General features: G+C 49.2%; 212 protein-coding genes, 1 tRNA gene, 1 pseudogene and 1 riboswitch (2 of these 215 running past the window's edge). Of the genes and pseudogenes, 113 read left to right on the forward strand and 101 right to left on the reverse strand.

Annotation, left to right across the window (positions count from 1 at the left end; translation table 11 throughout):
* Nucleotides 1–2,249: the 3' portion of a PAS domain-containing hybrid sensor histidine kinase/response regulator gene (locus NX722_RS04580; protein WP_262566918.1), read on the forward strand. 1,237 nt of this gene lie to the left of the window's left edge; the window shows 2,249 of its 3,486 coding nt (coding positions 1,238–3,486); its start codon lies off the left edge, out of view; its stop codon occupies nt 2,247–2,249.
* Here NX722_RS04580 and NX722_RS04585 read toward each other — a convergent pair.
* Complete coding sequence (locus NX722_RS04585) at nt 2,231–2,953, reverse strand: response regulator transcription factor (RefSeq protein ID WP_262566919.1); 723 nt, start codon at nt 2,951–2,953, stop codon at nt 2,231–2,233. The genes NX722_RS04580 and NX722_RS04585 overlap by 19 nt on opposite strands.
* A gap of 97 nt (nt 2,954–3,050) precedes the next feature.
* The gene (locus tag NX722_RS04590; RefSeq protein ID WP_262566920.1) at nt 3,051–3,695 is read right to left on the reverse strand and encodes a lysophospholipid acyltransferase family protein; all 645 of its coding nucleotides are present in this window, start codon (nt 3,693–3,695) and stop codon (nt 3,051–3,053) included.
* A gap of 375 nt (nt 3,696–4,070) precedes the next feature.
* On the opposite strand from NX722_RS04590, the gene dinB reads away from it, so the two are divergent.
* Both dinB and NX722_RS04600 read left to right on the forward strand, forming a co-directional pair.
* A complete protein-coding gene (dinB, locus tag NX722_RS04595; protein WP_262566921.1) occupies nt 4,071–5,192 on the forward strand; it encodes a DNA polymerase IV in 1,122 nt (373 codons plus the stop codon).
* Nucleotides 5,193–5,279: 87 nt separating this feature from the next.
* On the forward strand, nt 5,280–5,672 hold the full coding sequence (locus NX722_RS04600) for a DUF2721 domain-containing protein (RefSeq protein WP_262566922.1): 393 nt from the start codon (nt 5,280–5,282) through the stop codon (nt 5,670–5,672).
* Between the two features lie 85 nt (nt 5,673–5,757).
* Here the strand turns inward: NX722_RS04600 and NX722_RS04605 are convergent, their stop codons facing one another.
* The 5 genes from NX722_RS04605 to NX722_RS04625 all read right to left on the reverse strand — a co-directional run bounded on the left by NX722_RS04605 (nt 5,758) and on the right by NX722_RS04625 (nt 10,957).
* Nucleotides 5,758–7,185, reverse strand: coding sequence for a hypothetical protein (locus NX722_RS04605; protein WP_262566923.1), 1,428 nt, complete (start codon nt 7,183–7,185; stop codon nt 5,758–5,760).
* A 110-nt stretch (nt 7,186–7,295) separates the two neighbouring features.
* A complete protein-coding gene (locus NX722_RS04610; RefSeq protein WP_262566924.1) occupies nt 7,296–7,913 on the reverse strand; it encodes a paraquat-inducible protein A in 618 nt (205 codons plus the stop codon).
* A 111-nt stretch (nt 7,914–8,024) separates the two neighbouring features.
* Nucleotides 8,025–9,743 (reverse strand): single-stranded-DNA-specific exonuclease RecJ, encoded by a 1,719-nt coding sequence (recJ, locus tag NX722_RS04615; protein ID WP_262566925.1) that lies wholly within the window; start codon nt 9,741–9,743, stop codon nt 8,025–8,027.
* 381 nt (nt 9,744–10,124) lie between these two features.
* Nucleotides 10,125–10,523 carry a hypothetical protein gene (locus tag NX722_RS04620; protein WP_262566926.1) on the reverse strand — a complete coding sequence of 133 codons (399 nt, stop codon included), beginning with the start codon at nt 10,521–10,523 and terminating at the stop codon, nt 10,125–10,127.
* The gene (locus tag NX722_RS04625; protein WP_262566927.1) at nt 10,520–10,957 is read right to left on the reverse strand and encodes a DNA polymerase III subunit chi; all 438 of its coding nucleotides are present in this window, start codon (nt 10,955–10,957) and stop codon (nt 10,520–10,522) included. Before NX722_RS04625 ends, NX722_RS04620 begins: the two co-directional genes overlap by 4 nt.
* Nucleotides 10,958–11,296: 339 nt before the next feature.
* Between NX722_RS04625 and NX722_RS04630 the strand changes: the two genes are divergently transcribed.
* Together NX722_RS04630 and NX722_RS04635 are read left to right on the forward strand one after the other, a co-directional pair.
* Nucleotides 11,297–12,175 (forward strand): ATP-grasp domain-containing protein, encoded by an 879-nt coding sequence (locus NX722_RS04630; protein ID WP_262566928.1) that lies wholly within the window; start codon nt 11,297–11,299, stop codon nt 12,173–12,175.
* A gap of 98 nt (nt 12,176–12,273) precedes the next feature.
* Nucleotides 12,274–13,488, forward strand: coding sequence for an MFS transporter (locus NX722_RS04635; RefSeq protein ID WP_262568612.1), 1,215 nt, complete (start codon nt 12,274–12,276; stop codon nt 13,486–13,488).
* Nucleotides 13,489–13,647: 159 nt separating this feature from the next.
* Here the strand turns inward: NX722_RS04635 and NX722_RS04640 are convergent, their stop codons facing one another.
* Both NX722_RS04640 and NX722_RS04645 read right to left on the reverse strand, forming a co-directional pair.
* Nucleotides 13,648–15,366 carry an RING finger protein gene (locus NX722_RS04640; RefSeq protein ID WP_262566929.1) on the reverse strand — a complete coding sequence of 573 codons (1,719 nt, stop codon included), beginning with the start codon at nt 15,364–15,366 and terminating at the stop codon, nt 13,648–13,650.
* 206 nt (nt 15,367–15,572) lie between these two features.
* Nucleotides 15,573–17,048, reverse strand: a complete 1,476-nt coding sequence (locus NX722_RS04645) for a hypothetical protein (protein ID WP_262566930.1) — start codon at nt 17,046–17,048, stop codon at nt 15,573–15,575.
* Nucleotides 17,049–17,535: 487 nt separating this feature from the next.
* On the opposite strand from NX722_RS04645, the gene uhpC reads away from it, so the two are divergent.
* Nucleotides 17,536–18,846: an MFS transporter family glucose-6-phosphate receptor UhpC gene (gene uhpC / locus NX722_RS04650; protein ID WP_262566931.1), complete on the forward strand. Its 1,311-nt coding sequence runs from the start codon at nt 17,536–17,538 to the stop codon at nt 18,844–18,846.
* A gap of 316 nt (nt 18,847–19,162) precedes the next feature.
* Complete coding sequence (locus NX722_RS04655) at nt 19,163–20,641, forward strand: hypothetical protein (protein WP_262566932.1); 1,479 nt, start codon at nt 19,163–19,165, stop codon at nt 20,639–20,641.
* 77 nt (nt 20,642–20,718) lie between these two features.
* On the opposite strand, the gene NX722_RS04660 is transcribed toward NX722_RS04655, so the two are convergent.
* On the reverse strand, nt 20,719–22,200 hold the full coding sequence (locus NX722_RS04660; protein WP_262566933.1) for a leucyl aminopeptidase: 1,482 nt from the start codon (nt 22,198–22,200) through the stop codon (nt 20,719–20,721).
* A gap of 319 nt (nt 22,201–22,519) precedes the next feature.
* Here NX722_RS04660 and lptF point away from each other — a divergent pair, with 319 nt between their 5' ends.
* Both lptF and lptG read left to right on the forward strand, forming a co-directional pair.
* Entirely contained in the window at nt 22,520–23,626 is a 1,107-nt protein-coding gene (lptF, locus tag NX722_RS04665; protein WP_262566934.1) for an LPS export ABC transporter permease LptF, read from the forward strand.
* Nucleotides 23,619–24,677 carry an LPS export ABC transporter permease LptG gene (gene lptG / locus NX722_RS04670; protein WP_262566935.1) on the forward strand — a complete coding sequence of 353 codons (1,059 nt, stop codon included), beginning with the start codon at nt 23,619–23,621 and terminating at the stop codon, nt 24,675–24,677. Before lptF ends, lptG begins: the two co-directional genes overlap by 8 nt.
* Nucleotides 24,678–24,790: 113 nt before the next feature.
* Here the strand turns inward: lptG and NX722_RS04675 are convergent, their stop codons facing one another.
* Nucleotides 24,791–24,970, reverse strand: coding sequence for a hypothetical protein (locus tag NX722_RS04675; RefSeq protein WP_262566936.1), 180 nt, complete (start codon nt 24,968–24,970; stop codon nt 24,791–24,793).
* 170 nt (nt 24,971–25,140) lie between these two features.
* Entirely contained in the window at nt 25,141–25,629 is a 489-nt protein-coding gene (locus tag NX722_RS04680) for an RDD family protein (RefSeq protein WP_262566937.1), read from the reverse strand.
* 487 nt (nt 25,630–26,116) lie between these two features.
* Here NX722_RS04680 and NX722_RS04685 point away from each other — a divergent pair, with 487 nt between their 5' ends.
* Both NX722_RS04685 and NX722_RS04690 read left to right on the forward strand, forming a co-directional pair.
* Complete coding sequence (locus NX722_RS04685) at nt 26,117–27,271, forward strand: Na/Pi symporter (protein WP_262566938.1); 1,155 nt, start codon at nt 26,117–26,119, stop codon at nt 27,269–27,271.
* An 82-nt stretch (nt 27,272–27,353) separates the two neighbouring features.
* On the forward strand, nt 27,354–27,563 hold the full coding sequence (locus NX722_RS04690) for a hypothetical protein (RefSeq protein ID WP_262566939.1): 210 nt from the start codon (nt 27,354–27,356) through the stop codon (nt 27,561–27,563).
* 429 nt (nt 27,564–27,992) lie between these two features.
* Here the strand turns inward: NX722_RS04690 and NX722_RS04695 are convergent, their stop codons facing one another.
* Nucleotides 27,993–29,510 (reverse strand): IS1182 family transposase, encoded by a 1,518-nt coding sequence (locus NX722_RS04695; protein ID WP_262563606.1) that lies wholly within the window; start codon nt 29,508–29,510, stop codon nt 27,993–27,995.
* Nucleotides 29,511–29,686: 176 nt separating this feature from the next.
* On the opposite strand from NX722_RS04695, the gene NX722_RS04700 reads away from it, so the two are divergent.
* Nucleotides 29,687–30,019 (forward strand): hypothetical protein, encoded by a 333-nt coding sequence (locus tag NX722_RS04700; RefSeq protein WP_262566940.1) that lies wholly within the window; start codon nt 29,687–29,689, stop codon nt 30,017–30,019.
* 132 nt (nt 30,020–30,151) lie between these two features.
* Complete coding sequence (locus NX722_RS04705; protein ID WP_262566941.1) at nt 30,152–30,775, forward strand: hypothetical protein; 624 nt, start codon at nt 30,152–30,154, stop codon at nt 30,773–30,775.
* On the opposite strand, the gene NX722_RS04710 is transcribed toward NX722_RS04705, so the two are convergent.
* Nucleotides 30,742–31,944, reverse strand: coding sequence for an ISL3 family transposase (locus NX722_RS04710; protein ID WP_262563783.1), 1,203 nt, complete (start codon nt 31,942–31,944; stop codon nt 30,742–30,744). The genes NX722_RS04705 and NX722_RS04710 overlap by 34 nt on opposite strands.
* Here NX722_RS04710 and NX722_RS04715 point away from each other — a divergent pair.
* The 5 genes from NX722_RS04715 to NX722_RS04735 all read left to right on the forward strand — a co-directional run bounded on the left by NX722_RS04715 (nt 31,943) and on the right by NX722_RS04735 (nt 34,912).
* The gene (locus NX722_RS04715; RefSeq protein WP_262566942.1) at nt 31,943–32,914 is read left to right on the forward strand and encodes a hypothetical protein; all 972 of its coding nucleotides are present in this window, start codon (nt 31,943–31,945) and stop codon (nt 32,912–32,914) included. The genes NX722_RS04710 and NX722_RS04715 overlap by 2 nt on opposite strands.
* Nucleotides 32,915–33,049: 135 nt before the next feature.
* The gene (locus tag NX722_RS04720; RefSeq protein ID WP_262566943.1) at nt 33,050–33,613 is read left to right on the forward strand and encodes a forkhead box protein; all 564 of its coding nucleotides are present in this window, start codon (nt 33,050–33,052) and stop codon (nt 33,611–33,613) included.
* A 134-nt stretch (nt 33,614–33,747) separates the two neighbouring features.
* Nucleotides 33,748–33,906: an IS66 family insertion sequence element accessory protein TnpA gene (gene tnpA / locus NX722_RS04725; RefSeq protein ID WP_262566944.1), complete on the forward strand. Its 159-nt coding sequence runs from the start codon at nt 33,748–33,750 to the stop codon at nt 33,904–33,906.
* Nucleotides 33,907–33,978: 72 nt separating this feature from the next.
* On the forward strand, nt 33,979–34,149 hold the full coding sequence (locus NX722_RS04730) for a transposase (protein WP_262566945.1): 171 nt from the start codon (nt 33,979–33,981) through the stop codon (nt 34,147–34,149).
* 49 nt (nt 34,150–34,198) lie between these two features.
* Entirely contained in the window at nt 34,199–34,912 is a 714-nt protein-coding gene (locus tag NX722_RS04735; RefSeq protein WP_262566946.1) for a class I SAM-dependent methyltransferase, read from the forward strand.
* Between the two features lie 2 nt (nt 34,913–34,914).
* On the opposite strand, the gene napF is transcribed toward NX722_RS04735, so the two are convergent.
* The 3 genes from napF to moaA all read right to left on the reverse strand — a co-directional run bounded on the left by napF (nt 34,915) and on the right by moaA (nt 37,280).
* Nucleotides 34,915–35,439 carry a ferredoxin-type protein NapF gene (gene napF, locus NX722_RS04740; protein ID WP_262566947.1) on the reverse strand — a complete coding sequence of 175 codons (525 nt, stop codon included), beginning with the start codon at nt 35,437–35,439 and terminating at the stop codon, nt 34,915–34,917.
* Between the two features lie 20 nt (nt 35,440–35,459).
* Nucleotides 35,460–36,125, reverse strand: coding sequence for a TorD/DmsD family molecular chaperone (locus tag NX722_RS04745; protein ID WP_262566948.1), 666 nt, complete (start codon nt 36,123–36,125; stop codon nt 35,460–35,462).
* A gap of 174 nt (nt 36,126–36,299) precedes the next feature.
* Complete coding sequence (gene moaA, locus NX722_RS04750; RefSeq protein WP_262566949.1) at nt 36,300–37,280, reverse strand: GTP 3',8-cyclase MoaA; 981 nt, start codon at nt 37,278–37,280, stop codon at nt 36,300–36,302.
* Nucleotides 37,269–37,412, reverse strand: a riboswitch (molybdenum cofactor riboswitch). Its footprint overlaps the gene before it by 12 nt.
* Before the next feature lie 108 nt (nt 37,413–37,520).
* On the opposite strand from moaA, the gene mobB reads away from it, so the two are divergent.
* From mobB to NX722_RS04780, 6 genes are all read left to right on the forward strand, one after another.
* The gene (gene mobB / locus NX722_RS04755; protein ID WP_262566950.1) at nt 37,521–38,063 is read left to right on the forward strand and encodes a molybdopterin-guanine dinucleotide biosynthesis protein B; all 543 of its coding nucleotides are present in this window, start codon (nt 37,521–37,523) and stop codon (nt 38,061–38,063) included.
* The gene (moeA, locus tag NX722_RS04760) at nt 38,056–39,297 is read left to right on the forward strand and encodes a molybdopterin molybdotransferase MoeA (RefSeq protein ID WP_262566951.1); all 1,242 of its coding nucleotides are present in this window, start codon (nt 38,056–38,058) and stop codon (nt 39,295–39,297) included. The genes mobB and moeA overlap by 8 nt, the downstream gene beginning before the upstream one ends.
* Nucleotides 39,298–39,645: 348 nt before the next feature.
* A complete protein-coding gene (locus NX722_RS04765; protein ID WP_262566952.1) occupies nt 39,646–42,078 on the forward strand; it encodes a DMSO/selenate family reductase complex A subunit in 2,433 nt (810 codons plus the stop codon).
* A 13-nt stretch (nt 42,079–42,091) separates the two neighbouring features.
* Complete coding sequence (locus NX722_RS04770) at nt 42,092–42,718, forward strand: DMSO/selenate family reductase complex B subunit (RefSeq protein ID WP_262566953.1); 627 nt, start codon at nt 42,092–42,094, stop codon at nt 42,716–42,718.
* Entirely contained in the window at nt 42,715–43,554 is an 840-nt protein-coding gene (locus tag NX722_RS04775) for a dimethyl sulfoxide reductase anchor subunit family protein (protein ID WP_262566954.1), read from the forward strand. The genes NX722_RS04770 and NX722_RS04775 overlap by 4 nt, the downstream gene beginning before the upstream one ends.
* 249 nt (nt 43,555–43,803) lie before the next feature.
* Nucleotides 43,804–44,604, forward strand: coding sequence for a hypothetical protein (locus NX722_RS04780; protein ID WP_262566955.1), 801 nt, complete (start codon nt 43,804–43,806; stop codon nt 44,602–44,604).
* A 183-nt stretch (nt 44,605–44,787) separates the two neighbouring features.
* On the opposite strand, the gene NX722_RS04785 is transcribed toward NX722_RS04780, so the two are convergent.
* The 17 genes from NX722_RS04785 to NX722_RS04865 form a co-directional block, all read right to left on the reverse strand.
* Nucleotides 44,788–47,112 carry a hypothetical protein gene (locus NX722_RS04785; RefSeq protein WP_262566956.1) on the reverse strand — a complete coding sequence of 775 codons (2,325 nt, stop codon included), beginning with the start codon at nt 47,110–47,112 and terminating at the stop codon, nt 44,788–44,790.
* Nucleotides 47,113–47,259: 147 nt separating this feature from the next.
* Nucleotides 47,260–48,345 carry a molybdenum ABC transporter ATP-binding protein gene (gene modC, locus NX722_RS04790; RefSeq protein WP_262566957.1) on the reverse strand — a complete coding sequence of 362 codons (1,086 nt, stop codon included), beginning with the start codon at nt 48,343–48,345 and terminating at the stop codon, nt 47,260–47,262.
* Nucleotides 48,345–49,007, reverse strand: a complete 663-nt coding sequence (gene modB / locus NX722_RS04795; protein ID WP_262566958.1) for a molybdate ABC transporter permease subunit — start codon at nt 49,005–49,007, stop codon at nt 48,345–48,347. Before modB ends, modC begins: the two co-directional genes overlap by 1 nt.
* Nucleotides 49,008–49,022: 15 nt before the next feature.
* The gene (modA, locus tag NX722_RS04800) at nt 49,023–49,796 is read right to left on the reverse strand and encodes a molybdate ABC transporter substrate-binding protein (RefSeq protein ID WP_262566959.1); all 774 of its coding nucleotides are present in this window, start codon (nt 49,794–49,796) and stop codon (nt 49,023–49,025) included.
* Nucleotides 49,784–50,242 carry a molybdopterin synthase catalytic subunit MoaE gene (moaE, locus tag NX722_RS04805; RefSeq protein WP_262566960.1) on the reverse strand — a complete coding sequence of 153 codons (459 nt, stop codon included), beginning with the start codon at nt 50,240–50,242 and terminating at the stop codon, nt 49,784–49,786. Before moaE ends, modA begins: the two co-directional genes overlap by 13 nt.
* A 2-nt stretch (nt 50,243–50,244) precedes the next feature.
* Nucleotides 50,245–50,496 (reverse strand): molybdopterin converting factor subunit 1, encoded by a 252-nt coding sequence (gene moaD, locus NX722_RS04810; protein ID WP_262566961.1) that lies wholly within the window; start codon nt 50,494–50,496, stop codon nt 50,245–50,247.
* Nucleotides 50,497–50,529: 33 nt separating this feature from the next.
* A complete protein-coding gene (moaC, locus tag NX722_RS04815; RefSeq protein ID WP_262566962.1) occupies nt 50,530–51,003 on the reverse strand; it encodes a cyclic pyranopterin monophosphate synthase MoaC in 474 nt (157 codons plus the stop codon).
* Complete coding sequence (moaB, locus tag NX722_RS04820; RefSeq protein ID WP_262566963.1) at nt 51,000–51,524, reverse strand: molybdenum cofactor biosynthesis protein B; 525 nt, start codon at nt 51,522–51,524, stop codon at nt 51,000–51,002. Before moaB ends, moaC begins: the two co-directional genes overlap by 4 nt.
* A gap of 52 nt (nt 51,525–51,576) precedes the next feature.
* Nucleotides 51,577–52,263 carry a molybdenum cofactor guanylyltransferase gene (gene mobA / locus NX722_RS04825; RefSeq protein ID WP_262566964.1) on the reverse strand — a complete coding sequence of 229 codons (687 nt, stop codon included), beginning with the start codon at nt 52,261–52,263 and terminating at the stop codon, nt 51,577–51,579.
* A 10-nt stretch (nt 52,264–52,273) separates the two neighbouring features.
* Nucleotides 52,274–53,263, reverse strand: a complete 990-nt coding sequence (locus NX722_RS04830; RefSeq protein ID WP_262566965.1) for a hydrolase — start codon at nt 53,261–53,263, stop codon at nt 52,274–52,276.
* Nucleotides 53,264–53,403: 140 nt separating this feature from the next.
* Entirely contained in the window at nt 53,404–55,449 is a 2,046-nt protein-coding gene (locus NX722_RS04835) for a hypothetical protein (protein WP_262566966.1), read from the reverse strand.
* Nucleotides 55,450–55,656: 207 nt separating this feature from the next.
* A complete protein-coding gene (locus tag NX722_RS04840; RefSeq protein WP_262566540.1) occupies nt 55,657–56,109 on the reverse strand; it encodes an IS1 family transposase in 453 nt (150 codons plus the stop codon).
* A gap of 16 nt (nt 56,110–56,125) precedes the next feature.
* The gene (locus tag NX722_RS04845; protein WP_262566541.1) at nt 56,126–56,419 is read right to left on the reverse strand and encodes an IS1-like element transposase; all 294 of its coding nucleotides are present in this window, start codon (nt 56,417–56,419) and stop codon (nt 56,126–56,128) included.
* A 61-nt stretch (nt 56,420–56,480) separates the two neighbouring features.
* On the reverse strand, nt 56,481–57,308 hold the full coding sequence (locus NX722_RS04850) for a crotonase/enoyl-CoA hydratase family protein (RefSeq protein ID WP_262566967.1): 828 nt from the start codon (nt 57,306–57,308) through the stop codon (nt 56,481–56,483).
* A 162-nt stretch (nt 57,309–57,470) separates the two neighbouring features.
* Entirely contained in the window at nt 57,471–58,061 is a 591-nt protein-coding gene (locus NX722_RS04855; protein ID WP_262566968.1) for a putative adhesin, read from the reverse strand.
* A gap of 80 nt (nt 58,062–58,141) precedes the next feature.
* Nucleotides 58,142–58,228: transfer RNA gene (locus tag NX722_RS04860), tRNA-Leu, on the reverse strand.
* A gap of 381 nt (nt 58,229–58,609) precedes the next feature.
* On the reverse strand, nt 58,610–60,010 hold the full coding sequence (locus NX722_RS04865; protein ID WP_262563762.1) for an IS1380 family transposase: 1,401 nt from the start codon (nt 60,008–60,010) through the stop codon (nt 58,610–58,612).
* 296 nt (nt 60,011–60,306) lie between these two features.
* Here NX722_RS04865 and queA point away from each other — a divergent pair, with 296 nt between their 5' ends.
* The 5 genes from queA (at nt 60,307) to secF (ending at nt 66,010) form a co-directional block, all read left to right on the forward strand.
* Nucleotides 60,307–61,335, forward strand: coding sequence for a tRNA preQ1(34) S-adenosylmethionine ribosyltransferase-isomerase QueA (gene queA, locus NX722_RS04870; protein ID WP_262566969.1), 1,029 nt, complete (start codon nt 60,307–60,309; stop codon nt 61,333–61,335).
* 176 nt (nt 61,336–61,511) lie between these two features.
* Complete coding sequence (gene tgt / locus NX722_RS04875) at nt 61,512–62,627, forward strand: tRNA guanosine(34) transglycosylase Tgt (protein ID WP_262566970.1); 1,116 nt, start codon at nt 61,512–61,514, stop codon at nt 62,625–62,627.
* A 111-nt stretch (nt 62,628–62,738) separates the two neighbouring features.
* Complete coding sequence (gene yajC / locus NX722_RS04880) at nt 62,739–63,071, forward strand: preprotein translocase subunit YajC (RefSeq protein ID WP_262566972.1); 333 nt, start codon at nt 62,739–62,741, stop codon at nt 63,069–63,071.
* A 133-nt stretch (nt 63,072–63,204) separates the two neighbouring features.
* Nucleotides 63,205–65,076 carry a protein translocase subunit SecD gene (gene secD, locus NX722_RS04885; protein WP_262566973.1) on the forward strand — a complete coding sequence of 624 codons (1,872 nt, stop codon included), beginning with the start codon at nt 63,205–63,207 and terminating at the stop codon, nt 65,074–65,076.
* Nucleotides 65,077–65,086: 10 nt separating this feature from the next.
* Nucleotides 65,087–66,010 (forward strand): protein translocase subunit SecF, encoded by a 924-nt coding sequence (secF, locus tag NX722_RS04890; protein ID WP_262566974.1) that lies wholly within the window; start codon nt 65,087–65,089, stop codon nt 66,008–66,010.
* Here secF and NX722_RS04895 read toward each other — a convergent pair.
* Complete coding sequence (locus NX722_RS04895; RefSeq protein ID WP_265442335.1) at nt 65,952–66,206, reverse strand: hypothetical protein; 255 nt, start codon at nt 66,204–66,206, stop codon at nt 65,952–65,954. The two genes, secF and NX722_RS04895, sit on opposite strands and share 59 nt — an antisense overlap.
* Before the next feature lie 239 nt (nt 66,207–66,445).
* Between NX722_RS04895 and tnpA (NX722_RS04900) the strand changes: the two genes are divergently transcribed.
* From tnpA (NX722_RS04900) to NX722_RS04910, 3 genes are all read left to right on the forward strand, one after another.
* Nucleotides 66,446–66,880 (forward strand): IS200/IS605 family transposase, encoded by a 435-nt coding sequence (gene tnpA / locus NX722_RS04900; protein WP_262564606.1) that lies wholly within the window; start codon nt 66,446–66,448, stop codon nt 66,878–66,880.
* Nucleotides 66,881–67,455: 575 nt separating this feature from the next.
* Entirely contained in the window at nt 67,456–68,721 is a 1,266-nt protein-coding gene (gene ltrA, locus NX722_RS04905) for a group II intron reverse transcriptase/maturase (protein WP_262563619.1), read from the forward strand.
* A gap of 334 nt (nt 68,722–69,055) precedes the next feature.
* Nucleotides 69,056–70,165 (forward strand): mechanosensitive ion channel family protein, encoded by a 1,110-nt coding sequence (locus NX722_RS04910; protein WP_262566975.1) that lies wholly within the window; start codon nt 69,056–69,058, stop codon nt 70,163–70,165.
* A gap of 162 nt (nt 70,166–70,327) precedes the next feature.
* Here the strand turns inward: NX722_RS04910 and NX722_RS04915 are convergent, their stop codons facing one another.
* Complete coding sequence (locus NX722_RS04915) at nt 70,328–71,320, reverse strand: IS30 family transposase (RefSeq protein ID WP_262563592.1); 993 nt, start codon at nt 71,318–71,320, stop codon at nt 70,328–70,330.
* Nucleotides 71,321–71,479: 159 nt separating this feature from the next.
* Here NX722_RS04915 and NX722_RS04920 point away from each other — a divergent pair, with 159 nt between their 5' ends.
* Nucleotides 71,480–72,457: a hypothetical protein gene (locus NX722_RS04920; protein ID WP_262566976.1), complete on the forward strand. Its 978-nt coding sequence runs from the start codon at nt 71,480–71,482 to the stop codon at nt 72,455–72,457.
* Nucleotides 72,458–72,557: 100 nt separating this feature from the next.
* On the opposite strand, the gene NX722_RS04925 is transcribed toward NX722_RS04920, so the two are convergent.
* Complete coding sequence (locus tag NX722_RS04925) at nt 72,558–73,373, reverse strand: inositol monophosphatase family protein (RefSeq protein ID WP_262566977.1); 816 nt, start codon at nt 73,371–73,373, stop codon at nt 72,558–72,560.
* 323 nt (nt 73,374–73,696) lie between these two features.
* On the opposite strand from NX722_RS04925, the gene trmJ (NX722_RS04930) reads away from it, so the two are divergent.
* From trmJ (NX722_RS04930) to iscX, 10 genes are all read left to right on the forward strand, one after another.
* Nucleotides 73,697–74,497 (forward strand): tRNA (cytosine(32)/uridine(32)-2'-O)-methyltransferase TrmJ, encoded by an 801-nt coding sequence (gene trmJ, locus NX722_RS04930; RefSeq protein ID WP_262566978.1) that lies wholly within the window; start codon nt 73,697–73,699, stop codon nt 74,495–74,497.
* Between the two features lie 43 nt (nt 74,498–74,540).
* Nucleotides 74,541–75,335 carry a serine O-acetyltransferase gene (cysE, locus tag NX722_RS04935; protein WP_262566979.1) on the forward strand — a complete coding sequence of 265 codons (795 nt, stop codon included), beginning with the start codon at nt 74,541–74,543 and terminating at the stop codon, nt 75,333–75,335.
* A 404-nt stretch (nt 75,336–75,739) separates the two neighbouring features.
* Complete coding sequence (gene iscR / locus NX722_RS04940; RefSeq protein ID WP_262566980.1) at nt 75,740–76,216, forward strand: Fe-S cluster assembly transcriptional regulator IscR; 477 nt, start codon at nt 75,740–75,742, stop codon at nt 76,214–76,216.
* Nucleotides 76,217–76,315: 99 nt separating this feature from the next.
* Entirely contained in the window at nt 76,316–77,530 is a 1,215-nt protein-coding gene (locus NX722_RS04945; protein WP_262566981.1) for an IscS subfamily cysteine desulfurase, read from the forward strand.
* Between the two features lie 78 nt (nt 77,531–77,608).
* Nucleotides 77,609–78,004, forward strand: a complete 396-nt coding sequence (iscU, locus tag NX722_RS04950; protein WP_262566982.1) for a Fe-S cluster assembly scaffold IscU — start codon at nt 77,609–77,611, stop codon at nt 78,002–78,004.
* Between the two features lie 54 nt (nt 78,005–78,058).
* Nucleotides 78,059–78,382 (forward strand): iron-sulfur cluster assembly protein IscA, encoded by a 324-nt coding sequence (gene iscA, locus NX722_RS04955; RefSeq protein WP_262566983.1) that lies wholly within the window; start codon nt 78,059–78,061, stop codon nt 78,380–78,382.
* Between the two features lie 121 nt (nt 78,383–78,503).
* Nucleotides 78,504–79,073 (forward strand): Fe-S protein assembly co-chaperone HscB, encoded by a 570-nt coding sequence (gene hscB, locus NX722_RS04960; RefSeq protein ID WP_262566984.1) that lies wholly within the window; start codon nt 78,504–78,506, stop codon nt 79,071–79,073.
* 29 nt (nt 79,074–79,102) lie between these two features.
* Nucleotides 79,103–80,968 (forward strand): Fe-S protein assembly chaperone HscA, encoded by a 1,866-nt coding sequence (hscA, locus tag NX722_RS04965; RefSeq protein ID WP_262566985.1) that lies wholly within the window; start codon nt 79,103–79,105, stop codon nt 80,966–80,968.
* Nucleotides 80,969–80,970: 2 nt separating this feature from the next.
* Nucleotides 80,971–81,309 carry an ISC system 2Fe-2S type ferredoxin gene (fdx, locus tag NX722_RS04970; RefSeq protein ID WP_262566986.1) on the forward strand — a complete coding sequence of 113 codons (339 nt, stop codon included), beginning with the start codon at nt 80,971–80,973 and terminating at the stop codon, nt 81,307–81,309.
* 41 nt (nt 81,310–81,350) lie between these two features.
* A complete protein-coding gene (iscX, locus tag NX722_RS04975) occupies nt 81,351–81,551 on the forward strand; it encodes a Fe-S cluster assembly protein IscX (protein ID WP_262566987.1) in 201 nt (66 codons plus the stop codon).
* A gap of 82 nt (nt 81,552–81,633) precedes the next feature.
* Here iscX and NX722_RS04980 read toward each other — a convergent pair whose 3' ends face one another.
* Entirely contained in the window at nt 81,634–81,945 is a 312-nt protein-coding gene (locus NX722_RS04980) for a hypothetical protein (RefSeq protein WP_262566988.1), read from the reverse strand.
* Nucleotides 81,946–82,103: 158 nt separating this feature from the next.
* Between NX722_RS04980 and NX722_RS04985 the strand changes: the two genes are divergently transcribed.
* Complete coding sequence (locus NX722_RS04985) at nt 82,104–82,421, forward strand: hypothetical protein (protein WP_262566989.1); 318 nt, start codon at nt 82,104–82,106, stop codon at nt 82,419–82,421.
* Nucleotides 82,422–82,497: 76 nt separating this feature from the next.
* Here the strand turns inward: NX722_RS04985 and ygfZ are convergent, their stop codons facing one another.
* A complete protein-coding gene (gene ygfZ, locus NX722_RS04990) occupies nt 82,498–83,514 on the reverse strand; it encodes a CAF17-like 4Fe-4S cluster assembly/insertion protein YgfZ (protein ID WP_262566990.1) in 1,017 nt (338 codons plus the stop codon).
* Between the two features lie 177 nt (nt 83,515–83,691).
* Between ygfZ and NX722_RS04995 the strand changes: the two genes are divergently transcribed.
* Both NX722_RS04995 and NX722_RS05000 read left to right on the forward strand, forming a co-directional pair.
* Complete coding sequence (locus NX722_RS04995) at nt 83,692–83,967, forward strand: FAD assembly factor SdhE (RefSeq protein ID WP_262566991.1); 276 nt, start codon at nt 83,692–83,694, stop codon at nt 83,965–83,967.
* Nucleotides 83,957–84,439: a protein YgfX gene (locus tag NX722_RS05000; RefSeq protein WP_262566992.1), complete on the forward strand. Its 483-nt coding sequence runs from the start codon at nt 83,957–83,959 to the stop codon at nt 84,437–84,439. Before NX722_RS04995 ends, NX722_RS05000 begins: the two co-directional genes overlap by 11 nt.
* A 140-nt stretch (nt 84,440–84,579) precedes the next feature.
* Here NX722_RS05000 and nadB read toward each other — a convergent pair whose 3' ends face one another.
* The gene (nadB, locus tag NX722_RS05005; protein ID WP_262566993.1) at nt 84,580–86,208 is read right to left on the reverse strand and encodes an L-aspartate oxidase; all 1,629 of its coding nucleotides are present in this window, start codon (nt 86,206–86,208) and stop codon (nt 84,580–84,582) included.
* A 676-nt stretch (nt 86,209–86,884) separates the two neighbouring features.
* Between nadB and rpoE the strand changes: the two genes are divergently transcribed.
* From rpoE to NX722_RS05030, 5 genes are all read left to right on the forward strand, one after another.
* Nucleotides 86,885–87,469, forward strand: a complete 585-nt coding sequence (gene rpoE / locus NX722_RS05010; protein ID WP_262566994.1) for an RNA polymerase sigma factor RpoE — start codon at nt 86,885–86,887, stop codon at nt 87,467–87,469.
* Between the two features lie 104 nt (nt 87,470–87,573).
* Nucleotides 87,574–88,266 (forward strand): sigma-E factor negative regulatory protein, encoded by a 693-nt coding sequence (locus NX722_RS05015; protein ID WP_262566995.1) that lies wholly within the window; start codon nt 87,574–87,576, stop codon nt 88,264–88,266.
* 5 nt (nt 88,267–88,271) lie between these two features.
* A complete protein-coding gene (locus NX722_RS05020; RefSeq protein ID WP_262566996.1) occupies nt 88,272–89,342 on the forward strand; it encodes a MucB/RseB C-terminal domain-containing protein in 1,071 nt (356 codons plus the stop codon).
* The gene (locus NX722_RS05025; protein WP_262566997.1) at nt 89,342–89,824 is read left to right on the forward strand and encodes a SoxR reducing system RseC family protein; all 483 of its coding nucleotides are present in this window, start codon (nt 89,342–89,344) and stop codon (nt 89,822–89,824) included. Before NX722_RS05020 ends, NX722_RS05025 begins: the two co-directional genes overlap by 1 nt.
* Nucleotides 89,825–90,228: 404 nt before the next feature.
* Nucleotides 90,229–90,435 carry a cold-shock protein gene (locus NX722_RS05030; protein WP_153767103.1) on the forward strand — a complete coding sequence of 69 codons (207 nt, stop codon included), beginning with the start codon at nt 90,229–90,231 and terminating at the stop codon, nt 90,433–90,435.
* 8 nt (nt 90,436–90,443) lie between these two features.
* On the opposite strand, the gene NX722_RS05035 is transcribed toward NX722_RS05030, so the two are convergent.
* Nucleotides 90,444–90,668 carry a hypothetical protein gene (locus NX722_RS05035; protein ID WP_262566998.1) on the reverse strand — a complete coding sequence of 75 codons (225 nt, stop codon included), beginning with the start codon at nt 90,666–90,668 and terminating at the stop codon, nt 90,444–90,446.
* A gap of 581 nt (nt 90,669–91,249) precedes the next feature.
* On the opposite strand from NX722_RS05035, the gene ltrA (NX722_RS05040) reads away from it, so the two are divergent.
* The 10 genes from ltrA (NX722_RS05040) to acpS all read left to right on the forward strand — a co-directional run bounded on the left by ltrA (NX722_RS05040) (nt 91,250) and on the right by acpS (nt 101,492).
* Nucleotides 91,250–92,515, forward strand: a complete 1,266-nt coding sequence (gene ltrA / locus NX722_RS05040; RefSeq protein WP_262563619.1) for a group II intron reverse transcriptase/maturase — start codon at nt 91,250–91,252, stop codon at nt 92,513–92,515.
* A gap of 408 nt (nt 92,516–92,923) precedes the next feature.
* The gene (locus NX722_RS05045; protein WP_262566999.1) at nt 92,924–94,411 is read left to right on the forward strand and encodes a DegQ family serine endoprotease; all 1,488 of its coding nucleotides are present in this window, start codon (nt 92,924–92,926) and stop codon (nt 94,409–94,411) included.
* A 222-nt stretch (nt 94,412–94,633) separates the two neighbouring features.
* Nucleotides 94,634–96,433, forward strand: a complete 1,800-nt coding sequence (gene lepA, locus NX722_RS05050) for a translation elongation factor 4 (protein ID WP_262567000.1) — start codon at nt 94,634–94,636, stop codon at nt 96,431–96,433.
* Between the two features lie 68 nt (nt 96,434–96,501).
* Nucleotides 96,502–97,317, forward strand: coding sequence for a signal peptidase I (lepB, locus tag NX722_RS05055; protein WP_262567001.1), 816 nt, complete (start codon nt 96,502–96,504; stop codon nt 97,315–97,317).
* A gap of 175 nt (nt 97,318–97,492) precedes the next feature.
* Complete coding sequence (locus NX722_RS05060; RefSeq protein ID WP_262567002.1) at nt 97,493–97,870, forward strand: DUF4845 domain-containing protein; 378 nt, start codon at nt 97,493–97,495, stop codon at nt 97,868–97,870.
* On the forward strand, nt 97,867–98,556 hold the full coding sequence (rnc, locus tag NX722_RS05065; RefSeq protein ID WP_262567003.1) for a ribonuclease III: 690 nt from the start codon (nt 97,867–97,869) through the stop codon (nt 98,554–98,556). The genes NX722_RS05060 and rnc overlap by 4 nt, the downstream gene beginning before the upstream one ends.
* A complete protein-coding gene (gene era, locus NX722_RS05070; RefSeq protein WP_262567004.1) occupies nt 98,553–99,503 on the forward strand; it encodes a GTPase Era in 951 nt (316 codons plus the stop codon). Before rnc ends, era begins: the two co-directional genes overlap by 4 nt.
* Before the next feature lie 70 nt (nt 99,504–99,573).
* Nucleotides 99,574–100,299, forward strand: coding sequence for a DNA repair protein RecO (gene recO, locus NX722_RS05075; protein WP_262567005.1), 726 nt, complete (start codon nt 99,574–99,576; stop codon nt 100,297–100,299).
* 72 nt (nt 100,300–100,371) lie between these two features.
* Nucleotides 100,372–101,118, forward strand: a complete 747-nt coding sequence (pdxJ, locus tag NX722_RS05080; RefSeq protein ID WP_262567006.1) for a pyridoxine 5'-phosphate synthase — start codon at nt 100,372–100,374, stop codon at nt 101,116–101,118.
* Nucleotides 101,115–101,492, forward strand: a complete 378-nt coding sequence (gene acpS / locus NX722_RS05085; protein ID WP_262567007.1) for a holo-ACP synthase — start codon at nt 101,115–101,117, stop codon at nt 101,490–101,492. Before pdxJ ends, acpS begins: the two co-directional genes overlap by 4 nt.
* 87 nt (nt 101,493–101,579) lie before the next feature.
* On the opposite strand, the gene NX722_RS05090 is transcribed toward acpS, so the two are convergent.
* The 3 genes from NX722_RS05090 to NX722_RS05100 form a co-directional block, all read right to left on the reverse strand.
* On the reverse strand, nt 101,580–102,962 hold the full coding sequence (locus tag NX722_RS05090; RefSeq protein ID WP_262567008.1) for a hypothetical protein: 1,383 nt from the start codon (nt 102,960–102,962) through the stop codon (nt 101,580–101,582).
* Between the two features lie 110 nt (nt 102,963–103,072).
* Complete coding sequence (locus NX722_RS05095) at nt 103,073–103,210, reverse strand: hypothetical protein (protein ID WP_262567009.1); 138 nt, start codon at nt 103,208–103,210, stop codon at nt 103,073–103,075.
* Nucleotides 103,211–103,298: 88 nt separating this feature from the next.
* Nucleotides 103,299–106,097: a response regulator gene (locus NX722_RS05100; RefSeq protein WP_262567010.1), complete on the reverse strand. Its 2,799-nt coding sequence runs from the start codon at nt 106,095–106,097 to the stop codon at nt 103,299–103,301.
* A gap of 233 nt (nt 106,098–106,330) precedes the next feature.
* On the opposite strand from NX722_RS05100, the gene NX722_RS05105 reads away from it, so the two are divergent.
* Nucleotides 106,331–107,050 carry a putative adhesin gene (locus tag NX722_RS05105; RefSeq protein WP_262567011.1) on the forward strand — a complete coding sequence of 240 codons (720 nt, stop codon included), beginning with the start codon at nt 106,331–106,333 and terminating at the stop codon, nt 107,048–107,050.
* 89 nt (nt 107,051–107,139) lie between these two features.
* Here NX722_RS05105 and NX722_RS05110 read toward each other — a convergent pair whose 3' ends face one another.
* The 4 genes from NX722_RS05110 to cysM form a co-directional block, all read right to left on the reverse strand.
* On the reverse strand, nt 107,140–107,286 hold the full coding sequence (locus tag NX722_RS05110) for a hypothetical protein (protein ID WP_262567012.1): 147 nt from the start codon (nt 107,284–107,286) through the stop codon (nt 107,140–107,142).
* 277 nt (nt 107,287–107,563) lie between these two features.
* The gene (locus NX722_RS05115; RefSeq protein ID WP_262563762.1) at nt 107,564–108,964 is read right to left on the reverse strand and encodes an IS1380 family transposase; all 1,401 of its coding nucleotides are present in this window, start codon (nt 108,962–108,964) and stop codon (nt 107,564–107,566) included.
* Between the two features lie 82 nt (nt 108,965–109,046).
* Nucleotides 109,047–110,918 (reverse strand): hypothetical protein, encoded by a 1,872-nt coding sequence (locus tag NX722_RS05120; RefSeq protein WP_262567013.1) that lies wholly within the window; start codon nt 110,916–110,918, stop codon nt 109,047–109,049.
* A 151-nt stretch (nt 110,919–111,069) separates the two neighbouring features.
* Nucleotides 111,070–111,948, reverse strand: a complete 879-nt coding sequence (gene cysM / locus NX722_RS05125; RefSeq protein ID WP_262567014.1) for a cysteine synthase CysM — start codon at nt 111,946–111,948, stop codon at nt 111,070–111,072.
* A 190-nt stretch (nt 111,949–112,138) separates the two neighbouring features.
* Here cysM and NX722_RS05130 point away from each other — a divergent pair, with 190 nt between their 5' ends.
* A complete protein-coding gene (locus NX722_RS05130; RefSeq protein WP_262567015.1) occupies nt 112,139–113,335 on the forward strand; it encodes an NAD-dependent formate dehydrogenase in 1,197 nt (398 codons plus the stop codon).
* Here NX722_RS05130 and NX722_RS05135 read toward each other — a convergent pair.
* Nucleotides 113,332–113,511, reverse strand: a complete 180-nt coding sequence (locus tag NX722_RS05135; protein WP_262567016.1) for a hypothetical protein — start codon at nt 113,509–113,511, stop codon at nt 113,332–113,334. The two genes, NX722_RS05130 and NX722_RS05135, sit on opposite strands and share 4 nt — an antisense overlap.
* Between NX722_RS05135 and rlmD the strand changes: the two genes are divergently transcribed.
* The 5 genes from rlmD to NX722_RS05160 all read left to right on the forward strand — a co-directional run bounded on the left by rlmD (nt 113,510) and on the right by NX722_RS05160 (nt 118,607).
* On the forward strand, nt 113,510–114,721 hold the full coding sequence (gene rlmD, locus NX722_RS05140; protein WP_262567017.1) for a 23S rRNA (uracil(1939)-C(5))-methyltransferase RlmD: 1,212 nt from the start codon (nt 113,510–113,512) through the stop codon (nt 114,719–114,721). The two genes, NX722_RS05135 and rlmD, sit on opposite strands and share 2 nt — an antisense overlap.
* Before the next feature lie 4 nt (nt 114,722–114,725).
* A complete protein-coding gene (locus NX722_RS05145; RefSeq protein ID WP_262567018.1) occupies nt 114,726–114,899 on the forward strand; it encodes a hypothetical protein in 174 nt (57 codons plus the stop codon).
* 59 nt (nt 114,900–114,958) lie between these two features.
* Nucleotides 114,959–117,211 carry a GTP diphosphokinase gene (relA, locus tag NX722_RS05150; RefSeq protein WP_262567019.1) on the forward strand — a complete coding sequence of 751 codons (2,253 nt, stop codon included), beginning with the start codon at nt 114,959–114,961 and terminating at the stop codon, nt 117,209–117,211.
* An 82-nt stretch (nt 117,212–117,293) separates the two neighbouring features.
* Entirely contained in the window at nt 117,294–118,106 is an 813-nt protein-coding gene (gene mazG, locus NX722_RS05155; protein ID WP_262567020.1) for a nucleoside triphosphate pyrophosphohydrolase, read from the forward strand.
* A gap of 69 nt (nt 118,107–118,175) precedes the next feature.
* Nucleotides 118,176–118,607 (forward strand): hypothetical protein, encoded by a 432-nt coding sequence (locus NX722_RS05160; RefSeq protein ID WP_262567021.1) that lies wholly within the window; start codon nt 118,176–118,178, stop codon nt 118,605–118,607.
* Nucleotides 118,608–119,067: 460 nt separating this feature from the next.
* Here NX722_RS05160 and NX722_RS05165 read toward each other — a convergent pair whose 3' ends face one another.
* From NX722_RS05165 to NX722_RS05180, 4 genes are all read right to left on the reverse strand, one after another.
* Complete coding sequence (locus NX722_RS05165) at nt 119,068–119,706, reverse strand: TetR/AcrR family transcriptional regulator (RefSeq protein ID WP_262567022.1); 639 nt, start codon at nt 119,704–119,706, stop codon at nt 119,068–119,070.
* Between the two features lie 71 nt (nt 119,707–119,777).
* Nucleotides 119,778–122,135 (reverse strand): alpha-galactosidase, encoded by a 2,358-nt coding sequence (locus NX722_RS05170; protein ID WP_262567023.1) that lies wholly within the window; start codon nt 122,133–122,135, stop codon nt 119,778–119,780.
* A gap of 43 nt (nt 122,136–122,178) precedes the next feature.
* Nucleotides 122,179–124,662 carry a glycoside hydrolase family 2 protein gene (locus tag NX722_RS05175; RefSeq protein WP_262567024.1) on the reverse strand — a complete coding sequence of 828 codons (2,484 nt, stop codon included), beginning with the start codon at nt 124,660–124,662 and terminating at the stop codon, nt 122,179–122,181.
* 3 nt (nt 124,663–124,665) lie between these two features.
* Nucleotides 124,666–125,835, reverse strand: a complete 1,170-nt coding sequence (locus NX722_RS05180; RefSeq protein WP_262567025.1) for a hypothetical protein — start codon at nt 125,833–125,835, stop codon at nt 124,666–124,668.
* A 125-nt stretch (nt 125,836–125,960) separates the two neighbouring features.
* Here NX722_RS05180 and tnpA (NX722_RS05185) point away from each other — a divergent pair, with 125 nt between their 5' ends.
* From tnpA (NX722_RS05185) to NX722_RS05210, 6 genes are all read left to right on the forward strand, one after another.
* Complete coding sequence (gene tnpA, locus NX722_RS05185) at nt 125,961–126,392, forward strand: IS200/IS605 family transposase (RefSeq protein WP_262567026.1); 432 nt, start codon at nt 125,961–125,963, stop codon at nt 126,390–126,392.
* Between the two features lie 180 nt (nt 126,393–126,572).
* The gene (locus NX722_RS05190) at nt 126,573–126,746 is read left to right on the forward strand and encodes a hypothetical protein (protein WP_262567027.1); all 174 of its coding nucleotides are present in this window, start codon (nt 126,573–126,575) and stop codon (nt 126,744–126,746) included.
* Nucleotides 126,747–127,005: 259 nt separating this feature from the next.
* A complete protein-coding gene (locus tag NX722_RS05195; protein ID WP_262567028.1) occupies nt 127,006–128,487 on the forward strand; it encodes a DUF6937 domain-containing protein in 1,482 nt (493 codons plus the stop codon).
* Nucleotides 128,488–128,588: 101 nt separating this feature from the next.
* Complete coding sequence (melB, locus tag NX722_RS05200; RefSeq protein ID WP_262567029.1) at nt 128,589–129,953, forward strand: melibiose:sodium transporter MelB; 1,365 nt, start codon at nt 128,589–128,591, stop codon at nt 129,951–129,953.
* 233 nt (nt 129,954–130,186) lie between these two features.
* The gene (locus tag NX722_RS05205; RefSeq protein ID WP_262567030.1) at nt 130,187–130,825 is read left to right on the forward strand and encodes a YceH family protein; all 639 of its coding nucleotides are present in this window, start codon (nt 130,187–130,189) and stop codon (nt 130,823–130,825) included.
* A gap of 372 nt (nt 130,826–131,197) precedes the next feature.
* Nucleotides 131,198–131,614, forward strand: a complete 417-nt coding sequence (locus NX722_RS05210; protein ID WP_262567031.1) for a hypothetical protein — start codon at nt 131,198–131,200, stop codon at nt 131,612–131,614.
* Here NX722_RS05210 and NX722_RS05215 read toward each other — a convergent pair.
* Nucleotides 131,557–131,994: a GNAT family N-acetyltransferase gene (locus NX722_RS05215; RefSeq protein ID WP_262567032.1), complete on the reverse strand. Its 438-nt coding sequence runs from the start codon at nt 131,992–131,994 to the stop codon at nt 131,557–131,559. The genes NX722_RS05210 and NX722_RS05215 overlap by 58 nt on opposite strands.
* On the reverse strand, nt 131,987–132,745 hold the full coding sequence (gene trmJ / locus NX722_RS05220) for a tRNA (cytosine(32)/uridine(32)-2'-O)-methyltransferase TrmJ (RefSeq protein WP_262567033.1): 759 nt from the start codon (nt 132,743–132,745) through the stop codon (nt 131,987–131,989). Before trmJ (NX722_RS05220) ends, NX722_RS05215 begins: the two co-directional genes overlap by 8 nt.
* A gap of 208 nt (nt 132,746–132,953) precedes the next feature.
* Here trmJ (NX722_RS05220) and cydD point away from each other — a divergent pair, with 208 nt between their 5' ends.
* Genes cydD through NX722_RS05235 form a run of 3 tightly spaced genes read left to right on the forward strand, consistent with a single transcriptional unit; the run spans nt 132,954 to nt 137,118 of the window.
* Nucleotides 132,954–134,816: a heme ABC transporter permease/ATP-binding protein CydD gene (gene cydD / locus NX722_RS05225; RefSeq protein WP_262567034.1), complete on the forward strand. Its 1,863-nt coding sequence runs from the start codon at nt 132,954–132,956 to the stop codon at nt 134,814–134,816.
* Nucleotides 134,809–136,479, forward strand: coding sequence for a heme ABC transporter ATP-binding protein/permease CydC (gene cydC, locus NX722_RS05230; RefSeq protein ID WP_262567035.1), 1,671 nt, complete (start codon nt 134,809–134,811; stop codon nt 136,477–136,479). Before cydD ends, cydC begins: the two co-directional genes overlap by 8 nt.
* A gap of 6 nt (nt 136,480–136,485) precedes the next feature.
* On the forward strand, nt 136,486–137,118 hold the full coding sequence (locus NX722_RS05235; RefSeq protein WP_262567036.1) for a putative adhesin: 633 nt from the start codon (nt 136,486–136,488) through the stop codon (nt 137,116–137,118).
* Between the two features lie 4 nt (nt 137,119–137,122).
* On the opposite strand, the gene NX722_RS05240 is transcribed toward NX722_RS05235, so the two are convergent.
* Nucleotides 137,123–137,965, reverse strand: a complete 843-nt coding sequence (locus NX722_RS05240) for a DUF4258 domain-containing protein (RefSeq protein WP_262567037.1) — start codon at nt 137,963–137,965, stop codon at nt 137,123–137,125.
* Between the two features lie 160 nt (nt 137,966–138,125).
* Nucleotides 138,126–138,587 carry a hypothetical protein gene (locus NX722_RS05245; RefSeq protein ID WP_262567038.1) on the reverse strand — a complete coding sequence of 154 codons (462 nt, stop codon included), beginning with the start codon at nt 138,585–138,587 and terminating at the stop codon, nt 138,126–138,128.
* Nucleotides 138,588–138,741: 154 nt separating this feature from the next.
* Here NX722_RS05245 and NX722_RS05250 point away from each other — a divergent pair, with 154 nt between their 5' ends.
* A complete protein-coding gene (locus tag NX722_RS05250) occupies nt 138,742–140,169 on the forward strand; it encodes a hypothetical protein (protein ID WP_262567039.1) in 1,428 nt (475 codons plus the stop codon).
* Nucleotides 140,170–140,192: 23 nt separating this feature from the next.
* Here the strand turns inward: NX722_RS05250 and NX722_RS05255 are convergent, their stop codons facing one another.
* Together NX722_RS05255 and NX722_RS05260 are read right to left on the reverse strand one after the other, a co-directional pair.
* The gene (locus tag NX722_RS05255; RefSeq protein ID WP_262567040.1) at nt 140,193–140,498 is read right to left on the reverse strand and encodes a hypothetical protein; all 306 of its coding nucleotides are present in this window, start codon (nt 140,496–140,498) and stop codon (nt 140,193–140,195) included.
* A gap of 167 nt (nt 140,499–140,665) precedes the next feature.
* The gene (locus tag NX722_RS05260) at nt 140,666–140,899 is read right to left on the reverse strand and encodes a DUF3394 domain-containing protein (RefSeq protein ID WP_262567041.1); all 234 of its coding nucleotides are present in this window, start codon (nt 140,897–140,899) and stop codon (nt 140,666–140,668) included.
* Between the two features lie 461 nt (nt 140,900–141,360).
* Here NX722_RS05260 and NX722_RS05265 point away from each other — a divergent pair, with 461 nt between their 5' ends.
* A complete protein-coding gene (locus tag NX722_RS05265; RefSeq protein ID WP_262567042.1) occupies nt 141,361–142,080 on the forward strand; it encodes an alanine:cation symporter family protein in 720 nt (239 codons plus the stop codon).
* On the opposite strand, the gene NX722_RS05270 is transcribed toward NX722_RS05265, so the two are convergent.
* Nucleotides 142,042–143,679, reverse strand: coding sequence for an IS1634 family transposase (locus NX722_RS05270; protein WP_262564376.1), 1,638 nt, complete (start codon nt 143,677–143,679; stop codon nt 142,042–142,044). The two genes, NX722_RS05265 and NX722_RS05270, sit on opposite strands and share 39 nt — an antisense overlap.
* A gap of 62 nt (nt 143,680–143,741) precedes the next feature.
* Here NX722_RS05270 and NX722_RS05275 point away from each other — a divergent pair, with 62 nt between their 5' ends.
* On the forward strand, nt 143,742–144,473 hold the full coding sequence (locus tag NX722_RS05275) for an alanine/glycine:cation symporter family protein (protein ID WP_262567043.1): 732 nt from the start codon (nt 143,742–143,744) through the stop codon (nt 144,471–144,473).
* 94 nt (nt 144,474–144,567) lie between these two features.
* On the opposite strand, the gene NX722_RS05280 is transcribed toward NX722_RS05275, so the two are convergent.
* The 3 genes from NX722_RS05280 to NX722_RS05290 all read right to left on the reverse strand — a co-directional run bounded on the left by NX722_RS05280 (nt 144,568) and on the right by NX722_RS05290 (nt 149,404).
* Nucleotides 144,568–145,365, reverse strand: a complete 798-nt coding sequence (locus NX722_RS05280) for a hypothetical protein (protein WP_262567044.1) — start codon at nt 145,363–145,365, stop codon at nt 144,568–144,570.
* Nucleotides 145,366–145,738: 373 nt separating this feature from the next.
* Nucleotides 145,739–148,321: a TRAP transporter permease gene (locus NX722_RS05285; protein ID WP_262567045.1), complete on the reverse strand. Its 2,583-nt coding sequence runs from the start codon at nt 148,319–148,321 to the stop codon at nt 145,739–145,741.
* Nucleotides 148,322–148,417: 96 nt separating this feature from the next.
* Complete coding sequence (locus tag NX722_RS05290) at nt 148,418–149,404, reverse strand: TAXI family TRAP transporter solute-binding subunit (RefSeq protein ID WP_262567046.1); 987 nt, start codon at nt 149,402–149,404, stop codon at nt 148,418–148,420.
* A 344-nt stretch (nt 149,405–149,748) separates the two neighbouring features.
* Between NX722_RS05290 and NX722_RS05295 the strand changes: the two genes are divergently transcribed.
* The 4 genes from NX722_RS05295 to dinG all read left to right on the forward strand — a co-directional run bounded on the left by NX722_RS05295 (nt 149,749) and on the right by dinG (nt 153,561).
* Nucleotides 149,749–150,462 (forward strand): hypothetical protein, encoded by a 714-nt coding sequence (locus NX722_RS05295; RefSeq protein WP_262567047.1) that lies wholly within the window; start codon nt 149,749–149,751, stop codon nt 150,460–150,462.
* 105 nt (nt 150,463–150,567) lie between these two features.
* Nucleotides 150,568–151,044: a YchJ family protein gene (locus NX722_RS05300; protein ID WP_262567048.1), complete on the forward strand. Its 477-nt coding sequence runs from the start codon at nt 150,568–150,570 to the stop codon at nt 151,042–151,044.
* A gap of 82 nt (nt 151,045–151,126) precedes the next feature.
* Nucleotides 151,127–151,303 carry a hypothetical protein gene (locus NX722_RS05305; protein WP_262567049.1) on the forward strand — a complete coding sequence of 59 codons (177 nt, stop codon included), beginning with the start codon at nt 151,127–151,129 and terminating at the stop codon, nt 151,301–151,303.
* 107 nt (nt 151,304–151,410) lie between these two features.
* Complete coding sequence (gene dinG, locus NX722_RS05310; RefSeq protein WP_262567050.1) at nt 151,411–153,561, forward strand: ATP-dependent DNA helicase DinG; 2,151 nt, start codon at nt 151,411–151,413, stop codon at nt 153,559–153,561.
* Nucleotides 153,562–153,592: 31 nt separating this feature from the next.
* Here the strand turns inward: dinG and NX722_RS05315 are convergent, their stop codons facing one another.
* Together NX722_RS05315 and NX722_RS05320 are read right to left on the reverse strand one after the other, a co-directional pair.
* Nucleotides 153,593–155,713, reverse strand: a complete 2,121-nt coding sequence (locus NX722_RS05315; protein WP_262567051.1) for a tyrosine-protein phosphatase — start codon at nt 155,711–155,713, stop codon at nt 153,593–153,595.
* Nucleotides 155,714–156,003: 290 nt separating this feature from the next.
* A complete protein-coding gene (locus NX722_RS05320) occupies nt 156,004–156,270 on the reverse strand; it encodes a hypothetical protein (RefSeq protein WP_262567052.1) in 267 nt (88 codons plus the stop codon).
* Nucleotides 156,271–156,615: 345 nt separating this feature from the next.
* Here NX722_RS05320 and prfB point away from each other — a divergent pair.
* From prfB to NX722_RS05335, 3 genes are all read left to right on the forward strand, one after another.
* A protein-coding gene (gene prfB, locus NX722_RS05325; protein ID WP_262567053.1) for a peptide chain release factor 2 occupies nt 156,616–157,714 on the forward strand; the annotation gives its coding sequence in 2 pieces (ribosomal slippage) (nt 156,616–156,690 and nt 156,692–157,714; 1,098 coding nt in all).
* Nucleotides 157,715–157,778: 64 nt separating this feature from the next.
* Nucleotides 157,779–159,272, forward strand: coding sequence for a lysine--tRNA ligase (gene lysS / locus NX722_RS05330; protein ID WP_262567054.1), 1,494 nt, complete (start codon nt 157,779–157,781; stop codon nt 159,270–159,272).
* Nucleotides 159,273–159,624: 352 nt separating this feature from the next.
* Nucleotides 159,625–160,395 (forward strand): TetR/AcrR family transcriptional regulator, encoded by a 771-nt coding sequence (locus NX722_RS05335; RefSeq protein ID WP_262567055.1) that lies wholly within the window; start codon nt 159,625–159,627, stop codon nt 160,393–160,395.
* A 13-nt stretch (nt 160,396–160,408) separates the two neighbouring features.
* On the opposite strand, the gene NX722_RS05340 is transcribed toward NX722_RS05335, so the two are convergent.
* Nucleotides 160,409–161,476, reverse strand: coding sequence for a Ppx/GppA phosphatase family protein (locus NX722_RS05340; RefSeq protein ID WP_262567056.1), 1,068 nt, complete (start codon nt 161,474–161,476; stop codon nt 160,409–160,411).
* Between the two features lie 144 nt (nt 161,477–161,620).
* Here NX722_RS05340 and ung point away from each other — a divergent pair, with 144 nt between their 5' ends.
* Nucleotides 161,621–162,310 carry a uracil-DNA glycosylase gene (gene ung, locus NX722_RS05345; protein WP_262567057.1) on the forward strand — a complete coding sequence of 230 codons (690 nt, stop codon included), beginning with the start codon at nt 161,621–161,623 and terminating at the stop codon, nt 162,308–162,310.
* 60 nt (nt 162,311–162,370) lie between these two features.
* On the opposite strand, the gene NX722_RS05350 is transcribed toward ung, so the two are convergent.
* The 4 genes from NX722_RS05350 to NX722_RS05365 all read right to left on the reverse strand — a co-directional run bounded on the left by NX722_RS05350 (nt 162,371) and on the right by NX722_RS05365 (nt 166,641).
* Nucleotides 162,371–162,988 carry a hypothetical protein gene (locus NX722_RS05350; protein WP_262567058.1) on the reverse strand — a complete coding sequence of 206 codons (618 nt, stop codon included), beginning with the start codon at nt 162,986–162,988 and terminating at the stop codon, nt 162,371–162,373.
* Between the two features lie 142 nt (nt 162,989–163,130).
* The gene (gene ansA / locus NX722_RS05355; protein ID WP_262567059.1) at nt 163,131–164,144 is read right to left on the reverse strand and encodes an asparaginase; all 1,014 of its coding nucleotides are present in this window, start codon (nt 164,142–164,144) and stop codon (nt 163,131–163,133) included.
* Between the two features lie 69 nt (nt 164,145–164,213).
* Nucleotides 164,214–165,626, reverse strand: coding sequence for a Na+/H+ antiporter NhaC (nhaC, locus tag NX722_RS05360; RefSeq protein WP_262567060.1), 1,413 nt, complete (start codon nt 165,624–165,626; stop codon nt 164,214–164,216).
* Nucleotides 165,627–166,017: 391 nt separating this feature from the next.
* Nucleotides 166,018–166,641, reverse strand: a complete 624-nt coding sequence (locus NX722_RS05365) for a hypothetical protein (protein ID WP_262567061.1) — start codon at nt 166,639–166,641, stop codon at nt 166,018–166,020.
* A 348-nt stretch (nt 166,642–166,989) separates the two neighbouring features.
* Between NX722_RS05365 and NX722_RS05370 the strand changes: the two genes are divergently transcribed.
* Nucleotides 166,990–167,961 (forward strand): hypothetical protein, encoded by a 972-nt coding sequence (locus NX722_RS05370; RefSeq protein WP_262567062.1) that lies wholly within the window; start codon nt 166,990–166,992, stop codon nt 167,959–167,961.
* Between the two features lie 27 nt (nt 167,962–167,988).
* On the opposite strand, the pseudogene NX722_RS28775 reads toward NX722_RS05370, so the two are convergent.
* Nucleotides 167,989–168,711: pseudogene (locus tag NX722_RS28775) on the reverse strand (transposase).
* 456 nt (nt 168,712–169,167) lie between these two features.
* On the opposite strand from NX722_RS28775, the gene fdhF reads away from it, so the two are divergent.
* Genes fdhF through NX722_RS05395 form a run of 3 tightly spaced genes read left to right on the forward strand, consistent with a single transcriptional unit; the run spans nt 169,168 to nt 173,193 of the window.
* Nucleotides 169,168–171,297: a formate dehydrogenase subunit alpha gene (gene fdhF, locus NX722_RS05385; RefSeq protein ID WP_262567065.1), complete on the forward strand. Its 2,130-nt coding sequence runs from the start codon at nt 169,168–169,170 to the stop codon at nt 171,295–171,297.
* Nucleotides 171,294–172,316, forward strand: a complete 1,023-nt coding sequence (locus NX722_RS05390; protein WP_262567066.1) for a 4Fe-4S dicluster domain-containing protein — start codon at nt 171,294–171,296, stop codon at nt 172,314–172,316. The genes fdhF and NX722_RS05390 overlap by 4 nt, the downstream gene beginning before the upstream one ends.
* A 1-nt stretch (nt 172,317) precedes the next feature.
* Nucleotides 172,318–173,193: an iron-sulfur cluster-binding protein gene (locus NX722_RS05395; RefSeq protein WP_262568613.1), complete on the forward strand. Its 876-nt coding sequence runs from the start codon at nt 172,318–172,320 to the stop codon at nt 173,191–173,193.
* A 106-nt stretch (nt 173,194–173,299) separates the two neighbouring features.
* On the opposite strand, the gene recD is transcribed toward NX722_RS05395, so the two are convergent.
* The 5 genes from recD to NX722_RS05420 all read right to left on the reverse strand — a co-directional run bounded on the left by recD (nt 173,300) and on the right by NX722_RS05420 (nt 184,901).
* Nucleotides 173,300–175,327, reverse strand: coding sequence for an exodeoxyribonuclease V subunit alpha (gene recD / locus NX722_RS05400; protein ID WP_262567067.1), 2,028 nt, complete (start codon nt 175,325–175,327; stop codon nt 173,300–173,302).
* Entirely contained in the window at nt 175,327–178,983 is a 3,657-nt protein-coding gene (gene recB / locus NX722_RS05405; protein WP_262567068.1) for an exodeoxyribonuclease V subunit beta, read from the reverse strand. Before recB ends, recD begins: the two co-directional genes overlap by 1 nt.
* On the reverse strand, nt 178,980–182,453 hold the full coding sequence (gene recC, locus NX722_RS05410; protein WP_262567069.1) for an exodeoxyribonuclease V subunit gamma: 3,474 nt from the start codon (nt 182,451–182,453) through the stop codon (nt 178,980–178,982). Before recC ends, recB begins: the two co-directional genes overlap by 4 nt.
* Before the next feature lie 114 nt (nt 182,454–182,567).
* Nucleotides 182,568–182,852, reverse strand: a complete 285-nt coding sequence (locus NX722_RS05415; protein WP_262567070.1) for a hypothetical protein — start codon at nt 182,850–182,852, stop codon at nt 182,568–182,570.
* A gap of 60 nt (nt 182,853–182,912) precedes the next feature.
* Entirely contained in the window at nt 182,913–184,901 is a 1,989-nt protein-coding gene (locus NX722_RS05420; protein WP_262567071.1) for a hypothetical protein, read from the reverse strand.
* Nucleotides 184,902–185,185: 284 nt separating this feature from the next.
* Between NX722_RS05420 and NX722_RS05425 the strand changes: the two genes are divergently transcribed.
* The 4 genes from NX722_RS05425 to sthA all read left to right on the forward strand — a co-directional run bounded on the left by NX722_RS05425 (nt 185,186) and on the right by sthA (nt 194,137).
* Nucleotides 185,186–191,083 (forward strand): transporter substrate-binding domain-containing protein, encoded by a 5,898-nt coding sequence (locus NX722_RS05425; RefSeq protein ID WP_262567072.1) that lies wholly within the window; start codon nt 185,186–185,188, stop codon nt 191,081–191,083.
* A 109-nt stretch (nt 191,084–191,192) separates the two neighbouring features.
* Nucleotides 191,193–192,311: an FAD:protein FMN transferase gene (locus NX722_RS05430; RefSeq protein WP_262567073.1), complete on the forward strand. Its 1,119-nt coding sequence runs from the start codon at nt 191,193–191,195 to the stop codon at nt 192,309–192,311.
* A gap of 65 nt (nt 192,312–192,376) precedes the next feature.
* The gene (gene nqrM / locus NX722_RS05435; protein WP_262567074.1) at nt 192,377–192,619 is read left to right on the forward strand and encodes a (Na+)-NQR maturation NqrM; all 243 of its coding nucleotides are present in this window, start codon (nt 192,377–192,379) and stop codon (nt 192,617–192,619) included.
* A 123-nt stretch (nt 192,620–192,742) separates the two neighbouring features.
* On the forward strand, nt 192,743–194,137 hold the full coding sequence (sthA, locus tag NX722_RS05440) for a Si-specific NAD(P)(+) transhydrogenase (protein ID WP_262567075.1): 1,395 nt from the start codon (nt 192,743–192,745) through the stop codon (nt 194,135–194,137).
* A gap of 40 nt (nt 194,138–194,177) precedes the next feature.
* Here sthA and NX722_RS05445 read toward each other — a convergent pair whose 3' ends face one another.
* On the reverse strand, nt 194,178–195,086 hold the full coding sequence (locus tag NX722_RS05445) for a LysR family transcriptional regulator (protein WP_262567076.1): 909 nt from the start codon (nt 195,084–195,086) through the stop codon (nt 194,178–194,180).
* A gap of 171 nt (nt 195,087–195,257) precedes the next feature.
* On the opposite strand from NX722_RS05445, the gene NX722_RS05450 reads away from it, so the two are divergent.
* On the forward strand, nt 195,258–196,439 hold the full coding sequence (locus tag NX722_RS05450) for a C45 family autoproteolytic acyltransferase/hydolase (protein WP_262567077.1): 1,182 nt from the start codon (nt 195,258–195,260) through the stop codon (nt 196,437–196,439).
* A 203-nt stretch (nt 196,440–196,642) separates the two neighbouring features.
* Here the strand turns inward: NX722_RS05450 and NX722_RS05455 are convergent, their stop codons facing one another.
* Nucleotides 196,643–198,619: a BCCT family transporter gene (locus NX722_RS05455; RefSeq protein WP_262567078.1), complete on the reverse strand. Its 1,977-nt coding sequence runs from the start codon at nt 198,617–198,619 to the stop codon at nt 196,643–196,645.
* 263 nt (nt 198,620–198,882) lie between these two features.
* On the opposite strand from NX722_RS05455, the gene NX722_RS05460 reads away from it, so the two are divergent.
* Genes NX722_RS05460 through NX722_RS05470 form a run of 3 tightly spaced genes read left to right on the forward strand, consistent with a single transcriptional unit; the run spans nt 198,883 to nt 202,014 of the window.
* Nucleotides 198,883–199,902 carry an ABC transporter substrate-binding protein gene (locus NX722_RS05460; RefSeq protein WP_262567079.1) on the forward strand — a complete coding sequence of 340 codons (1,020 nt, stop codon included), beginning with the start codon at nt 198,883–198,885 and terminating at the stop codon, nt 199,900–199,902.
* Nucleotides 199,903–199,919: 17 nt separating this feature from the next.
* Nucleotides 199,920–200,819: an ABC transporter permease gene (locus NX722_RS05465; protein WP_262567080.1), complete on the forward strand. Its 900-nt coding sequence runs from the start codon at nt 199,920–199,922 to the stop codon at nt 200,817–200,819.
* A complete protein-coding gene (locus NX722_RS05470) occupies nt 200,809–202,014 on the forward strand; it encodes a quaternary amine ABC transporter ATP-binding protein (RefSeq protein WP_262567081.1) in 1,206 nt (401 codons plus the stop codon). Before NX722_RS05465 ends, NX722_RS05470 begins: the two co-directional genes overlap by 11 nt.
* 3 nt (nt 202,015–202,017) lie before the next feature.
* Here the strand turns inward: NX722_RS05470 and NX722_RS05475 are convergent, their stop codons facing one another.
* Both NX722_RS05475 and NX722_RS05480 read right to left on the reverse strand, forming a co-directional pair.
* A complete protein-coding gene (locus tag NX722_RS05475; protein ID WP_407647959.1) occupies nt 202,018–202,851 on the reverse strand; it encodes an ion transporter in 834 nt (277 codons plus the stop codon).
* A gap of 145 nt (nt 202,852–202,996) precedes the next feature.
* Nucleotides 202,997–203,743, reverse strand: a complete 747-nt coding sequence (locus NX722_RS05480) for an amidohydrolase family protein (protein WP_322740966.1) — start codon at nt 203,741–203,743, stop codon at nt 202,997–202,999.
* 53 nt (nt 203,744–203,796) lie between these two features.
* Here NX722_RS05480 and NX722_RS05485 point away from each other — a divergent pair, with 53 nt between their 5' ends.
* Nucleotides 203,797–205,518 (forward strand): recombinase family protein, encoded by a 1,722-nt coding sequence (locus NX722_RS05485; RefSeq protein WP_262567082.1) that lies wholly within the window; start codon nt 203,797–203,799, stop codon nt 205,516–205,518.
* 149 nt (nt 205,519–205,667) lie between these two features.
* Here NX722_RS05485 and NX722_RS05490 read toward each other — a convergent pair whose 3' ends face one another.
* The 5 genes from NX722_RS05490 to NX722_RS05510 form a co-directional block, all read right to left on the reverse strand.
* Nucleotides 205,668–206,162 carry a Rha family transcriptional regulator gene (locus NX722_RS05490; protein ID WP_262567083.1) on the reverse strand — a complete coding sequence of 165 codons (495 nt, stop codon included), beginning with the start codon at nt 206,160–206,162 and terminating at the stop codon, nt 205,668–205,670.
* 45 nt (nt 206,163–206,207) lie between these two features.
* Nucleotides 206,208–207,251: a RecT family recombinase gene (locus tag NX722_RS05495; protein ID WP_262567084.1), complete on the reverse strand. Its 1,044-nt coding sequence runs from the start codon at nt 207,249–207,251 to the stop codon at nt 206,208–206,210.
* The gene (locus NX722_RS05500) at nt 207,244–207,453 is read right to left on the reverse strand and encodes a hypothetical protein (protein ID WP_262567085.1); all 210 of its coding nucleotides are present in this window, start codon (nt 207,451–207,453) and stop codon (nt 207,244–207,246) included. Before NX722_RS05500 ends, NX722_RS05495 begins: the two co-directional genes overlap by 8 nt.
* Nucleotides 207,450–208,418, reverse strand: coding sequence for a PD-(D/E)XK nuclease-like domain-containing protein (locus NX722_RS05505; RefSeq protein WP_262567086.1), 969 nt, complete (start codon nt 208,416–208,418; stop codon nt 207,450–207,452). The genes NX722_RS05500 and NX722_RS05505 overlap by 4 nt, the downstream gene beginning before the upstream one ends.
* A gap of 259 nt (nt 208,419–208,677) precedes the next feature.
* Complete coding sequence (locus tag NX722_RS05510; protein ID WP_262567087.1) at nt 208,678–209,358, reverse strand: helix-turn-helix domain-containing protein; 681 nt, start codon at nt 209,356–209,358, stop codon at nt 208,678–208,680.
* Between the two features lie 315 nt (nt 209,359–209,673).
* On the opposite strand from NX722_RS05510, the gene NX722_RS05515 reads away from it, so the two are divergent.
* The 10 genes from NX722_RS05515 (at nt 209,674) to NX722_RS05560 (ending at nt 215,218) form a co-directional block, all read left to right on the forward strand.
* Complete coding sequence (locus NX722_RS05515; protein WP_262567088.1) at nt 209,674–210,603, forward strand: primase-helicase zinc-binding domain-containing protein; 930 nt, start codon at nt 209,674–209,676, stop codon at nt 210,601–210,603.
* A complete protein-coding gene (locus NX722_RS05520) occupies nt 210,590–212,086 on the forward strand; it encodes a YfjI family protein (protein ID WP_262567089.1) in 1,497 nt (498 codons plus the stop codon). Before NX722_RS05515 ends, NX722_RS05520 begins: the two co-directional genes overlap by 14 nt.
* Before the next feature lies 1 nt (nt 212,087).
* Nucleotides 212,088–212,318 carry a hypothetical protein gene (locus NX722_RS05525; protein WP_262567090.1) on the forward strand — a complete coding sequence of 77 codons (231 nt, stop codon included), beginning with the start codon at nt 212,088–212,090 and terminating at the stop codon, nt 212,316–212,318.
* Nucleotides 212,319–212,600: 282 nt separating this feature from the next.
* A complete protein-coding gene (locus NX722_RS05530) occupies nt 212,601–212,822 on the forward strand; it encodes a hypothetical protein (RefSeq protein WP_262567091.1) in 222 nt (73 codons plus the stop codon).
* Nucleotides 212,812–213,237 (forward strand): hypothetical protein, encoded by a 426-nt coding sequence (locus NX722_RS05535; RefSeq protein WP_262567092.1) that lies wholly within the window; start codon nt 212,812–212,814, stop codon nt 213,235–213,237. Before NX722_RS05530 ends, NX722_RS05535 begins: the two co-directional genes overlap by 11 nt.
* Complete coding sequence (locus NX722_RS05540) at nt 213,221–213,637, forward strand: hypothetical protein (RefSeq protein ID WP_262567093.1); 417 nt, start codon at nt 213,221–213,223, stop codon at nt 213,635–213,637. Before NX722_RS05535 ends, NX722_RS05540 begins: the two co-directional genes overlap by 17 nt.
* Before the next feature lie 35 nt (nt 213,638–213,672).
* The gene (locus tag NX722_RS05545) at nt 213,673–214,002 is read left to right on the forward strand and encodes a hypothetical protein (protein ID WP_262567094.1); all 330 of its coding nucleotides are present in this window, start codon (nt 213,673–213,675) and stop codon (nt 214,000–214,002) included.
* An 89-nt stretch (nt 214,003–214,091) separates the two neighbouring features.
* On the forward strand, nt 214,092–214,361 hold the full coding sequence (locus NX722_RS05550) for a hypothetical protein (protein ID WP_262567095.1): 270 nt from the start codon (nt 214,092–214,094) through the stop codon (nt 214,359–214,361).
* Between the two features lie 67 nt (nt 214,362–214,428).
* Nucleotides 214,429–214,866: a hypothetical protein gene (locus NX722_RS05555; RefSeq protein ID WP_262567096.1), complete on the forward strand. Its 438-nt coding sequence runs from the start codon at nt 214,429–214,431 to the stop codon at nt 214,864–214,866.
* Between the two features lie 79 nt (nt 214,867–214,945).
* Nucleotides 214,946–215,218, forward strand: a complete 273-nt coding sequence (locus NX722_RS05560) for a hypothetical protein (protein ID WP_262567097.1) — start codon at nt 214,946–214,948, stop codon at nt 215,216–215,218.
* A 123-nt stretch (nt 215,219–215,341) separates the two neighbouring features.
* Here the strand turns inward: NX722_RS05560 and NX722_RS05565 are convergent, their stop codons facing one another.
* From NX722_RS05565 to NX722_RS05595, 7 genes are all read right to left on the reverse strand, one after another.
* Nucleotides 215,342–215,593: a hypothetical protein gene (locus tag NX722_RS05565; RefSeq protein ID WP_262567098.1), complete on the reverse strand. Its 252-nt coding sequence runs from the start codon at nt 215,591–215,593 to the stop codon at nt 215,342–215,344.
* Nucleotides 215,590–215,961 (reverse strand): hypothetical protein, encoded by a 372-nt coding sequence (locus NX722_RS05570; protein WP_262567099.1) that lies wholly within the window; start codon nt 215,959–215,961, stop codon nt 215,590–215,592. The genes NX722_RS05565 and NX722_RS05570 overlap by 4 nt, the downstream gene beginning before the upstream one ends.
* Nucleotides 215,962–215,969: 8 nt before the next feature.
* Entirely contained in the window at nt 215,970–217,355 is a 1,386-nt protein-coding gene (locus NX722_RS05575; protein ID WP_262567100.1) for a tail fiber protein, read from the reverse strand.
* Nucleotides 217,355–221,707 (reverse strand): phage tail protein, encoded by a 4,353-nt coding sequence (locus NX722_RS05580; RefSeq protein WP_262567101.1) that lies wholly within the window; start codon nt 221,705–221,707, stop codon nt 217,355–217,357. Before NX722_RS05580 ends, NX722_RS05575 begins: the two co-directional genes overlap by 1 nt.
* The gene (locus NX722_RS05585) at nt 221,707–222,138 is read right to left on the reverse strand and encodes a DUF6950 family protein (RefSeq protein ID WP_262567102.1); all 432 of its coding nucleotides are present in this window, start codon (nt 222,136–222,138) and stop codon (nt 221,707–221,709) included. The genes NX722_RS05580 and NX722_RS05585 overlap by 1 nt, the downstream gene beginning before the upstream one ends.
* On the reverse strand, nt 222,135–222,623 hold the full coding sequence (locus NX722_RS05590) for a hypothetical protein (protein WP_265442336.1): 489 nt from the start codon (nt 222,621–222,623) through the stop codon (nt 222,135–222,137). The genes NX722_RS05585 and NX722_RS05590 overlap by 4 nt, the downstream gene beginning before the upstream one ends.
* An 86-nt stretch (nt 222,624–222,709) precedes the next feature.
* Complete coding sequence (locus NX722_RS05595; RefSeq protein ID WP_262567104.1) at nt 222,710–223,312, reverse strand: hypothetical protein; 603 nt, start codon at nt 223,310–223,312, stop codon at nt 222,710–222,712.
* A gap of 133 nt (nt 223,313–223,445) precedes the next feature.
* On the opposite strand from NX722_RS05595, the gene NX722_RS05600 reads away from it, so the two are divergent.
* Entirely contained in the window at nt 223,446–223,982 is a 537-nt protein-coding gene (locus tag NX722_RS05600) for a hypothetical protein (RefSeq protein ID WP_262567105.1), read from the forward strand.
* Here NX722_RS05600 and NX722_RS05605 read toward each other — a convergent pair whose 3' ends face one another.
* Nucleotides 223,983–226,325, reverse strand: a complete 2,343-nt coding sequence (locus NX722_RS05605) for a coiled-coil domain-containing protein (protein ID WP_262567106.1) — start codon at nt 226,323–226,325, stop codon at nt 223,983–223,985.
* A gap of 366 nt (nt 226,326–226,691) precedes the next feature.
* Here NX722_RS05605 and NX722_RS05610 point away from each other — a divergent pair, with 366 nt between their 5' ends.
* Nucleotides 226,692–227,915 (forward strand): IS110 family RNA-guided transposase, encoded by a 1,224-nt coding sequence (locus NX722_RS05610; RefSeq protein WP_262567107.1) that lies wholly within the window; start codon nt 226,692–226,694, stop codon nt 227,913–227,915.
* A gap of 77 nt (nt 227,916–227,992) precedes the next feature.
* Here the strand turns inward: NX722_RS05610 and NX722_RS05615 are convergent, their stop codons facing one another.
* The 8 genes in view from NX722_RS05615 to NX722_RS05650 are tightly spaced (at most 27 nt apart) and all read right to left on the reverse strand, a layout consistent with a single transcriptional unit that may run on beyond the window.
* Nucleotides 227,993–228,184 (reverse strand): hypothetical protein, encoded by a 192-nt coding sequence (locus tag NX722_RS05615; protein ID WP_262567108.1) that lies wholly within the window; start codon nt 228,182–228,184, stop codon nt 227,993–227,995.
* Nucleotides 228,181–228,516, reverse strand: a complete 336-nt coding sequence (locus NX722_RS05620; RefSeq protein WP_262567109.1) for a hypothetical protein — start codon at nt 228,514–228,516, stop codon at nt 228,181–228,183. The genes NX722_RS05615 and NX722_RS05620 overlap by 4 nt, the downstream gene beginning before the upstream one ends.
* Nucleotides 228,517–228,543: 27 nt before the next feature.
* Entirely contained in the window at nt 228,544–228,978 is a 435-nt protein-coding gene (locus NX722_RS05625; protein WP_262567110.1) for a phage tail tube protein, read from the reverse strand.
* 18 nt (nt 228,979–228,996) lie between these two features.
* On the reverse strand, nt 228,997–229,356 hold the full coding sequence (locus NX722_RS05630) for a DUF3168 domain-containing protein (protein WP_262567111.1): 360 nt from the start codon (nt 229,354–229,356) through the stop codon (nt 228,997–228,999).
* On the reverse strand, nt 229,353–229,859 hold the full coding sequence (locus NX722_RS05635) for an HK97 gp10 family phage protein (RefSeq protein WP_262567112.1): 507 nt from the start codon (nt 229,857–229,859) through the stop codon (nt 229,353–229,355). The genes NX722_RS05630 and NX722_RS05635 overlap by 4 nt, the downstream gene beginning before the upstream one ends.
* Nucleotides 229,856–230,260, reverse strand: coding sequence for a head-tail adaptor protein (locus NX722_RS05640; protein WP_262567113.1), 405 nt, complete (start codon nt 230,258–230,260; stop codon nt 229,856–229,858). The genes NX722_RS05635 and NX722_RS05640 overlap by 4 nt, the downstream gene beginning before the upstream one ends.
* A gap of 15 nt (nt 230,261–230,275) precedes the next feature.
* Nucleotides 230,276–230,527 (reverse strand): hypothetical protein, encoded by a 252-nt coding sequence (locus tag NX722_RS05645; protein WP_262567114.1) that lies wholly within the window; start codon nt 230,525–230,527, stop codon nt 230,276–230,278.
* 20 nt (nt 230,528–230,547) lie between these two features.
* Nucleotides 230,548–230,686 carry the 3' portion of a hypothetical protein gene (locus tag NX722_RS05650; protein WP_262567115.1) on the reverse strand. The gene runs 317 nt beyond the window's last position, so only the last 139 of its 456 coding nucleotides appear in the window; the start codon falls outside the window, past its right edge — the gene reads right to left on this strand; the stop codon is at nt 230,548–230,550.

Consider the following 230,686-nt stretch of genomic DNA (forward strand, 5'->3'; position numbering starts at 1 on the left):
AGCTGTCACTTGGAGCCGTTATTCAGTTGTTGCCTGCTGTCCTGGGTGGGTTGTATATCCGTGACAGCAACCACAAGGCGGTGTACCTGGGGTTATTGGGAGGCGCTTCGGTATGGTTCTTTACACTGGTCGTGCCATTGTTTGTTCAGGGTGGCTGGCTGCCTGCTTCAATCATGCAGGATGGTCTGTTCGGTTTATCTGCGTTAAAGCCTCAGTCGCTGTTTGGTTTTGAAGCCACTTCCCGTCCTTTCAGTGGAACGCTGATCGCTTTTGTTGTTAACAGCCTGTTGTACTGTGCCGGTTGCTTCTGTATCCGGCCTTCCGGTGTGGAGCTGCGTCAGGCGCATCAGTTTATGAATGTGTCAGAGGGTGATACGGAGTCTTATCGAAATGTCAGGGTTACCAAAGAGGCGTTAAAGGACCTGCTGGTGCGTTTCGTGGATGCCGGTAAGGTTGAAGCGCTGATGGGAGGGCTGCTCAACGGCGTATCCGGAACAGCTCTGGTGGACAGGGAGGCGCTGCTGGCCACTGAGCGTCTGTTGGCCGGTGTGATGGGGGCAACGTCTGCCAAGGTGGTGATGAAAGCGTCACTGGCTGGCAGGCAGATGCGCCTTGAGGATGTTGAGGCGATTGTTGATGAAGCGTCCGAAGTGCTGCAGTTTAACCGTGAGCTGTTGCAGGGTGCTATTGAAAATCTGGAACAGGGGGTCAGCGTTGTCGATAAAAATTTGCAACTGGTGGCATGGAACCGTCGTTACGTTGAACTGTTTGAGTACCCGGAGTCATTGATTACGGTGGGTCGTCCGGTTGAGGACATTATTTACCATAATGCCCGGCGAGGGCTGTGTGGCCCCGGTTCGGCAGAAGAACATGTGCAGAAACGCGTGGGTTTTATGCAGGAAGGTTGTGCGCATAAGTCCGAACGCAGGCACCCGAATGGCAAGGTGATCGAGATTCGCGGCAACCCGATGCCGGGTGGTGGTTTTGTTATGAGTTTCACCGATATCACCGAATTCAGACAGGTTGAACAAGCCCTTAAAGACGTGAATGAAAGTCTTGAGCAGCGGGTTCAGGAACGTACGCTGGAGCTGTCTGAGCTTAACCGGGCGCTGGAACTGGCGAGGGCTCAGGCCGAAGCAGCCAGCCGTTCCCGGTCGCGCTTTTTTGCGGCGGTCAGTCATGACCTGATGCAGCCAATGAATGCGGCGCGCCTGTTTGCGGCATCGCTGGAATCATCTCAGCTGCCGGATGAAGCCCATGCCCTGACCACTCATTTAAGCAGTTCTCTGGAATCCGCCGAGCGGCTGTTGAAAGATATTCTGGATATGTCGAGGCTGGAGGCCGGGAAATTACGGGCCAGTATTCGTGAGTTTTGTCTGTCAGAGATTCTGGAGCCATTGAAGTCTGAATTTGATTTACTGGCTGAGCAGGAAGGGCTGGACTTCAGGCTGGTGTCGACGGCCGCCTGGGTGCGCAGCGATCCAAATCTTTTGCGCAGGCTGTTACAGAATTTTCTTACCAATGCATTTCGTTACAGCGGCTCTGATGGTAGCTATTACGGAAGTACTGGCAGGGTCATGCTGCTTGTACGCCGAGCCAGCAGTCAGCAGTTGCGAATAGAGGTTCGAGATAATGGTCCGGGCATTCCGGAAGATAAGCAGGAGCTGATTTTCAGTGAGTTTGAGCGACTGCGTCAGGATGGCAAAGGGCTGGGGCTGGGGCTTTCCATTGCTAAAGGCATTGCCGATGTACTGGAGCATCAACTGCGGTTGCGCTCTTTACCCGGGAAAGGAACGGTTTTCTCGGTTTGCCTGGATAGGGTCGAGCGCAGAATTGTACAACAGCACCGGATCATCGTGCCAGCCAGCTCCCTGAGCCACCTGAAGGTTCTCTGTGTTGACAATGAAGAAGAGATTCTTGTGGGAATGTCCAGTCTGTTGCAGCGATGGGGTTGTTCAGTTGAATGTGCTGGCGGGCATGACCAGGCCGTTCGACTCATTGAACGACAGGTTCCTGATGTGTTGCTGATGGATTATCAACTGGAGGGGCGTTGCAATGGTATCGAATTGATTCAGAAGCTTCGGGTACTCAGTGAACATGATGTTCCAGCGGTTTTGATCACGGCGAATACCCGTCAAAACCTGCGTGAAAAATGTCTGGAGCTGGGAATCCGTTTTCTCAGTAAGCCGGTTAAACCGGCAGCTCTCAGGGCGTTGCTGACATCTGTCGCTCAAACATCAGAAGCCTGATTATTATTCGACCCGTTGGGCGACTCGTTAGGAGACTCGTTGGGTGAGTCGTTGGGTGAGTCGCTACCGGGTTGATCAATTTCCAGCTCTTTCATGGCAATAACCGCCTGGGTGCGGTTACGAACCCCCAGTTTTTTGAAAATGGCGGTAACGTGAGCCTTGATCGTGGCTTCTGACACTTCCAGATCGTAAGCGATCTGCTTGTTCAGCAGGCCTTCACTGATCATGCCCAGAACCCGGAACTGCTGCGGAGTCAGGGAGGCGAGCTTTTGTTCGATATCCGGCGTTTCCTGCTGTGTGGCGATATTTGCCATATTGTCGGGAAGCCAGACTTCGCCATCCAGTATTCTGGCGATTGCTTCTTTCAGGGTATCCAGTGGTGCGGATTTTGGAATGAAACCGTTAGCACCGTGTTGCATGGCGCGCCGGATGACCTGCTGGTCGTCGGAGGCTGAAACAATGGCAACCGGCACCTCGGGGTAGTGTCCCCGAAGAAAGATAAGGCCAGATAAGCCATGAGCGCCGGGCATGTGCAGATCAAGCAGGATAAGATCAGGGCTTGGAACCTGTCCCAGCACCGACTGTAGCGCCGCTATCGAGCCTGCCTCGTGTATCTCAGGATTTACCAGCCCTTGTCGTAACGCAGCCTGCATTGCAGCCCGGAACAGGGGGTGATCGTCAGCAATTATTATGGTGTGTTCCATACCATTGAGATTGCCATCTTGTCAGAGGAGTGTAAAGCGCTAGTTTGCTATGAAAATGCCGTTTTCATAATTTGCGGTTACGAAAACGGCAATAGAATTACTTTGCGATCAAAACTTTTGCTGGCGTGTCAGAGTATTGGGTGCAGCAGCTTTTGGATTGTACCGGACTAAAGCGTTCCGGGAACTTGCCAGTAATCCCCTCATAGAACGCCTGAATTTCACACAGGTCTTTTTCCATGTTGTCGGTCGGTTTCACTATTGGACCAAAGCCGCCTGCTTTGCGTTTGAAATCCAGATACCCCAGGATAATGGGGATATTGGCGTTTTTAGCCACATGATAAAAACCGGTGCGCCAGCGATCCCCTTTGGCACGAGTGCCTTCCGGGCAGATGACCAGACGCAGCTGTTTGTTGCCTTTGAAGGCACAAACCGTCTGCTCTACCATGCTTTTCGGCTTTGTTCGGTCGACGGCAATGCCACCCAGCCAGCGCATGATGGGTCCAAAAGGCCCCCAGAACAGGCTGGATTTGCCCGTCCAGTAGCAGTGGACGCCGGTACACAGGCCAATGGCAATACCATAGAAAAAGTCCCAGTTGCTGGTGTGTGGTGCAGCGATAAGGATAAACCTTGGTGCCTTGGGCTTTTTACCTTCCACTTTCCAGCCGGACAAAAACAGTCCCAGTCTGGCAATCAGGACACATAACGGGTGAATAACCGGTGTATTGAAAATCGTAAAGCGCATTTGCAGTGCCGTGATTCTCTCGTTGGAAAATAGCAATGTTGTTTAAACAACAAGGGTTATGAGGCATTCCTCATAAGTACACTGACTCAGCACACTTATGAGGAATGGCTCGGTAAAGGAACCTGCCTGAGTCACCATCGGGCTTTGGATAAATGATGGTCTTCTGACCCGGCAATGAAGTCATTGGAGCGCATTCAACGCCTTTCTGGATAACATGGGAATACGGGGAAGTGGCTATTGCCAAAAATAAATACTTTTGTTCCATGATTGTCTGAGCAGGCATTTTACACTGTATAAAAAAACAGTTTTTCTTGCGTATTAAGCCAATGAATCAGTAACATAGATGTAATGAACCTGTTGTGTAACTGACCTGTTATGTCTGATCAGCTTTCTACTTCAATACCTGGAGAAAATCGTAAAATTCTGCACGTAGATGCAGATGCATTTTACTGCTCGGTAGAAGAGCGTGAAGATAGTTCGTTAAAAGGAAAGGCTTTTGCCGTTGGTGGCAGGCCAGAGCGACGTGGAGTAATCGCCACCTGCAGTTACGCTGCCAGAGAGGCGGGAGTTCGCTCTGCCATGGCGTCATTTCAGGCCATCAGGTTATGCCCAGAGCTAAAAATTATTCCTCCACGATTTGAACTCTATAAAGAAGCTTCGAAGAAGATGCACGACATCTTTCAGCGCTATACCTCACTTATCGAACCTCTGTCGCTTGATGAAGCCTATCTGGATGTCACCGGTGTTCAGTTGTGCAAAGGCAGTGCCACACTCATGGCACAGGACATTATGCGGGCGGTCAGGGAGGAGGTGGGTATAACGGTTTCTGTAGGCGCTGCACCCAATAAATTTCTTGCCAAAATAGCCAGCGACTGGAATAAACCAAATGGTTTATTTGTAATCCCGCCCACAGATGTTGAGGACTTTGTCTTTGAACTTCCGGTTGAGCGGATACACGGCGTTGGTAAAGTAACCACTGAAAAAATGAACAATAAAGGTATTTTTACCTGTGGTCAGCTACGACAGTATTCTCCCCTGGAGCTATGTCGCTGGTTCGGCACTTTTGGCGAGCGCCTCTGGGAGATGGCTCGTGGAGTGGATGAGCGTCCGGTGGAAACCGGGCGGCGGCGTAAATCCCTTTCGGTTGAACATACCTACGACACTGATCTTCTGGATGAGGCTGATATTGTCGCTAAGGTAAAGCCTCTGCTGGATGATCTGGCGCAGCGATTTTCCGGGATCAATTCTGAATACGCTGTGCAGAAACGCTTTGTAAAAGTTAAATTTTCAGACTTCAACCAGACGACGCTGGAAGAGATTCCTGATCGGGATGACCTGGATGCTGAAGAACATTTCAAAACCCTGATGGTCAGGGCATGGGAGCGGGGTAATAAGCCGGTTCGGTTGCTGGGGCTGGGGGTGCGGCTGATTGACCTGCGTGCGCCAGAACGATTTTTGCAACTGGAACTGTTTGAGCGGAAACGACCCGGGCTTTGACTGGTATGAGAAGCTGTTTGAAATGATTTGACAGCCAGGTATATATCGAAATAATGGTTTTTTTTATTTGTCCTTACTGGTTGTTTTATGCAGTTGACCCTTACCACGCCAGCTTTGTTGTTTCCGGCAATTTCCCTGCTATTTCTCTCTTACACCAACAAATTTCTGGCGCTTGCCTCTCTGATCCGAACTTTGCACGAAGAAGACCAGAATAATCCAAACAGTCCCGTTATCAGGGGGCAGCTGGAAAACCTGCGGCGGCGAATGAAGCTGATTAAACACATGCAGGGGACTGGAATCATGAGTTTTATCAGTTGTGTGCTGGTGATGTTTTTGCTGCACTTAAACCTGTTTCAGTGGGGGTTCATTATTTTCGGCCTGAGCCTGCTTTTTTTGTTGGTTTCTTTGGTGATCTGCCTGATGGAAATCAAAATATCGATTGATGCACTGGAGCTGCAGGTTCAGCAGATGGACCATTAAATGATTTGCACAACACCTGATCAACCAGGGCTTCGTGATCAGGTGTTGTAGTTAATTGGGCGACGCTTCTCTTAGCAGCCCATAATTAGTAGCCCATAATTCCCTGGTTCGCCTGATTGGCAGGATTTAAACCTGACTTTAAACCGTTAGCAGATTGGATCTTCAGACCCTGGTTAATCCATTTGGTAGTTTCAACGTTGTGCTTTAACGTTAGTAATGACGAGTCTTCCTCATGCGGATAACTGGTATCATATCGGTTGTTTAAAAGCTGCTTAAGTAGTAACGGGATTGAGTTTTCAGCAAGCATTGAGCCTTGTTTCCCATTTCCTGTAGTTTTTGGAGATTGTTGATCACTTTGTTTCTTTGCGGTACCTGTGAATAGACTTAAGAACTTCATGGGATAATAGAATATACGCCATCTGGACTTGCTCTCATCAGTGTTATCATCGTCATCCTCTTTTTTGGTTATATCTTTCTTACCATCGCTACAGGTGGGTGTTACAGCACCAAGGGTATGCGCGTCGTAAGAGCCTGGAAGAGCGAGTGTGAACTTAACTTTGTGATAATTTTCTTTTGGCTGGCTGGAACTGTAGCTGACTTCAATGCCATCGCCAGACTCAGAGGCAGTATGTGAGTCTGATCCACGGTCATACGTATATCCTTGATTTGGTGTTGGTACCCTTATCTCTGTTGTGATGACCGTGTAGCCGGAAAAACGATTAATATATTGTCCTAAAACCCGCCGAATGGCTGTGCCGACTCTGTTTGTGCAAAGGTTATACCATTGAACGGTTCCCAGCTGTGCCATTTCTTGAAGTGGTAGAATGAATGCTGGAGTAGTTAATGCGGTTATAAGTGTTCGCGCTGCTTCTTTGTTTTTATCAGATTGATCGCTTCCACTTACATAATTTTCTACACGGTTGAAAAATGGCTCTGCTGAATTCTCATTGCCTGGGCCAGACTGGTCTTCCCGAGAATCATCAACGCTTAAATACACAGTATTACTTGATGTATTTTGGTCATTATGGATAGACATCAGATGTGGAGAGCCCGGTACCGATCTGATACTCAAATGATCCAGATTACCGTAAAAGTCTAATAAAGGCTGAGCGTTGCTGCTGACAGCTTCGGGAGTCTCCGGAGTGGTTGTGCTTGACTGGGGTTCAGGATCTTCTGTTGGTTCTTTTTTTTCCTGGGACTCTGCAGCGGATTGAGCTGAAGTATCTTCTGAAGAGTCTTCTGAAGGCTTTTTATCTGTCTCGTCTAGGCTCTCCTCATTTTCTACAACTGTTTGCTCTTGTTCCGGGAAGGTGCCTGATGGAGTATCAGGTGGTGTTGGTTCACTGCTTGGGGGATGGTATACGGATAACACTTTTATGCTGCCGTAATCACCGGGCACTAAACTAACGACTTCCTTGTCTTCTACTTTGCCTGTCAAATCCCCTCCATACGCAGCATTGAGTATGAAAACAAAAAACGCTGCAAATACAGGCAGCACTTTAGGAGTGTGCATAAACTGGACCCCTTGAACGGAACTTTGTACAAGTAAAATATCATCGTTTGATGACACGGATAGAAGTCTAGTTCATAGAGTCGGTTACATTTGAATTTGCACAGCCATGGTCAGTTTATTTCAGAATAATTTCTGACCAGAATCTGAGAGCCTGCACTGGATAAAAGACAGTAGGCGACAAACCAGTAGAAGCCGTTGTGTAACTGTGCATTGAAGTTAATTGCTGCACTTTCCGACGAGGCGGCATTGGCTGCCAGCAGGGCAATAATCACCCCCATGGCAAAGACATCCGACATGGACCATTTGCTTAGCAGGGTGTTGACCTTGAGCAGGGTGGCAGATGATTGTGAAAGACAGGCGGCCATCAACAAAACAGACTTAATGGCTGGAATCACGACGCTGAACACCAGAATCAGAACAGCAACAAAGCGATAGCCAAATTGCCAGAGGTCTTCAGCAGTTCCCAGGATGCTGCGGGTCTTGTCGTAAACCAGGCTGTCACCGCTGACTCTCAGGCTGCCCAGAAACTGTCTGGCCATGGATTTCATGGCTGGGTGCATGTCCTGCTGCTCAACCAGGGTTTTACCTGTTTCCACCAGAGCCTGGTGGCTGAGTGACGCCTGCAGGGTGATTAATGGCTGAGTAATGCCTGGTATAAGCAGGGCAAGGGAGAGCAGTAAAATAATCAGTGGTGCGAGTTTTTTTATTCGGTTGGTTGTTGTCATCATTGTTATAGCCAGCGGTAAGCATTTGTCCTGATCACACCAGATTAGAGTAAAAAGCAGGTTATGCAAACGCTGGCTGGCCCGGTTAACAGCTTTTTTGGGCTAAAGGCTTTTTCAGGCTAAAGGCTCAAAATAATCAACCAGTAATTGCAGGGATTGCTGCCCGCGGAATTCGTTGATATCCAGTTTGTAGACGGCATGGATACGGTTGACAGCAGGGTCTGGCCAGAGCTGGGGATCGATATTGAAGGCGATACCGTCCAGATAGAACTCGCTGTCAGGAATTTTTAAGACCATCTTCAGATGCTTCTGTCCCACTAAGCGCTGTTGTATCAGTTGAAAACGACCATCAAAACTCGGTTCGGGAAAGCTTTGCCCCCAGGGGCCGGCCTCTCTCAGCATCTGTGCGGTCTGCAGGGTGAAGTCATGACTTTCCAGTGTTCCGTCGGTGTGAATTTCCGCCTCCAGATCATCGGCATCCAGCTGTTTGCGAACGATTTTGTCAAAACAGTCTGAGAACGCTGTAAATCCATCCTGCTTAATGCTTAATCCTGCTGCCATGGCGTGGCCGCCAAATTTTATGATCAGATCCGGATGCTCCCTGGCAATGGCATCAAGGGCGTCACGCATGTGCAGGCCTTTGACAGAGCGGGCCGAACCTTTCAGTTCACCGTTATCCGCAGCCGCAAAAGCAATCACCGGACGGTGCAGTTTATCTTTGATCCGCGAAGCCAGAATACCGATAACGCCCTGATGCCAGCCCTGTTGATACAGGCTGACTCCCCAAGGCAGTTCTGTACTCTTGTCCAGGTTGAGTTTGGCGAGTTCGGCCATTGCTTCTTGCTGCATTCCAGCCTCAATATCCTTTCTGTCCCGGTTCAGGCTGTCCAGCTCAGAGGCAATCTCTCTGGCTTGTTCTATATGTGGAGTGAGCAGCAGTTCGATGCCGGTGGACATATCGTCCAGGCGACCAGCTGCATTGAGTCTTGGTCCCAGTGCAAAGCCAAGATCGCTGGCAACCAGTCTGGACTGGCTGCGACCGGATACGTCGATCAACGCTTTGATACCGGGGCGACAATGGCCGGCACGAATTCTTGCCAGCCCCTGGTGGGCAAGAATTCGGTTGTTTTTGTCCAGACTGACAACATCGGCAACGGTGCCGAGCGCCACCAGGTCCAGCAGGTCGAAAGGGTTGAAGGCAGGGCGATGATCAAACCAGCCGCGCTGGTTCAGCGTTGTACGCAGGGCGCACATAACATAAAAAATTATGCCGACACCTGCTGTGTTTTTGCCCGGGAACGGGCAGTCGGGCTGGTTTGGGTTCACAATAGCATCTGCGTCAGGCAGCTCTCGCCCGGCAAGGTGGTGATCGGTGACTACAACCTGCCAGCCTCTTTCCCTGGCAGCGGTAACACCTGAAAGGCTGGAGATGCCGTTATCGACCGTTACCAGAACCTTTGGCTGAAAGGATTCTGCGACTGTAACAATTTCAGGGGTTAAGCCATAGCCGTATTCAAAACGGTTGGGTACCAGGTAATCCACCTGTCCGCCCATGGCGCGAATAGCCAGTACACCGAGGGCGCTGCTGGTGGCTCCATCGCAGTCAAAATCACCAACTATCAGAATCTTCTTCTGCTCAGCAATGGCATCGGCAAGAATGCGGGCTGCGACATCAATATCTTTCAGATGGGTGTAATGGTGCAGCCCTTTTAACTGGCGTGCTATTTCGTCTTCACTGGATATCCCCCGGGCGGCATAAATACGCGCCAGCAGGGGAGGCAGAGAGGAAGACAGTAATTCAGTGACGTCTCGACGGATAATCTGTTTTTGCATGGTAGCCAGAAAGCAGGACAGTGATCTGCTTAATGATGCGCAATCACTGCTCGATACTCAATAGTTCAATTCGCTAATGAGCGGTTCTCTACAGTTCGTTTTCATACGGGTTGCTAATCTCTTTCAGCCAGCGTGTTGCGACTCCAGCCCCTTACGACGAAAGCGGTTTAAGTTTGAAGTACCACCAACAAACAAAACCAAAGTTAACCCTCAAAGAATCAGTATGATCCTGTCTCAAAAGTCACGACAGTTCACTATTATATTTTTACTATGTACTGTAGTTCTAACACCTATGAACGACAGGTGTTTACAGTTAGTGGCTGGAGACGAAGCCTGACCCGGAGTTGGGCAGGCTTCCAGTTTAAACTAATGTCGATGAATCTATGGTTCCCACGGCGAAGTGGGAGGTTCAGAGACCGGCTGGATTTCATCGAGCAGCTGTTCAAGATGACTGTTCAGCTCTTTGCTCAGGCGGCTTTCAATACGAACCAGCTCTTCATCAATCAGATTGCGAATCATGCGACGGCCTTCAGTGCGGAGCTGATGGCGCAGCTCGGTGGTACTGTCGTCATTGTTATCGTTATCGTTAATGCTGCCGGGTTCACCCAGGTTAATCACGGCTACGGTTTGTCGCCCTGATTCTGCTGGTGTTTGTCCATCAATCACATCGGTCAGCACAGGGATGTTCTCGCTGGTCTTTTCGAATGCGCTGTTTTTATCCAGCAAAACTTTGAGACGTTCCAGTTCGTTTAACAGGTCGCTGGTTTTTTCAGTATTCAATGCTGACCTCCTGCAGAAATATCGTGCAGTTCAGGTTTAATACCGTCGGTTTTGTAATCACGAAATTTCTGCCTCAGGGCTTCTACAGGTCCGGGGCTCTTATCAACAATTTCGCAGGTACGATGGAAATTTTTATAAAAACCAGGAATACCAGACGCGAGGTTGATCAGCAGAGCGCCCTTAATGTTGCCGGGGTCGGTATGCCCCAGGGTGATGGGGGCATTGTTGTCATCACTTCTGATTTCATGGGGAAGAAAGCGATCTTCCCGCCACTCCCATAACAGTCGATCCATGGTTTCGCACTGGATGGCATTGTCTGTATGAATGTGTACAGGCATACCGGAACGCCACGCCTTGTCAGTCAGGCGACAGGCGAAGTCTCGTACAGCCTTGGTAGACTGTTGTTGCAGCAGGTAGAAGGTAACTCGAGGCATCGTCAGAGTGTAATCGGAAACGGGCAGGGAGGAAAGGTTGAAACTGAAAGAGGACTCCCTGCGAAATAGCAGGGAGGTGAATTTCTTCAGCCCGTCAGGGTTGATATGTGCTATCTTCTTTCTGTCTCGTTGTAGACCTACCCTCGGGCAGAGGGGAAGTAATGTCAAACTAGCATCTCAAAGTTAAAGGCTTCAGTATCTGTAATTATGGGCAGGCTGGGTAGATGCCCTTCGGCAGTTACTTAACGTTGGTTCATAAGATATCACTCAACCAGATTACCCTTTTTCCGTTCGCTCAAAAAGGTTCGTAGGTAGTATGGAGATAGTATGAAGATCTGTATGGTTACAACCAAATTAGATTTTGCAGCTCAATCCATTCAGCGCATCAGGGAAGAAGCAAAGCACTTAGGTATCGAAGTTGATTTTGTTAAACCATCGGATCTTCAGTTTCAGGTAAAAGAAGGAACACTTTATTTTGGTAACAATGAGCTTTCCCGAGATCTTCCTGATGTGTTTTATTGCAAAACGGGTAGCTCAACGGTGACCTCTCATACGCTGAGCTGCATGCAGGCTCTTGAACTGTTCAGCGACACCAGAGTGCTTAACTCGTACCGATGTTTTGAAAAGTCCATGGATAAGTTTACGACTTATCTGTTTTTACAAAAAAATGGTGTCCCGACACCAGCAACGGTTCTGCTAAATGGACAGGTTGACTCGTCCCGAATCGCGGATGAACTGGGCTGGCCTCTGGTCTTTAAAGAAACCAGATCTGCACGCGGTCAATCCGTGGTTTTTGTTGATAACCAACATCAACTGGATGAACTCATTGGTCTTTATAACTCGGTAAGCAGAGAGGGGGCTCGTGCACTTGTGCAGCGTTGCTGTACAAAAAGTTTAGGTAAGGATATTCGTGTATTTGTCCTTGGGGGAAAGGCGTTTACTGCTGTTGAGCGAGATGCGGGTGGAAAATCAAGAAGGGCTAATATCTCTCTCGGAGCATCCGTTCGGGCTATTGATATTGACTCACAGATGTCGAAAATTGTGGAGCAAACTTGTCAGGCTTTAGACTTCAGCCTGGGAGGGGTTGATTTGCTTTACGGTGACGAGGGTTACGAAGTCAGTGAAGTCAACTTAGCGGCTCGATTTGATCGAATAGAAAAACCGACAGGCCATAACTTAGCCCGTGAAACACTTCTCTTCTTATCTCAGTCCACTTAAAGAGCCGGGTTTGCGTAGAACGAACCTGTAAACTATCTTTGACCGTGTCTTTTGCAGGCTTGGCGCCGGACTTGACCCACTGTCATCGCCAATACGAAATGACATTCAAGCTATCAATCAATTCTCAGATAAGGCTGGTTTTATTCGGTGAATTCCTGGTGATTACCTGCATCAGTATGACCGACCCTTATTGGCCCCTTATTCTGAAACTCTATCTTCCCGAACACAGTCATTCCAGTCTGGTTCTGTGGAGCACCGTCATTTATCTGGCTCCTTTTGTCGCCTCAGTGCTGGCCATACCGTTTTGGGGTTATATGGGGAGCTTTCTGGGTTATAAAAAAATGATCATTCGTTGTACAGTAGCGCTTGCTATTGTTCAGACGTTGCTGATTTTTACCGACCACATTGTCGAGATCTTTGTTCTTCGCCTTGTGCAGGGCGCATTTACTGGCTATACAGCCGTAGCGCAGGCATTTTTGGTCAGTAAAAAACCTGACGGAGAGCATAGCTTTTTAATTGGAAAAGTTCAGTCTATGATGGCAACCGGAACGATACTGGGGCCTGTCTTTGGTGGATTTATATCTCACTATTTTAATTATTATCTCATTTTCACTATTGCTTCAGTTACATTGTTTCTGTTAACCGTTGCTTGTGTTTTTTTTCTCTCAGAATCTCCCTTGATCAATAAAGGGAAGGATAAGGCTAAGTTAAAATTTAGCGTTTTTTTAAAATTATTAACGCCATTTAACTCTTATTGTTATCTTTTGGTTGTCTCAACTAAAATACTCCGTCGAATGAGTGCCTCATTTTTTGCTCTTTATGTTATTGATCAATTAAGTGGTAATAATTTACAAACGGGCACTTTATATGCGGCTATGGCTGCAATGGTTTTTTTGGTGGCACCTATCTGGGGCAAAGTGGAAGACCGTCACAATAAAAACGTCCGTTACCTTATATGCGGGCTTGTCATTGCACTGTTTTCAGCGGCTGCTGCTCAAGTTATTTACGGGTTCGCCCAGAATTTTGCTTCAGCGGTATGTGCCTCTGTTTTGTGGGGATGTGCCCTTGGGGTAACCAATACGCTGCCGTTATCGCTACTGACTCACCACCAGAAGGCATCTATGAAAGGTTTTGCCTTAAGTGTCGGAAGCAGTATGAATAGATTAGGAAATGTTTTTGGGATAGCTCTGGGTGGTTTTTTATATTGCTACTTTGGCTTTCAAGCCACATTCTTCAGCATTGGAATTGGTTATTTGTTGATAGCTTTCATTTTTTGGTGCTGCCGGGGTGTTGTTCTTAATAACAAAGATTGAAAAAAGCCAAAGAACATAGAGAGCGATCGACAACCCTGCGCTACCGAACGGCCGCAAAAGTATGAAGTTCGCTCCTTTTGAAATCCTTAAGGATGTTCCCGGTATTTCATTCAAAGTTAGTGCCAAATGAGGTCGCCCGGGGTTGATGGTACAATGACTTTACAACTCTACGACCTGCACTTCTCCGGAAGGTATTTCTACAGCTGGTTCTTCAGAGGCGGAGTCGCCTCTATAACGATATTCAATACCCCTACCAGAGCTGAACAGCTTTTCATAGGGCAACCCGTGACCTTCCAGCTCCTTCCTAAGCCCGTCCCACTTGAGAGTTCTGGTTTTCAGGTCGAACACATTACTTAGCTTGAGTTGTATCTCATCATACGACTGGTCCATTCGGATGGACACGTTAAGAAAATCCTCATAGACATTCCAGCCGGATAGATAAATCTCCGTCATGTCATTCCAGGTTGCCGGAAAATGCATTTTCATGTAAATAACCATAAGATCTGTAAAGTGATCTTTCACAAGGGTGTTAAAACACTCTTGCCCATCCTCTTTCTTATTAATGTCTTCTGCACAATATATAAGGTACTGCTCTTTCCTCTTAGAACCGGATCGATAGAGTATACGAAACTGAATATGCGCACCCTCGCCCACTTCCGTCCCCACATCTGTCGCAATGTTCGCATTTCCAACCTTTATGCCAACCACCTGCTCAAATGATCGTTTCAGAAACATAGCCAGCAAGCAGTCATTTTTCTGAAAAAAATCCTCAGGATCTTTATTGAGCTGGCTCATAGGGTAAGGACATGCCATTGATGGAGAATTTACTGTGTCTCTACTGCCATGCGCAAAGCAAGATGGTCTCTTACACTGCACCAGCAGAGAGCCCTCCAGACTTTTCCAATCGCTATGCTCCCCGACATCCGTTGATGCGAAGGGAGCCCTGCATGACGGGCATTTTGGGTTGCCACCGGCTTGATTTACTATATCGTCAAGGCATTTTTTATGAATTACATGGCAACATTTCAGTAAGGATAAGACTTCAGAATGTCCCTCAGGTTTATAAGGTTCCAGGCAGACAGGGCATTCATCATTTTCTGACCGTGCAACCACATCTGATTGCCTTGTATAAGTGAGCTCATGGCAGGAAAAACCTTCACTCCCTGGTTCAGATGCCTCCCCATCTGCAGTATTGTGATCAGTAGCAGCTCCTCCACCTTCAGTAGCACCCGGCAAAATGCAAGAGATAAATCCGGACTGGATCGTCTGACACGCCGCTGCTGTCTCTGCCGAATACAAACTGGTATCTAAAGGAAAACTATCACTGCCATTAACAGATAACAGGCTAAAAGCCGGTGCAAGCTTTGAGTCGTCGCAGTTTTCATCCTCATCCTGACCGAGCCCAAGTCTGGACTCTATTTCCCGACGCTCCTCTGGTGTGATGCCATCCTGGGATTGAAGATAAAAATAATGAGTATCTTCTGAAGCTTCTTCGCAGTTTATTATTATTTTCATCATCTGTTCACGTTGAGCAATATCATCTTCAATCTTTTGTTTCTGTGCTGTTTGTTCTTTTAAAAATTTTCCCGGAGCATATAAACTCTGAGGCAGAAAATTCGTAGAAACGTCAGAACCGTAATAGACATTTACACGCTGATCGTTGCTGGCTGCTTCAAAAAATTCCGGCAGAAACTTTTTTTCAGAACCGATAAAGAGAGCACCTGCCACAAGTGCCAAAAGATTAGAGTTAGGGGCATATTCTGAAGCCTTAACGACATTTTTATCAACGGCAGTAATGCTCAGTAGCATCACGAAGAGCAAGCGCAAAAATTTCACTTCTAATTTAATGTGTTTCAAACAACAAATTCTATCTTTCATTTTTTAAACCACCACTACTGTAAGGTATTTTAGTTTTTTAAAAGTTCAGTTTAGAGGCCGGCAGTGACTGCTGGCACTATGACTTTACCTATCTACGATCTGCATTTCTCCAGAAGGTATTTCTACAGGAGGTTCTGTTTGGCGGTGTACTTTTTAATCTGATGCTCACTATTGCGACTTTCGATCACAGGTAGCTCCCCACACCATCACCGCAGCTCAGCATTTAAAGCGGTATCGGAGTTAACAATACCGAAGAAGCTTCGCCTGAACTTACCTCTTTGGGTCAACAGCGAATCTGCCATCGTATCAATGGCGGTAATAGCCATCACGCTTTGTATGTAAGCCTCGATGAGATCATCAAGTGCAACCCCCAGACGGTTGAAGTCGCGATTATCCATCAGCATGAGGCGCTCAGACTGGCTAATCCAACCCTGGTGTTCGTTGCGGATGGATAAATTGGTACCCAGTATGTCCCATGAACTCATAGCCGGATCCAGTTCACCGACCAGCGGCGAGCGAGCCCGGCGTGCGTAAATGGCGAGAGGATAAAAGCCCTCAGGCGAAACGCCAACCATAAAACGCAGATCGGCTACATAGATGTGACCGTGCTTGTCAGGAATCGTTCCCAGATGGAAAAGACGCTCGAAGTCTCCATGTGACGACCAGTTGGAGTTACCGATCAGCGATTGAACAATGAAACGGTCATAGGGGAAGTCGAGTGTCATGAACTCCTTGAGTTCGGTCGAAGACGTGATTGTGTATACACCTTGCCCCGCATTGGCGTAGGGAACTTTTACCACTCCGAATCCACCAAGCCTCTCGACCCACATAGGAACATCTTCCTTTGAAAGATCACTAATCGTATCAGGCGTGTGCAGCTGCAACCCACTGTTCCGGTGTTCTCTGTTGAAAAGCTCATAGGCTTTCGCTGCCAACATTTTGTTGCGCCCCCCTGCCAGACACACCAGGACTGGGTTGAGCATCAGCGTGCGCGTAACCGGAGGGATGCGAGTCCACGGCTTTTGGGTCACGTACCGCAATGCGGCACGTATTGGCAGCCAGGCATCTTGCTTGCGGATTTGCAACACTCCATCGCCTGTGAAACCCACGCACAGGTTCGTATCGCCTTCGAAAAAGGGAACGAGATGAACAGGCTCGCCAGTGAGCTCCGCCATCACGGCGGCATAACCACTCGCCTCCATATAATTCTTGTCGTAAAGTACGGCCAAACCTCCGGGGGGCAAAGAGTGTCGGCGCAATGAAGGCAAGAAGGTGCGCATGATCAGGCGACCAAAACCACCAAACTCTTCCGCCTCGTGATACAACGGCATCGACTTTTGACCGCTGGGGGATGAATTTGTCTCTATAACAACGGTTCGTCTGGTGCCTGCATCTGTCTCTACCTGAAAAAGATCCGTTCCACCCCAGCGAAAATGACGAGGCACTGTATTCAACAAATGAGTCACAGCCAGAGGATTGACCTCTGGATGCAGGTGGCAATATCGAGCGATGATCCGTTCATTACTCAGGGATAGGAAATAGCGCACCAGTGGGTGTATGCTGGCGTTCAGCACCCGGGGATAGTAGTGACGCTCGGCCTCGAAATCACCAGGCTGGAAGGTTTGAACTCCGTAGCCGCCAAAGGGTGTCACGAGAGGATCCACGAACTGCATCTTTTGCATAAGCAGAGACCATAAACTTTACAGAGTAAGCTAAGGAAGGTGTGAACAATTCACCAAGAATAGTCTATAGCTTTCTGATCGTTTCCCGCACAAGTTAACCTGCTTCGGAAGTTAAGAATATCAACGCTGAAACGTCAACAGAGCTTGATATGTCAGAATCTCTGAACGTACTGAAACAGCCGGGTTATTTTATCTGATAAATAATATTTCTGAAATCAGGCAGGGCGCGGTGTCTTTAGTTCCTATAAGAGCGATGTTGAAAGATTGTGAAGAATTGTTAATAGATAAAGGCTGTATTTGTCAATTTACCCTATTACCCACTATAACTAATGATCTTCTTATATTTTTAATCACCCAAGCTTATAGGTAATCAGATATATCCTATAAGCCTCAAGTATCAGAGATTTAATAAGTACATGGCTTTTTTATCGAGTATTTATCTTTTTTTAATCAGTGATCATAAAATTAACAGGTTATTCATAGTCTTATGAGTAACGATACATGTAAAACCGGGCAGGTGCTGCTTTCCCATACTGATGAAATAAACCAGACGTACCGTTATTGGCGGTTGCATGTGTTTATAGGTATCTATGTAGGTTATGTCGCTTTTTATATCACCAGAAAGTCATTTACCTACATAACGCCGGTTCTGATTCAGGACCTGGGGCTGGATAAAACGGATATTGGGCTGATTGGAACCCTGTTTTATTTTACCTATGGTGCCAGTAAATTTGTCAGCGGTATTATCAGTGACCACTCTAACCCCCGTTATTTTATGGCGACCGGCCTGTTTCTCACAGGCATTATGAATATTCTGTTTGGATTGAGCACTTCTTTCTGGGCTTTTGTCTGCCTCTGGACTGTAAATGCCTTCTTTCAGGGTTGGGGCTGGCCGCCCTGTTCCAAGATTCTTGCTAACTGGTTTTCCCGAACTGAAAGAGGATTCTGGTGGGGGCTGTGGAATACAGCGCACAACGTGGGAGGCGCTATCGCTCCGGTTGCGCTGAGTTTTTTTGTGGTCAGTTTTGGGTGGCACTCTGGCATGTATGCTGCGGGTTGTTTTGCTCTTGTTGTGGCGTTCTTTCTGCTGATTGAAATCAGGGATATCCCTGCAAGAATGGGTTTACCATCGGTTGGGCGATGGCGAAACGACAAAAGGGAAATGGCTCATGAGCAGGAAGGGCAGGGGCTGGCACGGCGGGATATTTTTTTCAGATACGTGGTCAGCAATCGCTATCTCTGGTTACTGGCTTTCTGTTACATACTGGTTTACATCGTACGAATTGCCATCAGCGACTGGGGGAACCTCTATCTTACCGAAGTTTATGGTTATTCCCTGACCATGGCGAACTCGGCTCTATCAGTGCTTGAAATAGGTGGTTTTGTTGGCTGCCTGGTGGCAGGGTGGGGTTCAGACTGGTGGTTTGGTGGTAATCGAACGCCTATGAATACGATTTTTTCAATAGGCGTTTTGCTGGGAGTGTTGGGGTTATGGCTTATCCCGGTTAGTGGTTATTTTACCCAGGCTCTTTTGTTCTTTCTTATTGGTTTCTTTGTTTATGGCCCTCAGATGCTGATTGGTATGGCGGCCGTTGAGTACTCTCATAAAAAAGCGGCTGGTGCTGCCAGTGGTTTTGTCAGTCTGTTTGCTTATTTTGGGGCGGCGCTGGCTGGTTTGCCGCTGGCTCAGGTTACAAAATCCTTTGGCTGGGATGGCTTCTTTATTACCTTAAGTACCTGTGCATTGCTGATGCTGGTTGTTCTTTTGCCATTTCTTCGGACAGAAAAAAGTATGTGATTAAATACTATGTGTCTGATAGCTTGGTTGGTCTGATAATTTTCGTGTAGCCTGACTTTTCGGAGACAGGCTGTCGTATAGATTCTCTCTGATCAAATTTAATGGTTGATATGGTTACGCTGTACTAGACTCTTCCCTCAGTCTGATTTCTACTCTTTTGAATAATTCATCTTTATTACACTCGAGGTGTTTTGTTTTTAAGAAGTACATTTATATTTCTATCTATAGCATTGATAGACATTGATAGATGAAGTTTTTTGTGTGACCTGAACTGTCCTTATTTAAAAAATCTTAAGTTAGTATCCAGGAGTCGTATATGATACCTCTGTTAAAATCAGTATCTGCTGTGGGCCTTTCTATTGTAATTCTGCATTCAGGCTTTGCCCATTCAAAAAGCGGACACTTTCAAATAAATGCCATAAATGGTCTGATTGCATCCGCCGTGGTAGTTTCTATAGCTGGTATTTCGTTTGGTGTAGGATTTGATGTGGCAAAGAGTATTTACCAGACAGACTATAGCTCTTCTCTCTCAAAAGATAGCGAACAAACCGACCCGGATAATTCAGATTTTCCTACACAAACCAGTCTGGTTTCACTTAACAATTACCAGCGGAAAATTATTAACCAGTACAACCTGCTTTCTTTTAAAAGGAATGAAGATGATTACTCTCTCTCGTCAAAAAAACACCGATATTTATGGGCCAGGGCAACCTTCCTGAATAACTTTGAATTATTCAGGCAGCACATAAAACCTGCCTTATTTGTGTTTGATAATGATTTTGATCCAACTGTCAATGGCTGTTTGTCTCCTCTTCCTGATCCCTTTACAAAAGACCTGCGCTGCAATGATGGGCATTTAACTGGCTATTGTCGTATTAAATACAGTCAGGATGGAAAAGAAAATACTCTGGTAGGTATGTTGGCCAATACGTCTGACAATATATCTGGCTGCCTGTTTCAATGGAGAGATACCATTGCTTACGGAAGCAAAATTCCTGACAACATACTGGTTACCGACAGGCGATATTACCAGATCAGTGTAACGAACAACATTCAGTCATATAAGTTTCAGAAACACCCCCGACACAATATGCAGTTTGCATCAGACCTGTTTGTTAATGGAAAATTTTATCATGAAACTCTCTGCCGTGATGTAGGTGGCCCGGCAACCGAACTTTATATCAGCAAGAGAGAAACCAAAGGCGATGGGTGCAAGGGGCTGTTTGATGTTCCCCCGAATATGGGATCAGTCTCTTACTATGTACCCTATAGCAATAATGACGAAGAGCGGGTTAAGCAATCTGATTCGTTAGCCTGGCTCGAGTTTGCTTCTGATGTTGATTCTGAGATCAACCTTGAAGTTCGGAATAAATTCTGCGCTCCCAAAAAAGACTTCAAGGAATTTATCCTCGGTTCAGTGGAGGGGACAGGAGCAGATAGTTTCTGCCGGTATATCAATGCAAAAGGCAATGCTGGCTATGTTGCAAAAAATCCCGATGGCAGTGCTCAGTCTGATTTTATGAAACCTCATATTTCTGAAAAAGTTGAATGGCAGACGTTTGAAGACGCTACACCTTTCAATGCCATCATCGCGGGTTTCAGTTACATCAAGTCCAATATCGTGGGTACAACAGCACCTGTCTATTTCTGTCGATACGGTGAGCAAAATACTTTTCACTATGGTCAGCACGTAAAAGGTACTAACACCTGTAACGTATCGTTAGCCACTGCCAATGGCAACTTGTACGCTATCAATAAATCGACGGACTTTGAGGTTCTGGTACCTGCGCAATAGTTTTGCAGGGTCAGATGCCGATGCCACCCATCCCCGTTGTTATTTAACGGGCATGGGTGAACGAAGCAGGGTATGTTTTAGAGCTGATTCAGCAGATACTGAGCCAGCATCGGCACTGGTCGGCCACTGGCACCTTTGTCCTTGCCGGAAGACCAGGCGGTACCGGCAATATCCAGATGCGCCCAGGGATAAGCTTCTGTGAAGCGGGCCAGGAAGCAGGCAGCGGTGATGGTACCGCCAGGTCGACCACCAATGTTTGCCATATCGGCAAAATTGCTGTCCAGCTGGGCGTCGTACTCTTCACCCATTGGCAGCTGCCAGGCTTTATCAGCAGCGTCGTTTGAGGCGGTCAACAGTTGCCCGGCCAGTTCATCGTTGTTACTGAGCAGGCCCGTGGTGTGATGTCCCAGGGCGATCACGCAGGCGCCGGTCAGAGTGGCAACATCAACAACAGCTCTGGGCTTGTATCGCTCTGCGTAGGTGAGGGCATCGCACAGCACCAGACGGCCTTCTGCATCGGTATTAAGAATCTCGATGGTTTTGCCGGACATGGAGGTAACAATATCACCAGGACGGGACGCAGTACTGCTGGGCATATTTTCAGCAGCGGCAATCATGCCGACAATGTTCAGGGGTAGCTCTAATTGCACAATGGTGTTCATCACACCCAGTATGCTGGCGGCACCGCACATATCGAACTTCATTTCGTCCATGGCGGCGCCGGGTTTCAGGGAGATGCCTCCGGTGTCAAATGTGATGCCTTTGCCCAGCAGTACAATGGGTTTGTCGCCTTTTTTGCCGCCTTTGTAATCCATCAGAATCAGTTTGGATTCCTGGGCAGAACCGTTACCGACCGACAGCAGGGAGTTCATGCCGAGCTTTTTCATTTCGGTTTCACCCAGAACTTTGGTCGTCAACCGGGTATTACCTTTTGCCAGCTCTTTGGCTTGATCCGCCAGAAACGTTGGGTGGCAAACGTTGCCGGGCAGGTTGCCCAGGGTGCGGGCAACATTGCGACCTAAGGCGATGGCTTTGCCCTGTTCAACCGCGTCTTTGGCGGGCTTGCTGCCTTTGCGGTCAGTGATGATCGTGACTTTTTTCAGTACGGCAGCCGGGGCAGGCTTACTCTTGAACTCATCGAAACGGTAAAATCCGTATTCAATGGCTTCAACCAGCTGACGGACTTTCCAGAAGTGATCCCGGTCAGCCACCTCGATATCGTCTACACAGATCATTGCGTCTTTAATGGTGCCGGATTTCAGCTGTGCAGTGATGGCTTTGGCCACTTTCAGAAAGTCTTTTTCCTTGACGGCAGACTTGCCATCGCCCGTGGCAACCAGTAACAATTGTTCACAGGCTGCCTCGGGAACGACGGGCAGCAGAAGGGCTTTACCGGTTTTATACGTCAGGTCTCCTCGTTTCAACACAGAGGAGAGCAAACCGTTACTGACCTCGTCGATCGCTGAAGCAGAGGGTGATAAACCCGATTGATCGGTCGTAATGACCAGTAGCCCGGTTTTCTGCTTGGCTACTGCGCCGCTTTTTACAACAAATTCCATGAACGCTCCTGTTGGACGTAGATCCTGTAATGTTCGCTTCTGTTAACACTGAGCCTGACGGGCGATATCAGTATTTTATTCAGTCACATCTACACACTCAGACTGTATTGATAGATAATGACCTGATGGAGTATTTGACCAGAGCACAGTTCGGATGTGAAATTTTCAGCCGTCTGTCTTGAGTCCGGCAGATGGTTGAACACCGAACTGTTGAATATCTACTCCGCAATGTAGTTTAAATGGTTACTGTTGTTTTGACGAACGCTTGTTCGCAACAGTAACAGACCCTTATCAGCTATCGGAACTGTGAAAACCGATCATGCCTTCGATTATATTTCGATATTTGGCCAGAGAAATGCTGCAGGTCATGCTGGCAGTCACTGGCGTTGTTTTGCTCATTATAATGAGTGGGCGATTTGTAAACTATCTGGCGCAGGCAGCCAGCGGCACACTGAATGCCGATTTTCTGTTTGCGATTATGGGCTACCGGCTGCCCGAATTTCTGGTGATGATCATTCCACTGGGTTTGTTTCTCGGGATTATATTAGCCTATGGTCGTTTATATGTAGAAAATGAAATGACGATTATGGGAGCGACCGGTATGAGTCAGGGGCAATTGTTGCGCATGACCATGCTTCCTGCTTTGGGCGTGATGTTGGTCGTCGCTGTACTGAGCCTGTTTATTGCCCCGAAAGGTATTCAGCAGGTTGAAATGCTGCTGACCAAACAGGATTCCCTGACTGAGTTTGATACTCTGGTGCCTGGTCGTTTTCAAGCGTTGGAAGGTGGTAGCCGGGTGACGTATACCGAAGCCCTGAGTGACGACCGTCAGCTGATGCAAAAAGTATTTATTGCCAGCCGTATCAACGACAACAGCAGTGCTGCGATGTCGCTGGTTTTGGCAGAAAGAGGTCGTATATCAACAACAGAGGAGAAGGGGCAGCGTTACCTGATCCTAAACGACGGTTTTCGTTATGACATGACACCCGGTATGGGGAATGTCCGCGTCACTGAATATGAAACCTACGGTGTACGTATGGAAGAGCGCACTATTAAAAATGAAATCAGTCGTGAGCAGGCACTGCCCACCGATGTGCTGATGAAGTCAGATGATACACGCCTGATTGCTGAACTGCAGTGGCGGTTGTCTCTGCCCCTGTTGGTACCCATTATTGTTTTGCTGGCTGTCCCTTTGTCCCGGGTGAATCCTCGTCAGGGGCGGTTTGTGAAATTGCTTCCGGGAGTGTTGTTGTATCTGTTTTATCTGGCACTGCTGATGTTTGCCCGCAGCGCGGTGGACGATCAGCGTATACCGGCGACAATAGGCGTCTGGTGGGTGCATGCTATCTATCTGGCCATAGGCCTGTTTCTCGTGTCGCAGGAGACGCTGCAATTAAAGCTGGGTCGGAGTAAAGCCAATGCGTAAGCTGGACCGTTACATTGCATGGAATGTACTGGCGGCCATGCTGGTGGTGCTGGTGGTGCTGGTCATGCTGGAATCACTGTTTTCATTTCTTGGGCAGCTGGACGATGTCCGGGCGAATTATGAGCCACTGGATGCCATGCTGTACACCATCATGCTAATGCCGAAGAAAGTCTACGAGTTTATACCCGTATCAGCCATGATCGGCTGTCTGGCCGGGCTGGGCAGTCTGGCTTCTAACAGTGAACTGGTGGTCATGCGTGCAGCAGGGGTATCGCTCTGGCGCATGGTCTGCTCTGTTATGAAACCGGCTCTGTTAATGGTTGTGGTGGGGACGTTTATTGGAGAATATGTGTCTCCGGTCACTGAGCAGATTGCAGAAACCCAGCGTAGTATTCTCAGGTCTTCGCAGGGCACCTATTCCGGTGAGGGAATCTGGCACCGGGAAGGCAATGAATATATGTATTTCAATGCTGTTGAGCCTAATGGTGTGCTGTATGGCATCAGTCGCTACAAGTTTGACGAAGGTATGCGCCTGCAGGAAAGCTCATTTGCCAAACGCGCGATCTATCAGAAAGATCACTGGTTGCTGGAAGATGTGGTGACCAGTCGTTTTGATGGTGAGAAGTTTGTTGAAGAAAAGGCGACCATTCAGCCCTGGGATACCAGCCTGACCACGACTCTGTTGAAAGTTGTGGTCGTCAATCCGGACGCACTCTCGATTTCAGGTCTGAAAACCTACACGAATTATCTGGACAATCAGGGGCTGGACTCGGGTGAGTATGACCTCGCGTTCTGGGAAAAGGCGCTGCAGCCCTTGTCAATCTTTTCCCTGGTACTGGTGGGAATATCGTTTGTCTTTGGCCCACTGCGTTCTGTGAGTATGGGGTTAAGAATTTTTTCCGGAGTGGTGACCGGAGTCGTTTTCATGATTGTTCAAAGTCTGCTGGGACCTTCAAGCCTGGTATTTGGTTTTCCGCCCATCCTGTCAGTACTGTTTCCAATCAGTATCTGTATTCTGATCGGTGCCTTGCTTCTCAGGAAAGCAGCCTGACAGAACTGAACCCGGCGGTATCTCCAGATACCGCTGTCAGCAGGCATAGCTCGATATAACCGCAGCTCGTTCAGTTTTATTTTCCTGCACAGACACGCTGACCTTGCACTGGCTCAGAAATGATAACCCCTTTGATGACGGTGTTGTTTTCCAGATGGTTGTCTGTTTCGGGTTTGTTCAACGGGAATGGGTACAGGTTGTAAGGCTTTTTGCATATCCTGTGGAATGGGAAACAGCATTGCCGCCAGGGTGGCTCTGACTGAACGAATGGCTTTTTGCAGCGAAGTGATCATGGCCTGTTCCTGAAAGTTGAGGCATTCACTGAATGCCTGGTCATTGTTTCAGCGCTAAACGGTCATGCGCTTCGTTGATTGTAATCTATATAAGTAGGAATACTAATATGTATTTCGGCTTTTATCTTTTTGTTTTGTAATTATTAGTAATAAAACGCTGATTCGATGTTTCACAGGGTCGTTTTCTCTTTCTGAACAGGGACATAGTATGTACCTGATCGCGAAGCATAATCCTGCCAGCTTTTTTTATTCTTGTCCCAGAGTACCCAGATCACACCAATACACCCTGCCAGCACTGACGGTATGGCCACAATAAAACGCACAAGCGCCTGCTTTGCGGATAGTTTATTGCCGTTTTCATTAAGGATGTGCAAACGCCAGGCCTGCATGCCTAATGTCTGGCCTTTACGGGTCCAGAAATAACCGAAAAAGCTGAAAACAGTCACAAACAGGGCTGCATAGAAGGCAGGGCTGTCCAGTGATTCGCCGTTGTCGGTCATCTGTTTAAGCTGGTCTGCGCCATAGATTTTCATCAGGATGCCAAGGTTGAGAAAACCAACCAGAAAACACAGTGATATGACCAGAAAAGTGTCATATAACATCGCTGCCAGCCTTCGCCACAGCGGGGCAGGCTTCATGGTGATCTTTTGTTTTTGCATGCGTACTCCTGTATTCAACACGCACTATTTATAGTCAGCCATTTATAGTCAGCCATTTATGTCAGTCACTCATAGTCGCCAGTTGCATTGTGAATCAGGTTGAGGGTTTTGAACAGATATTCAAATCAATTCTCGGTTTAAAAAACGATTTGACGGCAGAAAAAAGGCGGCGCTCCGCTTTTTCTACCTGCCTCAGACAAGAGGTTGATGACAACAGAATCAGAGGATACCAAGGCTGAGCCGAATTTATCCGGGGCGGAACGGGTTGGTAAACAGGTACTGACGTTTATAAGCATAAGGATATCGCTACATCAATATGTAAAATTCCACACTTGCAGCAATTTCTTATATCCCTAAAGTACGGTTTTTAAACTGATTACATTGTAATTAAATCGTCAAACCTGACCTCTGCAATGTGAAAGTACCCTCAGGGCCAACTCAGGTCGATCCTGACGGGAGACGTTAACGTGGGAAATCCGGGATTTCTATGCAAGCAACGACTGCTTATGTCGAGAACAAAGCTGTAACGACTTCTTTCCTGCCCTGGGTGGCGGTACTGCTGCTGGTATACACCCTGCTTGTGGCTGTGGGCCTGATTGGCGATGGCTTCAAGTGGGCTGCCGGTGGCGCAGACGGTGCGGCTGCACTGTTTGAATTTGCAACCAATCCGTTTATGGGACTGATTGTTGGGACCATGGCAACCGCTATGGTGCAGTCTTCCAGCACCGTGACCTCTATTACCGTGGGTCTGGTGGCTGCCGGCCTGCCGGTCAGCACCGCTATACCGATGATTATGGGTATCAATATTGGTACCACCGTGACCTCGACTCTGGTGAGTCTGGGCAGTATGGGCAAGCGGAATGAGTTCCGTCGCTCCTTCTCAGCGGCCACAGCACACGGTTTCTTTAACCTGTTTGCTGTTTTCATCTTCCTGCCGCTGGAACTGGCTACCGGTTTTCTGCAGAAATCTTCAGCCTGGCTGGCGAGCATATTCTACGGTAGTACCGGCACGAACCTGGGTGGCTTCGACTTTATCAAGCCATTGATTAAACCGGTAACCAAATCTATTGCCTCTGTTACTGAAAGTGCTCTGCCGGGCATGACCGGCGGCGTTGTACTGGCCCTGATTGGTCTGGCGCTGACGTTTATGTCCATTAGCCTGCTGGGTAAAATTCTCAAGCAGCAGATGGTGGGGCGTGCCAAAGACCTGATGCATAAAGCCATTGGTAGTGGTTCTGCTGGCAGTATTGCTTCCGGCGGTCTGATTACTTTCCTGGTTCAGTCTTCTTCAACCACCACCAGTCTGGTGATTCCTCTGGTGGGTAGTGGTGTGTTCCGGTTGAAGGATATCTATCCGTTCACCCTGGGCGCAAACATTGGAACCTGCATTACTGCCCTGCTGGCTGCGTTTTCCCTGAGTGGTTCTATGGCAGAGGCGGGTCTGCAAATTGCGCTGGTTCATCTGTTGTTTAATGTTGCCGGTGTATGTCTGATTTATGGTGTGCCAACGCTCCGTGGTATCCCTTATCACGCTGCCCGTCGCTTTGCACAAATCGCCAGCCGTCGTAAATCCGTGGTCTTTGGTTATGTATTTGGTGTTTTCTTTATCGTTCCAGGCTTGTTGATTCTGCTGACTAGCTAATTGACGATTTTCCATCTTATTAAGCAGGCAGGGTTTCCTGCCTGCGTTGTCTAAAAACGTCACAAGACGTTGGGAATACCCCATGAGTGATCTGAAACAGTACAAAAAGCAGAGAAAAAAGCTGAAGCAGGAAATCAAGGCGACAGAAGCGCACCTGGTACGCCTGAAGAAAGAGTTACGGGCTCTGAGAGAAGGTCAGCAGCATCAGGTGATTGAAGAAGAGCTGGATCAATTGATGGAGAAACCATCACTGTTTAAAAACCTGATGAAGCTTTTTGGTAAACAGCCCTGAGCGGAAACAGCCCTGAGCGGAAACAGCCCTGAGCATACAAATAGTCGTTATTCAGAGGCAGCAGAGAGCTGCCTTTTTTGTACCCTCAGGCGGGCTACGCTCAGAGCCCGGCGTGGTGATTTGGTTATTATTGCTAACCTAATTCTCAGCATTCCTGACAATGTTTGAACTTTTTGATAATTATCTATATCCATCTATATAACTATGAGTTGAAAATATCACTTTCGTGCTCAGGGAGAACAGTGATTTTCGCAAAATAAAGAAATGAGTTGAACTATCAGGAGTATTGCATAATGAACCCTAGGAGCCTGACCGAGAATAGCTTAGGCAGTCCTCCTAAAGGTTTCGCAAAATTCAAAATGAGCAAAAAACAACCACTTTTTGAGGTTGATTTGCTCATTTTTGCCAATTTACAGCTTTTCTTTACCTTTATGCCGCTTTTTCAACCTTTTTTAAATCCTCAAGACGGAGTGACCCCGTTAAAGCTTTCTTCACAATTTTTTTGAAATTATGCACTGTGCATACCAGTGAAAACTCTGCTTCCACTTTCTCTTTCCCGCGCAGACTGAAACTCCTGAATCCAGAGTTTTTTATCTGACCAAACGGCGGTTCCGCTATTACTTTGCGACGTTCGTATACCGCTTTCGCTTCGCTTGTTTCCATTTTTTTATTCATGGCTTGTCGTGCAGTTTCAAACTTGTCTGTGCGAATTACCTTGCCTGCACTTTTCTTGGAGCCACTGCATCTGGAGCGGTAAGCGCACTCTCGGCATACTTCCTTGTTTGCCCGGTAGCCTTTCCTCTTAGCTTTACTGGCTGGATTGGTAACCAATTTTTCCCCAGCCGGACAGATGAAGACGTCAGCTTCAATATTGTATGTAAAATCCGCTTTGACAAATTTTCGATCAGTATTTTCAAGGTTCGTGACAGCCGGTTTTTCTTCCTTATCAGTAGCGATATAACCGTCTATTCCGTGTTTATCCAAGGTGTGCAGATTTGGCCCTGAAAAATAGCCGTTGTCCATACTCCATTTATCCACAGCTGCGCCATCGGTAGATTCTGACAAAGCCTGAAGAGCAGGTTCTACTTCCTGTACGTCGTTGGCGCGCTGGCTGATGTGTTGGCCAACAATGATCTGGTGATCCGCATCTACATTAATTTGGGCATTGTAGCTGTATTCGCAGTACCCTTTCTTGCTCATCACCCGGGCATCATGGTCTGCAAAGCTAATCTGTTTCTTGTCGTCTATTGGCTCGTCCGGATTGAGGGCTTTCTCACGCTCTTCCAGTGCTTTTTTGGCAGCCTTAATTTTCTTCAGCCGTTCTTCTTTAAACTGGAGGTCTTCAGGAATACTGTAGCCATTGGTTTCTTTGTAGGCGTCGTCTTCTTCCTGATCGCACTGGCTGGCTTTTTTGATCAGTTCATCAACCTCAGCGCTGAGTTCTGCCTCTTTGGCTTTAAGCCGGCCGTAGCTCATGGCCTTATGCTTTGAACTGTTGGCTTTGAATTTCGAACCATCCAGGCTGATATGCCCAAGCGATGCCAGTTTCAGCTCCATCGCCAGCTTGACGGACTGTTTGAAACAGTCATGAAAAAACGACAGGTTGTTTTTGCGGAAGTCCCCCAGGACCCGAAAGTTTGGGCAATTCATCTGAGAGATGTACATGAATGCCAAGTCCTGCCGACACCGTTTTTCTATTTCACGGGAGCTGAATACACCATGACTGTAGGCGTAGATCAGGATACCTACGATCAGCTTGGGTGGGTAGGCATGCTGTCCAAGGTGATGGTACTGCTTTTCAACTTCCGAGGTATCAATGTTCTGGAAGATGGTCTCATAGATGTAGCAGTCATGATCTTTGGGAAGAAGATCAAAGATGTTGGTTGGAAACAGCAGGTGCTGGTCGAACTCAACAGGGCTATCCTTGAATTTTGGTGGTGGCGACATCAGGCTTCATCAGGGCTGCGTTTTGAACGCTATTATATCAGATAAATCCTATTCTCGGTCAGGCTCCTAGTGATTTTCCTCCGAGATGGAGTTTTCCACATGTAGAATGTGGCAACATTAATCCTCAGCATCCTGCAGCTGCACAGCCAAACTTCGATGGACGTATAACGACTGCCATGCCGCAACCTGGCACTTTGCGCCTTGCTTCTGATGTCACCTCATCACGAGAACCAAAACTTTTAAAACAATTTACTATCAATATTTCAAAAAGTGGGGTGCCATCAAATCAACCTTCATCCAGCAGGCAAACAGAAGATTCAATAAACGTGTTTTTCTATGAGACTGAAGAAGGTAAAAAATCTAAGCATTATATTGTGATACACAACAAAGTAGGCGGATTAGATAAACGGGTTTGTATAGATATAACGAGTACCGGAAAAAGACCAAAGATAGCATATGCCAAACTAATAATAATGGCCATTAACGATAGGGTGAAAGTCTCATATTGACTCTCTTTTCAGGGTCTACAGCCCAATAAGTATGCAGTAGCAACAAATTTCCCTGCCCAGCAAGGGTAACGGCCAAACACCGCTATGATGTTTACTGATAAAACGACACCATATTAGTGAGAGGCCGCCCCGATGGAAGTATGTCAGCCACTGACTGAAGTCGCCAATTTTTCCTGTCATGCAATTCAGCAGCTTGATCATAAACTGGCAGCTCTGCGCGAACAGTACGACCCCATTCAACACTTTGAAGACTATGAAGGTGAAGTTCACAAGATTTTTGCTCAGGCAGAGCGAGGTGTTCTGGAAGAAGACTTATCCGGACTTGATGTTGACACCCCGGTCATTGAAGTCAACGGCACCTGTTACCATCGAGTATTGCGAAGTTCAGAAACCTATCAGACTGTTGCCGGTTCTATCAAAGTTCCACGAACGCTCTACCGCAACGGTCAGGATCGCTGCATCGTCCCGCTGGAACTCCGGGCGGGTATTGTCGAGGGATACTGGACACCAAGGGCGGCAAAGCAAGCTGTCTGGATGGTCGCTCAAATGCCACCGGGCGACGTGAAGAACCTGCTTGATCTGATGGGCAATATGTCGCCTTCGGAAAGTTCTCTGGCTCGACTCCCGAAGAAGTTTAACAATCAATGGGAGCCAAACAGGGAAGCCTTTGAGGGTATCCTCTGGGAAAGCGTTAAAGTTCGGCTCTTTTACAGGTTGGCTGATCATTTTACAGCCTCCTGCCTGATTTTAAGATAGAGGTAATCAAGATCATTGTAGCCACAAGCTTTGTAGATAATCCGTTTGATGACTCCATTGAAAGCTTCAATCTTCGCGCTGGTTATACGATGATGGCAGTACGACAGCAAGCCCTCTCTTGCCCTGTCCAAGCCCTTAGCAAACCTCTTAAGTTCTGCAATTCCGGTTTCTTTTGCTAACTCTATCCATCTATCCAGAAACTTGCCGGCACACGCTTTGTACGTGTACGTCCATAGCTGTTTGAGCATGTCTTTCAGGATGTAAGCCTGATTGAGATCCTCGTTCATGCTCAAGAGCTCTTTCAGACTGCTTTCTCGCTTTGGAGTCAGGTTCTCAGGGTTCATGAACAGGTTGAACCGCTGACCCTTGATAAAGGGCTTGTTCTCTTCTTCAGCCTGACGCCACTCCCTGCGCCTTATCTGATCTATCACATCATTATAATTGGCAATAATGTGAAACTTGTCGTATACAATATCCGCATTGGGCAAGTGCTCTTTCACCGAAGCCTGATAGCTGCCACCACGGTCTATGCCAACACACTCGATGCTCGCTTTTTGCTCTTCAGTCAGGCTGCTCAAGAACTCATCCAGAGTCTCTTTTCGCTTGCCTTCACCAAGGAAGAGGGTTTCTCCTGAGTCGGCGTTAAGAACAACGGTAAGATACTGATGGCCTTTGCCAATGGATTTTTCGTCAATGAGCAGAGCGCGAATACCGTCACGCTTTGGAGCTGAAAGCATTCTCAGCAGCATCTCTTTATCCCAACGACGGGCAGTACCACCGGATATAGCAATGAATTCAGGCACCTTGTCGCAGGGCATATAGCGACATAAATGGCTGACGTGTCGTTTAAGGCGATCGGTTGCCTGAGCCTTGGGAGTTAAACCAGGAATAGTAACGGTTTCAATATTGTTGCAGTGTGAGCAGCGGCCCTGAAAAGCTGTGAAGAGAAGATTTACCTGTAGAACTCCCAGTGGTAAATCCTGGACACACCGATCTTTTGTCTTCATTTGTCCCATAGGGGTTTCACATTGACTGCATTTCTCGTGCTGAATTCGGCCATCCCTGCGGAGATAGACAAAAGCTTGTTTGACTTCCCAATCAATATCAATCTGCTCGATTACCCAGCCGGGAAATGCGAACATAGGACGTAGTGAGGGTGTTGTACACATGTCTGATCCTTCAGAAATTTTGATCTGTTCAAATCAATCTTTCCTGAAAGGCTATTTCTGTTGCAACCCCTCATTTTCCATCAGCCAACCTGTAAAAGCCCCTAAAGTTCCAGAAAAGGCGGTGACTGTGGCAGCGTCCCTCGACGGTGTTATGCTGCCAATGAAAGACGGCAAGCGTAAGGAAAAACGCGAACAAAATAAAAGTGACGGTAAGCGAACCCGTGGTCCAGCCGGTTGTCAGGAGGCCAGTTGTGGAACATTGTCGTTTTACGATACTCAGGGTGAACGCCTGTCAACAGTCAGAATCGGGCGTATGCCCGAAAGTAAAAAAGTAACTTTGAAGAACTCACTCTCTGAACTGCTGGATGAAGCCCTTCGGCAAAAGCCTGACCTGACTCTGGTTAAAGTGGCTGACGGAGCGAAAGACAACTGGACTTTCCTTGCCAATGAACTCCCGGAAGGCCACGAGATCGTAGACTTTTACCATGCTGCAGAACACCTGAAGAAGGCATTTGATCTGTCCTATGGAGAAAACAGTGCTAAATCCAAAGAAAAATTCACCACCTATCGCCACATTCTAAAGGAAGAGTTTGAAGGGGTTGAGAGAGTGATCAAGGCACTGGTCTACCAGTACAAGCGACATCCTCGACGATCAAAGCTGAAAACAGAGCTGGAATATTTCAGGAACAATCGCGCTCGTATGCAATACGCTGAACACTTGTCACAGAATCTGCCGATAGGTTCGGGAGTCATTGAGGCTGCTTGCAAAACCTTGGTTACGCGGCGTATGAAGTGCTCGGGCATGCGTTGGCGACTTCCGGGAGGTCAAGGGATTCTGACTCTTAGGTCATTAATCCAGAGCAAGCTGTTCGACAATGGTTGGAAGCTGCTGGCAGTGACTTATTGCTGTAAGGTTACGAAAACAGGAGTAAATAATGTCATCCCGTTCCCTTCGCAGAAGACAGAATGATAGTACCAGTCAATATGAGACTTTCACCCTAACGATAGCCCGGGAAAAGAGCTTGTTTTAAGTGATATTTATAAATGGATTGAGAATAATATTCCTTATTACAGACCGCCTACCCCGCCCCAAGCGGCGGGGAATATGGCCCAGAAAGATTCAAGCTCAAAGCCCTCCCCCAGAGCGGACTGGAAAAACAGTATACGACACAACCTGAGCCTTCATAAAACACTATTTAGAAAAAGGGATGCAACACCTCCAGGCATATCATCATCACTATGGTCTGCAATAGAGGATAAAGTTGCCGACTACATGTTCATAGATGAAGATCGCTTGATAACTGTATATAAAAGAAGAAAACAGCCAAACTCAACCACTTCCAGCCTTTCAAAATCCCAAAATTGCAGCGAAAATAAAAACACAGGAAGGCCGGTTAAGAGGAAAATCTCGTCATCGTCAACGATTACATCGCCTCAAACAAGCACTGTTACAAAAGCATTGCCAGAAGGAGATAATCTATCGCCAGCGACTACGAGTGTAGCTGAACCAGGTTATGATACCGGCGAGCGAAAATTAAAGGTGCTTAAACTCGAAGAAGTCAATGAGGTTCTTAGAAAAGATGGATTGCCTGTCCCCGAACCCACCTTTACAACTCTGGACGATGGCGATTTAACTCTGGACGATGACGAGTTATTGAAGTTGTTATAGTCAACCCGGATATTTTTCAAAATAATTCTGAAAAATATCCTGTCGCTTTAACGAAAGCGGTCATTTAAGGACGTCTACCAAAAACCATCCTGACACTCCATGCTACTCCCACATTCACTCTGCCGGAGAGCATTATGGCAACAGAAACAAAATCACCCAAGCGTCTCAGTAAAACTCAGTGGCAGGCTCTCATTACAGAGCAGCAAAACAGCTCTGCCACACAAGCCGAATTCTGTCGATCCAAAGGGCTGTGTCTTGCCACCTTCTATAACTGGAAAAAAGCTTGGCAATAACGACAAGCCAGCAGACCGGAAAGTCCCAATCCCGTTGACCCGCAACTGCAAATACAGCAGTTGCAGTCAGCGTTGGATGCAACTCTTCAGGAACTCTCTTCTGTCAAGCAACAGCTCAACTGGTTTAAACGGCAGGTGTTTGGTGAGAAGTCCGAAAAACGACTGACCATTGATAATCCAGACCAGATAGACCTTGTAGTCGTTATTCAGAGGCAGCAGAGAGCTGCCTTTTTTGTACCCTGATATTTTCTTTGTCTATCCTTTGCAGAGCTGATTTACAGGGTGTCATGGCATGTTCGACACAAAAAATTTTGCAGAGACTTACGCTCAGAGCAAAGAAAATCACCCGTTTCGCACGGAGATGGAACGTTACTCGATATTAAGCTGGCTTGGCACGGTCGAAGGCAAACGGGTTCTGGACCTTGCCTGTGGAACAGGGAATTACAGCCGGATGTTTTGTCGACTCGGCGCAAGCGAGGTGACAGGTGTTGACTCATCCCGGGAGATGATCAATTCTGCTCTGAGCCATACGCCGGACATAATGCCCGTAGCCTACCACACCCAGCCTGCTGAAGATTATGTCAACGATATTCCTTATGATCTGGTGTTTCATGCCTACCTGTTGAACTGTGCTTCTTCACCAGAAAAGCTGAATGAGCTTTGTCGTGTACTGTATCGGCATCTTGCCGTGGGAGGTCAGATGCTGGGAATTATGGGAATGCTTGGACACTACCCTTCAGGAAGCAAGAATCCCAGTGGCTGCTATACAGCCTATCAGGGTGAGCTGTCCGAAGGTGACGGCTATACGATCTTTTTTCCGGGACAGCAGGAAGCGGTTAATCATTACTGGCGTCGCAGTACCTGCCATTCTGCTCTGGTAGAAGCGGGTTTTTCGGATATTCGCTGGTACCTGCCTTCAGACAATCGCAGTCATCAGATGCCTGTTGATGACTGGATTGAGCTTGAAGAAAACCCTGTTTTTATTGGTGTCAGTGCAACCAGATAGTTTCAGCATCGCTTATGTAAAGTGATCGCCTTGTCGTAGCAGTCCAGCGAGCATTCGCCACACCCTGTACACAGGGCTTCATCTATCTGCACTCGCTGGTCTTTAATGCGGATCGCGTCTTCTTCGCAGGCATCCACACAAAAGTCACAGTGCTGGTTCAGGGTGAGCTGACAGTGACCGCTGACTCTGGCTACCGCCTGTATACGACGACCGTCTTCTTTGCTCAGAGCCCCCGTTGGACAGTGGTCAACACACTGGTCACAAAAGTCACAGCGACCGTAATCCAGCGAGAGAACAGGGAGTCCCTTTAACACGGGATGGCTTTCCTCTGACTGGCGAATCACCCGTTGTGGGCAGGCATCTATGCACCGGTCACAGCGATCACACAACGCCAGAAATGTCTGGTTATCCTGCGCCCAGGGTGGGCGTGGATAGATCGATTCAGGCAGTTCAACCGGTTTAGGTTTGACCAGTCGTCGAAATAACGCCCGGCGACCGGGGGAGGCGAGTTCTTCTGAATGGTTCATTGATCTGTTCATCAAAACGTTCAGCGATACAGTCTGACAATCCGATATTCAGCCCCGGTCAGGGCGGCCAGTTGTTCAAGGCTGCCTTTTATCAGCTGGCTGATGCCACGGTACACATCGGTTTGTGCATTGTCGTACAGTACTTCCAGAAAGCGGGGAGCCCAGGTCAGTACATGTCCAGTTAAGAAATCTTTTAATACGTCACGCTGGGTGTCCAGACAGGCACTGTCTGGTTCTGTTTCCACCATTTTGGCAAGGCGGTCAGCCATAAAGGCAAACATCAGGCCCAGGTGGTCTTCCGGCTCCCGTGTTCCTGTGTCTATTTCAATGCCACAGTCACGGTAGAACTGTTTAGCGGCAAGGGTAGGTTCGCCACACAGTGTCTGTTCTTCAGTCAGATAAACAGAAGCCCAGGGCGCTGCTTTAAGTTCTTCCGGACCCACAAACAGTTCGGCGTAATCGGCTTGAATATTACGAATAGCCTCTGGTGCAGACGACTGCAGACCTTTGGCAATTAATGTCAGTCCGTCATTTATTTCATGGTGGGAAGTGCTGTCCTGTCCGTGATCGGCAAGCTGTTTCAACTGCTCCAGAAACTCAACGTCAGGTGTCTGATGTAGGCACTGGTAAATCAGCTGACAGGAAAACTGGAAGTCCGCCAGAATCGTCGGGGTTTCATTGCTCATGGTTATTACCCGTTAATCGAAGAAGTAAGAAGCAGCTGGTAGAGTCTGGATGATCCCATTTCAGGGAGGTGATGTCTCTTGCGACTTGTCCGGTGAAAGTTTCGCGTTTGGGATGGTGTTCCACAGAAATCGCACAGAAATCGCACAGAAAGTGGCAGAGGCCAGGTGGCCTGGTTAGCCACCAATCTGTGCCAGCGTGGCTGTGCCACCGGTATAGCCATTTTGCAGAAAATGTTTACCCTGCTTCAGCTGCAGAAAATTCTGGATGCGGTTAATCAGTTCCGGCTGCTGCTGATCGTACTGCAGCAGGTCTCTGAGGTCATAGCCCTGATCGCCGAACAGGCACAGCTGTAGTTTGCCCAGGCTGGTTACCCGAAGGCGGTTGCAATCGTCACAGAAATCCGGTGAGTAGGGGGTAATGAGACCAATGCGACCACGGTATTGCGGGTGGTAATACTCCTGCGCCGGACCTGCCGATTTGTGTCGTGCCACCCTGACCCATCCGCTTTCGAGCAGTTGATCCCGAACCGTATTGCCAGCCAGATGTTGCTGGTTAAAGAAGTCCTGATTGTCGCCGGTTTGCATCAGCTCAATAAATCGCAGGGTGATGGGCTGGTCTTTTATCCAGTTCAGGAAGTCAGGCAGCTGATCGGCATTGTGGCCACGCATCAGTACGGCGTTAACTTTGAAGCCGCTCATGCCCAGCTGGAAACCTCTGTCGATACCGTTCAGGATTTCCTGCAGACGGTTATGACCGGTGATGGTCTGGAAGCCACGGGCATCCAGGCTGTCAACGCTGACGTTAATAGCATCCACCCCGGCTTCCAGCCAGGACTCAATTCGCTCATCCATCCTGTAACCATTGGTGGTCATGGCGACGGTCTGAATACCGGGAATCTGTTTAATCGTCGATACAATGTCGTTAAATTCATGGCGCAGGGTCGGCTCACCACCGGTAATACGCACTTTTTCTACACCCAGCCGGGCGAAAGCACTAATTAATCGTCGTATTTCGTCTACGGTCAGGGATTGCTTATGGTGGTGTTCTCCACACCCGTCAGGCAAACAGTAGTTGCAGCGGAAATTACACAGGTCGGTAATCGAGAGTCTCAGGTAGGGGAAGGTCCGCCCCAGATTGTCTTGCAAACGTAACATCAAACACCTTTCCAAATGCGGGAGGCACTGGCATTTCTGCCAGAACCCTGGTAGCAGCGAGTACATCATTCTGCTACGGCTTCAGAACCATGCCATGGGTTTAGGGACTGAAGCTCGGCGCTCATAATAATAATTTTCAGGGACTATCCTAACGATCTGTGCGGGTGATTTCCATACAGAAAAGCTGCATTGTGAAAAAATGTTTATCATACAGCTCGATTTTTGTTGGCTTTGTTAATTATGAACATTGTAAATTGTCAAACACCTCTAATCGGATTTGCGGCTTACAGTGGCACGGGTAAGACCACGCTGCTGGAAAAGCTGCTGCCCATTCTGGTGGGGCGAAAACTCAGGGTGGGAATGGTAAAAGCATCGCACCATGATATTGATCCGGACAAGCCGGGCAAGGACAGTTATCGTTTGCGGCATGCGGGTGCCACACAACTGGTGTTGAGCACGCCACAGCGGTCTGTCTGTTATACCGAGCGAGACCCGGATACCCCCCGTATGCTTGAAGAACAGCTTCGTTTGCTGGACCTGGATAACCTGGACCTGGTCGTGGTGGAAGGGTTTCGTGATGAGCCTTTTACCAAGATCGAGCTGTACCGGCCCGTTCTCAACAAGCTGCCGTTGCATCCCGGCGACCCCAATATTATTGCCATCGCCTGTGATGATTCTGGCTATCAGCCAGAGCGTTTAATGCCGGTTCTGGATATCAACCATCCTGAACAGATTGCAGACTTTATTGTTGCCACTTTTTTAAAGGAATTATCCCATGACTGATTGCTGTTCAACTCCCGGACTGATGCCCCTGGAGCAGGGACTGGAAAAACTCCGTCAGGAAATTACCCCGGTATCCGGGGTTGAACAGGTCGCCCTGGAGGATGCTCTGGACCGGGTGCTGGCTGAACCTGTTATTTCGCCCGTCAATGTTCCTTCCCACAATAATTCAGCCATGGACGGTTATGCCCTGCGGCTTAAAGACCTGGAGAATACCGATACGCTGCCACTGGCCGGGCAGTCACTGGCCGGCCACCCTTATGCTGGCGAACTGCCTGCCGGACAGTGTATCCGGATTATGACCGGTGCCAGCGTACCGGATAGCGCAGACACTGTGATTATGCAGGAGCAGGTGAATGTAACGGACAACGGTGTTCAGTTTCTGAATAAACCTGAAGTCACCGGTAATAATGTCCGTCTTGCGGGCGAAGATATCCCGGAAGGTTGTAAGGTGTTTGCGGCGGGTCATAGAGTGAGGGCACAGGACCTGGGGGTGCTGGCTTCCCTCGGTGTTCCTGAAGTAAAAGTCTTTCGTCGTGTCAAAGTAGCGCTGTTTTCTACGGGTGATGAGCTGAAATTGCCGGGACAGTCGCTAAGGCCGGGCGATATTTACGACAGTAATCGTTTTGCATTAAAAGCCATGCTGAAGCGTCTGGGCATTGAGGTTATTGATCTGGGGCTAATTGCTGATGATCCGGAAGCGCTGCGTCAGGCTTTTACAAAAGCAGATCAGCAGGCGGATGTCGTCATTACTTCGGGCGGTGTTTCCGTGGGTGATGCCGATTTCGTTAAGGATATTCTGCAGGAAATGGGCACCATGTCGTTCTGGAAACTGGCGATCAAGCCCGGCAAGCCTTTTGCCTTTGGACGACTGCCTGATAGCTGGTTTATTGGTTTGCCCGGTAATCCGGTTTCCGCCACGATAACGTTTCAGCAGCTGGCAACGCCCGCTCTTCTGCACTTGATGGGTACCCGCGCAGCTGGTCTGCAAACCATTCAGGCTGTGTGTAAAACCCCGCTTAAGAAGAGGCCGGGACGGAGAGAGTTTCAGCGCGGTATTCTGTCAACCGGCGCGGATGGGCAGATGGAAGTGGTGACTACAGGCAGCCAGGGTTCCGGAGTGATGCGTTCCATGAGTCTGGCTAACTGTTATATCGTTCTGTCTGAGCAACAGGGTGATGTGGCAGAGGGGGAGCAGGTAACGGTTCAGCTGTTTACTCATCTGCTGATGAATTAACACACTCTTCGCCGCCACTCTTCGCCGCCACTCTTCGCCGCCACCCTGCACCGGTGGCGGCAAATCTCAATCATTCTTATCTGCGGGTACGTTAGGGGCAGGCTTTGTATGGCAGGCAGATGCCGCAATTGCGTTAGTGGTGACCGCATAGTCAGTGTGTTTAATATTTGGTAGCACAAAAAATAGTCAACATTAGTTGACTCAGATCAATTATCGACTGCAAAACATACCTTTATTATCTGCACAGCCTGAATCCTGACTTGCAAGCTCTCGTCCATGTGCCTATTAAAAAACATTTTATTTCAGGAGTTTGCTACTCAGGTCAAACCCAATTGACCGGAGCACTCAATGAAAAACTGGCTTGATGAAACGATCCTGTCGCCTATGAAGCGGCGCCGCTTTATGAAGTGGGGCTCGCTGTTAGGAGGCGCCTCTGTAGTCAGCGCTGGACTGCCGTTAAAGTCTGTTGCCAAAGCTTCTTTTACTGATAAGAAAACCCCCGAAAACAAAACGACCTGGTCCGCCTGTATGGTGAATTGCGGGAGCCGCTGCGCACTGCAGGTGCATACCAATGACGGCGTTATTACCCAAATAGAGTCTGATAATCGGGGTGATGATAAAGTTTTTGGAGAGCACCAGATTCGTGCCTGCCTGCGAGGTCGTTCTATTAAACATCGGGTTTATAATCCGGATCGTCTGAAATACCCGATGAAACGTATCGGTGAGCGTGGTGAAGGGCGTTTTGAACGCATTAGCTGGGACGAAGCCCTGGACTTGCTGGCCGATAAGCTGAAGTACACGATTGACACCCACGGCAATGATTCCATCTTTTTCACCTATGGCACTGGTACCCAAGGCTATCGTACAGATGGTCAGCATGCCCTGCATCGCCTGATGAATATGCTGGGTGGATACCTGAAATACTGGGGTAACTACAGCTGGGGGCAGATTCAGCATGCCCTGCCTTTCACATACGGCGATACCAAGGCCGCTGCTAATGGCAGTTATACCTCAGAAATTAAGAACGCAGATCTGCTGGTGATGTTTGGGTACAACCCGGCTGAAACCCGAATGAGTGGCGGTGGTGAAATTTACGAACACAGTGTGGCTGTGCGTGAGAGAAATGTTCGTACCATCATTATTGATCCTCGTTATACCGACACTATGCTGGGTAAAGAAGATGAATGGATTCCTATTCGTCCCGGAACCGATGCTGCGCTGGTTGAAGGTATTGCCCATGTGTTGATTACCGAGAACCTGGTGGATCAGGCATTCCTGGATAAATATTGCCAGGGCTATGATGAAAAAACACTGCCAGCCAGTGCACCGAAAAATGGACACTATAAAGCTCATATCCTGGGTCAGGGGCCCGACGGTATCGAAAAGACACCTGTGTGGGCTTCTGGCATGACTGGTATTCCAGCCAAAAAGATTATTCAGCTGGCTCGCGAAATTGGTTCTGCCAAACCGGCTTATATCCTTCAGGGTACTGGCATTCAACGTCAGGCCAACGGTGAGCAGTCAGCCCGCTCTATTGTTATGTTGCCCATTCTGACCGGTAACATTGGTCTGCCCGGTACTAATACCGGTGATATGCCTGCGAACTATAGCTATCCGGTGCCAATGATTCCGACCGGAAAAAACCCTGTAAAAGCTGCTATTCCTTTCTTTGGCTGGACGGATGCTATCGTCCGGGGTCAGGAAATGACAGACAAAACGGATGGTGTTCTTGGCGTTAAGCAATTAAACACGTCAATTAAAATGCTGATCAGTTATGCCAGTAATATGTTGGCAAACCAGCATGCTGATATAAACCGCACGAGAGAAATCTTGCGAGATGAAAGCCTGTGTGAGTTTATCGTTCTTCTCGATAACCATATGACACCGAGCGCACGCTTTGCTGATTTGCTGTTACCTGATGTGACGACTCTGGAAAACACAGAGGTCAGCTCCGATGGTTACGCTTCCGGTTCTATGGGTGCAGTTGTACCTCTGGTTCCCGCTATTAAGCCGATGTATGAGTGCCGCAGTGCTTACGATGTGTGTGTGGGCGTGGCGGAACGTTTTGGAATTCGTGAGCAGTATACAGAGGGTCGTACCCATGAGCAGTGGGTTGAGCATCTGTACGCCGGAGCCCGGGCCAAAGATTCCCGTCTACCTTCTCTGGAACAGCTGCGAAAAGACGGTCCTTTAAGGGTAATGGCGCCGGAAGATAACCGGGTTGCACTGGAAGACTTCCGTACTGACCCGGTGAAACACGCGTTAGGGACACCTTCGGGTAAAATTGAAATCTACTCCACCAAGCTGGAGAAGATTGCAAAAGAGTGGGTTCTGCCTGAAGGCGATGTCATCACCCCGATACCGCAATATGTGACCACCTGGGAAAGTCATCTTGATCCGCTGACAGAGAAGTATCCTTTGCAGCTGGTCGGTTTCCACACTAAAGGGCGGGTTCACTCGACTTATCATAACATTCCGGTACTGCGTGAAGCCGTGATGGATGGTGTCTGGATGAACCCAGTGGATGCGAAGGCTCGTGGCATTAAAAATGGCGATCAGGTACGCATCTGGAATGACCGTGGTGAAACCCGGGTTCTGGCTAAGGTCACTCCACGAATCATTCCCGGAGTGATGGCTTTGGGTGAAGGTGCCTGGTACAAGCCGGATCGTAAAGGGGTTGATCGTGGTGGTTGTTTTAATGTGTTAACGAATCAAAGGCCAACACCTTTGTCGAAAGGGAACCCCCAACACACCAATCTGGTTGAAATCGCCAGGGTCTGAGGAGTATTGAACAATGGCTCAAATGGGATTCTATGTCGATACCAGTAAGTGTACCGGCTGTAAAACCTGTCAACTGTCTTGTAAAGACAAAAATGATCTGCCAGTAGGTATGAACTGGCGTCGTGTTTACGAATACTCCGGAGGCGACTGGGTTCAGCACGAAGACGGTACTTTCAGCAATGATGTGTTTGCTTATTATGTATCCATCAGCTGTAACCACTGTGCGCAGCCTGCCTGTACCAAAGCATGCCCGACAGGCGCTATGCATAAGCGTGAAGAAGATGGTCTGGTCGTTGTGGACGACACCGTATGCGTAGGCTGCCGTTACTGTGAAATGGCCTGTCCTTACGGGGCACCACAGTTTAACCCGGTCAAGAAAGTTATGAGTAAGTGCAATGGCTGTTATGAAAGAGTGGCTACAGGCCAGAAGCCAGTGTGTGTTGAGTCCTGCCCGCTGCGTGCGCTGGAGTTTGGCCCGATTGATGAATTGCGTGCCAGATACGGAAACCGTGCCGATATTGCGCCACTGCCGGATCAGACGCTGACCAATCCATCAGTGATTATTGGTACCTCTCGTAATTCCCGCCTGAGCGGTGATAAAGAAGGCAAAATTGAGAACCCGCAGGAGGTAGGATTATGAGTGAGTTGCCTTTGGTTTTCTTCACTGTTCTGGCACAAAGTGCAGTTGGTTTGTTTGTCACTCTTGGCCTGGTTGAAATGCTGGCCAAGCCCAATGAAAAGGTGATGACACGCAGCTTTATGGCCGTGTTTGTTCTGTTGGGTTTGGCTGCGGTGGCATCGACCACCCACCTGGGACAACCTTTCCGGATGTTCAACGTATTGTTCGGTCTGGAACACTTCTCTGCTCTGAGTCTGGAAATTGTGGCTCTTAGCCTGTTTGGTGGTGCCGGTGTCACCTATACGGCTATGCGGCTTTTTGGTATTGCACCAGGATTGCAAAAGCTGGTGTTGCCTGTTGCCATGGTGTTGGGAGTTGTTTTTGTTCTTGCTATTTCAAGAGTTTACACGCTGGCAACAGTACCGAGCTGGAACAGCAACTGGACACCTTTTCAGTTCCTGATGACGGCAGCGGTTGCGGGGCCTATAGCGGCGGCTGCATTATTGCGCTTTCAGTCAGTCAACCTTAGCGGTCTGGCTCTGACTGACAAAGCGTTAGGAATGGCTGTATTGATGACAATGACCATTGCCCTGGTGGGTTATGTAGGCTACTTGTTCTGGCTGGGACAGTTGTCGGTTGCTGTTAACCCTCTGGCGATGTTGAGCTACGGTCAGATGCTGGCGGTGGTTCGTCTGGTGCTTCTGGTGGGTGGGGTACTGATGTTTGCAGTCTCTGCCATGCGTGGCAGCAGCAGTGGTTATCAGGCTGCAATCAGCTTTGTTGTCGTGCTGGCCTCTGAACTTATGGGTCGTGCTTTCTTCTACGATATCCATCTGAGTGCCGGTTCCGGTATGTAAGAGGTAGCGTTTAACAGCCCTGAACCAGTCGATGATTGCTGGCTCAGGGCTTGTGCTGATTTTTCCCTTCTCTTGATCAATCAGGCTGGACAAGCTTTCAGCGACTATCTGCCCGCCTGTCTGATTTCTTTTATCCAGGTATATAGATATCAACGTTAGATGAATAAGCGTGAACTAACCATTTGCTTTCGAGTCTAAATATTTTGTCTTGATGAATATGGATATTAATACTGCTTAAGGAGAAGTAAAATGAATTTGGGTAATGTACAACCGCCTGTAGTGAATATCGCTGCTCAAAACCCTCAGCAAGAGGAAAGTAGTTTTGTACAATCGGTATGGGGTGCTCTAACAGTCGATACTGCGGTCACCAGCATAGCTCTCTGTTCTAAATATATGAATCCAATTGGCTACATATTTGGAGACATTGCATTAAAAACCGTTGATGTAATGACGGTAGATGAAACCAAAGTAGCTCGAAAAACTGCGCAGAAAAAAAGTGAGCGAGTGAATGAAATGAATAAAACGCTCCAGACAGCAGGTTTAGGTTTTAGTTCCCTTAAAGAAATGCAAAAAGAACTGTTATCTATTGAAGAAAGTCTTAATAAGGAATTAGGCAGTTTAAATAGAATAAACATAGGTTCAAGTATGCAAGTTGCAGCTAAGCTGCTTAGCCTGATAGGATTCAAATTTTCTGCACTTGTTGGACTGGGTAACATGCTCTTTTCAAGCATAGGTGACCTGAATGAAAAAGAGCATAACGTTACTGCTGGAGTAGTAGCGATGCTTTCTCTTGCCGGTCTTTGTTATTACACTGCTGCGAAAGCTATTTTCAGTACTTTTATACCTGCTAGTGGAATAGAAAAAATGTATCTTAAAAGAGAAATAGAGCAAACGCTTGAACAGTTGAAAACGACCAAAGAAACTATAGATAAACAAATGTTTGAAGAAAAACCTTTTGCAAAAGAGTTTGATTCTATTCTGAACGATCTTGATAAGGTAGTGTTTGACTTGGGCAGACTTGAAAGAAAAGTAATGTCAGCCATTAATTAAACCCAGAGTGCAGAGGCCATTGCTGAAACTAAATAAGTAGCAGTAATTGTCTCTCGCAGTTTTTTATTTTCCACTTTGTTAAACGGTTCGGTTACCCACACTCAAACGGCTTAATTTCAGTGATTAAGTACTCAACCCTATGAAATCAAATAGGGTCGAGTACTTAGCAGTAAAGACTGATTTTCATAACGCACAAGCGGAGTCTTGTTGAGGGCTGGAAGACAAACGTTTGCGATCTATCAGCTGTTTTGAAGACTTCAGTTTGTCATTCAGAGGTTTAAGGCACTGATTCAGCTGATCGCCGACACTTTCAAGGCATTGTATATTCTGATCAATATTTTTCCGGTCGTTAACAAGCTTCCTGCCCTGTTTACCTCCTTTCAGATGGGTTTTTAGCAATTTGCCCCTTTCGTCATAGATAATTTGAGCATTGGTGCAGCAGTCAGCAATTTTATTCATATTGGAAGTCAATACCTGTGTTTGGGTATAAAGCTGATCCAGTGCCTCTAAAAATTCTGGGTCAATATCTGTTTCTGCGGTGATGGTTTCAACTGTCTGATTAAATGATTCGGTCATGCTTTCAATCAATTGAAATAATGATTGTGATGTAGAGAGTTCTTTTATCGATTTAATAAACTTGTCCAGCATCTCTCTGTCTGGTAACTGGTCTGTAGATGATCCTGATGAGGCTTGCCTTATTAATGCGCCGTATCTATAAACTGTACACACGTCTTCAGAGCTTTGGTATACCTGTCTGGACAAAACCACCCTGACCAGATCGGCGTAACAATACAAGGCCTGAGCTTTGTGAATTTTACTGGTTGCCGGGTTATTGATTAATGGAAAAAGGATATCTGATATTTCACGAAGAGACTTTTTATTAGTAAAGGCATCCAAAGCTTCGATAATAGCCGAAGGAAGTGGTTGTTCTGCGTCAGGTGTTGGTACTGGCATTGGAACTGCTATCGCTTGTGCCTGCTCCTGTTGAAGTGGTCTTTGTTTTCTTTGAGCATCTTCAACTCGTTTTTTTCGGTTGCTTGCTAGTTTTTCATTCTTCTGCCTGGCTTTAAGTGCCTCTTTTTGCTCATCAACAACCAAACTGAGCCTGGTATTGTTAAGAGTTTTCATAATGCAGTCAAATTCTAAGAGTACAATATGGATAGGTAGTTGATACTCTATTGCAAAAATATCATTTAAAGACTTTTGATCTTGTGCGGAAACGTCATTATGTTCAATGACATTGATAATAATTTGATTGAGTGTTGATGCAATATTTTTTATTTGAGAAACCTTCTTAGGGTTTTCTTTAGATTCCTTGTTTTCACAAAGTGCGCGAAATGTCTGCCTGCAGTTGCACATTAGCGATAATACATCTGTTGTATCTAAATTATTCTCCTGAGCCTTTAATAATAAAAAGTCTAATAATTTCTGAACAGTTTGTAAGTCTTCGAGGGCAATACAGATGTTGATGATCTGCTTTAAATGGAAACTGCTCAATTCTTCCGGGTTGACCTGTTGCATCCACTTTGAAAAGCCTTCACTATTTTTACTTATTAGCTCAGTTAAGGCTTGTTGATTGGTGGTGTTGCTATAACATGTAACAGCCTGGCTTAGTAAACTTGTCATCATCTTATTATCATTGTTGTAAGATTCTGATAATTCCCGTATGTCCTCGTCTATTTTCTTTAACTCTTGTGTTAAAGTACTTTTTTCTTCACTCTGCTTTTTAGTCTCTTTTAGTAAATCACTCTTTTTCCGGGATAGCTCTTTTTTTTCTTCCAATAGCTTGTGTTGCACATTGATTAGTTCTAATGTTTCTGAAATGAACGTTTCATAATGGCGGTATGTGTCCACTCTGGACGGAAATGCAGGCATATTTTCTAAATGCATGCAGTAAGCTTTCAGGCGGTTTTTGCATAATTCACTGTATAGTGCTGTCATATTATGGGAATGTTCCCAAAATGCTAGCTTTGCTGTTTGCTGATCTACTGAGAATTTATTGTATTGCGATGTGCTCATCCTGCCTGAGCCACCCCTCGGATTGTAGTGAGACGAAAAACTGGTGCGAAGGTTATTGAAAAGCTTTATGTGATCATCAAGCATTGTTTTCATGGTGGCCATTGCTTCAACCTTGATCTTTGATTCCGGAGAATATCCAGTTTCAGGATCATAACTAAAAACGAAGGTGTAGAGTTCGTTGTCTTCCACGTATTGCTTGATGTGGTTTATTGATTTTATCAACAAGGTTTGATCCTTGCTTTTGTGCTGATTACAGATTTTCCGATGTTGCAGCAAAACGTCGTTTTGTTTTGTCTTGAATGCCTGATAGTCAGCAGAACCTGCTGGTCTGAGTGAGGAGGGTTGAGTCGGTTCTTTCGTTTCGACAGAGCGACCACACTGACTTCCGGTTGTTGCTTTTGGCTTTCTTTTTTTCTTTTTCTTTTTCTGTTCAGTGGTCGGGTTAACCTCGGGTAATGGTGAGCCTGATCCGGCAGCTGGTGCATCCATAATAAACGTCCATTTTAATGATTATCCTTTAATCCTGTGTCAGCAGCTAGTGCAGCTAAGTGCTAAAAACCATGCATGCAAAACCTTCGTCATCTCCGCTGCTTTCGTTTTTGTTAGAGGGCAATAAGCTGAAAAAGTTCCCGGGGTTTAGACCACTTCCAGCCCTGATGCCTTAAAGCAGGCGAACACTGTATTGCCAGCAGACAGTTTTAATGTATCAAAGGATTTTCGCGTTATCTGGCAGATCAGTTCCTGCTCGCCAAGACTCAGGGAGAGCAGTACATGATGATGCCCCTGCTCCTGTAAACTGGCAATGTGGACAGGTATACAGTTCTGGATGCTGGATGCCTTTAAAGGCTCCAGAGTCAGGCTGATTTCACTGGCTGGCACCACCACCCTTACAGTGGTTCCTGGTGGGTGGCTGTTCAGTTGACCTGCGTACAGCCTGTGTTGATCGACCTTTATTGTTGTAAGCCCGTAGTGTGGATCGTGCTTCAATACGGTGGCATCCAGCGCTGACAAAGGCTGGTCGCTGTTATCCTGTTCCTCCAACCGGTTAAGCAAGTGTCGGCAGATGCCTTTTTCAATGACCTGTCCCTGGTGCATCAGCAACAGGTTGTCTGCCAGTCTTGCCACTTCTTCTTTAGAATGACTGACAAAAACGACGGGGATTTTGAACTCCCGCTGAATCTGTTTCAGGCAGGGCATTATGCTGAGTCGGGAAGACCAGTCCAGAGAAGCCAGAGGTTCGTCCATTAACAGCAGGGAAGGGGCGTTAAGCAGCGTGCGGGCAATGGCAACCCGCTGTTTTTCCCCGCCGGACAGTTTATCCACCGTTCGCTCCAGCAGATGTCCGATACCCATCTGCTGAATGATGTGAGAAAAAGACAGCGCCGCCTGATTCGGGTTAGCCCGTTTACGGGCAAACTGAAGGTTGCCCATCACATTCAGGTGCGGAAACAGTCTCGCCTCCTGAAAAATATACCCAATGCCCCGCTGCTCTGGAGGTAAAAAAATACCCTGTTCTGAATCAAGCCATGTGCGACCGTTACAGATTATCCGGCCCTGTACGCCGGTTTCCAGCCCGGCAAGACAGCGTAACAGTGACGTTTTTCCGCACCCGGATGATCCCATGATTCCCCAGATGCCGTTCAATGTCAGGCTCTGATCCAGACTGATATGAAAGTGATCCCTGGGCAGGTCCAGCGTAAATTGCAGGCTGTTGTTATCCATCAACGTTGATTCCCCCGACGATCAATACTGTACAGCACAACCAGTAAGGCCATGGCAAAGGCAAGCAGACCGCCGGCGATGGTGTGGGCGGTTTCAAACTGCTGGGTTTCCACCGCATCAAACAGGGCGATGGATAATACCTGAGTTTCACCGGGAATATTGCCGCCAATCATTAAGACCACACCAAACTCACCAACGGTATGGGCAAAACCCATGCAGGCAGCCAGAAGCAGGGCGCGCTGGGTGTTGGGCAGAACAATCGTCATGAAACGATCCAGACGACAGGCGCCCAGCATTGCAGCCGCTTCGAGCAGTCCATGATCCAGCTGCTCAAAAGATCGCTGCAATGGTTGTACGACAAAAGGCAGGGAGTACAGTACCGAAGCGACCACCAGACCGGAAAAGCTAAACGCCAATGTAGAGCCAGTCATGCTCAGCCAGAGCTGTCCCGGAGGGTTGTTGGGCGAAAAGGCCAGCAGCAGGTAAAAGCCCAGTACTGTTGGTGGTAAAACCAGCGGCAATCCAACCAGTGCTTCAATCACCGGTCGCAGCCGACTGCGCATAGTAGAAAGCTTCCATGCCAGGGGAATGCCAGTCACCATTAAAATCAGAGTGGTGGTTAACGCCAGTTTCAGGGTCAGCCAGACTGCTGCTGATAACATAAGTCGCCAGTTTCCTTACTTTGCGGGTCGGTATCCGTGATTGGCAATATAGGCCTGACTGGTGTCACTGAGCAGAAAGTCCCTGAAGGTTTTAGCCAGAGGCTGTTTGCTTTGCTTCAGCAGTACCAGTTCCTGCCGGATCGGGGCGTAGTAATCTTTGGGGATTTCCAGCAAGTGGCTTTCGGGTTGATCCATAACCTGAGACTTTGCAACCAGACCCAGACTGACATTACCACTGGCTACAAACTGCCACGTCTGCTGAATGTTAGCCCCCTGAACCAGTCTGCCCTGATAGCTTTGCCAGAGGTGCATCTTTTCCAGAGCCTGCTGTGCCGCAAGACCATAGGGTGCCAGTGTCGGATTAGCAATAGCCAGTCGCTCTTTGTTTTGCTCCAGAGTATTCAGACTCACGGGGCTGTCCGACGTACTCCATAACACCAGACGACCATAGGCGTAAGGTTCACGACTGCCGGGAACGATTAAGTCATCTTGCTCCAGCCTTGCGGGGCGTTCTGCATCGGCTGAGAGGAACAGGTCAAAAGGTGCGCCATTGCTGATCTGGTTATAGAGAGTGCCGGATGAGGCCGATGAAACCAGCACTTTACTATCGTGCTGCTGTTCGAACTCCCTTGCCAGTTTGTCAATAACGGGTTTGAAATTAGCGGCCACCGCCAGTCTGAGGTTGGCGGCGTTAGCAATCGGGCTGACCAGTGTCGTCAATAGTGCTACCAGGAGTGCCAGACCGCACAGGACAGTTTTTAAAGCTTGACTCTGTACTAGTCTTTCCATCGTTGTACTGCATCCTTATCGCACTGTCGCTCTTCAATCCACCGGTCACCTTCTGGTGTTGTTTCCTTTTTCCAGAAAGGCGCACGGGTTTTCAGGTAGTCCATAATAAAATCGCAGGCGGCAAAGGCGTCCTGTCGATGCGCACTGGCCGTGCCGACAAAGACAATGTGGTCTGTGGGGTGGAGCTGGCCGATCCGGTGTATAACGCTAACGCCGTACAGTGACCAGCGCTCGCTGGCTTCTTCCGCTATGGCCTGCAAAGCGCTTTCGGTCATGCCCGGATAATGTTCCAGGTATAACCCACTGACCTGATCGTCCAGGTTATTGTCCCGCACCAGTCCGGTAAAGGTGACAACCCCACCCACGGCAGCATTATCAGACAACCTTGCCTGCTCCTGAGCAGAGTCAAAATCCTCGCTTTGGACAGAAATATAAACAGCAGTCATGATTATCCCCCTGTCACTGGCGGGAAGAATGCGACTTCATCACCGTCTTTTAATTCAGCATTATGGCGGGTCATGGTTTGATTTAATGCAACGAGGGTTCGGCTGTCTTCCATAATTTCACGCCAGTCGTCGCCTTTTTCAGACAACTGCTGCCGTAGCGCCGACAGGTTAGCAGGTTGCTCTTCGGGGGGGAGTGCCAGCTCATTGCAGCTCAGTTGCTCGCGGTAGCTGGCGAAAAATAATACTTTCATCATAGGACTTACATCGTTTAGTTTATTCCAACCTGTTTAATCAGCCACATAGTGACCGCTTTTGCCCCCACTTTTTTCCAGAACACGAAGACCATCAATCTGCATGTCTTTGTCTGCGGCTTTGCACATATCGTAAATGGTTAAAGCTGCTACCGAGGCGGCGGTGAGGGCTTCCATTTCGACACCGGTCTTGCCACTTAAACGACAGCAGCTTTCAATACGAATGCGGTTGTGTTCCGGTTCAATCTCAAACTCGATACCAATGTAATTCAGCATCAGCGGGTGACATAACGGAATCAGTGTGCCGCACTGTTTGGCAGCCTGGATACCGGCAATGCGTGCAACGGCAAGAACATCGCCTTTTTTCAGGCCATTATCCTGCACCAGAGCCAGAGTTTGGGGTTTCATGGTGATATAGGCTTCGGCCCTGGCTTCACGACGGGTTGCGTCTTTATCGCCAACATCGACCATGCTGGCTTTGCCCCGGGCATCGGTATGGGTCAGGCTCATTGGGTGACGGTCTTCAGTTGTTCAACAAAGTTACAGGGACGGTGTCTGCTGTCCAGCTGCTCTTTAATAATGCCCTGCCAGGCGGTTTTGCAGGCATTGTTAGAGCCAGGCATAACAAAGGTAATGGTGCCATTGGCAAAACCGGCAACGGTTCTGGATTGAATGGTCGAAGTGCCAATCTGTTCATAAGACAGTTGGCGGAACAGCTCACCATAGCCGTCTACTTGTTTGTCAAACAGTGGCAGAACGGCTTCCGGCGTACTGTCTCGGCCAGAGAAACCGGTGCCTCCGGTAATCAGGACGGCCTGAACGTTGTCTGAAGCAATCCAGCGGGACAGCACTTCACGGATTTTGTAGATATCGTCTTTTACTATCGCCTTGTCTGCCAGAATATGGCCTTCAGACTTCAGCTGCTCGACCAGCAGGTGGCCTGACGTATCGTTGTCTTCGGTACGAGTGTCGGAAACAGTCAGAACCGCGATATGCAGTGGAATGAATTCTGAAACTTGGTTGTGAGCCATGGAATCTCCCTGTTGTGACTAGTACTCTATGAACACTCTTTATGAGTACTCTTTATGAGTACTCTTTATGAGCGCTCTGGCTCCGGACATAGGTCTGGCAGGCCTGCCACTCTTCCGGAGTGTTGGTGTTCCTGAACAGCGTTGCCTGTTCCGGAGCAGGCAGGGGAACCGCCCTGCCATCCAGATGTCTGAGCAAACGCCGGATCGAGTAATCTTTTCGGTCAGGACTGTTAATAGCCTGTCTGACCGTTTCCCGCAAACGTGTATTCACCGGCAGGCAAACGGGCAGTGTGAAGTCCTGAAAATAGCAGGCTGTCTTGTTCTGACTGCTGTAGTCTGCCAGATACTTCAATGACTCTGCCGACAGCAGCGGCATATCAACCGGCACCACTAGCAGACTGTTTAACAGACAATCGTTGTCCGGTATATCAAACAGTGCTGCATGAATGCCGCTAAGAGGCCCCCGGTTTGGCAGCCGGTCGGTGACGGTTTTGCCAAACTGCTGAGAGGCCATCTGGCTGTTGCCACTGATCAGAACCGGGTCTGCACCGGCTGCTGCCAGTTTGTCAGCCATTGCCAGAAACAGCGGTTTGTCCTGCCATTCCAGCAGGGCTTTGTTGCGACCCATTCTGGACGACTTTCCGCCAGCCAGAACCAGCCCGTATAAACGACTCATAGGGCGTTTTCTAAACCATTTTTCCTGATAGGCGGATACTAACAGAGTCAGTGCCGATGACATAGGTCTCAGCTCAACAGGGTGACGGTTTGTGCTCTGCCAGAAATTCCGGAATACGTTGCTCCAGCCAGTAGTTCAGATGATTTGGACGTCCGCCTATGAATCCCAGATGGCCGCCTCGTCGGGTCAGTTCCAGTTGCGTGCTGTCGGACAGCTCTTCTGGCTTTGGCACGCTGTCGGGTGTCATAAAAGGATCGTCACTGGAATGGATAATCAGGGTCGGGCTGGCAATGCCTTCCAGATAAAACCGGCAGCTGGCTTTGCGATAGTAGTCGTTACCACTCAGGAAACCATGCAGGGCTGCGGTGACGTAGTGGTCAAAGGCTTCAAAGGTTTTCAGGTAGCCATAAGCGGTGAACTGTTGCAGCTCTTTTGCCCGGTCATTCCAGCCCTGCTGCCGGAAAAATAGCAGCTTGTCGTGCATTTTCCGGTGCATATCGTTGAGGAATCGATTGCGATATATACGACTGGCACCCAGGTTCATTTGCCGGGCGCAGTGATCCAGACGAAAGGGTACTGATACAGCCACTGCGGCAGACAGCAGGCTGCTACTGCCTTCTTCTCCCTGGTATTTCAGCAGAACATTGCCACCCAGTGAATAGCCCACAGCTATCAGCTGTTTATGCGGGTGCTGTTGCTTAAGATGTTTCAGCACTCCTCTGAGTTCCTGACTGTCCCCCGAATGATAACTGCGGGGCAGCAGGTTAGGCTCACCACTGCACCCTCTGAAATTGATACAGACCGATTGTATACCCTGCTGGTCAAGGCGGGTTTGTAGTCCTGTGATGTATTTGGACTCGGAACTGCCGGTTAAGCCGTGTAGCAAAACGGTCAGACGGTCAGACTGCTCAGGCCCGTACCAGTCGAGATGAATAAAATCATCGTCGTCTGTCTTGAACCGCTCCCGCCGACGTTTAAGCGACTGGGTTTTGCGAAACAGTGGCGTCCATATCGTTTGCAGGTGTGGGCTTTTCAGGCCGGGGCAGGGGGAAAATGGAAGCATAGGCGCTCAGTTCAGAGGTCCAGAGGTCTGTCGTGTACTCAGGCACTGAATCGAAAGAGTACTCGTATTTGCTGAGGATAGAGCTTTTTATGGGAATTTGAAATGCTTCCAGTCGCTTTTGGTATTTCCGTTCCTCTTAGCTACGGCGTGACAGGTTGAGCGCCAAAGCGTTGTAGTTCTTTTATCATGTCTGTGTCGTTTTCTGCCTGAGCCCGGGATAAACGTTCATTCAGTTCGTATGGCCGTGGGCTGGCGTTAATATATTTTATCCACTGTCTGGCAGAGGTAAAGTTCCTGTTCTCAACAGCGGCCCAGAAGCCGGTGTTTCGTTCTTCTTTGGTGAACTTAACATCAACTTTCTTTCCTGCTCTTTTCCACTTTTTGGCTGCCAGAACGTCGCCTGCTGTTGCGGCACGGCTGAAACCGGATTTAATGCAGTCTGGATCTGGTTTTAACCCTAAAGTTAAAAAAGTTTCTACGAGCTGCGGGGCGTTATGCTCGACTGCCTGGGCAAAGCTTTGATTAAGCACAGCCTCGTTCGTCTTGAAAAGTTGCTTCCACGCCTCAGCCTTTTCCTGTTCGGCAGGTTTGCTTTTGCTGATGGTGCGGCCCGGATTATAAAAATGGCAGAGTCCATCAAAGTCTCCGGTATCAAAGTCTCTGGCAACAGGTCTGGCTCCGTGATCGAGCCAGATTTTTGCCTCAGAAGGGTCATTTCGGCTGGCGGCTTGCCTGAAAAAAGAGTTGCAGGTGTTAGCGTCTGGTTGAGCGCCAGATTCCATCACTATTTTGGTGAGCTCTTTGTAGTACACCGGGTCAGTAATGAAGCCCAGTAAAACATTAAGCTCAGCAGGAGGTAAGTCTACTTTATAATTTTTCCAGTCTTTGACAAGGTAATAATCCTGTTGTTTTACAGCGATGCTGAAACAAGCATTAATCACTTCTTTAGTGGCTTCTGCGCCATTTTTTATCAGTGTCAAAGCTAGTCTGGAGTGGTTTTTGGCAACTGCCTGGTTGAGCAATTCCCTGAGTTCTTCGGTGCCCGGTTTTGCTCCAAGCTCTACCAGGGTTGAAATCATAGTGTGGTCGTTTCTCTCAGCAGCCTTTCTGAGCAGGGTATTGAGTTCTTCAATATCCGGATCAGCTCCAAGTGATTTCCATTCTTTGGCTTGGGTAAAGTGCCCCGTCGCGACTGCATTTCTGAAGCCGTTATAGAGGTGTTCAGTACCTGGTTCAATACCCATTTTCTTTAGCGACTTGATAGCCGTTGAATCATAGTTATCAGCAAATTCTTTGAAAACACCACTCCAGTCCTCAGCGGTTGGTTTGGCACCCCACTTCAGTAACAGACGAACCATCGGCATTTGCTGGTTTTTCGCCGCCTCTGTGCAGTAAGAGTTCAGCTCCTCAGTGGGCAACCCGGCATTCTGGTCTTTCAACGTTTCAGCCCAGTCCATATCATTGCTTTTAATGGCCTCTCTAAAGTGGTGGTTGGTTGTGTCCGCACAGAGGTTGGCACCCTGTCTAACCAGAATTTTGAGCAAATTCAGGTGGTTTTGATCGGAGGCCTTTTCAGCTAGTGCGCTGAGTTCCTCAGATTCAAGCGTTGCTCCGATTTCGAATAATTCCTTTACGTTACTCAGGCGATTCTCTTCGATCGACAAGCGGAGCAGTTCGCTGAGTTCCTCATTAGTAATGGTTGCTCCTGCATCAAGCCAGAAGCCGCTGCTACAGGTATCAAAGTCAGTTTCAAACCTCATTCGCAGGCATTCATTTTGAATGGCTGGAACCCAGCGAGAACCTTTGTGTTGCTCCAGCATTTGCTTTTTATCCGGCTCACCCGGAATGTAACGGGCGTTTCTAACCAGCGTACACTCCAGCAAAAGCCGGTCTTCCTCAGAAACCGGGTTGGAGTATTGGCAGGTCGGACAGGTTGGTTCTAATCCTCTGTAACGCAGAGATTTACTGACCAGACATTTACTGAAATGTTTTATCAGACAACTTTTATGGAACAGATGGTTGCACAGTGTTTGGGTAACGTCCGCTTTGCAGACGGATCGCTTCAGCCTGCTTTCAGTGACGTCTGTTTTATGGCACAGAGAGCAGCCTTCCTGTTTGAAGGTTGAGAACTGATCGTCGGTTATTCCGACAGTATATGCAGGTGATAAGGGAGGTGTTCCATTCATAATTCCAGACTGTCCTGTATTTCGTTCCATGATAAATGTTGTGACGTTTTCTAAGACAGTCAGCTGGTTTGTTAGTTCCGTTGACGTGGAATTCTGATTGTGCTGATCAGGTTTGTTGATGTCTGGCAGGCTAGCGCAGCCTGTCTTTTTTCAGGATCAGGTCAGGGGCGGGGTGACCGTCCATAACTCGGTAGTGGGGCAAACCTGTTATATTTCATGGATGTCAATGCCAAATTCGATTTTGTTGATCAACAGGCCAATAACAATATCGTGCATTTGTTCTAACTTTGAAAAGCATATTGTCTTTCTGGCCAGACGCTTAATCCAAGTTCTAAAATTCAGGTTTTTACGTTCAATTTTCTGAGTATTTTCTTTTCCAATGATGTGTCTGCTTTCGTCGAGATTACGTTCATAGGCTCCCCAATCATCAGTATAAAATTTCTTGATACCAAATGGTTCAAGAAGCTCTTTTAGTTTTTTGAAAACCTCATCCTTTCGTTTCCCAAAAACGTAAGCCAAAACAGTATTGGTCGCATGATCAACTGCATGCCAAAGCCAACGCTGGTTACTTTTTTCAAACACATACGACCACTGTTCATCTATCTCAGCCTCTTGGCAGGCACGGCCTACGTGAATCACAGCACCCGTTCCAAGATCCATTTTCTGAATATTTGGATTAACTTGAACTAAGCCTTTCTCTTTTTTTTAATGTGTTTATTACTGTTTTTTTATTGATTCCCAAAACCCTGCTTGTATCCCTGATGCCGCCACCATTAATTGCCATATCGACGACTTTTTCTTTAACGCCTGGCTCATAAGCTTTATACCGGTACTCAAGCATAAAGGACTTGGTTTCACATTCAGCATTACAGCAAAAGTAGCGAGGAACATTATGAACACTGTAACCAAAGCTTTTAACATCATTACCGCCACATTTCGGGCAGTGAACTGGTGTGGAGCACATTTTCATATCGCACCATGACAAATACGGCATACGCCGTATTTTAGCAAACAACTACAAAATATCAGGTTTACCCCACTACCCATAACTCATCAAACTCTGGCTCGGTTTTCATGACACTGGCCTGCAGGGCAACAGCCATTTCACCGGGTTGGAACATACCGCTTTGCCAGGTCGCCATGTACTTCAGACCATCGGCAACTGAATGATCCCGGGCAAAATTCATCATTTCCTTGCTGCCGGAAACCGCCAGAGGCGAGTTGCTGGCTATTTGTCGTGCAATTTCCATCACCTGCTGCATCATGGTGTTTTTATCGGCGTAAACCGAATTGACCAGGCCGCTGCGCAGGGCTTCTGCAGATGAGAGTTTACGCCCGGTATAAGCCAGCTCCCTTGCCAGGCCTTCCGGAATGATTTTTGGCAGACGCTGCAGAACGCCAAGGTCTGCCGTCATACCCAATCGAGTTTCTTTGACCGAAAAGTAAGCGTCTTCTGTTGCATAGCGACAATCGGCAGCGCTGATCAGGTTAATACCACCACCAATGCAGCCCCCGTGAATGGCAGTAAGAACCGGAATTCGGATGGTCTCCATGGCGGTGAAGCAATCCTGTAACTGCATCACCATTCTTCTGAGGTTTTCTTTCCGTCTTCCTTCTTCACCGGAAACCAGTTTGGCGGGTGGGTTCATAAATACCTCAAGGTCCATGCCTGCACAGAACATGGAACCAGTACCTGAGATCACAATAACCCGCGCGCTGGCTTCGGCGTCAATGGTGCGCAATACGTCCGGAAATTCATGCCAGAAATCCAGGTTCATGGCATTGCGCTTGTCAGGGCGGTTCAGCTCTATGGAGGCAATGCCGGCTTCAATGGTGACAAGGAGGCTTTTATAGGCCATTTCATTATTCCGTTTCTTATTATTTTCCGTCGTCAACAATAAGAAGCTGCGGACAGGCTGTCAATCGTGTTGGTGCTGCTATTGAGATTGATAACAAAATTTCTGCTATGACTGGATATAGATGCGGTGACGTCTGCCTGTTGTCCTTTATTGTTCAGGCTGTCAGCTGGAAGGGGTAATGTTGTGATAGCCCGGAGTGTATTCGATTTCAGGTGTTCCGTATTCGTGACGGCAGAACGTGCAGTGAATTCTGGGGTAGATTCGTCCTGTGCGAGACAGTATGGCAAGCACTTCTTTCAGTGTTGTGTCCGCAGGGCCTGACGGTTCTGTAGTGACAATATCAAGAAAGCGAAAAGGGTGATGGATGCTGAGGCCGGCTGAGTGACAACGGTTAGCGGTAAGGTGATTCTTTACTTGTTGATCTGTCGTATAGGGCATTCCATCTACTACGTGTCCAAGATCGTAATTGATCACGGACTCACCGGGCATGACAGCCTCAAGGGGTGGGTATTTCCACTTCATATAAGGTTCAAGCTCTGTGTTGGTAGCCGTTCCGTGTGGTGCATAAAAATACAAGGTAGTCCAGAGTGGGATTTTAAAGCGATGCACCCCTGTTATGAAACGGGCGAAGGCCATACAGCTGCGACTGCCCCATACTCCGCCATGAGCTGCAATCAGCAGGTTTTGTGCATTGCCGTCAAAAAGTTCCGAAGTGTATAACTTCAGCTTCCCTTCCAGTACCGCTATGTTCATGATGACCCATTCCGATCCGGCAGCTTGCAGGGCTGAAATAGATACAAAAAAGCCCTGAAAATTCAGGGCTTCGTTATATATGGTACCAGTGGTCGGACTCGAACCGACACGCCCGCAAAGGCAACGGATTTTGAATCCGTCATGTCTACCAATTCCATCACACTGGCAGAACGTTGTGGAAAGCCATTGGCTGTCCCGTTCAGATGCTGCGTAGTATACAGAAATCCTTTAGGTTATCAACAGGTTGCCTGTTTGGCTTTTAACGGATCTCACGGGCTTCTCCATTCGTAGCCTCTCATTGGAAGCTAAGCGACCTTTGCAGGTTAGCCCGAATATTTCATAAATGAGCAACAAGTTCCGGAAAAAACATCCCATTCTGATTTTTTCGGAGGTCTGTTGCTCTACTGTCCATGAAAAAGGTATTACAACCCGAACTCACCATTAATTCGGATGTTTTTTGATCAGCACCTGCTTTTTCAGGACAACAGAATTCCCCAACACTCTTTCTGTTGGTCGCTATTTTATTCTGATTGAGTTTATGAAGCTGACTATCCCGGTCGAGGCAGCGGCATTGAATAAAAGACTTCGGTTATATGCTGCAAAAGCCCTTTTATTGGACAGCTGCGGGGCAAGTGAAGTTTGATTCGGTCTTTATACTCAACCACTTTAACCGCGACCTTACAAAGTTTTGTGATCACGGTTGATGGCTGTGCCTTTTCCAGCTCCGTACCTTTCAGTGCCTTGGTTCTCAGCTCATAGTGAAGAACATAAGCAGCGCAGGCGTAAAACATTCTCAGGTGATTTGCCAGAAAGCCTTGATCTGACAAGCGATCACCGGACAAATCACTTTTCAGATGCTTAATGAAGTTCTCATCCTGCCCTCTGGGACAATAAAGGTCTTCATATATTTCCTCGGGGGAAGCCTCCATCATCGAAGTCACAATAAAGCGGGGATTGTCGCCTTTCTGGTTGACCTCTGCCTTATAGATTATCCGGGTGTCCAGCCCTTTCCAGCTTTTTGCCTGATAGTCCGTTTCTCCGTAGAGCCTGAGTCGCTCAGGCTCTGGCATGTTGTTCAGTTTTGCCAGCCCGGTTTTAACGTCGAGAGCTTTCCGCGCTTCATCCAGCAACTCTTTGGCTTTAGGTCGCAAGGCCGTCTTGTGTCCTGCGCCTTTTCCCAGCACGTAGTCGGAGTGAGGGTCATCCTGAACAACCTGCATTAACTCTGGTTGGGCAAAGTGGCTATCCCCACGAACCAGTAAATGGGTTTTCGGCCATCTTGTACGGATCAGCTTAATGAGGCGCTGGAGAATAGCTGCATTCTCTCGGCCTGTGGGTGTTTTTCCAGGACGCAGGATCGAAGTGATCAGCTTGCCGCTGAGCCCCTCAAAGATCATTAAGGGCAAGTAACAGTAGTCTTGATATTTGGCGTTGAACAGGTTCATCTGCTGGCCGCCATGGGTGATAGCAGGCGTATGATCCAGGTCGATAATGATGGCTAATGGCGGGTATTCATAACTGCTGATGAAGTGATCAGCCAGTGCTTTGGTCATATTATAAATATCCCGTTTGGTCATGGACTGACCAAGCCTTGTATACGTTGGAGCGGAAGCCAGATGGTTATCATCGTCCAGTGGGTTTCTTCCATTGGCAAGCTTAAAGATTGGGTCTTTACGCAGATGGTTGCTGTCGTTTGCATCTTCATAACCACAGGCCATTTGCAAAACTCTTTGGGCAATGAGTTCTTGCAGGGTGTGGTCGATGTAGGATTGATGACGTTTATCGTCAATGCCGTCAGTCAGCCTGGATATGATACCGCTGTGAAGCATTGTTTCACGTAGCATCAGGGCGCCAAAATCAGAGGATAATTCTCCGCCATTGAAGTCTGCCCGGATAGTTTTTCCGTTGGAGGGGTGAAAACGAAGCTGTTCTTGTGTAAATTTGTTCATGGCAAGTTCCGGTTTGCTTCTTCCGAAGCATTTTTTTGGTCGACCCAATTATATCAAGTGATTGGGCGGAACTTGCCTCTTTTTATGAAATATCCGGGTTAGGGTGGAGAAATTCGTGAGGCAATATTTTCTATTCTGATAGAGCAGCGATCTGACTCTCGGTTGGGCGAGGCTTTACGGCGAAACTGGTAAAGTCTGGGCTTCGTTGTCGAAAGTATTTATCACGCCTGACACACAGCCTGCTTTGCAGTATCCTTCACGACCTTCCCTGTAACTTGTAGATAGAACACACGTTCATGCGCGTCAGTGATTTTGATTTTGATCTGCCCGATGAGCAGATCGCCCGTTTTCCCGCCGAGGAAAGAACCGGAAGCCGCCTGTTATGCCTTGATGGTGACTCGGGCAAGATTGCTCATCGCCAGTTTGCAGACATAGAAAGCTTTTTGAATCCCGGTGACCTGCTGGTGATGAACAATACCCGGGTAATTCCTGCCCGGCTGTTTGGTCGCAAGGAAACCGGAGGTAAGCTGGAAGTATTGATTGAGCGGGTACTGGAAGAGAAAAAGGTACTGGCTCATGTGCGCTCCAGTAAATCACCCAAACCCGGTAGTCGCATCTATCTGGCAGATGACAACATAACGGCAGAGGTGTCAGGACGTCAGGGTACGATGTTCCTGATCGACTTTGACGAGCCGGTGCTGCCCCAGTTGCAGACATTCGGACACATGCCGCTGCCTCCTTATATTGATCGTGAAGATGGCAGTGCTGACCGGCTGCGTTATCAGACCGTTTTTGCTGAAAAAGACGGTGCGGTAGCAGCGCCAACAGCAGGTTTGCACTTTGACGAAGCTCTGCTGGAACGACTGGAACAGAAAGGCGTTAATAAGGCATTTGTTACCTTGCACGTTGGTTCGGGTACCTTCCAGCCAGTACGGGTGGATGATATTGCTGACCATGAGATGCATTCAGAGTATATCGAAGTTTCTGAAGAGGTTTGTCAGGCGGTTCGTGAAACCCGCGCCCGGGGTAATAAAGTGGTAGCCGTAGGTACAACGTCTGTTCGCAGTCTGGAATCAGCCTCTGCATCCGGTGACATACAGCCATTTACCGGCGATACCGACATCTTTATCTACCCGGGGTACCCGTTCCGCTCGGTGGATGCCATGATCACCAACTTCCATTTGCCGCAGTCCACACTGCTGATGCTGGTCAGCGCTTTCTCCGGGCAGGAAGCCATTCTTAATGCTTATAACGAAGCAGTAAAAGAAGGGTATCGCTTCTTCAGTTATGGTGACGCTATGTGGCTAACCAGAAAAGAAGGTTAACCAGACAGCGTAGTTGACCGGAAAAAGTGGTTGACCGGAAAAAGCGGTTGCCCCGCATGACCAGCCCTTGAAGTTCACAGGGTTTGTACCCATTAATCCCCCTATTGCCTGAATACAGCCGTTGCCTGAAGTGCTGCGGCTGAAACGAGAGAATCATGAAAAGAGAAGAATGTTTCATGCAGTTCGAGCGTCTTGCCACTGATGGCAAGGCTCGACGCGGTCGACTGACGTTCCCGCGCGGAACCGTTGAAACGCCATGCTTTATGCCAGTGGGTACTTACGGCACCGTAAAAGGCATGATGCCGGATGACATTAAAAAGATTGGTGCCGAGATTATTCTGGGTAACACCTTCCACCTGATGTTGCGTCCTGGCACAGAGGTTATAAAAGAACACGGAGACCTGCATGACTTTAACCAGTGGGACGGACCGATCCTGACCGACTCCGGTGGTTTTCAGGTGTTCAGCCTGGGCAAGATGCGCAAGATTACCGAAGAAGGTGTGTCATTCCGTTCTCCAGTGGATGGTGCCAAAGTGTTCCTGAGTCCTGAAATATCCATGCAGGTGCAGAAAGACCTGGGTTCTGACATCGTCATGATTTTTGACGAATGCACCGACGGTGAGGCGGCTGAGAAGGAAGCGGAAGAATCCATGGAGCTGTCCCTGCGCTGGGCGGCTCGCTCCAGGGCGGCCCATGGCGATAGCCCTTCGGCACTGTTCGGTATTATTCAGGGCGGTATGTTTGAGCATTTGCGTGATCGCTCCATGAACGCGCTGGTGGATATCGGCTTTGATGGTTACGCCATTGGTGGCTTGTCTGTGGGTGAGAGTAAAGAAGATATGATGCGCATCCTGTCTCACACGGCTCACCAGATTCCGGATGAGTATCCCCGTTACCTGATGGGCGTGGGCAAGCCGGAAGATATTGTAGAATCGGTGCGCCGTGGTGTCGATATGTTTGACTGCGTAATGCCTACCCGCAATGCCCGTAATGGTCACCTGTTTACCGATACCGGTGTGATCAAGATTCGCAACGCTGTCCACAAACGTGATACCTCTCCGCTTGAAGAGAACTGTGACTGCTACACTTGCCAGAATTTCAGTCGTGCTTACCTGCATCATCTCGATAAGTGCGGAGAAATTCTGGGGTCAATGCTGAATACCATTCATAACCTGCGTTATTACCAGCGTGTAATGGCTGGATTGCGGGAGGCGATTGAACAAGGTAAATTGGACGCCTTTGTAAACGAATTTTACCAGAAGCGCAGCCAGCCGGTTCCTCCGCTGGATTAATATCGCCTGTTGGTAGCTGTTTTTTTACCAAAGTGCTGTTGTTCTCATTGTGGCTTTGTCCTTGTAGAGGAGACAGCACGATTTATAACTTCCAAAAGCAAGGAGTAGTCAATGATTCCATTTATCAGCCCGGCGTATGCCGATGGTGCGGTAGCAGCAGGCCCGGGTATGGCGGGTCAGCTGATTATGCTGGGTGGCTTTGTGCTGATTTTCTGGTTGCTGATCTGGCGCCCACAATCCAAGCGTGCCAAAGAACACAAGAACCTGATTGCCGGACTGAATAAGGGTGATGAAGTCGTTACCACCGGCGGTATTCTGGGTAAGGTTACCAACACGACTGATGAGTTTGTCACTCTGCAGGTGGCTGACAATATGGTACTGAACTTTCAGAAATCGTCTGTAGCGGCTACTCTGCCTAAGGGTACGATCAAGGCGATCAAATAATAGGCAGGCAGGCCTGCGGTCTGTGTGCTTATATACTGTGCCGGGAATCATGAATTCCCGGTTTTTTTGGAGAAATGGATAACGTCAGTAAATGCTGACAATTCATACTTAAAATATCAGGAACCGGTGAGCCATGCTCAATCGTTATCCCCTGTGGAAATACCTGCTCATAGCATTCGTTGTGGCGCTGGGGTTTGTTTACTCCCTGCCCAACCTCTATCCCGATGATCCGGCAATTCAGATTTCCGGAGCCAGTTCTTCAACTGTGCTGGAATCCGCTGTGCTGGAACGGGCTGAAAAGACACTCAAAGAGGCGGGTATTGCTGTTAAAGCCGCCGAAGGTGACGAAAAAAATCAACTGATCCGTCTGCAACAGGCAGACCAGCAACAGCTGGCCAGAAGTCTGATCAAGGATGCGTTGGGTGATGATTATGTCGTTGCCCTGAACCTTGCCCCCACCACGCCGGACTGGCTGACAGCCATTGGTGCCTACCCGATGAAACTGGGTCTGGACCTGTCTGGTGGTGTCCACTTTCTGCTGGAGGTCGATACCGGCCGGGCAGTGAAGCAGCGACTGGATATTGCTAATAGCGAAATTCGTGCCCAGCTGCGTAAGGAACGCCTGCGCTATCGCACGATGCCTGAACGTGCCGACGGAGCCCGTCAGCTGGCTTTTCTGGATGCCGATGCCCGTGATGCCGCCGAGCGGGTGATTACCCGTGAAAACCCTGACCTGCTGGTTGAAACCGGGGAGCAGGGGGATCTTTATGTGGTTTCCTTTGGTTTCAGCGAACAGCGTATTCGTGAGCTCGAAGACGACGCGGTACGTCAGAACCTGACCTCCATTCGTAACCGTGTTAACGAACTGGGTGTCTCTGAACCACTGGTTCAGCGACAGGGCCGTAACAATATTGTGGTGCAGCTGCCCGGCGTGCAGGATACGGCTGAAGCCAAGCGTATTCTGGGTAAGACCGCCAACCTGGAGTTCCGTCTGGAAGCTCTGCCCAATGCGTCCCGCACCAGTACTGAGTCCTTCCCGTTCCGTGACGAGCGTCGTCCGAATGCCCTGTTGGAACGAGACATCATTATTACCGGTGACCGTGTTTCCAGCGCCCAGTCTAACTTTGACTCTGAAAGTGGTCAGCCGCAGGTTAACATCAGCCTCGACAGTACCGGCGGTAAGCGTATGAACGACGCTACCCGCGGTAACATTGGTCGTGCCATGGCGGTGTTGTTTATTGAGCAGAAGCCGGTGACTCGTGTTGAAACCCGTGTGGTGGACGGCGAAACCGTACGTGTTGAAGTGCCTGGCTTCCGTGAAGAAAAGCACATCATCAGTCTGGCGACCATTCAGTCTGCTCTGGGTAATCAGTTCCGTATTACCGGCCTGAACTCTGTGGGTGAGGCGTCTGAGCTGGCACTGCTGTTGCGTGCGGGTTCTCTGGCGGCACCAATGCACTTCGTTGAAGAGCGTACGGTGGGTCCGAGCCTGGGTGCAGAAAACATCAAAATGGGTATTGATTCTACCCTGATGGGACTGGCTCTGATCGTGATGTTCATGATCGTGGTCTATCGCGTGTTTGGCCTGCTGGCGAATATTGCCCTGACCATCAACCTGATGTTGATGCTGGCCATGATGAGTCTGTTTGGCGCTACCCTGACCATGCCGGGTATTGCCGGTATCGTGCTGACGCTGGGTATGGCAGTAGACGCCAACGTACTGGTGTTCTCCCGTATCCGTGAAGAAATCAAGCTGGGCCGACCCATACAGCGAGCGATTCACGATGGTTATGACCGTGCCTTTATCTCCATTTTCGACGGTAATATCACCACGCTGCTGGTGGGTGTGATCCTGTTTGCGGTGGGTACTGGCCCGATTAAAGGTTTTGCCGTAACTCTGTCCATCGGTATCTTAACGTCCTTGTTCACTGCGATTATGGTGACCCGATCACTGGTTAACCTGGTGTACGGTGGTCGTCGTGACCTGAAGAAACTGAACATCTGAGGTGACAGCGATGACTGATAAGACAGATGAAAAAATCATAAACTTTATGCGCCTGCGCTTCATCGCCAGCTTTATTTCGATAGTGCTGGTGGTGGGCTCTCTGGTTTCCCTGACGACGAAAGGGCTTAACTGGGGGCTGGATTTTACCGGCGGTACCCTGATTGAGCTGGTTTATGACAAACCGGTGTCAACGGAAGGGATTCGTGGACAGCTGGAGTCTTCCGGTTACACCGATGTTGTCGTGCAGGAGTTCGGTTCTGCGCAGGATATTCTGGTGCGTATGCCGGGTAGTGATCCGGGCCTGGCCAAAGAACTGGCTGACCAGCTGAGCAAGCAGTACGAAGGCAACGTTAAGGTCAAGCGCGTTGAGTTCGTTGGTCCGCAGGTGGGTGAGCAGCTGCGTGAGCAGGGTGGCCTGGGAATGCTGTTGGCATTGGGCATGGTGATGCTCTACATTGCCTTCCGTTTCCAGTTTAAGTTCTCTGTGGGTGCGGTTCTGGCGCTGGCGCACGACTCCATTATTGCGATGGGTCTGTTCTCGGTGCTGGGCTTGCAGTTTGACCTGACAGTGTTGGCCGCTATTCTGGCGCTGGTGGGTTACTCCCTGAACGATACCATTATCGTATACGACCGTGTTCGTGAAAACTTCCGCAAGCGTCGTAAAGGCTCGCCGGTTGAGATCATTAATGTTTCCCTGACCCAGACGCTGGGACGTACGTTGGCGACCTCGGGTACTACCTTGATGGTGCTGATGGCTCTGTTCCTGTTTGGTGGTGAAATGATCAATGGTTTCGCTTCCATGATGATTGCCGGTGTTGTGGTGGGTACTTATTCATCCATCTACATTGCGTCCAATCTTCTGCTGTATATGAACATCAGTCGTGACGACCTGATTGTGCCGGTGAAGGAAGATGAGGTTGACGATCGTCCTTAATCGATACTGACTGATTGTTGGAAGCCGGGTTTTTTGCCCGGCTTTTTTGTTTGCCCAGCGAAGCGGGCAAACCCGTCAGGCTGAAAGAAGCCTGAGCCGCCCCGACTGAGGGGAAGGCAATCTGAATGGCAAGGGCGTAACTGGCCAACGGTTGGGTCTGAAGGAAGCCATAGGAAGTCAGAGGTACACAGCGCAAGCGAACCTGATTCGGCAGGTTGGGAGCGGCAAGCGTGCGAAATAGCGCAAAGCCCGATACTCAGTCAGTCCCAACTCTGTGCTTGAGGGTGGCATTTCTGACGGGGAACCGTTTAGTGCATCGTGAAAACCCACGTCCTATGGACGTGGTCATGAATGGTTGGCTCCGCCTGCCATGAACTACCCATGCTACTCCTTATCTCTGAGTTGTCCCCACAACTACTAGAGATAGGAAGTAGCATGAGTAGATTTGAAAAGTTAACGCATGTCATTTGGCATTGCCAATATCATATAGTTTGGGTGCCCAAATACAGGTTTCGAGTCCTGACCGGAGCCGTGAAAGCCGAGGTTCATAACAGTATTCAAGTATTTTGTAGTCAGCTTGGATGTACGGTAGTGGAACTGAACATCCAGAGTGACCATGTGCATTTGCTGGTAAAAGTGCCGCCGAAAGTTTCGATATCGACGCTCCTGGGAACGTTGAAGGGGCGAACAGCTTTGAGGCTGTTCACGAGATTTCCGTACCTCAAGAAGAAACCATACTGGGGCAATCACTTTTGGTCAAAAGGCTACTGTGTCGATACTGTCGGTGTAGATGCAGAAATGATCCGTAAGTATGTGAAGTACCAAGAAAAGAAAGAACGTCTCCAACAGGAGATAGACTTCAGGAAATAACCTGCAATCTTGGGACAACTCTCACCAGCCTTCTCTGAAGGCTGGCGGTTTCAGCCCCCTTTTAGGGGGCATAAAGCAAAACCACGTTCTAAGAACGTGGATCATTTACTTAACTGGGGAAGCCTGGCATCAATCTCTGAATCTCAGGGGCTGTTATCGCAAGAGGAAACTCAAGGGTAACAGTGGTGTGAGGTGGCAGATGATCCTGTAGTAGTGATGAAATTCCGGCCTGTGAAGGCGGGTAACCGTTCGGAGGGCAAAACCGGAATGACTACAGCCAGAGTGACTGTAGGGCATGTGTCGTCAAAAGCGGCAGATGTTGCGAAGGGGTGAAGCATTCTTAAAGAACAGTCAGACCGCAGGAATGATACTGTGAGCGCACAAGCTGCCTGACGAGGCAGGACATCTTTGGCTGGTGAGGTTGGGAACAATCCTGCTAAAAGAAAGAGCCGCGCTCGGGAGTAAAGGACAGGTAGCAGGTAGATTGCCTTGAGCCAGAACGCCTGTGAATGTCCATGAAGAATCCGGCCACAGTAGAAGGATGGCGCAATCTGTCTGTCGTGAGACAGTAACTGATGAGAGTATATTATAGCCTGTATGGGCGCTTGCTGACGATGGAAGCGCTTTACAACGGATTCAAAAAGGTATGGAAAGCGAAAGGTGCGGCCGGAATAGATGGGCAGAGCCTGAGCGACTACGCCTCGAATCTGCGTGGGAATCTTGAACAGTTACTGCTTGAATTGCGGGAAAAGCGCTACAAACCGCTACCGGTAAAGCGTGTAGAAATCGACAAAGAAGACGGTGGAAAGCGTCTGCTGGGAATCCCCGCAGTAAAAGACCGAATCGTCCAACAAGCACTTCTAAATATCCTGACCCCGATCTTTGATCCGGACTTCCACCCGTCCAGCTATGGGTACAGACCGAATCGAAGCTGCCATCAAGCCATTACCAAGGCGACCCTGTTCATACGAAAGTACGACAGACGCTGGGTGGTGGACATGGACTTGTCCAAATGCTTTGACCGACTCGACCACGAGTTAATTCTCAAGGCGTTCAGGCACAAAGTGGCAGATGGAAGCATCCTGAACCTGATCAGAATGTTCCTGAAAAGCGGGGTGATGGTTGGCTATCAACTGGAAGCCACGGAAACAGGCAGTCCACAGGGCGGAGTGATCAGTCCCTTAATCTCAAACGTCTATCTTGATGCGTTTGATCAGGAAATGATGCGACGCAAGCACAGGATTGTCCGCTATGCGGACGATATCCTGATTCTGTGTGGCTCCAAAGCAGCGGCAGAAAACGCTCTGAAAGTGGCGACCAAAGTACTGGAGCAAGACCTGAAACTGACGGTCAACCAGAATAAAACACACATAGCCCATAGCGGCGAGGGTGTGAAATTTCTGGGAGTTGAAATCCTGAGCAGCTATACGCGCATACAGGAAAAGAAGCTCAACGCACTGAAAGCAAAGGTAAAGCGAATCACGAAAAGGAATCGGGGAACGAACCTTGAAGGAGTAATCCGAGAACTGAACCCTGTGATACGAGGATTTGCTAATTACTTCAGGATAGCGAACTGTAGTCGTGAATTAAAACGGCTGACAGGATGGATGAGGCGCAGGCTGAGATGTTTACAACTGAAACAGTGGAAGAAACCAGCGAAGCTGCATCGTCGGCTGAAGCAACTGGGTTACAAGCCACCATTTAAGTACATCAAAATGCGTTCATGGAGAAATGCGTGCAGTCCCCTGTCGCATTTAGCCATGCCGAACAACTGGTTCAATGAGATAAAGTTGTTCAATTTGGAAGGCGTTAAAACGGGCGTTCTTGCCCCTTATTGTTAAGGGATAGAGAGTGCAGGAGCCGTGTACGAGGTCCGTACGCACGGTTCTGTGGGAAGGACGGGGCAATAGCCCCGCCTTACCTAATTTCAGCGAAGTGGGCAAATCCGTCGTGACAGGGCAAGGGTTGTAGTTCAGATCAGCGGTTTTGAGATTTTGTCATGGTTTGTTCAGAGGTACGCCGTATCAGGCGTTTCTGGAGCTTGAATTTCTCTTCAGGGAAGCGCTTAATCAACTTCAGCAGGGCGGGTGGAGTGCAGCGATACCCGACATAGCCGGAATAATAATTATTTGTTGGGTATCGTTACGCTCCCCCAACCGATCACAGGAGTCTGCTGTGGACTTTTCATCTTTGCCTGAATTTCCTGCCTGGCTTGTTCAGGTTGTGCTGATCGTTTTTATAACAGCGATACTTGCTTCTGTATCCCGAAGAATGCTGAAAAAACTGGCAGGTAAAGCCCGGTCAGTCCACTCTGTCTGGCCTGTTATATTGTTGGAGGCCGGGCGTAAACCTCTGGTCGCGCTGATCTGGCTCACCGGGGCAGGCTGGACAGTGGATGTCATCTGGCAGAGTACCGGTATTGCCATGCTGGCAAAGTTTGATGGTATTCGGGATATGCTGGTTATCGGGCTGTTTGGCTGGGTGCTGGTGAGGCTGATACGCGAAGTGGAGAAACAGTATCTGTCCGGAGTTCTGGGTGGTCACGATAATGATCCGACCTCAGTAGTTGCTGTTGGTCGTCTGTTGCGGGTGACAGCCGTTATCATCAGCGGTCTGATGCTCATGCAAACTCTGGGTTACAGTATTTCCGGCATTCTTGCTTTTGGCGGTGTAGGTGGTATTGCCATTGGTTTTGCAGCCAGGGATATGCTGGCGAACCTGTTTGGCGGCATGATGATTTATCTGGATAAACCCTTTGGAGTTGGCGACTGGATCCGCTCACCGGATAAAAATATAGAAGGTACCGTGCAGTATATTGGCTGGCGTCAAACCCGGATTCTGACCTTTGAAAAGCGACCACTCTATGTGCCTAATGCTACTTTTATGACTATTTCCGTGGAAAACCCTTCCCGAATGGAAAACCGGCGTATTAAGGAAGCCATAGGTTTAAGATACCGGGATTCCCGCCTGCTGGCTCCGCTGTTGGCGGAGATTCGCAGCTATCTACAGGAACATAACGAGATCGACCAGAGCAAAATTATAATGGTGAATTTCAACCAGTTTGGTGCATCCAGTCTTGATTGTTTTATCTATTGTTTTACCCGCACCACTGACTGGGCTGAGTTTCATATGATTAAGGAGCGGGTATTGCTGGATATTATGGCAATTATCCATCACCAGGGGGGCGATATAGCCTTTCCGACTCGAACCCTGGATTTACCGGAACCGTTATCTTCTGAGTTAAATACCCGGGCTGAGCAGGCTAAAGATGTAAACTCTGTCTGAATAGAATTTTCAGGTTAAAGGCCAACAGGAATTCAGTGAGCCAAGGGCAAATAAGTTGTTTTGAATGGTTTCACTCCATTCAGCCTGTTGGCTTAAATCTATCGGGAAAAGCTGTTAACCAAGCGTAAATTTAGGAAACCAAAAAAATAATGACTCCTGAATTCAAGTCATAAGTGCATAACCCATGACTTTTCTTGCATCTATTCCAGTTGACTCTTTAAATGCCTCATAAGGAGTCTTGTAGCCCAGGCACTTTCTTGGCCTGTTGTTCAGCTTATCCACTGCAATGATGACATCTTTTTCTGTCACGCCATTAAGCTCCATCGACTTGGGGAAATACTGCCTTAGCAAACCATTAGCATTCTCATTCTGGCCTCTTTCCCAAGAATGGTAGGGGGCAGCAAAGTAGCTGTCACATTTTAAAGCTTTGGCAATTGATTCATGCTGAACAAACTCCTTTCCATTGTCGTATGTTATTGTCTTTACAAACCTTTTCAGAGGCTTGAGTACGTCAATTATTCCCTGTTTAACCGCTTTTGCCTTCTTGCCTGGTAGAGGGACAGCAAGGCGAAGCTTGGTTTTTCGTTCATCTAATGTAGCGATGGCTCCTTTATGATTTTTACCTATTACAGTATCAGCTTCCCAGTCACCAACTCGCTCTCTGTTGTTGACCACTTCGGGGCGTTCTTCAATGCCAACCCGATTTGGTATACCGGTTCGGTTATGAGCTGAACCGTATCGCTTTCGATAAGTTTTTTTCTGGTGCCTCAAGTGCTTATAGAGCGAGCCTCCGCGCCGTTTATCATCCGCTACAAATTGATAAATCGTCTCATGATGCAGCTTGATTACACCGTCCTTTTCAAGCCTTCCAGCCACTTGTTCAGGACTCCAATCTGAACGGATATCGTTTGAAATACGTTGTTTAATGTCGTCTGTCAGCTTAATAGCTTTTGGCTTATCTTTGTGCCGCTGCCGAGCTGTGCGATTAGCCTGTTGGTGCCTGTACCCTCTTTGCCCTTTATTGCGGTTTACTTCTCGCGACACGGTAGGCTGTGAACGGCCAAGCTTTTTAGCAATTTTGTTTTGTGAAGTCCCATTTTTGAGTTCAGTTTCGATATAATATCTCTCTTCAGAGCTCAGGTGTGTATAGGCCATCCTTGGCTTCCTCTGTATGGTTTGGTTGCTTTACAGAATACCCCTGAGTTCTGATTCACTTCAAAGGTTCTGAAACAATCCTCTGGTTACAGAGGTTATGCACTTATGATACGAATTCAGGACTACTTTATTATGATGTAAATTATCCGGAACAGTACAGTGAACTACAAAGTTAGCACTCTATTACTGATTTTTTCTCTACTGTTCCCTGACTGCTTGTTTGCAACGATTGATGTAACGTGGTTTTTCAGTAGGAAAGGCAAAGCAGAGAAAGTAGTTATTACCCGATACGATGAAATAGATAAAACATTCATGTACTACCTGCCGGGATCATCTAAGAGCAAGTCAGATCATATTGCGTCAGAAGCGTTTTCAGGCTCTGAGGGAGAACCAGACCTGTTAAAGTATATGATGCAGTACTTACCAAGGGAGAGTTTGTTTTTGGTTGGCTCAAACCGCTTTAGTGTACCGGTTTTTGATTATGACGCTGTCAACTTTCGCCTGCCGTTGTTTCCTATAGGTTTGCTGCCCGGGTTTTCTTTCAGCTACAGGCCGCTGAGGGTTGAAAGGCTCGGAAGTTTGCATAACACAGTATTGGTTTATTTGAGAGCGGTCAGAGAACCAACGATTAAACTGTCAGGCAGTGAAAGAGAAAACATCAGGCTGAAATCAAGCGCATCGGATTCAAATGAGCTGGAATTAATGTCATCAGCGGCTGTTTCAAGGGTGGTCAGAGATCAAACTGTGCCTGAATTAGATATACCAGAATCAGTCTGTACTGTTGTTATCAGCTATCAACATGGTCGATATCAGATTTTCCTTATCAGGGATTTTATTAGCTCTACGCAGGTACAGGATATTATACAACTGACTATGCGTGGCCGGGCTTCTTTAGAACACACTTACTATCATACGGCACTTGATGAGGACCGCTTCCACGCATTGCTAGGACTTGATATTAACAATTTGTGGGTGGATGAGCCCGATGGAGGTGATAGGGAGCCATTGTTGCCTACCAGGTCGTCCACAGAAGAAAGACAATTCACAAACGTCGTTAGGTTTGCTCAGCAGATAGCTACTTCTCTGATAGTTTTATGTTACATGCTCCTTAGTAGTAACTCGTTTTTAATTTTGTAGTCAGATTTTCTCAAAATAAAGTAGGTATGTCAGAGCCTGAATTGATAAATAGTGATTACTGGCTGCAGAGCGATTCTGCAACCAGTGGCAGGCAGTTGGATTAACGTCCCATGCCTTCCGCTACAAACGGACGAATCCGCTTCAGCATCTCTTTGAACAGCTTCGGGTTACCACAGACAATCTGGTTTTTCTCCAGGAAATCGTGACCGCCCATGAAGTCACTGCACAGGCCACCTGCTTCCTGGATGATCAGAGAGCCAGCGGCCATATCGTAGTTCTTCAGACCGAATTCCCAGAAAGCATCCAGCTTGCCGGAAGCAACGTAGGCCAGATCCAGAGAGGCGGCTCCGCAGCGACGGATACCAGCAGTATCACCCAGCATGGCACGCATCATGTTCAGGTAGCCATCCAGGTAGTTCAGGTTGTTGCCGGAGAATGGAATGCCAGTACCAATCAGAGCGCCCTCCATGGAGCGACGATCACTGACGCGGATACGCTTGCTGTTCAGCATCGCGCCCTGGCCACGACTGGCGCAGTAAGTTTCATCCTTGATCGGGTCGAGAATGACGGCGTGTTCAATACGACCCCGGTACTGGCAGGCAATAGAGATGGCGAACTGGGGGATGCCACGGATAAAGTTGGTGGTGCCGTCCAGAGGATCAATAATCCAGAGGTAATCCTTGCCTTCACCCTTGCCTTCCGTATGACCGGATTCTTCACCGAAGAAGCCATGGTCAGGGTAAGCTTTACGCAGGGAGGAGATGATCATCTCTTCAGAGGCGCGATCCACCTGGGTCACAAAGTCATTGCGATCCTTGGCTTCCACCTTGAGGTTCTCAAGGTCGCGGTAAGCGTGAACAATAATTTCGGCAGCAGCGCGAGCGGCGCGCAGAGCCATATTTACCATGGGTTGCATAGGCTGGATTACATCTGAAATTTGAAAGATCGAATATGAATATCGGAAGAAGTTGCCATGGGTTAACCCTCGGTGCCTTCGAATCAGTGCTTGACTGACCCTGATTTCATATCACTTGCGCGAACTTGCCCGGAAAAAGCGTTTAGCAAATCGTTACGCGAAAAAGTGCGCGGATTATAAAGAAGAATGTACCCGTAATACAAACCTATTGTTCATTATTTGTGGGGTTTTCCGGTAAACTACACGATTTGGCTGCATAAGCTGTCAGTGGAACAGGCAGCCTGAAGCTATTCCTTCTTCAGTTAACACAGAGATAATTTGTGGTGAACGACTCCGCAGCGAAAGAGCCGGCAATCAATGTCCCGCTGGCTCTCGATAATATTTCCATTGTCCTGATTAATACCACCCACCCCGGCAATATTGGTGCGGCTGCCCGGGCCATGAAGGCGATGGGGCTTAGTCGTCTGGTTCTGGTCGGTCCGGCCGATTTTCCTTCTGGTCATGCAACAGCGCTGGCATCTGGTGCGGACGATATTCTTGCTAATGCCAGAGTGGTCGACACGCTGGATGAGGCGCTGGCAGGTTGTCAGTTTGTGGTGGGTACCAGCGCCCGGGTACGTGGTGTATCACTTGAGCTGGTTGAGCCAAAAGTCTGTGCCAGCCAGATTCTGGATGAAGCCGGGCAGGCTCAGGTGGCACTGGTCTTTGGTCGGGAAGACCGGGGGATGACCAATGAGGAGCTGAGGCGATGCCATTTGCAGGTTCATATTCCGACCAATCCTGATTTCAGTTCACTGAATCTTGGTGCAGCGGTTCAGGTTATGGCTTATGAGTTGCGTATGACTCAGCTGGCTCGTCAAGGTGGTGTCGAGCTGCCTAAAACCAAGCAGATGACACACGCTTCGCAGGAGGATATGGAGCGTTTTTATCAGCATCTTTATGAGACACTTGTACAAATAGGCTTTCTTGAACACAGCAGTCATGAGAAGATCATGGCGAAATTAAGACGTATGTACGGACGGATTCGGCCGGATCGGGTAGAGCTGAGTATTCTGCGTGGTATTCTGTCCGAAACCGGTAAATTTGCGAAGGATTCTTCAGCACCCTCTGAAGAAGGCTCTTAAGAGTCCTCTTCATAGTAACGAGAACAAGACAGACGATTGGATTATGTTTGAGCGACTCAAAGAAGATATTAGAACCGTCATGCAGCGAGACCCTGCCGCCAGGGGAACGTTTGAAGTAGTGACGAACTACCCCGGCCTGCACGCGCTGCTGTTGCATCGCGTTGCCCACAGACTGTGGAATGCCGGCTTCTGTTGGATGGGTCGCAGTCTCTCGACATTCAGCCGCTGGTTCACGGGCATTGAAATTCACCCCGGAGCTACCATTGGCCGGCGTTTCTTTATTGACCACGGCATGGGGGTGGTGATTGGTGAAACCGCTATTATCCATGACGATGTAACGCTTTATCATGGAGCGACTCTGGGGGGGACCTCGCCCAATAAAGGCAAGGATCATCCGGTTAACCAGGGTAAGCGTCATCCAACGCTGGCTAACAACGTGGTGGTGGGTGCCGGTGCCAAGATTTTGGGGCCTTTTACTGTGGGAGAAGGTGCCAAGGTGGGTTCGAATGCGGTTGTCGTAAAAGAGGTACCGCCCGGAGCGACTGTTGTTGGCGTTCCTGGCCGTGTTGTCGAGAAGCGGACGGCGATTGATTCCCGTCGTCAGCAGATGGCAGAAAAAATTGGCTTTGATGCCTACGCAGTTACAGAGGATATGCCGGACCCCACGTCTAATGCGATTACTGCCATGCTGGATCACCTGCACGCAGTCGATGACCGGATGCTGGAAATCTGCAAGGTTCTGGAAAGCAAGGGATTGTGCGGTGATATGAACCCGATACCAGAGCTGAATGAAGAGGACTTTGCTTCCCTGAAGAGCAGAGAGCAGGAAGAGGCATGATAGCGTCAGACGTATACAGGCATCAGGCTGCTTTGATCGTCTGATGCCTGTATACGTTGGTAGTAATGACGATGCCTGCCGACTTGTATAAAATAGCCCGTCGCTATAAAAATAATCCCAAATAGTACATTTCATCCTTCTTCTATCATCTTTTCCTAGAGTTTTATTAATACTTGACTATTTTACTCAGGTATTACATAATTCGCACAAATGCTACAGTCAGGCTGAATTTCAGGTACAGATCAGCCGACCGGGTTCTGTGAAAAAGCTTTTCAGATACGTTGCTTTTTTAGACAAAAGTTTTTCAGACAAAAGTTTTTCAGGCGTATCAGAGCTTTGAGCAAATGATCAGGCAAAGATAGCGCTGATTACTATAACCAGCTTATTGAGAGTGAGAATCCAGCATGCGATTGACCACCAAAGGACGCTACGCCGTAACTGCCATGTTGGATCTGGCGCTGCATGCGAGCCAGGGGCCGGTTGCCCTTGCTGATATTTCCGAACGTCAGGGTATTTCACTCTCCTATCTGGAGCAGCTGTTCTCTCGTCTGCGCAGAAACGAGCTGGTATGCAGCGTGCGCGGGCCGGGTGGGGGATACCGCCTCAGTCGTGACAGTCAGGCTATTTATGTGGCTCAGGTGATTGATGCGGTGAATGAATCGGTTGACGCAACCCGCTGTCATGGCGATGGCGGATGTCAGCAGGGTGCCAAGTGTCTGACGCACCATCTGTGGCATGACCTGAGTAAACAGATTCACGAGTTTCTTGGCAATATCAGTCTGGCTGATCTTGTCGCAAAAAGAGAAGTTCAAAATGTCGCTGTTCGTCAGGACGAACAGCAGAGCCAGGACAACAAGAGTGTGATTAACAGCCTGCTTTAATGCTGTTGCTCACAGGGATAATACGACAGCCTTGAGCGTGTAAAACGCCTCGAGCGTTTAAAGCACTTGGAGCGTGTAAAACGCCTGGAGATGTATGGGATGAAACTACCAATTTACCTTGATTACTCTGCAACGACACCGGTCGATCCTCGTGTCGCCGAAAAAATGAGCCAGTGTCTGGTTGCTGAAGGTAACTTCGGCAACCCTGCGTCTCGTTCGCATGTGTTCGGCTGGAAGGCTGAGGAAGCTGTAGAAGATGCCCGCCGTAATGTGGCAGACCTGCTGGGCGCTGATCCCCGCGAAATTGTCTGGACTTCCGGTGCCACCGAGTCTGACAATCTGGCGATTAAAGGTGTGGCACACTTTTATGCCAAAAAAGGCAAGCACATTATTACCTCCAGAATTGAACATAAGGCGGTACTCGATACCTGTCGTCAACTGGAGCGGGAAGGTTACGAAGTGACCTATCTTGATCCGGATTCAGACGGCATCATCACGCCGGAAATGGTGGAATCCGCCCTTCGTGATGACACAATTCTGGTTAGTCTGATGCACGTCAATAATGAGATTGGCGTAATCAACGATATTGCGGCTATTGGTGAAATCACCCGAGCCCGTAAGGTTCTGTTTCATGTGGATGCTGCCCAGAGTGTGGGCAAAATTCTTCTGGACATGAACACTATGAAAGTTGACCTGCTTTCCATTTCTGCGCACAAAATGTACGGACCCAAAGGCATTGGGGCTCTGTATGTGCGTCGTAAGCCCCGTGTACGTCTGGAAGCCCAGATTCACGGTGGTGGTCACGAGCGTGGCATGCGTTCCGGTACTCTGCCAACGCATCAGATTGTTGGTCTGGGCGAAGCCTGTCGTATTGCTAAAGAAGAAATGGCAATCGACCATGAGCACTGCCTGAGTCTGCGTCAGCGTTTCCTGAACCACTTTGAAGGTATGGAAGAAGTGCATGTGAACGGCTGCCTTGAGCAACGTGTTGCCGGTAACCTGAACGTCAGTTTTGCTTTTGTGGAAGGCGAATCCCTGATCATGGCTCTGAAGGATGTTGCGGTTTCCTCCGGTTCTGCCTGCACCTCTGCCAGTCTGGAACCTTCTTATGTGCTACGTGCGCTGGGACTGGATGACGAGCTGGCACATAGCTCCCTGCGTTTCAGCTTCGGTCGTTTCTCGACGCCCGAGGAAGTGGATTATGCTGCTACCCAGGTGAAGGATGCCGTGGTTAAGCTGCGTGAGCTGTCGCCTCTGTGGGACATGTACAAGGATGGCGTTGACCTGAAATCCGTGCAGTGGGTTGCACACTAAGTGAATTTTGGTGCCGGTTCCGGACTCTGTAAACACTGAGAACGGCACTATCGCAGAATAGGGTGGGAGGATAGAACCATGGCTTACAGTAAAAAGGTGGAAGACCATTACGAGAACCCTCGTAATGTCGGTAAACTCGACGCCGGTGCGGAAAACGTCGGTACTGGCATGGTCGGCGCACCAGCCTGTGGTGACGTTATGCGCCTTCAGATTCAGGTAAGTGATGAAGGGGTGATTGAAGATGCCCGCTTCAAAACTTACGGCTGTGGTGCCGCTATTGCCTCCAGCTCTCTGGCGACAGAGTGGATGAAAGGCAAAACGCTGGACGAGGCGTCCGAGATCAAGAACACCGATATCGCAGAAGAGCTGGCGTTGCCGCCAGTTAAAATTCACTGCTCTGTTCTGGCTGAAGACGCTATCAAGGCGGCAGTGGATGATTATCGTAGTAAACATGACGGTGAATCCGCAGCCTGATTCACCGCAGTGACAGGGGGAACCTGTCGCGGTCAATTTTAGTTGGAGTATTTCATGGCGATCACTATGACCGCTGCCGCAGCAAGGCATATCAGGGATCAGTTGGAAAAGCGTGGTAAAGGCGTTGGCATCAAGGTGGCCGTTCGTACGTCTGGCTGTTCCGGTATGGCTTATGTGCTGGAATTTGTGGATGTTAAGGTCGATGAAGACAGCGTATTTGTCAGTCACGACCTGGAAATTCATTCTGACCCCAAAAGTCTGGTGTACCTGGACGGCACCGAACTGGACTTTGTGAAACAAGGCCTGAACGAAGGTTTCCAGTTTAATAACCCTAATGTCGCCAGTGAGTGCGGCTGCGGTGAAAGCTTCAACGTTTGATTTTATAGTAAGCCCGACCTCTCTCAGGTCGGGCTTTTTACGTTCTGCCCTTCTAAATGGTTACCACTTCCGGATAGCACCTTTATCGCCATTCCCGAAGTCACTTGGAACAAGCATCACCGTGGTTGATATAACGAAAAACTATTTTGAGCTGTTTCAGCTTCCTGTCTCCTGCCAGGTTGATCTGTCGCTGCTGGCCGAGCGGTATCGTGAGCTTCAGAAAACCGTGCATCCTGATCGTTTTGCCGGGGCGGATGATCGTCAGCAACGGCTTGCTATTCAGTACGCTGCCTATGTCAACGAAGGCTATGAAACGCTGAAATCGTCCATGGCAAGGTCGCTGTACCTGCTGGAACTGGCTGGTTGCAAAGTTGACCTTGAAACGAATACGGTGATGGACCCGGTATTTCTGATGGAGCAGATGGAGTTGCGTGAAGCCATGTCTGAAGTGCGTGACCATGCTGATCCGGAAGCAGAACTGGAACGGATGGTTGACGAAGTAGACGAAGGGATTGAAGCCCTGTTTGGTACCTATGAACAGCTGTGGCTGATCGCCAGTGAAGAAGGCACTGAAGCGCCCGCCAGAGAGGATGCGCTGAAAAAAGCCCGGGATACTGTACGAAAGATGCAGTTCATGGTTAAGCTTGCGGCTGAACTGGAACAGCTGGAGTCAGAGCTGTTAGATAGTTAAAAAGCCAGTTGTAAAGATAAGGCAATATAATGGCATTACTACAGATTTCCGAGCCGGGGCAAGCGCCTGAGCCGCACCAGAGTAAGCGGGCGGTGGGTATTGACCTGGGTACGACCAACTCCCTGGTGGCGTCGGTGCGTTCTGGCAACGCAGATACTCTGCCTGATCATCAGGGTGAGCATATACTGCCTTCTGTCGTTCATTACGGGGAGCAGGGCGTTACTGTTGGTCAACAGGCCGAACAGCATATGGTCAGTGATGCGCTGGACACAATTGTTTCCGTCAAGCGTCTGATGGGGCGGGGCTTAAATGATCTTTTCACTCTGGGGGGGGTTATGCCTTACCGGTTTGTGGAGTCTGAAAGTCAGATGCCTCTGATTGAAACCCGCCGAGGTTCGGTCAGTCCGGTAGAGGTGTCAGCTGAAATTCTGCGTTCCCTGGCAGGACGTGCCACTGAATCGCTGGGGGGAGAGCTGGATGGGGCTGTGATCACCGTGCCAGCGTATTTTGATGAATCCCAGCGTCAGGCCACCAAAGATGCTGCAAAATTGGCAGGTCTTAACGTTTACCGTCTGCTGAATGAGCCTACTGCGGCAGCTGTCGCCTATGGTCTGGACCAGGGGGGTGAAGGGCTGATAGCGGTTTACGACCTTGGTGGTGGTACCTTTGATATTTCTATCCTGCGTTTGCAGAAAGGTGTGTTTGAAGTACTGGCCACCGGCGGTGATACAGCCCTTGGCGGTGATGACTTCGACAGGGCGGTCGCTTGCTGGGTGCTGGCGCAGGCGGGTGTTGATGAATCTTCCCTGAATAATGAACAGCATCGTCAAATCATGCTGGAAGGTCGTCGTGCCAAGGAAGCCCTGACAGATCACGACAGTGTTGATGTGTCGTTTGGTAACTGGTCCGGCAAGTTGACCACCGGGCAGTTTAACGAGCTGGCAGATAAGCTGATTGACCAAACTCTGCGAGCGTTCAAGCGCGCTTTGCGGGATGCGGGTTATAAGGCAAAAGATATTGAAGCGGTGGTGATGGTCGGCGGCTCAACCCGTATGCCAAGAGTGCGCTCCCGTATTGCTGATTTTGCGAAAAAGCAACCTCTGACGTCTATTGACCCGGATCGCGTTGTAGCGGTAGGGGCAGCCTTGCAGGCTGATGTGCTGGCGGGTAACAAATCTGGCGACGATATGTTGCTGCTGGATGTTATTCCGCTGTCTCTTGGTCTGGAAACCATGGGTGGGCTGATGGAGAAGGTGGTTCATCGCAATACCACCATTCCCGTTGCCAGAGCGCAGGAATTCACCACCTATAAAGATGGTCAGACGGCTATGGCTATCAACGTCTTTCAGGGTGAGCGGGAGTTGATCAGGGATAATCGTTCCCTGGCGCGCTTTGAGCTGCGTGGTATTCCGCCGCTGCCAGCGGGTGGTGCTAAAATCCGTGTCACTTTTCAGGTGGATGCGGACGGATTACTGGGGGTGTCGGCTGAAGAAATGTCTACCGGCGTCAAGAGCAGTATTCAGGTGAAGCCTTCCTACGGTCTGACTGACGATGAGATTGCCCGTATGCTCAGAGATTCATACTCTCATGCTGTCGATGATCGCAACAGTCGTCGTCTGCTGGAGCAGCAGGTTGAAGCGGATCGGTTGTTGGAGGCTCTGGTAGCCGCCATGCAGGCTGATGGTGAAGCTTTGCTGAGTCAGGAGGAGTTCCAGTCTGTTCTGGCGGATATGGAACAGTTAACAGCGACCCGTCAGGGAGAGGATGCTGACGCTATCGCCCGTGAGATTGAACGGGTCAGCAAGGCGACGGAAGAATTTGCCGCTCGTCGTATGAATCAGGGTATCCGCAAGGCCCTGGCCGGCCATAGTATTGATGACTTTGAGGAGTCCTGATTATGCCTCAAATTGTATTTTTGCCCCACGAGGACCTGTGTCCCGAAGGTGCCGTGATTGAAGCTGAACCCGGTGTATCGGTGCTGGATGCTGCTCTTCAGAACGACATCGAGATTGAACATGCCTGTGAAAAATCCTGCGCCTGCACAACCTGCCACGTCATTGTGCGGGAGGGATTTGATAGTCTGGAAGAATCTGACGAGCTGGAAGACGACCTGCTGGACAAGGCCTGGGGTCTGGAACCTGAGTCTCGCCTGAGCTGTCAGGCCGTAGTGGCCGATGAAGACCTGGTGGTTGAGATTCCCAAGTACACCATTAATCAGGTTTCAGAGCGTCATTAAGAGACGCTCTTTCATAGCTGTTTAGCGTTGGGGGAGGTTTTATGAGTCTGAAGTGGACCGATAGTTACGATATTGCCATTGAGTTGTCGGAAGCTTATCCGGATACCGATCCGAAGTTCGTCAACTTTGTTGACCTGCGCAACTGGGTTCTGGCACTGGAAGGTTTTGATGATGATCCGGAACATTGTGGCGAGAAGGTTCTTGAGGCCATCCAGATGGCATGGATTGACGAAGTCAGTTGAAGGCAGTTGTCTTCTATAAACTGCTGTAAAAATAGAAGACCTTGCAGGTATTTTCTGTAAGGTCTTTTTTTTTCAGCATTGCTCACCGGTTACGCCAGTAGCGATCTCCCGGTTGCCAGTGGATCAGGTCTTCCGGGTGAAATAATGCTCTGTGAGGTTTGAGCAGTGGGAGTTGCTGCCATTGCCTGACGCCTGTGGGCATCTGTGCATCAAACCACTGCCCGGAAAAATGAATAAAAGCGTGGGGAATCAGGCGACGGACATAAAATAGTTGCGCTGCCGGACAACATTGAATCGCCTGTCTTGCCCAGTCGTAGCAGTAGCCGCTGTTAATATCTGTCCAAGGTATACGCCATCTCTGGCATATCTGCCGGGTCACTCCATGAAAGACCATCCTGGCTGCCTTTTTAAAATTATTATTGGAATTTACGTTTTTGTTGTTGTGATTATGCAGGCTCTGGTCAGATATAAAAAGTCAGTTGTCTCTGTGGTATCGTCACTATCTGCTATGCTGATTGCTCAAACAAAAACCACTTACTCAAGGAGTGTTGTATGAGTGCCGTAGCTGAGTCGAATGATCCTGATCATACACTTAATACTCTGACGGATTTGATCAGAATTGTTGGTGAAACCCGATCTGACGTTAAGGTTATTGACCGCAAGGTTGACTGTAATCAACAAGAAAATCGTGAACGTTTTGACCGGCTTGAGCAAAAGCTCGATTCAAGTGTTGATCGGCTTGATTCTCGTATAGACCAGCTGGAGCATAAACTCGATTCTCGTATAGACAAGCTGGAGCATAAGCTCGATTCTCGTATAGACAAGCTGGAACTACTTATCCGTCAACTTCACCCTAATGCTAACAATTAACAGCCGCCTGACAACATGCATATATTGAATGCCCAGAAAGAAATGTGAGAGAGTCAAAGACTCTCTCACAGGTCGGTCAGCGTTGGAGTTCTGCTTTTGCATCAATGTTGTATGGCAGAGGCGCAACAGTGAAGTTGATGTCATTGTCAGGCAGTTGTACATCACTGGTTTCAGCGGCTTCTACCCGTATAACGGCAAGCAGTTCGGTCTGGTTGGCATCGGTCGGTGTGACTGCATACAACACTTCACCAATGGTTTTACCCGCTGTATTGGTCAGTTTGGTATTAGGAGGTAACTCAACGGCTGAATCGGTAGTCAAGTGGTAACAGCGGCTTTTTAATTGCCCCAGATTTTGCATGCGGGCAACAATTTCCTGCCCTGTATAGCACCCTTTGCGAAAGCTGACCGCATTCAGGGTGGGTAGATTCAGATGTTGTGGAATGTATTGCTCAGCCGCTTCAGGCAATAGTTCAGGGATAACCGCTTCGATATCCAGCAGACGCCAGTGAGACTGGGAGACTGGCAGAAAATTCTGTTTCAGCTTATTCCACCAGGTAGGCAGCTGGTCAGCTGGCAGCCAGAGTTCATAGCGTTCACAGCTGCCGGGAACGGCCAGCAACCAGACACTTTCTTCAACCTGCATGGCCGAAGCATCCTCTGGGGTATTGCCAAACAGCGTCTGAAGTGTGCCTTTAATATTGGAGCCTGATAACCCCAGAGCGACCAGGGAGGTATCAATAGTCTGTTCTGATTTGAAAAACACTGCATATTTGCCAAGTGTCGTTTGAGTAGCGTCCAGAAGTCCTTTGTGCATCGACAGCAGGAAGCCGTTTTCGGAATGGAGCAGGCGAAACGCGCTGTACATTCTGCCTTTGGGGGTGCATGCGGTACTCAGATGATGTTGGGCAGGTTCCAGTCTGTCAAGATTGTTGCTCAGTTGTCCCTGCAGGAATCGCTGACTGTCTGGGCCGCTGACGCTGAGAAAGCCACGATCAGTCAGCAGGCTCATTGCTGACTGGTGACGATCGGCAAGGCTGGCATGGCTCACTTGTTCAAGGAATGGGGCAAACAGGGAAGCGTGATCATTACTCATAATAGGCTCGGATATGTACTCAGGAAAAAGCCGGCGTGTTTGAGCCCAATAATAGAGGAAAGTACCGTCTCGCAACACTGTGGCGACTGTCGTAATGTGAAAATTTGTTGCCTTTAGAGTCGCTTCCTGAGAGGGGTGAACTTATAATACCGCCCTGACTAACAAGGAGTTTGCCGAATGAAATTAAGCGGTGATGATTTTAAACGGGTTCAGTGGCACAGTCGCCGGGGCATGCTGGAACTGGATGTTTTGCTGGAGCCGTTCACCAATCAAGTGCTGAAGGACCTGTCGGCAGAAGACCAGCAGACTTATGTGCGCCTGCTGGACTGTCAGGATGCGGATCTGTTTTCCTGGTTTATGAGCGAGCAGCGCCCGGACGATAAGGAGCTGGCTGCCATGATTGATACGGTTATCACCTACGCCCGCCGCAGCTTTAACACAGATGGTGTCTGATGACGATGAGTTGATCGAGATTCGTGTACACCGGTCCTGGTTTATGCTGGCTGTCGGGACCTGTGTTCATTTCCTTGCTTTGCTTGCGCCATGGTTTTCAAGTCTTTCCTTTCTCCTGCAACTACTCATTTCTTCACTGGTGGTTGTTTATGCAAGAAGTTTTTATCAGCGACATATTACCCGGACCAGCCCGGACAGTGTGCTTGCCCTGCGCTATCGCAATGATCAATGGCTACTGCTAACGAAATCAGGCTGGCAGCGAGCCTGGACGACAGGGACTCTGCTGGTGACACCATGGTTGATGGCTTTCTGCTTCCGTACTGAAGAAAAAAAGAACGGATTATCATGGGTTGGTGTGGGGAACTATCCGGTTTGCCTCTGGCCTGATACTGATAAAGCGGCTTCACTGCATGCGTTGAGGTTGCGTCTGCTATTGAAAAAGAACAAGCCTGATGGAACTGCGTACAAATAATGTGAATAGTAATTTCAAAGTATGTCAGCGGTTGAGCTGAAGCTTGTGTAATCTCGGTAATAAGATAACGTCAGGGGGCGGGGTGAAAAGCCTGCCGTGGGCAGGCTTTCTGGTCAGGAGTAATGGTTTTGTAGAGGATTTTAGTACTCTACTGCATATTCCGGGCGGAAGTTATTGGGTGTCAGGATGGTATCTTCAACCTTTTGAGCTGTTGCCGGATAGTCCAGCGTATAATGCAAACCCCTTGACTCTTTTCGTGACAGTGCGCTTTCAATAATTAGCTCTGAAACCAGAGCCAGGTTGCGCAGTTCAATCAGGTCGTTACTGACCTTGAAGTTACTATAGAAATCATTAATTTCAGACTGCAGCAGTTTGACCCGGTTTCTTGCCCTGAGCAGACGTTTAGTGGTACGAACAATACCAACATAGTCCCACATAAAACGGCGCAGTTCTTCCCAGTTATGGGAAATGACAACTCCTTCGTCCGAGTCTGTCACCTGGCTCTCATCCCAGTCGGGCAAGGTTTCACTGTTATTTATTTCGTGGATGGAGCGATTGATGGTGTCTGCGCAGCTTCTGGCTGTTACAAAACACTCCAGAAGAGAGTTGCTGGCCAGACGGTTGGCACCGTGCAGGCCTGTGAAGGCGCATTCACCAATGGCGTAAACACCGGGAACATCGGTCTGCCCCTGATGATTCACGAGTACACCGCCGCAAGTGTAATGTGAAGCGGGAACAATCGGTATAGGCTGCCTGGTGATGTCGATACCGTATTCCAGGCAGCGCTCATAAATAGTCGGAAAATGAGAACGGACAAACTCCGCTGTTTTATGACTGATGTCGAGAAACAGACAGTCTGCTCCCAGGCGCTTCATCTCGTGGTCAATGGCACGGGCAACAACATCACGGGGAGCCAGTTCGGCACGTGAGTCGTAGTCCGGCATAAAACGGGTGCCGTCCGGTCGCAGCAATTGCCCGCCTTCACCACGAACGGCTTCTGAAATCAGGAAGGATTTGGCGTTTGGGTGATACAGGCAGGTCGGGTGAAACTGGTTGAACTCCATGTTGCCAATACGGCAGCCAGCGCGCCATGCCATAGCAATGCCATCGCCACTGGCTCCATCGCTGTTACTGCTGAACAGGTAGGCTTTGCTGGCACCGCCACTGGCCAGTACCTGGGCTTTAGTTTTAAACAGGTGAACCCGGTCAGACTTCAGGTCGAGAACATAAGCGCCCAACCCTTTTTGTTGCTGGACACCCAGCTTCTGGCTGGTGATCAGGTCAATGGCCAGGTGGTGTTCATAAATATCAATATTGGGTTGCAGTCTGACCCTGGCGATCAGGGTGTCAGAAATAGCCTGCCCCGTTGCATCGGCAGCATGAATAATACGCCGGGCGCTGTGACCACCTTCACGGGTCAGGTGAAAGCCGAAGGAGTGGTTGCGTTTTTTATCTTCAGTGAAAGGTACGCCAATATCAATCAGCCAGTGGATGCTGTCCCTGCCGTTTTTGACAATGTGTTCCACTGCGTCTTTTCGACACAGTCCGGCACCTGCAATCAGGGTGTCTCGGGTATGTTGTTCAAGGCTGTCACCCGAAGGGTCCAGCACAGCGGCTACCCCGCCCTGGGCGCCAGAGGAAGAACCGGCATTGAGGTCACCTTTGCTGAGTATGGCAACACGCAAATTCGGATCAAGATGCAGTGCCAGAGTCAGACCAGCGGCTCCGCTACCAATAATGATGACGTCGTAATTATAAGACTGATGCATTTGAATTCCCTGAACCCTGGTATCTGACGATACTGCACATCCGATCCATAATAGTTGGAATCATGATGATGTCTGCCAGTATGAGCTTTGGGACAGGGTAGTCTCCGTTGCTGTCATCTGACATCAGGTTTCCTGAGTGTCATGGCTCTAAGAGGCCGTCTTAAAACAGTTTGCAAAGATGTTTAACAGGTCGGATATTTTTTGCATACTGCCAGAAAATGACTCAATGATATTCTGGCGGTTTTCAGGTTCTGTTCACAGAACCTAAAGTCTCACGTCTTTGGTGCCGATGGGTTAACCGAGATGCACTGTAAAGATGAGACATTCTTTAAATATACATATAAGACCTGTAAACGGCTTGTTAGTATATAGAAATTACGGTCGGCACTATAGTACGCTGTGGTGATCCGAATCATCTTTTCAGTAAAAACTGAAAAAAAAATTAACGAGTTCGGGAACTTTCAGGCCGGATTATGGTCTATAGAGAAGCAGAAAGAATCCGTAGTGCAAAAAACACTTTTTCTCAGGATGCTTTTAGCCAGTTGCCAGAGCCTGAAAAGGTTCGTGGCTGGAAAAAGATAGCTTGGGCTATGACGTCTGTAAAGCCCGTTGAGTTAGAGGATAAGTGTCGTTTGCCGCATTCAGAGCAGGGTTGCCAGCAGATGAGGATATTTGCATGGTAGAACCTCAGGAAGCGGATCAACAGCTGGTCGAACGGGTGCAGAAAGGCGATAAAGCCGCCTTTGACCTGCTGGTAATTAAATACCAGCATCGTGTTCTGGGACTGGTCAGTAGTTATGTGAATGACTATCAGGAAGTCCAGGATGTAGCACAGGAAGCTTTCATCAAGGCATACAGGGCCATTGATAAGTTTCGGGGAGACAGTTCGTTTTATACCTGGCTGTATCGTATTGCTGTCAATACAGCCAAGAACCATCTGGTGTCCAAGGGCCGGAAGCTGCCAGAATCGGATATCGACGTACACGATGCCGAGTTTCTGGATACCGCAGCCAGCCTTAGAGTGGTGGATACTCCCGAACGGAACCTGTATCGTGATGAGATTGAACGCGTTATCCATGACGCTATTCGTCGTTTGCCGGACGAGCTTCGCACCGCAGTGATGCTGCGTGAGTTTGACGGTTTAAGTTATGACGAGATTGCCCATGTTATGAACTGCCCTGTCGGCACTGTGCGCTCAAGGATTTTCCGGGCCAGGGAAGCCATTGACCGAGAAATAGAGCCGCTGCTCAAACGAGGCTGACTATTTTAAAAGCAGTAATGAAATTCGTCAGGACTTAAAGTGACAACCCGTTTTCCCCGGTTTCATCAGGGGGGGCGGTAGAAGATAGCACCAGGGGTGTATCTATGAGTGAGAAGCCATCTCACAATCATGTCCGGGACCGCCTGAACGAGTCCCTATCAGCTACTCTCGATGGTCAGGCTTCTGAGCTGGAAATGCGCAGAGTTCTGGAAAAGCTGGGCAGTGATGATGACTTGCGTGCAACAGCACGTCGTTACCAGTTGGTTGGTGATGCGGTCAGGCATGAAACCAGCCAGTTTATGAATATTGATCTTTCTGCCAGCATCCGTGACAGGGTTGAGCGGGAAGAAGTAACCCATCAGATGCAGGAACAGCCTCAAATACAGCCAGTGGGCAGGATGACCAATGTTGTCAGCCTGCTGGATAGCTGGTGGTCTTCAATGGGGCGTGTGGCCGTTGCGGCGTCTGTCGCCTTTGCTGTGATTGTTGGTGTGCGTAACTTCAACCAGGTTGAAGAAGTGCATACTGTGGCAGATGTCTCCGATCAGGCGACCCTTACCCAGCCATTGCAGATTTCCAGAAATGACTACGGAGCTTCCGGGATCCGCGCGGGTTACAACTCCCGCGAACATGACACGATTACTCCAGAACAACTGGCTCAGGCGCAAAACGTTGCCAGTCGGGCGACCCGCGAGCGTTTCCGTGCTTACGCTTTGCAGCACGCGGAAATGAGTGCGGTTCAGGGAGGTCAGGGCATGTTGCCCTTTGCGAGGTTGACCAGTTTCGACACACAGTGAGCTTTATGAAAGGAATGCATTTAAACAGGGGGAGTTTGGCGGCATTGCTGGTGTCTGTGCTGATGGTAGCGCCGGTAAAGGCGCAGGAAGCTGTTACCCCGAACCAGGCTGAATCAGCACCTTTATCGAGTGCGGCAGAACCCCCCCGGGCTTCAGAGCCCAGAGACTGGCTGGAGAGCATGGCGGAAGCCACTCGTCAGCTGACTTACCGTGGACACTTTGTCTATCAACAGGGTTCAAGCCTGGAAACACTGTCTGTATTACACACTAATCAGGGCGGCAATGAGAAAGAACTGATTCGCTATCTGGATGGTCTGCCCAGGGAAATATTGCGCCATGGACGTGAGATAACTTTCCTCAGTGCCGACCGCCCACCTGTCCGTTTTGAGCATGAGTCACTGATGCCTATGGTAGGGCGCTTTACCGGCAGTGACCTGGGTAAGTATTATCAGCTGCGTCCTGCCGCGCTGGATCGGGTTGCCGGTCGTGAAGCCGTACAGTTGCTGGTAGTGCCGACCGACCGTTTCCGTTATGGTTATCAAATCTGGCTTGACCGGCAGAGCAGCCTGATGCTCAAGTCGGTCATGGTTGATAGTGAAGGTCGTATTATTGAGCGCATGCAGTTTACCAACCTTGAATTTACCGATCACCTCTCAGAACAGGAAATAAAACTACTCAACCGTACGTCGAAAGGCCTGCCTGATGAAACGACTGTGACCATGAGTTCTCTGGAAAAGGGCGGTAATGGACACTGGGGTTGGGAAGCGGGTTGGATTCCGGACGGGTTTGAAGTGCGTAACCGTACACGCCGCAAATCGCCAGTCAGTGAACGTATGGTGGACACTGTGATTTACTCTGACGGCATTGCGAGTTTCTCGATCTTTGTCGAGCCGGATGAAACCAGAGTATTAAGCCAGTCATCTGAGCAGATTGGTTCGATGGCGGCGGTATCCAAAGTATTCCGCAATAACGATACTTATTTTCATGTCACGGTTGTTGGTGAAGTACCGCTGGGTACTGCTGAGCGGGTGGCGGTATCGGTTCGCCCCGCCAGTGATAAACAGGCTGAGAAGTAATGATTGAAGAGCAAGGCCGGGTGGTGACCGTAGAAGATGGTGCTGTCTGGGTTGAATCCATTCGTAAGACAACCTGCTCCAGTTGTAGCGCCAAAAACGGCTGTGGGCAGCACTTGGCAGAAAAGTACAAAAGCAGTAAAACGCATTCCTACATTCGGGCTGTCAATGAAACCGGATCAGCCATCAAAGAGTACGATGAAGTTGTTATTGGTATCCCTGAAGATTCTCTGATGAAAGCCTCCATGGTCGTTTACCTGCTGCCGCTGTTAAGTATGATGGCAGGCTTGTGGCTTGGCAGTTTTCTGGTTCTGGGTGACCTGGCTACAGTACTGCTGGCGCTGTCAGGTCTGGCAGCGGGTTTTGTGCCTGTCCGAATGCTTGGACAAAAAGCCGGTGAACTGTGTCGGGTTCAGGTGCTGAAGGTAATCCCAAGGCAGCTGGATGAGCCGGAACTGGTACCAATGCGGCCCTGGGTTGCCTGACCTGCATGAACTCTGACAGCAGTGCTGTCAATGGGTGCATTCTCAAAGTCTGACAGTTCTGAGTATCCAGAGAACAGCTTCGCTAAAAGCACGACATCTGTCAGGAGAGCCAATACGCACTGTTAACCTGAATGGCTTATGTCAAGAGAACCTGAAGGCAGAGTTTTTTATTGGTATGCTGGTGTCAACAATAAAAATTGGTTTATACTAGTTGCCGATAGCTCGAAGCCATGTAAAATGGGCGCCACGTTATAAGTGTGTTTGATTCTTTATGTATAGATTTAGTGTTCCGAGAGTAGTATCTCGTCCTGTTCTACCATAAGTAATAACAAATCTTCTAGCTTGACTGTCATTCATGCCATAGGGGCTGAATGGCTTACTTTGCTTAAAAACAGGATATGATTATGTCTACTACTACCGGTACCGTTAAGTGGTTCAACGAAGAGAAAGGTTTTGGTTTTATCGCTCAGGACAATGGTCCTGACGTGTTTGCCCACTTCCGTCAGATCGTTGGTGACGGCTTCAAGACTTTGAAAGAAGGTCAGCAGGTTGAATTTCGAGTGACTCAGGGCCAGAAGGGTCCTCAGGCTGAAGATATTCGTCCTCTGTAAGGATTGAGTTACATCATTGACGATGTAATTTCGCACTTCATGCAAGTGAAGAAAAAGGCAACACCCTGAGGTGTTGCCTTTTTTTGTTTGCCCAGCGAAGCGGGCAAACCCGTCAGGCTGAAAGAAGCCTGAGCCGCCCCGACTGAGGGGAAGGCAATCTGAATGGCAAGGGCGTAACTGGCCAACGGTTGGGTCTGAAGGAAGCCATAGGAAGTCAGAGGTACACAGCGCAAGCGAACCTGATTCGGCAGGTTGGGAGCGGCAAGCGTGCGAAATAGCGCAAAGCCCGATACTCAGTCAGTCCCAACTCTGTGCTTGAGGGTGGCATTTCTGACAGGGAACCGTTTAGTAACTGGGGAAGCCTGGCATCAATCTCTGAATCTCAGGGGCTGTTATCGCAAGAGGAAACTCAAGGGTAACAGTGGTGTGAGGTGGCAGATGATCCTGTAGTAGTGATGAAATTCCGGCCTGTGAAGGCGGGTAACCGTTCGGAGGGCAAAACCGGAATGACTACAGCCAGAGTGACTGTAGGGCATGTGTCGTCAAAAGCGGCAGATGTTGCGAAGGGGTGAAGCATTCTTAAAGAACAGTCAGACCGCAGGAATGACACTGTGAGCGCACAAGCTGCCTGACGAGGCAGGACATCTTCGGCTGGTGAGGTTGGGAACAATCCTGCTAAAAGAAAGAGCCGCGCTCGGGAGTAAAGGACAGGTAGCAGGTAGATTGCCTTGAGCCAGAACGCCTGTGAATGTCCATGAAGAATCCGGCCACAGTAGAAGGATGGCGCAATCTGTCTGTCGTGAGACAGTAACTGATGAGAGTATATTATAGCCTGTATGGGCGCTTGCTGACGATGGAAGCGCTTTACAACGGATTCAAAAAGGTATGGAAAGCGAAAGGTGCGGCCGGAATAGATGGGCAGAGCCTGAGCGACTACGCCTCGAATCTGCGTGGGAATCTTGAACAGTTACTGCTTGAATTGCGGGAAAAGCGCTACAAACCGCTACCGGTAAAGCGTGTAGAAATCGACAAAGAAGACGGTGGAAAGCGTCTGCTGGGAATCCCCGCAGTAAAAGACCGAATCGTCCAACAAGCACTTCTAAATATCCTGACCCCGATCTTTGATCCGGACTTCCACCCGTCCAGCTATGGGTATAGACCGAATCGAAGCTGCCATCAAGCCATTACCAAGGCGACCCTGTTCATACGGAAGTACGACAGACGCTGGGTGGTGGACATGGACTTGTCCAAATGCTTTGACCGACTCGACCACGAGTTAATTCTCAAGGCGTTCAGGCACAAAGTGGCAGATGGAAGCATCCTGAACCTGATCAGAATGTTCCTGAAAAGCGGGGTGATGGTTGGCTATCAACTGGAAGCCACGGAAACAGGCAGTCCACAGGGCGGAGTGATCAGTCCCTTAATCTCAAACGTCTATCTTGATGCGTTTGATCAGGAAATGATGCGACGCAAGCACAGGATTGTCCGCTATGCGGACGATATCCTGATTCTGTGTGGCTCCAAAGCAGCGGCAGAAAACGCTCTGAAAGTGGCGACCAAAGTACTGGAGCAAGACCTGAAACTGACGGTCAACCAGAATAAAACACACATAGCCCATAGCGGCGAGGGTGTGAAATTTCTGGGAGTTGAAATCCTGAGCAGCTATACGCGCATACAGGAAAAGAAGCTCAACGCACTGAAAGCAAAGGTAAAGCGAATCACGAAAAGGAATCGGGGAACGAACCTTGAAGGAGTAATCCGAGAACTGAACCCTGTGATACGAGGATTTGCTAATTACTTCAGGATAGCGAACTGTAGTCGTGAATTAAAACGGCTGACAGGATGGATGAGGCGCAGGCTGAGATGTTTACAACTGAAACAGTGGAAGAAACCAGCGAAGCTGCATCGTCGGCTGAAGCAACTGGGTTACAAGCCACCATTTAAGTACATCAAAATGCGTTCATGGAGAAATGCGTGCAGTCCCCTGTCGCATTTAGCCATGCCGAACAACTGGTTCAATGAGATAAAGTTGTTCAATTTGGAAGGCGTTAAAACGGGCGTTCTTGCCCCTTATTGTTAAGGGATAGAGAGTGCAGGAGCCGTGTACGAGGTCCGTACGCACGGTTCTGTGGGAAGGACGGGGCAATAGCCCCGCCTTACCTAATGTGCTGAACAGAAATCAGTTGCTCAGAAGGTCAAACAGCAAAAAATAAATGTGTATAAACTTTTTATCTTTTGCAGTAAAAAAGTTCTGCGATAACGCTCCGGGAATTTTGGTAGCATTACTCAGGGTGCTTAATGTCCAGAACGGCTCTTTAGGAAATGTTTACAGAAGTTTGGCAAGCAGGATACAGATTAACCGGACTTAAAGCGCTATTTTATAACCTTGTGCAGAGCTGAAGGCGGTAAGTCGAAGCAGAGAAAAATCGCCCGATAGCCAGGCTCAAAATCTACAGGAATATCACCTGAACCAGGAGGAGTCAGCTTCATGAAAGTTGGGGAAACCATTTTGAAGAGAGGTGGCAGGCAGGGGACTTCTCATCTCATTAAAACATCACTGCAACTCATCGGTGCCTTTTTGCTCACAACACTACTGGTGGGTGCTGTACCTATTGTCAAACCGCCTGCCAATATGCAGGTCTTGCCAGACTTTGCCACGCTGTTTGAACAGGCGTCGCCAGCCGTCGTCAATGTCAGTACGTTATCTACCCCGAAGAATAATCGCAGTCAGTTCTATGGTCCGGGTGGTGAAGATTTGCCTGAAATTTTTCGGCGTTATTTTGGTGTGCCGATACCGGATGAACCATCCGGCGGACGCCCACAACCCATGTCGTTAGGTTCGGGTTTTATTATCTCAGATGATGGTTACATTCTTACCAATAACCATGTGGTCGATGGAGCTGACACCATTATCGTTCGACTCAGTGATCGCAGTGAAAAAACAGCAGAGCTGATTGGTGCCGACAAGCGTTCAGACCTGGCACTTCTTAAAATCAAGTCAGACCGGAAGCTGCCGGTGGTAAAAATGGGTCGTTCTGATGAAGTTCGCCCGGGGGAATGGGTAGCTGCTATTGGCTCCCCCTTTAACTTTGAGTACTCCATTACCAAAGGTATTGTCAGTGCTAAGAATCGCAGTCTGCCGAGTGATTCCTACGTACCGTTCATTCAGACTGATGTACCAATCAATCCGGGTAACTCGGGCGGTCCTCTGTTTAATATGAGCGGCGAGGTGATTGGTATTAACTCTCAGATCTTTACCCGCTCCGGTGGTTTTATGGGGCTGTCTTTTGCCATTCCGGCTGATCATGTGAGCTGGGCTGTGGCGCAACTGAAAGATAAAGGCTATGTCACTCGTGGCTGGCTGGGCGTTGCGATTCAGGAGGTCGATCGCGATCTGGCAGAATCCTTTGGGCTGGACAAACCGATGGGCGCCCTGATCAGTCAGGTCGTTCCCGGAGGTCCGGCTGACAAGGCTAAGCTGCAGCCGGGTGATGTGATTGTCAAACTGAATGGCAAAGACATACTGCGTTCCGGCAGTTTGCCGATGGCGGTAGGGGTGATCACTCCGGGTGACAAGGCTGAAGTCGAGCTGATTCGTAACGGCAAACGCAAAACCCTGATGGTTGAAGTCGGTGAGCTGCCTGACGAACATGCGAGTCGCACTGAGAAGAAAGCCAAAGCTGACACCAGTAACCGCCTCGGGATTCAGGTAGAAACCCTTAATGATGACTATCGCAACAAGCTGCGCCTTGATGACGATGCCAAAGGTGTTGTGGTGACCAGTCTGACTTCTGGGGTTGGTCGCAGTATTGGTCTTCGTCAGGGGGATGTGATTACTCATCTGGATAATCAGCCGGTAAAGACCTTGAAAGAATTTGACGAGACTGTACGCAAGTTGCCGAAAAATCGCTCAATTTCCATGCGGGTTGTGCGTCAGGGGCGTCCTGCCTATATTTCTTTCCGTCTGACGGATTAAAGGTTTATCAGCCTGTTCGGGTCCGCAGTTGTGGAGTGGCGGCCCGACATGCTGTAGAATCTACTTTAATTACAGCAGCTTCAACTATCCCACCCTGTCGGTTTTTTTCAGCCGATGATGAAATGAGTGGCGGTGATGATGAAGACCCTGCAAGCTGAACAACTGTCCCCGTTGGAGTGGTAACACGCCTGGCGGGGACATCTTTTTTGTAGTGATGCAATCGTGAGCGATCTTAGCCGTATTCGGAATTTCAGTATTATTGCCCATATCGACCATGGCAAGTCGACATTGGCAGACCGTTTTATCCAAACCTGTGGCGGCCTTTCCGACCGTGAAATGCAGGAACAGGTACTGGACTCCATGGAGCTTGAGCGTGAGCGCGGGATCACCATCAAGGCGCAAAGCGTAACTCTGGATTACACCGCCAAAGACGGTGAAACCTATCAGCTCAACTTTATCGACACTCCCGGACACGTAGACTTCTCTTATGAAGTTTCCCGCTCTCTGTCTGCCTGTGAAGGGGCGCTGCTGGTGGTAGACGCTGCTCAGGGTGTAGAGGCCCAGTCGGTAGCCAACTGTTACACCGCCATTGAGCAAGGGCTGGAAGTGATGCCCGTCCTGAACAAGATGGACCTGCCTCAGGCTGAACCTGAACGGGTTGCCCAGGAAATTGAAGAGATTATCGGTATTGATGCCCTTGAAGCGGTTCGCTGCTCCGCTAAGAGTGGTCTCGGCATTGAAGACGTTCTGGAAGAACTGGTGAAAACCATTCCAGCTCCGGAAGGCAACCTTGATGACGAGCTGCAGGCGTTGATTATCGACTCCTGGTTCGACAATTACCTTGGCATAGTCTCCCTGGTGCGCGTAAAACACGGTGTGCTGCGCAAGGGTGACAAGATTCTGGTGAAATCCACCGGTCAGGCTTATGGTGTCGATAACGTCGGTATCTTTACCCCGAAAATGGAAGCAACCGGTGAGCTGAAAGCCGGTGAAGTCGGCTATGTCATTGCGGGTATCAAGGACATTCACGGTGCGCCGGTCGGTGATACCCTGACCCACGCCAAAACCCCGGATGTAAAGGCGCTGCCGGGCTTCCAGAAAGTGAAGCCTCAGGTGTACGCCGGCCTGTTCCCGGTCAGCTCTGATGATTTCGAGAACTTCCGCGAAGCTCTGGAAAAACTGAGTCTCAACGACGCTTCCCTGTTCTACGAGCCGGAAAGCTCTGATGCGCTGGGTTTTGGTTTCCGCTGTGGTTTCCTGGGCATGCTGCACATGGAAATCATTCAGGAGCGTCTGGAACGTGAATACAATCTGGATCTGATCACCACAGCGCCCACCGTAATCTACGAAGTAGAAATGAAAAATGGTGATGTGGTCGAGGTTGATAACCCGTCCCGCCTGCCTGATCCGGCTTCTATTGAAGAAATCCGCGAACCGATTGTTCAGGCCAGTATTCTGGTACCTCAGGACTACCTGGGTAACGTGATCAGCCTGTGTGTCGAACGTCGTGGCGTGCAGAAAGATATGCAGTTTACTGGCGGTCAGGTGTCTATCACCTATGATTTGCCAATGAATGAAGTAGTGCTGGACTTCTTTGATCGTATCAAATCGGTCAGCCGTGGCTTTGCGTCGCTGGATTACAGCTTCGACCGCTTTGAGGCGGCCAGAATGGTGAAGCTGGATATCCTGATTAACGGCGAGAAAGTCGATGCACTGGCGCTGATTGCCCACAGGGATCACGCGATTCCCCGTGGTCGCTCACTGACTGAGAAAATGAAAGAGATCATTCCCCGTCAGATGTTCGACGTGGCGATTCAGGCGGCTGTGGGTGGTCAGATTGTTGCCCGTACCACTGTTAAGGCACTGCGCAAGAATGTAACGGCGAAGTGTTACGGTGGTGATGCCACTCGTAAACGTAAGCTGCTTGAAAAGCAGAAAGCGGGTAAGAAGCGTATGAAGCAGGTAGGCCGCGTAGAGATTCCGCAGGAAGCTTTCCTTGCGGTTTTGAAAGTGGACAAGTAAGAGAGGGCTTTTGCCTTCTTTATGTGAACGGTACAAAAATCAGATTAGGTGACTGAGAACAAATAACCATGGATATTAATTTTCCGTTATTGCTGGTCATTGCAGTGGCAGTTACCGGGGTCATTGCACTGGCTGACAAGCTGGTGTTCATGCCTCGTCGTCGCGCGGCTGTTGCCAGTTACAAGGCAGGTTTAACCGGTGACATTGACCCGAAGGTCGTTGACTCCCTGGAACAGCCGCCTTCTCTTATTGAGACGTCGGTTTCTATTTTTCCGGTACTGGCGCTGGTGCTGGTTTTACGCTCGTTTCTGTTTGAGCCTTTTCAGATCCCATCGGGCTCAATGATTCCAACACTGGAAGTGGGTGATTTTATTCTGGTCAACAAGTTTGACTATGGCCTGCGCTTGCCAGTGACTGGTACCAAAATCTGGTCTAACAATGAGCCGCAGCGTGGCGAAGTGATGGTGTTTAAGGAACCTCAGAACCCGAACATCAACTTTATCAAACGTGTGATCGGTGTACCGGGCGACGAAGTTCGCTATGTGAACAAAGAGCTGTTTATTAATGGTCAGAAGGTAAAACAGCAGTTGGTGGCGAACCTTAACGATGGTCACCCACATAGTCTTTACAACGAAATCATTGGTGGCAGCAGCCACCAGATTCGCAAGGATAAAAATCTGCGCAGCCTGATGGCTGAAGGCATCTGGCAGGTGCCGGAAGGCATGTACTTTGTTATGGGTGATAACCGTGACCGCAGTAACGACAGTCGCTACTGGGGATTTGTACCGGAGCAGAACATAGTAGGTAAGGCCGTTTACATCTGGATGCACTGGCCAAGCTGGACAAAGCTGCCTAATTTCAAGAACAATGGAAGTATTCACTAACTATTGAGTAGCAGTCCTTATTATCTGAAGTGTTGTTACACAGGTAACAACCTGCCCAGCCTGCATCGGGTTTTCCCATGTGCAGGCTGGTGCTTTATTCTTAATCAGGAAGTCTGAGCAATTGCGAAGCCGCCGGGGGTAAAACCCACAGCGGTTTTTTAACAAGGAGAGAGCAATGACTGGAATAAGAAACAGACAAAAAGGTTTGGGCATATCCAGCATTCTGACGACTATAATGGTCGGTGGCTTGTTGATCATGGCAGCCGTAAAGCTGGGTCCCCTGTATATGGACGATTTTGCTGTTTCCCGGATACTGACGTCTCTGGATGAAAAGCCTGGCATCGCCAGGGCAGACGCTTCAGAAGTAAAGGACTGGCTTGACAAAGGTCTGCAGACCAACCTGATTGAACTGCATCCGGAAGAAATTCAGATAGTGCAGGGCAGGTACGACGGGGTCAGTATCGCGATTGACTATGAACGTCGTATTGAATTTATCAGGAACGTAGACCTGATCGTATCTTTTGAACATGACTGGAAAGTAAAACCTCAGTGAAGTCTGATGAACTTGCCCGGCTGGAACGCAGGCTGGGCTATACATTTTCTGACCGCAGTCGTCTGGAGCTGGCTCTCACGCACCGCAGCTGCGGCAGTCGCAATAATGAGAGACTGGAGTTTCTGGGTGACTCTATCGTTAACTTTGTTATTGCAGAAGCGTTGTACGAGCTGTTTCCCGATGCCCGGGAAGGTCAGTTAAGCCGGCTTCGCGCCCGTATGGTGCGCGGTGTGACACTGGCAGAAATTGGTCGGGAGTTTGAGCTTGGAGACTATCTGCGACTGGGCTCCGGTGAGTTGAAAAGCGGCGGTTACCGTCGTGAATCCATACTGGCAGATGCGGTGGAAGCCATTATTGGCGCTATCTATCTGGATGCCGGCATGGAGACCTGCCATGAGCGCATTCGCAGCTGGTTTAAAGACCGCCTTGCCGGACTCTCTGTTACAGATCAGCAGAACAAAGACCCGAAAACCCGTTTGCAGGAATTTCTGCAGGCACGACAGAAAGCTCTGCCCAAGTACCGTGTGACGGGTATCGAAGGCGATGCCCATAATCAGGAGTTTACCGTTCTGTGTGAACTGGAAGCCATGAGCATAAGCAGTCAGGGGAAAGGATCAAGTCGACGCGGTGCAGAGCAACAGGCTGCCCGCAAGGCACTGGAATTATTGGGAGCCCAAAGCTCATGAACACTGAAGTAAACGAGCTGAACCTGTCTGTGCAGAGTGATGAGAATACCCGTTGTGGTTATGTTGCCATTGTCGGTCGTCCGAATGTAGGTAAATCAACGCTGCTGAACCATATTCTGGGACAGAAGTTGTCTATTACATCCCGACGCCCGCAGACTACCCGCCATCAGGTACTGGGCATCAAGACCGAAGAGAGTGTGCAGACAATTTATGTTGACACGCCCGGGATGCACAAAGAGCAGAAGAAAGCGATTAACCGCTACATGAACCGTGCGGCTACCAGCGCCCTGACCGGCGTTGACGCCATTGTTTTTGTTGTGGATCGTTTAAAGTGGACCCATGAAGACCAGCTGGTTCTGGATAAACTCAAACATGCGCCCTGTCCGGTGATTCTGGCGATCAACAAGGTTGACCGCATTGAAGACAAGGCTAAGATGATGCCGTACCTGCAGGAACTGGCTGAAAAGTATGACTTTAAGGCTATTATGCCGATCTCAGCGCAACAAGGTAATAACCTGAAAGAGCTGGAAACGATGATCGAAGGCATGATGCCAGCCAGCATGCATTTCTACCCGGAAGATCAGATTACTGATCGCAGCTCCCGATTCCTGGCGGCAGAGCTGGTGCGTGAAAAGATCATGCGTCAGCTGGGCGATGAGCTGCCTTATGAAATGACGGTAGAAATTGAAGAGTTCAAGCATGAAATGCGCCCCAAAGGCCCGCTGCTGACCATCAGCGCCCTGATTCTGGTGGAGCGTCCGGGACAGAAAGCCATCGTGATTGGTGATAAGGGCGCCCGCCTGAAAACCATTGGTCAGGAGGCTCGCAAGGACATGGAACGAATGTTCGATGCCAAGGTGATGTTGAACCTGTGGGTGAAGGTGAAAGGTGGCTGGTCTGATGATGACCGCGCCCTGAAGAGCCTTGGTTATGACTACTCCAAATAACGAGTCCAAATAACGAGTCCAAATAACGAGTCCAAATAACCAGTCTAAATAACGATTGTAAATAAAACCTATGAATGATCTGAGCGCAGCCTGGCTGCTGCATAGCAGACCCTATAAAGAGCGCTCAGTCATTGCTGAATTCCTTGTGGAAGACTATGGTCGTCTGGCCATGGTCGTACGAGGGGTTCGGCAGGCGAAATCACGAATAGCCCCTCTGTTGCAACCCTTTACCCGGGTCTGGTTAAGCTGGCGCGGGCGCAGTGAGCTGAAAACTCTGACCAGCATTGAACTGTCCCGATCCATCCGGCTTTCCGGGCAATCTCTCTATTGTGGCTTTTATGTGAACGAGCTGGTCATGCGTGCGGTTCTTCCCGGGCAGCCAATGGACGGTTTGCCTGAGCTGTATGAAAAGGTGATCGAAATACTACAGGGTAAAGAAGCGGTTGAACCGGTTTTGCGCTGGTTTGAGCTGGAACTGCTGGAGCTGACCGGTTATTTACCTGACCTTGAACATGATATAACAACGGGGCAGGCGGTTCAGTCCGATGCTAACTATCGTCTGCTGCCAGAACAGGGACTGGTACGGCTGAATGATGACATGCCGGTCAAGGTTGACTGTTTTTCCGGTGCTGCTTTGCAGGCTATGGCGGCGAGAGATTTTACCCGGGGTCAGTGCTTGCCTTCTTACAAGCGTTTTACCCGACTGGCTCTGCTGCCCCTGATTGGTGAAAAACCCCTGCAAAGCAGGGAGCTTTTCACCAAAATGGATAGGCGTGATACAGTTTTGTCCGAGTGAAATGACCAGACTTAAACGCATCAGGTTTAATTTACCAGCTTTAGTTTTCCAGGTTTAACGAGGAGTATCTGCATGATTCCCCATCAGCGTATTTTGCTGGGTGTGAACATTGATCACATTGCCACTATTCGTCAGGCTCGTGGTATCAATTACCCCGATCCGGTTCAGGCTGCGATTGAAGCAGAACAGGCAGGAGCTGACGGCATTACCCTGCACCTGAGGGAAGATCGCCGACATATTCTGGATCGGGATGTTCGATTGATTCGCCAGGTACTACAGACCCGTATGAACCTGGAAATGGCGGTGACAGAAGAGATGTTGTCGATCGCTGAAGAAATTCAGCCTCAGAGTGTCTGCCTGGTGCCTGAAAAACGACAGGAGCTGACTACTGAAGGGGGGTTGGATGTTATGGCTAATCAGGCTGCTATTGCTGCAGCCTGTCAGCGCATGGCTGTGCAGGAGTCTGAAGTATCGTTGTTTATTGACCCGGATGTTGACCAGATTCAGGCTTCTGTTGATGCGGGTGCTTCAGTCATTGAGCTGCATACCGGGGCTTATGCCGAAGCAACCAGTCATGAGTGCATCCGTGCTGAGCTGAAGCGTTTGGAACATGCGACGGAATACGCACTGAGCAAAGGCCTGATTGTTAATGCGGGTCATGGCCTGAATTACCAGAATGTTGAACCCGTGGCTGCAATTGCCGGTATAAATGAGCTGAATATTGGACACGCTATTATCGGACGCGCGTTGTTTGTCGGTCTGAAAGAGGCGGTTCGGGAAATGAAAACACTGATGCTGAGGGCGTCCCTGCACCGATGATTGCCGGAATTGGAACGGATATCGTACACATAGAGCGTATTCAGAAAGCTCTGGATAAACCTTCCGGTGAAGCCTTTGCCCGTCGTATATTGACCGGTACTGAAATGGCTGTGTTTTCCCGGCAGGCAAATCCTGCAGCTTATCTGGCAAAGCGCTTTGCCGCCAAAGAAGCGGCATCGAAGGCGTTGGGTACGGGTATTGGCAAAGTGTCGTTTCAGCACATGGAAGTCAGCAATGATGAGCTGGGCGCTCCGCAACTTACGTTCAATGGCTATGCCATGGAATTGCAGCAACAGCGCGGCATTCACTCAATTCATCTGAGCCTGTCAGATGAGGTGGATGCCGCTGTGGCATTTGTTGTGCTGGAATCATGAGAGTTTTATTCGCAGGTCAGAGTCCTCTGCCCTGCGAATAAACAGTCGAGTGGAAAGAAAAGCTTCTCAATCCGTGCCCGGATAAACTTATTCACCCACAAGTTCGGTGTGAGAATATTTATGTGCCTTATGCCTGTAGTAAGCAGTGGCGCCTGCCAATCCAAGAGTTGCTATGGCTAAAACTGCCGTAGTCACAGTAGTGGCTATAGCATGCGTATTTTTCGCGTAGTACTTGCTCTCCCAGTCAGTTTCGTCCTTAGTGACCGGTTGACCTCCCAATCGGCTTTGAATCAGTACTCGGCTGGGAAGGAAGTTTGACAGTTTTTTGGCATTGTACTGATCAAGCTTCACAGGACACAGTTCTTGTAGATAAAATGTATCATCTACGATCCTTTTATGATTTTCATGAGTAAAATAGGTGCCAGAGGGTGAATTGATTTCGGTTATTGTGAGTAGCCCATCGAAACTCATAACATCATCTACAAACAGAGTTTGATCCAGTGGCACCTGGTGTTGAATGGATTGTTTGTCAGTGTATTTAAGGCGATTACAGGGACTATTTGTGAACTTGACGCTTCCTTCAACATCAATATGAATCATAGTGTCTTTGAATGGCAAGCTGAACGCGCTGGTCGTAGTGCTTGTGGTTTTGTTTGCCCAGTTAGTAGGAGTGGGTGTCTTTGCGGCAGGTGAGCGCCCTACTGGAGCAGTATTAAAACCAAACGTTGTGAACGCTATCTGGGCATTATAGTGAACCCCTTTTTTCCCGCAATGGAAGTCAATAGCATGAGAACTTTCTGCTGGTATTTTAATGGTGGAATTGGTAAGGCTGAAGTCAGAAAGAAGCGCACTGTCACCGCATCCGAAGTAAATGGCATCTTTGTGGTAGTGGGATTCAACCTCAGAGTCATCAATGACTACACTCTGGGCTGATGTGATATCAATCAACCCAGTACTTACTATCGGTTTGGTCGTATCTGGAGCCGGGTGATCCATATGGGTATTGACGTCACTCAGCGTGATATTTTTAAACATCAGCTGTTTGGCAGGCGCGTCAAACCTTATAAAAGCACCGGGTTTTTTATTAGGAGCCTTGGGGTTTACAGTTGGGGAGGGTGGCTCAACCATAACAATATGGGACTTATTGCTAGTGCTGTTTTTAACTCCGACAAACGCAATATCAAGATCTTCAATCTTGATAGTCCCTTCTGACATATAACCAGCCTCAGCGAGGAAAATTACAAAACGTTTGCTTTTACTGTTTTTTATTATTTGTCTCAGATCATAATTTAAATCCACAGATTCATGTATCGCGTGAGGCTCATAGTCCGAATAACCACTCTGACTGAGAAAATTGATGCAGGTGTCCCAGAGGTGATGTTCTTCTGTATAGTCTTCTAATGCCTGGCACCTCTTAACCACTTTTTCATCTGCATAAGATTTTATCGCAAGCGTAAAGAAAAGAAACACCAGAAACCGGATGGTGAACGTTCGAAATAACATAGTGAATACCCTTCATAAGGTTAATCAAACGAGCAGCCAGATAACAGTTGGCTTATCCATCTTCCCTGAATAGCAGGTCAGAAAATTTCCAAGCCTAAAAACCAAGCTTGTAACTGGTTGCCAATATTCAGCACATCCAGCATAGCAGGGCTGTGTGTTTTTGACGCTTTATTTAAAAAAACAAATACGGCATCAGGTATTATTTCTGAAGTCATTTAAACGTCTTATGACGCATTAATAAAAAAGCAGTCAACAGAAAAACTTTAATCATTCATGGTAATTCACATTTCGTAATCATAAAGGCTAACCATCGACTGCTTGTAAAGGTAAACAGGATTCCATACTTTTATTTTTTGAATCTGAATGTTTGAGATACCAGTCCTGTAAATGCTGAATGGCAGAAAACAGGTGCTTGAGTTGTGCTTGAATATTAGAAGTATCTATTTGCCTGTTCTGTTTTAACAGGCTCTCCAGTTGATAACAGCTCTTCTCCAGTTCTGGCACGCCGCAGTAACGACACGAACCATGTAGTCGGTGAACCCGTTCCAGCAAGCCTTTGTGATAGTTGTGCCGGGCGTGTCGCTGCAGTGTTTCCAGGTCGTTGTCCAGCCCTTTGACCAGCATCTCGAGCATTTCATCAGCCAGTGCCGCATTTCCACCTGCCAGCTGAATGCTTCGCTCCCGGTCTACCGGATCGTTTCTGCTGGCTGATCCGGTGGTCTGATTGCCTGCAGGCTGGCTTTCCCCGGGGATGGGTTTATTCTGGACTGGCTCACTGGTCCAGTGGCTGACCATATTAGCCAATTGTCGTGCATTAACCGGCTTGGTCATATAGTCATTCAGGCCACTTTGCAGAATCAGCTTCTTTTCATCGGGCAGGGCATGGGCAGTGACCGCAATAATAGGCAGAGAACTGCATGTATGTTCCATAGCCCGTATCTGTCGTGTTGTTTCAATACCATCCATACCGGGCATCTGGACATCCATCAAAACCAGATCAAACAGAGTATACTGACACAGTTCAATGGCTTCAAAACCACTGCTGGCGGTTTTGACGGACTGCCCCATATTGGTCAGCATGGTTTTCAGCAGCTTCACATTCACCGGATTGTCGTCTACCACAAGAATTGACTGCTTCGTCTGTGGAGAGGGCTGTCTGTCCAGGTTGCGATTGAACCCTTTGCCTGAATCAATATCCGCCAGGGCATCCGACAGACGCTGCTGACCAACTGGTTTGGATAGCGTGCTGACTTTCTCAGGCAGTACGTCCGGGTGTTCATCGGTTGAACTGGTGGTGGTCAGTACCATGACGGGGGTATTTTGAGACAGTTCGGCGGCTTCTGTCAGAACGGTTTTCAATGACCGGTCTTCCTGACTGAGGATGATCAGGTCAAACCGGTTAGACTTCAGGTGTCTGGCAACATCCTGCCTCTCTCCCAGAGGTTCAACAAGACAGTTCAGGCGCTCGAGCTGATGGGTGATAGCCAGTCTGGACAGTTCCAGAGGTTCATACAGCAGAACTGAACGTTTTGAGGCGGTGGGAGTATGCTTCACCGTTTTATTGTCGGCGGCATGGCTGCGGATGGTAAACCAGAAACTTGAGCCTCTGCCCAGATCGGAATCCAGCCCGATTTCTCCGTGCATCTGTTCCACCAGACTTTTACTGATTGCAAGACCCAGTCCGGTTCCCCCGGCTTTCCTGCTGCGGCTGGAGTCTGCCTGAGAAAACGCCCTGAACAGTTTTGAATGCTGCCCTGGTGTCATGCCTGTGCCCGTATCTGTCACTGTGAACTTCAGGGTCATGAAACCATTGTCGTCCTTATGCTCCAGCATCACCCGAACCGCAACACTGCCATGATTGGTAAATTTAATGGCATTGCTGACCAGATTGATCAGGATTTGCGACAGTCGCTGCCGGTCGCCCATGATGTCAGCAGGGGTATCGTTATAAATGAAACTGACCAGCTCCAGTGATTTATGACAGGCGGCAGGTGCCATAATGGATAGTACGTCGTCGATAACGGAATGCAGGTTTAAGCGGCTGTTGTAGAGTTCCAGTTTGCCAGCTTCCAGACGTGAGAAGTCCAGAATATCGTTCAGCATCGACATCAGTCCCTGTGCTGATTTTTCTATGGTGATGAGATATTCCCGCTGCTGAGGTTTCAACTCACCTTCCAGCATCAGGCTGGTGTAACCAATAATACCGTTCAGTGGTGTTCTTATTTCGTGGCTCATATTAGCCAGGAATTCGCTTTTGCTGCGACTGGCCTCCAGGGCTTCTTTCCGGGCAAGGTCCAGTTCAACGTTCTGGATTTCAATAGTCTCCAGTGTTTCCTGTAACTCTTCTGTTGTCTGCTCCACGCTTTTGCGCATGGTGTCGCTGGCCTGTTCAACGCTGTTCAGCATAGCGTTGATGGTGGACTCCAGTTCATACAGCAGACTGGTAGGGTTGGTCTCAAGTCGTTGATGAATTTTACCGCTGCTGATAGTTGCCAGGCGGTTCATTATCTGTTCAAGCGGATGCAGTATTGAGTGTCCCAGCTTGAGGCAGAACAGGGTTCCTGCCCCTAGCCCAAGCAATACCAGCAAGGCGCTGAAAACCAGAGACCGGTATTTTTTCAGGCTGGTCGGTGCGTAGGAATATTCGACCCGAAGCCAGCCGATAATACGGGAGTTGTTGCTTTCGAGACGATACAGAGGTGATGTTATCAGTAACGATTCATCACCAGACACCAGTGTTTGCACTGTCGGGAATTTCTGCAGGTCTTCAGCAATACTGAGCCTGGGTCCGGCATGAATGATTTTACGTCCATGTTCGTCCAGCAGGCTGATGGCTCTGACATCCCGGTCTTCCAGTGCCAGAGAGGATAACTCCTGCACCTGTTGTAAATCGCCATCGATCAGAGCGAAATCAATAAACGTTGATAAACGTGCGCTGTTACTCTGTGCTTTTTCCAGCAGCTGGTGTTCCAGTTCAGAAAAGCGTGTCCAGAGGTATAGGCTGCCCATAATCAGGGAGATGATTATGCCCGGAAGCAGCGCCATCAGCAGAATTCTCTGTTTGACTGCCTGTGTCGTGTTGTTTTTTGGATGGGTAGTCATACAATGGCGATAGTTTGTTTATTAAATATTATTCTTCTGGCGAATAATAAAGTTAATGCAGGTGCTTGAAAAGCGGTTGAGGCTATTTCGGCATGATCTTGTGCCTCTGGCAACCAGCCTTATGAACAAAGTTAAGGTTTTGATTAGAGAAAAGTCTCTGGTTATGGACTCTGAATAACCAGCCTGGAAAGGCAATTGTAAGTGAGTGTTAATCATCAGGACTACACTTGGTCATGGATACCCCGGAGAGCTTTAACAACTCTTTTATAAGGAGTACGCAGATTATGCCTTTTACTGGTGCTAAGGGACGTCGGTATCATACCGATAATCACTTTTTTCTGTTTACATGGAAAGGTCGGGGGTTTGGCAAAGCCAAGGTTGGAAATCTGATTATTGACTGCAGGACTGGAGTGGCAGCGAGGAACGGCATAGGTGGGGTGACAGAAATGTTTAATGTGCCAACGGAACTCCGCCTGTCATTTTATTGTGCACACGGGACTGTGATAAGCCCCCATTTGGCAAGTCCAATCCCTTTAATGCAAGGATCGTTCGAAGCCTGGGAAGTTATCTCCGGAGGTCAGATGACTTTTAACTATTTACTAATACCCAGAAGGTCGTTTCATCAACTTGGTACTCCTTTATATCAGAGTCAGGGGCCGAGTAATGTGTACAAAGCAATCGTTAAGGCTGACAGGGCGGAGAAACTCGAAACAGGGGAAAAACGCACTGCACAACTATATGATATTTGCGTACCAAGTAACGTGACATACTTGCATTCATTGTTGGAGGAAATTAAAACCAAATTTTCTCAATACTTGAATGTCCATTGCCTGTTTAGCAGGGATTTAGGTGTTAATGAGCAGATAAGGCATGATACCTACCAACTTCCCCAGCGCTTTATCGAGGGAAAATTGGGACGTTGGGAGATTATTTCAATGGATGATGAGTTGTAGTAGCCACGACATTTTCCCACCAGTCCCTTCTTAGCAATGACAGTCAGTGGTTCCTCCCTCTACCCGGTCGCAGATGATTTTAATGTTATCTAACGGGACAGCTCATGTATTTTGGCCAGTGCATCGGTTTTTTGTTCAAGTTTACGGGTTAGCTCAGCAACACGGTTGTTGAGGTCTGTAATTTTTCGCTGCTGCTGCTCTGTTCTGGCACTCATGCCTTCTAGCGTCTGTGTCATTTGGCTGGCTTCCAATGTCATGATCTTAAACTTTCCATGCCATTGCTCTTCTTTAGCCCGAATATTTCATAAATGAGCAACAAGTTCCGGAAAAAACATCCCATTCTGATTTTTTCGGAGGTCTGTTGCTCTACTGTCCATGAAAAAGGTATTACAACCCGAACTCACCATTAATTCGGATGTTTTTTGATCAGCACCTGCTTTTTCAGGACAACAGAATTCCCCAACACTCTTTCTGTTGGTCGCTATTTTATTCTGATTGAGTTTATGAAGCTGACTATCCCGGTCGAGGCAGCGGCATTGAATAAAAGACTTCGGTTATATGCTGCAAAAGCCCTTTTATTGGACAGCTGCGGGGCAAGTGAAGTTTGATTCGGTCTTTATACTCAACCACTTTAACCGCGACCTTACAAAGTTTTGTGATCACGGTTGATGGCTGTGCCTTTTCCAGCTCCGTACCTTTCAGTGCCTTGGTTCTCAGCTCATAGTGAAGAACATAAGCAGCGCAGGCGTAAAACATTCTCAGGTGATTTGCCAGAAAGCCTTGATCTGACAAGCGATCACCGGACAAATCACTTTTCAGATGCTTAATGAAGTTCTCATCCTGCCCTCTGGGACAATAAAGGTCTTCATATATTTCCTCGGGGGAAGCCTCCATCATCGAAGTCACAATAAAGCGGGGATTGTCGCCTTTCTGGTTGACCTCTGCCTTATAGATTATCCGGGTGTCCAGCCCTTTCCAGCTTTTTGCCTGATAGTCCGTTTCTCCGTAGAGCCTGAGTCGCTCAGGCTCTGGCATGTTGTTCAGTTTTGCCAGCCCGGTTTTAACGTCGAGAGCTTTCCGCGCTTCATCCAGCAACTCTTTGGCTTTAGGTCGCAAGGCCGTCTTGTGTCCTGCGCCTTTTCCCAGCACGTAGTCGGAGTGAGGGTCATCCTGAACAACCTGCATTAACTCTGGTTGGGCAAAGTGGCTATCCCCACGAACCAGTAAATGGGTTTTCGGCCATCTTGTACGGATCAGCTTAATGAGGCGCTGGAGAATAGCTGCATTCTCTCGGCCTGTGGGTGTTTTTCCAGGACGCAGGATCGAAGTGATCAGCTTGCCGCTGAGCCCCTCAAAGATCATTAAGGGCAAGTAACAGTAGTCTTGATATTTGGCGTTGAACAGGTTCATCTGCTGGCCGCCATGGGTGATAGCAGGCGTATGATCCAGGTCGATAATGATGGCTAATGGCGGGTATTCATAACTGCTGATGAAGTGATCAGCCAGTGCTTTGGTCATATTATAAATATCCCGTTTGGTCATGGACTGACCAAGCCTTGTATACGTTGGAGCGGAAGCCAGATGGTTATCATCGTCCAGTGGGTTTCTTCCATTGGCAAGCTTAAAGATTGGGTCTTTACGCAGATGGTTGCTGTCGTTTGCATCTTCATAACCACAGGCCATTTGCAAAACTCTTTGGGCAATGAGTTCTTGCAGGGTGTGGTCGATGTAGGATTGATGACGTTTATCGTCAATGCCGTCAGTCAGCCTGGATATGATACCGCTGTGAAGCATTGTTTCACGTAGCATCAGGGCGCCAAAATCAGAGGATAATTCTCCGCCATTGAAGTCTGCCCGGATAGTTTTTCCGTTGGAGGGGTGAAAACGAAGCTGTTCTTGTGTAAATTTGTTCATGGCAAGTTCCGGTTTGCTTCTTCCGAAGCATTTTTTTGGTCGACCCAATTATATCAAGTGATTGGGCGGAACTTGCCTCTTTTTATGAAATATCCGGGTTAGCTTTTGATTGTGTTTGAAGCTGGCTTATCTGTTGTTCCTTCTTATCCAGCGCCTCTGTTTTTTCTGTGATATTCCGGGCAGCCATGTTCATGAGTTTATCTTGACTAATTTCCGGCCCGACAGCTAAAGCATCACGAAGATGTTGTAAAGAGTCGTTTAAAGGATTGGGCTTTTGTTTTTTGGTTTTCTCGCCTGTGTTCACGGGCTTAGCCTTTCTTTTGGTGGTTTCGAGGTGGTTTTTCTTCTGTTGTAAATCTTCCCACTTGAGAATATTTTGATATCGCGATCCCAGGGCAAACAGGTTGACATCAGATGTTTGGCCAGGGTTATCTTCGTCTGGTACTGACACGGTGTGTTTCTGATAATGTTTTCGAAGGGTTTGACCAGTCTTTTTGTCAATGACGGTATCGAGCTGGGTGTCAGTGAGCTTGTCCGCTTTCCGTTGTTTGCTTTTTGTCTGGCCTGCATGCGCAGATGACCTGGGTATTTCCGTACTGTCAGGAAGTAACGCTTTGTTCTGATTGCTTTTGAGTAACTGAGCATGCATCTGGTCAGCTGTAATATAAAACTTGTCGTCTTTTATCAGTGATGCCGGGTCTGCTTTTTCTCTACGCTTTCTCTTTGGCTGGGAAATAAGCGCACCAGCATCCTTTGCTGTTTTAATTACCCACTCATCCAGGTCTGGCGTTTCGTTAAAGGCTATTATTGATTCAAGGGCAAGCTGGGAGCAGCCACTGGAGTCTTTTTGTAACTCAAAACCGGGCTTCAGCAAATAAAGGTTGTAGCTGTAATACATATCAGCAACAGCATTCATAACATCATCACTAATGTTGAGAGCGACAGGGTCGTCAGGCTTCAGCGTTTCATGCATGTAGATGAAAATATTATTGTCGTCATCACGAATTAGCCTCACATGGATAATATGTTCGCAACTGGTCGACTGCACAAGAAGGTTAGTGGTAACTACCTTTTTACCGTTATCCAGCGTTTTTTCACCTTTGTCGGTTAATATCTTCTTAAACGGATCGGTTGTCGTTTTTTTATGTTTGTAGAAATCGGGTTTTGACAGACCTGTTGCTTCTGCTGCCAGATCCTCAACCATAGGGGTTGTAAGAAACGGCTCACCTTTGTATGTCTTCTTGCAGCTTTTACCTGCTAGCTTAAGCTTTTTCTTCTCAAGCTTCTCTTCTTTGGTTGGGATCTCAATAAGAATAGGATTGACAGGAGATTTCCTGCTCTTCGATTCGTAACTCGACAGGGTTTCCCACTTGCGTGAATTCTTATTTTCTATGACATGGATAATCGTTCCACAGTTGGCTTTAAGAGGCATCGGCTGTAAGTCGGAGGATTGCTTTCCAGTCAGTACGAACGGGTATGTAGCGTCTTTGTTGTAAATCGCAATGGGCGTGTTTACAGGCATTTCTTCCGGGTCAGGCAGGATGACCGTTTTGTTTACACAGCTTATAAGTTTTGACACACCTTTTGTTTGGCAGCTAATACCGATACTACTGTCAGACTTATCGTATACAGCACTTTTCATTAGCTCCCTTAGCTCCAGAGTCGGGTCATCAGGATCATTTGGTTTAGTCGGTTCTGGCCCATCGGGATCAAAGTTGCTCGAGACGGTTGGTCGAAAGACTTCCAGATGGAACCACGCTTTATCCAGAAGCCGATCTCTCACGTGGCGATTCAGGACATAGCCAGGCTCTGGTAGCTTGGTCAGATGGGAGATAAGCGTTTTCTTCGAAACCATTCTGTACAGGCAGCAGGGGTTTTTTATCACCTCTTTCCTGTTGATTTCAGTACTGATGTTTGCCCTGGTTACGGCGGCAGAGCCTGATGCAGCGTCCATACTGGCTTTAATTTCCTTGTTAAATCATTACTGGAAGTTGTCTTTCACAGAGTTATCACCCCTTAGAGTCACCCGGAAGGTTTCAGTTCCTCACAAGCCTGTTTTTTTGTTCAGATGGGTTCTAAGCGATTAAACTGGTTTGCCAACATTTTCAGAGCAATGACAGATACCGGTCACCCCGGTCGCAGATGATGCAGACAATGGTGGCGCCTTCAACCTCTTCAGCCAGACGAAGTGAACCCGCTACAGCACCTCCCGATGAGATGCCACAAAAGATACCTTCTTTGGTGGCCAGGTCCCGCATGGTCTGTTCTGCTTCCTGCTGGGAGATATCCATCACCCGGTCAACACGGCTGGCATCGTAGATATCCGGCAAATACTCTGGCGACCAGCGACGAATTCCGGGAATACTGGCTCCTGCGGCGGGTTGCAATCCGACAATTTCAATCCCGGGATTTTGTTCTTTGAGATAGCGGGAAGTCCCCATAATGGTTCCGGTAGTTCCCATAGAGCTAACAAAATGAGTGACGGTGCCATGAGTCTGCTGCCATATTTCAGGGCCGGTGCCATGATAATGAGCGAGAGAATTATCCTGATTGGCAAACTGGTTCAGTACCTTGCCCTGTTCCTTCTGCCCCATTTCCAGAGCCAGGTCCCGGGCGCCTTCCATGCCTTTCGACTGAGGCACCAGTATCAGCTCGGCTCCATAGGCTGACATGGACTTACGACGTTCTTCGGTCATATTGTCAGGCATAATCAGCACCATGCGATAGCCACGAATGGCTGCTGCCATTGCCAGTGCTATACCTGTGTTGCCACTGGTGGCTTCAATCAATGTATCACCCGGCTTAATGTCACCCCTGGATTCGGCTTCAGTGATCATGGACAGGGCTGGACGATCCTTAACCGACCCGGCGGGGTTCTGGCCTTCCATTTTCAGAAGAATGGTATTGGATGACGGTTCAGCGATTCGCTGCAGGCGAATCAGTGGTGTATTGCCCACCAGAGCTTCAATCGTCGGATATGCCATAAAGGTTTCTTCCACAGGTGGTCGTATTTATTTTTTGGGGAGGATACCCCATAAGTCATCGACTGTCGCATAGTCTGGTTTTTTTAGTGAAGGAAAATGTGGTGGAAAAAGAGGCAGAAAATGTCATACGGCAAGCCAATCGGGTATCTACAATACCTCACAGGGTTCACTTAACCCCGTGAGGTATTGTATGAAAATTCTGGCTATCTTGTACGACGATCCTTCTGGCGGAATGCCACAGCATTATCCAATTGAGCAACTGCCTGCTCTCCATAGTTATCCGGACGGATCGCGTTTGCCGACACCTGAAACGATAGATTTTACCCCCGGAGAGTTACTCGGATCAGTGTCAGGAGAGCTGGGGTTAAGACGGTTTCTTGAAGAGGGTGGCCATACGCTGGTTGTTACATCCAATAAGGACGGCTTGAACTCTGTTGCGGAAAAAGAGCTGGTTGATGCAGATATTGTGATTTCACAGCCTTTCTGGCCATTCTATTTAACAAAAGAACGGATTGAAGGGGCGAAGCAATTAAAATTGGCCATTACCGCTGGAGTCGGTTCTGATCATGTTGACTTGCAGGCTGCCATAAAAAATGGGGTTGATGTGGTTGAAATCACTTACTGCAACTCCGTGTCCGTTTCAGAGCATGTTGTCATGATGATCCTGTCTCTGGTTCGTGATTACCATACTCAGCATGCGATCGTTAGAGACGGTGGGTGGAACATCGCTGACGCAGTACAACGATCTTATGATGTTGAAGGTATGCATATTGGCTCAGTTGCTGCCGGTAGAATTGGGCTGTCGGTTCTGAGAAAGATGAAACCGTTCGATACCCATCTCCATTACTGTGACAAACATCGCCTGCCTGAATCCATAGAACAGGAACTGGGATTAACTTACCACGCCACCGTTGAGTCCATGCTGCCAGAATGCGATGTGGTGACAATAAACTGCCCGTTACATGCGGAAACGGAAAATCTTTTTGATAGTGAAATGATCAGCCAAATGAAAAAAGGCGCTTACCTGGTCAATACGGCGCGAGGGAAAATCTGTAACAGACAGGCAGTTGCGGATGCTCTGGAATCAGGTCAGCTCAGTGGTTATGCCGGGGATGTCTGGTTTCCCCAGCCAGCACCAGATGATCATATCTGGAGGCGTATGCCTCATCATGGAATGACACCACACACATCGGGTACAACCCTGTCAGCACAGGCTCGTTATGCAGCGGGAACCCGGGAGATTCTGGAGTGTTTTTTTGCCGGGAAGCCGATCAGGGAAGAGTATTACATTGTCAAGGATGGTGTATTGGCCGGTGCCGGGAAGCACGCTTATACAGAAGGGAATACAACAACAGGCTCAGAAGAAGCGAGTGGTTTCTCCCGTTAGCGGTATTTAGCTGAAAAGCGATCACCAGCAATTCCCTGAAGATTTTTTACCATGTATACACTGATCTTGATGGCAATTCCCGATACAATAAGGGTTTGTACTTTCAGGGCAGTCCGGGCAGTTTGAATACCGACCAGACGAGTCCACTTTTGATTTTCATTTAAGGTTATCTTCATGCGTAATCGACAGGCTTCCTCTGGCAAGCGTCAGGATGTAGGGGAAGTGCTGGTGACAGGTCTTTCCCATGACGGTCGCGGTCTGGCTCGTACTCAGGTCGCTTCCGTTAACAGGACTTTCGTTCACGGAGCTGGAAAAACAGCTCGGAATAAAGAGCAGGGCAAAACCCTGTTTATAGAGGGTGCGCTTCCGGGAGAAACGGTCACAGTCAGGGTTTTGGAAGACCGTCGCCGCTTTCTTAATGGTCGTGTCCATAACATTATTGAATCCTCCGGTGAGCGGGTTGAACCACCCTGTAAACACTTTAAGCAGTGCGGTGGTTGTAGCCTGCAATACTGGTCTCATAAGGGGCAGCTGGCAGGCAAGCAGGAGATCGTGCTGGATCAGTTACGACGCTTTTCCTCGCTCACCCCCGCAGAGATAGCCCCGCCTCTGGTATCAGAACCTTATGGTTATCGCCATCGCGCCCGTTTATCCATCCGCTGGCAAAAGAGCGGCCTGGCGCTGGGTTTCCGTGAAAAGCAGAGCAAAGCCATCTGCTCCATCAGCGAATGTCCGGTACTGGCAGAATCCCTGCAGCCTCTGCCCGGGCGTCTGCGCGAACTGTTACCACAGTTGCAGAAACATCAGGCGATCAGTCATGCCGAACTGTTTGATGCTGACAGTGGACGAGCCATTTTGCTGCGTCATATTCGCCCCCTTGCCGAACAGGATGCCGAAACACTCCGCACTTTTGCCCGGGAGGAACAGCTGCATCTTTATCTGCAGGGCGATCCCGACAGGGTTCACTGCCTTTATAAACCTCGGGATGATACGTGGCTGTATAACCAGATTCCGGAATTCGACCTGAAACTGCAGTTTCGTCCCACTGATTTTACCCAGGTGAACTGGGCGATTAATCGTAAAATGGTGACGCAGGCGGTTGAATGGTTACAACCGAAAGCGACTGACCGGGTACTTGATCTGTTCTGTGGGTTAGGTAATTTTTCCCTGGCGCTGGCTCGTCATGTTCAAACCGTTACGGGCGTTGAGGGGAGCGACGGAGCGGTTGAACGGGCTCGTTATAATTCGAACCTGAATCAGATTGAAAACTGCGATTTCCATCAGGCTGACCTGTCTGCACTGGCAAAGGGCAACGACTGGTTTGACCGGAACTACGACATACTGTTGCTTGACCCCCCCAAGAACAGGGGCTATAGAGATTATTGAACAAATGGCACAGACTTTGCCAGACAGAGTACTCTATATTTCATGCAACCCAGCCACTCTGGCACGTGATGCTGGCGCTCTGGCTGAACAGGGGTTTCAGCTGGCAAAACTGGGTGTCATGGATATGTTCCCGCAAACGGCTCATGTTGAATCCATGGGTCTGTTTATAAGAAGCTGAAGGCAGTTTTGCCCGCCGGAAAACATTCCGGCAAACCGGATTTATAGGGAAAGACTGATATGGTCAAGGTAAGAGAAGATCACCCAACCCGATACGATGGCTCTGTCGATCTGGACGCCTGGTTGCAGCGTCTGGCTGACGCCCATGGTATCAGCAATATTGCACGCCTGCGGGAAGCCTGTGAAATGAGTCGCACGGCTGAAGAACAGGCGCGTTTGCAGGCCGATACCGTGTGGCCCACCGGGCCCGGCTGCTATCGCACTGGCCTTGAAATGATCGAAATTCTGGCCGGGTTGAAGGTCGACCCGGACTGCCTGGTGGCAGCGGCGTTATACCGTACTGTGCGCGAGCGTAAGCTGGCGCTGAAGATGGTGGAGGAAAGCTTTGGTGCAACCGTGGCTTCCCTCATTAAGTCAGTACAGGGCATGGCTGCCATCAGCACACTGCTTAACCCGGCTCGTACCCAGGTGCTGGACCAGTCCCAGGACCAGCTGGAAAAAGTCCGCAAAATGCTGGTGTCGATTATTGACGATGTCCGGGTTGCCCTGATCAAACTGGCTGAACGTACTTGTGCCATTCGCGCCCTGCGCGATGCTGACAAGGAAAAGCGCCGCCGGGTTGCCCGTGAAGTGTTCGAGATTTATGCACCACTGGCGCACCGTCTGGGGATTGGTTATATCAAATGGGAGCTGGAAGACCTCTCCTTCCGCTATCTCAAACCTCAGGACTACAAGAAGATTGCCCGTCTGCTGGATGAAAAACGTCTGGACCGGCAAGAATATATCGACAGCGTGGTCGAGCAGCTGCAGGAAGCCATGAAAGAGGCGGACATTGACTGTGAGATTTATGGTCGTGCCAAGCATATCTACAGTATCTGGCGCAAAATGAAGCGCAAGGGGCTGGATTTCCGGGAACTCTACGATATTCGGGCATTCCGCATTATTACCCACCAGGTGCGCGACTGTTATGCCGCCCTGGGTGTGGTGCATTCCCTGTTCAACCATATTCCCCAGGAGTTTGACGATTACATCGCAACGCCCAAAGAGAATGGCTATCGCTCTCTGCATACGGCGGTGTTCGGACCAAACGGTAAAACCCTGGAAGTGCAGATTCGCACCGAAAACATGCACGAAGAAGCTGAGCTGGGGGTGTGTGCTCACTGGAAATACAAAGGTACGGACGTTAATGCCAAGAGCGACAGCTATGAAGAGAAGCTGGCGTGGTTGCGTCAGGTTATGGAGTGGCACGAAGAACTGGGCGACCTGAGCGGCATTGCCGAAGAGTGGCGTACCGATATCGAGCCGGATCGTATCTATGTCTTTACCCGTAATGGCCATGTGGTTGATTTATCGGTAGGGGCGACCCCGGTGGATTTTGCCTTTCGCATCCATTCCGAAGTAGGTTTGAAGTGTCGTGGTGCCAAAGTCGGTGGACGTATTGTGCCGCTGAACCACACCCTGAAAACGGGGGATCAGGTAGAAATCCTCACGGCTTCCAACGCCCACCCGAGTCGTGACTGGCTGAACCCGGATCTGGGCTACGTCACCACCAACCGCGCCAGAGCGAAGATTACCAGCTGGCTGAAGAAACAGGACCGGGATTCTAACCTCATTGACGGACGCAGCCAGCTGGATGCCGAGCTGAAACGCCTGGCCCTGACCAGTGTCGATCTGCAGCCGTTGTTGAAAAATACGTCATTCGAGAGCCTGGACGATATGTACGCTGCCATTGGTGCCGGTGATTATCGTGTGGCACAAATCACAACGCTGGCGCAGCGTGAATTGTCTCCTGAAGAAGAGAAAGACTTTGAGATCCGCACCAGGCCAAGACAGGAAAAAACATCAGATAGCACCATCACGATTGATGGCGTCGGTAACCTCTTAACGCAGATCGCGGGCTGTTGTCAGCCAGTACCCGGAGATCCGATCATTGGCTATATTACGACCGGGCGGGGTGTCAGCATTCATCGTCAGGACTGTAACAACGCCCTGATTCTACAGAATCAGGAACCGGAGCGCATGATTGAGGTCAACTGGGGACACTCGCCTGAATATGGTTACCCGGTAGAGGTGCAGATTCTTGCCTATGACCGTTCAGGGCTGTTAAGGGATATCACTGTCGTGCTGGCGAATGAGAAGGTCAATGTTCTTGAAGTCAGTACCCGCACCAGCAAGGAAGAAAATATTGCGACCATGCGACTGTCGCTGGAAGTCAACAGCTTGCAGCAGCTGGGTGTGGTACTGGCAAAGGTGGATAAACTACCTAATGTTATTGAAGCGGTTCGTTATCGGAAGGAAGCCAGGAGTAAGTAGATTAATAGCCTGATTATGGGAGCATCTCATGGGAGAACGCCATGGGAGAACGTCATGGGAATAGTCATAGGTAAAAAGCCTGATGCAATATAGCTACGACGATCTGGTGTATTTGATGAATCGCCTCAGGGACCCGGCCACCGGCTGTCCCTGGGATCTGGAACAGAACTTCAGCACCATTGCGCACTATACGATGGAAGAATCGTGTGAGGTGCTGGAAGCCATTGCCAGTAAAGATTACGACAACCTGAAAGAGGAGTTGGGTGACCTGCTGTTCCAGGTGATCTTTCACGCCCGGATGGCGCAGGAAGAGGCGTTGTTTGATATTTCAGATGTCATTCACGGGCTGGTTAGCAAAATGGTGCGCCGACACCCCCATGTTTTCCCCGGAGGAAGCTTACACTCTGAGCGTACCGGAGAGGAAACCACTACACCGGAGCAGGTGACAGAAAACTGGGGTCTGATTAAACAGCGTGAAAAGTCCGGGACATCCAGGCCGCTGTCCGTCTTGCCTGACAAACTTCCTGCCGCACTGCCAGTGCTGGAAAAGGCAAGGATCATTCAGAAAGCGGCTGCAAAAACGGGGTTTGACTGGCCTGACAGCTCACAGGTTTATGCAAAGATACAGGAAGAGATTACCGAGCTGAAAGAGGCTCAGGCCGAAGGACAGGAGCGAATGACGGAAGAGTTTGGAGACCTGTTGTTTGCCTGTGTGAATTTAGCCCGATATTTACAGGTAGACCCTGAACTGGCTTTACGGCAAGCCACGGGGAAATTTGAACGGCGATTCCGTACTATGGAATCTATCGCTCTGGCTGAAGAACAGGATTTTCAGCAACTGACGCTGGAAGAAATGGAAGAGTACTGGCAACAGAGCAAGCAGGGTTGCGACTGAATTTTTATGTGGTTGGGTACTTAGTAATAGCCAGGGGAGGCAAACAGTAGAAGAGATGTTTATTTATCCATGAAACCAATCAGTAAATTACTATTATTGCTGGAACTGATGATCTGTTACGGTCCATCCCTGTGCTACCTGATTATCGGTATTGCCTTTGTTCCGTTCTGGATATTGTCTGCCCTGAGTGGTGAATTTCAGGCCATCACCATGGTCATGATGGTGGTGGGTGGTGTGGTTGGTTTCTTTGCCTTGCTGGCGCTGGTTTATAAAATTTGCCATCCGAAATCCAACATGATCTGTGATGGCAAAATTCGCCTGTTGTCGCTGATGGGGATGATATCGTCTATTGCTATTCTCTATCAGGCCGATGCGATCGAAAAGTTGTTTGAGGTCGGAGCTTTTCTCTATCTGTTGCCCATTGCGGCTTCGCTGCACATTATCTACCTGGGCAGGAACTACTATTTTGCCAGCTGCCAGCGCTCTGAGCGTTCCGATTGATAAGCAGTTGTGGTGGAGTGTCAGGGAAGCCGGTACTTTTTTCGTGCCGCCATTGCCCGTGACGGGTTTATCGGGAATCCCGAATATCTCAACCAACTGGCTGTCGAAAACTGGTTACTGGAATCTGCTGTAACCAGAAGTTGTTATCCCTGCCGAAAAAACTGATGCCCGGAATGAAGACGGCTGGGAATTATTATAAAGTGACGAACCGCTGGTATATTCTGTAGTGCTGTTTTTCTAAGACTATGGGTAAGCTCTTTGAAGGGCATTTAAACGCAGGTAATCTTGCCGAAAGCTTGTTCCGGGCGCTGAAGCCATTCCAAAGAATTACTTTTGGTTTTGGGTATGAGTAACCGGGGCGCAATTATCGGGAATGCATTGGTGGGTGATTTATGGATATGACTTGCTTAATCACCCTCTGCAGCTCAACCCGTCTCACAAGCCTTATTTTCCCTGAGCCTTATTTTCCCTGAGCCTTAATTTCCCTGAGATAGTTAGGTGCACTCGTTGCCATTATGTCAATAAACAAGTCTCGAAACTGCTCGGGGGTACTGTCATCGTTTTCGAAACATAGCCGCATCATGTTGCCAAACTGATAGCAGATTAACAAAATAAAGCGACGCAACAGGGCCTTATCTGCCGGTTCAAACTGTTCAACCAGGCGGTGGTAAATTTTGTCCGCATTAATCTGACTGTCTATAATGGCGAGTCGATTCAGCTCCGGATTGATTGAGTCAAACCAGATTTGCCTTAATGCTGGCTCATTTTTGTGCAGCCGATAAATATCGTCAAAGTTCTTCAGCATAAAACGACGAAGATCATTAAAAGAGTTCAGTTCTCGCATGTTGTGATCAATAATACCGCGAATGGTTTCGGCAAAGTACTCAGCCAGAGCCAGAACCATGGAATCTTTATTAGAGAAGTACTGATAGATAGACCCCATGGAGGTATTGGCTCGTTCGGCGATATCGTTGACCTTCAGCTGCTCAATTCCTTTTTCCTCAATCAGTGTTTTGACGGTATCCAGAATTATTGTCACCCTGGTTCGGCTTCTGTACTGGGAGGGAGTACGTCGATTGGTCACCTGCTCTAAATCCACTTTCAAACCCTGTCATCAACCAGTAAAAATAAACCACCAAAGCAGATATAGTGGCTTGTCAACCGTGCATCCTAACAGTCCAGACATCTTATGTGGTAGAGGCGTGAACCAAAATCACCAAAATGCGACACATATTCTGTTATCTCTGTACCGGTAAACTGACTTTTAATGGGGATACCCATGTGCTGAAGCTGATCGCCGTGCATGGTGTAGGATTCTGCATTAACCGGTAACAGGTAGTGATTGGCGATGATACCGTGCAGAATCCCTCGATCTTTAATCGAGACCGGAAGTTCCTTATTCACCAGATGCCCATACTGCCTTATATTCTGATATTGCTCCCGGCTGTTAATACTGTAAATCACATCAGGCTTCAACATGGGTAACCTGATGGTTTTCAGAGTCGGATTGCTCACCTGCAAACCCTGAAAAAAGCCAACAATAGCCTCGCTCTTGTCTTTCCTCATAATTATCCAGGCGCGCTGGTTACTGGCTGGCAATAACAGTCGATAAAAAACACCCTGCTGCAAAAGTGCCCGGTGCTTTTTATAAAACCCAACCTGCTGACGAATCACTTTCTCCTCATAGGTGGTAAGTGTCGTTAAATCGAGCTGGTAGCCTAACAAGCCAAAACAGCTGACATTAAAGCGCGACTCAATCGGAGTATGCCTGAGTACCTGATGAGAAGGGTGTCCACTGACATGGGCGCTCATGCAACAGGGTGGATATAGCAAAGAGAATCCCTGCTGGATTTTAGTTCGCTCATGAGCATCCGTATTATCACTGATCCAGGTCTGGGGCATAAAAAAGGTCATCCCCAGATCAAACCGGTTGCCACCACTGGAGCAGTTCTCAAACAAAATACCGGGGAATGCTTCCTTTAGCCGGAACAAAAGATCATACAGTCCCAGTACATAGCGATGATAAAAACCGGCCTGTTTCTCTGCCGTTAAATGATTTGAATAAACGTCACTTAAATTACGGTTATGATCCCACTTGACATAGCTGACCTGCGCCCGGCGAAAAGTGTCGAACAGTTGCTCATAAAGATAATCCACAACCGACGGGTTCGACATATCAAGCACCAGCTGGTGTCGTCCGGGCGAAGCCTCACGCCCCGGACTGGTAACAGCCCAGTCCGGGTGTTTTTCATATAGGTCGCTGTTCACTGATACCATTTCAGGCTCTACCCAAAGGCCGAACTGTAAACCCAGCTGTCGTATTTTGCGGGAAATACCTGCCAGCCCCCGGGGTAGTTTTTTCCGGTCTTCGTTATAGTTGCCCAGCCCGGAGGTCTCATCATTGCGATTAGCAAACCAGCCGTCGTCCAGCACGAACAACTCCACACCCAGAGATTGTGCCTTGCGGGCAAGACTCATCAGTTTGCTTTCATCAAAATTGAAATAGGTGGCTTCCCAGTTATTAGCCTGCACCGGGCGAGGCTTGTCCTGCCATTCACGGTCAATAATATGCTGACGGATATGGGCATGAAAATGCTGGCTCATCAGGTTCAGTCCGCCATGACTGAAGGTCATCAGAACTTCCGGACAGTTAAATTGCATGCCGCCGGACAATGGCCAGGCAAAATCAAGATCAGAGACACCGAGCATAATGCGGGTCTGGTCATAAGACGATACTTCGGTGGTTATTTTGTAATTACCGCTATAAACGAGCGCGAAGCCATAGCAGCAGCCGTAATCTTCTGTACAGTCCGGGCTGACCAGAGCCATAAAAGGGTTGTGACTGGAACTGCTGACTCCCCGGGAACTGCCAATGGAAAACACACCTTTATTGAGGCTGTGCCGTTGCTGCTGCCCTTCTGCAATCCATTTGCCGGACAGGTGCATCGCCTCAAAACCAGCCTCTGGCAAATCCACGCTGGCACTGCAGGCTTTGTTCAGCACAACTGGCTCAGAACCCCGGTTTATAATGGTCATACTGCGACAGATAGTATCGGTGTGTACAAAACAGGTGTAATGGAGATGCAGCTCAACGGGTTTCAGCTTTTCTCTTAAAACAATGGTCAGGGAAAGGTCGTCTTCAGACGGAGAATGACTGTGAGGAAGCCCTGGCAGATCAGGCCTGTCTCCACTCAATTCAAAGCGGTCAAAAATAAAATCCGATGTACTGCTGCCGTCGTCACAATAGGTAATATGAAGGCTGGGTTCTCGATAGTCTCCCTTACCGGTAGTACCCACTTCCAGTTTCTGGGTTTCAAGACAGTAGCGCTCATCCGCTGAGGAGTAGGCTGTGGTTGACCCTAGCTTCACCCGGGCAGTGTGGTTAAGGTGAGACAGCGTTTCCCTGTGTTCTAGCCTCGGCCCATAGTAAAGGTTTAACAGATGACCAGCGTCTGATACTTTCAGGATATAACTGCTATTGAGTGTCTGCAGATGAAACACCTGCTCTTCACTATTGATTGATATCATTCACAACGTTCTTAGTTATCACACTTTAAAAATCTGTCAGGTCTTATGCAGACAACAGGGTCGGGTTATGGCATTGAACCTGTAATGTAATTGTCTGAGCCTTAAACCGGGCAGAGGTTACAGTAACGGTTTTCTGACCACTGACTCCTGTTGTTCTTACCCAGAAAGCGGTCTGCCCTGCACTGAGAGACCGCAGGGCGGGGCCAATCAGTAATAATCCATCGCTTACTTCAATCTGTACCGGATCGCTGGCGTACTGTCGCACCATCTCGTCCTCATCCAGACACCTTATGCTCACCCGGGTTACATCGTAGGTGTGTCGATGTGTCAGACAGACGTTGTCTGCTTTTACTTCAAGCATTGTCTGTCGTGACTTACCACGGGTTTTCCGGATCACACACTGTCCGTTCCGGTACCCTTCCAGCCGGTAGCTGGCTGATGCGTCCCCCCAGTTACCAATGTATTTAGCAAACAGGCCTATGCCATCCTGAATCGAGAGGCCGTTTTTCCTGAGCAGCCAGAGCATTCTGGCTTTTTCCCAAAGGTTTAACCCATCCAGCCCTTTACGATTAATCGCCGAGAACAGCTGCCGTATGCTCTCGGAGTCCCGGCTACTGAACGACTCATGGCGGGCAATCTGGTCACCAATAAAGTCATCAAGAATAACCGGCGGGTGTAGCAGGTGGGGGAAGCCCTGAGAGTCAGGATAAAAGGTCTGTAAATACTGGTCGTTTTTATACAGCCTGATGCTGTCACAGTTGGTAAACACCCAGAGAGCACCAAACTGCGCACCGTCATAATCACCGTTTTTCATATTGCCAGCCAGCTCCATAACCGGATGCCGGTCTTGCTGACTGGCGTAGACCGCTGCAGCGTATTTAGGTTCACGGAACATATCCAGAACGCCGTGATAACAAATTCGATCGCCGCTGCCAAAATCTTCATGGGTGTTGTAGTCTGCCATGCCCCACCCTATTGCTCCTGAGTACTCATGGCTGCTGAGGGCTTTATTAATCACTCTGGCGTGGCGCAATGCGTGTTCAAGCAACCGGCTCTGGGTATCAGACGTTTTGGTGGGAAACATATGACCACAGTGTTCTGTTATCAGGTAAGGAACCTTTGCCCCTGCGACCTGCTGCCGCTGTTGCAGGGGCGCGTTACGCCCGGTGTGTGAAAAATCATTGAAGGTATAAACGTCTTCCAGCAGCTCACTGTTGGCAATACACCGAACCCCACCCGTTGGGCGACCTGGGTCAAGTCGTTTCGCCAGGGCATTTGTCGCTTTATAGAGTTCGTGACAATCCGTCGATTCGTTAATACGAACACCCCATATGAACACAGAAGGGTGATTCCAGTCTCTTTCAATCATCCCGCGAACATTGTCCAACGTTCGTTGCTGCCAGACAGGGTCCTTGCCAATATGTTGCCAGCCTGGTATTTCATTAAAAACCAGTAAACCGATTTCATCACAACGGTTGAGAAAGTGAGGACTGGGTGGATAGTGAGCAGAGCGCACACAATTGCAACCCAACTCAAACTTAACCAGCTCTGCATCTCTGGTCTGAGCGCTCTCCGGCATGGCATAACCGACAAAGGGGTAAGACTGGTGCCGGTTCAGTCCAATGAGCTTCACGCGCTCACCATTGAGGTAGAACCCGTCCGGGCGAAATGCTACCGTTCGGAACCCAAACCGGAGCGCCACCGTATCCAACAGTTCACTGTCTGCCCGTTCATTGTCTGACAGCCTGATAACAAGGGTATAAAGTGTTGGCTGATCAGGACACCAGTACTCGACCTTGGAATGATTGATGTTAAGGGTGTGTGAGCAGACCTCTTCTGGGGCATCCGACAATGTTCGGATGAATGTTTCCTGATGAATCGTATTCCCGTTCTGATCATTGACCTGCAAATCGAGCGTTATTTCCTGTCCGGGCGTTCCGGAATGATTAAGGTACAGGTCAGCATGAACTTTTGCTGATGTTGCCGATAAACGATCGCTACCTGGTTTTGGATGATGCAGTTCAGTGACTATGCGTGCATTTTTTACGTAAACGTGATCCAGCATGGTCAGGCAGACTTCCCGATAAATACCGCCAAAAGCCAGAAAATCCACAACGTGACCAAAAGGCGGAATTTCAGGGTTTTCACCCGAATCCACCAGAACAACCAGTTCGCTGGGTTCGTCTGGATGAACATAAGGCAGAATATCGACTTCAAAAGGCAGGTAGCCCGATACGTTATGTGCGACAAGTGTCTGGTTAACAAACACCTTGCACGACACCATTACGCCTTCAAACCGGAGCCGGGCGTGAGACACGCCCGTAAACAGAGAAGGTTCAAGAGTTTTCCGATACGCTGACAGATATTGATAAGAACGTTCATCAAAATTGTTGCAGGGGAGCTCCTTAACGGTGTGTGGTATGTCAACAACATGGGCTTCATTTGCCCAGTCGATAAGCCCGATGGATGACTCTTCCACATCGGCCAGAAACTGCCAGCCAAAATTAAGATGAACGTCTTTTCGCATGGTTTACTTCAATATATCCGTGTTGTATTCAACGAATAGAGCAAAGCCATTGACTTTCATGTTCGTATCCGCGCCCACCATAAACCGATAACCAAGACCTTCTCCCATGTAGTTGTAAGCCAGTTCGAGATTGAGTTCGGTATAGTCTTCTTTTGCCACCGTCACTTGCTGTTCCATCGTCAGCTTGCTTCTGTCAGTGTCCGTCGCCATGGCTGCAACACCCTGTATCCGCCACTTCTGAAAGCCAATGTTATCAAGGTTATAACCACCAAAGAGAAAATAGGTTGTCTGGTTGGCAAGATCGAACTTATTGAAGACTGCCATGTCACCCCAGACAGCAGTGCCTCCTCCAGCGTTGTAACCATCCTGGGTCTGGAACCCACGGAAGCTTTCTTTACCTATTTTGGTCACACCGGCAAGCAGGTCAAAATCACCGGTATCGATACCGATACCAAACTCTACAACGTCTGTCTTGTGATTAGAATTCAGGTCGCCAGTCCCTTTTTCCATACCATATTTGAATAGAAACTTAAGGATTTTGCTTCTGTCCCCATCAGGGTTGCCTGCCAGGTAACTCAGGGGAATCCCGGTGTAAAGTTCAATAATCCCGTTCTTCTGGTAGTCGGGCGCTACGGAATAAGAGGCACTACTGGTAAAGTAATCGGTCTCGGAGTGGTAACCAATGTTATAGATTTTATCGAAGTGGCCAGAACCAGCGCCTTTGTCCAGATCGTCCTTGAATCTGACGGTTCTGGTTGTATGAGCACTGCTGAAACCCGTAAAGTAATTGAACCATGGCTGGATCATACCCCAGCTCCAGTTTATTTCGCCGGTCAGCGAAGCCCCTTCATACACTTCATGCATTGAATAATAAATGTAATCCGGGCGGTGCAGCAGGTTATAGATAGATGGTGTAAAACGACCTACGGACAATTTGCCAAAGTTCTCTTCATCGCCAAGGCGCATCTGCAGGTTCGCGTTACTCACTTTGCCAATCATTCCGCCGTCTGCGCTGCTCTCATAAAAACGGGAATAGTCGTTTTTTAAAGTCACTCCAGGCATCATTGAGTTTTGTGCCTCAAGGTAGCCGTTGTTATAAAGATTGGGAAGACCAGACTGATAACCCAGCTGCACTCCGAACATGTCATTGAGGTAGCCTGACTGCCAGTCCATCCAGAGAGATGCACCTAATTAACACTGATAAACCCCCGGCTATGCCGGGGAGACTCTCATAGGTTTAACCGTAGCGACAGTAGCTAACCTTCAGTTTCCGACCAAGAAAATTGAAGGTAAAACCAATGAGAGACTACAAGAGTTTGGCTCATACGCGTTGGGATTGTAAGTACCATATTGTCTTTATCCCAAAGAGAAGACGAAAGGTAATCTATGGGAATTTGAGAAAGTTTCTCGGAGAAATATTTCATGAGCTTGTCAGAAGGAAAGGCTGCAAAATTCTCGAAGGGCATTTGATGTCTGATCATGTTCACATGTGCATCAGTATTCCACCCAAATATCCGGTATCTCATGTCGTTGGATATCTGAAAGGAAAGTGTGCAATAGAGATTGCGAAAAATTTCAAAGGCAAGCAGCGTAACTTTAACGGAGAGCATTTTTGGGCAAGAGGTTACTTTGTCTCAACAGTAGGACTTGATGAAGAAGTGGTTCGGGCATATATCCGAGATCAAGAAAAGAATGATGGAAATAGAGATCAGTATGATCTTGACTGGTAAGCGCCCTTGGGCGCAATAAAAGCCCTTAGAGGGCGTAATCTGATAAGCCTCCGGCTATGCCGGAGGTCAGTTAACTCATCCATCTTGATTTTGTTTTTTCCGGATACAGGCATACCCTCAAGGCTGTAGTTGTAAGAACCACCAATATTGTAAAGGTTCGCCTTAACTTTGGTGTCCAGCGTGGAGTCGTTTAAAAAAGAGTCCCAGGTAGCATTTGCAGCCATCGCTAAAGACAGGGACGTTATAGACAATGACGTCATTAAGATATATCTGACAGGCTTCATCTCTCACTTTCCCTCCGGACTTAATGATTCTGAATCCCCAGGGGCTGGCTATCAGGCATCATTAATGTGAGTTATTTTCATATTTTCCTGAAGAATAGTGCTACCTACAGGCAAATGGATCAATAAAAAACATGAGAGAACGTCATATTTGTTGATGTTTGTCAATTTTTTGTAACACCCATGCTTCATGGGTTTACCGGGAAGTTTTATGACCTGCATCAAACGAGGTGACTTCTTATGTTTTCATTTGTTGAAATATACGACACAATAAACATGAGAAGATTTCATGTTATGTCAGTCTATTTCTTCAAAAAAAACACGTGATGCTCATGGATAACACTTCAAGCGTATTTGGTAACAGGCAACCGGCGTCTGTTATAACAAGCGCCAATCGAAAAAAAGCTAACTTCGAACAAAAGTTCGGTGACGACAGTCAGCGGTGTTATCCATTAAGCAGTCACGAAAATCCCGCTATGCAGCCATGGCTTGGTATTCGTGATCTTACTATCAGCGAAACAGGCCAACCCATTGATTCAGAAAAAGGCATTATTATTGGCAACATCCGCATGGGGTATGGTCATTACCGGATATCCATGGCTATAGCCTCTGCGGTCAACCATTTTGGCTATACCCCTTACTGGCTTGACCTTGCTTCCTGCAGGCAAACCACCGGGGGAAAAGTGATACAGCACCTGAACAAGCTCTATTCACTGGGGTCAAGACTGTCCCAGAAGTACCCTCTGTTTAACCGCCTGTTCTGGGAAAAGCTGAACAGTGAAGGGTTCAGAAAACTCAGCTTCAATGCCAAAGATCAGCGGGTGAGTGAGTTGATGGTGCCGATACTTAGCCACATTCCCCGAAGCATGCCGTTTATCGGCACTCATACCTGGCCAGCCCAGGCCGCTGTTCATGCGGGTATCAACAATGTAATTAATGTCATACCCGATAACTGGCCAATGGCGTTGCACCTGGCAGAAGGCGCCAGGCATGTTGTTCAGACCCCTTCGAGTTATTTTGGCTATCGCATGCTCAATGGCATGGATAAAAGCAGGCTGCTAAAGCCCATGCCCGCCGACAGCATCACCCACACCGGACACTTTATTGATCACGAGTTGCTGAAGGATCTGGAACAGGACTGCCATAAAAGACTCACACGGATGGAAGCGGGTGAACCCCTGAGAATACTGCTGACGGTTGGCGGCGCAGGTGCTCAGTTTGACACCTTTCTGGCCATCATTCGTCATCTGCTCCCTCTGGTTGAGGCTCGCAGGGTGTGTCTTTTTATTAATGTAGGTGATTACAGAACTATATGGGACCAGCTCACTGAAAAGCTGCCTGAGCTGGACAAACTTGCCAAACTATACGACAACGAATGGGATCATGTTGTTGCACTTACCGATACCGACCTGATTAATAGCCTTCCGCTGGAAGGCGTTCATGCTTTTTACCACGAGAACATTTTTTCTGCTGTTTATTCCAGCAACCGACTGATGCGTATCACCGACCTGATGATCACAAAGCCCAGCGAGCTGGCCTTTTACCCGGTTCCTAAACTGATGATCAAACGAGTAGGTGGTCACGAAGCTTATGGAGCCATAAGGGCTGCAGAGATAGGCGACGGTACTATTGAGTTTGAGAAAACAGATGCTGCAATACAAATGCTGCAACTGTTCATTGACGACAAAAACCTGATTAAAACCATGTGTGAAAATATCCTCAGAGCCCATTCTGTCGGAGTCTACGATGGTGCCTATAAAACCGTCGAGCTGGCAATAAAAGGGTCGATTACGGGGCAGGCAGGAAAGCTCTGAGTCCAGATCAGCCTCAGGCGTATGCTGCGATCAGCCAGCCACTGAGGTTATGTACTTGCGATACGAATTGCGGTATCGCTTTTTTTGGGGGGGAACTGGCCATGAGGGCTCAAACGGATAACCAACATATATCGTTAGGTACAAAACTCTCTTACGGACTCGGGGCATTAGGTAAAGATTTTGGCTGCGCGCCAATTTATATTTTCCTGATGTTTTATTACACCGATGTCGTTGGATTGTCTGCAGCCTTTGTGGGCGCCCTGTTTCTTGTAGCAAGGGTCATTGATGCATTCAGTGACCCTTTGATGGGGATGATTGTTGATAATACCCGTTCAAGGTTTGGTAAATTCCGCCCCTGGATACTCATTGGCACTTTGATCAACGCTATTGTCCTGATTATGCTGTTTAGCGCACACCTTTTTGACGGAACGTTTGTCTACGTCTATGCCGCTTTTACTTACGTTCTCTGGGGAGTGACCTACACGATCATGGACATTCCTTACTGGTCCATGATTCCTTCCCTGTCTTCTGAACGTTCTGAACGGGAGCATCTGGTGGTGTGGCCTCGTATTTTTGCAAGCATCGCCTGGACGGTGGTTGGAGGCTACGGGTTATATACTGTTGGTGTTCTGGGTGGTGGTGATCAGGGACAGGGCTTTCTGCTGATGAGTGTGGCCATTGCCGGCCTGTTCATCGCCAGTGCTTTCCTTGTTTTTTTCCGGGTCAGAGAAAAAATCGACGCCGGCAAGATTACACAGGAGAAGTTCAGTGTCAGTGATGTTAAAAACATTATCACTTCAAATGATCAGCTGAAATCCCTTATTGGCTTTGTTCTGTCGTTTAACGTTGCCATGCAGCTTATTGGTGGCTTTGGCATTTACTATTTTACTTATGCCATCAGCAGACCTGAGCTGTTCCCGATGTTCATGCTGGTTGCAGGTATTGCAGAATTCACGGGGATTTTCCTGTTCCCATGGATTTCCAAAGTGATTAATCGCCGCTTCATGTGGCCTGTCGCCTGCGTTTTTCCGATTCTGTGTTGTGCGGTTCTGTTCCTGGGCAGCCTCATAGCGCCCCAGAATGCCATTTTGGTGGGTATTGCCGGTGCTGCCGTAAAGTTTGGTAATGGCCTTTTTAATGGTTTGTCCACTGTAATGCTGGCTGACGTAGTGGATTATGGTGAGGAAAAAACCGGAATGCGCAGTGAAAGCATTATTTTCTCTGTCCAGACCATGCTGGTAAAAGCAGCAGGCGCTCTGGCAGGCTTCCTGGTTGGCTCAGGCCTGACACTGGTTGGTTACGTCGCCAACGAAGTTCAGACACCTGATACCATTGCAGGGCTTAAAGTTCTTATGCTTCTTGTTCCTCCGGTACTGGTGAGCCTGAGCGCATTGATTTATAAGAAAACTTACCGTCTGGACAAGCGTTTTCATGAAGCCGGCAAGCTGAATACAGCTAACGCCTAATCATCAAACGACCGCTTTGCAGACCCACTTTGCCCACATTTTTTATCCTGATGTGTGGGTCTGTTATAGCGGCTACCTTCTGCCTCGACCTTATGTGCGGTGGTTACGGAGCCGTTAAATGATTGATTGCTGCTCCCCTGAGCCCTTGTTTCCCGCTTTATTGATGTAAATCATTTCCAACCTGCTATACATTTCGACATAGTCTTTACTCATTGCTGTTCAGGAAGGTTATTGTGGATTTGAATCTGACATTGAACGAAGCTCGTGTGATTGGCTGCCTTCTGGAGAAGGAAAGTACAACGCCCGACCTGTACCCGTTAACGCTGAATTCCCTGTTGAATGCCTGCAACCAGAAAAGTAACCGGGATCCGGTGCTGTCACTGACGGTGGCTGATGTCAAAAGCACACTGGATGGCCTGGTTGAACAGCGTCTGGTCAGTGAAGAAGGTGGCTCCCGCACCAGCAAGTACCGCCATCGGTTCTGCAATACCCTGTTCAGTGACCTGAAATTTTCTGAGCAGGAACGAGCTATTGTCTGCGTAATGCTGTTGCGAGGTTCGCAAACGCCGGGTGAGATTCGCAGCCGGACCGGCCGGCTGACCCAGTTTTCAGACGTCTCACAGGTTGAAGCCGTGTTGCAGGATATGGCAGAAAAAGAGTGGGTCAGACAGCTGCCAAAGGAACCCGGAAAGCGCGAGTCCCGTTTCGCCCATCTGTTCTCCGGTGATATTGAGGTACAGCCCAGCCCTGTGAAGACCATAGCTGACGACAAATCCCGCATTCAGGAGCTTGAGCATGAAGTGAAGGTTCTGAAGGCCGAGATAGAACGTCTGAACCGGTTGCTTGAGTTGTCGGCGGATAGTGATGCTTAGAGGTGATGTTTAAAAATGCTGCCAGCCGGGAACTTGAAATATCATATCGAGTCTTAGAATAAGCGGCTTTATATCGTTTCATCTCACTTTACTGCTCATAACCAAAAGGTATGGAGGGCCTATGTACGATTCGTCAATAGCCCTTCGTCCCAAGAGGAACAGAACAATAGTTGATAGCTATCAGGATCCCCCTGATCTTGAATCTCTGAGGGTTCTATTCCCCGCAGCTTGCTGCGAACAACCATCAGAGACGAACTTTCATACCTCGGAGCTTGCTCCGAGGTAGTTGATTTAACCACCTCAGGCCTAAAAATAACGCCCCATGAGCAAGGCTACTGTGTCAGGGGGCTGGGTAATAAAGAGTTGGTTTCGTTGTCTGATACGGCTCGCTGGGAAGGCTATCTTTATAAAGCGGTCAAAGGGGCTCATCCCGCTATCCAGCAGGGAATATGCCGGGAATACTGGGAAGATCAGATTGATGAAAGCGTGAGTAATCTTCGATTTTTGTTAACGCTCCACAGCTCAGGCCCCTGGACTATGACCAGAATGGATAAATCGCTGGGGCTTCATGGCAGCCCGCAATATTTATTTGAAAATCGCAGCCCCGATAATCCACTCAAGTCAATCGATCCGGATAAAGCTCTGAGTGTCACCGAGTGGGGTGGTCTGACGAGAATGAACACCATTTCCTGGGATAGTAGTGATGAGCATGGCTCAGCAGCAAACCTGTCTTATGATGATGGAGAACTGGGAGAAGTAACATTGCCCCCCATTAACAAAAATACCTGACCATTCTTCCGGTAGTTTCTCCACGGCATGGCAATGTCTGCTGGCACGGCTTCGGGAGCCAGCTCTTCAAAACCGGCCAGAGCATAGAAGTGCCTGAGGTGTTGATAGGGGTAACACCAGCAGCGCAAAGGCGATAAAGCCTCAACAGTCTCCTTTACCAGCTCAAGCCCATAGCCACAGCCGCGCTTTGATAACGCCACCCAGACAGAGCGCAGCAGAAAACCTTCAGACCGGGGGCAGGCTCGCAGAGCGGCGATTATCTCGCCTTCGCTGCGCAGGACAAATACCCGCTCGTCGGAGCGGGCTTTGCCTTTGTGGCCGTTGGCTTTGAAAAAACGGTTAACCAGTGGATAGGCCACCGGTTGCATTTCCTCAATCATTCGTGTTGCCTTTCACACCGCTGGCTTTCTGAGCGCTGGACAGAATGCCCCGGAGCATATTCAGTTCTTTTGACTCCGGGCGCGCCCGGTTAAATAAGCGACGAAGTCTTTTCATCACCTTGCCCGGGTGCTGCTGAATAATAAAATCAATATCCGTCAGAGTTTGCTCAAGGTGCTGGTAGAAGCGCTCCAGTTCTTCCTGAAGAGGGTAGCTGTCTGCCTGTGGCTGAGCCTGTGGTTGAATAGTTGTTCGGCTAAAATGAACCGAAGCCTTACGCAGTTCGTAACAGAGAATTTGAATGGCTGAAGCAACATTCAGCACAGGGTAGTCCGGATTGGCATCAATGCAGGCATGAAAGTGACACTTCTCCAGTTCTTCGTTGGTCAGCCCCATGGTCTCCTGCCCAAACACCAGGGCAACAGGGCAATTAACAGACTCTTTCAGCAGGGCTTCGGCGCTGGCATCGGCTTCCAGCATCGGGCGATTACTGGTGCTGTTGCGTGAACGGGCGCTGGTACCAATCACCAGCGAACAGTCGGCAATGGCTTCATCCAGAGAAGAAAAAATGCGGGCGTTCGTCAGAACATCCATTGCGCCAGCCGCCATTGCATCGGCATCGGGGTCTGGATAGCGTTGCGGCGTCACCAGGCACAAATCACTTAAACCCATGGTTTTCATGGCTCGTGCGGCGGAGCCTATATTACCGGGGTGAAAGGTGTTAATCAGGATAATTCGAATATTTGACAACATGATCCGGGCGAATTTCAATTAAGGCAGGCATTATAATGTTGTTCCTGCCCCGCATAAATGGCTGCCAGAGAAATAGCAGGCTTCTCTTTATAACTTTCGTGTCTGAAAAATAATTAAAATTTGTACTGTGGTAATAATGGTCGTATCTGTTACAGTGCGGGTCTGTATTTTCCGAAGTTTGTTTTCTCTTTTGTGAGTTTCGTCTGGTATGAGCAGTTCGACGAATAAGACGGCTGAAAAAGCCGCCTATCGCTGGTTATTACGACAGGTTTCGCCTGCCCGCAAGTGGTTGATTGCCTCCGTTTCACTGGGTTTATTTAGTGGCCTTCTGTTGATTGTTCAGGCAGCCCTGCTGGCTGACAGTATCCATAAACTGGTCATGGACAGTGTGCCACGCACTGATCTGATGGGTGCACTGACCACGATTCTGCTGGTGTTGCTGGTTCGCTCTATCTGCAACTGGGGACGAGAAGTCTGTGGTTTCAATGCGGGTGTTCAGGTTCGGGAGAGCATTCGTTCAGCCCTTTTGCAGAAGCTGAAGCGACAGGGACCGGTCATGATCGCTACCCAGCCCGCTGGCAGCTGGTCCACCCTGCTGGTGGAACAGGTGGAAGAACTGCATGATTTCGTTGCCCGTTATCTGCCGCAAATGGCGCTGGCAGCGTTAATACCTCTGGTCATTGTGGTGGTAGCGTTTCCTTTTAACTGGGTGGCAGGCCTGATACTCCTTGGCACGGCACCGCTGATTCCACTGTTTATGATTTTTGTCGGACTGAAAGCGGCAGAAGCCAACCGTCGAAACTTTCAGGCTTTGAACCGGCTGGGTGGTTTTTTCCTTGACCGTTTGCAGGCGATGGAAACATTGCGGCTGTTTCAGGGAAGTGCTTACGAAAAGCAGCAGCTGGAACAGGCCAGTGATGATTTTCGGGTGAAAACCATGCAGGTCTTAAGACTGGCATTCCTGTCGTCTACCGTGCTGGAGTTTTTTGCCTCGATCTCTATCGCCATCCTGGCGGTGTATCTGGGTATGAGCTTTCTGGGGTATCTCAACTTTGGCAGTTATGGGGCTGAAGTCAGCCTGTTTACCGGACTGTTTTTATTGTTACTGGCACCGGATTTTTATCAGCCACTGCGTGACCTGGGTACTCATTACCATGCCAAGGCCAAAGCCATCGGTGCCAGCGATGACATTATCAAAGTGCTTAACGAGGAAGCGATCAATAGTCAGCAGGGTGGTCAGCCGTTGCCTGATGCCGGGTCGTTGAGCATCACCGCGTCCGGTTTGACGGTGGATGCTCCGGGTGGGCAGAACCTGCTGAATGATCTGTCCTTTTCCGTCAGAGCCGGAGAGCGCCTGGCTATTATCGGCCCGTCGGGTGCCGGTAAATCGACCCTGCTTAATACCCTGATGGGCTTCTGGCCCTATCGCGGACAGTTGCAGGTGAATGGCTGTGAATTCTGTGAGGTGGCTCCTGAGAGTTGGAGGAAGAACATTGCCTGGCTCGGGCAGCAACCGTTAATCATCTATGGCAGTGTTTATGACAATGTCTGCTTTGGTCGCAAACTGAGTCGGGAACAGGTGTTAAAGGCTTTGCATAAAGCTCAGGCGATGGAATTTATTGAAAGACTGCCATCGGGTATCGATACGCTGTTGCAGGAACAGGGGGGCAATGTATCTGTTGGGCAGGCACAGCGTATCGCCCTGGCTCGTGCCATCGCTGAACCGGTGAAACTACTGATTCTGGATGAGCCAACTGCCAGCCTTGATGCCCTGAGTGAGCGACTGGTTCTGGATGCCTTGGAGTCGATGCCTTTAGACTGTGCGGTCATCACTGTGACCCACCGGCTCGAACAGATTGATTCCATGGATCGGGTGCTGATGCTGGAAAGCGGAAAACTGGTGGCTGAAGGTGTTCCTGCCGAGTTGAAGTCTGGACAGTTTCAGTCAAACGACCGGTTCTCGCATTTTGTCACTGAGTTGAAACAGCAACAGGGACTTGTTGGTGGACTCGTTGGTGGACTCGCTGATGGAGCTGTTAATGGGGCTGTTAATGGAGTAGTCAATGGGTAACCTTCTGCCGTTTATTAAACTGTACCGTCGTCATCCTGGTGCTATGGCATTAGGTGTATTACTGTCATTGACCACATTGCTGGCAAGCCTTGGGCTTTTAGCCCTGTCTGGCTGGTTTATCACCTCAACCGCCATTGCCGGATTAACCATGGCGACGGCATCAAGTTTTAACTTCTTTACACCGGGTGCAGGCGTTCGGGGCTTTTCCATAGCGCGAACCGCCTCCCGTTATTTTGAGCGCCTGGTCAGCCACGATGCGACCTTTAAGCTGCTGGCCTGGTTACGGGGCTGGTTTTTTGCCCGCCTTGCACCGGTTCCCCTGCATCGTTTAAAGCGGTTTCGTAAGGGTGACCTGCTGAACCGGCTGGTGGCGGATGTTGATGCACTGGATCAGTTATACCTGCGAATGTTCAGCCCGATTCTGACGGCTGTTCTGGTGATTGTTATTCTTTCACTGGGGTTGAGCTGGTTCAGTACCACGCTTGGGTTGTCTGTGTTGCTGATGATGGGGGGCTGGTTATTGCTGCTGCCGCCATTGTTTTATGCGCTGGGTAAACACAGCAGTAAGGCGAAAGGCATCAGTCAGCAACAGCTCCGACAGGCTGCGCTGGATTATCTGCAGGGCATGGCTGAACTTCAGATTGTAGGTACTGAACCAGTTTTCCGGCAGCAGTTAGACGACAAAGAACGTCAGCTGCACCAGCATCAGGCGAGGCTCTCAAAACTGGAAGGCCTGGGCTCTGCGCTGTTGACGTTTGCAGCGGGCAGTTCTGCCGTAATCATGCTGTATCTGGCGGCGGGGGACTATCAGTCAGAGGTGATTTCAGGTCCTGTTATGGTGATGTCGGTCTTTGCGGTACTGGCAGGCTTTGAGGCACTGATGCCGGTTCCCGGGGCTTTCCAGTTTCTGGGCTTTACTGCACAGGCGGCGGGGCAATTAAAAGAAGTAATCGACCAGCCGCCCATGGTGTACGGTGAGCAGAAGCCTGAAGTAAAGGGGCTGATTGAGTTTGAAAAGGTCACCTTTTCTTATGGCGGATTGCAGGTGCTGGATCAGGTGACGCTAACTATTCCTGCCGGTCAGCACGTCGCGCTGGTTGGCAAAACCGGCTGTGGCAAATCAACACTGGCCGGTTTGCTGACCCGTTATAACGATTGCGACAGTGGTCAGGTATTAATTGATGGTGTGCCTGTCCCTGATTTCAGTGAACAGGCACTTTATCAGGCGCTGGCAGTGATTCCTCAGAAAACCCATGTATTAAGTGCTACGCTGCGGGATAACCTGAAGCTGGCTGATCACTCTGTCAGCGATGAACGCCTGCTTGAGGTCATACAGACGACGGGGTTAAACCAGTTAGCGGCAGCCCGCAGTAATAAGGCAACTCTTGACCTGTGGCTGGGGCAGGGCGGCATCACTCTGTCGGGTGGTGAGCAGCGTCGTCTTGCCATCGCCCGTGCCATGCTGAAGCAGGCGGACATCCTGATTATGGATGAAGCGTCTGAAGGGCTGGATCATTTCAGTGAACAGTTGTTGTTAGACCGTATTTTTGAGGCTTATCAGCATAAGACTGTAATTATGATTACTCATAAACAGAGCATGTTAGAGAAGATGGATGCGGTGTATCGGCTGGATGGCGGGTGTCTTTCAGTGGTCGCCGGGTGAACCGTTATGGATCATCCTTCCCCAAAAACAACCCGGTTACAACTGGGAGAAGGCGTCGCGCTTTACAGGCATAACTGGCATGGTGAAAATGTCCAGAACCTGATTATCATGGCGCATGGTCAAATCGTTAACAGGCATTCAGCTACGGGAATTTTCAGGCGCGTATTCAGGAAGTACCAGATCACAACGCCAGCATGGACAACACTGTTCTTCTACGCTCCTCATGGCACTGTTACTCGTAGTTGGCATGATTATTACCTGGTTGGTAAATACCCTCCTTTAGAGGCTTACCTGCCCGGGGAGAAAGTGTATAACTATGATTTGAGTTATGACAGTCAGTATACAAGCCCCGGCTTAATAAGTGCTTACCTGCGTAATAGCCGACCCCTTGATGACCCGGATCTGAGTCATCACCCTTTTCGGGTGTTTGATATTTTGACAACACCAACAAGGATACTCTGTTCGATCAGCCTTGAAACAGTACTCAAATTGCTTTACCAGACAGGACACATATATCCCAGAATTCATTGCTCATTTTGCCGTTACGAGGAGGGAACTCCAAAGCGTGATTACAGGCCGGGTTATCACGATCCGTCCGACTCCTGGATTATGGTAAGCCGGGAAGATTTGCTGCCATGAAACCTTAGTGGTTTGTCAGCCCCAGGTGTTCGCAGGCCTGTTGGGTCAACCGTTCAATGGCTTTGTCATTATTGCGATAAAGATTATCTGCCCGGAGAATCTCCCCATCCACCAGAGGTTGAAAATGTTCTGCTTTTAACCGGGCATCTTTAAGCCGCAGCTGCATAAACAGGCGTCTGAATTCGATCTCTTTGGGTGGCAGGTTTCGGGTTAACTCGTCGGTTGTCGCTTGCGTTTCTGTCTGGCTCAGCTGGTGGACAGGTTGCTCAGGCACGACCTCTCTTTCGGTAATAGTGGGTCGTGTAATGGGGGTGCGCCGGTGCTTTTTTCTGGTACCTGCTGGTTGCAGATAAGGTGTTACCGGTTGGGTAGCAGGCGCAACCGGCAGGGCAGAACCGATAGCTCCCATTTCCTGATGTTCTTTTTCTATATATCTGGTTAAAGCGCCCCGACTCTGGTCGGCCGCCAGCTCCAGCAGCTCACCACTGCTTTTATTCGCGGCAGTGACCAGGTCATCAAGGGTTTCCTTACTGATGGCTTTGTAGGGCTTTTCGGTCAGCACACCCCGGCTGTAACCCAGTTTGATAATGTTCGCCGTCTTCAGTAGCAGTCTGATGTCAGTTTCAGAAATATTCCGGTTACGCAGTTGCTGTTTAATATGGTTGATGGTTGCCTGGCTGGCTTTTGGCTCTGCCAGCCTGCCCAGCAGAGGCAGGGGTTTTACCAGACGACGTAACCCCCATAGCCTGCTAACTTCATTTTTACTGTCCAGCCATGTGTCTTTCTGTTGTAGCTTCTGCCAGGTAAATGCACCGACAATGTCCCTGGCTTTAATTGGATTGTTCATGTTGAATCATTATTTTCCCTGTCTGGATATATCGGCACAGGGCGGATAGTTTGCAATTCAGGGAGTTGTTAGCAATGATCATTCAACCAGTGATTGTTCGTCTGCCTCAATTGATGCTTCAGGGGATACAGAGAATTGGCACTTGGGTAGTATGAGACTTTTATTCATTGAAATGTTCCAGCACAAGTTGTGCAGCTTCCATTCCTTTGATGATTTTATCCTGCGGCATCAATAGCTTCTCATAATTTGGATTAACAGCTAGCCAGATTCGAGTGACGATGGCAGGCCAATAGCCTCGGCAGTTTATCATTCCCTCATTTTGGTTGCCAAACACCCATACTATACCAACGATGTAGTTCCCGGGAATATAGCTTGGAAAGTTGATCTCATAAATATCTTTTAAGATGGGATTGTTCAAAACTATAGAGGCATAAGGGTTGGACGAAGGTATGGCAAAACCTTTAAATTCTGTCGCGTCGATAAGGTAGACGAAACCTGAGCGGTCGCTCGGTAAAAAACGATTAGCTTTTGAAGGTTGAAAAGAGTACTGGCTACAGGCACTGGCACAAATGCTTGTTGATATACCGAATTTTCCTGTCGATCCCCGTTTAGCACCAATCATTTGGGTGAAAGTCTCATATTGACTCTCTTTTCAGGGTCTACAGCCCAATAAGTATGCAGTAGCAACAAATTTCCCTGCCCAGCAAGGGTAACGGCCAAACACCGCTATGATGTTTACTGATAAAACGACACCATATTAGTGAGAGGCCGCCCCGATGGAAGTATGTCAGCCACTGACTGAAGTCGCCAATTTTTCCTGTCATGCAATTCAGCAGCTTGATCATAAACTGGCAGCTCTGCGCGAACAGTACGACCCCATTCAACACTTTGAAGACTATGAAGGTGAAGTTCACAAGATTTTTGCTCAGGCAGAGCGAGGTGTTCTGGAAGAAGACTTATCCGGACTTGATGTTGACACCCCGGTCATTGAAGTCAACGGCACCTGTTACCATCGAGTATTGCGAAGTTCAGAAACCTATCAGACTGTTGCCGGTTCTATCAAAGTTCCACGAACGCTCTACCGCAACGGTCAGGATCGCTGCATCGTCCCGCTGGAACTCCGGGCGGGTATTGTCGAGGGATACTGGACACCAAGGGCGGCAAAGCAAGCTGTCTGGATGGTCGCTCAAATGCCACCGGGCGACGTGAAGAACCTGCTTGATCTGATGGGCAATATGTCGCCTTCGGAAAGTTCTCTGGCTCGACTCCCGAAGAAGTTTAACAATCAATGGGAGCCAAACAGGGAAGCCTTTGAGGGTATCCTCTGGGAAAGCGTTAAAGTTCCAGAAAAGGCGGTGACTGTGGCAGCGTCCCTCGACGGTGTTATGCTGCCAATGAAAGACGGCAAGCGTAAGGAAAAACGCGAACAAAATAAAAGTGACGGTAAGCGAACCCGTGGTCCAGCCGGTTGTCAGGAGGCCAGTTGTGGAACATTGTCGTTTTACGATACTCAGGGTGAACGCCTGTCAACAGTCAGAATCGGGCGTATGCCCGAAAGTAAAAAAGTAACTTTGAAGAACTCACTCTCTGAACTGCTGGATGAAGCCCTTCGGCAAAAGCCTGACCTGACTCTGGTTAAAGTGGCTGACGGAGCGAAAGACAACTGGACTTTCCTTGCCAATGAACTCCCGGAAGGCCACGAGATCGTAGACTTTTACCATGCTGCAGAACACCTGAAGAAGGCATTTGATCTGTCCTATGGAGAAAACAGTGCTAAATCCAAAGAAAAATTCACCACCTATCGCCACATTCTAAAGGAAGAGTTTGAAGGGGTTGAGAGAGTGATCAAGGCACTGGTCTACCAGTACAAGCGACATCCTCGACGATCAAAGCTGAAAACAGAGCTGGAATATTTCAGGAACAATCGCGCTCGTATGCAATACGCTGAACACTTGTCACAGAATCTGCCGATAGGTTCGGGAGTCATTGAGGCTGCTTGCAAAACCTTGGTTACGCGGCGTATGAAGTGCTCGGGCATGCGTTGGCGACTTCCGGGAGGTCAAGGGATTCTGACTCTTAGGTCATTAATCCAGAGCAAGCTGTTCGACAATGGTTGGAAGCTGCTGGCAGTGACTTATTGCTGTAAGGTTACGAAAACAGGAGTAAATAATGTCATCCCGTTCCCTTCGCAGAAGACAGAATGATAGTACCAGTCAATATGAGACTTTCACCCAATCATTTTCATCGCCTGTACCTTCTCATTACCTGTCAGCTGCATTTCAAATCGTCTTAGCTGCGCTGTAAAACCCTTCTCAAAAATAATATCTGGCGATCTGGCGTCGCCACGAAAAACATAGCCAGAAAAATAGGAAGGCATAACATCGACCAAAACAGCATCCGACCAGGGATCATCGGAACACCAGTTGCCATGGGTATAGCAGGATCCGGCTATATTCGTAGTATTTAGAAATTTATTAGGATTCGTCAGTTCAAGAACATTAGAGGGGTGAGTTAAGTTCTCAAGGGATAGCATCTTTGCCTCCGCTTCAGGATCAATACAAGTATTGATGGATCATCAAACCTGAAAATTTAGAAGAGCTTACAATCCGATTGCAAGCAGGCTTTTAGTTTAAAAGAAGCATAGTGGCTACTGTTACAGTAACCACTATCAAATGAGTCTCAGGAAATTGCTGAACAGGGTCAGGCAACAGAAACCGGCTCAGGTAATTGACTGCGCCGGCGCTGACCCAGAAAAATCAACCCAAGCAGCAACAGGGCAGGAATCCAGATCAGTTGCCTGGGTGGACGTTCGACCGGAATTTCCAGACGGTTAAGGGTCCAGTCAAAATCAATGCCGGCTCCTGCTGGTTGCAGATAAGATGTTACCGGTTGGGCAACAGGTGCAACCGGGAGAGCAGAACCGATAGCTCCCATTTCCTGATGTTCTTTTTCTATGTATCTGGTTAAAGCGCCCCGACTTCATGCTGACGTATCGTTTTTCTATGTCAGTGGGTATCGGACAAAAGCACAATATTTGCATTAAAGCGACAGGCTCCTGATAAAGCATTTGACTCCGGTCAGTAAACGTATTGGCAGAATGCTTCACAATACCTTCACAGTACCTTCACAAACTTAACAAGTTAAATAACCAGACAAATAAAAATACTTGCGCATACAGGCGTAACTCTGCTGGAGGAGTAGCAGCATGGGTAGTGAGAATAGCCGAACAATTCCAATAATCACCAGCGGTTTGGGTTTATCAGAAACCTGACCTGCTCCATCCGAAAATAAAACGATTAACCTGTCCGGCAGGCTCCTTTCACAGGCGTCTCTACCGACGGTTTCTATTTCCACTCATTGATTAAAACAGAAAAGAAAAGTAAGGGTAATGAATCATGGATTCTATTATGGGCGCCGTTAGTTGGGTGAACGGTATTCTCTGGGGGTATCTGCTGATTTTTCTGCTGGCAGGTACGGGAATCTGGTTTTCTATTAAGCTGAATTTTATTCAGGTTCGCTGGTTTAAAAAATCCATTCAATATACTTTTGGCAAAGGCGACGGTTCTAAAGCAGATGGTCAGGGAATGTCGTCTTTTCAGTCTTTAACGACAGCGGTCGCTGCTCAGGTCGGTACAGGTAACCTTGCTGGTGCTGCAACAGCCATAGCGGCGGGCGGCCCCGGTGCCATTTTCTGGATGTGGGTGACGGCATTCTTTGGTATGGGGACGGTGTTTGCAGAAGCTGTCCTGGCGCAGGAATATAAAGAAGACATCAATGGTCAGGTACGGGGCGGTCCTGCCTTTTACCTCAGTAAAGGTGTTGGCTCGAAATTCCTTGCGGTTTTTTTTGCGGTGTCCATTGTTATTGCCCTGGGCTTTATAGGCAATATGGTTCAGGCCAACTCCATTGGTGCAGCCTTTAATAATGCATTTTCTATCCCTCCTGTCGCTACGGGTGTTGTGGTCGCTATTATGTCAGGCCTGATCTTCCGGGGTGGTGTCAGCAGTATTGCAGCGTTTACCAGTCGGGTTGTGCCGTTTATGGCCATCCTTTATATCCGTCATTCAGCACCTATATCAGGAATAAATCTCTTGGTACGGTCGACCAAGAATTGAAATGATGGTTAATTGCCTCTCCTGCAAGCCAACGACATGTTTTTCATGACCATCGACCAATAAAACATTAATTCCCTGAAAGCAAAAAAATACCCAGCGTGCAGTCGGATTCTGATAGGGCTTTCGCTTCATATCCGGAAAGAACCTACTCTGACGCTTTAATTCATGCCTGATTCGATGCTGTATCGCTGCGTAGACTAACAGGCAAAGCGTCATCACCATAAGCAACGCTTCTATACGTTCCGGCTTCTTTAAAAACAGCGAGGAGACCAGAAATTCAGGGCTTTTAAGAAACCGAAATCCACGCTCCACCGACTGCTGTGATTTATAAGTGCTCAACACTTCTGCTGAACTTAGCCGGCTCCTGTCCAGATCATTTGTTGCCAACACAAAGCACCCCAGGGAAGCCTCTGCTACTTTACGACAGTCAACGGATACCCAAGGATGACCGCTGACATAATACTCCACGCTATCTGGTTTGCTGTCTTTCTCCGGACGTCCCACTTTGGTATAGCATGGTTTTGTCGTAATTACAGGTTCTGCCTGACAATAATTGCTTTTTGATTGCCACTCATTGAACGCACGCAATGCGTCCGTTTCACACTTGAACGGTTTCTTCGCCAGCTTGCTGGTCAGTGCTTCCGCTTCTTTTTCTGACTTTTTCAACAGTTTTTTGAGCAGTGTTTTCTGTTCGCTTTTCCGAGCCTGTTCACTGCGAATCAGAACCCACCGTTGAGATACATCCGCATAGTCGGACAGTACTTCGCAGCTCTCATAACCTTCGGCATCTTCAACCGGTGTCATCGCACAAGAAGCGACACTGTCCACAAGCTCTCTTGCGGATTTTATTTTAGCCGGAACCCGGGTGATGAACTGTTGCTTTTGCTGATGCAATATCTGTACATTGTCTGTTGTATAAAGTGCAGCATCGCCGATCAGGTAACGATTATTCAGCGCCTCTTTGTAGCATTTCAAATGCTTGCTGATGACTTTTTTAAAATTAGTGTTGTCGTTTATATTGCCACTGGATGCGGCCATGAATACGGGAATACCCGCCTGATTTTCAGTCATTAGGAGCAGTATCGCCTGATTTAATTCAGGTCGGTGATCTCTGCTGTATCCACGACAGATTTTAATGCAGTTCAGATCTTCTTCATCGACTTCAGACTCACTGTTATAACGACCGTCCACATGAAAGCTGGTTGAATCAAGATTCAGAGCATTACACGGCAGTTTCAAGACATTAACGGCCTTGACAGCCAGTGATAAATAGACCTCACTTACACCCAGTTCAAAAATTTGATCCAAGGCTCTGCCGAGTACACTTTCGTTGATATGTTCCGGCTCTATACCCGGCCGAATAAGTTTATCCAGTGGTTTGTCGGCGTGAAACTCAGGGAACATGTGGAGTGTGCGAGCAGTGAAGCCCAGTCCGTTAAGCAGCATTGAGACAACGGTTTCTCCGAAGGAAATCTTTCTGGTTTCAGATTGGTTGGGAACCAGAGAATCCAAGAGGTTAGCGATCCCGAGCTCTTTGCACATACCGGCCACCAACCCCGTATGGTCGATGCGTTGAATGTGAAATTGATGAGGTTGCATGGCATATGCTCAGTCTGAAAATTTTTTACATTTTAGATGGTTTTAGGAAATTCTCAGATTAAGTGCTGAATGACGGTTATATCATCGGTTCACTGTGGATTCTGGTGACCAACCTGCCTGCGGTAGTTGCCGGACTGAAAATGATTTTTATTGGTGCCTTTGACCCTATGGCTGCTACGGGTGGTGTTCTGGGCGCAACTATTAAAGAAGCGGTTCGTTATGGTGTTGCGCGTGGTCTTTTTTCCAATGAAGCGGGTATGGGTTCTACGCCTCATGCTCATGCTGTCGCGAAGGTAAAGCACCCGGCTGAGCAGGGTGCGGTCGCTATGTTCGGGGTGTTCTTTGATACGTTTATCATCCTGACTATCACTGCCCTGGTTATTCTGACCGTACCTGTTGATGGCACCATGACCGGTATTGCCCTGACCCAGAGTGCTTTCAGTGCCAGTATGGGCAGCTTTGGTGGTGTATTTATCGCCGTTGCATTGCTCTTCTTCGCATTCTCAACCATTGTTGGCTGGTATTTCTTTGGCGAAGCAAATATTCGCTATCTGTTCCGCAGTGATAAAGCGGTCAGCGTTTATGGCTGGCTGGTGATGCTGTTTGTTTTGCTGGGCTGTATGCTGAAAGTGGAGCTGGTCTGGGAGCTGGCGGATATGTTTAACGGAATGATGGTTCTGCCTAACCTGATTGGTTTGCTGATACTGGGTAAAGTCGTCACCAAACGAGTCAGAGAGTTTGAAAAAGACGACAGTGGTGAAAAAGACAGGGAATTGAAAGAAGCGACAGAATAAATTCTTTTCCAGAAGCCATCGGTTCTGATAAAAGCGATGGCTTTTATCGCTCAATGTCAAAATGACCTCGCACGGAGGTGTGGTAATGGTCTGTTTACTGTAGTGAGCATCCAGAATTCCAATTAAAATAGGTGAAGGGTTGCAACGATTGTTGGAATGGTTCTGTTAATGCTTGTAGCGGAGCTGTTGATGTTCGAGACGAACTACTTTGTCTGAATAGATTAAGCGCATTATTTTCGTCTATCCAAAATAAAAATATAAAATGTGCATTCCCAGTGTTCGAATCAGAGGTAAAAAATGGGAGTAATGAGTCATAGAATTGATTTAACCCCTTATTGAGAGCTTTAGATAAGTCATTCTTTTGTGCAGTAATATCTCCTTGTATCTTGAGAAGAGTCTTACGTGAAGAATTATCATTAAATTCTTGGCTTGACTCGTTTGATTGAATGGATGTGGAGGAAGAAGATTGTACGGAAGAACGTTGTACGGTTACCTCAAAAACTGACAGCCTGTTTACTTCAGCAAGTCGTTGTCTTACTAAATTACTATAAACTGAAAGGTCAATGTCAGGATTAGCCACTGATTGTCCAGTGCTAATGCATTCAAAATCATTTAAAATATCTGTTCTTAATCTCTCCATAAACTCACTGAGTTGCTCAACTTTGTTATCAGATTCCGGAGAATCTTCACCATTGGACGTTGAAGAAACTGAAACACTCAAGGCAGGGTTTTCTTCAGAGGTATTGGTGGACTGTGTAGAATTTTGGGGGGAAGCTGTTGAAGTTTGAGAGTTTATCGATAAGTTTATTTTTTTACCTGCATACAGTGGAAAAGCTAAAAAAAGCTGTCCCAATATCAACCAGGTTGATAGTTTTTTTGCTGTTAAATGCAAAATATTTCTCCTTGATTGTGACTATTCGGCTCAAAAAAATAATTCAGTTGCTTTCCGTTGGTTGCCGGTCACGTCTGAGAGGGCGTAGTTTTAACCTGAGGCAAGCAACAGGCGGTTGTTAAAAATAGTACATTTTCAATCTTCTGCCTTCTTCATCATGACCGGGTTTGCAAACAGAACTCTGTTGCAATGATAATTTGGAATTCGGGAGCCGTTTAAATTATGAAAGAGAATAAAAACCTGGAAACTATCACTGAGTTTCCGAGTAGGCATGAGCTTGATAACCAAATCACTTATGTGACTCTATGTCAGACAGGAGACTACTGTTCAAAAAGTGGCTGTATAAACAGCCACTCTACGGATATTCAGGCAGTTAGCTAACTGCAACCGGCTTGGCCAGTTGACTACGTCGACGCTGCCCTAGAAAAATCAACCCAAGCAGCAACAGGGCCGGAATCCAGATCAATTCTCTGGGTGGTCGTTCCACCGGAATTTCCAGACGATTAAGGCTCCAGTCAAAATCAATACCGGCGGATTCTGCCGGGCTGTCAAAGCGGATCATATCCACCTTGAGTTCGCCGTCAGACTGATAAGTTTGCAGGCCCATAAAGCTGAGTTGTTGCTCCGCACCTGTTTCAGAACCCGTGGGTAGAATACTGAGTTTGCTGACCATTCTGCCATCGAGATTTTCTCCGGACACCCAGAGTCGGATTTCGTCATCCAGTGGTGCTTTCTCCAGCCCGGCAATAATCTGCTCACCTTCAAAGGTTTCATAAGGATCATAAATCTGATCCCACCAGAAACCGGGACGGAACAGGGTAAAGGCGATCAACAATAAACCAATGGTCTCATACCAGCGGGTTTTGGTTAGCCAGTAACCCTGGGTAGCCGTCGCAAAAACCAGCATGGCAACCAGGGCGCCTGATACCACCAGAACCAGTTGCAGCCAGCTAGTCACACCAATCAGTAACAGTTCGGTGTTAAAGATAAACATAAACGGCAGAACTGCGGTACGGATATCGTAGGTGAAACCCTGAATACCGGTCCGGATCGGGTCGGAACGGGCGATCGCTGCGGCAGCAAACGCAGCCAGCCCTACCGGAGGCGTATCATCCGCCAGAATGCCAAAGTAGAAGACAAACAGGTGTACGGCGATCAGTGGGACGATCAGTCCGGACTGGGCTCCCAGGGTAACAATGACCGGTGTCATCAGGGTCGAAACAACAATGTAGTTGGCGGTGGTTGGCAGTCCCATGCCCAGCACCAGACAAATCACCGCAGTGAACACCAGCATAAGGATGATATTGCCGCCGGAAATCCATTCCACAAACTCGGTCATCACCAGCCCGATACCCGTCAGGGTAACGGCACCCACAACAATACCGGCGGTAGCGGTGGCGACACCGATGCCAATCATATTGCGTGCGCCACCTAACAGGCCATTGAGCATATCGAACCAGCCTTGCCTGATTTCACTGACGTCAGGTTGTTTACGAAATAGGGAGAGCAGGGGTTTATGGGTCAGGGTGATCACAATCATGACCAGGGTTGACCAGAATGCAGACAGTCCCGGAGAGAAGCGTTCAACAGTCAGGCACCAGAGCAGTACGACAATGGGCAATAAATAATAAAGACCGCGTTTCAGTGTCGGGCCGGGCTCGGGCGTATGGCTGAGCGTGGCTTCAGTATCTTCAGGCAGGTCCGGTTGCAGCGAGGCAAGCTTCACAAGACCCACGTAGCTCATCAGCAAGGCACTACCAATAATGTACTGGGCATAGTCGCCCATATAGCTTCGGGTCCAGCCAATACTGTAATAGACGGCAGCCCCCATAATGCAAAGCCCGGCAAAGGTTCCGGTAAACGACAGCAATGCCTGTAGTTTGGTGCGGGTGTGCCTGCGTGGCAAACCTTCCATTCCGGCTTTAACCGCTTCAAGGTGAACGATATAGAACAGGGCAATGTAGGAGATAATGGCGGGCAGCAATGCCGCCTTGATTACTTCCAGATAGGAAATTCCGACATACTCCACCATGAGAAAGGCAGCAGCCCCCATAATGGGTGGAGTCAGCTGACCATTGGTGGAGGCGGCGACTTCTATGGCCCCGGCTTTATGAGGAGGGAAGCCCACCCGTTTCATCAATGGAATGGTAAAGGTTCCGGTGGTGACAACGTTAGCAATGGATGAACCAGACACCACACCACTCAGGCCAGAAGACACCACTGCCGCCTTGGCAGGACCCCCGCGCATGTGGCCCAGCAGAGAGAAAGCTACCTGAATGAAGTAGTTTCCGGCACCGGCTCTTTCCAGCAGTGCGCCAAACAGTACAAACATAAAGACAAAGTTAGTGGATACCCCCAGCGCAACTCCGAACACCCCTTCAGTGGTGATCCAGAAGTGGGACATGGCTTTATTAAAACTGGCGCCTTTATGGGCTATAACGTCCGGCATATAGGGGCCGGCAAAGGCATAGGTAATAAACACCAGGGCGACCACCATCAACGGTGGTCCTAACGCACGACGGGTGGCTTCCAGTAGCAGAGTAATGCCGGAAGCTGCGATAAACAGATCCATGGTTGTTGGTGCGCCGGAGCGATAAGCCAGCTCGGTGCTGAACAGATACAGATAGGCCGAACTGAAACTGGCCAGTAGCGCCATGATCCAGTCGTAAAAAGGTATGTGATTCCTATACGACTTACGACGTGCAGGGAATGCCATAAAGGCAAGAAAAACGGCAAAGCTCAAATGAATGGCACGCGCCTGAGTGTCATTGAAAATACCGGCTTTGAAAATAAAAGGCAGTGGTGATGCATACCAGAGTTGAAACAGAGACCAGCAGAGTGTAACAGCAAGGATTAGCCGACCAGTAAGACCGACCGGGCTACGTGCTCCCTGATCAGACTGCCGGGCTATTTTCTGTGCTTCCCTGAGCGCCTCTTTTGACGTGTTGACTTCCATGGGGATACCTGACCTGAACGTTAACCGAAGATACTCGCAAACGGCAGCAAAACCCGGTTAACCGGGTTTTGCCATTGCATGATTGACGGACAAGAATTACTTCTTGATCAGGCCTGCTTCCATAAAGTAGCGTTTTGCGCCTTCGTGCAGAGGGGCGGAAAGGCCGTCAGAGATCATCTCTTCCTTCTTCAGGGTGCCAAATGCCTGGTGCATCTGCTTGAAGGTGGACAGGTCTTCGAACACGGATTTGGTCACCTGATAAACGGTTTCATCGCTCAAACGGGTTGAGGCAACAAAAGTAGCGGCAACACCAAAGGTCTGTACATCGACGTCGTTACCACGGTACATGCCACCGGGAATGGTAGCGGTACGGTAATAAGGGTTTTCGCTGAGCAGTTTTTCAACGGCTGGGCCAGTGACGGTGACAAGGTTGGTGTCACAAGAGGTCGTGGCTTCTTTCAGGGAACCACTGGGATGGCCTGCGGTGAACACAAACGCATCAATCTTGTTGTCACACAGGGCTTTGGCCTGTTCAGAGGACTTGAGTTCAGAGGTCAGTGAAAAGGCTTTGGTGGTCCACCCTTTGGCGGCCATTATTTGCTCCATGGTGCCGCGCTGGCCGGAACCCGGGTTGCCAATATTGACCCGCTTGCCTTTCAGGTCATCAAACGTCTTGATGTTGGCGTCTTTACGGGCAAGGACAGTGAAGGCTTCCGGGTGCAGGGAGAAGACTGCCCGCAGCTCTTTATCCGGGCCATTGGACTCAAATTTGCTGGTGCCGTTGGTGGCATGATATTGCCAGTCGGACTGAACAATACCCATGTCCATGTCACCTGCACGAATGGTGTTCAGGTTGTAGCTGGAACCACCGGTAGACTCAACAGAACAGCGAATACCAGTATCTTTGCGGGTTCTGTTAACCAGCCGGCAGATGGCGCCACCGGTCGGGTAGTAAACTCCGGTTACCCCGCCGGTACCGATGGTGACAAACTGCTGTTGAACGGTTTGAGCATTGGCGCTGACTGAAGAAACCGCTATGCTCGCTCCAAAAATGGCCATACTTAATTTTTTTAGTAATGTCATTGGCTATTCTCTGTTGTGGTTATTGTCGTTTTTGCTACTTCCTGTTCATGGCTATTTGCCACAAAACTCCATTTGTATCATCAGGGAAACTGAAACCTGATTACAAGGCACCAGTTGTATATCATACTTTTTTTATTCATTAAACTGCCTTGTAGCAATGTTTCAGACCATTTAGCTACCCTTTTGTTTTTAAATCTGTGCCCTTATGAGGGAAAACGGATCTATTCTTATAAGGTTGTGAAAGTGTCAGATTTCTGAATCGTCTGGTATGAATAGCGATATATGAAGGCGAAGGAGCATTTTTTACCTTTACGACAGGGCTTTTAGCCCTTGAGGAGTAAGACATGCCGTCATGGTACGACCGAAGAAAGTACAGCAAAGGATTGAGGGATGTTGCTGAGACTCACCGTTCAGAGCAGTTTCGGGAAGACCGGTTCAGGCGACAGTACTTTCTGAGTAAATTTGAATTACGAGCCAGAGGGTATGAGAGAATTATACTTAAACAAGGGTGTGGTTGTGTTATTCATGGATCGTTTGATGGCTTTATTTCAGTGAATCATTGCACCATTAAATTAACGCAACCCAAACCCCCCGGAGGTCAAAGACCTGCACCAGAATTTGTAGTGGCTGTTTGCATGATTCCACCCCATAGAAGGGTCTCGTTAGATGTCAAAGTAGAGGGTAAATCTAAGGCTGCGTCGCCCCTGGTCGAGTTTTGGCATTCAACAGATGCTGTTGGTTCCAGCAATTATAGCCCGGATACATTGTTGATGAGGGTCAAGCACTTTGCCTCCGCAAGTAAGGCTAATATCGCAGAGGCCAGAATGCTTCTATCCGATATTGCTTTCACCATGCCACCAGCAAACTCTGAAATAAAGGATCACCAGGGCTATTTCATTGACAGAAGAGGTTCGGGACAAGATTTTATTGAGTGTGCCGCTCTGGAAATAACGGGTAGTCAGGATAAAGACTTCTGTTACCCGATTATGATAAAACGTGATATGGAAAAGATCTTGCGACTGGTCGAAGAAGAAGAAGATACAAGCGAAAAAGGGTAGTATGCAACACCCCGGGGATGGGTATTCTGCCAGCTGTTATAAACCCGGCTACCTGTTTGTGGAACCAGCCCCGGGCTTGAGTTATTGATTTTCAGGAACCTGTCAATGAAGAGCATACCTTCCGAATCATTATGCCCGTGCGGAAGTGGTCAGACTTATCAGCACTGTTGTGAAGTGTTTCATACGGGGAAACCCGCCCCTACAGCAGAGAAGCTGATGCGGTCCCGTTTTTGTGCCTACTATCTCAAAAATGTTGCTTACCTGCAGGAAACCACCTGGCCCCGTCAACACGACGGGCTGGATAAATCGGGCATTATGAACCGGGTCGATGCGACGCAGTGGACACGACTGGATGTTGTTCGTACCGAAGCCGGACAAGCAGAAGACAGCAAAGGCATCGTTGAATTCAAGGCGTGGTACAAAGACGGAGCCGGTGAATCTGCTCACCATGAAACATCAGACTTTATCCGGGAGAACGGGCGCTGGTACTTTATCTATCCGGATATTCCGGCAAAACTGCCGGGGCGCAATGATTCCTGTCTATGTGGCAGCGGCAAAAAATTCAAAAAATGCTGTGGCTGAACAGTTGATGTAATCACGAACAGGAAACTCCCGCGTAAATTCGTTACACTTCCTGTCAGAAAAAGACCAACAGGAGTCCATTGTGAAAGCGGGGAAATTTGTCATCAGCCTGTTTATTCCCTTTGCCCAACCTCTCTACTCTGTTTTGCTGAGGCTGTTGCCTCTGGTGCTGTTTGTTCATGTGCTGGAACAGTGGCGTTTTCTCGCTCAAGGTTGTTTGGATGGTGTTTTAAGCAATGGGAACTCCTCTATCGGTTAAAGATCGCCTTTTGATCATTGTTTTTGGCGGTTTTCATTTGATGACGTTAACGAAACAGCTGCCAGAAGCAGCTGTTCCTGACGAGTGAAAGGGTGAGCTAGAAGATAGTGCTTGAAGAATCCCAGAAAAAAACCATCCAGACGGCTTACAGTGCTTTTTTGAAAAGTAAGCAGCTCAAGGCTCGTCCGGGGCAGAAGCAAATGATTGCTGAAATTGCCCGGGCTCTGGGTGATGTTAATACCGACGGTGAGGGGCGCAGAACGTCAGATCCATCTGTTACTGTTATTGAAGCCGGCACCGGCACCGGTAAAACCGTTGGTTATGTCATTCCAGCGGTGGCCATGGCAAAAGCGGCAGGTAAAAGGCTGGTCATCTCGACTGCCACCGTAACACTGCAGGAACAGATTATCAGCAAAGACCTGCCGGATATTATTCTTAAAACCGGTTTGAAGTTTTCCTTTACCCTGGCGAAAGGGCGTGGCCGCTATGCCTGTCTGAGCAAACTGGACCGGCTGCTGCAGGAAGAACAGTCGGTGGCTTCCCTGATGGATATGTTTGCCGGTGACGGACATTCCGGACAACAGGATGAAACGGCATTGAAACTCTATCAGCACATGTTGGAAGAGTTTGCCGCTTCGAAGTGGCAGGGCGACCGGGACAGCTGGCCAGAGGCTCTGGATGATCAGAAGTGGCGGTTGATTACCACCGACCACGCCCAGTGCAGTGGCAGACGCTGTGGTTATTTTAACCAGTGTCCGTTCTATAAAGCCCGCAATGACCTGGAGCAGGCGGATGTGGTGGTGACCAACCATGACCTGGTGCTGGCAGATCTGGCCCTGGGTGGTGGTGCGATTCTACCTGACCCGAAAGACTGTATTTACATTTTTGACGAAGGTCATCATCTGCCGGACAAGGCTATTGATCATTTTGCCTGCCATGGCCGCTTAAAAGGAACAGCCAGCTGGCTGGAAAAAGCGGGCAAACATCTGCAAAAGGTGCTGGGACAAAATGCCTTGCCGGGTGACCTTGGGGAGCGGCTGGAAAAACTTCTGCCAGAGTTTGACCAGCTGGTTAATGCTTTAGGTCATGCACGACAAATGTTGCTCAGAGAAGCCACTTTCGAACCCAGGGTTCAGGGTGACTTGACAGTAGCCGTGTACCGTTTTCCCGAAGGGGTGGTGCCTGGTGCCATTCGTCAGCAGGCAGAAGTGCTGAAGGCGGGCTTCAGCCGTTGCAGTGGTATGCTGGAAAAGGTCACCAAAGACCTGAACGATGCCATGGATGGTGACGTTCCGGGCATTGACCGCTGGCAGGCTGAGCAGCTGTATCCGGAAATTGGTGTCATGCAGATGCGTATGGAGAGCCAGTTCCAGTTGTGGCTGACCTACTCACTGCCTGATCCTGAAGGGGAGCCTCCCAGTGCGCGCTGGGTGAAATGGACGGAAGGTTCTTTCGGTGAAGAACTGGAACTGTTCAGCAGTCCTATTCTGTCGTCTATGACGCTGTGGCAGACCTTGTGGAACCCCGGTTATGCTTCGATCGTTACGTCTGCAACGCTGGCGGCTCTGGGTAACTTTAACCGTTTTCGTATGCGCTCAGGCATTCCTTCTGAATCGAAATGCGTCATTGTCCCCAGCCCTTTTCAACATGCAACCGCCGCCAGGCTGGTGATTCCCGCCATGGAGTCTAACCCCCGTGACAGTGATGCCCATACCGGCGAAATTGTAGAAATGCTGCCAGAGCTGCTGGAAGGCAGTAAAGGCTCACTGGTGCTGTTTTCTTCCAGACGGCAGATGAATGATGTTTATTATGGACTGGATCAGGATCTGCGTGACCAGATTCTGTTGCAGGATGATTATTCCCGGCAGGAACTGTTGAAGCTGCATCGTAACAACATTGATAAAGGTAAAACCAGTATTCTGTTTGGTCTGGCCAGTCTGGCAGAAGGGATCGATTTGCCCGGTGAGTACTGTGAGCATGTCATCATTGCCAAAATTCCGTTTGCGGTACCGGATGACCCTGTGGAAGCGGCACTGGCTGACTGGCTGGAAGCTCAGGGGCGTAACCCGTTTATGGAAATAACGGTGCCAGACGCGGCGATCAGGCTGGTACAGGCCTGTGGCCGACTGTTGCGGACAGAGCAGGATTCCGGGCGTATTACCCTGATGGACCGGCGAGTGGTCACCCAGCGTTATGGTCGTATGATTCTGAATTCCCTGCCACCGTTTAAACAGGAAGTAGAACACGCTGTGTTGTAGAAGAGAAAAGCGACCATCATCTACAACACTACTACCTACCCGGACCAGCAACACTTTTCAGCTGTGTGTTAACCAGAGACAGCATATAGTCTGCCTGCTCTTGGTACTCAGGATTGGAATTGGCGAAATCACGGATGTTGCTGGTCAGGGTTTTCAGTTCAACCGGAGTGTATATCGTTGAGATATCCTGCTGGACGGCATTCCAGTAATCTGGCTGGTCGTTATAATGCCCGGAGTCAAACCTTTGCATAAACTCTTTAGCCGTTGACACTGGGCCGGACTCCCGTGCAGGAGCTTGCGACTTTGGATGTACTGCTTCGAAATTTGCATAAGTGTCATCAATCTCTGTGATCGTGGCGTTCTGGTCCGGGGGATTTTTGATTTCCAGTCCGGCTGCTTCAATCAGAGGGTTGAGTACTGCAGGCAGTTGCTTGTGCAGGGCTTTCAGGGCGTTGTACTGTCCAGCCGTCTGGACAAAGGCTTTGCGGGTTTCCCTTGCCTTGTGAAGGGATGGGTCAAGGTTATTATTAACAGTGCCATCCTGCAAATAAGCCCGGGTGCTTTTACTGAGAGTAATGAAAGTGCCGGTACGTCCAACCCCCGCATTGCAGTTAACAACCATTGGGCTATTCATTGGACTATTTTCTGAGCCTGAGAGTTCAGGTTCATGCTTCAACTGTTCCACCAGAACTGACAGGGCTGCCAGTCTGGAGGGTGTTCCTGAAGTGTGGTCTTCCCAGCCGGTATCGTAGACACGGAAATGGGCTTTACCATTGACTTCAAGCTTATCAATACGGACTTTGTTGTTATCTACGAAATATTGATCTGCCAGCTTAACGGTAACCCCGTCGTAGTTTCTTTCTTCGCCAACCCATTTAGGCCCCAGGCTCACCGTATATTTTTTCTGATTCAGTTTTTCGGGGTCCAGTTCGTTTTTACTGACCAGGCAAACAGACACTCTGGAGTCTGTATCGTTAATCATGTGGGCAAAGTGATCTATGTTTTTTTCGGTAGGACCCTGAGAGGCGATGTCTGGTATCTCAGCAGGGTTATCCGACAATCTGACATAGTTGGCGTGAACATAGTGTTCTTTGCTTCCGGCGCAGCTTTCAATATCACAGGGGATATCTCTGTATTTAGGAATGGCCTGACTGATAAACGCCTTGCCTTCAGGTGTTTCTTTCTTAAAGGTGTTGGTTAGCTTTGGGCTTTTCGCACGCTGGTTATTGAAATGTTCCTTTACTTCAAGCTCTTCTTCAGTAGGAGCTCTTTTAGGGAAGGAAAAGTCAATAGCTTCTTCCTGAAGCTCATGGGGTGTCTGATCAATTGCCAGGTAAGCCGATGAGCATTTGGCAGTAAACTGCTGGCGATCAAATTCTTTCACAAGAATATCACTGGTTTCATTTTTGTAGGCTTTACTCAGCTTGCTACGAAGTGCGGCAAGCTCCTCTTTTGACCCTGTCGGTAATTTGCCAATATCTTCTGTTACTTTCTTTTCTGCATAAACTTCCTGAACCAGTCTCTTTGAGTCAGGAGGCAGGCTTTTATAGGCTTCGTTGCTGTTAACAGGTCGCAGGTCAGCTTTGGCAAAATGACGCAGGTGCTGTTTGACTACGTTCTGGTCAGTTTTTTTATCTGAGCCCGTATAGTTGCCTTGTTTAAAATGGTTGGAAAAGGCTTTCAGTGAGTCAGGTTGGGGCAGGTTTGCAGGCTTTGTGTTCTGCGTTTCTGGCTTCTGAGTTCTGGGTGCAGGCTGAGGCTTTGACCCTTGGGCTGATCTGGGTGGTACATCTGGCTTTGATGATTCGTCAGGTGTCGGTGGCAGGGGACGGTTTATGAACGATGCAATATCGTCGGCTTCTGCTGCTGAGACAGTGCGTTCCCTGATCGGGGTTCCCGGAGCCTTTGCTGGCTGATCCTGAGGCTTAGGGGTGTGCCGAATCGGCGATGTGGTACTCGCCTTGGATGAACGCCCCCATTTACTGGGACTGAAGAGGATGGATATAAACTTGCGTAGCCATTGTTTAGGGCTGCTGACCCTGGCTTTTTTGCCCCCGATATTTATTTCGCGGGCGTTGTCAGCTGTCTGAGGCTGGTTCTGCTGCTGATACTGTCCACTGACGTTTGAAGATTTTGGATCAAACCCGTTCACGGAAAACTCCTGATTAATGCGTCCTTACCTTTATTCAGAGTAAGAGGCTATCAGGCATTTTTCATGGCAGAGGCGATAATCCTGTGTATAGATGGGCAATATTGACGTTTTATTTTGATTTGGGTGTACAAAAAGAAAGCAGACAAAAAGCTGTCATTTCCAACTGAAATTGCTAACCATTTGAATAAAAAGGAAAAAACAGGGCGGCCATAAATTGTGAATAAACCGCCTGCTTTTTAGAAGCTATAGATCCAGCTACGAGAGTCAGCTACGAGATTCAGCTACGAGAGTCAGCCATGCTTCTCTTCCGTTGAACTCTCTTCAGTCTCTTCAGTACTGTCATTTTCTGACAGTGTAAATTCAGAAGATTCTGGCTGATCAGCCTCTTCCTGATCTTCTGTCTGATTGTCATTATGAGCCAGGGTCCATTCAAGGTTCGTTACCCACTGGCCTTCTTTTTTTTCGTCAGCCTGTTCATCGTCTCCGGCAAAGGCTGCCAGACTGATGGTAGAAAGGGGTAGCAGAAGGGCGAAAGCCGCCAGTTTTTTCATCTTCATTGTGAACGCCTCTTGTTGTTAGTTCTCATATTGTTGCTTCTTATGCACCGGGTTTGACACTGCTGCGCCTGAAAGGTTCCATCGCAATGGGTATTCAGTGTGTATTTTCCGCTCATGGCTGTTTTGTTCAGGCTTTCATTACCCGGCGGATTGGGTGATGGATTTATCGGGTAATGGAAAAAACACTGATTATCAGTTGCTTGTGGGGAGATCCGTGATTCCCAGTCCCGATCGCATCAGTTACAATAGGCGGCTAACTTTTCTATTTTGTTGGTCAGTGGGTACCCAACCTGCTGCAGACCGATAAGAACTATCCAGTAGAGCGATTTACCGAGCGAGAGAGTCATGCTTGAAGTTAATCCGATCAAGGAACGTATTAAAGACCTGACGGCACGTACGGACGTGCTTAGGGGGTATCTTTGACTACGCTCACAAGAGCGAACGGTTACAGGAAGTAGAGCGGGAACTGGAAGATCCGGACGTGTGGAACGAACCGGAGCGAGCCCAGGCTCTTGGTAAAGAGCGTTCCATACTGGAAGGCATAGTCTCCACCATCGACACCATGACTTCCGGCCTGGAAGACTCCGCTGAATTGCTTGATATGTCTGTGGAAGAGCAGGACGAAGACGGCGTTGACAGTGTGGTGGAAGAGCTGGATGAGCTGACTCAGAAGCTTGAGATTCTGGAATTCAAGCGAATGTTCGCCGGTGAAATGGACCCGAACAACGCTTACCTCGATATCCAGTCTGGCTCCGGTGGTACTGAGGCTCAGGACTGGGCCAACATTATGCTGCGTATGTATCTTCGCTGGGGCGAACAGAAAGGCTTCAAGACCGAGATCATTGAAGTGTCAGCCGGTGATGTGGCAGGCATTAAGTCCGCAACGGTGCAGTTCTCCGGCGAGTACGCTTTCGGCTGGCTGCGCACAGAGACCGGTGTTCATCGTCTGGTTCGTAAGTCTCCATTCGACTCCGGCAACCGTCGTCACACCTCCTTCTCTTCGGTGTTTGTTTCTCCGGAGATTGATGACAATGTTGAGATTGAGATCAATCCGGCCGACCTGCGAATCGACACCTACCGTTCCAGTGGTGCGGGTGGTCAGCACGTAAACACCACCGACTCTGCGGTGCGTATTACCCATGAGCCGACCGGCATCGTGGTGCAGTGTCAGAACCAGCGCTCCCAGCATCAGAACAAGGACAAGGCCATGCAGCAGCTGAAAGCAAAGCTGTATGAGCTGGAGATGCAGAAGCGTACTGCTGATGCCCAGGCTCTGGAAGACAGTAAGTCCGATATCGGCTGGGGTAGCCAGATTCGTTCCTACGTGCTGGACGATTCGCGTATCAAAGATTTGCGCACTAACGTCGAGACCCGTAATACCCAGGCTGTACTGGACGGGGATCTGGACAAGTTTATCGAGGCCAGCCTTAAGCAGGGTCTTTAATCACAGCCTTTTTAGAAAGACATTTTGAAAAGGCTGTTTTTGAAAAGATTTTTTTGGAATAACAATGTCTGAAGAACAAATGATTGATGCGCAGGAAGAGAACCGTCTGGTTGCACTGCGCCGTGAAAAGCTGGCGGCTATCCGCGCTGAACGGGTCGCTTTCCCGAACAAGTTCCGTCGTGACGCTTATGCGGCTGATTTGCAGGAGCAATTCAAAGAAGCCGGTAAGGAAGAGCTGCTGGAAGCCGGTCACAAAGTCAGGGTTGCTGGTCGTATCATGCTGAACCGTGGCGCGTTTATGGAGATTCAGGATGCTTCCGGTCGTATTCAGGTTTACGTAAACCGTAAAGTGCTGGACAAGAGCACCCTTAAAGAAGTTAAAACCTGGGATATGGGCGATATTATCGGTGCCGAAGGTACTGTACAACGATCCGGTAAGGGCGACCTGTATGTGGATATGGAAGGCGTGGAACTGCTGACCAAGTCCCTGCGTCCACTGCCTGACAAGCACAAGGGGTTGACTGATACGGAAATGCGTTACCGTCAGCGTTACGTGGACCTGATCATGAACGATGAGTCCCGTGATGCCTTCCGTGTGCGTTCCCGCATTATTCAGGTGATCCGCGACTACTTCCATAAGAATGACTATATGGAAGTGGAAACGCCGATGCTGCAGACCATTCCGGGTGGTGCGACAGCGCGTCCGTTTGTGACCCATCACAATGCCCTGGATATGGAGATGTTCCTGCGTATTGCACCGGAACTGTACCTGAAGCGTCTGGTCGTGGGTGGTTTCGAGCGTGTGTTTGAAATTAACCGTAATTTCCGTAACGAAGGACTGTCTACCCGCCATAACCCGGAATTCACCATGATTGAGTTCTATCAGGCGTATGCGGATTACATTGACATGATGGATCATACCGAGACCCTGTTCCGCCTGCTGGCTGAAGAAGTGACCGGTAGCACCAAAGTGACGTATCAGGGTACGGAACTGGACTTCGGCAAGCCATTTGTCCGCATGTCTGTGTTTGAGTCCATCCTGCACTATAACCCTGAGCTGGAAGCGGCGGATATTGACAATATCGAATCTGCGACCGCCGTGGCGAAGAAACTGGGTATCGAAGTGAAAGACATCTGGGGTCTGGGCAAAATCCAGATTGAGATCTTCGAAGAGACCGTTGAAGAGCGGCTGATCGACCCAACCTTTATCACGAAGTATCCGACTGAAGTGTCTCCGCTGGCTCGTCGCAGCGATGAAGATCCGTTTGTCAGTGACCGTTTTGAATTCTTCGTGGGTGGTCGTGAAATTGCCAACGGTTTCTCCGAGTTGAACGATGCGGAAGACCAGGCTGAACGCTTCCGCCAGCAGGTGGCTGAGAAGGACGCGGGAGATGATGAAGCCATGCATTACGATGCAGACTTCATCAATGCCCTGGAATACGGTCTGCCACCAACGGCTGGTGAAGGTATCGGTATTGACCGTCTGGTAATGCTGTTTACCGACGCGCCTTCTATTCGGGATGTGCTGTTGTTCCCGCATATGCGTCCACAGGTTTAATGCCTTCCGGCGCAGCTGGTCGAGTCAGATCAGCTGCGCCTCTTCTTTTGTCTGCTGTACAACCCTGTCTATGAGCCTGTAAATGCCGCAAAGCCCTTGAAACCCTATTCTGCGGCTGCCTTTTTCACGAACTTTGGGCATAAGTGCCGGTTAGACTCTATACTGCTTCACCATCTCACCCGACAGGGCTTTGCAGGCCTGTGTTCAGGTAGTCTTTGCGGGAGAGTTTCGGCAATGCATTGAGGGCATTGCGACAAACAATAAGTCAATGTAGCCGTTGTCAGCGAGCGCCTGGCAGTGATGAGGGCTTATTACAAAAGATTAACAGGCAAACGGTATAAGGCATTTCCTCATGGAAGCAACGAACTGTGAAGTAGTGAGTGATTCTCTCTCTCAGGCCAGTAAAGATAATGGAACTTCCTCCAGCGGATCGTCAAATGGAAATGAAGCCCTGAAGTATCAGGGACGAAAAACCAGTCGTGCCAACAGTGAGCAGCGACGTCGCATTATACTTGAAGCGGCATTGCGCATTGTTGTGCGAGATGGTGTCAGAGGCGTCCGCCATCGCGCGGTTGCCAAAGAAGCCGAGGTTCCACTGTCTGCAACCACTTATTATTTCAAGGATATTTCAGACCTTATTACAGACACCTTCACGCTGTTTGTGGAAATGGGGGCGGAAAAATTCAAGGCGTTCTGGGAAGAATCTGACTCAAAACTGCAGGAAGCCCTGGCATTGCTGGATGGGCAGGATTCAGCCAGTCTCAGTCAGGAGGTCAGGCTGGTGTTTGTAGAGAGGATGGTAGACCTGGCGGTGCATTATATTGTCACGCAGCTGAAGGAACACCGGGATTATCTGATTGCAGAGCGCTCGTTTCAGCTTGAATGCCTGCGTAATGAAAATCTTCGCCCTGTGGCATTTAATCACCAGTCTTACCTGTTAAACAGTGTGGAAAGCTTTTTCTACCGTATGGGTTCAGAGCAGCCTGATATTGATGCCCAGCTCTTTTCAGCGGTCATTATGCAGGTCGAATATCAATGCATGGTTCAACCCGGTGACGAGCCGGACACCAGTCTGATTCGCAGTCGGTTAATGCGTCAGATCAGCCTGATGCTTAACCCCTAGTGGGTTAGTCTGACTATTGCCAGAATGGGCTGAATTCAAGAATGCTGTCTGTGCTGGTTCTGTCAGCGACTTCCAGACTGAGAATGCCCAGCTCCTGCATAAAGCCGTAAACCAGAACGGCGTTTGACAGCGTCAGGTGAGAGAACCCCCGATGTTGATGGTAGCCCAGCCGGTTCAGCTGTTGCTCTTTATCCAGCGGGTGTTGCTCAGTCTGTTCGCGATTCAGGGAGCGATCAATAAATTGCTTCACCTCATGCTGTGTGATCAGCAATTGCTCTGGTTCCGTTTTCACTGCCTCCAGCAGGCTGTACTGGAACAAGCTGCCAATTGCCACGACTTCTCCCTTATTTCGGGTGATTTGTGAGCGAACCAGTTTCGGAACCTTTTCCGCCAGATGATGAGCAAACCTTATTCCTTCTTCAAACTGATCGCCGGTTAATGGGTGGAGGTTGTCGTCTTTCTGGAAGTCCTTCCCCTGAACGACTTCCAGCAGGTAGCGGAAAAATGACCGGGAACCAGTATCCCCCTTGTAAGCCAGAGTCTCAGCGGCCGGATCGTCTGCAATCAGCTGGTAGCTGTTATTACCAATATCCCAGACGACGGGGTTGCCGGGCTTTTTGCTGGCACGCAGTGCGGTGAAATAGTCCATCTGGTCTTCATCATCCTGCGTCAATATCTGTATAACCAGACCGGTTTTACCCTGCAGGGCTGACTGAACTTCTACCTTGTTGCTGGCAATTCTGATGGCTTCTGTTGCAACCACCTTGATATGAGCGGTGTGGTAATAGCTGGCTTTATCTTTCAGTCTCAGAAATATATCTGACATGGCACCAAGGGCGGCCTTGTCGATGATGCGCCGGTCATTATTCAGCACATTGTCATGTAAGCGGAAGGCGATACTGTCCTGATCTTTGATCTCCAGAATAGTGTCAGTATTGCTGTTTACGTCCGCAATAGCGTACTTGATGGCGCTTGAGCCGACTTCAATGGCCATGCGACGCTCGACGCTGCCTGTGGCAAACAGAGGTGATGCGATAAAGCAGGTGATAATCAGCAAATGGCGGAGTAGAGCGCGTTTCATGGTAGCTCCTTTGGGTAATCAAAAGAGTTTGTCGGCCACAGAATGGGGTTGTTAATGGTCGAATCCGTGCATTGCTTTTATAATCCCGTCTGATTTTTTGATAAGTGGCTGGCTGGTTAATCCTGCTGCCCCGGGAGAAGGTACATGCGCGAAGTCAGGCTTGAGCCTACATGGAAGGCTCATCTGCAGGACGAGTTTGATAAAGACTACATTCAGACCCTCAGAGCCTTTTTGCTGGCTGAAAAAGCGGCTGGCAAAACGATTTATCCAAGCGGTAATGAATATTTTAATGCCCTGAACCTGACGCCTTTCGACCAGGTGAAGGTGGTAATACTGGGGCAGGACCCTTACCACGGTCCGGGGCAGGCACATGGACTGTCGTTTTCAGTTCGACCCGATATAGCCATTCCACCGTCTCTGGTGAACATGTACAAAGAGCTGCACAGTGATCTGGGTATTGAGCCTGCCCGACATGGTTTTCTGGAGCACTGGGCTCAGCAGGGTGTTCTGCTGTTAAACAGTGTTCTGACCGTTCAGCATAAACAGGCGGCGTCGCACCAGGGACGAGGCTGGGAAGAGTTTACGGATCGCATTATTGCTGAACTGAATGAAAAACGTGAAAACATCGTGTTTATTCTTTGGGGAAGTTATGCCCAGCGCAAAGGACGCTTTATTGATGCTTCAAAGCATTGTGTGATCAAGTCGGTGCATCCGTCACCTCTGTCGGCTTACCGTGGCTTTTTTGGCAGTAAGCCGTTCTCCAGAGCCAATGATTACCTGAAATCCTGCGGGATCAGCCCGGTGAACTGGCGTTTGCCTGATGTCGTATATTAATAAATAACCCGGGACGTATGGAAAGCGCTTCTTCAGTTTTCTGAAGGAGCGACCGGGTACTTAATCATCAGCGGAACATACTTTGAAAACAGCCCACTCTTCCCCGACACATTGGGCATGATTAAAAATGGCTGTTATGTACAGACCCAGCATAAACTGATCCTTGTTCGCTTGCTGGGTTAGCCCGTAGTGAGTATCAAATATCTGCGTCACCCTGCCATCATACCGCAGGCCAATAGCATGCCCGGAAAGAGATCCTGAATCTTGTATTTTATCGAATACGAACAGGCAGTGACAGGGCTCACGTGAGACCCATTCATAGATGCTTTGAACATTGAAGCACCCGAAGCCTCGCATGGACTCCCGGGAATCCAGATGCATATGTTGGAGTATGGGGGTAATAGTATCAGATCGCACGGCTCCCTCGGGTATCGGGAGTATGTCGCAGGCCGACTGGATGATTGCCATCTCGTGAACAGAGCCCAGCTCATCGGCACTTAACACCCCTGTCCCCCCGGAAGCGATGCTCTTTTTTAGCCAGGTTATTGCGGCCCCCAGACATAACCCGGCCGTTTTTTTGTTATAGCTTGCCTCCATTATGGTTCTGCCGGCAACGACTCTTTTGCGCCAGCGGGAATAAACGGATGCCTGGGGATTGAATGTGAAAATAATCTCCATTTTGTCCCTCAACATTAGCACTGGATGCGATTGTGGCCTGATACGCAGGCTGGGGTCGGGTTCTGCTCGACCCGGCCTGCGTAAAAAGATAATGTCATCTCCTCAGGAGAGGTACAAAAGGCTTAAAGGATTAATGCCTTGCTTATGGCAGCGTTACTTCACCCGCCAGGCTTTGCCCCAGTTGCTCTTTAACCTGCTCCACGGTCAGACCGTTAGAGAACAGATGGTGCAGCTTACAGAACATGGCTTCGGTGGTGGTGTCCAGTCCGCCCACTACACCGGCATTGGCCAGTGCGGAACCGGCTGCGTAACTGCCCTGATGCACAGTACCTCGGTGGCACTGGCTCAGGTTAATAATCAGCTTGCCTGCATCTGTCGCTTTCTTCAGGGCATGCAGGAAAGCCTGGTCACCATCCGGGCCGTTGCCGGTACCGTAAGTACGCATGATAAAAGCTTTCATTGGCTGTTGCAGAATGCTTTCAATCCATTCCGCATTAATGCCCGGGAATAGCTGCAGGATACCGACATGGGTTTCAGAGTCACAGCTCAGGAGGAACTTGGGCTCATCTTTCGGCTTGTGCAGCAGGAATTCGTCCAGCTCAATATTAATGTCTGCGCGACCCAGCCATGGGTAGTTTGGCGTGTCGAACGCATCGAACAAATAGGCATTCTGTTTACGGCAGCGGTTGCCACGCATCAGACGACCATTGAAGTATAGACACACCTCTTTAATACGCTCATCGGCTGCCAGGCTCAGGGCTCCGACCAGGTTTTCCAGGCCGTCAGTGCGGGCTTCACACAGAGGAATCTGAGAACCGGTAAAAATAACCGGCTTGCTCAGGTTGCGCAGCATAAAGGACATCATGGAACAGGAGTAAGCCATGGTGTCGGTGCCGTGCAGTACTACAAAACCGTCGTATTGGTCGTATTTGCTGGCGATATCGTGAGCGATCTGTTTCCAGTTGTCTGGACGGATATTGCTGGAGTCAATCAGCTGCTCGTATTCACCCAGGTCAAAATCAGGCAGGCTGGTGCGAACATTAACAGGCAGTTTTTCTTCCAGCAGACCCATCAGGTTTTCTGCTGGCGCGTAGCCGGAGTCCGTAGGCTTCATACCAATGGTGCCGCCGGTGTAGGCAACGTAGATTTTTTTCATGATCATTTCTCTAGAAAAACGCCCGGAACAGTCCGGGCGCATAACTAAACAGTTTGATTAGTCCAGTGTTCAGACAGGCTGCAGTTGTGCAGACTTGACGTACTTATTGTCGTCAGGACGGAATTTACCCAGATACGCAAAGCCAATTACCAGGGCGATGCCGGCAAAACTCATCCACATGTAGGGAACGTACTCAAAAGTGGAAACGCCCAGCAGGCCTGCCATGAAAATACCATTATCACTCCATGGTACCATACCTGATGTCAGCGTTCCGCCGAATTCCGCAGAGCGGGAGAGCATACGACGGTCTACGTTCATGCGGTCGTAACTGCCGGACATGATCTTGGGGGTCAGGATCAGGGAGACGTACATGGCACTGCCGAATACATTGGCAAAGAAGGCGGTTACGACGGTGTAAGCGGTCAGGTTGCCTTCGTTGGTGATGCGGTTTTCGTACTGTTTGGCAACGGTCTCCAGAATGCCCACTTTATCCAGCAGGCCACCAAAGCCCAGACCGAAGATAATTACGGCCACAGAGCCCAGCATGTTAGACATACCACCACGGTTCAGAATGTTGTCGATAAACGCATTGCCGGACTCCATGGTCAGTGGTGCCCACATGCTGCTCAGTGCTTCAACCGGGGCACGATCCTGAAACAGGATGGCCCACAGCATACCCAGAACAGAACCAAACATGATGACCGGGTAAGAGGGCATCTTGCGGGACAGCATAAACAGAACTGCCGCCACAGGTATAAACGCCATCGGAGAAATATTGAAGTGAGATTCCATCACTTCCATAACCGCCTGAACCTGAGCCATATCAGCGTTACCGCTGAACTGGAAGCCGTAAACGGTGAAGGCAATGGCTGTCAGGATATAAGCGGTCAGACTGATTGGGAGCATGCCTTTGATGTGATCGACGATTTCAACGTCAGACATGGAAGAAGCCAGAATAACAGAGTCAGACAGAGGCGACAGTTTGTCACCAAAGTACACGCCTGACAGGATGGCACCTGCGGTGACGGGTGCCGGAACCCCCAGACCCTGACCAATACCCATCATGGCAATACCGGCGGTACCGGCAGCACCCCAGGAGGTACCGGTCGCCAGAGCCGTCATGGAGCAGATGACCAGTGTCGCCAGCAGGAAGATGGATGGATGAATAGACATCAGTCCATAATAGATAATGCTGGGTACAATACCGCCGGCAATCCAGGTGCCCACCAGAGCACCAACAGCCAGCAGAATCAGAATAGCGCCCATGCCTTTATAGATGCCTTCCGCTGCAGCGGCTTCCAGATCCTTATAGCTGTGACCCAGTTTGACACCCAGACCCATTGCCAGGAACCAGCCAACACACAACGCCAGCTGAATAGGCAGGTCCAGTTTGGCTGTGAATGAAAAAGCCAGTGCCAGGAATGTACCCAGTACCAGAAAAACCTGCAACATAGACGGCAGGCGTTTAGAACTTTTGTGCATTAAGAGTAACTCCATGAAACCTCGTAATAGCTGGCACATTATCACACTTCATAGGGTTGGTTATATGTTGATCTATGTCATGTAAATTTTCGCCAGCGAACGGAAAATTCTGTTTTTTGATGTAGGTCAATTTCTGGTCGCCGTGCTTCATGGCTGAGTGATTCTGTAAATAGTGGAAGCCCGTCTTCTGTTCGCGCACCCCGCCTGTTTGTGATGGCGGGTTACGTAGTGCCTGTCCGAAAACCCTCAAACACTTAAAAACAGCAGCCTGTAGCCCCATGCAGCCTGTAGCCCCATATAGCTCTTGCAGATTTTCCAAAACAGGCTGTTTGCACATTTTTTCTGTAGTAAGCGTTGTCCATCCGAGCCCAAACAGGAGTCCCTTGCTCAATTAATGGAGAAACGTCATTTTGAGCTGCTCTTTCCAGCCAATACAAACGTCACTGGCTCCGGGATTTAAACGACCACTGACCCACAGATGGCCAATGAAAATATTGTGGAGCCACTGCTGTCTATTGCCACTGTAGCCAATATCAGCCTGTTCAAAGTTGCGCCCTGTCACTTCGATCTCAGTACCGTCGAGAAATACCAGCAAGTAGTCTTTTTGTTCAACGAAATGCCGTATCACATCGGGTGCTATTTGCTGGCAAAGTCTGTGAGCAACGGAATACAAGGCTTTCACGGAATTTGCGTTAAATAATGCCAGGTACTCACCCATGCGTTTGGAAGAGCGTACATCTTCAAGGCCAGGCAGGCTAACAGCCGGTTTGTCTGCACGCAGGGCATCCATATCAGACAGTTTTCCATTACAGGCGCAGAAGTTGTGAATCAGGCCAGGAAGAGAGTCTTTGTCATCACAGCCCCGGTTTCGTTTCTTGAGGCAGATTTGGTCTTTGAGTAGATCAGGAAGCTTGAGCTGGTTGGCAAGTCGGGCAACGAACAGGCTGCCAGCCATACCTGTCAGCTTGGCATCGGTGAATTCTATGTCGATTTTTTCAGGTTTTGGAATTATCATCTGGAGGCGTCCCCTGTGTAGCACCTTGCAGGTGCGTTGTTATTCGCACAGGTATTTTGCCTGAACAGCACAGAGGGCGCCCCTTTCAGTTCATCCTATTTTATTTTTTTAAATCGTTAAGCGGGACTTAAGGAATGGACCGCAAATATTGTCAGGAGCTGCTATGAGGCTGGTTAAGTGCTTTCTCACTAACGCGGTCTCTTGTCGTTTGGTTATGCAGGAACTTTTTCTGGTTCCACGAGTCTACAGAATAACGTTTCCGATGAGTGATTTAATCGGTTCAAACATCATTCACTGATTACAGGTATGTCAAAGCTAACTTGTAACGCTGTTTTTTTGGAGAGCTTTATGGATCCAGTTAATAATAATTCACAACCAGTTTTTCCAGAACCTCAACGGGAGGATTCTCGGGAAGCGACTGATTTAGGAAGAATTATCGCTTCTCCAGGGGCTTCAAATTTTATAGACGTTGATCTCTTTGGTATAGGAAATACTTATGAAGACATTAGCTTCCCTGATGTCAATCTTTTTGATCGAACTATCAAGGTTCCCGATAGTTCGACGCCCACTGCATTTGTAGCAACTGCACTGCAACAACAGGAGGGTAGTGTTACTGTACAAGGCACTCAAACAACAGAGCCATCAGTGTTATCCCAACCATCAACTTCAGCTGAAACTTCCCAGGCAAGTACATCTCAGTCGTTCAATTTGGGAGTGGACAGTCATCAAAAGAAAGCTTTCTTTGACTATATAGAACAGCATAACATAGGAAATTTAAGAAGAATGGCCAGTGGTTCTCTGGAAGGGGATGAACTCAAAATTGCGGCTGCTTCTGTTGATGTATTTCTCAACATGGAATTGTCTGAAAACAAACGCCTCGACTCCCAAAACAGGATTCTTTTCAATTCATGCAAACAGCATACAGAGACTATTAAATTAAAAAATAAAGTGATTAGTGCCTTGGGGTCTAAGAAGGTAAAGTTATCAAAAGAAAAAAATATTTTACAGCAGCTAAATAAACAACTTGAAAATGAAAAAGAACAGCTGCAATCATCTTTGGATAAGGCTTATGTCGACGCACAAGAGCAGAAGAAAGTATCCGATGAATTGAAAGAGAAACTGTCTGGTATTGAAGACGAACTCAATAAAAAAGATAATATTGTCGAACAACTGAAGATGCAATTAAAAAAAGCCTCTGTTGATTTAGCTGTGGAACGGTCAAAGCAGGAAAAAACATCTTTTTCTATTCAGATTGAACAGCTTCAGAAAGAACTCGAGAAATTGAAGGAAGTAGCTAAAGCAAGTTCTAAAAGCAGGTAACGGCTCATTTTTTAATAGCAATAGGACTTACGCATTGATGGCACCTGCAAATTTTGGTAACAGGTCATCTTTGTCCTTTGCAAAAATCTTAATGAAGGCACCAACCACTTCTTTAAACAGCTTACGCTGGTGCTGATAAATATTCGTAAACTCTTGCGCTATCTGCATTTTCTGGAGATAAACAAATCTTAGAATACTGGAAAATATGTGATTTCTTACAGGCCGCTCATTACGCACCTGAAAATGTTCGATATAGCAAACCTGCTTGATCGCCCTGTGGAACTGCTCAATCTGCCAGTGCTGGTCGTGGATCAGGATGAAATCATCGCGTTGAACAGGTACATCTTCTGGCAGGTAAACTACGTAGTGGCGACGCTGGTCTTTTAGCATCGTCCTGAACAACCTGGCCTTGCCGAAATCCTTGAGCCAGACATCCAAACCATCGTCTGGTACCTCAAGGAGTCACCGGTTACATACGCTGGCTTCAGCCCCAATGCCAGCACTTCACTCAAGAACAGTATCATCGACAGTCAACGTGCCGCCAACAAGGCATAAGTTTTGGGCGGCTTCATCGAACATGTCTTTTGGTTGGTAATTTTCGCGCTGAAGAAAGCGGTTAGCGCTATCGTGAGAAATGCCAGTCACTTCTGCCAGCCTTGAGCATGTTGATGATTTGGGCTCACTGATCAAAAATCCCATGTATTGTGGAAGTGTGCATTTTGCAGTCGTTGGGCGAGTAGTACTTCTCACTTTCGCCCCTGAAAGATAGTCATTTGTGGCTATTATCAAATTTTAAAGCCTGCTGTCAATGCGTAAGTCCTGGATGTGTTTTTATAATAAAATTTATTTTTTTGATATGAGGTAATAAATGGATGTAAGTATAAAGCGTAGTGTTTTTTTTGATCTCTATGCCCTGTCAATCTATTACTAATACAATTAAAAAAACCTGAAAGGTGTTTCTCAGAAAAACACAATAATTAGTTTTACTAATCATTCTTTCTGTTCTTTTTAGAAAAGAATTGTTATAACTTTTCACCTCGCTGGCTGAATTTTAATCAGAGCTTATTCTTATAATTTTATGTTCATGACTGTTGCCCGACTGATTATGGGAATCAGTTTTGTGTTTAAAAAGGCCCCCAAGCACCGTGAAATGACCCTCTTGTCCTGGTGATTTTCACGAGATAAAACCTTTAACATAGGTATCGCATGACGACAAAAACTACACCTTCTGTGTGTCCTTTCTGCGGCACAGGTTGTGGTATTGGCATAAGAACAGATGCTGATCGTGTTATTGGCGTAGAGCCTCTGACAAATCACCCGGTAAGCAAAGGCCGTTTGTGCTCCAAAGGCTGGAGTTCTGCTTTTGGAATCGGTGTTGAAGATCGTATTACTCACCCGCTGATTAAGGAAAATGGCGAATTCCGACGTGCTAGCTGGGATGAAGCTCTGGATCATATCCATGAGCAGTTCAGCTATCATCGTGAAACGCATGGACCACAGGCTGTCGGTCTTATCAGCTGTGCCCGTGCGACCAATGAAGACAACTATGCCATCCAGAAGTTTGCCCGTACTGTCCTTACCACCAACAACGTTGACCACTGTGCCCGTATCTGTCACAGCCCGTCCGTTGCCGGTCTGGCACAAACCCTGGGGTCCGGTGCCATGACCAACAGTATCGAAGATGTTCGTAAATCTGATGTTGTCGTCGTTTTTGGTTGTGATCCGACTGAAAGCCATTCAATTATTGGTAGTGAGATCATCAAGGCGAAAGAGCGCGGTGCCTTGCTGTTGGTGGTTGACCCGCGTAAAACCCGTCTGGCTGAAATGGCTGACGTACACCTGCAACTGCGTCTCGGTACCAACGTTGCCCTGCTGAATGGCCTGATTAAGGTTATCTTCAACAATGGCTGGGAAGACAAAGATTTCCTGAATAAGCGTTGTGATCACGAAGATATACTGCGCAAGCAAGTTGAAGAATACCCGCTGGAAAAAGTTTCCCGAATCACCGGTGTTCCTAAAGATCAGTTGAAGCAGTTTGCCCGTTTGTACAGTCATGCCCGTGCGGCATTCCTGGCTTACGGTATGGGTGTAACCCAGTACGTAAGCGGTACCAACAATGTCATGGCAATCTCCAATCTGGCACTGGTATGTGGTCAGATAGGTAAGCCGGGCGCTGGTATCAACCCGCTGCGTGGGCAGAACAATGTACAGGGTGCCTGTGATATGGGCTGTCTACCAGGCACATTCCCAGGCTACCAGTCTACCGACGATCCTGTTGCCCGTGAAAAGTTCAGCAAAATCTGGGGTACTCCGGTTGCCGATCATCCGGGTATGACTTCTTTGGGTATGAACGAAGCGGCAATGGCTGGTCAGTTCCACGCCATGATGATTTTTGGTGAAGACCCTGTAGTAACCGACCCTGACCAGAACATGGTAGCCAAGGCGCTACGTCGCATGGATACACTGGTTGTGGTTGAGATGACCATGACTGAAACTGCCAAGCTGGCTGACGTTGTTCTGCCTGCAGCAAGTTTCGCTGAAAAAGACGGCACTTTCGCAAACTGCGAGCGTCGTGTACAGCGAGTACGGCAGGCTGTGAACCCTCCAGGCGAATGTCTGGCTGACTGGCAGCTGATGGCTAAACTGGCGAAACGTTTTGGCATGCATGGTTTCGACTGGAAGAATGCTGAAGAAATCTTTGACGAGATTTGCTCTGTATCTTCTATTCACTCCCAGATGAGCTATCCGCGTCTGGATGAACACAATGGTCTGCAGTGGCCTTGTGACGCTAAGAATCCGGACGGTTCCAAAATTCTGCACCAGCGTGAATTTCCAATAGGTAAAGCACGCCTGATGCCTGTTCATTATCTGCCAACCGCAGAAATCCCGGATGCAGAATACCCGTTCTATATGACAACTATTCGTCTGCATTTCCACTACGGCTGTGGTTCCATGACCCGTAAATCTCCGCTTCTTGAGCGTGAGACGCCAAAAGGGGTTTTATTCATGAACCCCCGCGACATTGCCAACATAAGGCTGTTCAACCATGCGCCTGTTGGTATTCGTTCCCGCCGTGGTTACTTGGAAACCCGTGTGATCTCTACCGATCAAGTACCACCGGGCTTGGTCAGTATACCGTATCACTTTAACGATACCCCATCGAACCAGCTGACCAATGATGCTCAGGACCCCGTCACCCGTATGCCTGAGCTGAAGGCATGTGCCGTACGCATTGAGCCTCTGGCATTTGATGCCGAACCTCGTCCGATTCAGATTCTGCGTAATGCTAATTATGAACCTGCTGTAAAAGGTGCTGCCGGAGGTGAACACGAATGAATGTATTTGAACTCGATCGTCTGGAGCACCTGCGTGACTGGCTGTCCCTACGCAACGACGTATATCAGCCAATTCTGAACCAGAGTGGCAACAGTTCCTGGGGAAAGGTCGAACATGGTCAGGTAGCGCCGCTCGATCCTGAACTGCGTCCATTGATGTCGCCAAAGAGCCTGTTCTTTGCCGAGCAGGAATCCATGTTCGTCTTTGACGGTGAAATGTTCCGTGAGACTCTCCCGGAGCACGGCCAGCAGGTTTTGTTTGGTGTTAAGTCCTGCGACCTGACGGCCATTGCCTATCAGGATATTCACTTTAAAGAAGACCCGCATTACCAGCGTCGTCGGCAGCAGACCCTGCTGGTAGGCATCGATTGTCTGGAGCCTTGTGACTCCGGTTTCTGTGCCAGCGTGGATTCTGGCCCTCAGGTAAAAAACAATATTGCTGATCTGATTCTGGCACCAAAGCCGAGTATTGGTAATGACGCACATGGCTGGTGGGTAATCTGCGCCAACGATGCCGGTCGTGCAGCGGTTGCCGGTATGGATCTTCGTCCTGCTGATGCCAGCTGGAAATCCTGGCGAGAGATGAGTCTGCAACACACGCTGGCTGCCTTTAAAGACGACACTCACATCATTAATGGTATTCAGCGTATTAATGGTCGTGCGATTCCTGAAGAACATTGGGACCGTTTCGCTCACCAGTGCATCAGCTGTTCAGGTTGCAGTCAGGTTTGCCCGACCTGCTCCTGCTACACCGTCCGAGATGTACCGACTGAATATGGCCAGCTGCGTCAGCGTGTCTGGGATTCCTGCCTGCTGGTTGGTTTCCAGAAAGAAGCCAGTGGTGCAAACCCGGCACACGAAGCCGGTCGACGTATGCATCGCTACTGGTACCACAAGTTCTCTGAAGACATTGCCTCCAGAATGGGACGCTTTGGCTGCGTTGGTTGTGGTCGTTGTGAAAACACCTGTCCGGGTTCTGTGGGTGTGCATTCTGTAATGGAGAAAATTGCCCGTGCATAAGATGACTCCTGCGCCAATCCGTCTGGTTGAATTTTATATCGACGGACACGACATTGGTCACTTCACCTTTGAGCCGGCTGACACGTCTAATGGTTTGCCGTCTGTATGTGACCCTGAGAAGGTTGTGCCTGGTCAGTTCTTCATGCTGTCCATTCCCGGTCACGGTGAAGCGGCATTCACTTACACCGCCATGCCAGATGAGAATGGTCGTTTTGTTGCCCTGATTCGTCGCATCGGTTCCCTGACCGAAGCATTGTTCAAGTGCAAGCCGGGCGATTTACTGGGTGGTCGTGGTTCGTTTGGTAAAGGCTGGCCTGATCTGACTAACCAGAAAGTACTGGTTATTGCCGGTGGTTTGGGACTGGCACCGGTAGCGGCTAAAATTACCGCCCTGATTGCGGCTGATTCAGCGCCTGTGGTTTACTTCAGTGCCCGTAACGAATCCATGCTGGTACTGGAAAAGGAGCGTGCCATCTGGAAAGAGCACTGCAAGGTTTACGAAGCGATAGACGATATCGACAATGCCAAAGGCGACTACATGCATGGTCGCAAACTGAAAGAAAATCTGGCTCACATTCAAAAAGAGCACGGACCTTTCGATCACATCATTACCTGTGGCCCGGAAGGTATGATGGAGTTTGTTTGCCACATGGTGACTGAAAACGGTCATCCGGCAGACCAGTTGTGGTTATCTCTGGAACGTCGTATGCACTGTGGCGTTGGCTTGTGCGGCCACTGCTATGTTGCTGATGATCTGGTATGTATTGATGGCCCGACTTATCGGTGGGATCAGCTGGGTGAACTGGTTGTGAAGGAGAAATCCATCAAACCACCAGTTGAGCCAGTAGATATGGCAGTGGACGCCATGGCTGTATAGTCGGACGATATTGCGCGCTCCAAATTATCGGCTTTTAATCACGATATTCGTACATTAGCCCGTGAACCTTATATGTTGTCCACGGGCCAGATGTGTACGCTTCGTATCAAGCGAGCAAGCGCTCTTTCAAGCCTGAAGAACGGTGTGTCTGTCGTGCAACAGACTGGTTAAAGACTGCATCTGTCGTAAACAGTTCCAGCATTCTCTTGGCACGGGTAATGCCTGTGTACACGAGCTCCCGGGTCAGTACCGGATTGATTTTATCGGGCAGAATCATGGCCGTGTGGGCAAATTCGGAACCCTGGCTTTTATGAATGGTCATGGCATAGACGGTTTCGTGAGCCGGTAAGCGGCTGGGCAGCAGCTCTTTCAGGGAGCCGTCCGGCAACTGGAATACAACCCGAAGTCGATCATCAGCGCCAGCCAGTGTAATGCCAATATCGCCATTGTATAACCCGAGTCCGTGATCATTACGGGTAATCAGAACCGGTCTGCCCGGATACCACAGGGTTTCCCGTTCAATCAGGCGATGTCGGGCGAGGGTGCTGCGAATTTCAAGGTTTAAGCCTTCAACACCATAGACTCCTTCCCGCAGGGCGCACAGCAGGCGGAACTGGTTAAAAGCGGCCAGTACTTTCCGGGCTGGCATGCCTTCTTTTATTGCCTGCAGATAAGGGCGGTATTGCTCAACGCAGAGTTGCAGCATGGTTTGATAACCACTGTCGTTCAACAGGTGACGTCGGATGTCGTGGAAACCGGCTTCCCATACGGTTCTGGTGTGTTTGACTTTTCCCCCGTTGACAGCTGCCGCCAGCTGACCAATACCGGAAGAGGCATCGAACCGGTAACTTTTCTGCAACAGACAGAAACAGTCGTGAATGGTGGCATTGGTTTCCGGTAGCTCTGTCCTGAGGTCATAACCGGTTAACTGCTGCAACTGCTCTTGCTGTTTTTCGGTATACGTATTGCCTGCCGCCGCACAGATATCACCCAGCACGCTGCCTGCATCCACCGAGGCCAGCTGGTCACGATCACCCAGCAAAATAATCCGGGCATCTGTGGGTAAAGCATCCAGCAGACGGTTCATCATGGGCAGGTCTACCATGGAGGCCTCATCGACGACCAGGATATCCAGATGTATAGGATTATCCCGGTGGTGGCGAAACTCTGTGCTGTTGGGAATAACGCCGAGCAGTCGATGAATAGTGCCGGCCTCGCTGGGAATATTGCTGCGAACGGATTCACTGCAATGCAGTTTTTCCAGCGCACCACCAATGGACTCGGTCAGGCGTGCGGCGGCTTTGCCTGTTGGTGCTACCAGTCGTATAACCGGTGCCTTGCCTTTAGTTTGCTGTTCCAGTTCAACCAGCATGGCCAGCAGCCGTGTTACCGTGGTGGTTTTGCCGGTTCCCGGCCCGCCACTGATAACGCTGAAGGACTGGGTGGCTGCCAGGGCGGCTGCTACTTTTTGCCAGTTCAGACAGGCGTGTTCGGGAATCAGTTTGTCGAGATTGTTCAGATCATCGCCGGAGTTTGCCTGTTGAATGGTCTGCCCGATAGTGTCCCAGTCCAGCTCGTCCGGTTTTACGATATCGAGCCATTTAATGACGGCTGCCCGTTGATCGGGTTCGCTCTTAAGATTGTCCAGCAACAGGGCATAATCTCTCTGAAACAGCCGGTCGAGAATGGTTCGGATTGTGGTGGGTTCAACGTCTCTGGCCGTTTTGTTTCTCAGAATCTCTGCTACCCGGTGTTCAAAGTGCCAGTAACGATAGAGGTATAGACGATTCCGGTTCAGTACCAGCGGTGTCGGTGCGCTACCCTCAGAGCCATCGGAAACCAGACGGGAGCCTGATAATTGTTCCTGCCAGTTGCCGGACACTAGTAATGGTTCAAGAGATTGTAACGCTTCCTGATCAATGCCGAACAGTGACTGCTGTTCAATGTCTTCCAGTGACAGGCAGACATTGCCGCTGGCGAGTTCGTGGCTGACCAGTGCGCCTGCCAGAACCGTTAAAGGTTCACCACCCATTTCCTGCAGAAAACGGGCAAACTGGTAATCGAGCGCGCGGATGGAACCGGCGGTTTTCAACTGCCTCAGGGTTTGCAGTACCGGAGATTGATGGTTTGTCATTATTCGTTCTCTCCAGTAGACAAGTCGCCAGTAAATAACTCGCCAGTAAATAAATTGTCCATAGCCTCAATCAGTGCCTGTTTCGGGCGGGTGTCGTAAATGCCGTGACGGTCACTGTCATTGCTTTGTACACCTCTTAGAAACAGGTAGATGACACCGCCAAAATGCTGTTCAAAATTGTAGTCGGGCAGCCGGGTTTTCAGCAGGCGGTGCAGTGCCAGACTGTAAAGCTGGTACTGCAGGTCATAGCGATGCTCAATCATCATCTGTTCCATTCGGGCGCGACTGTAATCACTGTATTGTTCCCCCAGCCAGTTAGATTTGTAGTCAAGAACGTACCAGCGGCCCTGGTATTCAAACGTCAGGTCGATAAAGCCTTTTAACATGCCCTTAAGGTTGCTGAAAGCAAGGGGCGCGGCTTTCGCTGAAAGCGGGTCATGCTGTTGCAACAGCGTGTTGAGTTTGTGAGCGTTGAGTTCGGACAGCGGCAGATAAAATTCCATTTCAACTTTGCGTGCCTGTTCCGGCAGACTGCGCAGGGTCATCTGCTGACCGTCCAGGGGCGCGTCCAGGCAGTTGGTGAGCATGGTGACCAGTGTGTCGCACCACTCTTCTCCCAGTCCTTCCCGCTGCAACTGTTCATTCACAAACTGCGGCATCAGTTCAGGGGTTGAATGAGTCGGCGTCAGTCGCTCAAACAGGGTGTGCATAAACGTTCCGGGCCGGGCGCCTTTCGGAAAAGTAAAAATAGAATGCTCAACGGTCGTGGATTCTGGCTTGACGGCAGACTCTTCCTGCACCTCCATATCAATGCCTGGCTGTTCATCGCTGGCGCTTGCATGGGGCTGGCCAGAGCTGGAATGCGCCGTTTTTGACAATGCCGAATAACTGGTCATCCACCAGTTTTTCTCTATGCTGCCCGTAAAGCTTTTCGCTGTCAGTGTTTCAGTGTGGTCGTCTACTGGCTGAAAGGCAGGCAGTGGTTCCAGAGGTGGTTCGTACACTTCAATAAACGTGTGTTTCTCGTCCATTGCCTGAAGGCGGGCGGTCAGGTCTGATGGTTTGATAGTGTCGCCTTTTTCCAGCAACTTGCCAAAAGCGCTTTTGTGCAGGTCAGTCACCGGGTCTTTGCCAGAGTTGCCTTTTTTCAGGGGAGCGACGCCAACATAGCAGCAATGTACCGACCGGGTCATGGCTACGTACATCAGGCGCAGGTCTTCTGCCAGCCGCTCATGGTCGGCTTTGATCAGGGCGTCCGGATCGCCGGACAGATCCAGCTGGGTTCTGCCTTTGTTCTGGTCGTGAAAAACTGGCTCTGTGGCATTTCTAAGGGAACAGGCAAAGGGCAGGAAGCAGGCATTGTATTCCAGCCCCTTGGACTTATGGATGGTGACAATTTTTACCAGGTTGCGTTCACTTTCCAGATGCAGCTGCTGTTCATCGGCATTGTTGTCCGGGTTCTGGCTATGTTCTGCCAGCCAGCGCAACAGGGCGTGGGGTGTTTCCTGTTCCTGGCTGGCGCTGGCCAGCAGTTCACCCAGATGCAATAAATTCGTCAGTTGTCGTTCACCGCTGGTACTGTCTCCCAGAAGGCGTTCAGAGATACGGTTCTGGTGAATCAGCTGACGCAGCATGGGCAGTACGCCATAGCGATCCCACAGCTCTTTATAACGGGAGAACTCTTCAACCCGTTGTTCCCAGAGTTCCTCGTTCTGGTTCAGCTCATCAAGCGTCGATGCTGACAGTGCCAGCAGTGGGGTTGCCAGCGCCGAGCGCAGTGTGCGTTCATCGGTGGGGGTCAGACAGGCCGCCAGCAGGCGTTGCAGGTCAACGGCTTCCTGACAGTCGAACACTGACTCTTTGTTACTGAGGTAGACACAGGCAATATTCTGCGCGTTCAGGGCGTCACGGATCATATGCCCCTGTCTGCTGGTACGAACCAGAACGGCGATATCGCCAGCCTGCAAGGGTGTTTGTTCACCCTTCTTTTCAATGACGCATTCGTTAATATTGGCGTCAGTCAGCAGACGGTTGATCTGGTTTGCCGTTGCCTGAGCCATCACAGACTCATAACTGCCGCTACTCACAACAGGTTTTTCATCACCCTGTTGCAGCCAGACTTGTAAGGCGGTAACGGGTTTGCCTTCCAGCAGAAGGCGACTGTTGTCTGCTCTTTCTGAATGCCTGACTTGCAGGAAGGGAATATCCTCGTAAAGGAACGGGTTGTCTACCTGGTCAAACAGCGTATTGACCGCGTTAATCATATTGCTGGTGGAGCGCCAGTTTGTACCCAGAGTGTAGTGAGCGGATACCTGCTGACGAGCCTGCATATAGGTGAAAATATCGGCACCACGGAACGCATAAATCGCCTGTTTCGGGTCACCGATCATAAGCAGTCCGGCGTCTTTTGAACTGCCATCACCGTATATCTGGCTGAAAATCCGGTATTGCAGGGGATCAGTATCCTGAAACTCGTCGATCATGGCGACTGGAAACTGCTCCCGGATCGCACTAGCCAGTGTACCGTTGACGTCGTTTTCCAGCGCCCTGCCAAGGTTGGCCAGCAGGTCATCAAAGGCCATCTGATGTTTCCGGCGCTTGAGTTCACGAACTTTTGTGCGAATCTCTGCCAGCGCCTGATCACGGATCATGCCGCTCCAGGCGTTTTTGGCCGAGAGTGGCTGTTCAACCAGCTGGCCAATTAATTCAAAGACTTTGTGTTCAGGCGGTGTGCCAGCCTTGGTGGTGTCTTTTTTCAGAGCTTCCGGGCTGTAAATTTCCCAGCCGTCATTAGAACTTCCCAGTGAAGGCTGTAAGCCACTGCCGTTTATAAAGCGATTCATGTCATTAAGGCGGGATAATGCCTTGCTTCGCTTTTTCAGTCCGGCACTGCGCAGCCGGTCTTCAATGGTTTGCTGTTCCTGTTGCCAGAGCGTTTTAACGGCTAAGACCGAATCTATATAGGTCTGTTTAAAGGACTCAACAGAGTCTGGCAATTCGCCCCGAATGACTTCCAGATTGTGTTTGCCAAGCCAGCTGCGAATACTGCCCAGAAGGTCTGCAGGTGTATTCCAGAGGTCACGGGTCAGGCTGGCAAGGGATTTGTTGACGGGATAGAAATGACGACGCCAGAAGTCAGCCGCCGTCTGTTGCAGCAGGCTGGTTTCGTCGGTAATCAGTTCGCTGGTAAACAGCGTGCCGCTTTCAAATGCATGCTGTTTGAGCATTCGCTGGCAGAAACCGTGAATGGTAAACACAGCTGCTTCGTCCATCTGCCGTTCGGCAGCGAGTAACAGGGCAATGCGTTCTTTCCGGCGGTCAAGGTCGTCGATCAGGTCCTGAATAAATGGATCACTGGATTGCCCGGCAATAAAATCCATGCGGGCGTCGTGCAGTCTTGCCCGAATACGGTCACGCAGTTCTGCGGTGGCTGCATCGGTAAAGGTGACCACCAGAATCCGGTCGGCACTTAGAGGCTCAGGGTGGGCAGAGTCATCATCACCGTGTCCCAGAACCAGCCTTAAATAGAGATTGGCAATGGTATAGGTTTTGCCTGTTCCGGCACTGGCCTCAATCAGACGGTTACCATGCAGCGGAAAGCGAAACGCATCAAGATTTTCGGGGATATTATCTGCTATCTGAGTCTGTTCCGTCATTTTACTTCCTCCAGATAAGGCAGCATGGGTTGCATCAAGGTCTGAGCCAGCTCGGTCATGGCGTCATAGGCGGGTTCAAGTGCCGGGTAACAACGGCTCATATACACATCCCGTTGTTCACCATCATAGTTATAACCACCTTCATAGGCCGTATAAGCTGCATTTTCCGCTTTGTCTTCATCTGCGAACAGCCAACTCCGGGCGGTTTCCGGAAAGAATGCCAGAGGCGTTTTCTGTCCTTTCTGATAATGCCTGACCAGTTCCTGTAGCTGCTCCAGAGCGTCTTCTTTTTCGACGATATGGTAGATCATCGGTTTCTCAAGGCTTAACAGGTGGGTGATCGCTGGCTGGTCTGAACAGGCGCACAGGCACAGATGCTCTATCCAGGTCAGCATAAGGTCTTTGCCTTTGACTTTGGCCGGGCGATAGCGAACCAGACTGTTGTTGTAGATGTTTTTCAGCCAGCCTGTCAGTTGCAGTTCACCGAGCTTCAGATTGACCTCGACGCTCTCCTCTTTATTGTTTTTATTCTCTTTATTGTTTCCAGTCTCTTTATTGTTTCCAATGTTATCCGGTTTTCGGGTACGGGTTTTTACCTGCTCCGACAACTCCGTCAGGCCGGTTTCCTGTTCTTCCAGCAGCAGGTCGCCAAAGGCGCCGTGGGGGAGCCGGCCAACGGCTTTCAGGGTCTGGTATACGTCATTGGTATGGCCTTTTTCGAGAAGGTCATCAAGAACCAGCAGCTTCAACTGGTAAGCATCCAGTCCGCCAATGATAAAGGGTTCTGTTTCCTCCAGAGCCTCGTCACCGTCCTCGAAAAACACCTTCAGCCGACGGTTGCAGAAACTCTTGCAGGGGTTTCGGTAAAAACGCAGCAGTTCACTGAGTTCCAGCACATATTGCCTGTCCTTTTCTTCGGGCAGGGCTGTGTCTATAAAGGCGGTGGTGTCTATCTCATCCCGTCTGGCAGCAGGCAGCCATTCTCTGGCATAGCTAAACAGAGGGCTAAACAGAGGGCTGAACAGAGGGTTGTCCACTGAGCGGCTGTTGGGCATGAAGTTGCCGGGACTGAAGGGTTGCAGGGTATGCTCTGTCAACAGGTGGTGTTTGATGGGGTGGTCATTAATCGTGTAATTCTGGTCAATATAATCCAGCAGCTCCGTCACCAGTACCGAAGGTACACGTTCAGTGTTGTCTTTTACGCTGCGTCCGACATAGCTGATATAGAGTTTTTCCCTGGCGGACAGCAGGGCTTCCAGAAACAGGTAACGGTCATCTTCCCGGCGGGAACGGTCGCCACGACGGGGGTGTCGGGCAATCAGATCAAAGCCGGTTGGGGCAATGCTGCGCGGGTAAGCCCCGTCGTTCAGTCCCAGCAGACAAACCACCTTGAATGGAATGGAGCGCATGGGCATCAGGGTGCAGAAATTAACCTGTCCGGCAAGGAAGCGCTGACTGCTGCGCTGGCTGGACAGACGTTCGGTCAGATAGCTCAGTAATACCGGGCGTGTCAGCGGTTCATTATAGCCAGCGTCGTTTAATTGCTGATGCAGGTTCTCAAGGCTTTCATGAACCAGCTTTAATGCGTATTCGTCATTTTCGTCCGCCAGAAAGAAACGCTCATTGATGTCATGAATATAAGCCGTCCACTCCTCAATGGAGCGATCCTGTCCAAGTGTTTTCGCCAGATGGTCAGCATGGTCAATAAATTCTGCCAGCTGTCCGGCCAGACGGGCGCTCATGCCCTGTACGGCTTCAAAGGGTAAAATATTGTCGTACAGTCCACAGGCTTCCGGCATGGCATAGCCCAGCAGCAGACGACGCAGGCCAAACAGCCAGGAGTTGCTCTCCCTGCGTGGCAGGTCGAAGTGTGCCTGATGGTCGGGGTTAAGTCCCCAGCGGATGCCGGTTTCGTCGACCCAGCGACGCAGTGTGTCCAGATCATCGGCCGTGAGTTCAAAACGTCGTTGCAGGGCAGGGATTTCCAGCAGTTCCAGTAGCTCTGGCGCAGTGCAGCGACTGTTATCCAGATCCAGCAGGTGCAACAATCCGGACAGAATGGGGTGTTCATTTCGGGCGCTGCGATCCGAGATAGAGAAGGGTATACGACGTGGATCGTTCTGGTCCTGACTGCCAGCGCCACCAAACACCGCCTGTATCCAGGGGCTGTACTGGTCGACATCGGGTAGCATGACCACTACATCCCTTGGCGTCAGCTCAGGGTTTTGTTCAAACAGCGCCAGTAACTGGTCGTGTAATACTTCCACTTCCCTGAGCGGACTGTGACAGCTGTGCAGCCGCAGGGACTGGTCAGCAGGGTTGACCGGCTGTTTGCCGGAAGGTTCTCTTAATTCCAGAATGTCGTTTTGCAGGTGGTGTAGCAGGCCATCGCTATTTCCATCGCCATCGCCATCGCCATTTCCATCAACAAAGGCACTGATTTCCGGAGCGTCCAGATCATGGAGCTGATGCAGGTAGTCTCGCCCTAATTTACCCATAGAGCCAAGCAGGGGGTTACCGGAAGCGTTCGGGTCGCTCAATGAATTGTCCAGAGAAAACCCTTTGCGAACAAAGTCATTCTGTCTGCTGGTACTCACGGCAGGCAGGGAGTGAACCAGCTTGTCAGAAGCAAACTGTTTGGCGGTCATGCGCGCCAGGTATTTGGGGTCTTTCTCATCGCCCCAGTAGTAACGGCAGGGGTTGCACACCAACATGTGAACGTCGGTCTGTTCGCCCAGAGCTTTTAAGGTGTCAACGAAATGCGGGGGCAGGGCAGAGATGCCAAAGACGAACAGGCGCTTGGGCAGCTTGTGCTGATGATGGCCGTTATACAGTTCTTCCAGAAAACGGTGGTGCATATTGGCACGGTGCCAGTGGTTTTGTCCGAGGTTTTCGGTTTTTTTCACCAATGCCCGCCACAGCTCCGGTTGCCAGGGTTGCTCAGCGGCGATGCTGTCCGGGTCGCTTCCTTCTTTTGTCCACTGGGCAATCCAGTCGGGACGATACACCAGATATTGGTCAAAGGTGTCAGCGATTTTTTCTGACAGCTGAAACAGGCGCACACCGTCGTGGTCATCGCTCAGGTATTGTCTGAGGTCGGCAAAACTGTCCCGGTGGATCATTTCTGGCAGTAGCGTCATGATCTTCCAGGTCATGGCTTCTTTGTTGAAGGCTGATCGCCCGGGGACATCAGGCAGAACCTTGACAAACATATCCCAGAGAAAGCTGGCGGGCAGTGGGAATGCGGTGGCTGCCGCAATGCCAAAGCCATCAGCCAGTGCCAGGCGCAACCACTGCGCCATGCCGGGGCTTTGCACCAGTATCTGCTCATCTTCTAAGGGGTTGGACAGAGGGTCTCGCCGGATTAGCTCGACCAGCAGGTCTTTCAGCACATCAAGCTGATTGGAGTGGTATATGGTGAACACTTCGTTTATGACAGTTTTCTGTTGGATTGCTGGAAATGGGATCATTCAACAGCATGGACTGTCAATAGAGCTATATCAATAGAGCTATATCAAGAGAGCTATATCAAGAGAGCTATATCAAGAGAGTGACATCAGGACAATAATTGCACGGCAGGGCTGTCAGGCCCGGCCGTGGCGGTGCAGGGCGCTCATCATGTTACGCCTTTGCTTTTTCTTTCTGGTGGCAGGTTTGCCGGCGTAGTTAGCCAGGATTTCGCTTTCTGCTTCCTGCAGTTGCGCCATGTTGGGTTTTATTTTTTCCAGATAACGCTGGCCCGCGCCGTCCTTGATGTTCAGCTTGCCGCGCAGGCTGGACATCTGCTCCATCAGGTTTGTGGCTTCTTTAATGGCGTTTTTGCCTTCATCAACGGTTTTCCGGGCGTTATCTTCAGTTTTGTTATCCATAGTGCCTGTCCCTGCAGTTCATAGCTAATTTTAGCAGTCGTGGCGGAAGCGGTTCTCGCTTCAGTCCAGTTGCGACATGTCATAGCCTGCTGCTAACAGTGCGAGGGCGAGGACGAGGGCTTTATACCCTGATAAATGGCTGTCTGCGTCGGAGCGGTAGTGAGACAGCCGTTTTATTAGTGGGTAATGGCTGCTCAGGCCACTGGGCGACAGGATCGCAATGTTGAAATGAGTACGGTTGTGCTTATCCTGAAAAAGCTGGTTAAACAGGACCATTTCACCGCTGGTGGCGGTATGAGCTTTATACGCAACCAGAGACTCGCCAGGCCCGGGGCTGATAATGGTTTCGCCGTTGTAATTACCAAAGTCCTGCTCCAGTGTGCCTGTTTCAGTATCAATGGCGAAAACGTTCAGTTGTCTGGTTATTTCAGGACGAGGGCATAGCTGGACCAGATAATCATACAGCTCAGTTTCAATAGAACCAGGTCGTGCCGGCCACCTGCCATCAAAAACCTGATGTTCGTCAGTCAGTTTGGCCTGCAAGCTGAGATTTGCTTCAAACTCGACATGGTAGCTTGTGAGTAACGGCTGATTCAGTGGTGATGAAGGCTTTTCTAATCCTTTGCGGAGGACTTCCACCATATCATTACACGTCTTTGTGAATTCACGGTTATCGATGGATTCATCCATTACCACCAGAAGACGGTTCTGCTCAGGTTGGTGCATTGCATAACGGGTTGTCAGGCGTCTGAGTGTCTCTCCGGTAAGGCTTGAACGACCATTGTCGCCGAATGAGTGGTCATCTTCTCCGGTGCGTGTATGCAAGGCATAAACTGCTGACTCTTTATCAGCGCTGAATGGTGACTCCAGCTTTCCTGTCTGGTTGGGGGACAGTCGCTCTATATTCACCAGCAGGTGCTCTCCTGCAGGCGTTATTGAACGCAGCATATGGCGTTCTTCTGGTCCGGTTATTTCCCGTCTGCCGGATGTACCAAATGTGCGGTTAAGGGCTCCGGTTGTGCGGTCGAATGAGTAAATCACTGTTGCATTCTTTATATAGGGAACCGCTGTTGTGTTTTCATCCACTCCCATCACGAGTGCGCCATTGATGGTCAGTGCCATTGCCCTGATTTTGTTATTATGGCCATATTGACTGTCCAGCCAGGAGGCTTCATTAGTGCAGTCAAAGGGGGCTTCAATCTGGCCGGTGATAAGGTTGACTCTGCAAACCGCTATGCGGTTACTGTATTTTTCTTCTGCCAGATTGTTCGGGTCGCGAAATGAAGCCCCGATGTACAGATCGTTTCCATCCAGAACGGTTTTGCTTATGAAGCCTTTTGTCTTATCGCTACCGAGGTTCAGTTGTCCAGCCTCGGCAAAACGGCTGTCGAGCTGTCCGGTCTCAAGGTCAAAGGCGTAAATACGGCTTCCTTCAGAATAAAGGTTCGCTGTCACCAGAAGTCTGTTGTTGTGGATCAAAAGGCTTTCAGGGAAGTAGCTGTATTGCTCTGCAGGTAAAGTCTGAATGCTATTACTGGCAAAGGTGGTATCTATTTTGCCGGATGACAGCCAGAACCTGAGAATATACAGATTCGGTTTATCGGGTGTGTCCTTTAACGACCCAAGGATGGCGATGTAGAGACTATCATCTTTGGCAATACCTCTGGCGCTATCAACGTTCGAGAATTGCTCCAGTGACACATCGCCTTTGTTACCAAAAGTGGTTATTGGGCTGTTTCTGGTAAATGTTCGGGCGGAAAGGTTCAGGCGCCTGGAACTCTCTTTATACGATGGGCCTGATGTGGTGACGTACAGCACCATGTCCTGCTCTTCGAGTACAACGATGTCTTCAGGCCAGACTATTTTGTCATGGCGGGACGAAGCAGTGATAGGGACTATCTCTGTCTGACTGGTCGTTTTACCCGGGGGTAAAGCCATTGAGAGCGGTGTCAGAAGCAGAACCAGAACCAGAACCGGGGGGGTGTGATACAGAAGACGGTTGCACATTCTGGAGAATAACGACAGCACAAGGGTGAAAGCATAGTTCATAGATCACTGATCTCTAGGTGGTTTTGCAGACATTTTTTGTAGCTTTACTGTCTGGCTTAACCCGTAGGTTTGGAGTGTCGAGGTGCAAACAACGCGATCAGCTTAGTCGATAAAACAGTGAACGACTATTGATTCCTGTTGATCATGTCGGGGCAAAAGATTTGTTCGTGTCAGTTGTGAGTTTGTACTGTCAGCGGTAGCGGATTTCGCTTATTACGCAGTGGTTCTGCCAGGAAAAAACAGTACAATAGGGCGGCTTTTCTGCAAGGTCATTCTGGACGGTTATGTCTTACGCCCCACACAAAAAATTCTTTCTGCTATTGACTCTGATGCCTCTGCTTCTGATGCGACGTCTTGCTGTTTCCTTTGTAAGGCAGGAACCGTCAAAAGGATTTGCTTTGTCTACTGTTCTGGTGCTGGTCCTTTCGCTGCTGCCCGGGCAATCCATTCAGTGCCGTGAAAATGGTCCTTACTTCTCACCGCTGAAAGTTGCTTACCTGATTGATGATATCCCCTGGAGCTTTACCAATGATGCCGGTGAGCCGGATGGCATTATGCTGGATGTCTGGCGTACCTGGTCTGAAGCGGTAGGTATTCCACTGCGTTTTTATCCCATGAACCGGGAGCAGGCGATAAAACGTTTAAAGAACAGTGATGTCGATATCATTGCCAGCCTGGGACTAGAAAACAGGGTGCAGGACGAGCAGTTGGAATTGCAGGAAATGCTGACAACCCGCCCCGTTTTTTTTGTCCGGAATGACCTGGAACAGCAAGCCCTGACAGAGGCATTACAAGCTTATGAAGTGGGTGTGGTGGATGATGGCGAGAGCGAAAATCTGGTCAAATCCCGGTATCCGCAAGCCAGCATCAGATTATATCCATCGCTGGAGGAGATGATTAAAAGCATCTCTAACCGTGAGCTGGTGGTCTTTTTTGGTAACAGTGATGTTCTGAGGTATTACCTGAGTGCCAGAGGAATCAGTGTTGACTTTACCATAAACACTGAAGCCCGATATCCGGCACAGGGGCTGGTTGCTGCCGTTGAACCGAATCGTCTGGCATTGCGCTCCCTGATTCAGCGAGGGCTGGACGAAATCAGTCAGGAAGGCTGGGAAACTCTGTCGAAAAAATGGTTTGGCGTCTCTGCCCGGGAAGAGAGTCTGGTGGTTGCCCTTGCCAGTAATTCGGCACCGCTGTCTTTTATTAACGCGCTGGGCCGTCCTGCGGGGATGTTTGTCGATATCTGGCGGCTGTGGTCCCGGAAAACCGGTGTGCCGGTACACTTTCGAATGGCAGAGCGGGATGAGAGTATCGACGATTTGCGTACAGGCAGAGCTGATTTTCATGGCAGTCTGTCGCCATCCAGTGCTCGCAGTGAATGGCTGCGTATGTCAACGCCTTATTACGGTCTGGTTTCACGGCTTTACTTCCGTAATAAGCCTGGTCAGAAGGATCCCGGGGCAGACCTGGAAAATTGTAAAATCGGGGTAGTCAGCCAATCCAGCAATGAAGAGTTCCTGAATACCTGGTTTGCGAACGCTACGACAGTTCCGGCAGACAATGTGTTTCAACTGATTGACCTGCTGTTTCAAGGCGAGATTGATGTCTTTCTGGCTGAGCCTGAAGTCGTAGAGTCAGCCCTGAGTGCCATGGGACTCGTGGGGGAAGTCTCTTCCAGCAAATACATTAGTATGAACGAGGCTGTCGCCGCTGCAGTGCTGGCGGAGCGGGGTGATGAGCTGCTGGCTTTGATTAACAGGGGTTTAAACAATATCACTGCCGATGAATTTCGTTCGATTGAAGAGCGCTGGATTCCCAATAGTGATAATCGATATTTCAACCGGCCAAGAACTGCTGTCAACCTGACGGAAGATGAAGGGCGCTGGCTGGCCCAGCATCATGTGTTACGGACGGTGCTGAATACCAATAACCCGCCGTTCTCATTTAAAGATGACAAAGGGGTTTTACGGGGGCTTGCGGTTGACTTTATACGCCTGATTGAGGAGCGGCTGGGTATTACCATCGAGATTGAGGAGAGTCGTAATTTCAGTGAGATTCTGGGTGAGGCTTATCGTCGGGAGCTGGATCTGGTGCCAATGATGCAGCGTACTGATGAGCGGGCACGTTATCTGGATCTGACACCACCGATCTTTACCGTACCGACCGTTGTTCTGGCCCGTAGCTCTGACACATCGATTCGGTCAGTGTCTGACCTGAAAGGAAAAAGTGTCGGTTATATTCCTGGTTATGCATCCTACGATTATTTCCGGGAGCGTATGCCGGATACTGACTTCCAGCCGGTATCCACGGACGCCAGTGGTTTAAGTCGTATTTCTACCGGCGCTCTCGACGCTATCATTCTCAACCTTGCCTCAGCCAGTTATCAGATGGAAAGGCTTAAACTGACCAATATTCACATCGTTGGTGAGGCGGGGTTCAACTTTGAATATGCGGTTGGCAGCCGTAATGACTGGCCAGTGCTGGGCAGTATTCTTGATAAAACCATCAACTCTTTCACCAGTGAAGAACGGGCTGCCCTGCAATCCCGCTGGATCAGTGTCAGCACCATCAGCTGGGTGCCGGACAAGGAGTTGTTTATCGGGCTGTTACTGGTCGTGGTGACCCTGATACTGATTATTTACTGGAACCGTCGCCTGACCCTGGAAATTGCTGAACGAGAGCGGGCAGAAAAAGAGTTAAAAGTCCGTGCCGACCTTGACCGGCTGTTCAGTAATATCTCACGACAGTTTATGGAGCGTTCGGTGGATGACTCTATCGATTTTTTCCTGAAAAGCGTTGGTGAAAGCCTTGGGTTTGAGAGTTGTGTTCTGGTGGTGGGCGGTCATCCAAAAGCCAGAATAGAGTACTTTTGGTCCCGACTGGCGTCGTTTGACCCCAAGGCCTTCAGCGATGCCGGTCGCTATCGTGTAAAGGATTATCTGCATCTTCTGGATGATGGCATTTTGTATGCCAGCGATAAAACGGATAACTCCGGAATGCCGGATGAGTGTAAAGCCATATGGGAAGCTGAGAAGGTAAAGAATATTGTCTATGTCCCCATGGTGCTGTTTGGTGATGAGGTTGGGGGAGTATGCCTGTTTAACCGTTGCAGCAGTGCTTTGCCACAGGCCGATGAAATTGAGTTGCTGCGCCGTGGTGGTGAGCTGATTGCTGTGGCACGGGCCCGACAGGAGGCTGATGATGCGCTGAGACAGAGTGAAGAACGTTATGAACTGGCGATGGATGCTGCTTCTGATGGCCTCTGGGACTGGGATATTACCCATGAGCGTATTTACCTGAGCCCAAGGTACCAGGCCATGCTGGGTTATCAGCCAGGAGAACTGGGCAATACACCAACCGCCTGGCGTCGTCAGATTCATGTCGATGACAAGCAGGCGACACTGGATTTTTTTAACAGTCAGTTCAGCCATTCCGATGAAAGCTTTCAGTGTGAATACCGCATACGCCGCAAGGACGGCAGTTACGCCACAGTGCGTAGCAAAGGCAAGGTGGTGTTCCGTGACAGTCGTGGCATGCCACTGCGGGCAGTGGGAACGCTGATTGACATTACAGAACAGCGGATTCGTGAGCGAGAATTATTCATGGCGCGCTTCTCGCTGGATAATGCCGGTGACCATATCCACTGGTTCCGCCGCGATGGTTCCCACAAGTATGTCAACGAATCTGTATGCAAGGTCCTCGGTTACCGTCATGATGAAATGATGGACATGACCATTACGGATATCAATCCGGCGGTGACGGCCAGTTCATGGAGCCGGTTATGGGATCAGCTAACTCTGCGCAAGGCTCTGACCTATGAAACGTTGCGCAAGACCCGGGACGGTCGTGTGTTTCCGGTGGAAATAACAGCCAACTATATGGAGTATGAAGGGGAAGGCTTCCTGTTTGCGACCGGCCGGGATATCACGGATCGCAAGCAGGCGGAAGAAGCGTTGCATAAAGCCAAGGAAGCGGCGGATCAGGCCAACCAGGCCAAGAGTAATTTCCTGGCGAATATGAGCCATGAGATCCGGACGCCAATGAATGCCATCATCGGTCTCAGCCATCTGGTTCTGAAAACCGAAATGAGCAACAGGCAGAGCGATTACATCAACAAAATACAATCGTCTGCCCATGCCCTGCTGGGCATCATTAACGATATTCTCGATTTTTCCCGCATTGAAGCGGGCAAGCTGAATATGGAGTGTATAGACTTTGATCTCGGGGATGTTTTTGCAGACCTCTATAATGTCGCCATCGTCAAGGCGGATGAGAAAGGTATAGACCTGAGTTACGATATCGCACCGGATGTGCCAAGACTGCTGAAGGGGGACCCGTTACGGCTTGGACAGATTCTGCTGAACCTGACCCATAATGCCGTGAAATTTACCCAGGAAGGGAGTGTCCAGGTACGCGTTAAACTGGAGTCTGGTGATGAAGAAAACGTCCGGCTTGGCTTTGAGATAGAAGACTCGGGTATTGGTATCAGCCCTGAGCATCAGTCCAGACTGTTTGAATCATTCTCCCAGGTTGATGGGTCGACTACCCGTAAATTTGGCGGCACCGGGCTGGGTCTGGCTATCTGTCGAAGTCTGGTGGGAATGATGAATGGCGAAATTTCTGTGACTTCCGAACTGGATGTGGGTAGCACATTCAGCTTCTCCATTGATCTGGGGCGTGGCGTTTCGCTCAAATCTTCCGCCTCTGCCCTGGTGGGTTCGAAAATTCTGGTTGTTGATGATAAAGACGATGCCCGAACGCTGTTGACCAGTCATCTTGAAGTGTTTGGCTGTCATGTGCTGGTGGCTGAAAACGGTCAACAGGCACAGGCACTGCTGAAAGAACACAATCTTAAAGAAAACAAGCCGATTACTCTGGCGCTGCTGGACTGGCGTATGCCCGACATGGATGGTCTGGAGCTGGCAGAACATATCCGTAATATGAATCTGCCGGTTTGTCCTTCACTGATCATGGTGTCAGCTTACGGGCGGGAAGAAGTGATGGCCAGGGCGACCGGGCGGGTGGATGCTTTTCTGATCAAACCGGTCAGCAGTTCTGTACTGATGGAAACCATGCTGCGGACACTGGACCGTCAACAGTTGTTGTCCCGCAGGGATTCCGGTCTGGAAGAAGCCGCTGACAAGGCATTCAGAGGTCATGTACTGCTGGTGGAAGACAATGACATCAACCAGCAGGTGGCCCGTGAGCTGCTGGAAGGTTACGGACTGCAGGTGTCTCTGGCTGATAACGGGCAGAAAGCGGTTAACGCCGTTGAGCAGCATCAATATGATCTGGTGTTTATGGATATTCAGATGCCGGAAATGGATGGCTATCAGGCGACCCGAATTATACGTCGACTGCCCGGCAGGAGCGATCTGCCTATTGTTGCCATGACGGCTCACGCCATGACCGGGGATAGGGAGCGCTGTTTGCAGGTGGGTATGAATGACCATATTGCCAAGCCGCTCGACCCCAAAGAGCTGAGCAGTAAACTGGAGATGTGGCTGCAGTCGGCAGCCAGAACAGACAATGTTGTCATTGATGCGGAACCGGAGCGGGCTGAACCCACTGCAGAGGAAGAAAAAGCGGGACTGCCGGGTATTGATGAAGAAGAGGGGCTGGCTCGGGTGATGGGCAATCGCAAACTGTATGATCGTCTGCTAAGGAATTTTTATCAGGATCAGCATACCGACTGGCAGGAGCTGGAGAGTTGTCTGGAACTGCAGGACTGGAGAGGGGCTTGCTTCCTGACCCATGGACTGAAAGGGGCTGCGGGAAGTCTTGGGGCTAAGGATCTCCATAAGGCAGCGGGTGCTGTTGAGGCCGAGCTGCGCAGTTCTGAACAGCGACCTTCCGATGCGCTGCTGGAAACTCTGTGTGACCGGTTTACTGAGGTGATGAGCGGACTGAAAGTTTTCAGGGCAGAGGCTGAGCCGACGCCTTACAGCTATGGCGAAGGCATGGTGGAAACTGATCGGCTGTCGTTCCTGTTAAGCCACATGCAGACTCTGTTGCAGGAAGGTGATGCGGATGCTGCGGACTCTCTGCCCGAACTGGTACGTGGGCTGTCAGGCATGGTGAAGCATGAACAACTGGATGAACTGTGCAGGCGGGTTGAGAATTATGACTTTAATGAAGCCGGACAGGTGCTGGACGAATTGCAGGAAGAGCTGACCCTGTGAGCGGAAAAAAGGGTGACGGGAGCGCTGTTAACTGTACGGATGACGGTTCTTGTATCTCGATGTTACACTGCGCCCCCCTGATAAAGCGAGATGTAAACGCAGAGGTGAGATGTTGTTAACCCGATCTTATAAACGATCGCTGCTACTGGGCGTTGTCCTGCTGATAGCGGCATTTTATGTCATGGGTACTCGCCCAAGACTCAAGCACTTTCAGGGGTATACCATGGGAACCACTTACAGTATTTCCTATGCTGCGACTCTGTTTTCTGATCCGGTTAAAGCTGTTCAGGCCGATGTTGACCGGGAGCTGGAGGCTATTAACGATAAAATGTCGACCTACCGTCCTGACTCTGAACTGATGCAGTTCAACCGCGCACCGATTGGCAAACCGTTCAAAGCATCGGACGAACTGGTTGATCTGGTTCAGCGCAGTTTGTATTTTTCCAGAATTTCAGACGGTGCTTATGATGTGACGGTGGGACCACTGGTTAACCTCTGGGGCTTTGGTCCCACTGAAAAAGACAGCAAGCAACCTGAGAAAAAGATGCCTGCTGATCAGGATGCCAATGTTGATCCGGTAGTCTGGATGCTGGCAAACTATCCGACAGAAGTTCCCGATGAGGAGACCATTAATGCCGCACTGGATCGTGTCGGGTATCAGTATCTGAAGGTCGATACTGACCGTGACACCATGACTCGCGAGAAAGACCTGTTTGTGGATCTCAGCTCCATTGCCAAGGGTTATGGGGTCGATAAGGTGGGTCAGACTCTTAAGAACCGTGGTATCAATAACTATATGGTTGAAATCGGTGGCGAGGTGCTGGTTCGTGGTCATAAGCCGGGCGGTGAAGACTGGCGTCTGGGTATTCGGGGCCCGGCGATGACAGCGGGCGGCATGCCAAGACTTGTGGTAACGATTGGTAACCGGGCTCTGGCGACCTCAGGTGACTACCTGAATTATTTTGAGATTAATGGTCAGAAGTTCTCTCACATGATTAACCCTCATACCGGTCGCCCGGAGGTCAGTCGTCTGGCCGAGGTAGCGGTAATTGTCGATAGTGCGGCAACGGGCGATGCGCTGGCTACCATGTTTATGGTGCTGGGGGACAAGAAAGGTCTGGAGCTTGCCAATCGGGAAGGGATTGCCGCTTACTTTACCTATCATTCAAAGGATGGCGGATTTGAATCAGTCAGCAGTGAAGCGTTTAAACCTTATCTGCATGACTGACGTAAAACATAAATTATGATGAAGGCAGGCGGCTGTTTTCTGTTTCAAGTTAGGAGGTACTGGCTATGACTACAATGCTGGTCACATTCTGTGTTTTTCTGGCGCTGATAGCCATGATGGCTGTCGGTGTTATTTTTTCCAACAAACCCATCAAGGGCTCCTGTGGTGGCCTCAGTACTCTGGGGCTGAAAGATGGTTGTGTCATCTGTGGTGGTGGCGACAAGCAGGAGAAAGCGTTCCGGGATGCCTTTGATGAGGTAGATATGGATGAGCTGTTCTACGACGCTACGGCGCATAAAAAAGCCTGACGGATGAGCGGGTAGTGGACTCACTGCCCGCCCAATAACAGGGTTTGCATAATAAAAAAAGCGTATTATCCGATGTGTGAATTTAAAATAACGATAAAATGGCAATCTCAAGGGGTATAAAGGATGGGAGTGAGCAACTACGACCTGGTGATCCTGGGGTCGGGTCCCGCCGGAGAGGGTGCCGCTATGAATGCGGTGAAGTTGGGAAAAAAGGTTGCAGTTGTTGAGCAGAGTCCGTTTGTTGGTGGCAGTTGTACCCATCTTGGGACTATTCCATCCAAAGCTTTGCGTCACGCAGTTAAGCAGATTATGGACTTTAACACCAATCCACTGTTTCGTGAGATCGGTGATCCCCGCTGGTTCAGTTTTCCCAAGGTGCTGAAAAGTGCTGAAAAAGTCATACAAAAACAGGTGCAGTCCCGCACTATGTACTACTCCCGCAATCGTATTGACCTGTACTTTGGCCGGGGAACTTTTGTGGATGAACACACTATTGAAGTGATTGAAAAGGGGGGCAATATCGAAAGGCTGCATGCGACCAATATCATTATTGCCACCGGTTCCCGCCCTTATCGCCCTGCCGATGTTGACTTCAGCCATTCACGAATCTTTGACAGTGACACGATTCTGGAGCTGACAAACACACCTCGTCGTATGATTATTTACGGTGCCGGAGTGATTGGTTCGGAATACGCGTCTATTTTTTCAGGACTTGGGGTGCTGGTTGATCTGGTGGATACCCGTGACCGGCTGTTATCTTTCCTCGATACGGAAATCTCCGATGCTCTGGGTTATCAGCTACGCAAGATGAACGTAATTATTCGCCATAATGAGGAATACCTGAAGGTTGAGCCCCTTGATGATGGCGTGGTGATGCACCTGAAAAGTGGCAAAAAGCTTAAGGCTGACCTGCTGCTCTGGGCCAATGGCAGAACCGGCAATACCCAGAACATGGGGCTGGAACTGATAGGTCTGAAGTCAGATAGCCGGGGGCAGCTGGAGGTTGACCAGCACTACCAGACTAACATTTCCCATATCTCTGCCGCTGGTGATGTGATTGGCTGGCCCAGTCTGGCCAGTGCCGCTTATGACCAGGGACGTTCTGCCGCCGGTAATGCTGGCAGTTCGCAAAAATGGCGTTATGTGAATGAAGTCCCCACTGGCATTTATACGATTCCGGAAATCAGTTCGCTGGGAGCAACGGAGGAAGAACTGACCGCTGCTGCTATCCCCTATGAAGTGGGCAAAGCGCTGTTCTCCCGTCTTGCCCGGGCACAGATTACCGGAGAAAAAGTGGGTATGCTGAAAATACTCTTTCATCGTGACACGGAAGAGGTGTTAGGTATCCACTGTTTTGGTGATCAGGCTTCAGAGATTGTTCATATCGGTCAGGCCGTGATGGCACAGACAGGTAAAGCCAATTCCATTCGTTACTTTTTGAATACGACCTTTAACTATCCGACCATGGCTGAGGCTTATCGAGTCGCTGCGCTGGATGGTATTAACCGGCTGTTCTGATACAAATACGGGTGTCATGTCTAAATGACTGATACCCGATTCACGACTTAACAGCGTACCCTCTAAATAGCTGCACCAACCGTCTTGCTACAGGCCCTCGATTTGTTTCTATCAGCCAGGTCTCATTAACTGACCATTCCAACTCATAATCATAATTACCCTCAAATTGCACTAAATCACCACTGTCTAATGCATCCAGGCAATCCACTAACGGTAAGTTAGTCCATCCGGCACCATTAATGGCAAGGGATTTTGCCATTTGAAAGCTATCAACGTGGAGTAAGTGATTGCCATAGTTTTGAGCTTCCACCCCAAGCCTGTTAATAGGAGCAAGCACTATCTGCTTCATAGTTCGAATCAAGCTGGGTTCGAGTGGGTGAGTCAGGTTCAATCCAAAGCTTTTAGCGTAGTCAGGTGACATCACACGGATAAATCGAAAATCAAATAATTTCCTTGTGGTTATTTCAGGGTGACAATAGAAATTGGATAAGGCCAGTCCCATATCAGCTTGCTTACTCAGCACCATTTCAATGACCTGCTCTGTATTACCCGTAAGCACTTCTATTTCAGTCGCTGGGAATTCTTTCGAAATTTCAGCAATCGTAAGCTCCGGTGCAAAAGCACTTAAAGAACTATCAATTGCTACTTTCAAATACGATTCACTCTCTTCAAAACAGAGCTGAACCCGCCGCCTGAAATGCTCAACCTCACTAAGCACTGACTTAGCGGGATGATATAGGCTTGTAGCGTCTTCTGTCGGAACAAGATGACCACCATTACGTTCAAATAGCGTCACTCCGAGGTCGATCTCTAAGTTACCAACGCGACGGCTGTAAGTCGTAGCATGTTTGCCATATTGCTGCGCAACTACAGCAAAACTGCCTGACTCGTAAGTTGTAACGAATGCCTTTAACTCGATTAACTTCAACTCTTTAAGAGCATTAAACATCCTACTTCTCCAAACTGAATTTTTGTCGTGCATTTTATGCACGGCAGCCGAGTTTGTCACACTAAAGGTCTGATGTATTTTAATGCCACCTAATTAAAGCTAAGTCTTATTATTCTCATTACTAAGGAATCTGAACCTGGGTTTCAGTTCAATAGTTACAAGGAAAACAACGTGCAAAAGACACTCATCGCTTTGGCTCTGGCTGTATCCGCTTTCGGCGCACAGGCAAAACTCATTCAGCACACGGATCAAATCGCAGAAATTAAGTTTACTGGTTCAAACTACGAATTAGGTAAACACGTTGGAGAAGTCGCAGGAGATCAGGTTCTTACGGCAATGGGCCGTTTTGATAAGTTAATGGGTATCATGCTTGAAGGCCTTAGCCTGGACAAAATTACTCAAACATTTGAAGAGAATGGTGTGCATGCAAAGCTGATGGAAACATCCCCTCATGCTGGTCAGTACATTAAAGGTCTGGCAGAAAGCCTGAATATGTCTCCAAACCGTCTGCTCGCGGTAGGCATGGCTGATGAAGCGGTTTTGGAGTCACAGCGTAATGGCGGCATGGGTTTCCTTGAGTCTGATGCGCCGCATGATCCAAGTGCTCCGTCTAAATGTACGATCTTTGCATACGCTGATGGCAGCGGCACAGCCTGGGGTCACTACAACTACGATTATATGGCGATCAATTACGAGCAGCTAATCGTAATGAATCATACTGACGTTGATGGCAAGACTAAGGTTGTTCAGACCTGGGCTGGCTTGCTGCCTTATGGTGGTGTGACTAAAGGTGGTCAGGCGATCATTGGCAACACGCTTGCTGATGAAGGTACTGCGCGTCAGCTGGATGGTGGTGAGATCATTGAGAAAGACTCAACTCCATCATTCCACCTGGCCTGGGAAATTTATGAGGGTGAGAAACCTCAAGACCTTGCCAATATTTATGCGATGTACGACAAGTACACCGCGTATTACTCTTACACTGCCGTTGGTGGAGATTCTGAGCTTGTTAGCGTTGAGAACACTTATGCTGATGGTTTACATATCACTGGTGGTAAAGCACTAACCCACGCTAACCATAGCACGACTAAGCACCACAAATTTGTTGATAAGGCGTTCGGTTCAAAATCTCTGGTTCGTCAAAAAGCTGCTGATGAGTTCATGAAAAAAGCTTCGATCAATACCACCAAAGAAGAAGCTTTTGCATTTGCTAAGACTGAACCGTTATGGAAAGGTCGCGGTGACATGATGGGTACAGTAACGACAACTCACTTCCGTGTGAATGGCAAAAAAGTTGATCTGTATATGCGTACTGATGATGACCACAAAGAAGTTCACATTTCAAACTACTAGGAGCCAGTAGGACAGCTTTAAGTCCGACAGGCTCCTGATGCACCGATCCATTGCATTTTACTTGTAGGTTTGAACGATCCCCAACACGGTAGCTCAATGTTATTCACCGTGTTGGGATTTACCCGGATGGTACAAGCACTTTGAAGCGGTCAACGATCATTGGCCACATAGACGAAATGGGCAAGAGCAACCCGAAAGTGGCTTTACCGCACCATGTGCAGAAAGTGCAGGTGCTTTTCATACTGGCTGACAATATCAGCAATGACCTGCTCTTTATTCCAGCCCATAATGTCATAATCCTGCCCACCTTCCCTGAGGAACACTTCTGCACGGAAGTATTTACGCTCTTCCTCGTCTTCTTCATCCAGAACAAAACTTGGCTGCAGGTAGGCTCTTGGAAATACCTGGTAGCTGAAATCGGTTTCCTCACCATGCAGGATATTCAGGGTCGGTGCGCTGGATTCCTGATCCAGCTCAACCGATGTATTGATCCCCTGGCTGATCAGCTCGCCAGCAACGGCTTCCATGGCAGGGATAACGACATCTTCACTAAAGCGATTGACATGAGCCCGGCGCGGGAAATGAACCAGGTTGTTAATGCGGGTTTGCCAGGATACGGATTTCTGCGACATAACGGGAGCCAGGTTAGTCTGGGTCAGGCTCTCTTTTTTGGCGGCGTCAATAGCCAGAGCCCTGAGCAGTCCATAGGTTGACATCATCAGAATAATGGAGAACGGCAGGGCACTGGCAATAGTTGCTGCCTGCAGTGTCTTCAGTCCGCCGGCCAGCATTAGCGCCATTGCTACCGCACCGATCAGGATGGACCAGAAAACCCTTTGCCACATGGGTGGATGGTCATGACCGTTGGACGCCAGAATATCAATCACCATGGCGCTGGAGTCGGACGAAGTGACGAAAAAAATGACCACCATCAGAATGGCGATAAACGAGAGCGCTTCAGAGAATGGGAACATCTCCAGAAACGTAAACAGTGCCAGAGAGGCGTCCTGCTGAACGACGGTGGCCAGTTGTCCGGCGGTGTCGTGCATAATGGCGTAGATAGCGGTATTACCGAACACCGTCATCCACAAAAAGGTCAGGCCGGTTGGTACAAAAAGGACGCCGGTAACAAATTCACGAATGGTCCGGCCTTTGGAAATACGGGCAATGAACATACCGACAAAGGGAGACCATGACAGCCAGAATGCCCAGTAGAACAGGGTCCAGCCGCCTATCCAGTTAGTGCCTTCATAGGCGTAGAGGTTAAAAGTTTTATCGACGATACCGGACAGGTAGCTACCGGTATTCTGCACAAACATCTGCAATAGCAGTACCGTAGGCCCCAGGAGAATGATCAGCAGAACCAGGGTCATCGCCAGCAGCAGGTTGGCTTCAGAAAGAAGGCGAATACCTTTATCAAGGCCGGTGGCAACGGATAGAGTAGCCAGTGCAGTAATGGCAATAACCAGTACGACCTGTACCATCGGTGTGACGGGCAGGCCAAACAGATAATTAAGACCAGAGTTGACCTGCATCACACCCAGCCCCAGCGAGGTGGCAACGCCGAATACCGTACCCAGAATGGCAAAAATATCGACGGCGTTACCGATGGGGCCATAAATTTTGTCGCCAATAACCGGATAAAGTGCGGAGCGCATGGTCAGGGGCAGTTCATGGCGATAGCCGAAAAATGCCAGTATCAGGGCAACAATGGCGTAAATGGCCCAGGCATGCAGGCCCCAGTGGAAGAACGTCAGCGTCATTGCCTCTCTGGCAGCGTCCAGCGTACCCGCTTCGCCCACCGGTGGGCTGATGAAATGTATAACGGGTTCGGATACCCCGAAGAACATCAGGCCAATGCCCATACCGGCAGAAAACAGCATGGCAAACCAGGAGCCGAAGCTGAAATCGGGTTCCGCGTGGTCTGGTCCCAGCTTGATTTCGCCATAACGGGAAATGCCGAGGAAGGTGACACAGAGCAGGATCAGGGCGACGACCAGAACATAGAACCAGCTGATGTTGTTGTTGATACTGGTCTGCATTCGGGAAAACAGCTCACTGGCATGGCCAGGAAAGGTAACGGTGTAGGCAACCAGGGCGAGTATCAGTACCGCTGAGCCAAAAAATACGGGCGGATTTAAAGTGTGTGGTATGGGGTTTGACGATGAGGTGTTTTGCATAATTCAGGATGTGCCTGATGAAGGGGGGATGGGATAACCAGCGGACAGGGTAGTCAATGTTCTTGTCAGTCCATGATGGAGAAGCGAGATAGTATAGATCAAATTATAGGAGATCAAATTATATTTACCTTTTGATCTTTTCTTATACAGAAAATACCCGTTGTTTTTACTGTATAAATAGCGATAGTTTGAATTAAATCTATTTGATAGGTAAATTGATAGCGAGATCATCTAAAAAATAACAAAGAGTATCTGGTTTTATTATGAAATTTGCCTCTCTTGCCAGCCTTTCCCTTTCCCTTTCCCTGTCCGCAATTGCCCACCCCTCAGTCGCCGCTGATAAAGACCAGTGCGGTAAAGTGACACTGGCGGATATGAACTGGAATTCTGCCACGTTGATCGCCCATATCGATCAGTTTGTGCTGACCCATGCGTTTCACTGCAAAGTGGAACTGGTTCCCGGTGATACCATGCCCACCGGGGCGTCCATGATTGAAAAAGGTGAACCGGATATTGCACCTGAGTTCTGGAGCAACTCCATGAAAGAGGCGATTGACAAAGGCATCAGTGAGCGGCGTCTGCTGGTGGCGGGAAAGGCTTTGTCAGAAGGTGGGGAGGAAGGTTTCTGGGTGCCTGAATATCTGGTCAGGCAATACCCGGAGCTGAAGAGTATTGAGGGAGTCCTTAAGCACACAAAATTATTCGAGCATCCTGAATACTCTGACAAGTCTGCTTTTTATGGTTGCCCGGCAGGTTGGAACTGCCAGATTTCTGCGGGCAATCTGTTTAATGCCCTGAAACTTGGGCAGGCGGGCTTTGACCTGGTTGACCCCGGCTCGGGCGCTGCACTGTCCGGTTCTATTGCCCGTGCCTATGAACGACATGAGCCCTGGTTTGGTTACTACTGGGCACCGACCGCCGTGCTGGGTAAATACCGGATGGTAAAAGTGGACTTTGGAGTAAAGCCTGATATTAAAGAATTCCTGAGCTGTACAACACAGGCTGATTGCCTGAGTCCTCAAGTCACTATGTACCCACCCTCACCGGTCAATACTCTGGTCACTGCCTCTTTTGCACAGCAGTCCCCTGAGGCTATGGGCTACCTCGGCAGGCGCTCCTTTACCAATCAGCAGATGAACCAGTTGCTGGCCTGGATGGAAGACAGTCAGGCTGACGGTGAAATGGCAATGGAGTACTTTCTCAGGGAGCATCAGGACGTGTGGCAGGTCTGGCTAACGGATGCTCAGGTTGAGCAGGTGGTTCAGGCTCTCAAACGTTTATAAGCAGGGAGGAGCTGACCATGGCTGAGCATTCCTTCTGGAGTCGCTTCCCGCAGATGGACCGTGAACAGTTGTTGTCTATTCGTAAAACACTGGATGGGTTGTACCGGGATTTTTCCAGAGAGTACGGGGACACCATTGAAGCCCTGTTTGACCCGTTACTGGATTTCCTGGTCTGGTTTGAGCAGTTACTGACCGGGTCACCCTGGTGGCTGGTACTGGGTATTATTGTCGGAATTGTTTATCTCGCCAGCCGGTCAGTCAAACTTACGACCGCAGTAACCTTTGTTCTGTTACTGATTGGCTATTTTGGTATGTGGCAGGACACCATGCGCACACTGAGCATGATAACGGTGTGTACCCTGCTGGCGATTGTGTTGGGAATACCGGTGGGTATTGCCATGGCGTTGTCAGACAGAATGCAGAAAATCGTAACGCCGCTGCTGGATGTCATGCAGACCATGCCTGCCTTTGTTTACCTGATACCCGTGGTGATGTTACTGGGCATCGGCAAGATTCCCGGACTCATCGCCGTCATTATTTATGCTATCCCGCCTGTGATTCGTCTGACCAATCTTGGCATTCGCCTGGTTGACCGGGAGGTGCTGGAAGCGTCCCGATCTTTTGGCGCAACAGCATGGCAGCGCCTGGTAGGCGTGCAGTTACCCTTGTCTATGCCAACCATTATGGCGGGTATAAACCAGACGATTATGATGGCCCTGGCTATGGTGGTCATTGCTTCCATGATCGGAGTCAAAGGACTGGGGCAGCCGGTGCTGAAAGCGATTACTAACCAGTACTTTACTCTTGGCTTATTGAATGGACTGGCGATTGTCGCCCTGGCCATTATTTTTGATCGGGTTTCCCAGTCCTGGGCTAAGCGTTCACAGCAGTATGGAGGGCAGCAACTTGACCAATAAGGGTGAGCCACTGATCCGAATCAAGGATTTGTATAAGGTGTTTGGCAGAGACCCGGAGCAGGCGCTGCAGCAGGTTCGCTCGGGTGTTGATAAAGATCAGCTGTTGCAGGATTCCGGACATACTCTGGCACTGCAGGCCATTAATCTGGAAATTTTTGCTGGTGAAGTGTTTGTTATTATGGGGCTGTCCGGTTCCGGCAAGTCGACCCTGATCAGGCATTTCAACCGCTTGATTGACCCAACCAGTGGTCAGCTGTATATAGAAGATAAAGATATACTGCAGTTGTCTGGTAAAGAGCTGGTTCAGTTTCGTCGTCATCGTTTATCGATGGTGTTTCAGCGTTTTGGCCTGATGCCGCATCTTACAACACTGGAAAATGTTGCCTATGGCCTGAAAATTCAGGGTGTCAGCAAGGCACAGCGGCAGCAACAGGCGCAGCAATGGCTGGAAACTGTAGGTCTGACCGGTTATGAACGGCACTATCCATCACAATTGTCGGGTGGACAGCAGCAGCGGGTAGGGCTGGCAAGAGCGCTGTGTACCGATGCCGATATTCTGTTGATGGATGAAGCCTTTTCGGCCCTGGACCCTTTGATTCGCAGTGAAATGCAGGACTTGCTGATTGAGCTTCAGGACCGGCTGCATAAAACCATTGTTTTTATCACTCACGATCTGGACGAAGCCTTAAGACTTGGTGACCGTATTGCCATTCTTAAGGATGGAGCCATCCAGCAGGTGGGCAAGCCGGAAACCATATTGCTGGAGCCTGCCACGGAATACGTGGAAGCCTTTGTTCGGGACGTGAACCGGGCGCGTGCCCTGACGGTTGAGACTGTGATGAATCCGCCCATTGCCCGTATTACCGCCAGAACCATTGGTGAAGCGCTTGAGCAGATGAAAAAACTGCCCGAGGATTACGGTTACTATGTGACGGAAGACGGTTATCAGGGGGGGCTGTTGCAGGAAACCCTGGAACAGGCTGCCAGAAAAAATTCAGAAGGAAAGCTGGTGCCTGACCTTTTTGAGGACTGGCCAGTCATCGCCCCCGACATGCTGATTGAAGAAGCATTGCCCGACACGCTGGAAGCTGACCATCACCTGCCGGTTGTCGATAAACACGGTGATCTTCAGGGGCAGCTAAGCCGCGAATCTCTGGTGGAGGTGTTCAGCGAGGTCAGCCATGAGGGTGCTTAGCCGTCATTTCTCCTGTTTAAGCAACAGCTGTTTAATGTCGTCCAGTTGTTGCTGTAACTCCATTAATGTTGGCTCCCCCCTTTCTTTCCTTGCTTGTTTGCGGTCTTTCTGGCGCTCGTCTTCCAGTACATTGACCACTATGCCGATGATCATGTTCAGGAAAGCAAAGGCGGTAAAAAAGATAAAGCTCAGGAAGTACGCCCAACTGAGGGGATAGACCTCCATGGTTTCATACATCACATCGGTCCAGTCTTCAAACGTCATCACCCGGAACAGGGTCAGCATGCTGACGGCAATATCCCGCCACAGTTCTTTGTTGATGTCATGGAAGAAGGTGCTGCCTATAGCGGCATAAATATAGAAGATGATAAACATCAGCAGCAGTACGTAACCCAGCTGGGGAAGGGCTTTCAGAAGTGAGTTCAGCAGCAGCCGGAGTTCCGGGATAATGGACACCATTCTCAGCACACGGAAGATTCGGATCAGCCTGCCGATCAGTGCCATATCGGTGTTATCGATAGGGATAACGCTGACGACAACAATCAGCGTATCGAAAATATTCCACCCGGATTTAAAGAAGTTCTTTTTGTTCTCCTCTGCCAGAAAGCGGATGGTGATCTCTGCCAGAAAGAACAGGGTAATGCCCCAGTCCAGTACGGTGATAAGGTGTGAAACTTCCTCCGGAATTTCATAGGTTTTGGCCCCGATCACCAGGGCTGAGAAGATGATGATGGAAATCACCAGCAGCTCAAACACCTTGTTGGAGCGTATGGTATAGAAACGGGATTGCCAGCTGTTTTGTCGCATGAGTAAACGATTGTTGTTGTGGTTGGTCATCGTATTTATAGAACAGTCATTTTAGCGGCAATTAAACAACTGACCAACGTTCGCTTCAGATAAACTTTCCCGGCTGTCTTTAAAGCTAATCGTACCTGTGTAGAAAGAGGGCTGACCAGTAATAACCACGGGTCAGCCTGTTACATCAGATCTGGTTGTAATAAAAGTCAACCGGCTGCTGGCCATTATGATGAATAATGGTGGTAGCTGGTCGGGTTGAAGCGATCAGTTTGCCATTACGGAAGGAGTGAGTGACAACGGCCTGACGACGTACCGCATCAAAAACCGATTCAGCATCCAGCAGAATCAGATTTGCCGGTTTGCCGGTTTCTATGCCGTAGCGGTCCTGAATGTTCAGGGCTCTGGCGCTGTTGCTGGTGATCAGTTCGATACCCCGGTTGATCTGGTCAAGCCCGGTCATCTGACAGCCTACCAGTCCTGTGAACAACACCTGTAGCATATTGCCGCCCTGCATCGGGAACCACTGATCCACAATGTTATCCTGACCGAAGCAGGCGTTCACACCCGCACCCAGCAGCTCTTCAATACGGGTGATACCACGACGTTTCGGGTAAGTGTCCATTCGCCCCTGAAGGTTCAGGTTGGTCACCGGGTTGGCGATAAAGTGAATGCCTGATTTTTGCAACAGACGCATCAACTTGACCACGTAGGCATTGTTGTAGGAGTGCATTGCCGTTGTATGGCTGGCGCTGACTCTCTGCCCCATGTTTCTTTCCAGTGCCAGACAGGCGACAGTTTCTACAAAACGGGACTGCTCGTCGTCGATTTCATCGCAATGGATATCAATCAGTGCGTCGTATTTTTCCGCCAGTTCAAACACCGTATGCAGGGACTCAATACCGTATTCTCTGGTGTATTCAAAATGAGGAATGCCGTAAAGGGTCTAATATATACTTTTAAATGGTCTTTTTTGGAGGATATAACATGAGGCCAAAAGTATATAGTTACATAAGGTTTAGTACCCCAGAACAAGCAAAAGGTCACAGCCTAAATCGTCAACTTAACTATGCAAAGAATTATGCAAAACAAAACGACATGGTACTTGAGGAAAGATTTACAATGCGTGATGAAGGTTTATCGGCATTTCATCAGACACACATAAAGCGAGGGGCTTTTGGGTTATTTTTATCAGCTGTTCAAACTGGAAAAGTCGCCTCTGGATCAGTATTGATTATTGAAGGTTTAGACAGAATGAGTAGAGCTGAACCTATAGAAGCACAGGCCATCTTGTCACAAATCATAATGGCAGGAATAACTGTTGTCACAGCTAGTGATAATAAGGTTTATGATAGAGAAACCGTAAAGAAAAACCCAATGGACTTGGTACTTTCACTTCTTATATTTGTCCGCGCCAATGAAGAAAGTGAAACAAAAAGCAAAAGGGTAAAAGAGTCAATTATTAGACAAATTAACCAATGGTTAGAAAATGGTCATGGAAAAATAATTAGAAATGGTCAAGCTCCTTATTGGTGTACACCTCGAAAAGATAAAAGTGGATTTGATCTAATTCCAGAAAGAGTAAAAATAATTAAGTTAATCATTGAATTTTATTTAAAAGGTTGGGGGTGCAATAAAATTGCAAGTTATTTGAATGATAATTACAAACCATTTAATAAAAATAAATGGTATACGCAATATATATCTTCAATAATGACTAGAAAAGACTTGATTGGTGAAAAGTCGCTTTTAGTAAATGGAAAAAACTATATTATACCAAATTACTATCCATCTGTTTTATCTAATGAAGAGTTTTACAATTTACAAGTAGCAATTAAAAAAAGAGCAAAGACAAAAGGTCAAAGAAACTTTCCAGGACTAATAACAGGCTTTAGAACAGCATTCTGTGGTTTATGCGGTGATGTTCTTGTTTCACAAAATTATGCTAACAGGGCAAAAAACGGAAAGTTAACAGATGGTTTGCGGCGTATTAAATGTAATTCAAGAAGCCGTTATGGATCAAAATGTATTAATGGCACTCCAATTTCTGTAGCAATGATTGAAAGGTCAATACTAGAATACTGCGCTGACCAGATGGAACTATCCAGTGTTCTAGGCGACAATGACAAAACAACAGAAATCAAGGCTACTATTGCCAGTCTGTACCAGCAGGCAGAAGAGGCTGAGCAGAAAATCAAAACAGGTGAGCAGTCAATTATTGAACTGTTAAGTCAGGGACAGACCGTTTCTGTCGTCACCAACATTGTTGAAAAATTCAAGGTTGAACACGAACAGCTACAGCAAAAAATAGTCATTCTTGAAGATGAGCTACGGTTTGAGTCAAGGAATAAGGCTACCGATCTTGTACAGGAATGGCAGGACATCAAAGCCGACGTTTATAACCTGAATGAGGAAACGAGGTTGTTGATCCGCCAACTGGTCAAACGCACCTTCAAGCGTATAGATATTTTCTTACATGGGATGGATAAATCAGAACACGCTGCCGTACGTTTACTGAAATCGGCTATTGGAACCAATGAAAACACGATTGATATGATACTGACCTTTCACAACAACAAAACCCGATTGCTTTCTATTGATAAGCAAACCGGGCTTTGGATCAATGGCGGGAATGTATCATTCAATGAGAAATCATTGACTCAAGGCCTGGAGGAAATTCAGACAGCTGAAGGCTTAATACCTGCTTAAAAACTGTAGAGCAATCCTGTATTACCTTTTTCATGATGGCTTCTTGTATATCCACAGGAAGCCCTAATTCAATATATTGATCGTCTTTCCATATATGAAATTGATGATTAATATAATCAGGATCAATTTTAACTAATGTCATAGTGGTATCACTCAATACAAAAATTAAATTTAATGATTAGCTGGCAATGCGCCGCCAGCTGCTTCTCAACCGCTTTAAGCAGTTTCTTGTCTTCTTTACGCTTATGCATCAGGCCACTGCCAATCTTTCCTATCTGTTCAGAGACTTTTATCTGCAAGGCAAGGTTTTGCAGCTGGCTGTAAGGCGATAAACCTGCCTCTTTCTGTTCAAGCTCAATCCAGCGGTCAACGATCCGTGCTGTAAATTCCGGGCAAAGGTTAGCTACCAGGTTAATGGATTCTGTCTTGTTCAGCCGACATAACTTCATCGGCCTGCCACCCTTCTTAGTACTATCGTGTTTTTGAGCAATTTGCTCAAAACTCCGTATGATGCCCTTTCCAGACAATTCTCTAATTTTTCTGAGTACATCCGGGTGTCTTACTTTGGTTACTTCAGAAACTTCCAAAGAGGTCATAGTCAACTCGCCGGACTCAACAACCTGGTGTATATTTAACGAAGTCATTTTATAACTCCCCAGGCCGAACCACCCAGTCGGCCTTCTTTTTCATCATTTCTGCAAAACAGCCATTTGCTGCTTATACGCCTTAACCGCCTGATCCTTTAAGTCAGGGTGGATCATCCCTTCCAGGTCTTTACCACACTCTTTCAACTCGTCGACCGTCTTACAGCTGGCAATGCTGTCCACTGCCAACTGCAAAGTGGTCTGGTCGTCTTCCGTGACTTCAGGCAATGGCACCTGCTTCTGCTCCCTGAGCAACTGACGCAACCGTGACGGCCTGTCGTCGTCTTCTTTATCTTCCTGTGTAGTATCCTGTTTGTGTTCTATGGGGGTATTCTCTGTACTGGTCAGTTCCTCGCCGTCCGGAAGGTCATTCTCTGTCCGTGCGGGCGGCGAGTGACTGTCCGTGCGGACGGCTAGTGACTCTCCCTGCGCTTTCAGGCGGGCTTTAAGGTCACTGTCAGGGGTTACGTCTTTTTCGACAGGCGTGCGGTTCTGTAGCTCCTCAGGGGTATAAATGCCCAACATTACATCCGGACAATGCAAACGCGCCCATTTTTTCAGTGTGGCGTAAGACAGCTGTTGTTTGGGATCGGTTGCCCACTGGGTAGACAGCCTCGGCTGGGCCTGTGACAGCATCAACCGCAGCACCCTGGGTTCACTTTCCCCAACCATAGTGGCGCTGACTTCACACCACAGCCCTTTTTCATCCTCAGGCTTCCAGTCCGGCACAGTGTAAGAGCCATTGCTGCCCTGTACCGTTTTAAACTTGTTCAGCACCCTGTCCCAGCCCTCAGAATAATTAAACTGCGGTCGTCCGGTAATTGGGGCGTGACGGGTGATGACCGCATTGATCAGCTGTGCCTCGTAACCGATCTTGCCCTTGATGACATGGGATTTCTGGGCAACGGAAAACGGGTTCATCTGCCACGCCGCCGCCTGCAGGGAAATCGCCAGGCAGTCACCGGGGCTGTTCTGCAACTCTTTGGGAACGGTACAGCGGCCACTGGCCATCAGCTCGGCAAAGCGGGTAATCCGGTCCAGGGTATCCAAATCGCCTAGTACGTTTTGTTGTGACGCTAACTCATTCATGCTTTTTACCTTGCTGGTTAACCAGGTGAAACAGGCGGGTATCAATGCTGTCTAGCTTGTCGGCAATGTAAAGCAGTGCAAACGCAATGACCTCCTTGTCACAGGTAAACTCATTAAGGCCGCAATACGTTGACAGACAGTCATCCAGAGCGTCATCCGCGCAGCGGTTAGTGTTAGTCTCAAAAGCGGTTTTGATGGTCATGCGACACACTCCATCCGTTTGAGGTACCAGCCAGGCATTGACAGGGTGCTGATGTTCTCGGCATAACCGGGCCACTGGTCAAAGGTTTTGCACTCTTCCAGGTCTTTCATGGCTTTTTCATAACGCCGTTTAGCCAGTTCCCGACTCCGGTCGTCCAGCTCATAAATCTGACACAGGTAAGGGGCATCACTCTCTACAGCAATAAACGCAAACAGGCTGCAAAGTTTTTCGGCACTGTTGAGCGTGGTCGTGTAATGCGCTTCCTGAAGGTCGTAGCCAAACCGGGCGCAGTCTTTGGCAAACTGTTCAGGGGATGAGCAGGCACAGGTTTTCAGGTCAGCGCAGATTCCGTCAGGTCGATACCAGTCAGCCCGGCATTTAATCAGCTGCCCGGTAGGCTCATGCGTTCCCCAGACCGACAGCTCAGGCTCACCGACTTTCAGCAAATCGGCGGCGTCTTCGTTGTCCAGAACACCGTCACGCATCCTTCTGGCCCTGTCCCAAAGCTCAGTCTTGATAATCCTTTTCCTGCTTTGCCGCTGGCGACTGATCAGTCTGTCCCAGACAGGGGCATTTGAATTGTGTTCCGTTATTCTCTGGATCAGCTCCTGCTTGACACCTGTCGTCGGCAGGTTGTTCTGCTCCAGGTATTTTTTCAGTTCCGGCACAGTCCGCATGGCGTCCGGAAAGTCATCAGTGTTCAGCTCTCGTTCATATCGGCTTTCAAACTGGTCACCCTCCAGTACCAGGCAGTGGACCAGTGTCCCAAGCAGCATGGCGTCGGTTTCTTTCCGGTCAGCCTGCTGCAAAACATACCGTTGGTGATAGTGGCGCGGGGACTGGTTAACAAAGGTTTTTATGGCGCTGGAAGACACACCAGGGGCAGCGTGGTATTTCCAGTCGGGGTGGTGGTGGATGATGGTTCCGTGAAGATAGTCGGAAGGGTTGACAGAAGAATGGTTCATTACATAGGACTCGATCAGAATTGCAATAAAACAACCTGAAAATAGTCAATGCAAAAAAGTTAAGGCAACAAAAAAATAGTTATAGATTAAAAAAAACTAAAAAAGTATTTTTAAATAATTCAGACATAGGTATATACACAGTGAAACAAGCGAATTTTCGAATATTCTAGTGCCGCAAGGGCTTCAGCCAAAAAAGGGCAGCGAATAAGCGGCGAATTTTGGGGCGAATTATCAAAATTCGCCCAGCCTTAAGCTTTTTTCAGTTGTTTTCTGTCCCACTGGACAGCTTATCGGGCTGTATATCATCAAATTTTTCAAAGCTGGTGAAGTTGACAAGGCGGTGATCCTTGACAAGCGAAAAACAAGCACTGACTGCGACGGCAAGAACCCTGTCACCAGTTCCCATAGTGGCGGCCTGAAACGCAGTGTTGTGCGGCATCAGGTATTGCTGGTCAGCCACTTCAACATACTGCCTAAACAAAATATTTCCACGGTAAAGGGCCAACACATACTCCATATTTTCTGGCACAAGGTCTGGGTTGAAATAAACCATTGAGTCCAGAGCAACCAGCCCCTGCATGTCAACCGCCGTACTGCGCCAGGCAAAGGCTTTGTCACTCATAATCCGGTATGCAGTGCCTATACGATCCTGGCTATGTTTAACTTTCTTTCCTTCGACCCATTGCAATACTTGGCTGTCTTCCAATATCGGAACATCATGGCGGTCTGGGGCTCCCTCATGCCCGTACCAGATATAATCAGGGTCAACTTCAAGAACCTGGCAGATACGGTTCATGGTGGTGCGCTTAATAACGTGCCTTTCCTTGATCAGCGCTTTCCATAGAGTGACGTAGTCATAATTGGCCTTGTTGGCTAAATTTGGCAAAGAAATTTTTTTTTCTTCGATCACAGCTTTAAGTCTTGTACGCCAGTCGCTCACGTTTTTATCCCTGATGTTTTGCAAGAATGCACAGTATAGAAAAACTTGCCAAATCAAAAATGCAACCTATAACTTTTATAAAATGCAATCAGGGAGTGTGTCCATGCATCCTTTTGAACATTTTTGCCAAGCCCGAAAGCAGCCCCTTACCGGACTGGCGGCAGATATAGGCATCAACAATGCCACCCTATACCGTGTGCGTACCGGACAAGGCGCCCAGACCACGCGTAAGATTCTCCAATGGTGCAGGAAAAATTACATCGATCCTTATGAGGTCTTCTGCTATCAGCCTGACAATAGCCAGACTCACTTAAAATGTTCTCTGAAACCGTAAAGCAGTCAGCCATTGGTCAGTGGGACACCCTTCTACAAAACATTGGTGGTCTTAGCAAACCAGAAACCACACCCAGCAAGAAGGGCATGCCCTGTCCACATTGTGGCGGCACCGACCGCTATGAGTTTAAAAGCGTTGAGAATGGCTTCTACATGTGCAGAGGCTGCGGCGCTGGTGATGGCTGGTCAATGCTGATGAAACGTCTGGGGACGGATTTCAAGGGGGCTGTTGAGCAGGTAGCGCAACACCTTGGCATTGTTCAAGGCTGCAACATTAAAAGACCCATTCCAAGGCCAGCAAAAACTGACGATTTTATAAGCCCTGAAATAAAAACCGCAGAAAACACAGGCAACAAGGCACAATATATCTGGAATCAGTCCGCCATAGACCCGTTTGACCATCCCTACCTTGTGCGAAAACACCTGCCTCCTTTAAAGCTAAGACGCTACCATGACTGTTTGGTTTCACAGGTTTACAACCCACAACAACAGCTCGTAAACCTGCAATTTATTGACCGGGACGGAAATAAAAGGTTTCTACGCGGAGGACAGACAAAAGGCTGCTTTCAGTGGTGGGGAAAGTGGGACAAACATGGTCCGGACAGCTGGTCCATTTTTATCTGCGAAGGGGTAGCGGACGCCATTAGCACCTTTCTTTTTTACCACCAGAGTCGAATTACCATTGCCGCCTATAGTGCTTCCAACATGGCCGCTGTCGGTGAGCAACTTAGGCAACGGTGTCACGGCCATCGGCTAGTTCTGGTCCTCGACAACGACACACCGTCCTCTAATCGTAAGTATCGCCCTGGCATGGCTTCACTGGTTGCCCACCACTGTTTTGATGACATCATCCTGCCGCCGGAAGGCAATGACGCATCCGATATATGGGTCAAACACCATGAGCAATACTAACGGGTTAGGTAAACTGATCAGCCTAGACGAGATGAGAAGCCTGCACGAAGTCATTGACGCCCTGATACCTGCGCCATCGTCTGACGAGGACAATGAAAAAGACCTGCCGGTTAACGCCCCGCCGCAAGTTACAGACGCTATGTTTCCGGGCTTGCTGGGTGAGATTACTGAAGCCTGCTGCAAGGACACAGAAGCAGTCCCGACTTCTGTAGGCGCTTACCTTTTGGTCTGGTTTACATCCCATATTGGTCGTACTCGTTACATGATGATTGGCGACGAGCAACGCTGGCTGAATAATTTTTTCCTTCTGGTTGGGCCTTCGGGGTCAGGCAAGGGAACCTCGGGTAAAGGCCCGGCAAGAATTTTTTACCAGGTACAGGATAAAATGCAGGTTCTGTTCCAGTCCGCTTTTGATGCGGGCCGTGGTGAGGGACTAAAGCAATGCCCAAACCTTCAAGTGCATAATGGTGGGCTGTCATCAGGTGAGGGTCTTGGCTTTGCGCTGGATGACGGAACTGATTCACCCATTCCTGGCAGAACGATTACTGACAAGCGCCTGCTGGTGATTGAAAGCGAGATGGCCAATACACTGTGCAATATGACCAGGCAGGGCAATACATTATCTGCCCAGTTGCGTAACGTCTACGACGGTGTGGACATCAAGCCGATGACAAAACGCGACAGGGTCAGTGTCAGCGATCCTTATATATGCCTGCTTGGTAACATAACCCCTGATGAATTGCTCAAGTTTGATGAAGACCGACTGCAGTCGTTTAATGGTCTGCTGAACCGCATGTTAATGCTATGGACACAGCCACAAAAACTGGTGTCCAGACCCAAAACGATGGATAGCAACACCTTGTCCGGGTTTTCCAGCACAATTGCCGAACATATCATGAAAGCCAGAAATGGCCGGTTTGAAACCCACTGGAAAAAACTCCGGTTACAGACCGAACCGTTGCTGTTCACCAAATCAGCAGAAGACCTGTGGGACAGGTCATATAGCCGATTGGTTAACCAGCCCTACAGTAAACGTATCGAGCCACTGGTCAGACGACACCGATTGCATGCCAGGCTGATGGCTGCGGCTCTAGCTCTGTTTCAGGGACATGAAGTGGTAACAAGGGAAGATATGGAGGGAGCCCTTGACTGGATAGAGTTCTCCAGGCAGTCCATTGTCTTCTGTTATCGAACCCAGACAGAACAGAGAAAGGTTGAGGCGATACACGTCATGGCCAAGAAGGTTCTCTATGCCATTCATGTACTCTGTCAGAAAAACAATACCTGCACCCGTACCGATATACATAATTTATGCCAGCGAAAGCTGCGCAGAGAGCAATTAACCGAGGCACTTGAACTGCTTATTAATCAAGTCCCTCCACTGATCCAGCAGAAACTTAAGCGGCTTGAATCTGGTCGCAGTGTTCCTGTGTACCTGCCGACAGCGGACGCTAAATGTTTGATTAGTAGAGAGTGTGTTTAACATGAACACCAAAGACCCCACGCTTAATGTAAACCTACTTCTGGAGCAGATGACAGGGTGCATTGACCTTACTCAGCAAAATGCACAGCACTACAACGACCGTGAAATCACAGCCAATCTGGCGGATGTTCAGAAACGTTATGTCAATCTTATGAAAAATGAAATGTATCCGTCTGAGAATTCCATAAGGGTAGTACTGGATGCAGAAAAGGTTGAAAAGCAAGGGAAATAAGTGGGGGGGGGGTGGTGCCGGGCGCTAGATAAGCCTGCTAAGCAGCCCCCCAACCTTTTATCCAAAGACTCTTGTATAAGTCAGGACACCCGGCATGGAAGCCGCTTGTCCAGAACGAGAAAAGGTTCCCGCCATAGCACTGGTATCTAGCCAGTTCAGACAGACGAGCGGGAACCAGTCTACCAGATAACGGAAAAGGTTAGCAATGCTAACCCCGCTATTTGGTAGACCCATACAGTGTAACCAACCCCAGGGCCAGTTTCATCTGGCCGGGAGGTGATAATGAGCAGGGATTATTCCGGTGGCGCTTATCATAGGACAAATTCAAAATTTTCAAAGCTGGGCAAGACCGAGCAACGCCTGCGCCTGTCCCGAGACATACGGCGATGGCTTAACAGTGGCCATCATATTCAGCAACTACCGCCCGGCCCTGTTACAGCGGTCGGACGACTTGACAAATTTTCCATCCTGATGATTGAGTCCGGGTACGCCTATGAACTCTGACAGTGCCAGAAAATCCGTAAACAAGGGCAAGAACGGCGAGCGCGAGTTTATCCGCACCGTGTACCGCCTCACCAATGGTGCGGTAGAGCTGCGGCGCAACCTGCGACAGTGCCGCGACGGCGGCGACGACCTCGGCGGCGCAGGGCTGTTCAGCTTTGAAATCAAGCGCTGGGCGCGCGTCAGTGACGCACTGGTGCGCGACTGGTGGACGCAGGCGCAGCGCAACGCAAGAAAGCAACGAAAAACGCCGGTACTCGCCTATCGGGCCGACCACCAAGGTTGGAAGGTCGCGATGCACCCAAACTATTACTTTGACGAGCAGGACATACGCGGCTGCATGACGATGGATGTTGAACTGTTTTGCCGGTTTTTGCTTGACCCGAAATGGGTACAGGAACATGGCCAGAAAACCTGACGTTATTGACCGGATTCTGGAACACTGGGCCAGCTGGCGAATAACGCTTGAACTGTACGAAGGCACTGGCCCCAGTTCCATTGTGCGGTTTAAGGAACCTGCAGGCACGGTTAATACAGGCTCCCGTCCACTGTTTTACGGCAATGCCAACCGACGTCTTGCTGCCCTGAATGCTGATCTTTGTATTAACTTAGAGGCTTTACAGGTCAACTGTCTATTAGTTTTGTACGGTCTGCCTGGCGAAGACAACCTCAAGGCACGGCGCTTTGGACTAAGTTTGTCAAAGCTCGGCACTATCCGCAAACAGGGCCGGGTCATTGCCCGACAACATATCTCCCCTACCATCCGGCTATCCATTGGAGGCCATGATGATCAGTTACGAAGAACAGCTGCTGGATAACCCTGAAGCTCAGGCGACCGCCGAAGGCTGGTCGGGTGGAGGCGAAGCCGGAACGAATTGGAGCGACTTGTTATATGGCGAATAGCACAGACTCGCAGTTAAAAAAGCAAGATTTCATGGGTTACGCAAGACCTGTTAGCCGTGAAGAAGCAGAAGAACTTTGGTCAAAAGAAGGCTTCCAAAAACTAAATAGCTTTATGATCAGGGCAATGCAGAAACCCAGTGTTACTGATATATGGTATGCCTGGTATCCGGTGCGATATGGAGCTTTAGGCACTGGTCGCTGGGTTTGGCTCAGAAAGGTTTGGCGTAACCGTTGTGGGGGAACCGCAATATACCAGCCGTTAAGCATGGTAAATGATTAAGCCATATAACCCCTTTATCAGCCGCCGCCGTAGCGGTCGGCTGGATGAAATTGTTATGTGGCGATTTGCACGAAGCTATGGAGATAAAAATGGATAAACGAAATTTAGGTGCGTTTGAAATACCAATAGAATTTGTTGAAAAAGAACCTGAACAACTCGCACGAATTTTTGGATTAATGACATTCGTTCCTGTCAGGGTTGAGTGTTTGTGGCACAAGTCTGTTTTTGAGTACATTGGCCTATCTCCAAAGTTTAAGGAAGTACCGGAAGGAGCAACTGCCAGAAAGTACCAACTAACGTGTACCGATGCGTATAATGGGGAAGTTTCAGACGTTACAGTAACTGATGTAGCCACATAACCCTGAAGTTGTGAGGCGTGCCGTAGGCACGTCATTACGAACGACTTGTTATGTTTCGGGAGATTGAATGAAGTTAGTACATTACACAGACAACCATGATTTTGAAGTCCATCCAGTGACTATCAAAAACGAAATGTGGATTAAGCCGCAGGGTGGTATCTGGTGTAGCCCAGTTGAAGCTGAGTGGGGATGGAAAGAGTGGTGCAAAGAATCTGATTTTTACTGTGCCAAGCATGAAGTAAAAATTCAGATCAGCACCGATAACTTGTACATCATTGACTCGTTTGATGATCTGGATAAGTTGCCTGTCGCACCAAAAGAAATACCACTGCCGTTTGAAGTTTTGGACTTTGAGCGGATCAAAGAATCAGGCATTGATGCTATCCACCTGACCATTAAAGGTGAGCAGGAAACCAGATTTACACGACCAAAATGGCTTTATGGCTGGGACTGCGAATCAGTCTTGATACTGAACGAGCAATGTATTGAGAAAATAGAAACATAACCCCGTTTTCAGGGGTGCGACCATCGGGAGCATCCCTTGGAAAACTTTGTTATACGTAATTTGGCACAGAGTTAAAAGCATGAATACAAAAGAAAAATTCGAGCGAATACATATAGAAGAAATAGCAGCTATCCCTGAACAGACAGGAAGTTACGAATTACTTCAAGCGCATTACTGGCTAGTTGATAAAGACGGTCACGTCTTCATTAACAAAAGATCAAGAGCCAAAATGTGTAACAGAGACAAACGTGTAGCTGATGTTTTTATGGAAAGAAAAGCTGTGCCTGACGCCGTTTATGTTCAGTACATCCATCAAGCATGGATACCGCACAGTTGTAGTGATTACGTATAACCCGTATTAGACGGATCAAATCGGGATAATGCAAAAATGCGGATTATTTTGTACTTGTCCGTATAACACTTAAAATACCAAAATTACTTATACTCCCTGTCTAAAAGTCAGGGAGATACAGCTTCAACCCTGATCCAAAACCGGCAGCAGGTCCTTAAACGGTTCTTTTTCATAGGCGGCGTTTAACTGGTTAAGCGCATTTCGAAAACCTGCCAGGTTATCGACACCCAGCTCCTCCTTTGCCTGCTCGTCGTTCATTCCCTCGACAGCATTGACTGCACGGTTCAGTTTATAGCGGCTTTCCTGAGCGCTGTTGACTGCTTCAGCGACAATTTGCCCGATAGGGGTTGAGGTAGAATACGTAAAACGGCTCATGCCAGTTTCTCCATTACTAAACGGTTAATTTTTTCCTGCTGTGCCTGCTGTTTCTGTTGCTTCTGTTTATCCAGGCGGTTTAGTCGTGCTTCGCCATTTCCTAAATAAATCGCCTGTCGGTCGGCCTGTTCCTTTTCAGCGGTCTGTAATTCTGTCAAACGACGGTGTTCTTTTACTATCGGATCAACCCAGCCAGGCAGATCGTTAATGTCCTCATTTGGCAGGTTACTGTACTCAATATGCCCCCGGTCATTTTGCCACTGCAGGGCGTGCAGGTTACCAGGAACACCAAAATCCAGCAGGTTAAATGTCTGTGGATGCCGGTCAATCAGTGTCAGGTTGTCGGGCTTGACGATGGTCAGGTACATAGCGGCTCCTACAGTTTGATGATGTAAGCTAGGGCGTAATAGGGTGGCAGGGTGCTGACGGTATGGGTGTGGGCTCCGGCGCTGTGGGTGCTGGCGGAGTGGGTGTGTGCGCCGGTGCTGTTGGTGCTGGCGGAGTGGGTGTGGGGTCTGGAGCCACCAAAAGAAGAAGTAAGGGATGTTCTTCTGAAGTAATAAGTAGTGGCGGGAGTTTTAGCTTTATCATCACCTATGCCGTAAGGTTGGTTTGAAGCAACGGGTGCTTTATGCTGATGTTTTGGCATCTGACTTTCAGACAGCGTTGTATTAGCAACTGTCACCGAGTGACTATGCGCCCCAGCCGAATTAACCTTCACCGAATGACTGTGCGCCCCGGAGCTGCTGGTTCTTGCCGAGGTAGCGCCACCCGTCTTGCCGGGCGCGTAACCGGAGCCCGCCCCGACAATAAACCGGTTCCTCAGGTCAGGGACTGCTATGCCATTTTTGGTCTTGCCATTGCCATCGCACAGTTTCCAGCCATTCGGCACCTTATCGATAGTACCTGCCCACATCATGATACAGCCGGAAGGGACACCCGAGGCAATCGCCTCAGACTTGGCCTTGCGCACCGCGTTGGCCGTGGCCGCCTCTCTGGTACTGTTGCTGCCGGTGCTGTCGTTCATCTTTACAATGCCGGGCGCGCTGGTTGTCCCCGTTGGCAATTCTTCGGCATTGTGTTGGTGGGTTTTGTTGGCAAAGGCACTGTCTGCCTTGCCGTTCAGTAGCTTGCTGTTGGCAGCCTGCTCGCTCTTGCCCAGCTTCGCCATGTTCAGGTCATAGACGGCTTTTGAGCTGGCAAAGGCCTTGGCGTTTTTGCTGGTCGTGCTGTTGCTGATGGGGTAATCCGGCACCCTGCCCAGACCCACGTCGACCTTTGTGGTCGCCCTTGCCCGCAATCCTGAGTAATTGCCGGTTTGCAGGGCATAGCTGGCGGCAGGAACTTTACCCAGTCTGGCGCTGTCAGCGGCGATGCCTGTTTTTTCCAGCTTGTTGTTGTTCAGGGTGCTGACAGCCTTCGCCGTGGCAAACTTGCTGGCTGATTGATCGGTAATGGAGCTGGTCGCGGCAAAGTTTGGCACCCGGCCCAGCTTGACATCGTTTTTGGTGGGCCGGTTCTGGGCGTCGTACTGCTTGATCCATGCCGTGTTGTCGGCATTGCGCCGGTACAGTACCCATGGCTTTTTCGAAGTGTTTAGCCAAAGCCAGCCCGCCTGCGGGTTCTTCGGTTCGGTTGCCCCGGCGTTGGAGGACACCAGGGCGGCGATGATCGTGTTAAGCTCCGCCCTGAAAGGTGCGCCCGGCTGGTTGTCAAGATAGAAATCCGGCAACTGCTGAGCCGGTTTAATGTCATCTGTCATCACTGCTCACCATAGGACGTTGCCAGGTAGTCAAAGTTTGCCGCTATGCCGTCGCCGTTGCGGTTAAAGAACCGGACGGTAAAGCCTTTCTCATCGCTTTTAATAAAGTCCCAGTAATCACCGGTCTTGGCACCGTGCAGGGTGATGCCGATAACGGCAGGTGCTAGAAACGGGGTCTGATATTCCAGGGTCAGGCCATTGGCGGGGGCTTCAATGTTACGGGCGGTTTCACTACGATCCGGTACATCAGCCATTAATTTGAGGTTACTGACCGTCCCGGCGGCTGCTTTGGAGTCGGTCATTAATGAAATTCTCAGGCGGAACGCCCGCGCCCGGAACTCACCCACAAGAAACTGGGTCCAGTCAGACCACTCTACATCTGAGCCGTTCGGGTCATCCTCGGTGGAACTGACATGGTACTGTAGTGAAGTGCCGCCAGGCTCAACCCCGTCAAACATCGGCCAGTCGTCCATCGGCTGGGTGCGCTCGTCAATGGTATCGACCTCATACACAGAGCCGTCGCACTCAAGGTACAGACGCACCGTCAGCAACGCGCCCAGGTCCAGGGGCTGGTCCATGATATAAAACGGTGGGTCAGTATTACTATCGTCCTCCGCGAACGAGATAGAGCCGCCGGAGTCAATGACTGCCTTGTTTTTCTCACCGGGCCAGTCGTTGGGTTCTTCCCTTTCGACTACCCGGTTATAACCGAGCAGGTTACCCATAGTCGAGACAACACTGGCGGCGATCTTTGACCAGTAGCCATTGCCGTTAACCGCCTTGACAAAGTAAGTGCCTGACAACAGCGGGACACTAAAAAACGTGGTATTGCCTGGCAGCCGTTCGGTTAATGGAACCGAAGATTCCCACACCGCCGCTGGACCGATCAGGTAAGTATGGCGAACATGCACCGAGCCGCCGTTGATCACATCGGGGCTGCTAATCTGGCCCCAGGTCAACAGCGCCTGCTGGCTGCCCAATGCCCTGAGCTGGAGGTTTTCTACATCAGCAGGCGGCTGATTAAAGCCTTTGACCTGCACCCCGATCTGCGACCAGCCGGACTGGTCGGCATAGCTTAATGCCCGGACCCGGAAAAAATAATCACCGGCAGCCAGCCCGTTAATGGTCGCGGTCGCTGATGGTCCAGAGTACAAACCGCTCCAGATAGCCTCCTCCAGATTACGGTACTCCACATCATAATTCTGCGTCCGGCTGTCACCGGCTTCCCAGCGAAAGATAACCTGTGTCGTCAATCCTGTGCCGGTATCAACAAGGGACTCGCTGTAGCTCAAGTTTTTTGGACTGTTGAGGGAGCTGACGACAATGTCTGTACTGACCGGCGAACTTTTATCACTGCCCTGAAAACTGACTGCACTGACCAGCGCTTGATAACGACCAACAGGCAAATTGCCCACCGCATAACGGGTCGTTACCGTCTGAGTCGTAACTATTTCTGTCCCGTTGCTGTCCCTGATTTTGACAAGGTAGCCCGATACGCCCGCCGATGGGGAGGACTCCCATGTCAGGGAGCCATAACTGGCGGCGTTATCTGGTGTCTCGGTAAATTCCAGATCAGACGGGGGTTCCGGTGGCAATACATCCAGCGGCGTACTCACCCAAATGGAATCACTGAATGTTCCCAGGGAGCGAACATTGGCACTGTATAGACCTACAGGCAACAACGGTATTCGATAGTTATTACTGATCACCGTCGTTTCAATTACATTGTTACCGGCTTGGCGGATACGAACGGCAAAGCTGCCTGCCACTGCCGACCATGAAAAGTCGCCCTGATAGCTGGCGTCATTAGGCGGGTTGATAATCAGGTTTTCAGGAACGTCTACGCTTTCGGTGATGCGAATAGTGACGGTTTTCCAGCCAGACGTCGCTTGTCGCCAGACCGACCTGACTCGTCCAATGTAAGTGTCCGGCACAAGGGCTGGCAGCAGCTGGAAGTTGCCTGAATCTGTCGCGGCAAACAGCCGCTGGCTCTCCTTCAGAACCTCAATCTCATGGAACTCAGTCCGGCGGTCTGCCGGTGTCCAGGTTAACACCCCAGAGGATGAAGGATTGTCCGGCGAAGGCTTGTACTTCAGGTCTTTGGGTGGCAGCAGGCTGTTGACCACGGCATTGACGCTGGCCCAGCCTGACTCACTGGCACCCGCCACCGAGCGCACCCGCAGCTGGTAATTGCCGGGGGGCTGCCAGTCGAGGTACAGCTCCCTCTGCGTGGTGCCCTCGCTGTGCATGAGCTTTGAGCCCTGCAGCACCTGCACAATAAAGTTGACGCCGGAGCCTTCCCAGCTCAGCCGCCCCCAGTAGGTCGGGCTGTCTACGGGCTTAAACGACAGGTTTTTGGGCTGTTCCGCCACATACACGCTGAAAGACTGGCTCCGCCAGCCGCTGAACGTGTTCATGGGCGTCCTTGCCCGCACCCGAACCTGGTAGTCACCGGCAACCAGCCCTTCCAGCCAGCGGCTTTTAGCCAGTCCGGTTCCGGCACTGAGCCATTTATTGTTACCCAGCCGTGTTTCGCATTCATACTGGACACTGTCAGCCGGGTACTGGTTGTCGCCGGTTGTTTGCCAGACCACGTAAGCCCTGCAGGGATAGACGCTGTTGTCGGTCTCTGGCACCGAGACCGAGGTAACCGTGACCTCGGGGATGGTGACAAAGAAAAAGACCGCCACCGGCACTGACACCGTGCCGAAGGTGTTGACCGCCCGCACCTGCGCCATGTGCCGGTCTTGCTCCGGCAGCTGGAAGATACAGCGGGGCTCGCGGCTGGTGTACTCGGCGCTGATGTTGCCGGGCTTTGGCTCGTCGCCACGGAATACCTGTATCCGGTACTCACGGATCGCGCCGGGGTAGCGATGGCTCCAGTCGAGTCGGCTCTCCCAGACGTTATTTACCTGCCGCTCGGAATAGCGCAGGCCGTCAACCGGCAGGCACTCACGGGGGTTGGGCAGTATCGTGTCAGGCGGCGGAACAGGCGTCTTGCCGATATAGTCATTCCATAGCTCGGGATAGTCCTGACGCAGGACAAGGTTCACACCCTTGTCATGGGTAAACTCCCAGCCTTCAACAGTGAACTCTGTATTGTCATAGCCCAGAACTTTTGCATCCAGACGGATGTTCCTGCCCAGCCCGCACTCATAGCCCCTGAAATTGCATGGCACTGTAACAGTACTGAGCCTTGATCGGTTCATGTGCAGGCTGGCAAGGCGCTGTGCCTGGTAGGTGCTGTGTACCATCTCAAGGTCAAAGTCGGTGTTCAGCTCTTCGCCATCCTGCTTGATATACTCTTCCGACCTGACCTCTGGAAAATCAACGGTCTGGTAATTAAAGTCAGGATTAACATGGGTTCCACTAACAACATTGCTTAGCTCTTTGCGCTCTGGCATAGGCTGGACGACAATGTCGCCAATAATATCATTGGTAGTCAGGACAAAGTCTGGCGGCCCGTTATAGGCACCAGCCCTTAGCCCAAACTGGCCATCGACATATTCAAGAGACCCGGCGCAGGTCTGAACAATATTTTCAATGACACTGCGATGACTTTCGCTGTAGTCCCAGCAACCATTGCAACCATAACGTGGCTCAGGTTTGCCATTCGATCCGATGACCGTTTCATTACAGATGGCTATGGCCTGGTCAAACAGGTCACGGTTGATCTCGTCGTTGTCCGCCTCAAGCACGTCACGCAGGTAACGCTCCAAAGCAACAGCACTGTTCATCAATACAGGCTTTTTCTCTTCCCTGTCCTCAAAGCCCTCGCTATCGAGCAGGAACTTGAAGTTCGGCAGGCCGTTTGGAAACAGGTTCCTGTCAAACTTTAAGTGCAGGTGGGCAAAGCAGATGCCCTTGCCGACCATATCATCCTGCCAGCTGTAGCAGTCTTTCAATCGCTTCTCAATGTCATTAATACTGGTCTGACTGCCATCGTACACCCGAACATAAACCTTGCCATTATGGCTGCTGCCCTGCGGCACCTCTACGTCGTCCATCATGATCCGGTGGCATTTCCTGATCACCGGCTTGCCAGCCTTTGCGGCGTGGCCGCACAAGGCCAGGCAGAGATGCAGTTGCGAGCCACTCTTGATCTCCTCGGCAAAGAAGATGGTTCCGGAAATCTCACTCCTGCCCAGCAACCCGACCAGCGGCCCGTTACTGGATCGGACCATCTGCTTGCGGTCGCTGGGAGAAGTCCCCTGACTCTTGCCTTTTAATTTGCTTAGGTCGCGCCCTACCTTCACGCCGTAGGCGACCATCGCGCCAATGGCGACAACGGCGGCATTGGAGGCCACCCAACCTGCGGCAGCAACAACGGCACCGACGACGGCGGAAACCATTACTCAACCCTCCAGGCTTTGACCGCACTGGACAACGGTAAGGTCCGCAGCCCGCCATCACCGGGCGTAACCACCCACAGCCTGCTGCCGAAACTAAGTGCGCAGGCGTGACGCGCTTGCGGCAACTCTGCCGCAGGGTTGGCCTCGAACAAACAGACGTCGCCGCGCTGAATTTGCCTCACCTCAATCTCGTCAAAACACTTTGACCAGGCTCCGGCAATGGTGCCGTCCCCGTAATCTTTCAATGCCTGCCACGCACCCGGCTCGTCATCGTACCGGCCCCGGTAAGGTTCAGCCGGGTCAGTGCCGCAGGTCAGCACCGCCGCATCGGCACAAAACAGGCAGCAGTCATGCTCGCCCCAGACAAAGGGGCGGTGCCTGCGTTCTTCGATAAAATGGGCCAGGTCAACGTGCCAGTTGTGGTTCCTCACAGGGAGTCCCTCAAACGTGTTGCCTGTTTGTCAGAGCCCCAGTAGATGGGCCACTCCGCCATGACCGAGACATAGCGAAAAATCCGGTCGCCGCTGTGCCGCACCTGTTGGCTCTCATCATTAAAGCGGTCGGGCCGTTTCTTGTCCCAGTCCTCCAGCCGGTTGCTGACCACCACTTCAATCCGGTTGCTCTCACCGACGCTGACCTTTGCGTCAACAATGCTGCCTTTCCAGATGACCTGTGTCGCCATCGGCTGGTGCTGCTCATTCAGGGCAACCAGCCAGACAGTGACAGGCCGACCGTGATACTTCGCCCGTAGCGCCTCGCCACGGACGCTGTCATCAAACGAGGACAAACCCAGCGTCAGGCGGGTCGGGCTGTCGCCGGACTGTTGCTTGATACCGCTGATGGAGCCGATGTTACCTACGCCCTGAAACCGTTTATTATTTAGGTACAGATCCCCGACTCCGGTATGCGCCCGCATATCTTCATCCGGCCACTGAATCTCGGCGGCGACGACGGGTCGCACCACGTCGCTTGCCAACGCTTTCTTCATTGCCTCGTTAAACATCAGAACAGGGCCTCGGTAAAGTTCAGGGTCAAACTGCCAAACATCGGCTTTCGTTTTGAGCGGAGTTGATCATCATTGTCGAGCCGCATCAGGCAGTAAGCCTGACGCACGACAACCGGCGCACTGTTAGCAGGCGCTTGACGCAGGGGCGGCTCAAAATACAGGTCGGCGCGACCATCAATGTCAGACCGTGCGTCGGCAATCAGGCGCTTTAGTTCATCATTGACGGTGAAATAGTCACCCGTCACCAGAAACAGTTTTTCAGGCTCGCAGCCGATCACCCGTAACACACTGCCGGTCTGCCTGTCGCCATCGACTACTGGCTTGCCCGCACCTGCGCCGGACGGCTCGTTAAATACCGGATCGCCAATTTTGACCCGGTTAGCGGCACCGCGCAGCTGCAGCAGAAAGATCTCCATCGTTTTTTGCTGGGTGCGGGTAAGATTGCGAAAAGACAGCTGCGCTTTCCAGACACAACCCGGGTATTCCAGCACCTGGGCGGCACGAGTAAAGGGTGATTGAAAGGTTTTGGTATGCCATTGCGGCCAGAACTCCGCCTCGTTGGGCTCGAGGGACTCAGGCCATACAGGAATGTTTGCCATAAATTGATCTGGTGCAAGTGATTTTTTAAACGACAAAGGTATAATGCAGTGGCGGCTAGGGTAGCGCCCGAAGCGACAGGGTACACCGACCTGTCTGCCGCTTTTGTCTGTCGGTGGTGTTTGCGGTGAAACGATGCTAAAAAAGTTAGTGCCTGTCTTGTTGTCTGTTTTTGTGCTGACCGGATGTTCCAGCTTTGTAAAAGTGGATCATTTTGGTGGATTGAAAGCCTTTGAAAAAGCCTATGCTGATCCTGAAGTGCCGATCCTGATAGGTGAATTTGGAACACTGAGTCCTAATTCAGCAGGCGGGGTAAATGTCCAGATTCAGGTACTAAATACCTCGCCTAAGACGATTAAATACATTACGTACTGGCTGACTGCGTATAACAGGGTGGGTGATAGTGTTCCCGATAAAATAACTAAACGATCAACAAAAAGAGTTGACTATACCGGCCCCTTAGATCCAGGCGCTACCAATGCACAAAAAGAACTGTATGGTCGAAACACCACAACAGATTATTGGGAAAATATCTGGTATAACAGCTCTATAAGGTGCGCCACCATGGACAAAGTCGAAATAACTTACATGGACAACACCGAAATACAAATTAGAGACACAGCGCCATTATTGACTCGTGAAGGCAAGTGCCGAAATTTTCGCTATAACTGATCACCCGTTCATGGCCCGACGTACCGGGCCATTAACCTTTCCGTCCTGAACCAGCCGGTTGAATACTTCATCAATCACCTTTTCTGCAAACGCCAGATCCTCATTCTGGCTGGCTCCTGCTTCCACCACAACGGTGGGTGAATACACGACGGATTCAGTGGACTTCTGGTTATCCATAAATTTCATCAAATCCTGATTTTGCCTGGCAGACAATACCCTCTCGTTTTTTTCCAGCAGCCAGCTTCCCTCACTGGGAATCTCAGAAATGCCAGAATGTGCAATGCCCGACAGACCGGCTGCGGCAGTGGCTGCTAGCGCCATAGGTGTCGTCAACCCAATGGCGGTTGCAGCGGCTGCCGGTGCCAAACCAGGACCAATAATAGGAATAGCTGCCGTGCTGGCAAATGCGTTCAGTCCGGCTAATTGAACTTTGGAATATGCATCACCCGTAACAGTTTTAACCATACTTTTTTCTTTGTTTTTCAGTATTGTATTTTCCAGCAACCAGATGACCAGTTGTTGTGCGGCAATTTTCACCAATGCAGAAATCATTGATTTAGCAAAGCCCGCCGCTATCTGATCCATAGAGTCGCTAAAATTTTTACCTTCAACAATGGCCGATCCGACAGCGTCGCCAAAGTCACTTGTAAATTTATCAAAAGTATTAAACCAGAGCGTTGAAAAATCTTGCGTTGAACTTTCAATGTCGTCATGAAAACTTTGCCAAAAACCTTTATTTTCTTCTTTTAATGCTTCTAGTGAATTTTTCCGCTTTTCATCAGCTTCCTGAATATACGCATCCTGCAATTGCTTTAAGGTTTCAAACCCTGCAGCACGTATCTCCGTTTCGGTTAGCACAAGGTTTCTAATCTTTTCAATCTGGTTTTGGTAGGCCCGTTCAATCACTTGTCCCTGATAACCCAGTGACTGCTGTAAAGCATCAAGACTTTGTATCTTGGCACTAGCTTCTGCTTCTTTAAGTTCGTTTAATTGCTTATTTTTTAATGCTTTAGCATCTTCCAGGTAAGCCGCCCTCAATTCTGTCAGAGTATCAAACCCAGTTGCCTGCAACTGTGTCTCAGTCAGCACCAGATTATTAATCTTTTTTACCCGATTTTTATAAGAAAGATTTATTAGTTCTTCTTCGGTGGCAAGCTGTTTGTCAAGACTATCAAGAATGCGTTGGTTGGCGGCAATGATTTTGTTGGCTGCATCAGTAGTTGACTGGCCATCACCCGATTTGTTTTTGGAAATGTCTGGTAATTTTGGCAGTTTGGGTGGTTGTGGTTCAGACGGAACCCCCATGGCCCTGTTTTTTAATAACTGAACTGCCTCAATTTGCTGCTTAACTTTTTCAAGCTCTTCCCGCACCTGGGATTTTGAACCACCCTGACCGCCAAACAAAGCATCCCAGATATTGGCATACCCATACTCAGAGGGCATATTTTTTAATGTTTCTTTTAAATCCTGCTCGGTTTCAGTAAGTTCAATCAGTTTATTGTTTAGCCCTTCTATGGTTTTTGGTTCATCTCGAAAGCTATCAAAAAACATACCCCAGTACACCACGGCATCGGCAATCTGTTTGGTCAGCCATTGCAGCTGGTCAGAGGCTCCGACTACGGCAGTGGCAAAACTGGATTGCAGGGTGTTGCTGACCTTGTTCAGCTCACGATTCATTTGGTTGAGGTTGCCAATATCCTGTTTCGACAGGACAATATTCAGGTCGTTCGCTTCTTGGGTCAGTTCATGGTATTTTTGCCCACTATCCTCAAGCAACGGAATCAGCAAACCGGCATTGTCAGCAATGGCCGTTAAGTAAAAAATCTGTTCCCTCATGGGTACATTGGCTTTGTCCATCGCCTGCTTGACCGCGATCAGCACGTCAGGACCAGACAAACCCTGCAGCGCTTTAGCCGTCAAGCCTACCTGTGGGGCCACCTGCTCAAAAAAGTCCTTGAACCCGCCTCCGCCCGTAGCAGTAAAGTCGCCCAGCTTATCGGCAACATCCTTGCTGATGTCACCCAGCTCCTCCATGCTGATGCCGTATTGCTCGACGGCATAAGCTGATGCCTGAAACTCTTCCACTGACTGTCCGGCAATCCGGGACCAGTTCTCAATTTCACGGGCGTCGGCCATTGCCCGGTTGGTCTGGGAGATGACAGCAGACAGACCCAGATAGCCTGCCGCCAGTCCAGCCAGTTTGCCCGACAGGTTATTCATGGAACGGCTGACATCCCGGGCAAATTTACTGGTTTGCCGGTTGGCTTTTTTTAGTTCCTCAACATATTTTGACGATTCAGCGATCAGGTCGATGACTAATGAGCCAACCCGGGTAATTGCCATTTATCGTCTCCTGCTTGCATGAAATAAAACGTTGTGAAGGTGAATGCACCAGAATTCACACAGCGTCGCCTGTTTTTTAACCTAAACGTTCATGGCCGGTAACTGGCCACCCCGAAGCATGAAAATATTGAAGCCTTCATCCAGACTTGGAGTGGGCGGCAAGGCCTGATCATGGTCGACAAATTTTTCAGAGGCTTTTGACCCTGAACCTAAACTGACCTGGACGGATCGCTCGTACCCCTAATCGTTTCCCGCCTTACGACGTTGAACGGATAGTAAAAAGACCTCTGCTGATCCTCGGCTTATGGCCCACGATCAATCCATCAGACCTTGCCATCTTCCATGATCCATAGGGAGATTAGTCTGATGCAGTCAATTTTGAAATGTTGTGCTGGCCTCGATGTTCACAAGATGATGGTCATGGCGACTGTTCAGACCGAAGATGAAAACGGCGAAATCAAAGAGATCACTCAGTCGTTCAAGACGTATCGACGTGAACGCAGGAAGCTTCGCGACTTCCTGGTGAAACATCAGGTTGAGCTCGTAGTCATGGAAAGCACTGGCGTTTACTGGAAATGCGTTCACGAAACTCTGATTAAAGCAGGCCTCAAGGTCTGGGTTGTCAATGCCCGTCACGTCAAGAATGTGCCCGGTCGCAAGACCGATGTCCAAGACAGTCAGTGGCTGGCAACACTGGGTCGGTGTGGTTTGCTTCGCCCCAGCTTTGTACCGCCTCCTGATATCGAGCAGCTGAGGTTGCTGTTTCGCCGTCGTCAGAAACTGGTGGGGCAGCTTGCCGGTGAAAAGACTCGTCTGCATAAAGTTCTGGACGATGCCGGTATCCGTCTCGGTGGTGTAGTGAGTGACATACATGGCAAGTCCGCACAGGAAATGGTTCAGGGACTGATTGACGGCCTGCCTCCGCAAGAGCTGGTTAAGTTTGCGCGCGGCAAGCTGAAGAGCAAAACCAAAGAGCTATTCGACAGCATGGAGGGCTCCCTGTCTTCAGCACACCTTACAGTGCTTAAGAGCATCCGGAAACATATTCAGTATCTGGATGATGAGGTTGCCGAATTGGATGCGGGAATTCGCAATATTGTACAAACTCAGTACCGGGAACCCTGGCAGCTATTGCAAACCCTTCCGGGAGTTAATGAGATCTCAGCAGCAGGGTTGATTGCTGAGATCGGTGATGATATGAGAGCCTTTGGCAGCCGGGAGTCTCTGGCATCTTGGGCAGGCCTCTGTCCGGGCAACAATGAAAGCGCCGGTAAGCGTAAGAGTGGTAAAACTCGTAAGGGCAACCAGTCCTTACGACGGCTGATGTGTGAGATCAGTCAGGCAGCTGTAAAGACCAAAAGTCAGTTTAAGGGCAAGCATCAGAGCCTGACCATTCGCCGAGGATATAAGCGCAGCATCATTGCCATCGGACATAAAATGTTGCGGGTGATTTACTGCATCCTCACCAGGCTTACGCCCTACAAGGATCCAGAGATTGATTACGAAGCACTGACGGTTCACAGGAATGCACCGCGCTGGTTACAGATGCTCCAGAAATATAATTATCTGCCAGCTTTAACTAAAGAATAAAAGCTCATCAGAGGCTGCGAGTAAGAACCTTGCCTGTCGGTGAGGATGGAGTGCTTTGCGAGTTCGGAGCACTATTTTCATAGTAAAACCTTACGAAGCTGGGCGTATTGCTGGTCAGCGGTCAGTGGGGGTGGTGATTTATCCAGACTGAGGTAGGCTATCCATTCGGTGAACTCCCGGCATCCCATGTTTTTTTCAAGCCAGCCTACGGTGATGTGAAGTCGGGAGGCCAGGTCAAACAGGAACTGCCGAACAGGGCTGGCGTTCATGGCTTTTTTGTTTCGTCCAGATCGTCGGGACCCAGTCGGGAGAATTTCAGGGCCTCGTAATAGATGGCCATCATGGCACTGGCACCAAATCTCTCCCGCAACTGTTTCAGTTCGTCCGGCTCGGGCGGTCTTCCCAACAGAGAATGCGCCACCACACAAACAATGCTTTTCATGATTGAGCCAACGTTGTCGTCTTCCTGCTGTCCGACATATTGCACGTCCTCAATCACGGACAGGGGCAGTTCATGCAGGGTCACGTCGCGCCCGTCATCAAGGGTAAAGTTGCAGGTTTTTAGGGGTGGTTTATCAATAAGTTGTTCAAAGTTAAGCATCAGGAAACCTTGGCTTTTTTTTGTGGATTAAGAGGTTTTAGTGGTCCAACTGACATCTCCGGACTGTTTGCCATAGACCGTCCATTGCAACGTTTCAGTGCCTTGGGGTTTGTTGATTTGCCAGCCGCTGAGCGCCAATACAAAAGCACCTGTCCGGCCATTGCTGAGTTCCGCTTTCATATTTACAGTAGCGTTGTCGCTGGCCAGTTTTAAAAACTTTTCCTGATTGGCGTTACCAGGAACGTCGTTGCCGACAATTTCCTTGTCTGGCGGAGTTTTCAGACCCGATATGAAGGTCCGTGTGGTGGCACTTAACGGGGTGGTTTCAACAAACTCACCCTGGACACCAATGGAACCAATAGCGGTGACTTCATTAAGTTCTAAATAAGTGCCTTTTTTATTAGGGTCTTCAAATGACAGTACAGTACCGGCAGCAATTAAAGCCGTGGTTTTAGCAGCCATGGAACTATCCTCAGTCGTTTAGTGATAAATTACAAAACTTAAAATCTGCCGGTGCAGACAGGGTTGATCCTCAAAGCCGTCCTGCCGGTTTTCCAGCAGACACAATTGAATGGGGTAATCTCCCAACGAGCCTCGATGCTGATGCAGGGCATTAATGACACTAGTGGCAAGTTGTTTGACCTGAATATATTTTCGGGAATAGCAGTCGATTTGATAACGGGAAGCGCAGACATTGTCCACGATGGAGAGAGAGGTTTCGACCGGGCTGGAAATCAGCGTATAGACGACCGCTGGCAGGCGTTCCCCGCGCAGCTGGCCATAGATGGAGGCGTTCAGGTGTTTTTTCAGATGGTCAAACAGACCTTGCTCAAGAATCATCGGTTCATTCGTTTTCTGGCTGACGCCAGACGTTTTGCCAAAATTCCGGAAAAGTTGTTTAGCAGGCCACGCCAATGGGCATCAAAGGCAGGTCGGATAAAGGGTTGCGGTGCTATGGTAAACGGGTGCCTGGGGCCATAGTCAGTGCCGTATTCCACGAAATGGGTGTAGGGGGCAAAGCCACCAATACGAATTTTTACCAGGCCACTTCCGCTGATGTTACGGTTGCCATGTCCGGTTTTGTTAATGTAGGAACGTCGACGGATTTTGTGTTTTAAAAATCCGGGGCGTATCTCAACAGTTCCTTTTTTGCTTTTTCGTTTTCTGGGCTTGCCAGCAGAAATCGGAGCCGTGCGCTGGATTTGCCGAAACAGGGGCAGGCTGGTACTCATCATGGCTGAACGCAGCACTTTTGCACCGGCAATACTGCCGGGTCCACTTAGTTCGCGCAGTTGCTTCTCCAGTTCTTTTAGACCGGAAAGGTTGACGTTTAGCTGAATCATGTCAGTTCCGGCAGCACCAGATTTGCAGCCTGGTGCAGGGGTTGTTCAGTATCTTTATGTTCAAAACGAACGTCGTCGGTATCACTGGTGGCAATAATCTTTAACCATCGGTTGCGCATATCAATGTTAAGTTTTCCAATGACGTTTAATTTTTGGTTTTTGTGCCATAACCGCCAGTGATTGTTTAAATCATCAAACAGATGTTCGTAACGGATGACCACTATAATATCAAGCTGGCCTATAAAACCCTGGGCGGCAAAAATTTCTTTTACGGTAGCAGGTCGTATTTCAGCATCACGCCAGCCAACGTCTTTATAGTCGGGTAGATCATCGGTGACGCTGTCGACAATAGCAACGGGCTTTTGAATCAGGATTCTGTGGCGCAATCTGCCTGCTTTCATGGTGTTTTGTCCTGTTTAGTATTCCTGATTTTTATGGCCATCATGATCAGCATGGCCATCCCTCAACCTGTTTCTTATGATGAATATTTCCTGCTGCATTGAATCCAGTCGCCTGTCGATTGCCACCTGTTTCTGATCATTCAATTTACCGTACAGCAATTCCTTGCTTTCAATATCTCCCGCCAGGTCGTTAACCTTGCCCTCAAGCCGTATACCCCAGGCCACCATGGTAATAACAAACCCCAACATTGTAATGATTGTTGTCAAATCAACATCATCCTTTATTTTCATGGGCTGTCACCGAAATAGTGTCTCCAGGCATCGCTATAGTTTTTTGGGGTTGCTTTTCCATAGCGTGTATTCCAGTAAGTCTTGGCGTACTGGCCAAGAGCGTCAATATTGTCGAAATCCGGCAAGGGTTCGGGG

Source organism: Endozoicomonas gorgoniicola, assembly GCF_025562715.2.
Lineage (GTDB): Bacteria > Pseudomonadota > Gammaproteobacteria > Pseudomonadales > Endozoicomonadaceae > Endozoicomonas_A > Endozoicomonas_A gorgoniicola.

Coding starts and splice junctions, on each gene's coding strand:
- cydC (WP_262567035.1), top strand. CDS start 134,809: ATGGGTAACCTTCTGCCGTTTATTAAACTGTACCGTCGTCATCCTGGT.
- lptG (WP_262566935.1), top strand. CDS start 23,619: ATGCGTAAGCTGGACCGTTACATTGCATGGAATGTACTGGCGGCCATG.
- moaB (WP_262566963.1), bottom strand. CDS start 51,524: ATGGCTCACAACCAAGTTTCAGAATTCATTCCACTGCATATCGCGGTT.
- NX722_RS04830 (WP_262566965.1), bottom strand. CDS start 53,263: ATGCTTCCATTTTCCCCCTGCCCCGGCCTGAAAAGCCCACACCTGCAA.
- iscU (WP_262566982.1), top strand. CDS start 77,609: ATGGCTTACAGTAAAAAGGTGGAAGACCATTACGAGAACCCTCGTAAT.
- NX722_RS05490 (WP_262567083.1), bottom strand. CDS start 206,162: ATGACTTCGTTAAATATACACCAGGTTGTTGAGTCCGGCGAGTTGACT.
- NX722_RS04660 (WP_262566933.1), bottom strand. CDS start 22,200: ATGGAATTTGTTGTAAAAAGCGGCGCAGTAGCCAAGCAGAAAACCGGG.
- NX722_RS04710 (WP_262563783.1), bottom strand. CDS start 31,944: ATGTGTACAACACCCTCACTACGTCCTATGTTCGCATTTCCCGGCTGG.
- NX722_RS04680 (WP_262566937.1), bottom strand. CDS start 25,629: ATGCAAAAACAAAAGATCACCATGAAGCCTGCCCCGCTGTGGCGAAGG.
- NX722_RS04705 (WP_262566941.1), top strand. CDS start 30,152: ATGGAAGTATGTCAGCCACTGACTGAAGTCGCCAATTTTTCCTGTCAT.
- NX722_RS05060 (WP_262567002.1), top strand. CDS start 97,493: ATGACTGGAATAAGAAACAGACAAAAAGGTTTGGGCATATCCAGCATT.
- NX722_RS05260 (WP_262567041.1), bottom strand. CDS start 140,899: ATGGGAGCTATCGGTTCTGCTCTCCCGGTTGCACCTGTTGCCCAACCG.
- NX722_RS05540 (WP_262567093.1), top strand. CDS start 213,221: ATGGCCAGAAAACCTGACGTTATTGACCGGATTCTGGAACACTGGGCC.
- melB (WP_262567029.1), top strand. CDS start 128,589: ATGAGGGCTCAAACGGATAACCAACATATATCGTTAGGTACAAAACTC.
- recC (WP_262567069.1), bottom strand. CDS start 182,453: ATGATCCCATTTCCAGCAATCCAACAGAAAACTGTCATAAACGAAGTG.
- NX722_RS05175 (WP_262567024.1), bottom strand. CDS start 124,662: ATGCGAAAAGACGTTCATCTTAATTTTGGCTGGCAGTTTCTGGCCGAT.
- NX722_RS05555 (WP_262567096.1), top strand. CDS start 214,429: ATGAAGTTAGTACATTACACAGACAACCATGATTTTGAAGTCCATCCA.
- ltrA (WP_262563619.1), top strand. CDS start 91,250: ATGAGAGTATATTATAGCCTGTATGGGCGCTTGCTGACGATGGAAGCG.
- NX722_RS05160 (WP_262567021.1), top strand. CDS start 118,176: ATGAAACCAATCAGTAAATTACTATTATTGCTGGAACTGATGATCTGT.
- NX722_RS05130 (WP_262567015.1), top strand. CDS start 112,139: ATGAAAATTCTGGCTATCTTGTACGACGATCCTTCTGGCGGAATGCCA.
- lptF (WP_262566934.1), top strand. CDS start 22,520: ATGCCTTCGATTATATTTCGATATTTGGCCAGAGAAATGCTGCAGGTC.
- hscA (WP_262566985.1), top strand. CDS start 79,103: ATGGCATTACTACAGATTTCCGAGCCGGGGCAAGCGCCTGAGCCGCAC.
- cysE (WP_262566979.1), top strand. CDS start 74,541: ATGTTTGAGCGACTCAAAGAAGATATTAGAACCGTCATGCAGCGAGAC.
- uhpC (WP_262566931.1), top strand. CDS start 17,536: ATGAGTAACGATACATGTAAAACCGGGCAGGTGCTGCTTTCCCATACT.
- NX722_RS05415 (WP_262567070.1), bottom strand. CDS start 182,852: ATGGATAACAAAACTGAAGATAACGCCCGGAAAACCGTTGATGAAGGC.
- mobB (WP_262566950.1), top strand. CDS start 37,521: ATGAACATTGTAAATTGTCAAACACCTCTAATCGGATTTGCGGCTTAC.
- NX722_RS05420 (WP_262567071.1), bottom strand. CDS start 184,901: ATGAACTATGCTTTCACCCTTGTGCTGTCGTTATTCTCCAGAATGTGC.
- NX722_RS04640 (WP_262566929.1), bottom strand. CDS start 15,366: ATGAAAGATAGAATTTGTTGTTTGAAACACATTAAATTAGAAGTGAAA.
- NX722_RS05425 (WP_262567072.1), top strand. CDS start 185,186: ATGTCTTACGCCCCACACAAAAAATTCTTTCTGCTATTGACTCTGATG.
- NX722_RS04980 (WP_262566988.1), bottom strand. CDS start 81,945: ATGGTCTTTCATGGAGTGACCCGGCAGATATGCCAGAGATGGCGTATA.
- NX722_RS05295 (WP_262567047.1), top strand. CDS start 149,749: ATGCCGTCATGGTACGACCGAAGAAAGTACAGCAAAGGATTGAGGGAT.
- NX722_RS04785 (WP_262566956.1), bottom strand. CDS start 47,112: ATGGATGCACCAGCTGCCGGATCAGGCTCACCATTACCCGAGGTTAAC.
- NX722_RS04745 (WP_262566948.1), bottom strand. CDS start 36,125: ATGAGCAATGAAACCCCGACGATTCTGGCGGACTTCCAGTTTTCCTGT.
- NX722_RS05120 (WP_262567013.1), bottom strand. CDS start 110,918: ATGGACGCTGCATCAGGCTCTGCCGCCGTAACCAGGGCAAACATCAGT.
- NX722_RS05000 (WP_262566992.1), top strand. CDS start 83,957: ATGGTGTCTGATGACGATGAGTTGATCGAGATTCGTGTACACCGGTCC.
- NX722_RS05560 (WP_262567097.1), top strand. CDS start 214,946: ATGAATACAAAAGAAAAATTCGAGCGAATACATATAGAAGAAATAGCA.
- lysS (WP_262567054.1), top strand. CDS start 157,779: ATGTCTGAAGAACAAATGATTGATGCGCAGGAAGAGAACCGTCTGGTT.
- ltrA (WP_262563619.1), top strand. CDS start 67,456: ATGAGAGTATATTATAGCCTGTATGGGCGCTTGCTGACGATGGAAGCG.
- NX722_RS05615 (WP_262567108.1), bottom strand. CDS start 228,184: ATGAACGCCAGCCCTGTTCGGCAGTTCCTGTTTGACCTGGCCTCCCGA.
- NX722_RS05465 (WP_262567080.1), top strand. CDS start 199,920: ATGGCTGAGCATTCCTTCTGGAGTCGCTTCCCGCAGATGGACCGTGAA.
- NX722_RS05025 (WP_262566997.1), top strand. CDS start 89,342: ATGATTGAAGAGCAAGGCCGGGTGGTGACCGTAGAAGATGGTGCTGTC.
- NX722_RS05265 (WP_262567042.1), top strand. CDS start 141,361: ATGGATTCTATTATGGGCGCCGTTAGTTGGGTGAACGGTATTCTCTGG.
- NX722_RS05045 (WP_262566999.1), top strand. CDS start 92,924: ATGAAAGTTGGGGAAACCATTTTGAAGAGAGGTGGCAGGCAGGGGACT.
- NX722_RS05625 (WP_262567110.1), bottom strand. CDS start 228,978: ATGGCTGCTAAAACCACGGCTTTAATTGCTGCCGGTACTGTACTGTCA.
- NX722_RS05565 (WP_262567098.1), bottom strand. CDS start 215,593: ATGAGCCGTTTTACGTATTCTACCTCAACCCCTATCGGGCAAATTGTC.
- NX722_RS04765 (WP_262566952.1), top strand. CDS start 39,646: ATGAAAAACTGGCTTGATGAAACGATCCTGTCGCCTATGAAGCGGCGC.
- NX722_RS05020 (WP_262566996.1), top strand. CDS start 88,272: ATGAAAGGAATGCATTTAAACAGGGGGAGTTTGGCGGCATTGCTGGTG.
- NX722_RS05135 (WP_262567016.1), bottom strand. CDS start 113,511: ATGAAGATAACCTTAAATGAAAATCAAAAGTGGACTCGTCTGGTCGGT.
- iscR (WP_262566980.1), top strand. CDS start 75,740: ATGCGATTGACCACCAAAGGACGCTACGCCGTAACTGCCATGTTGGAT.
- trmJ (WP_262567033.1), bottom strand. CDS start 132,745: ATGTTGTCAAATATTCGAATTATCCTGATTAACACCTTTCACCCCGGT.
- NX722_RS05505 (WP_262567086.1), bottom strand. CDS start 208,418: ATGAACCATTCTTCTGTCAACCCTTCCGACTATCTTCACGGAACCATC.
- pdxJ (WP_262567006.1), top strand. CDS start 100,372: ATGATTCCCCATCAGCGTATTTTGCTGGGTGTGAACATTGATCACATT.
- rlmD (WP_262567017.1), top strand. CDS start 113,510: ATGCGTAATCGACAGGCTTCCTCTGGCAAGCGTCAGGATGTAGGGGAA.
- NX722_RS04780 (WP_262566955.1), top strand. CDS start 43,804: ATGAATTTGGGTAATGTACAACCGCCTGTAGTGAATATCGCTGCTCAA.
- NX722_RS05255 (WP_262567040.1), bottom strand. CDS start 140,498: ATGCTATCCCTTGAGAACTTAACTCACCCCTCTAATGTTCTTGAACTG.
- NX722_RS05595 (WP_262567104.1), bottom strand. CDS start 223,312: ATGGCAAACATTCCTGTATGGCCTGAGTCCCTCGAGCCCAACGAGGCG.
- ung (WP_262567057.1), top strand. CDS start 161,621: ATGCGCGAAGTCAGGCTTGAGCCTACATGGAAGGCTCATCTGCAGGAC.
- NX722_RS05605 (WP_262567106.1), bottom strand. CDS start 226,325: ATGGCAATTACCCGGGTTGGCTCATTAGTCATCGACCTGATCGCTGAA.
- era (WP_262567004.1), top strand. CDS start 98,553: ATGAACACTGAAGTAAACGAGCTGAACCTGTCTGTGCAGAGTGATGAG.
- rpoE (WP_262566994.1), top strand. CDS start 86,885: ATGGTAGAACCTCAGGAAGCGGATCAACAGCTGGTCGAACGGGTGCAG.
- yajC (WP_262566972.1), top strand. CDS start 62,739: ATGATTCCATTTATCAGCCCGGCGTATGCCGATGGTGCGGTAGCAGCA.
- NX722_RS05100 (WP_262567010.1), bottom strand. CDS start 106,097: ATGACTACCCATCCAAAAAACAACACGACACAGGCAGTCAAACAGAGA.
- NX722_RS04835 (WP_262566966.1), bottom strand. CDS start 55,449: ATGAATGGAACACCTCCCTTATCACCTGCATATACTGTCGGAATAACC.
- ansA (WP_262567059.1), bottom strand. CDS start 164,144: ATGAAAAAAATCTACGTTGCCTACACCGGCGGCACCATTGGTATGAAG.
- NX722_RS04700 (WP_262566940.1), top strand. CDS start 29,687: ATGCCGCAACCTGGCACTTTGCGCCTTGCTTCTGATGTCACCTCATCA.
- NX722_RS05575 (WP_262567100.1), bottom strand. CDS start 217,355: ATGACAGATGACATTAAACCGGCTCAGCAGTTGCCGGATTTCTATCTT.
- NX722_RS04630 (WP_262566928.1), top strand. CDS start 11,297: ATGGTTACAACCAAATTAGATTTTGCAGCTCAATCCATTCAGCGCATC.
- NX722_RS04625 (WP_262566927.1), bottom strand. CDS start 10,957: ATGCCTCGAGTTACCTTCTACCTGCTGCAACAACAGTCTACCAAGGCT.
- NX722_RS05630 (WP_262567111.1), bottom strand. CDS start 229,356: ATGATTCTTGAGCAAGGTCTGTTTGACCATCTGAAAAAACACCTGAAC.
- NX722_RS05110 (WP_262567012.1), bottom strand. CDS start 107,286: ATGACACAGACGCTAGAAGGCATGAGTGCCAGAACAGAGCAGCAGCAG.
- NX722_RS05580 (WP_262567101.1), bottom strand. CDS start 221,707: ATGGTTTCCGCCGTCGTCGGTGCCGTTGTTGCTGCCGCAGGTTGGGTG.
- NX722_RS04600 (WP_262566922.1), top strand. CDS start 5,280: ATGCAGTTGACCCTTACCACGCCAGCTTTGTTGTTTCCGGCAATTTCC.
- ygfZ (WP_262566990.1), bottom strand. CDS start 83,514: ATGAGTAATGATCACGCTTCCCTGTTTGCCCCATTCCTTGAACAAGTG.
- NX722_RS04735 (WP_262566946.1), top strand. CDS start 34,199: ATGTTCGACACAAAAAATTTTGCAGAGACTTACGCTCAGAGCAAAGAA.
- moaE (WP_262566960.1), bottom strand. CDS start 50,242: ATGACTGCTGTTTATATTTCTGTCCAAAGCGAGGATTTTGACTCTGCT.
- NX722_RS05600 (WP_262567105.1), top strand. CDS start 223,446: ATGCTAAAAAAGTTAGTGCCTGTCTTGTTGTCTGTTTTTGTGCTGACC.
- moaA (WP_262566949.1), bottom strand. CDS start 37,280: ATGTTACGTTTGCAAGACAATCTGGGGCGGACCTTCCCCTACCTGAGA.
- sthA (WP_262567075.1), top strand. CDS start 192,743: ATGGGAGTGAGCAACTACGACCTGGTGATCCTGGGGTCGGGTCCCGCC.
- NX722_RS05170 (WP_262567023.1), bottom strand. CDS start 122,135: ATGATATCAATCAATAGTGAAGAGCAGGTGTTTCATCTGCAGACACTC.
- NX722_RS05365 (WP_262567061.1), bottom strand. CDS start 166,641: ATGATAATTCCAAAACCTGAAAAAATCGACATAGAATTCACCGATGCC.
- secF (WP_262566974.1), top strand. CDS start 65,087: ATGACTGATAAGACAGATGAAAAAATCATAAACTTTATGCGCCTGCGC.
- moaD (WP_262566961.1), bottom strand. CDS start 50,496: ATGATGAAAGTATTATTTTTCGCCAGCTACCGCGAGCAACTGAGCTGC.
- NX722_RS05105 (WP_262567011.1), top strand. CDS start 106,331: ATGGATACCCCGGAGAGCTTTAACAACTCTTTTATAAGGAGTACGCAG.
- recJ (WP_262566925.1), bottom strand. CDS start 9,743: ATGCAAAAACAGATTATCCGTCGAGACGTCACTGAATTACTGTCTTCC.
- modA (WP_262566959.1), bottom strand. CDS start 49,796: ATGGAAAGACTAGTACAGAGTCAAGCTTTAAAAACTGTCCTGTGCGGT.
- NX722_RS04695 (WP_262563606.1), bottom strand. CDS start 29,510: ATGTCGCCACCACCAAAATTCAAGGATAGCCCTGTTGAGTTCGACCAG.
- NX722_RS04925 (WP_262566977.1), bottom strand. CDS start 73,373: ATGCAACCCATGGTAAATATGGCTCTGCGCGCCGCTCGCGCTGCTGCC.
- NX722_RS05195 (WP_262567028.1), top strand. CDS start 127,006: ATGGATAACACTTCAAGCGTATTTGGTAACAGGCAACCGGCGTCTGTT.
- NX722_RS05285 (WP_262567045.1), bottom strand. CDS start 148,321: ATGGAAGTCAACACGTCAAAAGAGGCGCTCAGGGAAGCACAGAAAATA.
- NX722_RS04995 (WP_262566991.1), top strand. CDS start 83,692: ATGAAATTAAGCGGTGATGATTTTAAACGGGTTCAGTGGCACAGTCGC.
- napF (WP_262566947.1), bottom strand. CDS start 35,439: ATGAACCATTCAGAAGAACTCGCCTCCCCCGGTCGCCGGGCGTTATTT.
- NX722_RS05290 (WP_262567046.1), bottom strand. CDS start 149,404: ATGACATTACTAAAAAAATTAAGTATGGCCATTTTTGGAGCGAGCATA.
- NX722_RS05530 (WP_262567091.1), top strand. CDS start 212,601: ATGAGCAGGGATTATTCCGGTGGCGCTTATCATAGGACAAATTCAAAA.
- NX722_RS04645 (WP_262566930.1), bottom strand. CDS start 17,048: ATGCAAAAGATGCAGTTCGTGGATCCTCTCGTGACACCCTTTGGCGGC.
- NX722_RS05395 (WP_262568613.1), top strand. CDS start 172,318: ATGACTCCTGCGCCAATCCGTCTGGTTGAATTTTATATCGACGGACAC.
- tnpA (WP_262566944.1), top strand. CDS start 33,748: ATGGCAACAGAAACAAAATCACCCAAGCGTCTCAGTAAAACTCAGTGG.
- NX722_RS04675 (WP_262566936.1), bottom strand. CDS start 24,970: ATGATCACTTCGCTGCAAAAAGCCATTCGTTCAGTCAGAGCCACCCTG.
- NX722_RS04865 (WP_262563762.1), bottom strand. CDS start 60,010: ATGAACAAATTTACACAAGAACAGCTTCGTTTTCACCCCTCCAACGGA.
- cydD (WP_262567034.1), top strand. CDS start 132,954: ATGAGCAGTTCGACGAATAAGACGGCTGAAAAAGCCGCCTATCGCTGG.
- NX722_RS05475 (WP_407647959.1), bottom strand. CDS start 202,851: ATGACCAACCACAACAACAATCGTTTACTCATGCGACAAAACAGCTGG.
- tnpA (WP_262564606.1), top strand. CDS start 66,446: ATGAGTAGATTTGAAAAGTTAACGCATGTCATTTGGCATTGCCAATAT.
- NX722_RS04605 (WP_262566923.1), bottom strand. CDS start 7,185: ATGCACACTCCTAAAGTGCTGCCTGTATTTGCAGCGTTTTTTGTTTTC.
- fdx (WP_262566986.1), top strand. CDS start 80,971: ATGCCTCAAATTGTATTTTTGCCCCACGAGGACCTGTGTCCCGAAGGT.
- NX722_RS05145 (WP_262567018.1), top strand. CDS start 114,726: ATGGCACAGACTTTGCCAGACAGAGTACTCTATATTTCATGCAACCCA.
- NX722_RS05520 (WP_262567089.1), top strand. CDS start 210,590: ATGAGCAATACTAACGGGTTAGGTAAACTGATCAGCCTAGACGAGATG.
- NX722_RS05445 (WP_262567076.1), bottom strand. CDS start 195,086: ATGTTTAATGCTCTTAAAGAGTTGAAGTTAATCGAGTTAAAGGCATTC.
- tnpA (WP_262567026.1), top strand. CDS start 125,961: ATGAGAGACTACAAGAGTTTGGCTCATACGCGTTGGGATTGTAAGTAC.
- NX722_RS04585 (WP_262566919.1), bottom strand. CDS start 2,953: ATGGAACACACCATAATAATTGCTGACGATCACCCCCTGTTCCGGGCT.
- relA (WP_262567019.1), top strand. CDS start 114,959: ATGGTCAAGGTAAGAGAAGATCACCCAACCCGATACGATGGCTCTGTC.
- mobA (WP_262566964.1), bottom strand. CDS start 52,263: ATGTCATCGGCACTGACTCTGTTAGTATCCGCCTATCAGGAAAAATGG.
- NX722_RS04685 (WP_262566938.1), top strand. CDS start 26,117: ATGCAAGCAACGACTGCTTATGTCGAGAACAAAGCTGTAACGACTTCT.
- NX722_RS04635 (WP_262568612.1), top strand. CDS start 12,274: ATGACATTCAAGCTATCAATCAATTCTCAGATAAGGCTGGTTTTATTC.
- NX722_RS04855 (WP_262566968.1), bottom strand. CDS start 58,061: ATGAACATAGCGGTACTGGAAGGGAAGCTGAAGTTATACACTTCGGAA.
- acpS (WP_262567007.1), top strand. CDS start 101,115: ATGATTGCCGGAATTGGAACGGATATCGTACACATAGAGCGTATTCAG.
- NX722_RS04985 (WP_262566989.1), top strand. CDS start 82,104: ATGAGTGCCGTAGCTGAGTCGAATGATCCTGATCATACACTTAATACT.
- NX722_RS05240 (WP_262567037.1), bottom strand. CDS start 137,965: ATGAACAATCCAATTAAAGCCAGGGACATTGTCGGTGCATTTACCTGG.
- NX722_RS05300 (WP_262567048.1), top strand. CDS start 150,568: ATGAAGAGCATACCTTCCGAATCATTATGCCCGTGCGGAAGTGGTCAG.
- NX722_RS05270 (WP_262564376.1), bottom strand. CDS start 143,679: ATGCAACCTCATCAATTTCACATTCAACGCATCGACCATACGGGGTTG.
- NX722_RS05115 (WP_262563762.1), bottom strand. CDS start 108,964: ATGAACAAATTTACACAAGAACAGCTTCGTTTTCACCCCTCCAACGGA.
- iscA (WP_262566983.1), top strand. CDS start 78,059: ATGGCGATCACTATGACCGCTGCCGCAGCAAGGCATATCAGGGATCAG.
- NX722_RS05250 (WP_262567039.1), top strand. CDS start 138,742: ATGGAAGTATGTCAGCCACTGACTGAAGTCGCCAATTTTTCCTGTCAT.
- dinB (WP_262566921.1), top strand. CDS start 4,071: ATGTCTGATCAGCTTTCTACTTCAATACCTGGAGAAAATCGTAAAATT.
- NX722_RS05500 (WP_262567085.1), bottom strand. CDS start 207,453: ATGACCATCAAAACCGCTTTTGAGACTAACACTAACCGCTGCGCGGAT.
- NX722_RS05235 (WP_262567036.1), top strand. CDS start 136,486: ATGGATCATCCTTCCCCAAAAACAACCCGGTTACAACTGGGAGAAGGC.
- NX722_RS05340 (WP_262567056.1), bottom strand. CDS start 161,476: ATGAAACGCGCTCTACTCCGCCATTTGCTGATTATCACCTGCTTTATC.
- modB (WP_262566958.1), bottom strand. CDS start 49,007: ATGTTATCAGCAGCAGTCTGGCTGACCCTGAAACTGGCGTTAACCACC.
- NX722_RS05570 (WP_262567099.1), bottom strand. CDS start 215,961: ATGTACCTGACCATCGTCAAGCCCGACAACCTGACACTGATTGACCGG.
- NX722_RS05215 (WP_262567032.1), bottom strand. CDS start 131,994: ATGATTGAGGAAATGCAACCGGTGGCCTATCCACTGGTTAACCGTTTT.
- NX722_RS04770 (WP_262566953.1), top strand. CDS start 42,092: ATGGCTCAAATGGGATTCTATGTCGATACCAGTAAGTGTACCGGCTGT.
- NX722_RS05320 (WP_262567052.1), bottom strand. CDS start 156,270: ATGAAGATGAAAAAACTGGCGGCTTTCGCCCTTCTGCTACCCCTTTCT.
- recB (WP_262567068.1), bottom strand. CDS start 178,983: ATGACGGAACAGACTCAGATAGCAGATAATATCCCCGAAAATCTTGAT.
- NX722_RS04715 (WP_262566942.1), top strand. CDS start 31,943: ATGTCTGATCCTTCAGAAATTTTGATCTGTTCAAATCAATCTTTCCTG.
- NX722_RS05610 (WP_262567107.1), top strand. CDS start 226,692: ATGCAGTCAATTTTGAAATGTTGTGCTGGCCTCGATGTTCACAAGATG.
- tgt (WP_262566970.1), top strand. CDS start 61,512: ATGCAGTTCGAGCGTCTTGCCACTGATGGCAAGGCTCGACGCGGTCGA.
- moaC (WP_262566962.1), bottom strand. CDS start 51,003: ATGAGCCTGACCCATACCGATGCCCGGGGCAAAGCCAGCATGGTCGAT.
- NX722_RS05015 (WP_262566995.1), top strand. CDS start 87,574: ATGAGTGAGAAGCCATCTCACAATCATGTCCGGGACCGCCTGAACGAG.
- NX722_RS05350 (WP_262567058.1), bottom strand. CDS start 162,988: ATGGAGATTATTTTCACATTCAATCCCCAGGCATCCGTTTATTCCCGC.
- NX722_RS05590 (WP_265442336.1), bottom strand. CDS start 222,623: ATGCGGGCGCATACCGGAGTCGGGGATCTGTACCTAAATAATAAACGG.
- NX722_RS04690 (WP_262566939.1), top strand. CDS start 27,354: ATGAGTGATCTGAAACAGTACAAAAAGCAGAGAAAAAAGCTGAAGCAG.
- recD (WP_262567067.1), bottom strand. CDS start 175,327: ATGACAAACCATCAATCTCCGGTACTGCAAACCCTGAGGCAGTTGAAA.
- mazG (WP_262567020.1), top strand. CDS start 117,294: ATGCAATATAGCTACGACGATCTGGTGTATTTGATGAATCGCCTCAGG.
- NX722_RS05335 (WP_262567055.1), top strand. CDS start 159,625: ATGGAAGCAACGAACTGTGAAGTAGTGAGTGATTCTCTCTCTCAGGCC.
- recO (WP_262567005.1), top strand. CDS start 99,574: ATGAATGATCTGAGCGCAGCCTGGCTGCTGCATAGCAGACCCTATAAA.
- NX722_RS05460 (WP_262567079.1), top strand. CDS start 198,883: ATGAAATTTGCCTCTCTTGCCAGCCTTTCCCTTTCCCTTTCCCTGTCC.
- NX722_RS05180 (WP_262567025.1), bottom strand. CDS start 125,835: ATGGACTGGCAGTCAGGCTACCTCAATGACATGTTCGGAGTGCAGCTG.
- NX722_RS04720 (WP_262566943.1), top strand. CDS start 33,050: ATGGCCCAGAAAGATTCAAGCTCAAAGCCCTCCCCCAGAGCGGACTGG.
- NX722_RS04850 (WP_262566967.1), bottom strand. CDS start 57,308: ATGGCCTATAAAAGCCTCCTTGTCACCATTGAAGCCGGCATTGCCTCC.
- nhaC (WP_262567060.1), bottom strand. CDS start 165,626: ATGCACAAAAGTTCTAAACGCCTGCCGTCTATGTTGCAGGTTTTTCTG.
- cysM (WP_262567014.1), bottom strand. CDS start 111,948: ATGGCATATCCGACGATTGAAGCTCTGGTGGGCAATACACCACTGATT.
- iscX (WP_262566987.1), top strand. CDS start 81,351: ATGAGTCTGAAGTGGACCGATAGTTACGATATTGCCATTGAGTTGTCG.
- NX722_RS05485 (WP_262567082.1), top strand. CDS start 203,797: ATGAGGCCAAAAGTATATAGTTACATAAGGTTTAGTACCCCAGAACAA.
- NX722_RS04590 (WP_262566920.1), bottom strand. CDS start 3,695: ATGCGCTTTACGATTTTCAATACACCGGTTATTCACCCGTTATGTGTC.
- NX722_RS05095 (WP_262567009.1), bottom strand. CDS start 103,210: ATGACTTCAGAAATAATACCTGATGCCGTATTTGTTTTTTTAAATAAA.
- fdhF (WP_262567065.1), top strand. CDS start 169,168: ATGACGACAAAAACTACACCTTCTGTGTGTCCTTTCTGCGGCACAGGT.
- NX722_RS05495 (WP_262567084.1), bottom strand. CDS start 207,251: ATGAATGAGTTAGCGTCACAACAAAACGTACTAGGCGATTTGGATACC.
- NX722_RS04840 (WP_262566540.1), bottom strand. CDS start 56,109: ATGGATCTTGGAACGGGTGCTGTGATTCACGTAGGCCGTGCCTGCCAA.
- secD (WP_262566973.1), top strand. CDS start 63,205: ATGCTCAATCGTTATCCCCTGTGGAAATACCTGCTCATAGCATTCGTT.
- NX722_RS05640 (WP_262567113.1), bottom strand. CDS start 230,260: ATGAAAGCAGGCAGATTGCGCCACAGAATCCTGATTCAAAAGCCCGTT.
- NX722_RS05245 (WP_262567038.1), bottom strand. CDS start 138,587: ATGATTGGTGCTAAACGGGGATCGACAGGAAAATTCGGTATATCAACA.
- NX722_RS05455 (WP_262567078.1), bottom strand. CDS start 198,619: ATGCAAAACACCTCATCGTCAAACCCCATACCACACACTTTAAATCCG.
- NX722_RS05430 (WP_262567073.1), top strand. CDS start 191,193: ATGTTGTTAACCCGATCTTATAAACGATCGCTGCTACTGGGCGTTGTC.
- NX722_RS05390 (WP_262567066.1), top strand. CDS start 171,294: ATGAATGTATTTGAACTCGATCGTCTGGAGCACCTGCGTGACTGGCTG.
- NX722_RS04655 (WP_262566932.1), top strand. CDS start 19,163: ATGATACCTCTGTTAAAATCAGTATCTGCTGTGGGCCTTTCTATTGTA.
- NX722_RS05370 (WP_262567062.1), top strand. CDS start 166,990: ATGGATCCAGTTAATAATAATTCACAACCAGTTTTTCCAGAACCTCAA.
- nadB (WP_262566993.1), bottom strand. CDS start 86,208: ATGCATCAGTCTTATAATTACGACGTCATCATTATTGGTAGCGGAGCC.
- queA (WP_262566969.1), top strand. CDS start 60,307: ATGCGCGTCAGTGATTTTGATTTTGATCTGCCCGATGAGCAGATCGCC.
- NX722_RS05620 (WP_262567109.1), bottom strand. CDS start 228,516: ATGCTTAACTTTGAACAACTTATTGATAAACCACCCCTAAAAACCTGC.
- NX722_RS05535 (WP_262567092.1), top strand. CDS start 212,812: ATGAACTCTGACAGTGCCAGAAAATCCGTAAACAAGGGCAAGAACGGC.
- NX722_RS05550 (WP_262567095.1), top strand. CDS start 214,092: ATGGATAAACGAAATTTAGGTGCGTTTGAAATACCAATAGAATTTGTT.
- NX722_RS04945 (WP_262566981.1), top strand. CDS start 76,316: ATGAAACTACCAATTTACCTTGATTACTCTGCAACGACACCGGTCGAT.
- NX722_RS05030 (WP_153767103.1), top strand. CDS start 90,229: ATGTCTACTACTACCGGTACCGTTAAGTGGTTCAACGAAGAGAAAGGT.
- lepB (WP_262567001.1), top strand. CDS start 96,502: ATGGATATTAATTTTCCGTTATTGCTGGTCATTGCAGTGGCAGTTACC.
- NX722_RS05515 (WP_262567088.1), top strand. CDS start 209,674: ATGTTCTCTGAAACCGTAAAGCAGTCAGCCATTGGTCAGTGGGACACC.
- NX722_RS05525 (WP_262567090.1), top strand. CDS start 212,088: ATGAACACCAAAGACCCCACGCTTAATGTAAACCTACTTCTGGAGCAG.
- NX722_RS04610 (WP_262566924.1), bottom strand. CDS start 7,913: ATGATGACAACAACCAACCGAATAAAAAAACTCGCACCACTGATTATT.
- NX722_RS05635 (WP_262567112.1), bottom strand. CDS start 229,859: ATGATTCAGCTAAACGTCAACCTTTCCGGTCTAAAAGAACTGGAGAAG.
- nqrM (WP_262567074.1), top strand. CDS start 192,377: ATGACTACAATGCTGGTCACATTCTGTGTTTTTCTGGCGCTGATAGCC.
- NX722_RS04845 (WP_262566541.1), bottom strand. CDS start 56,419: ATGAAAATGTGCTCCACACCAGTTCACTGCCCGAAATGTGGCGGTAAT.
- moeA (WP_262566951.1), top strand. CDS start 38,056: ATGACTGATTGCTGTTCAACTCCCGGACTGATGCCCCTGGAGCAGGGA.
- NX722_RS04915 (WP_262563592.1), bottom strand. CDS start 71,320: ATGGCCTATACACACCTGAGCTCTGAAGAGAGATATTATATCGAAACT.
- modC (WP_262566957.1), bottom strand. CDS start 48,345: ATGGATAACAACAGCCTGCAATTTACGCTGGACCTGCCCAGGGATCAC.
- NX722_RS04775 (WP_262566954.1), top strand. CDS start 42,715: ATGAGTGAGTTGCCTTTGGTTTTCTTCACTGTTCTGGCACAAAGTGCA.